Consider the following 225,920-nt stretch of genomic DNA (forward strand, 5'->3'; position numbering starts at 1 on the left):
CGGCCATCACAACCAGGCCCGCAGGGCAACTTCTCAATCTTACCCCGTGGCTTCCGTTTGTCAAATCGGCGATCCGAGCGAACTCGGTGCGATCTGCGGAACCACAGAGCATCCCAGATGCAGGATCTCACGAGGTGAGTTTCTGTTTCTGGGAGGTGGTCCGCCACTTGAGGGGAGGTGAGCCTTGGCCCTTTCTCAACCCTGTGGGGCGAACAAGTAATAATTTACGTGGAATGCGGGATCTCGGCAAATCCAGGTGAGATCCCGGGCGTGTCTCGATGGTCGCTCCGCGCCATCGCTCCTGGTCAGCGCAGATTTCGGGCGAAAGAGTACGATCGCGCCATGAGGTTGATGCTCGCAGACGCACAGATCGACATACCGGATCCTCCCTGCAGGGTGCCTCTTCCCTCGCGTCTTGACACTGCATCTCTCGCCTGGGCCAGCGTGGTCGCAGCTGGCACCGCCGCGCATTCCGCGCACTCCCCCGTTGCAATACCCGACCCAGCCCGGATCGCCATGGCCTATCGCAGCGACCGCTTCTTTCGCCTCGATGGAAAGACGCAGAGCGCGTGGTCGCCGTACTCCCGCTTCTGGCGCACATCAGGCGGGTGGATACGAAGCCACGGCAACTACCCGCACCACGCGCGCGCATTCCGCGAAGCGCTCGATCTCGGTAAGAGCGCTTCGCCAGAACACATCGAAGCAATCATCGCGTCGATGACTGGTCGAGAAGCGGTAGCGCGCGTTGCCCACGCCGGCGGCCTCGCCGTCCTCGTAAACCCGGAGGACCGAAAGACAGATGCTGCGCTGCGCACCACTGCGCTTATCGACATCAACAAGATCAGCACGGACTCTCGTCCTCAAGGTGGTGCACAGGCAGAGGCGACGTCCCCCCTCCGCGGCATCCGCGTTCTCGACCTCACGCGTGTGATCGCTGGTCCCGTCTGCACACGAACGCTCGCGCTGCTCGGTGCTGATGTGCTGCGCATCGATCCACCTGACCTCCCTGAGATCGGCTGGCAGCATCTCGACACCGGTCATGGCAAGCGCTCCGCGCTGCTCGATGCGCGAGACCCCCAGATGGAATCTCTCCTTCAGCAGGCCGACGTGGTCATACTCGGCTATCGCGCGGCGACCATGGAGCGGCTCGGCCTCTCCCCGGCAGCTCTTGCACGGCGGCATCCGGGTCTCGTCATCGCGCAGCTGACGGCGTGGGGTACGGAATATCCGAACCGCGTCGGCTTCGACAGCCTGGTCCAAGCGGAGTCGGGAATCGCAATGATCGAATCGCTCGATGGCAAGACCCCCGGTGTGCTGCCCGCCCAGGCCCTTGATCACAGTGCCGGGTATCTGCTCGCGGCGGGCATCTGCGCTGTTCTCGCGCGTCGCAGAGTCGAGGGCGGCACCTGGCAGGTGAGCACATCGCTTCGCCGGATCGCCGCCGAGCTGCTCGGGATGCCACGGCGCGTGGCCCCAGAAGCCGAGGTCGCCATCGATCCCTCGGATCACCTCGAAGACTTCGCCGTGCAGGAGCACACGGTGACAACGGTGCGATCAGCGCTGCCGGGATTCAGCTTCGCGGCACCGCATCTGTGGGCTTCGGACGCCCCACGATGGTGAGCCCGACGCAGAACGCGAGAGTGAGCATGGCCCAGACCCCGCAAGCGGCAGGGAGCGTGCGGTACGCCAGGTGCTGGAGCGTGAACTGAGCGGTGAATGGTCCGAGCGTCGCGTAGCCGATGCTCCATGCGGCGATGAGGATGATCGGCAGCGACAGCCACCAGACGATCCGCACCCACGGCCGCAGCCTGCGCACTCGCACCGGCCGGGCTTCAGCACGTCGCAGCCAGATCAGCGCGTAGACGCCGAGCACCAGAAGAGCGACAACGCTCGACCCGTGCTGCAGCCACTTATAACCCTGCAGCGGGCCCCACTGTTCGTCGAGCCCGGGGATGAGCTGCAGACCCAGCCGCCCTTCGTGCGTGAACGAGTCCCACACGATATGCGAGAGGACGCCCAACAGCAGGGATACCGTGAGCCACAGCCCGTAGGTCCATCGTCGTCCGATGCCGAGGGCATCATTCAGAGCGTCGGAACCGACCTCGTCCCACTCGGGGGGAAGCCGTCGCGCCAGCCACGTCGGCGAGAGCTCCCCCGCCGCTGGTCGCAGCACCACGCGCCACAGCAGGAACAGTCCGAGCGCGACGACGGCGGTCCAGACGATGTTCGCGTAGGTGTGCGTGAACGAGTAGGTCACCCCGAAGCCACGCAGGAACAGCGGCAGGTCCGGGGTCATCGCCCCGATCGCGATTGCTGCCGGAACCAGCGGTGTGCGCAGGAACGGCAGCGCGACGACCGCGTGACTCGGTGTGAACGGCAAGCGTCAGCCGATGAACACGCCAGCGAGGGTTTTCTTGCCGCGGCGCAGCACTGACACTCCTCCTGGCAGGGTTCCCTGCACTGCGGCGGTCTCGTCTTCTATGCGGACACCGTCGAGAGAGACACCGCCCTGTGCGATCGCGCGGCGCGCTTCGGACAGGCTCACGACGAGTCCGGTCGCAACAAGCGCGTCGACCACGGAGGTGCCCACGGCAACCGTGGCGTTCGGGAGTTCATCGAGTGCCGAGCGCAGAGTGGCAGCATCGAGCGTGCTCAGATCGCCCTGACCGAACAGCGCGTCAGATGCCGCGATGACGGCAGCCGTGGCATCCGCCTCGTGCACCGTCGCGACGACCTCGAGAGCGAGGCGCTTCTGCGCGGCACGGCGGAACGGCTCCGTCTCGACGAGGTTCTCGTACTCTTCGATCTCGGAGCGGGTGAGGAATGTGAAGATCTTCAGACGCTCGATGACGTCGGAGTCAGCGGTGCTCAGCCAGAACTGGTACATCCTGTATGGGCTGCACATCTCGGCATCCAGCCAGATCGCGTTGCCCTCGCTCTTGCCGAACTTCGTGCCGTCGCTGTTGGTGATCAGCGGAGTGCCGATCGCGTGCGCGGAGACGCCTTCGGCACGACGGATGAGGTCGGTGCCGCTGGTCAGGTTTCCCCACTGGTCCGATCCGCCGGTCTGCAGCACGCAGTCGTACTGGCGGTAGAGCTCGAGGAAGTCCATGCCCTGCAGGATCTGGTAGCTGAACTCCGTGTAGCTGATCCCCTCATCGGAGTTCAGCCGCGCAGCGACGGCATCCTTCTTGAGCATCGTTCCGACGCGGTAGTGCTTGCCGATCTCACGCAGGAAGTCGATTGCGCTCATCGGCGCGGTCCAGTCGAGGTTGTTCACCATGCGCGCGGCGTTCTCGCCCTCGAAACTGAGGTAGCGCTCGACCTGCATGCGCAGGCGCCCCACCCACTCCTCGACGGTCTCGCGGGTGTTCAGCGTGCGCTCGGCGGTGGGACGCGGGTCGCCGATGAGTCCGGTCGATCCGCCGACGAGGCCGAGCGGCTTGTGACCGGCGAGCTGGATACGGCGAAGCGTCAGCAGCTGCACGAGGTTGCCGAGGTGCAGGCTCGGAGCTGTCGGGTCGAATCCGCAGTAATACGTGACCGGGTCCCCGCCGAGAAGGGCGCGCAGCGCCTCCTGGTCAGTGGACACGTGGACGAGGCCGCGCCACACGAGTTCATCCCACACGTTTTCGAACGCGGGATCAATCGCCTGCGGGGCAGTCGTCAGAGGAGGATTCGACACGCGTTCCAGGTTATCAGCGCCTCGCCCCCACCATTCCGCGCGATGTCGGATGCTCGTGCGAAGCTGTCGGCATGTCTGCGGCACTGCTATCGATCATCGTGGGAGCGAGCGTGGCCGTGCTGCTGGGCGCCGCGCTCGTGATCTCGCTGGCCACCCTGCGCAAGCCCGCGACGATGCCGATGGCGGTCGCGAGCATCTTGGCGGGGGTCGCGCTGGTGGCGATCGTGGTCGTGCGACCGTCCGGAATCCCGATCTACATCGGCGCACTGATCGCGGTGCTCGGGATCGCCGCCGCGACAATCGGCGGCAACCCGTTCACGCGTCGGGCTCTCGATATCGCCACAGGAAAAAGGGTCCGCGAAACCGAGGACGGCGGCATCCTCATCATCGCCGCGCAGGCCTCCGACCCCGAGAGCGCGCGCACCCTCATGCGCGGCGGCACGGTGATCGGCTATCTGGAGCGTGTGGCCATGGTGATCTCGGTCGCGGTCGGGTTTCCAGAAGCGATCGCCGCGATCATCGCGGTCAAGGGCATCGGCCGCTTCCCCGAGCTTGCCGAGCCCGAAGCTCGCGAACGGTTCATCATCGGCACGGTGGCGAGCCTGCTGTGGGCCGGCGTGATCGGCGCGGTCATCCGTCTCGCACTGACCTGAGCCGACCGAGCCACGGTCAGAGCAGGTCGAGCATCCGGAAGCCTTCGACGATGGCAGCAGCACCCGCGGTCGACAGCCCCTGAGACACCGCGGACTGGGTGATTCCCTCTGCCTCGGCGAGTTCGCGCTGCGTCCTGGACAGACAGCGTCCGTAGGTCAATCGGCGCACGCGTTCAGACATCGTGCCGACGATCTCGTCGCGCGTGAGCAGGTAGACGTTGGCCCATCGCACAGCATCCGCGTGCTGATCTGCCACGCTCTCGTCAGCGATGATCCAGCTGCGGGCTTGAGGAGCGGTGCGCTTCTGCAGCATCTCAACGTGTTCGATGGCGCTGCGCGCCGCCCACCAGCCTGGGCCTTCGGAGATGCCCTTTTCGGATGCTGACGATGGCACCCGGTTCACGTCGCCGATGCCGATGCCATATCGAAACTCCACACCGTCTGGCAGAGCCAAGCGCAACAGCAGAATCGTACCGAGTGCGGCGTCGATGCTCGGATAGACCGCCTGCTGCTCATCGCCCACAGTGGGGCGCAGGCCCTGCGTCGCCACGGGGAGGTCTTGCTCGACGCGAGCGATCGCGTCGTCGAACGCTCGTTGCGCGCTGACGCGATCAGCGAGTTGCCGAGAGCCGATGATGTCGGCGGTCACCGCGATGGACATGACATGAGGTTATCACTAATATTCTCGAGATATAAGTCATCCGCTTATTGCGCGGGAATATCAGCGATTCCAGGTCAGAGCCCCAGTGCGTGTGCAGCCTTCTGCGTGCGTGCGATCAGTTCAGCGCGCTGCTCTTCGACACGCACCGGTGCAGTTCCGCCAGTGCCGGTGCGCGAAGCAACCGACCCTTCGATACTGAGGACCTCACGAACCTCAGAGGTCAAGTGTGCGGAGACATCGGCGAGCAGTGCGTCATCTGCATCCTCGAGGCCGATCCCCCGCTCCTCGCAGGCACGGACAAGCGCACCGGAGATCTCGTGCGCATCACGGAACGGCACCCGACGCTTCACGAGCCATTCGGCCACATCCGTCGCGAGTGAGAAGCCCTGCGGTGCCAGCTCTGCCATGCGAGCAGTATCGAAACGCAGAGTCGCGATCATGCCGGCGAAGGCAGGCAGTACGACTTCAAGCGTGTTCACCGAGTCGAAGACCGGCTCTTTGTCTTCCTGCAGGTCACGGTTGTACGCGAGCGGCAGGCCCTTGAGCGTCGCCATCAGACCGGTCAGGTTTCCGATCAGGCGACCGGACTTGCCGCGGGCGAGCTCGGCGATGTCGGGGTTCTTCTTCTGCGGCATGATGCTCGACCCTGTCGAGTAGCTGTCGTGCAGCGTGACGAAGCCGAACTCACGTGTGTTCCAGAGGATGATCTCCTCCGACAGGCGCGAGAGGTCGACGCCGATCATCGCGGTGATGAACGCGAACTCCGCAACGACATCACGAGCTGCCGTGCCGTCGAGCGAGTTCTCGGCCGGACGATCCAGACCGAGCTCACGGGCGACGAGATCGGGATCGAGACCGAGTGTGGATCCCGCTAGCGCTCCTCCGCCGTACGGCGAGACACCGGCGCGCACGCGCCAGTCGACGAGGCGTTCGAGCTCACGCAAAAGAGGCCACGCATGCGCCTGCAGGTGGTGCGCGAGAAGCACTGGCTGCGCGTGCTGCAGATGAGTGCGTCCAGGAAGAATCGCCCCCGGATGCGCTTCGGCCTGAGCGACGAGTGCATCGATGACACGCAGAATGTCGCGGGCGATCACCTTCGCGTGATCGATCAGATACATCCGTACGAGCGTCGCGATCTGATCGTTGCGCGAGCGTCCGGCACGAAGACGACCGCCGAGCTCGGGGCCGAGCTCGGCGATCAGCGCCTGCTCGAGTGCACCGTGCACATCTTCGTCGGTCGGTGCCGGAACGATCGTCCCGTCGGCAACCTTGCGCGCGACGGCATCGAGCCCCTCATGCATCTTCTGCGCTTCGTCGGGCTCGAGGTATCCAGCGGCCGCAAGCGCTGTCGCGTGCGCGTGGGACCCCGCGATGTCATAGGGCGCGAGGATCCAGTCGAAGTGCGTAGACCGGCTGAGTTCTACCAGCTCGGGGGATGGCCCCGATGCGAATCGTGCGCCCCAGAGTGCGCCCTCGTTCGTGCCGTCATGCTTCGCCTCGCTCATCGTTCCAGCCTACCGGCGGGGCTGGGAGGTCACGACGGCCTTCGCGGCGCGATCCAGCAACCACTCCAGCGGTCCGCGCCCGATGAACAGCGCCCACGCGGTGCACCCGATCAGCGTGGTGATAGTCATCGGCCAGAACGGCTCGAGCTCACGGAAACCGCCGAGATCTTGCGTATTACCCAACGCGATTCCCGCGACGATCGCCCAGACGACGATCTGCGCGGCATAGGCCGTCAGCGGCATGGCACCAGCCGCACGCAGAGGCAGCGTGATCGCCTTCAGCACGCTGAGTCGGCACAGCAGCAAGCAGATTGCCAGCGTCGCGAGAACGAACCCCGCGGAGCCTAAGACTTCGAACAGGCCAGCCGAGTGCGGCTCGACCGACCATACCGACCGCCAGTACGGATCTGACTCTGCCCCTGGCAGTAGCGCCAGCCCGTACCCGACAGCCGCGAGCACTGCGCCGGCGATCAGCATCCGCACCTGGACCGAGGTTCTGGTGACTCCCGCTCTCGAGATGCCGAGACCCGCGAGCACGAAGACGATCCAGATCGTGAACGGATAGTGCCATCCGATGAACACGTCCAGCTCCGACCCGAAGGGCATCTGCCAGATCGGCAGTTCGTCAAGCAGCGGCTGAAGGAAAGGCATGATCAGTGCGAGCACCGCCGCCACCCACAGGATGATGCGCGCTGGCAACCCGGTGAACGGGAGTGCGATCAGGAACAGGATCGCGTAGGCGGGCAGGATGACGAACACCGGCACCCCGGTGAGGATGAGCAGGATGCCGAGGACGAGCAACACCGCGGCACGAATCGCCACCCGCCCTCGGGCGACCGACATCTGTGGGCCCGCCAGCGGCGTGCGACCGCCGGTGACAAGACCGATCGAGACGCCGGCAAGCATCGCGAACAGAATCGACGATCGTCCATCGACGAGGGCTGTCCACGATCCTGGGTCAGTCCAGACGAAGCCATCCCCCGTATCGAGCAGGTGCGCTGCGAACATCCCGATGATGGCGAGTCCGCGGGCGAGATCAACGCCGGCGATCCGGGCAGGACCGTTCAGTCGCTGCCAGTTCGTTCGCAGACGCCCGCTCATTTGCTCAGCTCTGACGCAGCAGCCAGACCAGCAGGGCCTTCTGCGCATGCAGGCGGTTCTCCGCCTCATCCCACACAACGCTCTGCGGACCGTCGATGACTTCCGGGTCGACCTCGTAGCCGCGGTCAGCGGGCAGGCAGTGGATGAAGATCGCTTCGGGACCGGCGAGAGCCATCGTCTCGTTCGTCACCTTGTAACCGCCGAGGTCACGAATGCGTGCGATTTTCTCCTCTTCCTTGCCCATCGAGACCCAGGTATCCGTGACGATGACGTCGGAACCAGCCGCCGCCTCGTTGGGGTCGGCGTAGAGCGTGATCGAACCGCCCGTCTCTGCAGCGCGGCGCTCTGCGGCCTCCACGACATCAGCACGCGGAGCGTAGGACGCCGGCGATGCCATGCGCACGTGCATGCCAGCGGTGACACCCGCGAGGGCGTAAGAGTGCGCCATGTTGCTCTGCGCATCGCCGAAGAACGTGAGTGTCAGCCCGGTCAGGTCGCCCTTGTGCTCGCGGATCGTGAGCAGGTCGGCGAGCAGCTGGCAGGGGTGGAAGTCATCGGAGAGCGCGTTGATGACCGGCACGCGGGTGCCCTTGGCCATCTCTTCGAGTCCGGACTGCGCGTAGGTGCGCCACACGATGGCCGCCACCTGACGCTCGAGCACGCGCGCGGTGTCGGAGGGGGTCTCCTTGCCGCCGAGCTGGCTGCTCGCTGTCGAGATGATCAGCGGCGAACCACCGAGGTCGGCGATCCCGACCGCGAACGAAACGCGGGTGCGCGTGGAGGACTTGTCGAAGATCACCGCGACGGTCTGGGGTCCGGCGAGAGACTTGTCAGCCCAGCGGTCCTTCTTCAGCTCGATCGCGAGATCAAGGATCTCCGCCTGCTCGGCGGAGGTGAGGTCATCGTCGCGCAGCAGGTGGCGGGTCACAGTGTTACCTTCTCGTTCTCAGATGCTGCAAGAACCGCCTGCACGTCAGCAAGGGCAGCAGCGAACAGCGTGTGGAATTCTTCGATCTCTGCGTCGCCGATGTTCAGAGCCGGCGCGATGCGCACGGTGCTGGCGTTCGCCGCGTTGATGATGAGGCCCCGGTTCTGGGCCGCGGTGACGACCTCACTGGCGACAGGCGCGCTGAGGCCGACGCCGATGAGTAATCCGCGTCCGCGAACCTCGTCGACCAGGTCCGACCCGAGCCCGAGGATCACAGCGCGCAGCTGCTCGCCGCGAGCTGCCGCGTTCTGCACGAGGCCTGCGTTCTCGATCTCGCCGAGCACCGCGTTCGCAACGGCGGTGCCGAGCGGGTTACCGCCGAAGGTGGAACCATGTGACCCGGGCGTGAACAGCGCGCTTGCCGATCCGTAGGTCACCAGCGCGCCGATCGGGAAGCCTCCGCCGATCCCCTTCGCCATCGTGATGGCGTCAGGGGTGATGCCCTCGTGGTTGAATCCGAACCACTCGCCGGTGCGACCGGCTCCGGTCTGGATCTCGTCGATGATCAGCAGGGCGCCGTGCGTGAGTGTCAGCGACCGCGCCGCGGCGAGGTAGCCCTCCGGCAGTTCGACGACGCCTGCCTCACCCTGGATGGGCTCGACGAACACAGCCGCGACGCGGTCATCGAGAGCAGCCTCGAGCGCCTCGATTGTTGCAGGGATGTGCTCAACCCCACCGGGCATCGGCTCGAAGGGGGCACGGTAGGACTCCTTCGCGGTCAGCGCGAGGGATCCGATCGTGCGTCCGTGGAAGGCGTTCTCCAGGGCGAGAATGCGCGGGCGATCGCTGCCGCCGTGCAGGCGAGCCAGCTTGAACGCCGCCTCATTCGCCTCTGCACCCGAGTTCGAGAAGTATGCGCGGCCTTCAAGACCAGCCCCTGCCAGCCGCTTCAGGCGTGCTGCGAGCTCGAGCTGAGGAGGCGTGGCGAAGTAGTTCGAGACATGAGCGAGGGTCGCCGCCTGCTTCGAGATGGCTTCGACGAACACCGGGTGTGCATGGCCCAGTGAGTTCACGGCGATGCCGGCGAGGAAGTCGAGGTAGCGCTTGCCCTCGTCGTCCCACACATGCGATCCCTCGCCGCGAGTGAGCATCGCGAAGCGCTCCCCCGCATTGAGTACGAGATCCCGTGCCGCATCTTCTTTCCAGACGGTCACGCCGTCACCCCCGATTTTTCAAGTACCACTTCAGTTCCGATTCCCTTGCTGGTGAACAGCTCGACGAGTACTGAGTGCTTCACCCGCCCGTCGATGATGGCCGCTGCATCCACTCCGCCTTCGACCGCATCGAGGCACGCGCGCATCTTCGGGATCATTCCTGACTCGAGAGTCGGGAGCATCTGGGTGAGTTGCTGCGAGTTCAGGTGCGAGACCAGCGAATCCCGATTCGGCCAGTCGGCGTAGAGACCAGGGACGTCGGTGAGGATCACGAGTTTGCGCGCGTTCAGCGCGACCGCAAGGGCGGATGCTGCGGCATCCGCGTTCACGTTCAGCGACTGTCCCGGGTTGTCGAGGTCCGGCGCGATGCTGGAGATCACCGGGATGCGGCCGGCAGCCAGGTGATCGAAGATCGCGGTGGGATCGACCTGCACGACGTCTCCGACGCGGCCGAGATCGACCTGCTGGCCGTCGATCTCAACGCCGCGGCGTCGGCCGCCGAAAAGACCGGCGTCTTCACCGCTGAGCCCTGTTGCGATCGGACCGTGCGAATTGATCTTCGCGACCAGCTGCGGATTGACCTGACCGGTGAGCACCATGCGCACGACGCTGATCGCCTCAGTGTTGGTGACCCGGTAGCCGCCCTTGAACTCGCTGGGAATCGCAAGGCGATCCAGCATGTTCGAAATCTGCGGACCGCCGCCGTGGACGACTACCGGCTGGACGCCGACGTAACGCAGGTACGCGATGTCCTGCGCGAATGCCTCCTGCAGTTCATCGGAGACCATGGCGTTGCCGCCGTACTTGACGACCACGATCTGGTCACGGAACTTCTTCAGCCACGGGAGCGACTCGATGAGCGTCGCCGCTTTTTCTGCCGCGACGTCGGGGGGCGTGTCCTGAATATCTGTCATGAGGAGTAGGCGCTGTTCTCGTGGACGTAGTCATGGGTGAGGTCGTTCGTGCGGATCGTCGCCTCGGCGTCGCCCACCTTCAGATCGATGAGCAGATCGGTCTCGCGCGGCGTGAGATCGACGTCTTCACGCGGACGGTCAGGGCCCCCCTCCGTGCACACGCGGACGCCGTTCATCCACACGTCGACGTCATAGGGGTCGAACTGCGCAGCGGTGGTGCCGATCGCGGCGAGTACACGACCCCAGTTCGGGTCGTTTCCGAAGATCGCGGCCTTGAAGAGGTTGTTGCGGGCGACGGAGCGGCCCACCTCCACAGCATCCTGCTCATTCATCGCATTCGCGACACAGATCGTGATGTCGTGGCTGGCGCCCTCAGCATCGCGCTGCAGCATCGCTGCGAGCTGATCGCTGAGTTCGGTAAGAGCTGCGGTGAACTCTTCGAGATCGGGCCGGATGCCGCTGGCACCGTTGGCGAGCAGCGTCACCTGGTCGTTCGTCGACATGCATCCATCGGAGTCCAGGCGATCGAAGGTCTGGCCGGTGGCTGCGCGAAGCGCGGTGTCCGCCTCGATTGCCTCGAGGTCGGCGTCAGTCGTGATGACGACGAGCATGGTCGCAAGGCCCGGTGCGAGCATTCCTGCCCCCTTGGCCATGCCGCCGATCGTCCAGCCGTCGCGGGTGATCACCGCGGTCTTCGCGATCGTGTCGGTTGTCATGATGGCGTGGGCCGCACTGTCACCCCCTTCTGCCGAGAGTTCGCTGATCGCCTGCCGTGTGCCGGCGAGAACCTTGGCGCGGAACGCTTCGTCTCCCGTGCCGATGAGCCCGGTGGAGCAGACGAGGATGTCCCCTGCGCTGACGTCGAGCAGTTCTGCCGCCTTCTCGGCGGTCTGGTGCGTGGTCTGGAAGCCGAAGCTTCCGGTGAAGCAGTTCGCACCTCCCGAGTTCAGGACGATCGCCTCGACAGTGCGGTCGAGGATGACCTGCTGCGACCAGATGATCGGGTTGGCCTTGGCGCGGTTGCTCGTGAACACCGCGGCACCGATCTTGCGCGGGCCTCGGTTGACGACAACGGCGACATCCGGCTTTCCGGTGGACTTGAGACCGACTGCGACTCCGGCCGCTTCGAATCCCTGAGGTGCGGTGACGCTCATGGTGCCACTCCGTTCACGGTGAGGGCGCGGTCTTCGGGAAGGCCGAGCGCGAGGTTCATGGATTGAATGGCAGCGCCAGCGGTGCCCTTGGCAAGGTTGTCGACGGCAGTGACCACCGTGACCCGGTTCACCGCGCGGTCGATCGCGAGGCCGATCAGCGCCGTGTTCGCGCCGACCACATCCGCGGTGCGCGGGAACTGTCCCTCCGGCAGCAGCTGCACGAAAGTCTCGTCGCCGTACGCGCTCTCCCACGCTGCGCGGATCTGTTCATCGGTCACACCGGGGATGATCGGCGCGGTCGACGTGGCGAGAATACCGCGAGACATCGGGACCAGCACGGGAGTGAACGAGATGCGCACATCGGCGGCATCCGGACCCTGAGCCTGCCTGAGGGCCTGCTGGATCTCCGGAATGTGTCGGTGCGTGCCGCCGACTGCATAGGGGTTCGCCGTGCCGAGGAGCTCGCTACCGAGAAGGTTCGTCTTGAGGCTCTTTCCGGCCCCAGACGGGCCGACGGCGAGCACGGAGACGATATCGCTCGGGTCGATCACCCCGGCAGCGACACCAGGGGCGAGGCTGAGGCTGACCGTAGATGCGTTGCATCCGGGGGCAGCAATGCGCTTCGCTCCGCGCAGGTTCTCGCGCTGCTTGGCGTCACCACCGATCAGGAGCTCAGGAACGCCGTAGGCCCACGGCTCGTGGAAGTGGCCGCCGTAGAAGGCATCCCACGATTCCTGTGAGGTCAGGCGGTGGTCGGCGCCGGCATCGATGACCAATGGCACATCTCCCAGAGCATCCGTGTACTGGCCGGACTGACCATGCGGAAGCGCGAGGAAGACGATGTCGTGTCCGGCGAGAATCTCTGGAGTCGTGTCCTGCAGAGTGAGGTGTGCGAGCGAGCGCAGGTGCGGCTGGTGCTGGATGAGCGGCTGACCTGCATTCGAATGCGCAGTGACAGTGCGGATCTCGATGTCGGGATGGCCTGCGAGCAGGCGCAGAATCTCGCCACCTGCATAACCGGATGCGCCGGAGACGGCGACGGAATACGTCATGGTTCTACCTTAACGGTCGGGACTTCCATCCCTGATCTGGTCGGAGGACAGCGGCGGCGACACCGGTGCTCGACCACCCGCACGAGCGGAGGGAGCACGGGGTCGCCTAAAGTCGGCGTCCGCCCAGACGGCTGCGGCGTCGGCGCACGACGGTAACGCTCGGAGCGAGCGTCGCAGAGTCGTTGAGAGCCGAAGGCATGTGTGGACGATAGCGCGGGATCTGGAGCATCCGCAAATCCGGCCGGGTCACAGGGTGGACTTGAGCATGAGCACGCGAGATGCTGCCTCGGCAAGACGCTCCGCGAACGTCGCATCCGTGGACGCACGCTGTTCCAGCGCCGTGATGATCTGTCCGGCCGTCTCTGGGGTGGATCCGGCGATCATGAGCACGAGGTCCGCACCGGCCGCGATCGCGGCGACTGAGTTCGCGACCGGATCGGCGTACGCTACTTCACCGGATGAGCCGAGCATCCCCAGATCGTCGGTCACCGCGACGCCGTCGAACCCGAGGTCCTCGCGCAGAATCCGATACCACTCGGGTGAGAGCGACGCGGGTTCCGCGGCAATCGACGGGAATCGGAGGTGCCCTGTCATCACCAATTCTGCTCCCGCGTCGATGCCGGCTTCGAACGGGATCGCGTCGAACGTGCGCCACTCCGCGAGTGTCTGCGCACTGGTCGGGATCGCGCTGTGCGAATCTCCCTCGGCCGCGCCATGGCCAGGGAAGTGCTTGAGCGTGGATGCGACGACACCGCGTTCGCCGGCCACTGCCGCGGCGACGCGATCCGCGACGGCCTGCGGGTCGGTTCCGTACGACCTGCCGAAGATGAATGAGTCCTGCGTGCGAGGAACATCGGCGACGATGCCGAAGTTGATGTCGACCCCCGCGGCTGCGAGCAGCCCGGCCCGCGCTGCGAACGCGGCCTGGGTCTCAGCAGGTGCCGCTGTCTTCAGCTCGTACGACGAAGCAAGCTCATCCCACGGCATCCGCCTGACGTCCCCGCCTTCCTGGTCGATCGCGATGAGCGCCTGATCGGATGCCGCGTGAACCGTGTCGGTCAGACCGCGAAGCTCGTCCGGCGTCGCTGGAACGTTGCCGCCCATCAGGATGAGGCCATCGGGGCCCACCGAGACGTAGTCGGCTAGAGCGGCCGCGTCCGTTCCAGGAGCAGTGCCCATGACGACCAGCGCCGCCTGCTCGGCGATGGTCATGCGTGCGACCTGCTGCGCTGCCTGCTCTCCGGGCGTCAGAGGAGTCGGGGTGGGGGTGGGGGTCGGAGCCTGAGTGGCTGTGAGCGTCGGCGGTGTCGATGGCTCAGCGGAATCGCCAGAGGCGGCGCACCCCGCAAGTCCGATGCCTACCGCCAGGAATGCCGCGGCAATCGCACGACTTCTCATCTGCCTAGGCTACCCACCGCAGGAGGTCGTGCGACCATCCTCTCCACTCTGCGATTTGCTCTGCGAATCGCTTTGCACCTGACCCGCGGTCAGTCCCGGATGCTTGCGCCGAACCGTTCGGTCGCCACGGCGACACCGGCGAGCTTCGCGTCGGTCGCCTCGGCTGCGGTGAGGGTGCGGTCGGCAGCGCGGAAGCGGAGCGCGAAGGTCAAGCTCTTGTGCCCCGCATCCACGCCCTGGCCGCGGTAGTCGTCGACGAGGCGAGCGGATTCGAGCAGCTCACCCGCACCCTCGACCAGCGCAGCGCGCAGGTCAGCGGCGGTGACGTCGATGGGAACGACGAGCGAGACATCCTGCGTGGCAGCGGTGTTGCGCGACAGGGATGCTGCCACGACCCGGTCACCAGCAAGCGAGAGCACAGCGTCGAGGTCGAGCTCGAACACGACCGCGCAACCGGGAAGGTCGGCGTCTGCAGCCACGTTCGGGTGCAGCTCTCCGACGTATCCGACCTCGGTGCCTGCGACGCTCAGCACGCCCGCGCGTCCGGGGTGCAGCGCGGCACGGCTGCCCTGGGCCACATCGATGTCCACGCCGGCCGCGACAGCGACGACGCGCACGGCATCCAGTGCTTCGGTGAGGCCGTAAGCCTCTGCCTCGCGACCGGGCTGGCGCGGCGTGACGTTTCCGGTGAACAGCGCCGCGAGGTGACGCGGCTGCGCCGGAATCGACGCGTTCAGCTCTGCGAGCTTGTCAACGGAGGGGCGCTGACCGAGCGGCGGCACGTCATCGGTGCCGTACGAGACTCCGGCTTCAGGCAGGAACACCGCGCCGATCTCGAAGATCGCGACATCGGTCAGGCCGCGCGCGATGTTGCGGTGCGCGGTCGGCAGCAGCGTCGGCACGAGCGAACGGCGCAAGAACGGTACCTGGCCATCGAGCGGATTCGCGAGCTTGATGCTGGGCTGCTTCTCCCCCGAGACGGAGCCGTGCAGGTCGTTGAGCGCATCGGTCGTGAACGGGAAGGTCGGCGTCTCGACAAGTCCCGCAGCCGCAAGCGCGTTCGCAATACGGCGACGACCGAGCTGCGCAGCGGTAAGGCCGCGCCCTGCCGGCGGCACCGGCAGCACGGAGGGGATGCGGTCGAGTCCGTGGATGCGCGCAACCTCTTCGGCCAGCGTCCACTTGTCGGTGAGGTCTGGCCGCCAGCTCGGCGGAATGACCTGCCATCCTTCAGCAGTCTCAGTGACCTCCGCGCCGATCGTCTCGAGCGCGTCGACGATCTCCTGATCGGTGTAGTCCACACCGATGAGCCCAGGGACGAACTCTGCTGGCAGGTCGATGCCGGCGATCTCGAACTCGCCGTACAGCGCGCCGCCGAGCTCGTCGATCCGTCCGCCGGCGAGGTCGACCATGAGGTCGGCTGCGCGTTTGGCCGCGACGAACGGGATCAGCGGGTCGACCCCGCGCTCGAAGCGCTTGGAGGCCTCGCTGGGCAGCTTGTGCCTGCGCGCGGAGCGGGCGATCGAGATCGGGTCGAAGATCGCGGCCTCGATGAGCACGTTGCGCGTGGCATCCGTCATCTCGGTCGTGCCGCCGCCCATGACCCCGGCGAGCCCGATCGGACCGGACTCGTCGGTGATCAGCAGGTCCTCGACGTGGAGCTTGCGCTCCTGCCCGTCGAGCGTCGTGAGCTTCTCCCCCGCGGTGGCACGGCGAACCGTGATGCCACCGGAGAGCTTGTCGAGGTCGTAACCGTGGATCGGGTTTCCCAGTTCGAGCATCACGTAGTTGGTGATGTCGATGAGGATGCCGAGCGAACGGATGCCGGCGAGCGACAGGCGCGCGACCATCCAGGGCGGCGTCGGGCGGGAGGGATCGACGTCGCGCACCGCGCGCGCAACGAACTCCTGCACCGGCTTGCCCTCACGGATCGGCTCTGCATCCACGGCGAGCAGGAACCCGGTGCCAGGCTGCACGTCATCCCACTCGTGGGCTGCGGGATCGCGGAAGTCGGCGCCGGTGGCGTGCGAGTACTCGCGCGCCACACCACGGATCGAGAATGCGTAGCCACGATCAGGCGTGACGTTGATCTCGACGGCCTCGTCGTCCAGGTGCAGCAACGCGATCGCATCGGTGCCGACCGGTGCGTCAAGGCCGAGCGAGGAGAGAATCAGGATGCCGTCATGCTCATCGCCGAGTCCGAGCTCTCGAGCGGAGGCGATCATGCCGTCAGAGACATGCCCGTAGGTCTTGCGCGCGGCGATCGGGAACGGCCCCGGGAGGGTCGAGCCGGGAAGAGTCGCCACGATCTTGTCCCCGACGGCGAAGTTGGCGGCACCGCAGACGATGCCGCGGACCCCACCGTTCTCCTCACCGACGTCGACCTGGCACCAGCGGATGGTCTTGCCGTTCTTCTGCGGCTCCTCCTCGAAGGAGAGCACCTGCCCGATGACGACAGGGCCTTCGATCTCGAAGCCGTGCAGCTCTTCCTCTTCGAACCCGACGGACACCAGCGAGGCGAAGACGTCCTCAGCCGTGGCATCCGGTGCCATCTCGACGTACTCACGCAACCACGAAAGCGGGACGCGCATCACACCACCATCCCGAACTGCTCGCTGAAGCGCACATCGCCTTCGGCCATGTCGCGCATGTCCTGTACATCGCTGCGGAACATCAGTCCCCGCTCAACGCCGATCCCGAACGCAAACCCGCTGTAGATCTCGGGATCGATTCCCGCCGCCCGGAGCACGTTGGGGTTGACGATGCCGCAGCCGCCCCACTCGATCCAGCGGGCGCCGCCCTTGAAGGTGGGGTGCCACAGGTCGAACTCCGCCGACGGCTCGGTGAACGGGAAGAAGTTGGTGCGCAGGCGCGTCTTCGCCTCGGCGCCGAAGAGCTGGCGTGCGAGGTGATCGAGGGTGCCCTTGAGGTGCGCCATCGTGATGCCCTCGTCGACCACGAGGCCCTCCACCTGAGTGAAGACCGGCAGGTGGGTGGCGTCGTACTCGTCGGTGCGGAATACGCGGCCGGGTGAGATGACGTAGATCGGCACCTCGCGGGTGAGCATCGTGCGCATCTGGATAGGGCTCGTCTGCGTGCGCATGACCAGATGGCGGCTCGCGGGGTCGACGTAGAAGGTGTCCTGCATCTGCCGCGCCGGGTGGTCAGGATCGAGGTTCAGAGCGTCGAAGTTGTACCACTCGTGCTCGAGCTCGGGGCCTTCGGCGACCTCCCAGCCCATGCTGACGAAGATGTCAGAGATCTCTTCCTGCAGCAGAGGCAGCGGATGCCGCGCTCCGACGCGCGTGCGCGATGCGACGGCGGTGATGTCAACGCGCTCGTCTTCGAGCCGCGCAGCCAGCTCTGCCTCAGCGAGCTCCGTCTCCTTCGCCGCCATAGCCTGAGTGACCTGGCCGCGGCCCTGGCCGATCAGCTTGCCGAAGGCGGCCTTGTGCTCGGGCGCAACCTGACGCATCGATGCGTTCAGAACCGCCAGCGGCGACCCTTCTGCGACATGCGCGGCGCGGGCGGCTTTCAGCTCTGCGGTGCTGGCGGCGGCACCGATCGCGTCGAGAGCGGCGGCGACGGCGGATTCCACCGCCTCTGGAGTGATTTCTGGAGCGTCTGACACGAGAACCGAGTCTACCGGGGGTGTGCGTCAGATTCCCCCGCCGGTGCTGTTCCCGTCGAACTTGCCCGTGCCCTTCTGGGCCGCGATGATCTCGGTGTCGGTCCCCTCGTGCATAACCGCGGCGTTGTCTGCGGCGATGACCTTCAGCTTCGGCGAGTGACGGGTCTTGATCTCGACCCACTTCGCAATGCCTGACAGGATCAGACACATCACGATGTAGATGCCACCGATGACGATTGCCGACTGCAGGATCGGACGCCCCTCCTGCGAGCTGAGCAGCTTGGCGTAGTACAACAGCTCCGGGTAGGTGATGATGAACCCGAGCGCGGTGTCCTTCATCGTGACGACGAGCTGAGCCACGATCACCGGGAGCATTGCGCGGATCGCCTGAGGCAGCAGGATCAGTCGCATCACGCCGCTCTTGCGAAGCCCGATCGCGTAGCCTGCTTCCTTCTGACCCCGCGGAAGCGACTCGATACCCGCACGCAGAGCCTCGGCCAGCACGGAACCGTTATAGACCATGAGTGCGATCACGACAGCCCAGTACGGGTCCATCTTGATGCCGATGCTCGGAAGGCCGTAGTACAGCAGCATCATCATGACCAGCACCGGCACGGCGCGGAAGATTTCGGTGATCGCAGTGACAGGAACGCGCACCCACGCGTGGTCGGAAACTCGCCCGATCGCAAGGACGAAGCCAAGCGTGAGGCTGAGGATCGCGGCGACGGCGAAGGCAGCAAGTGTGTTCCCGAGCGCCTCGAGGATCTGCTCCCACACCGTGGAGAAGGTGAATACGTACCACTTCGCCGGCGCGAACTGTCCAGAGACAGCCATGCGGTAGATGAGGAAGCCGACAACGGCGGCGACGAGAACGACAGTCGCGATCGCCAGGAGGCCATTGCGTCGCCGTGCCCGCGGGCCGGGGACGTCGTAGAGGACAGAAGTCATCGCGCGATCCTCCATCGGTTCTCGAGATAGCGCTGGACCCAGCTCATGAGCAGCACCATGATGACGAAGATGACGGCGACCCAGAGGAGAACCTCCATCGGGCTGCCCGCTCGATCATGCGAGTCGTTGATCGTCGCTCGCAGGGCCGCGAGCTCACCGATCGAGAATCCTGCGGCAACCGTGGTGTTCTTCAGCAGCGCGATGAACACGCTCATCATCGGCGGAACGACGGAGCGGAAGGCCTGCGGCAGGATGACCAGCGACATCACCTGTCCGAATGGAAGGCCGATCGCTCGGGCCGCCTCGGCCTGGCCAACAGGGACCGTGCTGATGCCGGCGCGCAGAGTCTCGGCGACGTAGGTGGCGGTGTAGATGCCGATCGCCAGGATGCCGAGCACGGTGTTGGAGAGGTTCGGCAGCCCGAGCACGGGATAACCGAAGACGAAGAAGAAGAAGACAAGCGTCAACGGGGTGTTGCGGATGATGTTGACATAGGCCGTCCCGATTGCACGCGCCACCGGGACCGGGGAGACGCGCATCGCGCCGATGATCAGCCCGAGCACAAGGGCGATGATGCCGCCGAAGACGAACACCAAGAGGGTGTTGCCCAAGGCGTCGCCCCAGAGATCGAGGTTCCCGAAGATGACGTCCACGCGTCGTCCTCCCCTTCAGAAGGTTGAGAGGGGCGATCCCAAGATGGAATCGCCCCTGAGATCACTCAGTCGACAGCAGGCTGCTCGACTTCGATTCCCGACGAACCGAGGTTCTTGTCGAAGATTGCCTGCCAGATGTCGCCGCCATCGGTGAAGAGGGTGTTGATGTGGTCGAGAAGGACAGTATCGCCCTTCGGGAGTCCGACGCCGTAGCGCTCCTCGGTGAATAGCTCGCCGACGACCTTGACCTCGTCCGGGTACTTGGCCGCGTAGCCGATCAGAATCGCCTGGTCGGTCGTGACGGCGTCGACCTTGCCGTTGATGAGGTCTTCGACGCACGCGGAGTACAGGTCGTACTCCTCGGTCTTGATCTCGGGGTAGTTCTCCTTGATGTTCTGGATCGGGGTGGAACCCGTCGCCGAGCACACGGTCTTGCCGTTGAAGTCGGAGACATCCTTCACATCGGTGATGTCGCTGTCTACGCCGACGAGGAAGCCCTGGCCGGTGATGAAGTAGGGACCAGCGAAGTCGATCTGCTCCTTGCGCTTGTCAGTGATCGAGTAGGTGCCGACGTAGTAGTCGATGTCACCGTTCACGATCGCCTGCTCACGGTTGGCCGACGCGATCGGCTTGTACTCGATCTGCTCCTCGTCGAAGCCTAGGGATGCCGCGATCCACCGAGCGATGTCGATGTCGAAGCCGGCACGTTCGTTGGTGGTGACATCGAGGTAGCCGAGGTTCGGCTGGTCTTCCTTGACACCGATGGTGACCTTGCCGGCCTCGACCATCTCGTCGAAAGTCGGGCTGCCTTCGAGCTGGACATCGCTGGCGACCTCGAACCAGGTAGAGGGCTCTGCGCTGGCGTCTCCGCCGTCGCTGCCCGGCTCCGTCGGCGTGCCGCTGTTGCAGGCGGTCAGGGCCAACAGCGCTGCCGCGGCGATTCCGATTCCCGCCAGTGTGCGTGTGCGTCGCATGATTGCGTCTCCTTCGTGTGCTGGGTGCTGTGTATGAGAAGAGATCAGTGGGTGAGGAGCTTGGAGAGGAAGTCTTTGGCGCGGCTGCTCTGAGGGTTCGTGAAGAACTCTTCCGGAGTCGCCTCTTCGACGATCTGACCGTCGGCCATGAACACCACACGGTCAGCTGCCTTGCGCGCGAAGCCCATCTCGTGAGTGACGACGATCATCGTCATCCCCTCTTTCGCCAGCTGCACCATGACATCGAGGACCTCGTTGATCATCTCGGGGTCGAGGGCGCTGGTTGGTTCGTCGAAGAGCATGACCTTCGGGTGCATCGCCAGGGCGCGGGCGATCGCGACACGCTGCTGCTGTCCGCCGGAGAGCTGTGCGGGCAGTTTCGACGCCTGCTGGGCCACGCCGACGCGTTCAAGGAGCGCCATCGCCTCCTTCTCGGCGTTCGCCTTCGACAACCCCCGGACCTTGATCGGTCCGAGAGTGACGTTCTCGAGAATGGTCAGGTGCGCGAACAGGTTGAACGACTGGAAGACCATGCCGACGTCGGCGCGCAGCTTGGCGAGGCCTTTGCCCTCTGCGGGCAGTTCATTGCCGTCGATCGAGATCGTGCCGCTCGTGATCGTCTCAAGACGGTTGATCGTGCGGCAGAGCGTCGATTTTCCTGAGCCGGATGGCCCGATCACGACCACCACCTCGCCCGAATGCACCGTCAGGCTGATATCGGTCAGGGCCTGAAAATCGCCGTAGTGCTTCTGAACGTTGTCCACCACGACAAGTGGCGCGCCAGTCTGGGTCATTCCCCCACACTAGAAGCACACCGGCTCGGGAACCAGGGCCAGCACGTGCGGGTTACACACTTGTAACCCACCGATATTCTCAGTCGCCGTCAGCGGCCCGCTGGGAGAAGGCGCTCTCGTACAGGCAGACGCTCGCCGCTGTAGCGAGATTGAGCGATTCCGCTCGCCCGAAGATCGGCAGCTTGAGCACATGGTCGGCAAACGCCAGGGACGACTCTTCAAGGCCGCGGGCCTCATTGCCAAACAACCACGCTGTCGGCTGTGTCAGCACCCCCTCGGCGCGTGCGGCGAGCAGGTCATCGCCCTTCACGTCCGCGGCGAGAATGATGAGGCCCGCCGCGTGTGCACGCTCAACCACGTCTTCGAGATCCCCGCCGATGGACACCGGGAGGTGAAACAGCGAACCTGTCGTGGAGCGCACCACCTTCGGGTTGTAGGGGTCGACCGTGCGTCCGGTGAGTACGACAGCATCCGCGCCTGCCGCGTCCGCTGCGCGGATGATCGTGCCGAGGTTGCCGGGATCGCGCACCTCTTCACAGATCGCGACCAGTCGGGGAGAAGCCGCGAAGATATCGTCCAGTGCCGTGGGAATCTGGCGGCTGACGGCGACCACACCCTGAGGTGTGACAGTGTCGGCCATCGCACTGAGCACGTCATCTGTGACGAACTCGACGCGCACACCTTGCTCGGCGGTCGCTGCACGCAGGTCAGCGTGCTTCTCCCATGCCGTCTGCGTCGCGAAGAGTTCAACGATGGCATCCGGGCGATATGAGAGCGCCTCACGGACCGCCTGCGGGCCTTCGAGCAGGAAGAGACCAGTATCTGTTCGTGCGCTGCGCTTGGTGAGTTTCGCAACGGCTCGGACACGGGGGGACCGCGGATTCTCCAGCACGTGCTCAGTCTACGGATACGGGCGGGTGAATGCAGAACGGGCGCTCTCCCGAAGGAGAGCACCCGTTCGCGAGTGGAAGCTTACGCTGCCGACTTCGGCGCGTTGACGTCCGAAGGCAGAGCCTTCTTGGCCGTCTCGACGAGCGACACGAAGGTTGCCGGCTCGTTCACCGCGAGCTCAGCGAGCATGCGACGGTCGACCTGGACACCCGCGAGGCCGAGGCCCTGGATGAAGCGGTTGTACGTGATGCCGTTCTGGCGGGCAGCAGCGTTGATGCGCTGGATCCACAGACGACGGAAGTCGCCCTTGCGCTTGCGACGGTCACGGTACGAGTAGACCAGCGAGTGGATGACCTGCTCTTTGGCCTTGCGGTAGAGGCGCGAACGCTGACCGCGGTAACCCTTGGCGCGCTCGAGGATGACCCGACGCTTCTTGTGGGCGTTTACCGCCCGCTTGACTCTTGCCATTTTCCTGTGTTCCTATTCGTGCTTGCGTCGCGCTCAGCCGCGGCCGAGAAGCTTGTTCGCGACCTTGGTGTCGGCCTTCGAGAGCACCTGGTCCTGGTTGAGGCGGCGCGTGCGGCGGCTCGACTTGTGCTCGAGGTTGTGGCGCATACCGGCCTGCTGCTTCTTCAGCTTGCCGCTACCAGTGATCTTGAAGCGCTTCTTAGCACCCGAGTGGGTCTTCTGCTTCGGCATCTTCTCTTCCTTCGTGTGGCGCCTTTTCAGGCGACGGTGTCAACCCGCGCAATGCGGGAGTGTGAGTGCGGCGTTACTCCGCAGGCTTTTCTTCAGACTCGTCGGACGTGCGTGCGTCACGAGCAGCCTGTTTGTTCGCGACACGGACAGCATTCTGCTCGGCCTTCGCATCGGACTTGTTCTTGAGGGGTGCAACCACCATGACCATGTTTCGTCCGTCGATCGTCGGGTTGGACTCGACAGTGCCGAGCTCGGCGACGTCCTCAGCGAACTTGCGCAGCAGACGGACGCCCTGCTCTGGGCGGGACTGCTCACGACCGCGGAACAGGATCATTGCCTTGACCTTGTCGCCGGCCTTGAGGAAGCCCTCGGCGCGCTTGAGCTTGGTCGTGTAGTCGTGAGCTTCGATCTTCAGTCGGAAGCGGACTTCCTTGAGGATCGTGTTCGCCTGGTTGCGGCGAGCTTCCTTCGCCTTCTGGGCAGCCTCGTACTTGAACTTGCCGTAGTCCATGATCTTGACCACGGGCGGCTTCGAGTTGGGGGCAACCTCGACGAGGTCGAGGTCGGCTTCCTGCGCGAGGCGGAGCGCGACCTGGATGGCGACAACGCCGATCTGCTCACCCGCGGGGCCGACGAGGCGGACCTCGGGGACGCGGATGCGCTCATTGGTACGGGGATCGCTGATGCGGAACTCCTTAGACGATGGGATTGGCCGCTGCGACGCATTCTGCGACGCACCGTGAAAACGGAGACGCCTACCCACCCGCCGACATTCAGACGTCGGCTTCGCACCCTGAACACCGGACATCGTCCGATCTACCGGCGTGAACCGGCGGAGTACAAGACCCGGTAGCCTGGAACGGCAAGCGCGGGTGGGAAGTGAATCCTCTTTCGACTCGGAGCATTACGCCCCGAAGCCCGCCAAAGTCTAACAGAAGGCAAGGCGAAGTGACGATTCCTGCTCATGATCATGGCCACGACGAGCGCAACGAGCGCTGGCAGCAGCAAGAGGACGCGGCATCCGCTGCCACTCGCGACATCGCGGATGTTCCCGCAGTCGAGGTGATAACGACCACTGCCGTGCACCTGATGAGCGCGGCGGCCGTCAAGCTGGGCCTTGCCGACGACCCCGATTCGCAGCTGGACCTCGATGAGGCGCGCAAGCTGATCAACTCGCTCGCGGGTCTGATCACCGCTGCGGCTCCCGAGATCAGCGACATGCACGCTCGTTCGCTGCGAGACGGCCTACGCTCACTGCAGCTGGCATTCCGCGAAGCATCCACCATCCCCGACCCGATCGGCAAGGGGCCCGGCGAGAAGTGGACCGGTCCGGTCAACTAGCGCGGCGGAGCTTGACCGTCAACGAGTCCGCGAGCACCGCGATGCGGTCATCGGACGCCCAGCGCTGAGCGAGTCGCGCCAGCACTGCGTCGAGGACCTCGCGTTCGAGGCCGTCGACGAGCTCAAGGACGACGACGAGCTCAGGGCCATGCAAGCGCGCGTCCGGGTCACCGGAAGCAACTGACACATCGATCACGGCCAGTTCGTGAGCAACGCTCTCCTGGAGAGCTGAGAACACCTCGGGCGAGAGGTGACTCGGTTCCCAGGCATGCCCCTGGGCGACTGCCCAGACCGCAGGTCGACGGATCACGAACTCAGTCGGCGAGGTCGGATCGAGAACGATGAGATCGGTGTCCTCTGAGGATGCCGCAAGTGCTGCACGCACGGCCTCGACCGGGATCGGTCGCGCCGCGGCATCCCACTTCCGCATCGCCTCGACGGAGGAGAACACCGGCTGGACGCGTCGCCCGTCGGGTGCCGACACCGTCACGATCGACAGCTCTTGCGTCTTGTCGACAGCCAGACCGCTCGGGGCTACGCCCTCTTCACCCTTCTCAGCGATGAGCGGGATCAGCACTCGCGCATTGCGGAAGGCATCCACGACTTCGATCTCGCTCCCCTCCCCCGCGCGAAAGCGCAGCAGAGCCGCGAGCAGTGCCGGGTCGGCGGAGCCGTCGTCCGCGGCATGCGGATTCGACTCGAAACTGCGCCCTTCCCACGGGACGCCGGCGGAATCGCCAGTGTTTCCGTGGTCGCCGCCGTCGTCAGGAGCCTGCGACATCCAGCGCCTCAGCCAACGTGAACGCGCCAGCGTAGAGCGCCTTACCGACGATGGCACCCTCGACCCCGAGAGGCACGAGCGTGCGCAGCGCGATGATGTCGTCGAGGCTCGAGATCCCGCCCGATGCGACGACGGGCTTCGGGGTACGAGAGGTCACTTCGCGCAACAGGTCGAGGTTCGGTCCGCGCAGGGTCCCGTCCTTGGTGACGTCGGTGACGACGTAGCGACTGCAGCCGGCATCCTCGAGCCGCTCGAGAACGTCCCAGAGGTCTCCGCCCTCTTTCGTCCATCCGCGAGCGGCGAGCGTGGTGCCGCGCACGTCGAGTCCCACGGCCACAGCTTCGCCGTAGCGGCTGATCACGTCGGCTGCCCACTCCGGGTTCTCAAGAGCTGCGGTACCGAGGTTGATGCGCGCTGCGCCGCTCTCCAGAGCGGCCTCGAGGCTCGCGTCATCGCGGATCCCGCCGGAGAGCTCGATGTTCACGTGACGGTGTTGCTTGATCACCTTGCGCAGGACCGCAGTGTTGCTGCCGCGCCCGAAAGCAGCGTCGAGGTCGACGAGGTGGATCCACTCCGCGCCCTGATCGACCCACTCGGCAGCGGCGTCCAACGGGTCGCCGTAGCTCGTCTCGGATCCTGCCTCACCCTGGGTGAGGCGGACCGCCTTGCCACCGGCCACATCTACGGCCGGAAGAAGAGTGAGTTTGGGAGTGGACGCGAAGTCGTTCATGTCATCCTCAGGTGAGTGGAGTGCACCGGATGCCGGGCACGACACCCGACATTAGCCCGACGTGACGCCGGGTTCAAAAACGCCGACGTCTTCAAAGACTCTCAACCCAGTTCTTGAGCAGGCGGATGCCTGCTTCACCCGACTTCTCGGGGTGGAATTGGGTCGCAGAGAGAGGTCCGTTCTCGACGGCGGCAAGGAAGGGATCGCCGTAAGTCGTCCAGGTCAGCTTCGGCCTCGGAAAGGGTGGAATGACGTCGAGTTCCCACTGCTGGGCTGCGAACGAGTGGACGAAGTAGAAACGCTCGTCTTCGATTCCGCGGAACAGCACGCTGCCCGTATCCGGAGAGACGGTGTTCCATCCCATGTGCGGGAGCACTGGCGCATTCAGTTCAGTGACCGTTCCCGGCCATTCCCCCAGCCCTTCGACATTCTGACCGCGCTCGACGCCGTGAGAGAAGAGCACCTGCATCCCGACGCAGACGCCGAGCACCGGTCGGCTGCCAGCGAGGCGTCGGTCGATGATCTCATCGCCGCCGCGTGCGAGCAGCGCCGCACGCACCGCGGCGAAAGCCCCGACGCCGGGAACGAACAGTCCGTCAGCCTCCAGCGCCTCGTCGCGGTCGCCGGAAAGCTTCGCGTCGGCTCCCGCAGCGATCAATGCCTTGACCGCGGAGTGCACGTTGCCTGATTCGTAGTCGTAGACGACGACCGTGGGCTTTGTCATAGAGCTCCCTTGGTCGAGGGGATCCCCTCAACCAGCGGATCGAGCGTCTTGGCCTCGCGGAACGCGCGGGCGAACGCCTTGTACTCCGCCTCGGCGATGTGGTGCGGGTCGCGCCCACCGAGAACACGTACATGCACCGTGAGTCCTGCATGGAATGCGATCGCTTCGAACGAGTGCCGCACGAGGGATCCCGTGAAGTGGCCACCGATCAGGTGGTGTTCGAACCCCACGGGCTCGCCGCTGTGCACGAGAAAGGGGCGTCCACTGATGTCGACAACGGCCTGCGCGAGCGCTTCGTCGAGCGGCACAAGAGCGTCACCGTAACGTGCGATGCCCGACTTGTCGCCGAGGGCCTCGGCAATGGCCTGCCCGAGGACGATCGATACGTCTTCGACGGTGTGGTGCGCGTCGATGTGCGTGTCACCCGTTGCACGAATCGTCAGGTCCGTGAGTGAGTGCTTGGCGAACGCCGTGAGCATGTGATCGAAGAAAGGCACAGAGGTGTCGATGCTGCTGCGACCTGTGCCGTCGAGGTTCAGTTCGAGCTCGACGGAAGACTCAGAAGTGCTGCGCGTGCGGGACGCGGTGCGAGAAGCGCTCATGACGCCGAGTCTATCGAGGCCAGCGCGTCAAGGAACGCCGTCGTCTCCGCCTCAGTACCGGCAGAGACACGCAGGTGATTCGGGATCCCGACATCGCGCACGAGCACCCCACGCTCGTACAGTGATTCGAACGTCGCGCGAGGGTCAGCGACGCCGCCGAACAGCACGAAGTTCGACCACGACTTGTGTGGTTCGTAGCCCAGAGCTTCGAGTGTCGCTGTTATCCGATCGCGCTGTGCGACGATCTCGTCGACCATGCCGAGCATGGTCTCGGAGTTGCGCAATGCGGCTACTGCGGCCGCCTGTGTGAGGGCGCTCAGGTGGTACGGAAGACGCACGAGCCGCAGCGCGTCGATGAATGCCGGATCAGCGGCCAGATACCCGACTCGCGCGCCGGCGAAGGCGAAGGCCTTGCTCATCGTGCGCGAGACGGCCAAGCGAGGGCGCCCCTCGAGCAGAGTCAGCGCGGACACCGCGTCACGCGGGGCGAACTCGAAGTACGCCTCGTCGACGATCACCACGCCGCGCGCTGCCTCATAGACGGCTTCGATCACGTCGAGGCCGAGAGGGGTGCCGGTGGGGTTGTTGGGCGTGCAGAGGATCACGACATCAGGATCGGCCTGCTCGACCTGCGCTGCGGCGTCTTCTGCAGTGATCGTGTAGTCGGCCTCACGAATGCCGGCGATCCACTTCGCACCTGTCCCCTGCGCGAGGAGCGGGTACATGGAGTAGGTCGGCGCGAAACCGAACACCGTTCGGGCAGGGCCGGCGAAGGCCTGCATGATGTGCTGCAGCACCTCGTTCGACCCGTTACCTGCCCAGATCTGATCGATCTCGAGCCCGTGGCCCAAGTACTCTGCGAAGGCTTCACGGAGCGCAGTGAACTCTCGATCTGGGTAACGATTCACTTCGCGCAGCGCCACTGCGATGTCATCGAGAATGTCGCTTGCCACCTCGTCGGGGACGGGATGCGTGTTCTCGTTGACGTTCAGCGCAACGGCGAGCGGCGCCTGCGGTGCGCCATACGGAGTGAGACCGCGAAGATCGTCGCGGAGGGGCAGATCACCAAGTGAAGTCACCCTCCTCATTTTAGCGGCGCGATCAGCCTGCGTACTCGGCAGGCAGCGCCAGCTGCTGACCCACCTGGAGTGAGCCATGCCCCAGCGCGTTGAGACGCTGAATGTCGCTGATCACGGCGCGAGGGTCGACGGCCGGTGCCACAGACTCCGCGATGGACCAGAGCGTGTCGCCAGGCATGACCGTAACCGTCTCGAAGGAGGCCGTTTGCACGACGTCGCCGGATGCGATCGCTGATCCGCCGCCGATCGCCGCAAACGCGATTCCCGCAGCAAGAGGGAGGGCCGCAAGAGCGGTCACCACACGGCGACCGCGCGTCGTCAGTCGGAGCCGTGTCGCTGAGCGAACGGGGTGGACTGCCGGGGCTGCGATGCTGATCGTGCTCATGGGTTTCTCCTCTGCCTCTTTGGCGTAGCGTTCGCATTCGGCACTCGGCCGGGAGCGACGAATGCGAAGCTACGTACCGAATATATATTCGAATTCGAACATCTGTCAAGATTTATTCGAAACCGAGCAACCAAAACATCGGACACGCTCGAACAGATCTTCCGAATCAGGCGGTTCCTCGGATACGGTTTCGATAACCACACCCCACCACGGGCCACAGACATTCGAAGAGCAGCCCCGGAATCGCGCACGAAGGAGCACCATGAGCGACATCTCCGCCACCGACGCCGAGGCGCCTCGCACTCGTCGGCGCAAGAGTCTCAGCCCGAAGCAGATGGCCATCCTCGAGGTCATCCAGACCTCGATCGCGAAGTACGGCTACCCGCCGAGCATGCGCGAGATCGGCGATGCGGTGGGGCTGAAGTCGCTCTCGAGCGTCACCCATCAGCTCGGGCAGCTCGAGCTCAGCGGCTATCTGCGTCGCGATCCGGGAAAGACGCGCGCCATGGAAGTGCTCATCGACCTTCCTGGCACGAGCGGCGAGAACCCGGCGGACTCCGCGACTCCCGTGGGCGATGCGGCGATGGTGCCGCTGGTCGGTCAGATCGCGGCCGGAATCCCCATCACCGCAGACCAGCAGGTCGATGAGATCTTCCCGCTCCCCCGACAGTTGGTCGGCAAGGGCGACCTGTTCATGCTCAAGGTATCCGGCGAGTCGATGATCGACGCCGCCATCTGCGACGGCGACTGGGTCGTCGTGCGCACGCAGAACACCGCGGAGAACGGAGAGATCGTCGCGGCGATGCTCGATGGCGAGGCGACCATCAAGACATTCCGTCAGCGCGACGGTCACACCTGGTTACTCCCCCGCAACACCTCGTTCGAGCCCATCCTCGGCGATGATGCCGTCGTGCTCGGCAAGGTCGTTGCAGTGCTGCGCGCGGTCTGATCTTTCCGCCGCGGCCGCATCCGCGCCGGGGCAGATCGGCATGAGCTCGCATGTCGGTCGTCCCGCATAGGCTCGAAGCATGTCCCACCCGTACGGAACCTGGCCATCGCCATTCGCACCCGCTGACATCGCCGCATCCAGCCCGAAGATCGACGGAGCCCGTTTCGTCGGCGACGAGGTGTGGTGGGGTGAATCCGTCCCCGCCGAGAAGGGACGGGTGACGGTACGCAGCTCCACGGGAGAGGTATTGCTCCCCGCACCGTGGAGCGCGCGGTCGCGCGTTCACGAGTACGGCGGCGGGGCATGGACCGCGGATGCCGAGCGCACGTTGCTCTTCGTCGACGCAGGCGATCAGCGGGTGTACGCGAGGCGCCCGGGCGAAGAGCCGCGCCCACTCACCGCTCCCGGTCCGAACCATGGCGGCCTTCGAGTGCAGAACGGCCGACTTCTCGCAGTCCGCGAGGATCTGACAGTCGATCCGCGCCTTCGCGCGATCATCGAGATCCCCACTGATGGCTCGGCGGCTGACGACAACACACACGTGCGGGTCATCACCGAAGGAAATGCGTTCTACGCGCACCCCGCGCTCTCACCGGATGGCACGCGCATCGCCTGGGTGCAGTGGCCAGATGGCCAGATGCCGTGGCAGAGCGCGGCGCTGCGCGTCATGTCCCTCGATGACGGCGCCCTCGCCTCCACACACGCCCGTGCCTGCCTGCAGCCGGAATGGCTGAGTGACACCGAACTCATGTACGCAGACGACCCGACTGGTCGCTGGGCGCTTCAGCGACTGCAGCTGGACGGCATCCGCGCATCGGAGCCGACGCCATTCGCCCCTGCCGATGCCGACACCGGGTATGGACTGTGGGTACTCGGCAATCGCTGGTACCAACCGCTCGCCGACAGCCGTATCGTCGCCGTGCGCACCAACGGTTCAGACGAGGTTGTGGTGATCGGCACCGACGGCACTGCGCGTGCGCTTGATATGCCCGCGAGTGCGCACATCAGCGTCGATGACGCCACGGGCACTCGCGTGCTCCTCTCCGGCGGCGGCGCAGCCGTCACCGCTGGCCTGTGGAGTGTGGACGTCGATTCCGGCGAGGTCGTCGCCATCCGCGGAGGCGCGCCCACCGATCCCCGCTGGATGCCGTCTGCCCCCCAGATCACGATCGAGGGGACGCACGGACCTGTGCATGCTTTCGACTACGCGCCGGCCAACCCCGAAGCGTCCGCACCCGACAGCGAGCGACCTCCGTACATCGTCTTCGTGCACGGCGGTCCGACCGCACACGCGGCCGGCGCAGCTTCCGCGGCCATCGCGTTCTACACGAGCCGGGGAATCGGCGTGCTCGATGTGAACTACGGCGGATCAACCGGTTACGGTCGCGACTATCGTGAGCGTCTCGATGGCCAGTGGGGCATCGTCGATGTGGACGACGTGCTCGCCGCCGCTCGCGGTCTTGCAGAGTCCGGCCGCGCCGATCCCGCCCGAATCGCGATTCGCGGCGGATCTGCCGGCGGATGGACCGTGCTCTCCGCGCTTGTGCGCGGTGGAGTTTTCAGCGCCGGCATCAGCAGGTACGGGGTCGCCGATCTGCGGATGCTGGCGCAAGACACCCATGACTTCGAGAAGCACTACGTCGACGGTCTCGTCGGGCCCCTGCCCGAAGCCGAAGAGGTGTACATCGACCGCTCGCCGCTCACGCACGTCGATCGAATCGACGTGCCAGTGCTGCTGCTGCAGGGCGAGGACGACCGGGTCGTCCCTCCCGCGCAGTCAGAGGCGATCCGTGACGCGCTGGCTCTGCGCGGTGTCGCGCACGAATACGTGCTTTATCCCGGAGAGGGTCACGGATTCCGGCGAGCGGAGACGATCATCGATGCACTCGAGCGCGAAATCGCGTTTCTCGGTCGGGCCTTCGGCTTCTGAGCCTGAGCGCTAGTCGCCCATGCGGTTGCGCAACCGCATGGCGCGCGCTGCTTCGCGGGTGTCCTGACGCTCGCGGAGCGTCTGACGCTTGTCGAACTCGCGTTTGCCCTTGGCAAGAGCGATCTCGACCTTGGCTCTGCCATCGAGGAAGTACAGCTTCAGCGGCACGAGCGTGTACCCGCCGGCAGAGACCGCGTGCTCGAGCTTGTGGATCTCCTCGCGGTGCATGAGAAGCTTGCGCACGCGCTTGGCCGAGTGATTCGTCCAGTGCCCCTGCGAGTACTCCGGGATGTGCACCGAATCGAGGAAGATCTCACCTGCCTTGATGAAGGCGTAACCGTCAGAGAGATTCGCGCGCCCTTGGCGCAACGACTTCACCTCGGTGCCGGTGAGCACCATGCCCGCCTCGTACGACTTCTCGATGTTGTAGTCGTGACGGGCGCGACGGTTGGTCGCGATGACCTTCTCCCCGCGTTCCCTGGGCATGACGGTTCCAATCTTCCAGCTGACAAGCGTCCCAGCTTACTAGGTGCGCAGCCACCTGCGGATCGCGAACCCTGCCGAGAGAGCCGCGAGGATCACACCGATCGCAATCAGGATCGGTACGACGATGATGGCATCCTGCATGCTGACCCAGGTAGTGATGAAGGGCACCCGGCCCTTCAGATATCCTTCGACGCCGAAGTGCATGCCGGCGATCACTGCCGCGCTCGCGAGGGCTGAGCCGAGGAAAGCCGCAAAAACGCCCTCGAGCACGAATGGTGTCTGGATGAATCGGTTCGACGCGCCGACAAGGCGCATGATTCCGATCTCTTTGCGTCTCGCGTACGCCGACAATCGGATCGTCGTCGCAATCAGCAGCACGGCAGCGATGAGCATCAGCACGGCGATGCCGACAGCGATGTAGGTGGCGACCGTCAGCGCGGAGAAGAGCGGATCAAGGTACTGGAGCTGATCCAGTACCTCCTCTACGCCGTTGACGCCGCTGAACGCCTCGACGATGACCTGCGACTGACTGGGATCTTTCAGAGTGATCCAGAAGCTCTGGAACATCTGATCTTCGGTGAGCACACTCGCCTGCTCATCTCCGAGCTGATCGAGCAGCTTGTCGTAGGCCTCTGCCTTGGTCTCGAAACGGAAATCGGTGATGAGAGCGTTCAGCGCAGGGCCCTCGAGCTCGCTCTGCACCTGCTCGACCTGCTCATCGGTTGCTTCGCCGTCGATACAGGTCGGAGTCTTCTCCGTATCGGTCACCGGCGAGCACATGTACACCGCGACCTGCGCGCGCTCGGTCCAGTAATCGCGCATCGTCGAGATCTGGCCCTGCATGAGGATCGCCGCGCCGACGAAGGTCAGCGACACGAAAGTCACGAGCACGACGGAGATCACCATCGAGATATTGCGACGGAGGCCACCGAGGGCCTCCATCAGAATCAGTCCGACTCTCACGAGGTGGGCCCTACTTCCTCGTCGTCATCGGCGCGCGACAGACCGAGTCTGTCGGCGACGCCGAGCTCAGCGACGTCGACGTCTGGCAGAAGTACCGGGCGAGTGATCGGTCTGGCGCTCGTCGGAGACGACTCTGCATCACCGACGGAAGGCGCAGCATCGCGTGCCGCCTTCATCGATGCGATCATCTCGGCAGTGAGCGGCTCAAGCGATTCGGTCTCACGCTGGACTTCCTGCACTGCGCTGAGCGCCGCCGTCGCGGCGGCGCCGCGCTCTTCCTGCGGCACCAACTGCGGAATCATCGATCGGTCACCGTAACCGCCGTGGATCTCGTCGCGCACGAGCTCGCCGTCGCGCAATTCGATCACCCTGCGCTGCATCTGGTCCACGAAAGCCGCTTCGTGGGTTGCCATGAGCACGGTCGTGCCGCCAGCGTTGATCCGCGCAAGCAGCTGCATGATGTCGACCGAGGTGGCCGGGTCGAGGTTTCCGGTCGGCTCGTCGGCCAGCAGCACCTGGGGCCGGTTCACCAGCGCACGAGCGATCGCCACACGCTGCTGCTCACCGCCGGAGAGCTCATGCGGCATCCGCTTCTCTTTTCCGGCAAGACCGACCAACGCGAGCGCTTCGGGCACGGCCTGCTGCACGAATCCTCGCGAGGAACCGGTGACCTGCAGCGTGAAGGCGACGTTCTGGAACACCGTCTTCGTCGACAGCAGCCGGAAGTCCTGGAAGACAGAGCCGATATGGCGCCGGAAGTATGGCACCTTGCGGTTGGCAAGCGAACGAAGGTCTCGTCCGAGCACGGCAACGCGTCCGGACGTGGGGACCTCTTCGCGGAGCATCAGCTGCAGACAGGTGGACTTACCCGACCCCGATGCGCCGACGAGGAAGACGAATTCGCCGCGCTCGACCTCGAAGTCGACGCCCGCCAGGGCTGGTCGCTTCGTGCCGCGGTAGCGTTTGGTGACGTTCTCGAACCGAATCATGGCTTTATGAGCCTAAGCGCGGGTGCGCGCCTTGCCGCGAGCGACACCCTGACGTCAGTCTTCGTCTTCCCGGCGCTTGCGCCAGCGGATGCCCGCCGAGATGAAGTCATCGAGGTTGCCGTCGAACACGGATGCCGGGTTTCCGGACTCGTGTCCTGTGCGCAGGTCCTTCACAAGCTGCTGACCGTAGAGGAAGTATGAGCGCATCTGGTCGCCCCAGCTCGCGGTGATGTTCCCCGCAAGCTCCTTCTTCTTCGCTGCTTCTTCTTCCTTCTGCAGCAGCAGAAGGCGCGTCTGCAGCACGCGCATGGCGGCAGCACGGTTCTGGATCTGCGACTTCTCATTCTGCATCGAGACGACGATGCCCGTGGGAAGGTGTGTCAGGCGAACGGCGGAGTCGGTCGTGTTGACCGACTGCCCACCGGGGCCCGAAGAGCGGAAGACGTCGACACGGATGTCGTTCTCAGGGATGTCGACCTCAGTCGCCTCTTCCATGAGCGGGATGACCTCGACTGCAGCGAATGACGTCTGCCGCTTGTCTGCGGAGCCGAACGGGCTGATGCGAGCAAGACGATGCGTGCCCGCTTCTACCGACAGGGTGCCGAAAGCGTAAGGGGCGTCAATCTCGAAAGTGGCCGACTTGATGCCCGCGCCCTCGGCGTAGGACGTGTCCATGACCTTCGCGGGGTACTTGTGATGCTCCGCCCAGCGCAGATACATGCGCATGAGCATTTCGGCGAAGTCCGTGGCGTCATCGCCGCCGGCACCCGAGCGGATGGTGATGATGGCACTGCGATCGTCGTACTCGCCATCGAGGAGCGTCTGCACCTCGAGCTGGTTGATGACGACGCCGAGGGTTGCGAGTTCCGCGCGCGCTTCGGCCGCGGAATCCTCGTCTTCCATCTCATTGGCGAGGTCGATGAGGACCTCGAGGTCATCCAGACGCTGACCGATCTCACTCACCCGCTTGAGCTCGGCCTGCTTGTGGCTGAGCGCGCTGGTGACCTTCTGCGCCTTCTCCGGGTCATCCCAGAGATCGGGGACGCCGGCCTCCTCGCTGAGCCTTGCGATGTCGGCCTGGAGTCGCGTGACGTCGACGACCTCGCTGATGTCGCCGTATGTGTGCCTGAGCGCCTGAATTTCGGCGGAGAGATCGAGTTCGAGCATGACGACTCAGCCTATCGTGCTCTGCTGGGAGTTGCGGGCGGGTAGCGTGAACCGGGTGAACAGCGCGTCAACGGTGCTCAGGCGATTCGGCCCGATGGTGTACCTGCCGACAATCCTGTTCTCAATGGGCGAGGGCGCTGTCATCCCCCTCATTCCGGTGATCGCCGCAAGCATGGGGGCGGACGTCGCCACTGCGGCGCTCGTCGCCGGAGCCCTGGTTGTCGGACAGCTGTGCGGAAATCTTCCCGCCGGATGGGCGGTCGCGCGCATCGGCGAGCGCTACACGATGGTCATCGCGGGCATCATCTCGATGGGCGCGGTCATGGGCATGGTTTTCGCACCGGTGATCGCGATGTTCGCCGCATCCGTCTTTCTCTTGGGTTTCTGTGCTGCGGCGTTCGGACTGGCCCGGCATGCGTTCATGACGACCCGCGTACCTGTGGCGTTCCGCGCGCGTGCGCTCGCCCTTCTGGGCGGGAGCTTCCGGCTCGGCATCTTCGTGGGCCCGTTTGTCACTGCCGCGCTCCTGCAGATCTTCGGCGATGAGCACGCAGCGATCTGGTTCTTCCTCGGGTGTCTGGCCGTGATGGTGGTTCTCGTGCTGTTCGGGCCAGATCCGGAGAAGACGATCGCCCCAGCATCCTCGTCGATGCTCGTCGAGGACTCCGGCGAAGCGGTCTCTGGCTCGATCCCGACATTCGAGCGCGCCGGAGTGTTCCGCACGATGTGGCGTCACAGAGCGGTGCTCAGCAGACTGGGTATCGCTGCCGCGTGCCTTTCGGCAACACGCTCTGCCCGACAGGTGCTTCTTCCGCTGTGGGGCGTCTCGCTCGGAATGGATGCGCAGACGATCGCGCTCGTGGTCGGCGTGTCCGGCGCCATCGACTTCGCCCTGTTCTACGTCAGCGGCCAGGTGATGGACCGGTTCGGCAGACTGTGGGCGGCGATGCCCGCCATGGTTCTGATGGGCGCAGGGTTTCTCGTGCTCTCGTTCACGCACAACGGCGATGCCGCTGTGTTGTGGTTCGGGATGCTGGCGGCCGTCCTCGGAGTGGGCAACGGCCTCTCCAGCGGCATCCTGATGACGCTCGGAGCGGATGCCGCCCCGGCGCATGATCCGGCGCCGTTCCTCGGATCGTGGCGGACTCTGACGGATGCCGGTGGCGCTGCCGCACCGCTGCTCGTCTCAGGAGTGACAGCGATCGCGTCGATCTCAGTGGCCGCAGCCGCGATGGGTATCATCGGGTTCCTGGGCGCACTCGGCTTCATCCGGTGGATTCCGCGGTTCAGCCCGCACCGAACTCTCGACGATTGAGGGCAAGCATGAACACCAGCGTCGCTAAGCTCTCGGCAACCTCTTCTGCGCTGGTGCTTGCCGCAATCACGCTCGTCGGTTGCACCTCTGTGACAGAACCACCGGCGGCTGACCCGTTGACGAAGCCCGCAGGCCAAGCGCCGCTTCCGAGCGCGACGCCGACGGCAGCGGACGTCGACGCCGATACCTGCCCGCACTTCCTGGCCCGGATTCACTTCGGAACAATGCGCGCGAATATCAGTGGGAAGCTCGTGGATCAGGGCCCCCGAGAGTTCGCCACAGGCACCGTCGGCCTCGATGACGACGGCAACATCGTGTCGTACACCGTCGCGCCCGGTGACGCCCCGGTCGCAATCGGGGACCGACTCTGCATCGACTATGCGGTCGGGCTCCCCCAGCTCAACCATGTGCGTACGATCCATCCGGGTCAGGTGCTGCGGCTCAGCCTCGACCCCGATGTTGCGTGGGTTCCTTACTTCAACCCTCATGACGCACCCGCTGGATTCCAGCAGATTCCGTATCAGCAGGCGATCGAGGCGATGGCTGCGGCGGGAGACGCAGGCGACGTCGATGCCATGCGCGCAATCTGGGCCGATGAGCTGTCGGCGATGTTCAGCAATCCGGAGCACATCGACATGATCCAGCGGGCACTTGACGCCGGCGACCTCACGGTGCTGAATCAGATGTTCTCGTAACGCCGCTGACGAATACTGCGGCCGACGGCGGAGGGTGGTGTGACCAGCGCCGCCCGCTCAGCGAAGCGCCGTCCTGCTGGTCGCGGTCGCTTCAAGCAAGACCCCGTCTGGCACGAACGCCGAGATGACCGGTGGATGCCACGACGCGGCGACCGTGACCTGCGCGGACACGCCGTCGGGAGCGGATGCCGAGACCAGCTGCGCTCCGGATGCCATGGCATCGACGATCGCGACAGCCTGGTCACGGACGCCGTCGTCAGTGAGTTCGGCGCGCACTCCTTCCCCCTCCACGACCAGCGTGAAGCCGTCGGCACCTGCAAGAGCCGCAGCATCCGCCAGCGAATCGAGCCGCTTCTGCGCGATGTAGAGGTCTGTGGCGCAGGTGCAGACGAAGACGACGGCGATCGCGAGGATGACGTAGCCGAGCAGCAGGGGCAGGACGCTGCCCTCATCATCTGCCCCGACTTCTGACGGCATCATTCCGCGCCCCACAACCGCGACACCTTCTGTGCTGCCGCAGCCTGCAGGGGGATGCGCGTAGCCCGATCAAGCCCGAAAATGGGTGGAACGAACGGCAGCGACACGTACGTCTCGACCCTCACGATCACGGTCGACCCTGCGGCGGGGCACGCCGCACCTGCCGGGGTGCAGGTCACAGAGACACCGACGTTCTCCGCATTCATGCCGTACTCGTCGATGACGCTCGAGAGCACGGCGTCGCCACTGCGCGCCGCGGCATCCGCATTCTCGGCCTGTCCGATCACGCGCGCGGTATGACGCGCTGCGGCCTCGGCGCCGAGCATCGTCTCCTGCACCGCGCCGAGAGTCAGAACCAGATACACCAGTGGAACCAGAAGAACCACGCCGATCGTGATGAACTCCAATGCGGCCGAGCCCTCGTCATTCTTCGCCCAGAGACTCCATCGGCGCATCCGCATCCACCTCCAGCCCATACGGCACCCCGAGAAGACCGATGATCGGCAGAGTGGTGCGCACTGTCACGACAGCAGCAGGATGACCCAGGCGGTCGCTCTCGCTGACCGTGATGTCTTCGGCGTACGAACCGCCGACAGCGCGCGTGATGGCCAGTCGGGTGCGCTCTGCTCCCTCAGCAAGAGAGGTGTCGGCGAGCGCGGCATAGTGTGCACCCTCGACGGCGGCATCGTGAACGACATTTCGCACGTAGACCGCGAACCCCAGCTGAAGGACCGCAAGTGTGAGGGCGGTGAGCAACGCACCGACGAGCACGAAGTCCACCGCACTCGACCCTCGATCATCGCTCGCCACCCGGGCACTCATCTCAGAGTCCGCCCACCCTGGAGATCGCCTGCTCGAACAGCCCTGTCAGCGCGGGACCGGCGACCGCCCAGATCAACACAACAAGTCCGGCAGTCATGAGCGTGACGAGGACCCATCCGGGCACGTCACCGGCCTCGTCTTCGATGAAGGCCCGTACGTGTGATCGGAACCTGTTGATACGCGCTTTGATCATGTCGATGAGTATGGTGCGTGAGCGCAATGCGCCGCAGAAGTTATCCACAGGGCCCTCGATCCGCCCCCGGATCGCTCAGCCGAGCCCAAGCCGCAGGATGAACATTCCAGGGAAAACGGCGAACAGAACTGACAGCGGCAGGATCAAGAACACCAACGGGAGCATCATCAGAATTTCTCGGCGTCCGGCCTGCTCGATCAGCACCCGCTTGGCGTCCTCGCGCGCATCGGCCGCCTGCGCGTGCAGCACTGCGGCAAGCGGCGCGCCGTGCTCGAGCGCTGCTGTCACCTGATCAACGGCACGCGACAATCCGGGCTGACGCAGACGCGTTGCCATCTCGCCGAGTGCATCCGCCAGGGGCGAACCGGTGCCCACGGCGAGCACCACCTCCCGCAGCTCCTGGGTGAGCTCGCCCGAACCGATGGCGGCCACACGGCGAAGGGCATCGAAGAATCCCTCCCCCGCCGACAAACACAGCGCAAGGAACTCGAGGGTCGTCGGCAACTCATCGCTGAGCCGTGCCAATCGTGATCTGACGCGGGAGGTGAGCACCATGTCAACGCCGATCGCACCGCCGACGCCGAGAATCACTGGAAGCACAGCTGCTGGCGGCGTCATCCGTCCCGCCACCGCGAGGACGATCACCAGAAGGCTTCCCAGGGCAAAGCCGCCGATCGCCCAGCCGAGCTGCCGGGCCCGGAACGCGCTTGGTGTCTCATCCGAGCCTGACTGCGCAAGCCTCAAAGCGAGGACCTCGCTATCGCCAACGCCACGAAGCAGCCGCGTTCGGAGGCGATGCCATCCTGACGCGGTGTCGACGGGCAAGATGCCAGCGGCCGGAAGGACTCCCGGTGGCAACGACACATCATCGACGGAATCGCGTATGTAGGGCGCGATCCGGGTCATGAGCGACGCCGCGCGCCATCGCGGCAATGCCGCCAGAACACAGATGAGGCCAGCGCCGAGCAGTCCGCCCAATAGGACCGCCATCGAAGCATCCGTCACGAGGTTCACGCGAACCACCGCCGCGGCTCTGGCAGTCGTCCGATTCGCACCATGATGCGGAATGCGATCACTGAGACGACTGCGCCGCCGACGATCACCATCACGCCTTCCGCGCTCGCATAGGCCTGGGCGCCCTCGGGCCGCAGAGCGAGAAGCGCGAGGATCACCCACGGCGCGACGACGCCCAGCACCGCTGCTCCGCGAATCCAGGACTGCTTGGCCTCGATCTCGCCGCGCAGCGCGGCATCCGCACGCACAGATGAAGACAGGGCACGAAGCACACCGGTCAGTTCGGTGCCGCCGACCTGGCGCGCCATCTTCAACGCCTCGATGATGCGATCGGCAGTCGGATCGGCCAGCGTCGTCTTGAGGCGATCTATGCTGCTCTCGAAGCGGCCAGTGGCGCGCAGATCTCGGGCGAACACCGCGAACGCGGGTCGCACAGCCGTCGGCGCTGACTCGGAGAGGCTTGCGACGGCATCGGGCAGCGAGAGGCCGACTCTGATCGCCGCGACCAGCAGATCACAGACGTCCGGCCACATCTGACGGCGTGCTCTCAGCAGTCGAAGCCTCCGCGATCGGAGGAATGCGATCGGCGCAGCACCCGCTGCGATGGCCGCCAGCGCTGCGAGCACGGGGATTCCGGTGCCGAGCCATGCGACCGCAGCCACGACAAGGGCAAGCGTCACGATGACCGCGACCACTCGATGCCGCTCGACAGCCGCGAAGCCGGCTTCATCCATAAGCCGCGTGAGCCGGTCGTCACGACGCTGCGGATGCTTCCGCTCAGACGTGCGGGGCCACAGCCACGGTGATGCGCTCAGCAGGAGCCCGGCTGCGAGCAGCGCGCCCAGAAGCAGCGTCATGTCCTCGCCTCCGCCCGGTACACCGTTCGGGTGATGATGCGACCTTCGACGACCTCTCCGGTAGGTGCGATCACCTCGGCGACGTAACGCGCACCCACCGCGTCGCGAGCGCAGTGCACGACCAATGACACCGATGCGGCGAGCGCAGGCGCGATGAACGCGCGATCGATGTTGCGCCCGGCGAGCAGCGGCAGGATCGAGAGCTTGTCAAGTGCTTCGACAGCGGAGTTCGCGTGCACAGTTCCCGCACCAGGCACACCCGTGTTCAGCGCGAGCACGAGATCGAGCGCCTCCGCATCGCGGACCTCCCCCACCACCAGTCGATCAGGTCGCATACGCAGCGCTTCTTTGACCAGACGGCGCAGGGTGATCTCCCCGGTCCCCTCCAGGCTCGCCTGACGGCCCTGCAGCGCCACAAGATCCGGGCCATCCACTGCGAGTTCGAACGTCTCCTCGACAGTGATGATCCGCTGTGCATCGGCGCAGGAAGCGAGCAATGCGCCGAGAAGGGTCGTCTTGCCCGCGTGAGTAGCCCCCGACACGATGACGCTGAGCCCGTCCCCCATCGCGCGACGCAGCATCTCGGCGACCTCGACCGGCATCGACCCCAGTTCCACCAGGGACTCCAGCGTGCGGTGGCCCGGGAGGAACTTCCTGATGTTCACAGCCCACGAGCCACGGACGACGTCCGCGATCGCGACATGCAGGCGGGAGCCGTCGGGCAGAGATGCATCGACGAAAGGCTGACTGATATCCACGCGGCGCCCGGTGGACTGCAGCATCCGCTCTACCAAGTCGCGCACCATCGCGTCTGTCAGTGCGAGCGGGAGCCGCTCCGAAACTCCTCCGCGCGCAATGAACACCCGATCAGATCCATTCAGCCAGATCTCTTCGATGCTCGGATCATCCAAAAGGGGCTGGAGTGGTCCGAGGCCGCTGATCGACGCCAGTACGTCGCGCACGCAGGCGGACTCGTCATCGATGGTCGCATCCCCACGTGAAAGCGCGAGGTCGTTGTGCCTACGCACCTCTGCCTGAGTGATCCGTCTTGCTTCATCGGGCGCGAGCGAGGGATCGGTCTGTTCGGCGCGCAGACGACGGCGAACGCGCTCGGCGACAACGAGGGAGGGGTGACTCACCCCGGCATCCTCGCAAAGATCGGCGGGCGGCCTCGAAAGTTATCCACAGACCGCCCACCGGTCTTCGTCGGATGAACGGGTCAGCGCGAAGTCGGGTTTTCCCTCCCTACGAAGACGGATGCCCCCACTTCTTCCACACCCGATCGCACCCCTAGACTGATCTCTGCGCGGGAGTGGTGAAATTGGTAGACACGCAGGATTTAGGTTCCTGTGCTCTAGGGCGTGCGGGTTCAAGTCCCGCCTTCCGCACATGCATCACATTGCGCTCATCCCGTGGCTGGACCCCGAGGTCATCATCGGCGCGGCCGGGCCATGGGCTCTGCTGGTTGTATGTTTCATCGTCTTCGCAGAGACCGGTCTTCTGGTCGGGTTCTTGTTGCCAGGCGACACGCTGCTGGTGATCGCGGGGCTGCTGACCCACACCAGCAACGTGTTCGGCGTGAACATCTGGATCGTGTCGCTGCTGATCGCCCTTGCTGCCTTCTTGGGCGGTGAGGTCGGCTACTTCATCGGCCACAAGGGTGGCCCTGCGGTGTTCGAACGCAAGGAATCGGGCCTCTTCAGTCGCAAGAACGTCGAACGCACGAATGCGTTCTTCGAGCGCTTCGGCGGAGTCACCGTGATCCTCGCGCGCTTCGTGCCGATCGTGCGCACGTTCGCGCCCGTCGCTGCGGGCGTCGGTCACATGCCGTGGAAGCGGTACAGCCTGTACAACCTCATCGGAGCCGTGCTCTGGGGCTTCGGACTGACGATGCTCGGTTACCTGATCGCATTCATCCCATGGATCGCGAAGCTGGTCACCGACTACATCGACATCATCCTGCTCGCCGCCGTCGGCGGTACCGCGCTGATCACGCTCTGGCACTACTTCTCCGAGCGTCACAAGGTCAAGAAGGCCCTCGCCTCGGGCGGCGACCCCGACACCGATGCCGACGAGGCGAAAGAGCTCACGCTCGATGCCGATGTGTTCGACCGTGCACCCGATCTCGACGGCGACGGCAAGCACTGACGCCGAAAGCTCGTCCTAACCGGCGTCCTTCTTCTTCGCACGTGATCGCTCGACGCTCGCCTTGAGCGCCTCCATCAGGTCGATGACTTCGCCGCCCTTGCCCTCTGCCTGATCTTCCGCGAAGGTCTCGGCGACATCGAACGTGTCACCGGCCTCGATCTTCGCGTCGATGAGCGTTCGGAGCTCCTTCTGATACTCGTCCACGAATGAATCGGGCTCGAAGTCACTCGAATAGCTCTCCACCAGACTGGCAGACAGCTCGAGCTCCTTCTTCGAGATCTTCACGTCCTCCTCCAATGATTCGAACACGGCCTCTCGCACCTCGTCAGCCCACAACAGGGTCTGCAGCACGAGCACGTCTCCGCGTACCCGAAGCGCAGCCAACCGCGTCTTCTGCCGCAGTGTGAAGCGGACGATCGCGGTGCGGTCGGTCTCCTCAAGCGTCCTGCGCAGCAGCACATAGGCCTTCGGGGACTTCGAGTCCGGCTCGAGGTAGTACGCCCGATCGAGCGTGAGCAGATCGACCTGGTCGCTCGGCACGAATTCGACGACGTCGATCTCTCGACTGCGCTCTGCTGGGAGGGCCTCGAGATCGTCCTTGGTGAGCACGACCATCTGCCCATCGTCTTCGTAGGCGCGGTCAATGTTCTGATACGCGATCACTTGTCCGCATACCTCGCACGTGCGCTTGTATCGGATGCGTCCGCCGTCCTCATCGTGCACCTGATGCAGCGAGACGTCGTGGTCCTCGGTGGCGGAGTACACCTTCACCGGCACGTTCACCAGCCCGAATGTCAGGGCGCCCTTCCAGATCGACCTCATGACACCAGTACACACTGTCCGCTCCACCTCTGACCAGGGGGTTGCCGTTACTCTGACGACATGCCAGGCGAGACGCAGATGGTCGAGGTCGACGGCAGACGGCTGCGCCTGACGAACCTCGACAAGGTCCTGTACCCCGAGACGGGCACGACGAAGGGCGAGGTGATCGCGTACTACACGCAGGTCGCCCCTCGGATGCTGCCGCTGCTGGCCGGTCGTCCGATCACGCGCAAGCGGTGGGTCGGGGGGGTCGGCACTGCGGATGCTCCGGAGGAGGCATTCTTCGCGAAGCAGTTGGAGCGCGGTGCGCCGGAGTGGGTGCGCCGACTGCCGATAGAGCATTCGGGCGGTGCGAAGGAATACCCTCTCGCGGCCGATGTGCCGACACTCGTGTGGATGGCGCAGGTGGCGAGCATTGAACTGCACGTGCCGCAGTGGCGGTTCGGTGCGAACGACGAACGCCAGAATCCTGACCGTCTCGTCCTCGACCTCGATCCGGGGCCGGGCGCAGACCTCGCCCAGTGCGCACTCATCGCCCGGATCACCCGAGACATCCTTCGCGATATCGGCCTCGACCCGGTACCCGTCACGAGCGGTAGCAAGGGCATCCACCTGTACTGCCATCTCGACGGACGCCAGACCAGCGATCACGCATCCGCTCTCGCCCGCGAGCTCGCCCGCTCGATCGAGACAGACCATCCGAATCTCGCCACCAGCACGATGTCGAAATCTGTGCGTGACGGCAAGGTCTTCATCGATTGGAGCCAGAACAACGGTTCCAAGACCACGATCTCGCCATACTCTCTTCGGGGCCGGGCGGTTCCGACCGCGGCTGCTCCGCGCACGTGGGATGAGCTCGACGATCCTGAGCTGCGTCAACTCCGCTTCGACGAGGTCATAGCGCGCGTCGAGGCTGGCATCGATCCTTTCGAGGGGATCGGGCCTTCGCCCGCGGATGCCGCCCTCGCCCCCTACCGGGCGAAGCGCGATGCCGCGCGCACCCCGGAGCCTGTGCCGGAGCGTGCCCTCGCCGTCGCGGCAGGGCCACTGACTCGTTTCGTCATCCAGGAGCATCACGCACGCGCGACCCATTTCGATCTGCGCATCGAGCGCGACGGGGTGCTGGTGAGCTGGGCGGTGCCCAAGGGTGTCCCGGAGTCCCCCGCTCGCAACCGCCTGGCTGTGATGACTGAGCCGCATCCGCTCGAGTACCTGACCTTCCACGGCGAGATCCCCCGCGGCGAGTACGGGGCCGGAACCATGACCATCTGGGACACCGGGACGGTTGAGCTCGAGAAATGGCGCGAGGACGAAGTCATCGGGACGTTCACGGGGTCAGGCCCCCTCGGCCGTGCTCGGCTCGCTTTGATCCGCACGGATGGTTCTGGTGAGAAGTCATCGTGGCTGCTGCACCGCATGAAGGACCCCTCCACCTCCGGCTCGCCCGGACTGATCCGCCCGATGCTCGCCGAATCAGGCACGCCGGGTCTTGCGCGCTCGCTCGCGGACCCGTGGAGCGAGATCAAGTGGGACGGCATCCGCGCCGTGGGCACCTGGCGGGATGGCCGCCTGCGCCTGCATGCCCGCAGCGGCACGGACATTTCTGAGCGCTACCCTGAACTCACCGCTGATGGCGCGCCGCACTTCGCCTCGAGCGACGCGGTCATCGACGGTGAGATCGTCGCGCTGGATGCCTCTGGACGACCGAGCTTCGGACTCCTCCAACGGCGCATGCACCTCACGAAGGCGCGCGAGATCGAGCGAGAGGTGGTGCGAACGCCGATCGCGTATCACCTGTTCGATCTGATGCGTCTCGACGGGCACGACCTCACCGGCGTTCCGCTGCGCGACCGCCGTGCTCTGCTCGAAACCCTCGCCGAGAGCGCAGAAGGCCCGATCATCGTGCCTCCCGTCTTCGACGATCTGGATACCGCGATGCAGACCAGCCGCGAGCTGGAGCTCGAGGGCGTCGTAGTGAAAGCATCCGGATCGAAGTATCGCCCCGGCATCCGCTCTGGCGACTGGCTGAAACTCAAGCACACTCGGATGCAAGAGGTCGCGATCGCCGGCATCCGTCCCGGCAACGGCAACCGTGCGGGCACGTTCGGCTCCCTGCTGGTGGGCGTTCCGGACGCGGATGGCACTCTCCGCTACGTCGGACGGGTCGGCACAGGATTCGATGACCGGATGCTGCGCGATTTGCTCACGCGTCTCACCCCGCTGCGCACTGCGGAGAATCCCTTGGATGGCGTCCCCGCGCCAGATGCGCGCGATGCGCTGTGGCTACGGCCGGAACTCGTCGGCGAAGTCGAGTTCGCCGGCTGGACATCGGAGGGATCGCTCCGTCACGCACGCTGGCGGGGTCTGCGCCCCGACAAGGACGTGGCAGACATCGTCAGGGAGTGACCACCCTCAGGCGTGCGAATCGGTGCATTCCGCTTGCCCATCGGGCTCGAGCTGGAAGGTGGAGTGCGCGACGTCGAAATGATCCGAAAGACAGCCCTGGAGCTGCTCAAGTAGCTCGCCCGCGCGTCCCTGTGCGAACACCCCCGGATCCACCCCGACGTGGGCAGTGAACACCGGCGCGCCGCGGGTCAGCTGCCACACGTGCACGTCATGCACGCTGGTGACGCCATCGAAGCCGAGCAGGTGATCGCGGATCTCGCTGACGTGGGTGTCCTTGGGCGCAGACTCCGCAAGCACCGAGAACACCTCCCGCAGGAGCGTAATAGCGCGAGGAATGATCATGACGGCGATGAACAGCGAGGCGATGGCATCCGCCGGCATCCACCCTGTCGTCACGATGATGATCGCGGCGACGATGACAGCCGCCGAGCCGATCATGTCGCCGAGGACTTCGAGATATGCGCCGCGGACGTTGATGCTGGTCTTCTGCGCTGAGCTGAGCAGCCACATCGCGATCATGTTGGCCAGCAGCCCGATCACGGCGACGACGAGCATCAGGGGACCTGCGACCTCGGTGGCGGCGGGCTCGACGAGACGCCGGACGCCCTCGATGCCGACGCTGAGCGACAGCACGATGAGGATCACCGCGTTGACCAGCGCGCCGAGGACCTCGGCACGCTGATACCCGAATGTGCGGCGGTCGTCGGCCGGGCGAGCGGCGACAGTGCTCGCGATGAGAGCGATCACGAGCGCCGAGGCATCTGTGAACATGTGCGCGGCGTCCGCCAGCAGCGCGAGTGACCCGGTGAGGATCGCGCCCGCGACCTGCACGAGCATCACCACTGCCGTGAGGCACAGCGAGATCGTCAGAAGCCGGCGGTTGCTGGCCCCTCGTATCCCTGGCGCGTGATCGTGCATACCTCCAGGCTACGAGGGAAATCTGCGCTCAGAGGCCATTTCTCCTAGTCGGTAAGGGTAACGATTCTCAGTAGCGCTTCGCCGCCGCTCACAGTGTCTTCAGCAAGGGGACGAACGCCTCAAACGCACGCGCACGATGCGACTGGGACTGTTTCTCCTCCGAAGTGAGTTCCGCTGACGTACGCTCGGCGTCCGCCGGCTGGCCATCTGGAATGAAGATCGGGTCGTATCCGAAGCCGTTCTCTCCCGCAGGCGTCGTCGCGAGGCGCCCTGGCCACACGCCTTCGACCGTGTGCTCGGCACCCGAAGGCGTCACCAGCGCGATCGTCGAGACGAACTGCGCAGTGCGATGCGGGTCTGCGATATCGGCGAGCTGATCGAGCAGCAGCTCAAGATTCGCCGTGGCGTCCTTCTTCTGCCCGGACCAGTACGCAGAGAAGATACCGGGCGAGCCACCCAGCACATCCACACAGATGCCAGAATCGTCGGCGAATGCCGCAAGCCCGGTATGCGCGGCGGCCGCACGCGCCTTGATCAACGCGTTCTCCGCAAATGTCACACCATCTTCGACGGGTTCTGGCCCGTCGTAGGCGACAACTTCCAGATCGGGCCGCGTCATCGCGACGATCTGCTGGAACTCAGCGACCTTGTGCGCGTTGTGCGTGGCGAGAACGACCTTCATCTCACTCCCCTGCGAGAGCTGCGAGCTGGTGTTCCTTCAGCGTGGCGCAGCCTGCGACACCGAGCTCAAGAAGCGCATCAAGCTCGCGCTTGTCGAACGGCGCCCCTTCGGCAGTGCCCTGCACCTCGACGAACAGACCGCGACCCGTGACGACGATGTTCATGTCAGTCTCTGCACGAACGTCTTCGACATAGGGCAGGTCGAGCATGGGCTCGCCATCGATGATCCCGACCGAGATGGCAGCGACGGAGTCGATCAACGGCTGAGACTTCTGCCCGATGAACTTCTTATTGCGGCCCCACTCGATCGCATCGGCGAGTGCGACATAAGCACCCGTGATCGCGGCGGTGCGGGTTCCGCCGTCTGCCTGCAGCACGTCGCAGTCGATGACGATGGTGTTCTCGCCCAGCGCCTTGGTGTCGACGACAGCACGCAGCGCGCGACCGATCAGGCGCGAGATCTCGTGCGTGCGTCCACCGATCTTGCCCTTGACGCTCTCGCGGTCGTTTCGGCTGTTGGTGGCCCGCGGCAGCATCGCATACTCGGCGGTGACCCAGCCCTTGCCCTTGCCGGTCAGCCAACGCGGGACGCCGTTGGTGAACGATGCCGTGCAGAGCACCTTCGTGCCACCGAAGCTGATCAGCGCGGAGCCCTCAGCGTTCGCGCTCCAGCCGCGCTCGATGGTGATCTCGCGGAGCTGGTCGGTTGAGCGGCCATCCGCGCGGACGATGTCAGACATGAGTTTCCTTCGGGTCGGTGTTACCGGCCTGTGCCGGGTCAGAGAGTTCGGCCAGCTCAGAGAGATCAGGCAGTGTGATCACGCCCGTCTGGACGTGCTGCACATCGCGCACTTCAGCACCCATGAGACGGTTCGCAAGCGCGGTGAACTCCGCGGTGGATTCTCCCGTCGCCTCATACTTGTAGGTCGCAGTGGCCTGGTGAGGCGCGAGCAGATCGCCACGCACGAGCTGGCGGTAGACGTCACCTGCAGTCTCATCGTCGCTGGAGACCAGCGCCACACCGTCGCCCATCACGTAGCTGATCGCACCACGCAGGAACGGGTAGTGGGTGCACCCGAGCACGAGCGTGTCGACACCCGCCTCGCGAAGCGGAGCGAGATACTCCTCGGCGACCGCGATCACCTCGGCCGTATCGGTGACTCCCGCCTCGACGAACTCGACGAATCGCGGGCAGGCCGCAGTGAAGACCTCTAGATGCGGATTGACCTCAAGCATGTCCTGGTACGCGCGTGAGGCGATCGTGCCGACGGTTCCGATGACGCCGATCCGGCCCTTGCGCGTGGTCGAGACAGCACGGCGCACGGCGGGCCCGATGACCTCGACGACAGGGACGTCATAGCGCTCGCGCGCGTCGCGCAGCATGGCAGAGGATGCCGTGTTGCAGGCGATCACGAGCATCTTCACACCCTGGTCGACAAGAGTGTCGAGCACCTCGAGCGAATAGCGACGCACGTCTGCGATCGCCTTGGGCCCGTACGGCGAATGCAGAGTGTCGCCGATGTAGACGAAGGATTCGCGTGGGAGCTGGGCACGGATCGCCCGTGCCACGGTGAGACCTCCGACACCGGAGTCGAAGATGCCGATCGGTGCCGCGTTCATGACTCACCAGCCTACCGTCACTCATTAGGCTGAGCGCATGACCTCGTCGACGGCGCTGCTTACTGACCGCTATGAACTCACGATGCTGGGTGCGGCGCTGCGTGACGGCACCGCTACCCGGCCGAGCGTCTTCGAGCTGTTCGCGCGACGTCTTTCCGGGGGACGCCGCTTCGGCGTGGTGGCCGGAACCGGACGTCTGCTTTCGCTGCTGCGCGACTTCCGCTTCGGAGATGATGAGCTGCGCTACCTGAGCGATCACAAGGTCGTGGACGCTCAGACGCTGAAGTACCTCGAGAACTACCGCTTCACCGGAACGATCCGCGGGTACCGCGAGGGCGAACTGTATTTCCCTGGCTCCCCCATCCTCACGGTCGAGGGTTCCTTCGCTGATGCTGTCGTCCTCGAGACGATCGCGCTCAGCGTCATGAACCACGACTCCGCGATCGCGACGGCCGCGTCGCGGATGAGCATCGCCGCGGGCGAACGTCCGCTCGCGGAGATGGGCTCGCGCCGCGCCGCCGAGATGTCAGCGGTGGCTGCGGCCCGCGCCGCGTACATCGCGGGCTTCGGTGCGACGAGCAACCTCGAGGCGGGCCGGCAGTGGGCGATCCCGACGATGGGCACCGCCGCACACTCGTGGACGCTCCTGCATGACTCCGAGGAAGACGCATTCCGTGCGCAGGTCGACAGCCTCGGCAGCGGCACCACGCTTCTCGTGGACACCTACGACATCGCTGAGGGAGTACGCACCGCGATCCGCGTCGCCGGTACGCAACTCGGTGGCGTGCGCCTCGACTCCGGCGACCTTCCGACAGTCGCCGCAGCAGTGCGCGATCAGCTCGATGAGCTGGGAGCGACCACCACGAAGATCACCGTGACCAGCGACCTCGACGAGTACGCGATCGCTGCCCTGGCAGCATCCCCCGTCGATTTCTACGGTGTCGGCACTTCGGTCGTCACCGGTTCCGGGTACCCCACGGCGGGAATGGTCTACAAGCTCGTCGCACGGCAGGATGCCTCAGGAAGCTGGATCCCGGTCGCGAAGGCATCGACCGACAAGGGCTCGAAAGGTGGCCGCAAGGCGGCCTTCCGCACGCTGCTCGAGGGCGTCGCCACTGCCGAGACCATCGTCGTCTCCGACGGCTTCGAAGAGCTCAGTTCCGCCGCAGAGCACCCTGACTCACGAAGCCTGCAAGTCCCTCTGGTCGATGGCGGCGAGATCGATGCCTCGTTCGAAGGCGCTTCTGGCACAGCATCCGCTCGTGCGCACCATCTTCTGGTGCGCGAAGAACTGCCGGTGCGTGCTCTCGCGCTCAGCAAGTCGGATCCTGCGATCCCGACGGTGTTCCGCGATCAGGACTGACGGTCCCTGAGCCCGTCGAACGGTCAGCCGACCATCGATTCGTAGATCTCTTTGCAGGTCGGGCAGATCGGGAACTTCTCCGGGTCGCGACCCGGCGTCCACTTCTTGCCGCACAGTGCGCGCACCGGCTTGCCGGAGATCGCCGACTCGAGGATCTTGTCCTTCTTCACATAGTGAGAGAAGCGCTCATGGTCTCCCGGCTCGAGATTCTCTTCTTTGAGAAGTTCTTCCAGTTCGCGATCAAGCGTTGCCACGCCGCCCTGATCGGGGCTGTCCAGCGGAGTACTCATGCGCAGAGTCTACCGGCCGAGGGCGCTCCTCGGGCGGAGTCACGCGGTCTCGACGAACTCCATGAGACGCTCGCCGCCGCGGTCGAAGATACGACCACCCACGATCGCACCGAGCGCGAGCACGACGACTCCCGTCCCGATGCCTACCCAGAAAGTGGCGGGGTTGTAAGCGTCATCGGTGATCACAGTCATGATGAACAGCCAGATGGTCGGCGCGCTCACCGCGATCGCGGCGATGAATGCGATGGCGGGGGCGTATCCGCCACGGGATGCCGAACGCTGGGGCTGCTGGAACGGGCTGTCCCCCGGGCGCGACACCGCATAGGGCGAAGTCACCGAGAGGATGCTGGACAAGCCGAGCCCCGACAGGAACAGACACGCGGCGAGCCCGATCATCGGCATGAGCAGATACCAGCTCTCGATCGGCGCCAGCGTCAGCGGTATCGCGATCGCCAGCACCGGGATCGCCACCAGAGAGATCGGAATGACACGGCCCAGTCGGTCCGAGACACCGCGCACGCCGCTGGCCACATGAATCCACAGCGCCGTCGAGTCGTAGGCGACGTCGTTGTGCGGAAGCCAGCCGAAGAAGAGCGCCATCACCGGCACCGGCACGAGAGCTGCGATGTACAGAGGCACACCCGCCACGAGCAGCGGGAACACAGTCAGCACGCCGGCGATCGGTACGATGACGAAGTTCACGATGTAGCGCCGATCGCGCAGCCAGTACACCAGGCTGCGCGCAGCGATGGCGCCGAAGGCATTCGACGGCAGCAGCGCGAACCAGCCGAGCCCCGCCCGCTCCCGTGAAGTCGCAGGGCGATCCGTCGAGGTGAGCAGACGCCGCACGAGCCACGTCCACCACGCCCACAGCCCTCCGAGCGTGACGAGCGCGATGATCCCGCTCAGCCATGCTGCCGAGCCGTCCCCCGCCGCAATGGCCAGCCCGAAGCTCGGAACCGCCGCGAGGGGCGTGTATCCGACCGCGTCAGTGAGGGCAGCCACCGCGACGGGCACCTGACCGTCCCACTCGAAGGAGCCGAGGAAGATCGCGACAGGGAAGGCGATAACCACGACAGCAAGCACGAAGAGGGCGCTGAGTTCGCGAGAGCGGCGCTCCGGGAGCAGCAAGGCGCTCATCGCCATCCCGATACGCGCGGCGATGGCCGAGGAGACGACACCGAGAACACACACCAGCACGGCGACCGGCCAGGGCGTTCCGAGCGCGATCAGCACGATAGCCACGCACACCGCGACAGCGATCAGCGCGAACGACGGCACGCTCACGAGCGATGCGACGGCAAGCATCCACGGCATGTGCCGCACATCGACCCCGAATATCGCGAAGCGTCGCGGGTCGAGCTGGTCGGCGGCACCGGTCAACACAGGTCCGACCAGAAATCCGAGCAGAATCGCCGCTGCGGCCAGCACGACGACGGTTCTCGCCACCGGCAGCGGGGCCGAGGCCAGGCTCACCAGGGCGATGCACACCGTGACGGTCGCCGCGATGACGATGAGCGGCCGCAAAACGGTGCGCACCACATGTTCGCCGCGGAGAGCGCCGAACATCAGCGCGAGCCTCAGTCGGAGAATGTGTGCAACCACTCGAGCCCCTCTACTTCGCCGACCCCACCGGAAAGCTCGACGAAACGCGATTCCAGAGTCTGTCCCGCACGAACCTCGTCGACGGTCCCCTCCGCCAGCACGTCACCGCCGACGATGATCGCCACCCGAGAGCACACTCGCTCGACCAGATCCATGCCGTGGCTGGAGAGGACGACCGTCCCGCCGTGCGCGACGTAGGCGCGGAGGATGTCGAGGATCACCGCAGAAGAGACCGGATCGACGGATTCGAACGGCTCATCGAGCACCAGCACGCGCGGCGAGTGGATCATGGCTCCTGCGAGCATGATCTTCTTCGTCATACCGGCCGAATAATCCGAGACCACACGTCCCACGGCCGCCGAGAGGTCGAAGGCGCGGACGAGGTCGGCAGAGCGCTTCTCGATCGCATCGACGGAGAGACCGCGAAGCAGACCGTAGTAGTGCAGCAGCTGACGCCCGGTCAGACGATCGAACGTGCGCAGCCGATCGGGCAGCACACCCATGAGGCGCTTGGCTGCGAGTGCGTCCTCGGACTGATCGATACCGCAGACGCTGACCTGTCCGCTGTCCGCGCGCAAGAGCCCTGCGAGGATCGATAAAGTTGTCGTCTTTCCTGCACCGTTCGGCCCGACGATGCCGTAGAACGACCCGGCGGGAATGGTGAGGTTGATCTCGTTGACGGCACGCTGGTCGCCGAAGTACTTCACGAGACCACGCACCACGATGGCGTTGCCAGCGCCCTCCAGCTCATCGCCTTGCACCTCGCCCGCCTTGTCGCCAACCACGTCCGCTACGACGGGCTCGGCGGCTGCTTCAGGCTCAGGCTCGAGCACGGGCTCCGCCTCCGCGGCGAGCTCCGATGCGGGCTCGGCGGCGGCCTTTGCCTCGAGGAGCATTTCGATCTCGACCACCGGCTCCGCATCCAGAACGGCATGCAGGTCAACGGTGGCGGGATCCGTTCTGGCCGGCTCATGCGCAGGCGAAGGAACAGCCTCCACCGTCGGGGCGGCATCGTCTGCGGCGATGAGCGGCTTCTTCGCAGCTTCCGCCTTCGCAGCACGGGTCGCCGCTGCTTTGGTCGCCGCTGCTTTGGTCGCGGCGGCTTTCGTCGCAGCTGTCTTGGCTGCGGTGGCCTTCTCGGCGGTGGTCTTCGCCGCAGTCGTCGCGCTCTGAGCCTTGCCCTCCGCCGAACGAGCCGCGGCAGTCTTCGCCGCCGTCGTCTTCGCCGCAGTGCTCTTCGCGGCAGCCGCCTTCTTCGTGGCGACGGCCTTCGACTCTTCGCTCTTAGCCGCAGTTGCTCTGGCTGCTGCGGTCTGCGTCGTGGTCTTCGCGGGAGGCTTCGTCGAGCGCGCAGCCACGGTCTTGACCGCGGCGGTTGTCGTGGTCTTCTTCGAGGCGGCTGTCGTCTTCTTCGCGGGGGGCGTCGTCTTCTTCGCCGCGGTCGTCTTCGTGGCGGGATTCGCCTTCTTCTCGTCGGTGCTCGCTGCCTTCGCAACAGGCTTCGCCGCCGCAGGTTTCTTCACCGCAGGTGTCTTCACCGCAGGTTTCTTCACCGCTGGCTTTTTCGCCGCACTGGGCTTCGCCGACGAGGTCTCTCGAGTCGCCTTCGCGTCTGAGCGCGCGCTCAATGCGGAGTCAGGCCGATCAGCGGCATCGTCTAAAGAAGCAGTCACGCCCCTACGCTATCAACGGCACCCGAATTTCTTAGGGCTCGACGACACAATCGTCATGGATTCACGGGTGTTCGTCTGACCTGTGTGTCAGGTGTGTACCTGATCACGAAATGGCAACAGCCGAGCCTCACCCCACAGGTTCCCAGGCGCCATCGCTAGCATGAGGGCGGCACGAAGAAGTGTCTGGTCGATTAAGCGACCGTGAACACAGAATCTTTTTAGGAGAATTCGTGACTCTTCAGACCGTTATCCTCGCCGCTGGCATGGGCTCGCGCCTCGGCCGTGCACTGCCCAAGCCGCTCACCGAGCTCAGCGACGGCCGCACCATCATGCAGCAGCAGCACGAGAACATCCGTGCGGCGTTTGGCCGCGAGGCCCGCATCACTGCTGTCGTCGGCTACCGCGCCGAGACCGTCATCGAGGCGTTCCCGCACGTCAACTACGTGCACAACGAGCGTTACGACGAGACCAACACCTCCAAGAGCCTGCTGCGCGCCCTCGGCGCGACGGGCAAGGGTGGCGTCCTCTGGATGAACGGCGACGTCGTCTTCGACCCGCGCATTCTCGGCCGTGCCATCGAGTTCATCGAACGCGACCAGTCGTTCGTCACGGTGAACACTTCCAAGGTCAGCGACGAAGAGGTCAAGTACACCGTCACCGCCGAAGGTTTCATCAACCAGCTGTCGAAGACCGTCAAGGGCGGCCTCGGCGAAGCAGTCGGCATCAACTACATCTCATCCGCGCACAAGAAGGCGTTCATGCGCCAGCTGTCGCGTGTTGAGGATCAGGACTACTTCGAGCGCGGTCTCGAGCTCGCCATCGCCGAAGATGGTCTGCTGCTCGAGCCCATGGACGTCTCGGATCTGTACGCAGTCGAGGTCGACTTCGCCGAAGACCTCGAGCGGGCGAACCTCTACGTCTGATCTGCACTTCTGAAAGCCCGGCTCCGCAGGGAGCCGGGCTTTCGGCTTTCTCGCGGATGACTTGCATAGGATCTGGGCATGGCGAAGAAGGTGCACAAGATCCACTCCCTCCCAGACGATGCCGCCTGGGACAAGGGAGTGCCGCCGGCCGGCTCCGACGAGCATCCGATCACGGTGCGCGGGCTCGATAGAGTCCTCGCGATCCAGCGCCCGCTCGTTCTCGCCCACATCCGCAGCATCCGCCTGCGCAACCCGAACGCTTCACCCGACCAACTCGTGCGTATTCTCGAACGCCGGTATCTGGCTGCCGTGACTGCTGGCGGCGCGGCCGTCGGCGCGACGGCCGTCGTCCCCGGCATCGGCACCGGGATCACTCTTGCACTCTCCGGAGTGGAGACGATCGGGTTCCTCGAGTCGACCGCACTGTTCGCACAGTCTCTTTCTGAAGTCCACGGGATCGCCATCGAGAATCCGGATCGTGCGCGCGCACTCGTGATGACTCTCATGCTCGGAAAAGAGGGCGTGGATCTCGTCGGCCAACTCGCGAAGCAGGCAAGCGGCCACGGAATCGGGCGCTCCTCCTACTGGGGTGAGCTCGTCACGAAGTCGCTCCCCCGCGCCGCGGTCGGTCCGGTCGTCGACCAGCTCAAGACCAGATTCGTCAAGCACTTCGCCGCGGCCGGTGGCGCATCCTTCATCGGCAAGGCCATGCCCTTCGGGATCGGCGCCGCAATCGGAGGCGCAGGAAACCACGTGCTCGGTCGGCGCGTGCTGACGACCTCTCGTCGCGCGTTCGGAATCTCCCCCGCCGTGCTTCCTGCCGAACTCGAGCCCGTCGCGAACGCCGAGAAGCTCGAACTGCGGATGCTGCACGGAGCCCGCTACGCAGGGTCCGCGATCGTGGGCGCAGCAGACACCCTTGCCAAGGGCGTGGGGCGAGCAGGGCAGAAGATCGGCAAAATCGGACGCAAGAAGCGCGGTGTGGAAGAACTCGACTCTTCCTCCACAGACACCGATTCCTGAGGGTTCTCCCTCGCCACCGGCGCAGGTGCCGGCACACGAGGCACAGCGTCGGCGACCGTTCCTACTGTGGCACCCATGTTGCGCTATATCGATCCGTCACAGATCCCGCCGAATAATGCCTACCGGGTGCCCTGGCGCATCCGTCGCAGCGATCCCCATCATCCTGTCGTAGTCAATGACGGCACAGAGAGCGCCGATTTCGTGCGCGTGTTCCGCGACGACCTCCGCACCGACAGAACAGAACTATGGGGTCAGGTGCTGCCGTCCGAAGGCATCCAGCTGTGCCTGTGCGAGGCAGTCCTCGACGAGGTCGTCGTCACGCTCGCCTGGTTCCGCCCTGCCGACGGGCTCGAGTACGTGTGGCGGTTCGTCGTATGACGTTCGCGTCGCTCCCCGCGGGATGCCGCATCACGCACCGGCTCGTTCATCGTGATTCCTCATTTCGTCTCTCTCGAGAGAAGACGAGATCGAGCCTGGGCTCCGAGTACGTGTCGAAGGGAATCGCCTGCACGAACGTCCAGCCATCTTCCGCGCGCCCGCGAATGAGTTCGCGATAATCATCGGAGAGACGGAATCCATCTCTATGCTGCGTCACTGCGATGCTGACGAAGTCGTACTCGGTCATCTGTGAGCCCCCTCCCGGATATGCCGCCACCATAGCGAGGTTCCACGGTCGGCGACAGTTCACCGCCCCGCCACGATCTACGAAACCCACCAAAGGATCCGTCACCGGGTTGTGCGAGGCATCCAACGCGACGCGCAAGCGCCCTACTAGGGTGGAATCCGTGACGGACACCCCTGACCTCTCAACGACCGCTGCCAAGATCGCGAACCTGCGCACCCGCTTCGACGAGGCGGTCACCGCGCCTGAGAAGATCGCGCAGGAGAAGCAGCACGCCAAGGGCAAGATGACCGCCCGCGAGCGCATCGAGCTCCTCGTCGACAACGGCAGCTTCGTCGAATTCGACGAGTACGTGCGACACCGCACGACCGCGTTCGGAATGGACCGCAACCGCCCCTACGGCGACTCCGTCGTCACCGGCATTGCCACGATTCACGGCCGCACGGTCGCCGTGTACTCGCAGGACTTCACCACCTTCGGCGGTTCGCTGGGCGAGGTATCCGGCGACAAGATCATCAAGGTCATGGAATACGCCCTACAGGGCGGCATGCCCATCATCGGCATCCTCGATTCGGGAGGCGCCCGTATCCAGGAGGGTGTGCTCGCCCTCAGCAAGTACGGCGAGATCTTCCGTCTGAACACTCGCTCCTCTGGTGTCATCCCACAGATCTCGATCATCATGGGCCCGGCTGCCGGTGGTGCCGTGTACGGACCTGCGCTCACCGACTTCGTGATCATGGTCGACAAAACCAGCCAGATGTTCGTCACAGGCCCCGACGTCATCAAGACCGTGACCGGCGAAGACGTCGGCATGGAAGAGCTCGGTGGCGCGCTCACGCACAACACCCGCTCCGGTGTCGCCCACTACCTCGCCGATGACGAGGACGACGCGATCGACTACGTGCGCACCCTGCTCGGCTTCCTGCCTGACAACAACATGGCCGAGATCCCCGCTTACGAGAGCGATTTCGAGTTCGAGACGACGGATGCCGACCGCACCCTGAACGCGATCATCCCGGACTCCGCCAACCAGCCCTACGACATCCACACGGTCATCGAGCACGTCGTCGACGACGGCGACTTCATCGAGGTCCAGCCGCTGTTCGCACCGAACATCGTCATCGGTCTCGGCCGCATCGAAGGACGCTCAGTCGGCATCATCGCCAATCAGCCCTCGCAGATGGCAGGAACTCTGAACATCGAGGCGGGTGAGAAGGCCAGCCGCTTCGTGCGCTTCTGCGACGCGTTCTCCATCCCGATCGTCACTCTCGTCGATGTCCCCGGATACCTTCCCGGCACCGACCAGGAGTGGACCGGCGTCATCCGCCGAGGTGCGAAGCTCATCTATGCCTACGCCGAAGCGACCGTTCCGCTGGTCACCGTCATCCTGCGCAAGGCCTACGGCGGTGCCTACATCGTCATGGGGTCCAAGCAGCTCGGCGCCGACGTGAACCTCGCCTGGCCCACCGCTGAGATCGCCGTCATGGGCGGTCAGGGGGCCGTGAACATTCTCTACCGCAACGAGATCCGCAGGGCCGAAGAGGCAGGCGAGGATGTCGCCGCCGTTCGCACGCGTCTCGCCAACGAGTACACGTACAGTGTCACGTCGCCGTTCCTCGCCGCAGAACGCGGAGAGATCGACGGCATCATCGAGCCCGCGAACACTCGGGTGGCGATCGCCAAGGCACTGCGCTCGCTGCGCGGCAAGCGCGCTGCTCTACCGCCGAAGAAGCATGGGAACATCCCGCTGTGACCGAGTCCGAAAAAGCACCAGACGTTCGGATCGTTCGCGGCACAGCGAACGAAGAAGAGCTCGCTGCCCTCATCGCGGTGGTCACCGACGCGTACGCACGCGAAGCCGAAAGCGCTGTGGTGGACGAACCGAACGTATCCGTATGGGAACGCACGCAGCGGCCGACGCGCCCGTCACTTCGACGCGACATCCCGTGGGGACGGTTCTCGGGCTAACCCGCGGCACGCGGAGCGCGGAAGCGCAGCGTGACCAGCTGGAACGGACGCAGCGTCAGCGCGACCTGTTCGCCTGACACCGAATCGACGACCGCAGCATCCACTTCTCGCTCAAGCAGATCGGTCTCGATCACGGCACCGAACGCGAACGACGTCGACAACGTCGTCGATGCGCGACCGCCGAGCGCTTCGTAGAGCCGGACGATCACATCACCGCTTCGGTCTTCGGCGAGCTTCACGGCCTCGATGATGACAGCATCCGACGAGACCGACAGCACCGAGGCGACCGGGTTGCCTCCGAGGAGCTGACGCGGCGGCAGATTGAGCCGGTATCCCTCACGCGCAGCATCCGCAATCGATGAGTCGGGGCGGATGCTGACTCGAAGAGTGTGCTCGCCCTGATCCGCCTCCGGGTCAGGGTAGAGCGGAGCCCGCAGCAGTGACAACCGCACGTTCGTGAATGTTCCGCCACCCTCTCGCGGCCGTGAGGTGATGTCGTGCCCGTACGTGGAGTCGTTCGCGACCGCGACGCCGAATCCTGCCTCGCCGACGTGCACCCATCGGTGCGCCACGGTCTCGAATCGCGCCATATCCCATGAAGTATTGGCGTGCGTCGGACGTTGCACGTGTCCGAACTGGATCTCCGAGCTCGCACGGTCGGTGTGCACATCCAACGGGAACGCCAGCTTGAGCAACTTCTGCCGCTCGTGCCAGTCCACCACCGTCTCGATCTCCAGAGCTGCGGAATCCGCAGCCAGAGTCAAAGTCTGCGTGATCCGCGTGGCCCCCCGGCCGCGGATCACGCAGACGACTGCGGCAGTGGGGTGCGAGACCTGCTCGATGGACACCACGTCTGTCAGATCGATGACCTGACGTCGGTAATGCTCGTCGATGTCCCAGGCATCCCACTGGGTCGGGGTATCGCGGTGCAGCTGCAGGAGATTCGCTCTCTTCCCCGGCGCGATCGTCTCTCGTCCGGTGGCACGAACGACCAGAGAGACGATCAGCCCCGCGTTGTCGATGCGAACACGCAGCTGGCTGTTAGTGAGTTCGAAACCCTCGTCCGTGCGGGTCAGGATGGTCGCGGTCCCAGCCCCCGGCGACGCCACGGGCGACGCCACCACCGCCATCGCCTCGAGCGAACCCTGAGCGTACGGCCCGGCATTTGCCACGAGCGCGGTCGCGCCCTCGCCGACGAGCACTCCGAGCGCGCCGACGGTGAGTCGCTCTGCCGACGCGAGCACCTCTTCGTAACGGCGCTCCGCCTCCCGATGTACCCAGCCAATCGAACTGCCAGGGAGGATGTCGTGGAACTGCTGCAGCAGCACGGTCTCCCACAGCCGGTCGAGCTCGTCGTAGGGGTACTCACCGCCCCGCAGCGCCGCCGCGGTCGCCCACAGCTCGGCTTCGCGCAGCGCGTGCTCACTGCGGCGATTGCCCTGTTTGGTGCGGACCTGGGACGTGTAGGTCCCCCGATGGAACTCCAGATACATCTCACCCGACCACACCGGCGGATGCTCGTACTCTGCTTCGGCTGCGGCGAAGAACTCCGCCGGGCTCGACAGCGTGACCGTTGGTGACCCTTCCAGCGAGTGCAGGCGCTCGGCTGCGGCGATCATCTCCCGGTTGGGTCCTCCGCCACCATCGCCGTACCCAAAGGGCACGAGCGACGTATTCGCCATGCCCTTCTCGGCGTACTGCCGCTCTGCGCGGGCGAGGTCTGCTCCAGACAGCTGTGAGCTGTAAGTGTCCACCGGCGGGAAGTGCGTGAAGATCCGCGTTCCGTCAGTTCCCTCCCAGAGGAACGTGTGGTGCGGCATCCTGTTCGTCTCGTTCCACGACATCTTCTGCGTCAGCATCCATCGTGATCCGGCCGCGCGCGCGATCTGCGGAAGGGCTGCGGAATAGCCGAAGGAGTCCGGGAGCCAGACGTCGAGCGGCTCGACTCCGAACTCCTCCATGAAGAACCGCTTGCCGCGGACGAACTGGCGCGCCAGCGCCTCGCCGCCGGGCATGTTGGTGTCGGATTCGACCCACATGCCTCCGGCGGGGACGAATTTTCCGGATGCCACGGCATCGCGCACCCGCGAGAACAGTTCGGGCTGGAACTTCTTCAGCCAGGCGTACTGCTGAGCCGAGGATGCCGCAAAGACGAAGTCCGCCTCCTGCTGCAGTGACAGCACGTTCGAGAACGTGCGCGCAATCTTGCGCTGCGTCTCGCGAATCGGCCACAGCCACGCCGAGTCGATGTGCGCGTGCCCGATGGCGTGCACTCGGTGCGCGGACGCTGCCGCAGGGCTCGAGAGCACACCCGCAAGCTCCGCCCGCGCCTCGGCAGCACTGCCGACGATGTCATCAGGATCCGCGGTATCCATCATTCGCTCCAGTGCACGAAGGATCTCAGCGCGTCGAGGTGACGAACCAGGCAGCTCGGTGATCAGCTGCGACAGCACCGTCGCATCTTGCAGCACCTCCCAGACCTCGAAGTTCCGCACTGCGATGTCTGCTTGCCGCAGTTCATAGAGGGGTTCGTCGCCCGCCGTCTCCAGAGAACCGAGATCGGTAGGACGGAAATAGCGGAACCCCTCGGCGAGGTCAGGGTTCGCTGCAGCCTCGAGGTAGAGCTCGAACTGCTCGCCCGGGGCAGCCTCGAGCGGCACGTGCGCGTTGCGCGGCTCCACTGCTTTCACGATCGAGCCATCGAGCCGATAGACCATGCCTTCGGCTTGGAACCCGGGCTCTGCCTCGTTGAATCCCAGGTCAAGCAGTAGCTCCGCTCCGGGAGCCTCCGGCACCGTTCCCGTCAGCCTCAGCCAGGTCGTCCCCCAGGGTTTCCCCCATCGTGCCCCAGCCGTGAACGGCTGATAGATCTGACCCATAGCTTCAGTGAACGGCACCGGCTCCCCCGGCACCTCCCAACTCGCCACACGCAGCGGCGTGAGAACCGTGTGCACGTTCGGGCGCAACCGCTCGTGGATGAAGCGCCGAAGACGAGCTTCGATGAGATCGGTCGTGTCGTGCATGCCCAGCAGACTCCAAGGTCGGGATGCGAATAGTCAATCGATTCGATTTACCCCTGTCAAGCCCTCTCGGTTCCCGGGGTCCGCTGGTCCGAGGAATGGAGGAAGAGCGCTTCCGCGCGTGGAGAGAGCACCTCATCGAGCACGACGCACCCGGCACCCACTGCGCCCACGTCATCCCCGATGACGGCGCCGCGCACGGGAAGCGTCCGCACGGCGCGCGTCGCGCTCTGCCGCTCGAGAAGCTGCGGAAGCAGCGAGAGATCGAGTGACGAGACGCGCGTCCAGAAAGGCCCCCCGAGCACGACGCAATCCACATCGAGCATGTTCGTCAGGGCAGAGATCAGCACAGAGAGATACCCCGTCGCCTCCTCCAGAATCTCGGTCGCGCCGCGATCCCCGCCTGCGGCACGATCACACAGATCTGTGAACCGCGAATCGACGGACTCCGGATCGCTTCCGACCCGGTCATCGGCGAACACACCTACTCTCTCCGCACGCTCGATGATCGCCTGCGGCGTGCACACCACCTCGACACAGCCGCGCTGACCGCACGCGCATTCCGGCCCATCCGGGTCGACGATGATGTGTCCGATCTCGCCGGCATTGCCAGATGCTCCGCGCACGACGTCCCCGTCGATCACCAGGGCTGCGCCGATCCCGATGCCGAGGTAGATCAGCAGGAGTGAGCTGTCCGGCTGATGATCGCCCGTCCACAGCTCAGCCACCGCTGCTGCCGTCGTGTCCTTTTCCAGGATGACCCGCAGCCCCGTCGCCTCGGCGAGCGCGTCGCGCAGAGGAACTCGATGCCAGGAGTGCAGCTTGGGCGGATCGACGACGGTGCCGTGCCCGGCATCCAGCGGCCCTGGTGCCGCGACACCGATCCCCGTGATGACAGAACGGTCGATGTCCTCCGCCACGATGAGCTGCTCTATCTCATCTGCCATCGCCGCGATGATTCGTCGAGGGTCATCCGCGGGCATGCGCCGGGTGACGCGTGCGATGACGGCGCCCGTGAGATCGAGAAGGACGAAGGTCATGATCGCGGGATCCAGATGCACGCCGATCGACACACGGCTCGTCGGATTCAATCGCAGCGTAGTGCGCGGCTTACCCGGGCCTTGAACGGTGCGGCCAGCCTCTTCGATGAACCGCTCGTCGAGCAGCCTGCGCGTGATGTTCGTGACGGTCTGCGCCGACAGCCCGGTCGCCTCGACGAGTTCGGTGCGGCTCAGCCCCTCCCCAGAGCGTCGAACAGCTTCGAGAATGACAGAGCGATTGAAACCGCCCATCTTCGGAAGATTCGTCCCTCTCCGCCGTGAATTCATCGTTCCATCATGACGCATTCAAGAGAATCTTTGTCCCCCGAAATACCTACAGACAAAGGTCTTGCGTACGGGGAGACTGATACCAACGCTTCGCGTTCGATCGGTCTCTCTGCCCCAGGGTAGGCAGACGGTGATCGATCACCCGCGGTGAGTTTTCGGGTAACTGCACCGCATATGGCGAGGGGTCGACGAGTTCGTCGCCCCTCGCCCTTCTTATTCGCAGTGCGCTTACCGCTCTCGTGGGATCTCTTTCCACAAGCCGACGGTGTCCTCGTCTGAAGAATCGCCTGTTCCCGTGCGTCCGACCACGGTTACCGCAGTGCGGTTGTCGCGCGCGGCACGGATGATCAAGCGCTCGGCGTCGGCCTGAGCGATCACGTCGGCGAGCTCATCCCTGATCTCGTCCCGACGCTTCTCGTCGAGTTCATCGAACCCGCCCTCGTCGAACACGGTCACTGCGATACCGCGGAGCCTGACGCGCTGGATGGCTTCGCGCACGGCATCGTTGAGCAGGCTCGCCCCGCGCAGCTCGTCGCGCAATCGTCCTTCGGCAAGACGGGCCTCCAGACGCTCTTCTTCTGTCAAGCGCCCCTGCGCCGCGACAGTCTTCGTCAGCACGGGACCTGCGACACTCAGCGCGTACTTCACTCTGATTCTCCGTTCGCGCTGACGCACCAGCTGCGTGGCATGCCACACGGAGACCGCGCGCTGGATCTCGGCGAGATGCTCTGTGTCACGGACTGCACGATCCCAGAACAGCACGAGCAGCTGCGCGACCACGGTCCACATGATGGAGCCGACAAGTCCGAGTTCGAGAGCGGTAAGCAGTCCAAGCTGCACTGCTGTCGAAGCGGTGAGCGCGAGCAGAACGAGCCACCCGATCACCGGCCGTCGGCGCACGATGCAGATCACAGCGAGAAGGCCCAGCGCACCGATGTACCAGGTGGCGAACGGCGCGGTTCGGTCGCGAACGAGCATCGCGGCCCCCACCATGAACGGGATGCCAGCGCTCGCCACGATCGCAACCGTCCCGAGCCACCCCGGCATCCGAACGGTGCCCTGTACGTCGACGAGGACAGTGGCGATCATCACCACCAGGTACAGCAGAATCGCCGCGCCCATCACGAGAGGTTCGGCCGGCTGCACCGTCCACCACGCCGCTCTGGCTGCGAAGTAGATCGCGAACCCCACGGCGAGCCCGGTGGCAACGCTGCGCACGGAACGATTCATGCGCTCTCCCACTCGAGAACGATATGCGTTCCGGCGCCTGTGGAATCGATCGACACGCTTCCCGCGACAGCGGCCATGCGCGCGATCATCGACGCGCGAATCCCCAGGCGGTCTTCGCCGATGGCGTCGAGATCGAAGCCTGCGCCCGTATCCAGGATGGTCACCGCAAGCCCGTCGTCACCACGTCCGTCCACCACCACGTGCAGACCACGGCCGGCCGCGTGTTCGATCGCGTTCCCGATGGCCTGGCGGGCGGCGAGCACAATCGCTCGCGCAGCCCGGCCGGGAATCAGTCCCGCCGTTCCCCGCTCCTCCACGATCGCGTCCGCGCCGCGTTCGGACAGCGCGCGTCGCAGCTCGGCGACGATCAGCGCCGTCCCGATCGGATCATCGCTGCCCTCCTGGGCGACGACGGCTTCGGTGTTCGCCAGTCGCGTCAGTGCCTCGCGCGCCATCGCCACGGCAAGGTCCCTCGCGCGATCGGAATCGGCGCGCTCTGCAGCGATGAGGGCGGCAAGCACGCTGTCGTGCATGAGCGCTGCCATCGCGACGCGCTCCTCCTCGGCGGCGACTCCTGCTGCGACCGAGGTATACGACGCGACGGCGCTGCCGCGTGCGCTGTCGACGCCGACCGCGACCGCCCGGAACATCCAGCCGAGCGAGACGATCACGAATCCGAGGATGATCGTGAACGAGACATCGAAGGCCGTCGTCGTCCAATAGGAGCCGCGGAAACCGCCCTCGACCAGGCGCACATAGCCGTACACCAACGGCAGACCGAGAGCCCAGAGCATCTGCACCTTCAACGGGAAGGCCAACATCGCAGCGACGACGCCGACGTTCACCAGGAAGAAGATCCACGGCTGGCCTTGGCTATCCGAACCTGCCGCAGTCACGATCGGCCACGCCGCGAGGGCAATGAGGTAGATGATCGCGAATGCGCCTGCGCACACGCGCACGCCGCGTCCGAGCACACAGGAGACGAGCATCGCGGCCAGCGAGATGTACACGACGAGCAAGAGCGTGACCTGCACGCCGGATGCGCCGTCTTTGAGTCCGCCGATCGCCGCCAGCAGCGCCTGTACACCGAGAATCGCTGACCCGATCGCCGCGACGATCGCCAGGATGCGTTCCATCCGCTTGCGCGTGAAGCGTTCGAACTCCGTCTCGGCCGCGCTCGGTGACGGTATTCGTCCCCACGCGGCCTGCAGCGCGGCGTCAGCGGGCACTGGCAGCCCCGTCTGGGGCGACAATGCCGTCCTCCATGGCACGACGGAGCAGATCAACCTTCGTCGGAGCCGGTCTTCCGACCTCGACGTACTTCACGCGCACTCGCGTGATGTTCTCTTTGGCTGTCGAATACGCAACACCGAGTCGTTCAGCGACCGCCTTGAGCGGGAGCCCTGTGGCATACAGGCGCAACACGTCGCGTTCACGGACCGACAGCTGCGCGTCAGCGAACTCGCGGTCACCTTCGACTGCGCTGGCCCATTCCACGTTGTTCAGCGCTTCGCCGCGTGCGACGGTGCGGATCGCGTCCAGCACGTCGTCAAGGGCGGATGACTTGCTCACCACCCCTGCCGCGCCTGCCGCGAGCGCCTCGCGCACAGCCGCAGGACGGTCGGCGACACTGTGGATGACGACACTTGCGCCGTCGGAGACGAGCGCTGTGACGTTCTCAGTCACCGTGGTGCCGTCACCGAGCGTCAGATCGAGCACGACCACGTCGGCCGGTGAGGCGCCAACAGTGGTCCGCCAGCTCAGGTACGCCCCGACCGTACTCCCGGAGAAGACGACCGTTCCGCTGTCGGCGCGCTCGCACGCGAGCTCCAGCCCGAGCCGAACAGACTCGTGATCGTCGATGAGTGCGACCGTGCTCATGGCACCATGCTATCGATCTGCTGAACGATCACCGACTCAGAAGCGCAATGGTCTCGAAGTGGTGGGAATGCGGGAAGAGATCGAACGCCTCCAGCGACTCCACATTCCAGCCGAGCTGACGGAACGTGCCGAGGTCGCGTGCGAGCGCGACAGGGTCGCAGGCGACGTACACGACGGCATCCGGGTTCAGTGCGTGCACGCCTTCGACGACCGCGCGTCCCGCACCCGCACGCGGCGGGTCGAGCACGATGGTCCCGGCCTGAGCGCCATCGGAGAGCGACGCAAGATAGCGATCCACCCGCGCGGTCACGGCAGCGGCCCCGAAGTCCGCAAGGTTCTCACGGGCGTGAGCTGTGGCGCGCGCGCTGGACTCGACGGTCACGATGTCGGTGGCGCCAGCAGCGGCCAGTGAGGAGGCCAGCAGGCCGACGCCTCCGTAGAGGTCGAAGTGGGTGGCATTCGAATCGACGCGACCGGCGAGCGCCGTCCTGATTGCAGAATCGAGAATCGCTGCCGCTCCCTGATGCACCTGCCAGAATCCGTCAGCATCCACCTGGAACGAGCGGCCTCCGACGCGCTCGACGATGACCTGCGGCGCCGGACGCTTGCCGCGTTCGGGGCGCCGCAGCACGTGCACGGTGCCATCCGAGGATTCGACCAGGTCGATGCGACCGGGCTTGGCGTTCCGCAGTGACAGTGCCTCGGCTGCCACTGTCGGGCGCGCCAGCGGGTGCGACGAGACCGGAACCACGCGGTGGCTGCGCGCCGCATAGGGGCCCACGATTCCATCGGCATCGACGTGCAGCGACACACGTGTGCGCCACCCCGTGCCATCGGTGTCATCGATTGCACTGACCGACGGCGCCTCCAGCCCTTCTCCTGCGAACTTGTCCAGCGCCTCGGAGAGCACCTGCTTCTTGAGCACGCGCTGGTGCTCGAGATCAATGTGACCGAGATCCGCGCCTCCCGCGCGCTCTTCGGGATCGTGCGACATATCGGCCTCGGGCCAGATATGTGCGCGGCGGTGCGGCGAGGCCTCCAGCACCTCAATCGTCTCAGCGCGCCAGAACGACGACTTCGCGTTGTCGGTGACCCGCGCGCGCACCCGCTCCCCGGGGATGGCATCCGAGACGAAGACCACCCGCCCTTCGTGCCGAGCGATGAACGTGCCGCCGTGAGCGATACCGGTGATGTCGAGATCGAGCGATGCGGGTGCGGAAGAGGCCATCCTTCGAGGATACGGTTCCCAGAGCGGTACCGTGGTCGCTATGCAGGTCTGTCTCGCCTCCACCTCCCCCGCCCGTCTGATGCTGCTGCGCCAGGTGGGGATCGAACCGCTCACGCGCGCACCGAGGACAGATGAGGAAGCAGTCACCGCAGAGGCCGTCACGGCCCGAGGAGCAGACCTCCCGCCTGACGAACTGGTGCTGCTGCTCGCACGTGCCAAAGCCGCCGATGTCGCGCAGAGTCTTCGTGATGAGGATCCTGCTTTCGATGGCATCGTGATCGGCGGCGACTCGATGTTCGCGCTCGGCGGCCGCGTCTTCGGCAAGCCCTACACCGAGGCGGAGGCGGCCAGGCGCTGGCGCGAGATGCGCGGCGCCACTGGCGTGCTGCACTCTGGACATTCGGTCTTCCGCATCCAGCCGGGCCGTGAACTGCGAGAGGCGACGGCTGTGGCCGAAGCATCCGTCACTTTCGCCGACGACATCACCGACGACGAGATCGCCGCCTATGTGGCGAGCGGGGAGCCGCTGCACGTTGCCGGCGCCTTCACCGTCGACAGCCTCGGCGGAGCATTCATCACCCGGGTCGAGGGCGACCCCTCCACCGTGGTGGGCATGTCGCTGTCCACCATCCGCCGTCTCGCTCGCCAGCTCGACGTGTCGTGGACAGATCTGTGGTCCACGCAGCAGTCATAGACATTCCGCTACGTTTTTCTGCATTTCTTGTCGATACTGCTCAAAATTATCGAGCTTCTTCTCGCTAGGCTGACACTCATGCCCATCGACAAGGTGCTCATCGCCAACCGCGGTGAGATCGCCGTACGCATCATCCGTGCCGCCCGCGATTCCGGAATCTCCTCGGTCGCCGTCTACGCCGAGCAGGACCGTGATGCACTGCACTCGCGCCTCGCCGACGAGGCGTACTCGCTCGATGGCGACACGAGCGCATCGACCTATCTGCAAATCGACAAGATCCTCTCGATCGCGCGACGCTCAGGAGCCGACGCGGTGCACCCCGGCTACGGATTCCTCGCCGAGAACGCCGACTTCGCTCGCGCCGTGATCGGCGCGGGCATGATCTGGATCGGTCCGTCCCCCGAGGCGATCGAGTCGCTCGGAGACAAGGTCACCGCGCGCCACGTCGCTGAGAAGGTCGGCGCGCCACTCGCGCCCGGCACGCCAGGGCCCGTCGAAACAGCAGACGAGGTCATCGCTTTCGCCAAGGAGCACGGTCTTCCGATCGCGATCAAGGCTGCGTACGGCGGCGGCGGTCGCGGCCTCAAGGTCGCCCGCGAGCTCGATGAGGTCGCAGAGCTCTTCGAGTCGGCCACTCGTGAGGCTGTCGCAGCCTTCGGCCGCGGCGAGTGCTTCGTCGAGAAGTACCTCGACAAGCCGCGTCACGTCGAGACCCAGTGCCTGGCGGATGCCGAGGGCAACGTCGTCGTGATCTCCACGCGCGACTGCTCGCTTCAGCGCCGCCACCAGAAGCTCGTCGAAGAGGCACCGGCACCGTTCCTCACCGAGGAGCAGAACGCGCAGCTGTACACAGCATCCAAGGCCATCCTGAAAGAGGTCGGCTACGTCGGCGCCGGAACCTGCGAGTTCCTCATCGGCGCAGACGGCACGGTGTCGTTCCTCGAGGTGAACACCCGCCTGCAGGTCGAGCACCCGGTCTCTGAAGAGGTCACCGGCATCGACCTCGTGCGCGAACAGTTCCGCATCGCCGCAGGCGGAACGATCGACTACGACGACCCGAAGCCGCAGGGGCACTCCTTCGAGTTCCGCATCAACGGCGAGGACCCCGGTCGCGGGTTCCTCCCCCAGCCCGGCCCGATCCACATCTTCAAGACCTTCGGCGGTCCCGGCATCCGTCTCGACTCCGGCGTGACCGCCGGCGATTCCGTCTCAGGTGCGTTCGACTCGCTGCTGGCGAAGATCATCGTCACCGGGCGCGACCGTGCCGAGGCTCTCGAGCGCGCGCGCCGTGCGCTCGATGAGTTCGAGGTCGCAGGACTCCCCACGGTCCTGCCCTTCCACCGCAAGGTCGTTCGGGATGCCGCATTCACCGCGGAAGACGGCAATTTCGGCATCTTCACCCGCTGGATCGAGACGGAGTTCGACAACGACATCCCGGCCTGGGACGGCGAGCTCGAAGAGCCGACCGCGACGGAGACCCGCCACACCGTGGTCGTCGAGGTCGCCGGCAAGCGCCTCGAGGTGAGCCTGCCCGACCGCGTGACGGTCGCCGCCGGCACCACCGGCCGCCCGGCGGCTGTTCCCCCGTCGCGCAGGAGCCACTCCATGACCGCGTCAGCCGGAGCATCCGGCGACGCCGTGAAGTCGCCCATGCAGGCCACGATCGTCAAGGTCGCTGTCGAGGAAGGACAGCAGGTCGTCAAGGGCGATCTGGTCGTCGTCCTCGAAGCGATGAAGATGGAGCAGCCGCTGCAGGCGCACAAGGACGGCGTCATCGGCAGCATCAGTGCGGCCCCTGGCGCCACGGTCTCCGCCGGGCACCAGCTTCTCACCATCTCCTAGACCATCTCCTAGACCACGAGACCCCCACTTACCGCCGAGACCCCTTGCTGCCGACGTCGGCAGCATGGGGTCTCGGCGCGAAGAAGGGGTCTCGGCGCCGAAGACGGGGGCGCACGTTACGAGATGTTCACCAGGTGCATCGCGCGAGAGGCATCCGTGATGCTCGACGACAGCGAGGGGTACGCGGCGAAGACGCGCGAGACCTGGTCGACCGTCAGGCGACGCTCGACGGCGACGGCGAGCGGATAGATCAGCTCGGATGCCTTCGGCGCGACGATCACTCCACCGATCACGGTTCCGGAGCCCTTGCGGGCGATGATCTTCACGAAGCCGTCCTTGATGCCCATCATCTTCGCCCGCGGGTTCGCGGCGAGCGGCAGCTTGTACACCAGCCCGTCCATCTGCTCGAGGTCCTTCTCACCCCAGCCGACGGTTGCGATCTCGGGAGCGGTGAAGATGTTCGAGGTGATCTTGACCTTCTCGAGCGGGATGACGATGTCGCCGAGTGCGTGGAACACGGCGGTGCGGCCCTGCATGGATGCCACGGATGCCAGCGGGAAGAAGTTCGTGCAGTCGCCCGCAGCGTAGATGTTCGGCACAGAGGTGCGCGCGACCTTGTTGACCCGCACGTGGCCGAACTCGGTCAGCTCGACTCCGGCCTCTTCGAGCCCGATGTCTGCAGTGTTCGGAATCGACCCGACCGCCATCAGGCAGTGGCTGCCCTCGACTGTGCGCCCGTCGGACAGCGTGACGAGCACACCGGCCTCGGTGCGCTCGACCGTGTTCGCACGGGACTTCGACAGCACGGTCATTCCGCCTCTGGTGAAGACGTTCTCCAGCACGTGAGCGGCATCGGGATCCTCGCCGGGGAGAACCTGATCGCGGCTGGAGATCAGCGTCACCTTCGCGCCGAGGTTCATGTAGGCGGATGCGAACTCCGCACCGGTGACTCCAGAGCCGACCACGATGAGGTGCTCCGGCAGAGCCTTCATGTCGTAGAGCTGAGTCCAGGTGAGGATGCGCTCGCCATCGGGCTTCGCAGAATCGAGCTCGCGCGGCGATGCGCCCACCGAGACGACGATCGTGTCGGCCTCGATGCGGTCGAAGTCCGTGCCGCCGACGCCGGTCGAGACGACGATCGCGTTCGGTCCTTCAAGACGTCCGTGGCCGGAGAGAATGCGCACACCGGACTCGAGCAGCGTGGAGCGCATGTCCTCTGACTGCTGGCCAGCCAGAGCGAGCAGACGCTTGTTGACCGCGGCGAGGTTGATCGCGATCTCAGGCTTGAGCGGTCGACCATTCGAACCCTTGGCATAGAACTGCACACCGAGGTCGCTGGCCTCTGCGATCGCGACTGCGGCATCGGCCGTGGCGATGAGACTCTTGGACGGGACGACATCGGTCAGCACGGCGGATCCGCCGACACCCACTCGCTCGACGAGGGTCACCTCTGCTCCGAGCTGAGCGGCGGCCAGGGCCGCCTCGTATCCGCCGGGGCCGCCGCCGAGGACAGCAACACGCTGAGTGCGCTCAAAAGGAGTCGAAGACATGGCTTCTATTCTCCCGCAATCCTCGCTGAGCAGGTGCCACCTTCCATAGAGTGGGATGCATGACCGAGATCCACATCAATCCCCTCGACGTTCCGGACGCAGACCCGTTCGAGATCGCAGCCCGCGCCGCGGCAGACATCGCCCGGCTCACCGGCGTCGAGAAGCATGACATCGCCCTCACGCTCGGCAGCGGCTGGGGCCGCGCCGCAGAGCTCATCGGCGAAACCGTCGCCACCGTCCCCGCAACCGAGGTCACCGGCTTCTCCAAGCCCGCCCTCGAGGGCCACGTCGGCACTCTGCGCAGCATCCGCACGCCAGAGGGCAAGAACGTCCTCGTGATCGGTGCGCGCACCCACTACTACGAGGACCACGGCGTCCGCCGGGTCGTCCACAGCGTCCGCACCGCCGCGGCCACCGGTGCCGCGATCATGGTGCTCACCAACGGCGCCGGCGGCATCCGCGAGACCTGGAAGCCCGGCCAGCCAGTGCTCATCAGCGATCACATCAACCTCACCGCCGACTCCCCTCTCGAGGGCGCGACCTTCGTCGACCTCACGGATCTCTACTCGAAGCGTCTGCGCGACATCGCTCATACGATCGACCCTTCGCTCGATGAGGGCGTGTACACCCAGTTCCGCGGCCCGCACTACGAGACCCCTGCAGAAGTGCAGATGGCGAAGATCATCGGCGGCGACATCGTCGGAATGTCGACGGCACTCGAAGCGATCGCCGCACGCGAAGCAGGCATGGAGGTGCTCGGCTTCTCGCTGATCACGAACCTCGCCGCCGGCATCCAGAAGACGCCGCTGAGCCACGCAGAGGTCATCGAGGCAGGCAAGGAAGCGGAGCCGGTGATCTCGGCGCTGCTCGCACGCGTGGTGGAGGCGCTGTGAGCATCGGCGACGCCGTTGACGCTCGGCTCGCGCAGGCGCGGGCCTGGCTCCGCCAGGATCCGGATGCCGAGACCCGCGACGAGCTCGCCGGTCTCATCACCCGTGCAGCCTCAGGAGATGAGACCGCATGTCACGACCTCGACGACCGCTTCCGTACCCGTCTCGCCTTCGGCACCGCGGGACTGCGCGGCGCGCTCGGTGCCGGCAGCAACCGGATGAACCGCGTGCTCGTCTCGCAGGCGGCTGCGGGGTTCGCCGCGTACCTGCACAGACGCGCGCAGGGGCAGACTCCCACAGTGGTGATCGGCTACGACGGCCGGCGGAACTCGCGCCGGTTCGCTCAGGACTCCGCCGAGATCTTCGCAGGTGCCGGTCTGAAGGCGATTCTGCTGCCCCGACTGCTCCCGACACCGGTGTTGGCGTTCGCCGTGCGTCATCTCGGCGCCGATGCCGGCATCATGGTGACCGCGAGCCACAACCCGCCCAATGACAACGGGTACAAGGTCTACCTCGGCGGCGCGGAGGACGGATCGCAGATCGTGTCGCCTGCGGACGCCGAGATCGCCTCGTACATCGAGCGCGTAGCGGAAGCCGGAGACATCGGCATCCTTCCGCGTTCCACACAGTACGATATAGCCGCTGAGGACGTCATCGAGGCGTACGTCGCCGCGACGGCGGCCATCGCCCCCGCTCCGGCGGCGGCTCGTGGACTCACCTGGGTCTACACGGCCATGCACGGAGTCGGGTGGGAGACGTTCGCGCGTATCATCGATGCGGCGGGCTACCCGCGCCCGAAGACGGTGGGCGAGCAGCTGAACCCCGATGCGACGTTCCGCACCGTCGCGTTCCCCAACCCCGAAGAACCCGGTGCGATGGATCTCGCATTCGCTGCGGGTCGCCGAACGCGCGCGGATTTCATCCTCGCCAATGACCCGGATGCTGACCGCCTGGCGGTGGCGATCCCCGATGAGTCCGCGAAGGGCGGTTGGCGACGGCTCACCGGCAACGAGATCGGGCTGCTGCTGGGCGCACGTGCCGCACGCACAGCCGAAGGGACAGCCGGTGCGTCACTGGCGTGCTCACTGGTCTCCTCCCCCGGTCTCGGTGCGATCGCCGCGCACCACGACCTCGACTTCCACGAGACGCTGACCGGCTTCAAATGGATCTCCCGCGCACCGGGGATGGTCTTCGGCTTCGAAGAGGCGCTCGGGTATCTCGTGAACCCCGAGACCGTCCGCGACAAAGACGGCATCTCCGCGGCCGTCGCCGTGCTCGGGCTCGCGGCCGAGGCGCGCGAGCGCGGAGAGACTCTGGCTGACCAGCTGGCTCAGCTGGGCGAGACCTACGGGCACTTCGCAAGCGGCCAGGTGTCTGTGCGCGTGGATGACCTGTCGATCATTGGCAAGGTGATGCTGTCGCTGCGCACGCTTCCGCCCACGCACATCGGCAGCGCACAGGTGGAGGCGGTCGAAGACCTGCTCCAGGCTGCGCCAGGTCTCCCCTCCGGTGATGTGCTGCGGTACCGTCTCACCGGCGGCACCCGTGTCATCGTCCGCCCCAGCGGCACCGAACCCAAGCTCAAGGTGTACATCGACGCGCAGGCGGCATCGGCAGCTGAGGCGACCGAGACCGTCGCTGAAGCCGAGGCGGGGGTCAGAGCGCTGCTGGAGGAGCGATCCTGACAGCAGGGCGGTTATCGCCCTCATCACCTGAGCACGGCTAGCATCGCCATATGCTCATCCGAACCGTGACCATCAGCGCGCAGGGTGGCGCGCATGCCCGGCCAGTCGCCGAATTGGTGCGTCTGGCACAGGGACATGCGCCCACAGTGACGCTGCGCGTCGCCGATGGTCGCGAAACGGATCTCACCAGTGTGCTGGCCGTCATGGACCTCGCGCTGGAGCCCGGCGACGAGGTCGTACTGCAGGTCGCGGATGCACCGGGCTCAGACGCGCTGCTGGACGACCTGGTTGCCGTGCTTGCTCCCACCCCGGAGCTGACCGAGCGCTGACTCAGCCGTCGATGACGGCGACGAGTTCGTCGAGGAACGCTTCGAACGTGGTTCCGCGCCGAACGATGCGCTGCACGCTCTCGCGCTCGCTGAAGACCTCGACCAGCTGCTCGAACACGGTCTGGAACGCTGCTCGGTCGCTCTCGCTGAAGGCGGCGAGCGCGACGACCTGAACCCGTCCGTCGCCCCAGGCGACCGAACCGTCTGCCACGCCGATGGCGATGGCTGTGCGCTCGGCGGTCATCTGCAGCGCGTGCGGCACGGCGAACGCATCGGTGAAAGCGGTCGAGGACATCTGCTCTCTGGCGATGGTGTTCTCGATGTAATCGTCACCGATCAGACCGGATGCGCTCAGCATCCCGCCGAGCCGCCGGATGATGGCCTCTTCGCCCTCGTCGGGGAGCGGGCGCACGAACGCGCCCGGCGAGAAGTAACGGGCGAGTTCTGCGCGCAGCCGGTTCAGCCGCCGTGCGCGCCGGATGCGTGCGGCGGCCTGCGATACCCGCTCGACATCGGCATCGGTGAGGAACGGCTGGATGCGCACGTAGTGCTCGCCACTGGCACCGGGGTCGATCGTGGTGAGGACGAGGTCGGTATCGATACTCGCCCAGTCGGGGTCGACGGTGGTGACCACACCGGTCACCTCGACGGAGGTGCCGAGCGAGCGGTCGACGCTCGATCGCAGCAGTTCGTGCAGTTCGTAGTAGCCGGGGCACACGATCGTCGCCGTGAGGATCGACTCGGCTTTGCGGCTGCGCTCGAGCCTGCCACCGATGTGCATCGCGATGTAGGCGATCTCATCGTCGTGGATGGGAACGCCCAGCCGGTCGTGCAGTCCGCTCGCGATCGAGACCGCAACCTCGAAGATCATCGGATACGACGCCTTCAACGAGCGCGTGAGCGGGTTGCGGCTCCACGCCTGCTCCTGTGCACGGCGCAGCAGGTTCTGCACGTGTAGAGCGAGTCGGAGGATGAATTTCTCGTCGATCAGATCGACCTGATAGTCGACGGCTGCCTGCACGATCTCGGCGCGCACTGCCCCTTCGATCGCCGGTTCCACGCCGCTGCGCACGGCGTCGGCTGCGGCGTCCTGCCCTGGCGCGATCGCGCGAGTGAGCACCAGCGTTGCGAGATGGGCGCTGTCGCCGCCGCGCAGCGAGACGCCGAAGTGCTCGGACGCCAGGTCGCTGATCACCGCACCCAACTTGGGAATCTCCTCCCAGGTTCCGCCGGGCGAGGCCTCCAGGGCCCGCCCTGCAGAGACGCGGTCCGCAGCGATCGCAATGTGCAGCAGCACGTCAGAGATCGCCAGCTCGTTCACGTAATAGCCGAGGGCACTCAGCTCACGTACGAGAGCGGTCTTGAACGGAGCGACAGCGTGTGCGGCGACGGCTGTTCCGGTGAGGGCGCGGCGGATGCTCTCCGGATGGAAGGACCCGGCATCCATCTCGTCATGGGCGAGGCGACTGAGGAGGCGACGCTGCGCGACCTCTGACCCGCGCAGCCGAGCCCGCTCTCGGTCGCGCTCCAGACTCAGATCCATGCCGTCGAGAAGCCCGCGCACCCTGGCGAGGTCGGCTTCGAGCGTCGCCTCACTGACGTGCATGGCATCGGCGGTCTCGTAGACATCGATGCCGTCCGAGGCATCCAACAGCATGCGCACCAGGGAGTGCAGGCGATCCCGCGGCGCCGACTCCCCCGCCGCGCGCGTGCGGAGGGCATCGTGCGCTCCGGGACCAGGGCGATAGCCCGCGGGGCTGGACTCGACGGCATCCGCCTCGGGCACACGGGTGTTGAGAGCTGCGACATAGGAGCGGATGCTGCGCGGCGTCACCCCCAGCAGATCGGCGAGGCTGGCGGCGGTTGCCCACTCGTCCTGTCGGAGCAGGGTCTGCAGGAGCCGGTCCTGGCGCTGTCGCGACATGTGACCCATGATGCCAGCACTGCACCCGCCTGGGGCGGAAGCGCATGTTCCGCAGGGGCGGAAGAGAACGTGGTGGCAACACTCCCAGCTGTTTCCCAGAATGAAGAGAGCCTTGCGAAGGCGGGCGAAAGAGGTGGAATCAATGAAGATCCTGGTGGTGTGCGGCGCGGGAGCGTCGAGCACTTTCGTTGCTCAGCGTCTGCGGCGCGCGGCGATGCTGGCCGGCCTGGACTGGCAGACCTCGGCGGGAGCAGAGACGAGCGTGAGTGCGGCGCATGCGGATCTCGTACTCATCGGCCCCCATCTCGCCGATCGCGTCGATGTGATCCGAAGCGCCACCACCGCACAGATCGCGCTCCTCCCCGACGATGTCTTCCGCGATCGGGAGGGCACTCAGACGCTCTCGATCGCCGAGGCGGCTCTGTCCGGCGCCACAAGCGATTCCCCATCCCCCGCGAAATCCACCGCGAAAGGAAGATCATGACCGAGATCTCACGCACTGTCCGCATCGGCTCCTCCCACGGACTGCACGCCAGGCCGGCGAAGCTCTTCGCACAGGCTGCGAAGGAATCCGGCATTCCCGTCACGATCGCAAAGGGCGACGGCAAAGCAGTCAATGCCGCCAGCATCCTCGGCGTCATCGCACTGGCAGTTGAGCACGGTGACTACGTGACGCTGACGGCAGACGGCGAAGGCGCCGAGGCAGTGCTGGATGCTCTGACTGAGCTGCTCACCACCGATCATGACCAGGAGACGGCATGACCGAGCTGCGAGGAGTCGGTATCGGTCTGGGCGTCGCTCAGGGACCGGTCGTCCGCATGGCGGAGGCTCTGCCTGCCCCCGACAAGACGTCGAGCACCGCGGGTGCCGATGCCGAGCGGGCACGTGCGCGCGAGGCAGTCGCTGCTGTCGCCGCGGAGCTGATGCAGCGCGGCGAGTCTGCCGGAGGATCGGCGCAAGAGGTCCTTGAGGCGCAGGCGATGATCGCCGAGGACCCCACGCTGCAGGACGAAGTCGACGCACGCCTCGATGACGGCGGCACCGCCGAATGGGCTGTCTATGACGCGTTCGAGGGCTTCAAAGCCACTCTCGAGGCCGTCGGCGGATACCTCGGCGAGCGCGCCGCAGACCTTGACGACATCGCCCAGCGTGTTCTCGCGCACCTGCGTGGCGTGGCCGCACCTGGCGTCCCCGACCCCGGCCATCCGTTCGTGCTGATCGCGCGCGATCTGGCCCCCGCCGACACCGCGCTGTTGAACCTCGAGCAGGTACTCGCTCTGGTCACCTCCGATGGAGGACCGACCTCGCACACCGCCATCCTCGCGAGAGAGAAGGGCATCGTCGCCGTCGTGGGGGCCGCCGACGCCGCCTCGCTCCACAATGGCCAGACGGTGATCGTGGATGCCGCGGCGGGCGCAGTCACGACCGATCCTTCTGCCGAGCAGCTCACGCGGGCTGCCGCCCGCGCTGCCGAGCGCGCAGCGTCGATCGACGCTCCGCCCTCGCCCGGCGCACTCGCGGACGGCACCGCGATCGCTCTGCTCGCTAATCTCGGCAAGCCCGCCGACGCTGCCGATGCGGTAGCCCGCGGCGCCGAAGGCGTTGGCCTGTTCCGCACCGAGTTCCTCTTCCTCTCGTCAGCGCAGGCGCCGACCATCGCAGAGCAGCGCACGGCATACACGGAGCTGCTCGAAGCATTCCCCGGCAAGAAGGTCGTCGTGCGCATGCTCGACGCCGGAGCCGACAAGCCGCTCGCGTTCTTGAACGACGCGCACGAGGAGAACCCTGCCCTGGGCCTGCGAGGTCTTCGCTCGCTGCGGGCAAGCGAAGACATTCTTCGCGAGCAGCTCACTGCCCTCGCCGAGGCAGATGCCGCAACCGCCGCCGATCTGTGGGTCATGGCGCCGATGGTGGCAACAGTCGAGGAGACGAAGTACTTCACCTCTCTCGCCAGAGAGTACGGGATCAAGACTGCCGGCGTCATGGTCGAGATTCCGGCGAGCGCCCTACTCGCCGACCGAGTGCTCGCGCACACTGATTTCGCTTCGATCGGCACGAACGACCTCACCCAATACACGATGGCAGCCGACCGCATGCTCGGTTCGGTCGCGAACCTTCAGGACCCGTGGCACCCCGCCGTACTGCGGCTGGTCGGCGAGGTGGGCGCTGCCGGCGCCCGCGCGAGCAAGCCGGTAGGCGTTTGCGGTGAGGCTGCCGCAGACCCTCTGCTGGCTGTCGTCCTGGTCGGCCTGGGCGCCACGAGCCTGTCGATGGCGCCGGCTGCCCTGGCCGATGTTCGGCTCGCGCTCTCCGAGCGCACCCTCGACGAGGCACGGAGCCTCGCCGAGATCGCACTTGCGGCGGATGACGCAGCAAGTGCACGCACTGCCGTGGCCGATGCCGTGGCAGCCCTCTCCCCCCATCAGAAAGAGAAGAAATCATGACGACGACGTCACCGACCAAGCCTGGGGGCGCCCGCGTCGCGGTGCAGCGCTTCGGCACGTTCCTGTCCGGCATGATCATGCCGAACATCGCGGCGTTCATCGCCTGGGGCTTCATCACGATGCTCTTCATACCCGCCGGATTCTTCGGCGCGGACAGCCCCTTCGGCTGGCATTGGGCGCCGGTCGCTGAGATCATCGGCGGTGGCGGCGACGCTGCCACGATCCAATGGGAGGGCGCGATGACCGCGCTCGCCGAGGGCGACGGAGGCAACTTCTTCGCCTATGTCGGCCTCGTCGGCCCGATGATCACCTACCTGCTCCCGCTGCTCATCGCGAACATGGGTGGGCGAATGGTCTACGGCGAGCGCGGCGGTGTGGTCGCGACGATCGCCACGATGGGCGTCATCGTCGGAACCAACATCCCGATGTTCCTGGGTGCGATGATCATGGGACCGCTGGCAGCCTGGATCACCAAGCAGATGGACAGGCTCTGGGACGGCAAGATCAAGGCCGGCTTCGAGATGCTGGTCAATAACTTCTCCGCCGGCATCCTCGGCATGGTCCTCGCCGTCGTCGGCTTCTTCACGTTCGGTCCGGTCATGCTCGGCATCAGCGCCGCACTCGGCACGGCCGTCGACTGGCTGGTCAACCTGCAGTTGCTGCCGCTCGTGTCTATCATCGTGGAGCCCGCGAAGGTGCTCTTCCTCAACAACGCGATCAACCACGGCGTCTTCACCCCGCTCGGCATCGAGCAGGCTGCGGAGACCGGGAAGTCGATCCTCTTCCTCATCGAGGCGAACCCCGGCCCCGGCCTCGGCCTCCTCATGGCATTCACGTTCTTCGGTGTGGGTGCGGCGAAGGCCTCGGCTCCCGGTGCTGCCATCATCCAGTTCTTCGGTGGCATCCACGAGATCTACTTCCCCTACGCGCTCAGCAAGCCGATGACGATCCTCGCGCTCATCGCCGGTGGCGCCTCTGGTGTGGCGACGAACATGCTGCTGAACGGCGGACTTGGCTTCCCTGCAGCTCCCGGCAGCATCATCGCCGTGACGGCGGCAGCGATCGGCGGCGGCGTCGGCAACCTGCTCGTCGTGTACCTCTCGGTCGTCATCGCCGCCGTGGTGACCTTCCTGCTCACCGGAATCATCCTGCGGTCATCCCGGAAGCGTGACCTCGCTGCTGAGGGCGACACCTTCGGTGCCGCGATCGCGCAGACCGAGGCCAACAAGGGCAAGAAATCCGAGCACCTGTCGAACCTGGCATCAGCAAGCGCTCCTGCGACCACGGCCACGGCCGTCGCCACCGCGCCGATCGAGAACATCGTGTTCGCCTGCGACGCGGGGATGGGGTCTTCTGCAATGGGTGCGAGCGTACTGCGCAACAAGCTGAAGAAAGCGGGAATCACCGATGTCAACGTCACCAACCAGGCGATCGCGAACCTCGATGGCACTGCCGATCTCGTGATCACCCAGCAGCAGCTGACCGACCGAGCGAAGGACAAGTCCCCGACCTCGATCCACATCTCGGTCGACAACTTCATGAATGCACCGCAGTATGAAGAGGTCGTCGAGATGGTTCAATCTCAGAAGGAGGGACAGCAATGAGCGTCCTCACAATCGGCCAGGTTCGGATCCACCCTGGCTCCATCACTCAGGATGAGGCCCTGCAGGAGGCGACCGACATCCTCGTCGCCGCAGGGGCCGTCACCCCCGCCTACGTCGACGCGATGAAGCTGCGCGAAGAAACGGTGTCGACGTTCATGGGGAACGGCCTGGCCATTCCCCACGGCACGAACGAGACCAAAGAGGCGATCCTCGCCTCTGGACTGTCTGTGGTCCGCTATGACGGTGGCGTGGACTGGGCCGGAGAGCAGGCGACGTTCGTGATCGGCATCGCCGGGCGCGGCGATGAGCATCTCGAGATCCTTTCGCAGATCGCGATCCTGTTCTCGGACGAGGATGATGTCGCGAAGCTCAACGCGGCGCAGACCCCGGACGAGCTGTTCGCACTCCTGTCGGCGGTGAACGAGGCATGAAAGCCGTCCACTTCGGCGCCGGCAACATCGGGCGCGGCTTCGTCGGACTGCTGCTGCACGAGGGCGGGTATGACCTCGTCTTCTCCGACGTTGCCGGCGCCCTGGTGGACGCCATCAACTCGACCGACTCCTACACGGTGCACGAGGCGGGACCAGGGGGTGTCGATCGCGTCGTCACGGGGTACCGCGCGGTAAACAGCGCGGAGGACCCGGATGCCGTGGCTGACGAGGTCGCGACAGCCGACGTCGTCACCTGTGCCGTCGGACCGACCGTGCTGCGCTTCATCGCCCCGGCGATCGCTGCGGGGCTGGCTCGCCGTTCCGCCGACCTCGACCCGCTTCAGGTCATGGCGTGCGAGAACGCGATCGGCGCGACAGATCAGCTGCGCGCCGAGATCGAGAAGATCGACGCGGATGCCGCCGGCCGTGCGGTCTTCGCGAACACCGCCGTCGATCGCATCGTGCCTGCCCAGCCAGCTGATGGCGGCGTCGATGTGACGGTGGAGCCGTATTTCGAGTGGGCGATCGAGCAGGGGCCGTTCGCCGGTCGTCTGCCGAACATTCCTGGTGCGCATTTCGTCGATGATCTCGGGCCGTATATCGAGCGAAAGCTCTTCACGGTCAACACCGGGCATGCGGCTACGGCGTACTTCGGTGCGCTGGCGGGCATCGAGCGAATCTCCGACGCGCTCGCGGATCCGTCGATCGCCTCGCGCGTCGAGGCTGCGCTGCAGGAGACCTCCGCGATGCTTGCGGCAGTACACGGTCTGGACCCCGCCGAGCTCGCCGCATACCGGGCGACGATCCTCGACCGGTTCCGCAATCCTGAGCTGGTCGACACCGTGCAGCGGGTCGGCCGCCAGCCGCTGCGGAAGCTGTCGCGACACGAGCGCTTCATCGGTCCTGCCACTCAAGCGGCAGCGCGCGGTCTGAGCACTGATGCGCTGATCGCCGCCGTCGGCGCTGCCCTGGCTTTCGATGATCCCTCCGATGAGCAGTCCGTCGAACTGCAGCGGCTGCTCCGCAGCGAGGACGGGTACGCGTTGACCGCTGCGGTGACGGGGCTGGAGCCGGAGCATCCGCTCTTCGATGCCGCGCACGCGGCATTCGTGACGCGCCAGTACGAGCTGCGCGACGCCTGATTCACTCTCCGCGCCACATTTCAGTTAGGGTCGATTAGCTGGGGGGCGCAGATCAAGCACATTGTCGTGCGGGGAGCACCAAATGAACAGATACGCCGTCATCGGCGCAGGTCCATCCGGGTTGGCAACAGCGCGCGCACTGCGGAAGCAGGGAATCGACGTCGAAGGCTTCGAGGCCTCGCACGACGTCGGAGGCCTCTGGGATATCACGAACCCACGCAGCTCGATGTATGAATCGGCGCATCTGATCTCCTCTCGCACGACCACCGAGTTCGCCGAGTATCCGATGGACAGTGACGTCGACTACCCGAGCCATCGGGTTCTGCATGACTACTTCCGTTCGTACGCCGAGAAGTTCGCTCTGTCCGAGCTGTTCCGCTTCGACACTCGCGTCACACGTCTGGAGCCGCACGAGGGCGGATGGAATCTCACCGCCGTCGACGAGGAAGGTGAGCAGACTCGCTGGTACAGCGGCGTGATCCTCGCCAACGGCACGCTCGCCGATCCGAACACCCCGACCTTCACGGGCGAGTTCGCGGGAGAGATCCTGCACACCCACTTCTACAAGAAGGCCGCCCAGCTCGATGGCAAGCGCGTGCTCATCATCGGTGCGGGCAACTCCGGTTGCGATATCGCCGTGGATGCTGTGCATCACGCGGCATCCGTCGACATGAGTGTCCGGCGAGGGTACTATTTCGTCCCCCGCTATCTGTTCGGCAGACCGAGTGACACCCTGAATCAGGGTCGCCCGCTGCCGAGGCGGCTCAAGCAGGCTGTGGATTCCCGGGTGCTCAAGGCATTCACGGGAGACCCGGTGCGCTTTGGCTTCCCGAAGCCGGACTACCGCATCTACGAATCGCACCCGATCGTCAACACCATGGTGCTGGGCCATCTCGGTCAGGGCGATCTGCGCATCCGCGCGGACATCGACCGCTTCGATGGCCACACCGTGCACTTCCGCGACGGCAGCTCAGGAGAGTATGACCTGATCCTGCTCGCCACCGGATACTCGCTCGGCTACCCCTTCGTCGACCGCGAGCACCTGTCCTGGCACGGTGCGTCCCCACGCCTGTTCCTCAACATCTTCCCCGCAGCCTTCAACGGTCTGTACGTGATGGGGATGGTCGAGGCATCCGGTCTCGGCTGGCAGGGTCGCTACGAGCAGGCAGAACTGCTGGCGAGCTATCTCGCGGCCGTTGAGAACGACCCAGCCCGCGCAGAGAGCTTCCGAACACGAGTAACCAGCACGCCATGGCCCGACCTCACGGGCGGATACCGCTACCTGGCGCTGGACCGCATGTCGTACTACGTCAACAAGGACGCATATCGCGGCGCAGTCCGTGCAGAGCGCGAAAGCCTGGACGCAGCATGAACGTCGACGACGTCGTCCTCAGCTTCACCCCTGGGTCACTGACGCTGCTGAATGTCGTGCTCGGGCTCATCATGCTGGGCATCGCCCTCGACACCTCTCCCAGCGACTTCCGCGTTGTCGCCAAGCACCCCAAGCCCTTCGTCATCGCGATACTCGCGCAGCTTCTGCTGCTTCCTGCGGTGACCTTCGGCCTCACGCTGATACTCCCGGTGACAGCTTCCATGGCGATGGGAATGATCCTGGTGGCCTGCTGCCCTCCGGGCAACATCTCCCAGGTGCTCACCCACCGCTCTGGCGGCAACGTCGCGCTCTCGGTGTCGCTGACAGCCGTCGGCAACCTGATCTACATCGTCGCCATGCCGCTGAGCATCGCGTTCTGGGGCTCTCTGCACCCGACGGCGCGAACGGTGCTGCACGCTGTCGCCCTCGACCCGCTGAAGATGCTGCTGGAGATCGTGCTGATCATCGGTCTGCCGTTCGCCGTCGGCCTGTTCGTGCGAGCGAAGCTGCCGAAGATCGCGGCCAAGGCTCATCCGTTCGTGAAGTGGTTCAGCCTGCTCGCGCTCGTCGGCTTCATCGTCGTGGCTCTCGTGGGCAACTGGTCGGTGTTCGTCAGCGTGCTGGGAATCGTGCTGCTGGTGGTCACCGTGCACGACGCCGTCGCCCTCGGGCTCGGCTATGGCACCGCCGTCATCGGCGGACTCGGCAGCAGGGAGCGCAAGGCCATGACGTTCGAAGTCGGCATCCGCAACGCCGGTCTGGGACTCGGGCTGGTCTTCGCCTTCTTCGGCGGCCTCGGCGGGATGGCGATCGTGGCCGGCTGGTGGGGCATCTGGGACATCATCGCCGGTCTCGTGGTAGCCGGCCTCTGGTCGCGGCACACGCGCAAGCGCACGGGATCGCCTACGGGGGATGCCACCGGACGCACCTCGATGGAGCCCACCCCGTGACCAGGGTGCTGATCACCGGCGGCGCGGGGTTCCTCGGCTCGCACGTCGCACAGCTGCTCGCCCAGCGCGATGACGTGGAACTCGTCGTCACCGCCGACCTGCGCGCCAGGCCCGCAGAAAACGGCATCCTGCCGGTGACGTTGGATGTGACGGATGCCGCGAGCATTGCTCCCCTGCTGCGCGAGCACCGCATCGACACCGTCGTGCATCTCGCCGCGATCGTGAACCCCGGCAAAGACGTGGCGCTCGAGTACCGCGTCGATGTCGATGGCTCAGCCAATATTCTTGCCGCGTGCGTCGATGCTGGTGTGAAGCGAATCGTCGTCTCCAGTTCGGGCGCGGCCTACGGATACCACCCGGATAGCCCGGAGTGGATCGACGAGACGACGCCGGTTCGAGGCAATGACGCCTTCCCGTACTCGCGCCACAAGCGCCTCGTCGAGGAGATGCTCGCCGAGTATCGGAAGACGCACCCGGAGCTTGAGCAGGTGATCTTCCGGATCGGCACGATCCTCGGCCCCGATGTGCGCAACCAGATCACCGCGCTCTGGGACAGCAGTCGCATCCTGCGCATCGCAGGATCCGATGCCCCATTCGTCTTCATCTGGGTGGACGATGTCGCGAAAGCGATGGTGCGTGCGGCGACCGACGGCCCCGCAGGGATCTACAACGTCGCGGGCGACGGCGCTCTCACTGTTGCCGAGATCGCCGAGCGTCTGGGCAAGCCATTGCTCCCGATTCCCGCATGGATGCTGTCGTTCGCCCTGCGCGCGGGGCAGCTGCTGCGTCTGACCCCGCATGGGCCGGAGAAGGTGCCGTTCCTTCGCTACCGCCCTGTGCTGGCGAATCGACGGCTGAAAGAGGAGTTCGGGTTCGTGCCGTCGCGCACGAGCGCCGAGGCATTCGAGGAATATCTCGCAACGCATCCCGGTGTCGCCCGTACCCTGGAGCGATGAAGAAGAAACGCCGGCTGCTGCGATGGATCCTGTGGAGCATCGTCCTGGTCGTGATCGTCGCTGTCGTCGGCACTCTCGCCTGGACGCAGATCGGTGTCATGCAGGCCGCAGCAGAGCCGCTCGCTGACGCGAAGGCGAATCCGGCGATCACGATCACGGATGCCCCGGAGGGCATCGTGCTCGCGCCGCGCGAGGGCGGCTCGGCTACCGGACTGGTCTTCATCCCGGGCGCGAAAGTCGACCCATGGGCGTACGTGGCGATCCTTCAGGACGTCGCGGCCGAGGGCACCACCGTGGTCATCACGAGACCGTGGCTGAATCTGGCATTCTTCGATCTGCGCGGGCTGGACTCCTTCACTTCCGCAGCGCCCGAGATCGAGAACTGGGGCGTCGGCGGGCATTCGCTGGGCGGTGTGCGCGCGTGCCAGCTCGCGGGCGATGCCGAGACCCTCGTGCTGTTCGCCTCGTACTGCGCGACCGATCTCTCCGGCGACTCGCTCGCCGTGTTGAGCCTCGCCGGCACCGAAGACAGGCTCTCGACCCCCGAGAAGATCGCGGATGCACGGCACCTACTCCCCCAGGACGCCGAACTCATCGAGATCGAGGGCGCCTCACACGCTTCCTTCGGCGACTACGGTCCGCAGTCAGGCGACGGGACCCCGACGATCTCAGACGACGAGATGAGAGCTGTGGTCACCGAAGCACTCGCCCCTCTGCTTCAGCGCTGAGGGTCGATGCGGTTGATCAGCCGATACCTGATCACCCGATGCGGTTGATCAACGCATCCAGGCCCATGCCGTAGTCGATGCGCACGACCGGCAACGCGTACTTGTCGGTGCCGATGGTCACGGTGCCCGGCTCGATCGTGCGAGCCATCGCGTATCCGGCCTGAGCGACGCCCTGTTGGGCGGTGTCGTTGAAGTGACCGTAGGGGTAGGCGATCACCTCGCGCACGCCGAGCACGTCCCCTGAGATGTTCAGGTCTGCAGCGATCTCGTCCGCCGTCCAGTTCACCATTCGGCCCTTGCCGTTCGCGCCGGCCTGATGCATGTCGTGCGTGTGCGATCGCCGCTGCACGTAGATCGAGGGCGCCGGGTCCTGACGATAGGCCGTGATCATGAACGAGGTGGTGAGCACCTTGTGAGCGGTGACGACGGGTACTGCCAGATCGAACCACGTCTGGTCAGCGTCATCATCGGTGATGATCACCGAGCGCGGTGGGAGGTACAGTCGCCCGTCGATGAATGCGCTGAGCTCGTCCCAGGTGGGCATGTAGAAGCCGGTGGTCGCGATGTGGTTCATCTGCGCGTCGAAGTCGCCGATATACGCGTAGTTGCCGCGCAGCCAGCCGTCTTCGCCCTCAGGCCTGCTGGTGAACTGGTGGTACATCAGGATCGGCACCTCGGTGCCCGCTGCGGCGTTCTGGTCGGCAGGCATCCACGACCCGAACAGTTCGATCGACTGGTCTTCGCAGACGACCTCGTCGGCTCCGTTGATCCGGGATGCCGGGTCGAAGGCTGCGGCGCTCTCCGGAGTCGCGTACCAGCCGCCGAAGGCCATGCCTTCCTGCGCGGGAATCGGAAGCGCCGCGTACAGCGTGCCCTGGTGCTGAAGGATCGGGGCATCCGCGATCCCCTCCCCCGCGAACACGACGGCGCACGCCAGCGGATCATTCGCATCGGCAAGCAGCTGCTCGACCGGTGAGAGAGGAGTGGGCGTGGGCGTGGGTTTCACGGTCGGCTTGGGGGTCTGGGCGGTGACCGCCTGCACGGAGTTCGAGCGAATCGTCGAGATGACGATCGTCAACGACACCCCGAGCACGAGGACGGCGACGACGACACCGGTCAGCAGAACCCGCGTGTTCAGTCTGCGCCTGCGCTGATGAGTGACCCGCCTTCGGCGACGACTGTCCCCCTCCATGACGCCCTCCCTTTCCGGATCTCACCCTCAGGGGAGCTCTCAGTCGTTCTGGAAACCCTCAGCGATCATCTCGACGAGTTCTTCTCGTTCTTCAACAGGCAGGAACGTCGCCGCGGCGGCATTGAACTGGAACGTCTCAAGATCATCCAGATCGTAGCCGAAAGCATCGACGAGGAGCGCGAGCTCACGGGTGAGCGAGGTGCGACTCATCGTGCGGTTGTCGACGTTGACAGTGACGTTGAACCCGAGCTGGTAGAGCAGATCGAAGGGGTGGTCAGCGAGCTCTGTTCCCCAGGCTTCGATCGCACCGGTGTGGACGTTGGAAGACGGCGACAGCTCGAGCGGGATCTCGCGGTCACGCACCCAGCGCGCGAGGTCGCCGAACTTGACCTGCACCTCTTCGCCGTCGCGGTCCATGACCTCGAGATCCGAGACGAGGCGCACCCCGTGTCCGAGACGCAGTGCACGCCCGTCGAGCAGCGCGCTGCGGATGGATGCGAGGCCTGCGGCTTCCCCGGCATGCACGGTGACCGGCATGAAGTTCGCCGCCAGCAGTTCGAAAGCCTCACGGTGATCGGATGCGGGGAATCCGTCTTCGGGACCTGCGATATCGAATCCGACGACGCCCTCTTGGCGGTGGTCGAGCACGAGCTCCGCGATCTCGAGTGCGCGATCGTTCTGGCGCATCGCGCTGAGGATCTGACCGACTCGGATGCTGCGACCGCTCCGGTCTACGGCATCCTCACCCTCTTCGATCCCCTGCTGCACTGCTTCGACAGCGTCATCCAGCGACAGTCCTCCAGCCAGGTGCTGCTCCGGTGCCCAGCGCACCTCGCCGTAGATGACACCGTCTGCTGCGAGGTCTTCGACGAACTCACGTGCGACACGGGTGAGTGCCTCCGCAGACTGCATCACTCCGACCGTGAGATCGAACGTCTTGAGGTAGTTCACCAGGGACCCGGAGTCCGCCTGCGCACCGAACCAGTCGCCCAGCGCACCAGCGGAGGTCACCGGAAGCTCGAGTCCGATCTGCTGTGCGAGCTCGAAGACCGTCTGAGGCCGCACCGCACCGTCGAGATGGTCGTGCAGGGAGATCTTCGGCAGGGAGCGCAGCGAGACGCCCCCGATCTTGACGTCGCCGTCGGATGTGATCGACATGGATGTTGTCCTCTCAGAAACCCGACGTGCGCTCGTCGACGTCCCAGCTTACGCGGTGATCCGCTCGCGGACGAGAGGCCCGATCTCCGGCGCGCTCTCTCCGATAGCCCACGCGCCTTCGACAGCGTCGAGCGCACGTGCGAACCGCGCTTCATCCTGCGCGGACAGTGTGAACAGCGGCTGTCCTGCAGAAACGCGATCACCGGGCTTGGCGTGCAGGTCGATTCCTGCAGCATGCACGACCTCGTCCTCGGCGCGCGCGCGTCCTGCGCCCAGTCGCCATGCGGCGACGCCGAACGGCAGAGCATCGATCCGGGTCACCACGCCGTCAGACGGAGCCGTGACCACATGGGTCTCACGAGCCACGGGGAGCGCAGCATCCGGGTCGCCGTCCTGGGCACGGATCATCGCGTTCCAGGTGTCCATGGCCCGCCCGTTATCCAGCGCTCCTTCGACATCGGCATCCGGATGGCCGGCGAGCGCGAGCATCTCACGCGCCAGCGCGATCGTCAGCTCGCGAACATCGGCGGGGCCGCCGCCGGCGAGCACCTCGACGGACTCGCGAACCTCGTTCGCGTTTCCGATTGCCAGGCCGAGCGGCACATTCATATCGGTCAGAAGGGCCGTCGTGGCCACTCCCGAATCCGTGCCGAGCGCGACCATCGTCTGGGCGAGCTCGCGAGCGCGGTCGATGTCCTGCATGAACGCGCCGGAGCCGAACTTCACGTCCAGCACGAGGGCGTCGGTCCCCTCAGCGATCTTCTTGGACATGATGCTCGAGGCGATGAGCGGAATCGCCTCGACGGTGCCAGTGACATCGCGCAGGGCGTAGAGCTTCTTGTCTGCAGGGGCAAGGCCCGAGCCGGCGGCACAGATCACCGCGCCGACATCGCTCTGCATCTGCGCGAACATCTCTTCGTTGCTGAGAGCTGCCCGCCACCCGGGAATGGACTCGAGCTTGTCCAGAGTGCCACCGGTGTGACCGAGACCCCGGCCGGACAGCTGCGGAACCGCAACGCCGAACGATGCCACCAGCGGTGCCAGCGGAAGCGTGATCTTGTCGCCGACGCCACCTGTGGAGTGCTTGTCCACGGTCTTCTTGCCGAGGTCTGCGAAGCTCATCCGCTCTCCCGATGCGATCATCGCGTCGGTGAGGACACGGATCTCGTCGCGCTCCATCCCGCGCTGGAAGATGGCCATCGCGAACGATGCCATCTGCGCGTCGGAGACATAGCCACGCGTGTAGGCATCGACCATCCAGCGCAGCTCGGGTTCGGGGACAGCGCCACCGCCGCGCTTCGCGCGGATGACGTCGATCGCGTCGAATGGCTCACTCATCGGACATCCTCCAGGTCGCGCGGCCCGAATGCGTCGGGCAGCACCTCATCGATCGTGCGGATGCCGGAGACCGTCTCCAGCAGCATCTCCGGCATGGAGTGCTCGTACAGCAGCTGTCGGCAGCGGCCGCATGGCATGATCGTCTGCCCGTCATTGTTGACGCAGACGAAGGCGACGAGCTTGCCGCCTCCAGACATGTGCAGGTCTCCCACCAGTGCGCACTCGGCGCAGAGCGTCACGCCGTAGGAGGCGTTCTCGACGTTGCATCCGGCGACGATGCGTCCGTCGGCAACGAGAGCCGCGGCTCCCACTTTGTACCGTGAATAGGGCGCGTAGGCCTTCTGCATGGCCTCTGTGGCGACGTGACGGAGCTCGTCCCAGTCGATGTCAGTCATAGCTCTTTCTAACTCTTGATGTATGGCTCGCCGGATGCTGCCGGCGGACGCGAACGCCCGACAAGGCCCGCCACGGCGAAGATCGTCACGACGTACGGCAGCATCAGCATGAACTGGCTCGGCACCGGAGACCCGATCACCGAAAGCACTCCCTGCAGGTTCGTCGCGAACCCGAACAGGAGCGCTGCGAGGGTCGCTCGCACCGGATCCCACTTTCCGAAGATCACCGCGGCAAGAGCGATGTATCCGGCACCCGCGGTCATCTCGCGACCGAACTGCGGGTTCGTGACCAGCGTGTAGAACGCACCACCCATACCCGCGATCGCACCAGCGAGCATCATGTTCCAGTAGCGGGTCGGTGCGACCTTGATTCCGACGGTGTCCGCGGCCTGAGGGTGCTCGCCGACTGCGCGCAGGCGCAGGCCCCAGCGGGTGCGGTACAGGCCGTACCAGACCAGGAATACCGTGACGTACATCAGGTAGACGATGATCGTCTGGCGGAACAGCACCGGACCCAGCACAGGAATCTCGCTCAGCAGCGGAATCGGAAGCACAGGGAACAGCGGCGGCGAGTTCAGCTGCTCTGGGTTCGCACCCAGCACCTGGCGGTAGAGGAACGTCGTGAGCCCCGCCACCAGCACGTTCAGCACGACGCCGACGATGACCTGATTGACGTAGTAGGTGATGGCGAACACGGCGAGCACGAGTGAGACCAGCACGCCGGCGACCATTGCCGCGATCAGGCCGGCCCAGGCGCTCTGCGTCGCAGATCCCACGACGGCGGCCATGAAGGCGCCGGCGAGAAGCTGGGCCTCGATGGCAATGTTGACCACGCCGACACGCTCACCGATCACACCGCCCAGTGCCCCGAAGATCAGGGGCGTCGCAAGCGCGAGCGCACCGCCGAGCAGGCCGATCATCGGCAGCGTGCCGCCGGCCGAAGCCCACGCGAGGAATCCGATGAGGAGCACGGCGACGTAGACGACGGTCAGCCACAGCGGCAGCTTGCGCGCCGCACGCGTCCAGACGATCGCCAGCGCAGTCATCGCGGCGAGCAGGACGACTGCGACCCATGCCGTGGCGTTGGCCGGCAGCACGAGCTCTGGCAGCTGGATTGCGGCATCCGCCGAGCGGACCAGGCGGAACGTGCTGTTCCCCTCGCGCGGAACGAGCAGCGGCAGCAGTGCGAACAGTACGGTGAACAGGCCGAAGATGATCGGCGTCTTCCATGAGGTGACCGTGACGTGACGCTGTTCGTCACTGACCACCGATTCAGCCATGACGGTCATGCCGACACCTCCTCAGCGATCTGCGCCGCATTCTTCTTCGGCTTCTTGGGCTTGTTCGGTTTCTTTCTGGCACCGGGCTGCGGCAGACCGAAGATCGCCCGCACGAGAGGCGGCGCTGCGATGAACAGCACGATCAGGGACTGCACGACCAGAACGATCTCGATCGGAACGTTCTCGGATGCCTGCATCTCGAAGCCACCGGCCTTGAACGCACCAAACAGGATGCCGGCCGCGAGAATGCCGAGTGGTGTGGAGCGGCCGAGCAGCGCCACGGTGATCGCGTCGAATCCGATGCCGGCGTCGATGTCACCACCGAAACCACTCGTGACCGTTCCGAGCACCTGGCTGACGCCGGCGATGCCCACGAGGCCACCGGCGATGACCATGACGAGGAAGTACATCCGACCGACGCTGATGCCTGCGACGCGAGCCGCGGTGGGGTTCTCTCCCACGGCGCGGAATCGGAAGCCGAGGCTGGAGCGCTCGAGCAGCCACCAGGTGAATGCCACGGCGATCAGAGCGAGGATGAAGCCGGCGTGCAGGTTGTATCTGGGTCCGAGGATGCCGGGAAGGATCGCCGACTCTGCCATCGCGGCCGTCTTCGGGTTGTTGGATCCCGGTGCCTGCAGGATTCCCTGCGTGGCGAGCATCCAGGCCAGCAGATAGAGGGCGATGTGGTTGAGCATGATCGTCACGATCACCTCGTGGGCGCCTGTGCGGGCCTTCAAGATGCCGGCGATGCCGGCCCAGATCGCACCGGCGATGATTCCGGCGACGATGGCGACGAGCATGTGCAGCGGCCAGGGAAGGTTCATGCTCGTGGCCACCCAGCCTGCGGCGGCTGCTGCCATGAGCATCTGTCCCTGACCACCGATGTTGAACAGCCCTGCCCGGAAGGCGAGTCCGACGCCGAGGCCGGCCGCGATCAGAGGCGTCGCGAACTTGAGCGTCTCGGTCAGCGGCTTGATGCCGGCGGCGAAACCATCGACACGGAAGTTGTAGAACGCTCCCTGGAACAGGGCCACGTATGCGCCGGAGATCGAGTTCCAGATCGCAACCAGCATGTCCTGCGGGCGGCTGAAGAAGTACCCGGCCGTGCGCTGTACGTCCGGATCGGTGAACGCGATCATGATCGAGCCGGCGATCAGCGCCAGGATCACCGACAGCACCGAGATGAGCCCGTTGCCCATCACGATCCGGCGGAAGGCTCCGTGCCAGCGCGAAGGCTCGACTTCTGCTGCGGGGTCGGTGCCGAAATTCGCCGGAGGCGGCGAGACCGAATTCAGTTCTGCACTGCTCATGCGCTGGTCTCCTCAGTCGCCTCGACCATGCCGGCCATCATCAGACCGAGCTTCTCGCGCGAAGTGTCGCCGGAGACGATGCCGACGACCTTGCCGCGGTACATCACCATGATCCGATCAGCGAGGGCTGCGGCCTCATCGAGCTCGGTCGAGATCACGACGACGGGGATGCCGGAGTCGCGCGTCTCGATGACGCGCTTGTGGATGAACTCGATGGAGCCGACATCGACTCCTCGTGTCGGCTGGGCGGCCACGAACAGCGACAGATCACGGCTCAGCTCACGGGCAAGCACGACTTTCTGCTGGTTTCCACCCGAGAGGCGACCAGCGGCCTGCGCCGGACCCTGAGTGCGGATGTCGAACTCGGCGATCTTCTCTTTGGCGAACTCGTCGAGCACCTGCAACTGCAGGGTTCCCGCCTTGACGAACGGGGCGCCGACCGAACGGTCCAGCATGAGGTTCTCTGCGATCGAGAACTCCTTGACGATGCCATCGGTGCTGCGGTCCTCTGGCACGAAGCCGACGCCGTCGTCGAGGATGTCGCGCACCGAGCGGCCGATCAGCTCTTCGCCGTTGAGACGCACGCTGCCTTTGACGCGGGGCTGAAGGCCGACGATGGCCTCGGTGAGCTCGGTCTGACCGTTGCCCTGGACACCGGCGATGACGAGCACCTCGCCACCACGAACGGAGAAGGACACGTCATCGACCAGAACCGTTCCGAGTTCGTCGGTGACGGTGAGCTCAGACACGACGAGAGACTCGTCGCCGAGCTTGGGAGCCTCCTTGTGCACGGTGAGCTCCACCGCGCGACCGACCATCAGAGAGGCGAGTTCTTCGTTGCTCGCGGTCGGTGACGCTTCACCGACGACCTGGCCGAGGCGGATGACGGTGATCCGGTCGGCCACCTCGCGCACCTCGCGAAGTTTGTGGGTGATGAAGACGATGGAGGTGCCGGACTGCTGCAGCTGACGCATGGTCGCCATCAGCTCGTCGGTCTCCTGAGGCGTGAGCACGGCGGTCGGCTCGTCGAAGACGAGAACCTTGGCATCGCGAGAGAGCGCCTTGATGATTTCCACTCGCTGCTGAACACCGACCGGAAGATCCTCGACGATGGCATCCGGGTCGACCTGGAAGCCGAACCGGTCCGAGATCTCACGCACCATCGTGCGAGCGGCGGCGAGGTCCAGGCGGCCTCCGAAGTTCGTCTTCTCGTGTCCGAGCATGACGTTCTCGGCGACGGTGAACACCGGAATCAGCATGAAGTGCTGATGCACCATGCCGATGCCCGCGGCCATCGCATCGCCTGGCCCGGCGAAGTGCTGTTCGACGTCATCGAGGAGAATCGAGCCCTCATCGGCCTGGTACAGGCCGTAGAGCACGTTCATCAGTGTCGATTTTCCGGCGCCGTTCTCACCGAGGAGACAGTGGATCTCTCCTGGCTCGATCGTGAGGTCGATGTGGTCGTTGGCCGTCAGCGCGCCGAACCTCTTCGTAATGCCGCGCAGTTCAAGCTTCATGTGTCAGATCCTAATCAGGGAAGGTGCTTCAGCCCAGGTTCCTGTGGGAGCCCGGCATAGGCGAGGGGAGGTCGGCGGGTGGCCGGCCTCCCCTCGGGGTTCATACCTCGATCACTCGAGGTAGGACGTGACGGTGACGTCGCCCGCGATGATCTGCTTCTGCAGGTCCTGCACAGCGGTCCACAGAGCCGGGTCGACCTTGTCCTCGAAGTTGTGGAGGTCGGCGATGCCGACGCCCTTGTTCTCGAGGGTGCCGACGTAGGCCTCTGCGTCGAAGTCGCCGTTCGCGCTGCTCATGGTCGCCTCGTACACGGACAGCTTCATGTCCTTGAGGATCGAAGTGAGCACGTAGTCAGCCGTGCTCGGGTCGGTCACGAACAGGTCGGCGTCCGCACCGATCAGCGCGATGTCACGACCGGACTCCTTGATGACCTGCAGCGCCGACTGGTAGATGGGCCCACCGACCGGCAGGAGCACGTCGACGCCCTGGTCGACGATGTTCTGCGCGACCGACTTGGCCTCGGGACCGGCTTCGAAGCCACCAGTGAACGAGGTCATTCCCACGACCTCTACGGCGGTGCTGTTCTGCTCGTTGTAGTAGTCGACGCCCTGCTTGAAGCCGTCCATGAAGATCGTGACAGTCGGGAACTCCATGCCGCCGAACGTGCCGACCTTGCCAGTCTCGGAGTATCCAGCAGAGAGGTAACCCGCCAGGAACGCGGCCTGGGCCGTGTCGTAGAGCAGCGGCTTGACATTCTCGGCATCCTTCTCGCCGTCGAAGTCGTTGTCCGCTGCGTCGTCGACGAGAATGAAGTCGATGTCGGGGTTGGCGGTGGCGACTTCGACGGTCGCAGCCGAAAGCGCGAAGCCGACGGACACGACTGCGTTGCAGCCCTGCGAGACGAGGCTCTCCAGGTTCGGCGCGAAGTCGGTCTCACTGTTGGACTCGACGTTCTTGTACTCGACACCGAGCTCGTCCGCTGCCTGAACCATGCCCTCGAAGGACAGCTGGTTGAACGACTTGTCATCGAATCCGCCAGCATCCGACACGATGCAAGGCAAGAAGTCGATCGTCTCGCCGCCAGCGTCTCCGCCGCCGTTCTCCTCGGGTGCGGCTCCGCAGCCCGCGAGTGCGACGGCAACGCCGGTTGCCACGAGCGCGGCCAGAGCGCGCTTCTTGGTGGAAATGGTCACGTAAGCCTCCACGACTACTGGCCTGCGCGAATCGCAAGGCCCCGTCCGGCTAAGTTACCCAGTGTTACCGCATTCGCGAGTGTCGGCACGGTTAATGGTTATGAACTCGCAATAGACCAAGCGCAGATGCTACAAGACATCTCCGCGACCGGTGAGTTTGAGCGACTCCACCACACCCTTCACGCGCTGCGCATGTTCCGCTGTGGTGACCAGAAGAGCATCCGGAGTGTCGACGACCACGATGTCCTTCACGCCGATCAGACTGATCACTCTGGACGTCTGACTGACGATGATTCCAGTGGCGGCATCCGACAGCACGCGCGCCTTGGGCCCGAGCACCGCGAGGTCGTTCTTGCGACCGGCGGAGATGAGCTTGGTGAGCGAGGCGAAGTCCCCCACATCGTCCCAGTCGAAGTGTCCGGGGATGACGGCAAGACGGCCCTTCTCCGCGGCGGGCTCTGCCACCGCGTAGTCGATGGCGATCTTCTTGAGCGTCGGCCAGACCCGATCGACGACAGGGCCACGGCGTTCGCGGTCGTCCCACGCTTCGGCGAGCTCCAGGAGTCCGGCGTGCAGCTGCGGCTCGTTCTCGGCGAGTTCATCCAGCAGCACACTGGCCTTGGCGATAAACATGCCAGCGTTCCAGAGGAAGGAGCGATCCGCGTAGTAGACCTTCGCTGTCTCGAGGTCGGGCTTCTCCACGAAGCGCACGACGGTGGCAGCCTCGGGCGCCTTGTCGACGATGAGCTCATCGCCCTTCTGGATATACCCGAAGCCGACAGAGGGCTCAGAAGGCTGGATGCCGATGGTGCAGATGTATCCGTCGCGCGCGACCGCAACAGCCTGCTCCACGGCGAACTCGAAAGTGCGCGTGCCGCGAATGACATGGTCCGCAGCGAAGGATCCGATGATGACATCGGGATCGCGACGGTGCAGGATCGCCGCTGCGAGGCCGATCGCCGCCGCGGAGTCGCGGGGTTCGGACTCGAGGAAGACGTTCATATCTGCGATGCCGGGAAGCTCCGCCTCGACAGCCGCGCGGTGCGCGCGGCCGGTGACCACCGAGATGCGATCAGGGCCGGTCATCGGCTCCAACCGGTCCCAGGTGTCGCGCAGCAGAGAGTTGCCGGAACCGGTGAGATCGTGCAGGAACTTCGGCGCATCCGCGCGCGAGAGCGGCCAGAGTCGGCTGCCGATGCCGCCGGCGGGGATCACTGCATAGAAGTCGTCGAACGGCGAGGTCATGTCCTCAGCGTAGTCGGCATGAGAAATCTCGACATCGAGACACTTAGGCCACCCTTCGTCGCTCCCAGCGTTTGAACAGGAATAGGATGGAACCCGATCGGGCATGTCCTGAGGTCGGTTCTGACCCAGCTCATGCTGCCGACCTCGCATCGATAGGGAGGACGACCGTGTCCGCAGGCACTCGCTTGACGCCGTCGATTTCAGAAACCACGTCCAAAGCCCCCCGCGGCACGCTGTACCGCGGACGTGAGGGCATGTGGTCGTGGGTGCTTCATCGCATCACCGGAGTCGCCATTTTCTTCTTCCTGCTGGTCCATGTACTGGATACAGCGCTGATCCGGGTCTCCCCCGAGGCGTACAACGCCGTGATCGGCACCTACAAGAACCCGATCATGGCGCTTGGCGAGGTCGTGCTGGTCGCGGCCATCATCTTCCACGCGATCAACGGTCTCCGGATCATCCTGGTTGACTTCTGGTCCAAGGGCGCGCGCTTCCAGCGGCAGCTGTTCTGGGGTGTGATCGCCGTGTGGGCGATCCTGATGGCCGGGTTCATCCCCCGCCACCTCGCACTCGCGTTCGCCGGATTCGGAGGGGGGCACTGATGTCCGCTCAGACTGTTGCCGCACCCGCACGTCGTCGCCGCGGGATCAACCTCGAGAAGTGGGGCTGGGTGTTCATGCGAGCATCCGGTGTCGTGCTGATCGTCCTCATCTTCGGACACCTGTTCGTCAACCTCATGGTTGGCGAGGGAATCCACGCGCTCGACTTCGCGTTCATCGCCGGCAAGTTCGCCACGCCGTTCTGGCAGTGGTGGGACGTACTGATGCTGTGGCTGGCATTCATCCACGGCGGCAACGGCATGCGCACGATCATCAATGACTACGTCACTCACGAGAAGGTCCGCAAGGCGCTCGTGTGGGCTGTCGCACTCGCAGCGGGTCTGCTCATTGTGCTCGGCACCCTCGTCGTGTTCACATTCGACCCCTGCCTCGGCGTCAACCAGGACAGCGTCCTGTGGGATCAGTGCGTGGCCATGGGCGTCGTCGGAAACTGAGAAGAGAGCAACGAGAAGTGACTACTGAGAATCAGGATTCCGTCGTTCGTGACGGCGTGCACTACCACCAGTTCGACGTCGTCATCGTCGGCGCGGGCGGAGCGGGCATGCGCGCCGCCATCGAGGCGGGGCCCGGCGCGAAGACAGCCGTGATCTCCAAGCTCTACCCGACACGCTCGCACACCGGTGCTGCGCAGGGCGGCATGGCTGCCGCACTCGCGAACGTCGAGGAAGACAGCTGGGAGTGGCACACCTTCGACACCGTCAAGGGCGGCGACTACCTCGTCGACCAGGATGCTGCTGAGATCCTCGCCAAAGAGGCGATCGACGCGGTCATCGACCTCGAGAACATGGGTCTGCCGTTCAACCGCACTCCTGAGGGCAAGATCGACCAGCGCCGCTTCGGCGGTCACACCGCCAACCACGGCAAGACTCCAGTGCGCCGCGCGTGCTACGCGGCCGACCGTACCGGCCACATGATCCTGCAGACGCTGTTCCAGAACTGCGTCAAGCTCGGCATCAACTTCTTCAACGAGTTCTACGTCCTCGACCTGATCACGGTCAAGGACGACGCTGGCAACACGCAGGTCGCGGGCGTCGTGTCCTACGACCTCGCCACCGGCGAGCTGCACGTGTTCCAGGCCAAGGCCGTGATCTTCGCCACGGGTGGTTTCGGCAAGATCTTCAAGACCACCTCCAACGCGCACACCCTCACCGGTGACGGCGTCGGCATCGTGTGGCGCAAGAACCTTCCGCTGGAGGACATGGAGTTCTTCCAGTTCCATCCGACCGGACTCGCCGGCCTCGGCATCCTCCTCACTGAGGGCGCCCGAGGTGAGGGCGCGATCCTGCGCAACGAGTCGGGTGAGCGCTTCATGGAGCGCTACGCCCCCACCATCAAGGACCTCGCACCGCGCGACATCGTCGCGCGGTCCATGGTGCAAGAGGTCCTCGACGGACGCGGCGCCGGCCCCCACAAGGACTACGTCTACCTCGACTGCACCCATCTGGGTGCCGAGGTCCTCGAGACGAAGCTCCCCGACATCACCGAGTTCGCGCGCACCTACCTCGGCGTGGACCCGGTCACAGAGCCTGTGCCTGTCATGCCGACCGCGCACTACGCCATGGGCGGCATCCCCACCAACAACGACGCAGAGGTCCTCTCCGATAACGACACGGTCGTCCCCGGTCTCTACGCCGCTGGTGAGTGCGCCTGCGTGTCGGTGCACGGCTCGAACCGTCTTGGCACCAACTCTCTGCTCGACATCAACGTGTTCGGCAAGCGCGCAGGCCGCAACGCCGTGGCGTACTCGAAGACCGCGGAGTTCGTTCCGCTGCCGGAGAACCCCGCAGCTTTCGTCTCGGGCATGATCGAGCATCTTCGCAGCAGCAACGGCACCGAGCGCGTCGCTGTCCTCCGTAAGAAGCTGCAGGACGAGATGGACCGCGGCGCCCAGGTCTTCCGCACGCACGAGTCGCTCGAGCACGTGCTCGGCGTGATCGCCGAGCTGCGTGAGCGGTACAAGAACGTCTACGTCGACGACAAGGGTCACCGGTTCAACACCGATCTGCTCGAGGCCGTCGAGCTCGGCTTCCTGCTCGACATCGCCGAGGTCGTCGTCTACGCCGCTCAGAACCGCGAAGAGAGCCGCGGCGGCCACATGCGCGATGACTTCCCCAAGCGCGATGACGAGAACTACATGAAGCACACGATGGCGTACCTGACGGGTGACCCGCACTCGTCGACGCCCTCCGACCACATCAAACTCGACTGGAAGCCGGTTGTCATCACCAACTACCAGCCGATGGAGAGGAAGTACTGATCATGTCGACCGCTGTCGCAGAGGTTCCTGCTGCCGCCGAACCGGCCATCCAGTCCTTCCTGGTCACGTTCATCGTGCGCAGGTTCGATCCTGAGAAGGATGCCGAGCCGCACTGGGTCGACTACGACGTCGAGCTGTACGCGACCGACCGCGTGCTCGACGCGCTGCACAAGATCAAGTGGGAGGTCGACGGTTCGCTGTCGTTCCGCCGTTCCTGTGCACACGGCATCTGCGGCTCGGACGCCATGCGCATCAACGGGCGCAACCGTCTCGCCTGCAAGACGCTGATCAAGGACCTCGACATCTCGAAGCCGATCTACGTCGAGGCGATCAAGGGTCTGCCGCTCGAGAAGGACCTCATCGTCGACATGGAGCCGTTCTTCGCCTCCTACCGCGAGGTGCAGCCCTTCCTGGTCGCGAACTCCACCCCTGAGAAGGGCAAGGAGCGCGTGCAGTCGATCGCCGACCGTGCGATCTTCGACGACACCACCAAGTGCATCCTGTGCGCCGCGTGCACCTCGTCCTGCCCCGTCTTCTGGACCGACGGCCAGTACTTCGGTCCGGCAGCGATCGTCAACGCGCACCGCTTCATCTTCGACTCGCGCGATGACAATGCCGAGGTCCGTCTCGACATCCTCAACGACAAAGAGGGCGTGTGGCGCTGCCGCACCACCTTCAACTGCACAGAGGCGTGCCCCCGTGGCATCGAGGTCACCAAGGCGATCGCTGAGGTCAAGCAGGCCATCCTGCGCGGCCGCGCCTGAGACTGCTTCCGCCCCGCAAGGGGATGCTGCTCGCGGAGAGGGCTGAGGCCATGTCAGAGGACCACGCCCCGCTGCGTGAGCGTTTCGAGCAGCGATTCGAGCAACCTCTCGAGCGCGCGAACAACCTGAAGGATCGCACTCTCGCGACCTTTCCGGTGCGCGTCTGGCGAGCCTTCCTGCGCGGGAACGGCTTCCTGCTCTCGGCGGGGATGAGCTACTACGTTCTCTTCTCGCTCTTCGCTGTCCTCTACGTGAGCTTCGCCGGCGTCGGCCTCTGGCTCGGGGCAAGCTCCCGCGCTATCGACATCCTGATCCAGCTCGTAAACAGCTATCTGCCCGGCCTCATCGGCGATCCGGGTCTGCTCAGCAGAAAAGACGTCGAGACGATCGCGCAGAGCAGCGCGAGCCTGCTGACCATCACGGGTGCCGTCGCGGTGGGCTTTGCAGCATGGACCGCGATCTCCGCGATCACCTTCACCCGCCGGGCCATCCGCGACATCTTCGGGCTGCCTTTCGACACGCGGTCCTACTGGCTCCTCAAGGCGCGCGATCTTCTCGCCGGAGTGCTGTTCGGATTGGCTCTGCTCAGCGGCGCGGCGCTCAGCATTCTCAGCTCGTGGGCGTTGGATTCGCTGGTGGATCTGCTGGACTGGGATAAGAACTCCTGGCTGCTCTCCGGCAGCGGCCGGGTTCTTTGGGCGTTCAGCGCGTTCGTCATCGATGCGGGCGCGCTCGCAGGTCTCATGCGTTTTCTCGTCGGGGCCGACCTGCGCTGGCGGTTCATCTGGCCCGCGTCGCTCCTCGGCGCCGCGGCCATGGTGGTCCTCCAACTCGGGGCCGGCGCGCTCCTCACCCGGGTGCCCAGCAACCCGCTGCTGGCATCGTTCGCCGTCATCATCGCGCTGCTGCTGTGGTGCCGTCTGCTGGCGAGCATCGTTCTCGTCGCGGCGTCCTGGATCGCGGTGACCGCGGCCGATCACGATCACCCGCTCGAGATCGAAGACGAGGCAGCGGCGCGCCTCGCCGAGCAGGAAGCGCTCGTGCTGGCAGCGCGCGTACGACTGCGTCGCGCTCGCGATGCCTATGAACGCGCATCGTGGTATCGCCGATACGCTCTCGCGCGTGCGGTGCGGCGCGCACAGGACACCCTCAACGCCGCCATCGAGGAGAGCGAGAGCAGGGATGTCCCCGGCCCTCGTTAGGCTGGATGCATGCCTCATCTGCGTATCGCCTCGGTCAATGTCAATGGAATCCGGGCGGCTGTCCGCAACGGAATGAAGCGGTGGCTCGATGACGCAGAAGTCGACGTTCTGACCCTGCAAGAGGTCCGTGGCCAAGACGAGCATCTCGAGGTGGCGCTGCCCGGCTGGTCGATCGTTCACGACGAAGCGACCGCCAAGGGACGAGCGGGTGTGGCCATCGCCAGCCGCATCCCCGCACTCGCGCACCGCACGGCACTCGGCGCCGAAGACTTCGATTCGAAGGGCCGGTGGCTCGAGGGAGACTTCCTCCTCGGAGACCTGCCGCTGACGGTCGTGAGCGCGTACGTGCACTCCGGAGAAGCAGACACCCCGAAGCAGGAAGAGAAGTGGAAGTTCCTCGATGCGTTCGGTGTTCGGCTGGCTGAGCTCGGGCAGGACGACGCACTCGCACTCGTCACAGGCGACCTCAACGTCGGCCATCGCGAACTCGACATCAAGAACTGGCGTGGCAACCGCAAGAAGTCGGGGTTCCTCCCCCGCGAACGCGCGTACTTCGACCGTTACCTCGGTGAGGCCGGCGCAGAGATTACCGGTGTCGATGGCACCGTCGGCACCGGCCTCGGCTGGATCGACGTCGGTCGACGAGTCCACGGCGAGGTCGAGGGCCCGTACACCTGGTGGTCTGCGCGCGGGCAGGCCTTCGACAATGACACCGGGTGGCGCATCGACTACCACCTGGCGACTCCTTCGCTGATGGAACGCGCACAGCGCTACCACGTGGCCCGTGCGGCATCGTATGCCGAGCGCTGGAGCGACCACGCACCGGTCGTCGTCGATTACACGTACTGAGCGCCGACGACGGAGTCTCTCGTCACATCGCCATAGAATCGATGTGTGAACAAGCCTCGTCTCTACTCAGGAATGCAGCCCTCCGCCGACTCCCTCCAGGCCGGCAACTACATCGGTGCTCTGCTGCAGTGGCGAGACATGCAGAGTTCCTACGACGCGTTCTTCTCCGTCGTCGACCTGCACGCGATCACCGTTGCGCAGGACCCCAAGGAACTGCGCGAGAAGACCCGTCGCACGGCTGCGCAGTACATCGCCGCAGGCATCGAGCCGTCGAAGTCCACGCTCTATGTGCAGTCGCATGTGCGTGCACACGCCGAGCTGGCCTGGGTGCTCGGCACCATCACCGGGTTCGGCGAGGCCGGCCGCATGACGCAGTTCAAAGACAAGTCCGCGCGCTTCGGACAGGACTCCACCTCGGTGGGTCTGTTCACCTACCCCGTGCTCATGGCGGCCGACATCCTGCTTTATCAGAGCGAGCTGGTGCCCGTCGGTGACGACCAGAAGCAGCACGTGGAGCTCACGCGCGACCTCGCTGAGCGCTTCAACAAGCGCTTCGGGAGCACCTTCACCATCCCGAAGCCGGTGATCCAGAAGGACACCGCGCGTATCTACGACCTGCAGAACCCGACGTCGAAGATGTCGAAGTCAGCCGAGTCCGATGCGGGCGTGCTGTGGCTTCTGGACGAGCCGTCCAAGTCGGCGAAGAAGATCATGCGCGCGGTCACGGATGCCGATGGCACGGTGCGCTACGACCGCGAGAACAAGCCCGGCGTCTCGAACCTGCTCACGATCTACGCTGCCCTGAGCGGGCGCCAGGTGGGCGCTATCGAAGACGAGTACGCGGGTCGCGGTTACGGCGATTTTAAGAAGGACCTCGCCGAGATCGTCACTTCCGAGTTCGGGCCGGTGCGCGAGCGTGTTCTCGAGCTTCTCGATGACCCCGCCGAGCTCGACCGCATCCTTGCGGCGAACGCGGCGCGAGCAGAAGCTGTCGCCGATGCGACCCTCGCCGACGTGTACGACAAGATCGGGCTGCTCCGCCGTCTCTGACAGCAGGTTGTGTCACGCCCTCTAAGATGGGGGCGTGACACAACCGCAGCTTCCGCCGCCGTCTTATCAGAACCCGACGTATCAGACCCCTCCTGGGGCCTATTCCGCACCCGTCGGCGGTTACGGCGCACCCGCCGGCGCCTATCAGGCGCCGCAGCCGGCAGCACCGAGGTCTGCTCTGCTGGGCGTGATCGCTTTCGCGCTCTCGATCGTGGCCGCGGCACTGATGCCGATCCTCGCCGGTATCGCGGGCTACCAGATCGGAATCGCTCTTCCGACGGTCGCGAGTGACATCAATGCGGCGACGTCGGATCTGGCATTCCTCTCCCCTGTCCGCGATCAGGTGCTGATGGGAGAGATCGGATTCTGGGGCGGCACGCTTGCCGGTCTTGCTGCGATCGTATTGGGCATCATCGCGATCGTGAAGCGGCAGGGACGCGTCTGGGGAATCATCGCGCTGATTCTCGGCGTGATCGGCCCGGTAATCTTCTTCACTGTGCTCAGCGTCATGCTGGGCAGCGGCGCAAGCGCCGGATTCATCTCGCAGCCCTCCTGAGCGAGAGCGGCTGTCGTGCCGACTCAGCGCGGCGCGTGATGCTTCTGCTGCGCGGCAAGCAGCCCTTCTGCGACCAGCAGCTCGACTGCGTCAGCAGCATCCGAAACGAGCACGGGCAGCGTCTCTCGTTCCGTCTTGCCGAACGGTGACAGCACCCAGTCGGCCGGATCCTGTCGACCAGGCGGGCGCCCGATCCCGATGCGGACTCGGGGGAAATCTGAGGTGCTGATCGCGCGGGCGATGTCTCGGACGCCGTTGTGCCCGCCGTGTCCTCCACCGCTTTTGAGCTTGAGGGTGTCGAAGGGGATGTCCAGCTCGTCATGAATCACGACCGTATGCTCCGGAGACACCGAGTAGAACCTCGCGAGGGCTGCGACAGGGGTGCCGGAGACGTTCATGAATGAGTTCGGCTTTGCGAGCACGATCTTGTCCGCGCCAGGCCGCAGCCATGTCTCGACGACGCGCGCGCCGCTCTTGTGCTCGCGGAAGCTCTCGCCACGACGCGCGGCGAGTTCGTCGAGGACCATCTGACCGACGTTGTGGCGGGTCGATTCATAGCGGGGTCCTGGATTTCCCAGTCCCACGATCAACCACGTCTGGGCCATTCGACTCTCATCTCTCGCGGTGCTCTGGCACGAAACGGTTCTCGGACACGGAACTGTTCTCAGGTACGAAAGAGGGGACGCGATGTGCTCGCGTCCCCTCTGCCGTTCTGAAGAACTTACTCTGCAGCGGCCTCAGCGGCGGGAGCTGCAGCGGCCTCAGCGGCCTCTGCGTCAGCAGAGGACTCGACCTCTGCTGCCGGCACCGAAACAGCGAGGAGCAGGAGCTCCGGGTCGTCCAGGAGGGCTGCGCCCTTGGGCAGCTTGACATCGCCTGCGGTGATGTGGGCGCCCTCAACGAGGCCCTCGACGGAAACCTCGATGTGCTGAGGGATGTGCGTTGCCTCGACCTCGAGGCGGATCGTGTTGACTTCGTTCGTCACGATCGTGCCCGAGAAGGACTCGCCGACGGTGAGGATCGGAACCTCGACGTGAACCTTCTCGCCCTTCTTCACGACGAGGAGGTCGATGTGCTCGATGATCTGGCGCACCGGGTCGCGCTGAACGTCCTTGACGAGCGCGAGGTGGTCCTTGCCATCGACGTCGAGCTCGAGCAGCGCGTTGGCGCGGCGGATGATGAGCGAGACCTGGTGGCCGGGAAGCGCAACGTGCACCGGGTCGGTGCCGTGGCCGTAGATGACGGCGGGGATCTTGCCGGCTGCGCGCAGACGACGGGCGAAGCCCTTGCCGAACTGTTCGCGTACCTCGGCGTGGACCTTGGTGTCCTGAGACATTGGTTCTCCTTCGGGGCACACGGCGAATTGCTCGCCGCGTGGTGGTCTGATGGTCGGCTTCCCGGACGCAGACGTGCGAAATAGCCACGAGGCTGGATTCGCCGCGTCGATTACGGATGCCGCGCACGCGAAGCATCCCTCGCCGAGGAACTCCTCAATGGTACCCGATCTCACGGTAGGCTGAAAACAGTCCTCCACATACGCAGACAACACCCAGAAATCGGAGCCCGACATGCTCGACGGCGCATTCCTCTCACACGTGATCCTGTGGCTCATCGGCGCGATGGCGCTCGGCGCCACCGTCTGCACCGTCGGCGCTCTGTTCGCGATGGGGCGCACCAGCTACCGCAAGGACTGACGTCTCGGGCAGCATTCATGACGTCTGTCGTCACGAATGCGACACCTCCTCGCCACAGCGATAATCTGAAGTCGTCCCCCCTTCACGATCGAGGAGCAATCTGTGCCCGAAGCATCTGCGAATATCGGAGTCGTTGGACTCGCCGTCATGGGTTCGAATCTGGCCCGCAACCTCGCCTCACGTGAGGGAAACACGGTCGCGGTGCTCAACCGCAGCCGCTCGAAGACGGATGAGCTGCTCGCCGCACACCCCGAAGCCGGTTTCGTTCCCGCGTTCTCGTACCAGGAGTTCGCTGACTCCCTGGTGAAGCCGCGCACCGCGATCATCATGGTCAAGGCCGGCGGCCCAACCGATGCAGTGATCGATTCGCTCACCTCGGTGTTCGAGCCCGGTGACATCATCGTCGACGGCGGCAACGCCTACTTCCCCGACACCATCCGCCGCGAGAAGGCCGTCCGTGAGACGGGCATCAACTTCGTGGGCGCAGGAATCTCCGGTGGCGAGGAAGGCGCTCTCCTCGGCCCGAGCATCATGCCCGGCGGTTCGGATGAGTCCTGGGTCACGCTCGGCCCGATCCTGAAGTCGATCGCCGCTGTCGCCGAGGGCGAGCCCTGCGTCACCCACATCGGCCACGACGGTGCCGGACACTTCGTGAAGATGGTCCACAACGGCATCGAGTACGCCGACATGCAGCTCATCGCCGAGGCGTACGACCTCATCCGCCGCGGCACCGGCAAGACGCCTGCCGAGATCGCCGACATCTTCGCCGAGTGGAACGCCGGCGAACTCGAGTCATACCTGATCGAGATCACCGCTGAGGTCCTGCGCCAGGTGGATGCTGAGACCGGCAAGCCTCTCGTGGATGTCATCCTCGACCAGGCCGGCGCCAAGGGCACCGGCGCATGGACCGTGCAGACCGCGCTCTCCCTCGGCGTGCCTGTCTCTGGAATCGCCGAGGCGACTTTCGCTCGCTCGCTCTCGTCTCACCCCGAGCAGCGTGCGGTCGCCGTGGGACTTCCCGGCCCTGCAGAAGAGTTCCAGGTCGATGACGTCGACGCGTTCATCGAGGATGTCCGTCTCGCACTGTACGCCTCGAAGATCGTCGCCTACTCGCAGGGATTCGACGAGATCCGCGCCGGTGCTGCCGAGTACAACTGGAACATCGACCTCGGAGCGGTATCGAAGATCTGGCGCGGCGGCTGCATCATCCGCGCCCAGTTCCTCAACCGCATCGCTGAAGCGTACGACGAGGCACCCGAGCTGCCCGCACTGTTGACCGCGCCCTACTTCGCCGAGGCGATCACTCGCGCCGGAGCATCCTGGCGTCGCGTCGTCATCGCTGCAGCGACCGCCGGAATCCCCGCCCCCGCATTCAGCTCATCACTGTCGTACTACGACGGCCTCCGCGCTGACCGCCTGCCGGCAGCCCTCGTGCAGGGGCAGCGCGATTTCTTCGGTGCCCACACTTACAAGCGCGTCGACAAGGAAGGCACCTTCCACACGCTCTGGTCGGGCGACCGCACCGAGATCGAAGCAGAAGACACGCACTGATCACGCAGTCGAGGTGAGGGCTGGGAATCGCGAGATTCCCAGCCCTTCTTCGTTCATACCTCGATGTTGTGGTTCCTGCGGAACAGGTTCTCCGGATCCCATTTCGCCTTGATCTCACGAAGCCGGGCAAGGGCCGACTCAGTGAACATCCCCGGCACCGCTTCTGTGCGCTCCGTCACCGCGAAGTTGCCGTACTCGGCGATCCGGCGCTCCTGGATACGACCCCAATCCGCACTGATCCGCTCGCGCGTGGCATCGTCCACCAGGCCGGGGACATCGAATCCACCCGCCATGACGAACCAGTTCGCGCTGCGCGCCGGGAACGGCGTGCTTTCTTGCACGACGTCGGAGTACGCGCCGCCGAGTGACCGCAGGAGAACTACGGATGCGGGATGCGTCGATCGGAAGTCGATAAGTCGGTCGATGAGCTCGTCGTCCAAATCAGCGAACAGACCGTTTCCGCCGATGAACGCAGGCAGCGTATCCGCTCCTTCTGAAGGCTCAGACGGCCCCAGAAGAATCTCTCGATACGCCGGCGTTGAGTAGTCTGCCTCGACTCCAGCGACGTGTGACACCGGGCCCATGACGCTTCGGAGCCTGTCAGGATCAACACCAGCCCAGACAGCAGTGAGCCGCGCTCCCGCCGGAGCGCTGGGGTCCATCGGGGGTACGTCGATGTAGGTCACCGTCAACTCACGGGGCGCGTCCCTCATCAGATCGCGCAGTGCCCTCAGCGCAGGAGCGGTGTCGGTTACCGTGTGCTCGCCAAGCGTGATTCCCGCAATGCGGTGCGCTTGGAAATCAAAGCGGGTCACGATCCCGAAGTTGCCTCCCCCGCCCCGTATCGCCCAGAACAAATCGGGGTTCTCTGCGGCGGATGCCTCGACGATATCGCCGGCAGCGGTCACGATCTGGGCTCCGATGAGCTGGTCGGCGGCGATCCCCCAGGCGCGCACCATCCATCCGATCCCGCCGCCGAGCGTGAGCCCGCCGACACCGACCGATCCAGTATCTCCGGAGCTGATCGCCAGCCCATGTGCGTCAAGCGCCGCCGCGACGTCTCCCCAGACGGCTCCGCCGCCGATATGGACAACAGTGCCATCGACGTCGATGTGTGAGAGCACTTCGAGTTCGATGCGCATGCCTGGTGCCGGGGTCCGCGCCCAGGGCCCATGCCCGCCCGCGACGACCGTGAGACGGAGGCCGCTTTCCTTCGCATGCCGGACGAGGTCGGCGACTTCGACGGCAGTGGTGGGGCGAGCAGCGAACGGTTCGGCGGTGGTTGATCCAGTGGCTCTGGTCTCATCGGTCATGCAGAAACGGTAGTACCCGCATCCGACATCGAGACAGTGTTTCACGCAACGCGAACAGCTTCTACTCACAGAGCACGCACAGCATTCTCCATAGAAACTCCATAGGAGATTCCACAGAATAAGTGCATGACCGCTGACCAGCCCGAACTGCACCGCCCGGACGGCTCCCCTCTTCGCATCCTCGCCGTGGATGATGAGCAGATGCTCACCGATCTGCTGGCGATGGCTCTGCGCATGGAGGGCTGGGAGGTGCGAACGGCGTCTTCCGGGCTCGAGGCCCTGCAGGTGGCGCGTGAATTCGAGCCGGATGCGCTGGTTCTCGACATTATGATGCCGGATCTCGATGGCATGAGCGTGCTGCGCCGCCTTCGCGAGTCCGGAAACCTCGTGCCGGTGCTGTTCCTGACAGCGAAGGACGCCGTCGGCGACCGGATCGCAGGCCTCACCGCCGGCGGCGACGACTACGTCACCAAGCCCTTCAGCCTGGAAGAGGTCATCGCCCGGCTGCGCGCGGTCATCCGGCGCACGGGTCTTGCCTCATCTGACGAGGGCCAGTCGATTCTGCGGGTCGGCGACCTCACGCTGAATGAAGACAGTCACGAAGTCGAGCGCGACGGTACCGAGATCGAGCTGACCGCGACGGAGTTCGAACTGCTGCGGTACCTCATGCGCAATGAGCGTCGGGTGCTCTCGAAGGCTCAGATCCTCGATCGGGTCTGGAGCTACGACTTCGGCGGAAAATCCTCAGTCGTCGAGCTCTACATCTCCTACCTCCGCAAGAAGATCGATGCCGGCCGCACTCCCCTGCTGCACACAGTGCGCGGTGTCGGTTACATGATCAAGGCGCCGCAGTGACCGAAGCCGGTCCGTCTCGGCCCTGGACACTTCAGGCACGACTGATGACCGCGGTCATCGGTTTCGTGTCACTGATTCTCATCATCGTCGCAGTGATCACGAGCGCGACGCTCGGCACAGCCCTCGAGGGGCAGCTGGCGGAGCAGGTTAAGTCGCTGTCCATCCGCACGACCAGTCTCGTCACACAGGCCTCTATCCCGGCGGCGGTCCGCAACGTGCCGCTGACCGCTCAGGCTGCGATGGAGAACGTCGCACCGCCTGCCACCGGGATGGTGCTCGCCATCGCCACGCAGGAGGGCGCGAGCGGGATTCAAGTGAACGGCTCCGGAGAAGTGCGCGACCTCACGGATTCGCAGCTCGTCGCCATCGATGCGGCTCTCCGCGGGCACCCTGATGGCGTCATCGCTCTGGACGGTCCCCGCGGTGGCACGTACCAGTTGACCGTGACTCAGACTTCGGTAACACAGTTCTCCGACAAGATCTCCGTCGTCACCGGTCTGCCGCGAGATGCCATCCAGAGCACCCTGGCACAGCTTCTGACGGTGATCACCCTCGCCACCTTCGGCGGGCTCATCCTGCTCGCGCTGACGACGGCGGTCACGATCAGATTCAGCCTCCGGCCGTTGCGCGCCGTGGCGGGCACTGCCACGCGTGTGGCCAACCAGCCTCTCGACCGCGGTGAGGTCGAGATCACCGAACGGGTTCCGGATGCCGAGGCCGATCCCCGCACTGAAACGGGCCTCGTGGGCGCATCACTCAACACACTGCTCGACCACGTGAACGACTCACTCGCCGCGCGCCAGCGCAACGAGGAGCGGATGCGCAAGTTCGTCGCAGACGCCAGCCACGAGCTCCGCACTCCCCTGGCATCCATTCGCGGCTATTCGGAGCTGTCGCTTCGCTCTCTTCACCAGGCTCGGGCATCGGCTGCCGGTGTGGATGCAAGCGACACGGAAACTGCCCTCGAGCGCATTCAGGCGCAGTCTCTGCGCATGACGCGGCTCGTCGAGGACCTGCTGCTGCTCGCCCGTCTCGATGAAGGGCAGGAGCTCGTCTACAGCACCATCGATCTCACCCAACTCGCGCTGGAGAGCATCTCTGATGCGCGCCCGACTGCCCCCGAACACGTCTGGAGCATCGATGTGCCCGAAGAGCCGGTGATGATGGCAGGCGATGCGGGGCGCGTGAACCAGGTGGTCACGAACCTGCTCGCGAATGCCAGGACGCACACCCCGGTGGGCACGCAGATCACCCTGAGCGTGGCGCAGGAAGGTAACGAGGCGGTCATCCGCGTGCACGATGACGGGCCCGGGATCGACCCTGGGGTGCGTGACGAGCTGTTCGCACGCTTCGCCCGCGGCGACAGCTCTCGCGCCCGCCAGACCGGTGGGACGGGTCTCGGGCTCGCGATCGCCAAGGCCATCGTCGAGGGCCACCACGGCACGATCTCGGTGGAGTCTCAGCCGGGGGACACCACGTTCATGGTCCGGTTCCCCGCGCGCGCAGCATCCGGCATCTAAGTCAGGCGCCGCCGGGCCTGCGCCCTTCGGTGACCGTGCCCCTCAGTGACCTTGCCCGTCAGTACCCGGCGAAGGCGTCTGTCGTCACCGAATGCGTCTTCTGCAGCGCGGGCGCGAGATCGGCGAGCAGCCGCGGCGGGCCCGAGATGAAGGCGTGCCGCGCGGCGATGTCAGAAACCGCATGCTCGAGTCCCGCTGCGTCAAGGCGGATGCCCTGCGCCCACGTCCAGTGCGCAGGAAGATCTGCCGGCTCATCGCGAGTGAAGACGATGGTCGGCACGCCGGTCGCTTCCAGCTCGGCCCGAAATGCCAGTTCGGCGGCCTCGGATGCCACGTATACGAGCACGGCGTCACGGGAGGCGCCATCGGCCTGGAGCTGGCGCAGTTGCGAGACGAAAGGCGTGACGCCGATGCCGGCAGCCACCATGAGCACGGGAGCGTCGCCCTTGGGAAGCAGGAAGTCTCCCCAGGTACCGGTGACCGCGAGGACCGTGCCGGGATCTGCCAGGGCCAGCGCGCGCTTATAGGACGAGGGATGGTTCTGATCACCGTTCTTGTACGCGATTCGAAGCACCGGAAGATCTGCCGGAGCAGACACGATGCTGAACTCGCGACGGGTCCCACGGGCATCCGGACGGTGATGCGGGACATCGAGCTCGAGATACTGCCCAGGAAGGAACCGCAGCTCCCCGCGTGCCCTGAAGGTGAGCTCCTGCGCAGTCGGGGTGATGAACTCGCGCTTCTCGAGAACCAGACGCACGGATCCGCGCAGGGCGAAGGTGAGCGCGACCAGGTTGCCGATCAGCATCGCCCGTTCCTGCCCAAGGGTGAACAGGCCGCCGATGATGATCGGCCAGCCCGCGAGAACTCCCACCACAGCAGCGACCCAGAACTGCTGCCAGCGGCGCGGTGGGCTTGTCAGGGGTTCGGCGACCATGAAGATCCCGAGGAAGAGGAACGGCGACTGCAGCACCGCGTTGAACAGCGCCGCAGACAGCTCGAATTCGCCGCCGAGCGGCGGGGCCTGGGCGGCCTGGTGCACCACCGAGGTTCCCACTGCGATGAGCAGGAACACCAGCACGACGCGCACCTTCTCGACGCGCCACAGGATGGCGAGGCCGACCAGTGCCACCGGTCCCGCCATCGCGGGCGTTCCCACCCACCAGGATGCCGACGTGCCCAGCCATTCGAGTGCTCCGAGCGCGCCGACGATCGACACCACCGCCGCGCCGAATGCCGCCGGGTTAAAGATGTGGCGTCCACGCCATGCGATGAGGTACTTCGAGAGGCTTGCGAGCGCACCTGCCAGTGCAAGACCGATTAGCGCCGGCCCGTTCGCACCGGGCTGCATCACGAACAGCAGCACCAGCGCAGTGACCAGAGACGACTCCACGCGCCATGGCAGGTGCAGCAGTCGCTGCGCCGCGGCATCGACAGCGGAGATCACCGCCGCAAGAACGACGTATGAGGCGACCAGCTCGATCGGAGCAGGAGAGACCAGACCAAACAGAGACAGCACCAGTGCGGTCAGAGCAAGGAGCCCGAGGCCGTACAGCGCCAGCCGATACATCGACACGGCGCCGAGAACGGCGAGCACCCGCTGACGCAGGGAGGCGAATGAGATCACAACATCAAGGGACTACGCGTCGCCACCGAACATGCTGGTCACCGAGCCGTCTTCGAACACCTCGTGGATGGCGCGGGCGAGCAGCGGAGCGATCGGCAGGATCGTGAGACCGTCCCACTGACGCGATGCGGTCAGCGGGATCGTGTCGGTGATGACGACCTCATCGATCGCGTCGTCCTGAAGTCGCTGGCTCGCCGGATCGCTGAAGATGGCATGCGTGGCGGCGACGATGACGCGGCGTGCACCGCTGGCCTTCAGCGCCTGCGCTGCCTTGACGATCGTTCCGCCGGTGTCGATCATGTCATCGACGAGCAGACACGTTCGGTCCTTGACCGTGCCGACGATCTCGTGCACGGAGACCTGGTTCGCGACCTTCGGATCGCGACGCTTGTGGATGATCGCCAGCGGCGCATCGAGGCTGTCCGACCAGGTGTCGGCGACGCGCACACGGCCCATGTCGGGCGAGACGATGGTGAGCGTCTCGTGGTCTTCTTCCGTAAGATTCTCGCGGAAGTGCTCGAGCAGCACGGGCTTTGCGAACAGGTGATCGACAGGACCATCGAAGAAGCCCTGGATCTGCGCGGCGTGCAGATCCACGCTCATGATGCGGTCCGCACCCGCAGTCTTGAGCAGATCCGCGACCAGACGTGCGCTGATCGGCTCGCGGCCACGACCCTTCTTGTCCTGACGCGAATACGGGAAGTAGGGCGCGACGACGGTGATGCGCTTCGCCGAAGCACGCTTGGCCGCATCGATCATGATGAGCGTCTCCATGAGCCACTCATTGACCGGCTCGCCGAAGGTCTGCACGATGAACAGGTCTGTTCCGCGGATCGAGACCTCGTAGCGGGCGTAGATCTCACCCGAGGCGAAGGTGCGGTGCTCGACAGGCGCCGCCTGCGTTCCGAGCGCCTTCGCGACAGCCGCAGTCAGCTCAGGGTGCGAGCGACCTCCGGCGACGACGAGGCGCTTCTTCGTCTTGGCGATGATGCCGGGGGCAACGCCGTTGTCCCGATCCAGTGCAACGGTCTTCTTCTTGTGCCCCATGACCTGCCTTACTCTGCAGTTTTGTTGACTGACGCTTCGCTGGCCCGAGCCGCGGCAACTGCCGCGCCGGTACCTGCCCGATTCTTCTCGACCCACCCCTCGACATTTCGCTGAGGGGCAACGCTCAAGGCCAGAGCACCCGCGGGAACATCCTTACGGACGACCGCTCCCGCTCCAGTCTTCGCACCAGCACCAATCCTAACCGGCGCCACGAAGACGTTGTGCGATCCGGTGTGCACCTCGTCGCCGATCTCGGTGCGGTGCTTGACGATGTCGTCGTAGTTCGCAGTGATCGCGCCTGCGCCGAGGTTGACCCGCTCCCCGATCGTCGTATCGCCGATGTACGACAGGTGCGGAACCTTGCTGCCCTCGCCGATCTGGGAATTCTTCGTCTCGACGAAGGTGCCGATCTTGCCGTTGGCTCCCAGGGTCGTGCCGGGGCGGATGTACGCGAAGGGCCCGACATTGGCGCCCGCACCGATCACGGCGAGCGTCGCATCAGAGCGGCGGATGACGGCATCCTCACCGACCTCGCAGTCCAGCAACGAGGTATCGGGACCGATCACGGCGCCGGACTCGACGACCGTCGCGCCGGCGATGTACGTGTTCGGCAGGAGCGTCACGTCGGGTGCGAGCTTCGCATCATCATCGATCCAGGTCGTTGCCGGGTCGACGATCGTGACGCCTTCGCGCTGCCAGCGACGAACGATGCGATCGTTGAGCACGCGGCCGGCCGCTGCCAGCTGCACGCGGTCGTTGATGCCGAATGTCGCGGGTGCATCGGCGGCGATCTCTGCGGCAACGGTTTCATCCGCCCCGCGGAGCAGGCCGATGACGTCGGTGAGATAAAGCTCGCCCTGGGCGTTGTTCTGGTCGATCTGGGTCAAGAAGTGGCGCAGGGCGGTGGCTCGGAACACGTAGACACCGGAGTTGATCTCGGTGACCGCTGCTTCTTCTGCGCTCGCATCCTTCTGCTCGACGATGCGCGCGACCGCTCCGCTGCCATCACGGATGACGCGGCCGTAGCCGGTAGGGTCGTCGAGAAGTGCGCTGAGGATGGTGGCCGCGGCAGCGGCCCCACGGTGCGCATCGATGAGCGCCCGCAGCGTGTCGGCCTCGAGCAGCGGGACATCGCCGGAAAGCACGAGAACGTCGCCCTCGAATTCGTCGGGAAGAGCATCGACAGCGACCTGCACAGCACGCCCCGTGCCGGGGACCTCGTCCTGATCGACGATCACGGCATCGGGGTAGCCCTGGCTGAGCATCTCGACGACGCGGTCGCGCTCATGGCGAACCACGACCTCGATGTGCTCCGCGCCGAGGTGAGCTGCCGTGGTCAGCACGTGGCCGACGAGCGGGCGCCCCGCTATCGGGTGGAGGACCTTGGGCAGTCGGGACTTCATGCGTGTGCCCTGGCCTGCCGCAAGGACGACGATGGCGAGTCTGTTCTCGGTCATGCTCCGCCGCCAGGACTCGAACCTGGACTTAACAGCTCCAAAGGCTGTCGTGCTGCCATTACACTACGGCGGACCGCGGCGCCCCGCAGAACGCCCTACACAAGTCTGCCACGGTCAAGGGCTTCGGCGACGCCATCAGCATCGGCACCGGATAATGGGGGGATGAGCGAAGTAGATGAGGTCGACCGGATCGTCGGCGCGTGGAACACGCAGCGTCCTGATCTCGACTTCTCCCCGCTTGAGGTGCTCTCCCGTATGGATCGTCTTTCCAAGCATCTCGATCGTGCGCGCCGCGACGTGTTCCGCCGCAGCGATCTGGAGCACTGGGAATGGGATGTTCTCTCGGCCCTTCGCCGAGCAGGTGCGCCGTTTCAGCTCTCACCCAAGCAGCTCCTGCAGCAGACGCTCGTCTCCAGCGGCACCATGACCAACCGGATCGATCGCCTGGTAGGGCGACGGTTCGTACGACGGGAGTCGGATCCGGGCGACGGCCGCAGCGTGCTGGTCACCCTCACTGAAGACGGACAGATCCGCGTGGATGCGGCCATCACCCGCCTCGTCGACGTCGAGGCGGATCTGCTGCAGGCTCTCTCTCGCCCCGACCGCGAGCGGATGGCCGCTCTGCTGCGCAAGCTCAGCCTGAGCTTCGACTCGTGATGGTGCCCTCCTGATGGCGATGCGATCTCCACTGCCCATTCGCGACGGAGTCGGTGCCACCCGTCTGCACCTGCCGAACTCCGGACCCTGGCCCACCGCCAGCGCCTACATGATCGAGCGGTTCTTCCATCTTGATCCGGAGTGGCTGCTCGCGCGCTTCGACCGCGGTGAGATCGTCGCCTTCGACGGCTCAGCTCTCACTCGTGACACCCCTCTCGATGCAGAGGAGTTCATCTGGTATTACCGTGAGCCTCCCGTCGAGACGCACATTCCGTTCGAGATCGAGATCCTGCACCAGGATCATGATCTGGTGGTGATCGACAAGCCGCACTTCCTCCCCAGCACCCCGGCAGGCAAGTACGTACAGAACTCCGCGCTGGTGCGCCTGCGCCGCCTTCTCGACAACGCTGACCTGGCGCCCATCCACCGCCTGGACCGAGCCACAGCAGGGCTCCTGATGTTCTCGGCCCGCCCGGTGACCAGAGGCGCGTATCAGACGCTCTTCCAGCGCCGTTCGATCGAGAAGGTCTATGAGGCGGTATCCGCACGGCCCGAAGGCTGGGAGAACGACCTCCCGCGCACGGTGCGCCTGCACATCGAGAAGCTTCGCGCCCAAGTCTGCGTAGAGGTCGACACCGAACGCGAACCGAACTCCGAGACGCTCATCGAGCTGATCTCTGCCGATGACCAGGTGGTGCACACAGTGCTGCATCCGCACACCGGCAAAATGCACCAGTTGCGCGTGCACCTTGCCAGCATCGGCCTGGGCATTCTGCACGACAACCTGTACCCGATCCTCACCGATGAGAAGCCGGACGATCATGAGCGGCCGCTGCAGCTGCTCGCGAGAGAACTGCGCTTCATCGATCCGCTCTCCGGATCCGAGCGCGAGTTCATCTCCCGCAGGAGACTGGACTACGCTCCTCGATGAAGCCACTCGGAGGAGGTCTCGTGAGCGATCAGGAGCATCCGAAGCGAAAGCCGGGGACCCGAGCCTGGGTGCTCATTGGGCTCGGTGCCGCGGTCATCATTGCGATCGTCGCGGTCCTCGTCTGGCCGCAATCAGATGTCACGCCCGCCGCGAGATCTGCGTCAACCGCAGAGCTCAGCAGTCCGACGCCCACGCCGTCGCCCACCCCCACGGGCTTCCCCGCGAATCGCGCGGTCTACGACGCCACAGCACTCCCGCAGGCGAACGTGTTCGCCGTGCTGCCGCAGCTGCCGGTGGATGCTGAACCACAAGCACCATTCGCGGGGCACACCGCCCGTCCCCTCGCCGATCTCGCACCGATCTGGGCGGACCCGCTCGGCGACCCCGTGGCCGCGCTCCCCCGTGAATACCGCTACGGCGGTACCACTGTCGCGGTGATCGAGAAGCAGAACGACTGGGTGCACGTGCTCCTCACCGGTCGCCAGGGGCTCCCCTCCGCGGGGAACCCTGCGCAGCTGACCGGATGGCTGCGCACTGCAGACGTCGAACTCACGCCGATCGACGTCACCGTCGAGGTGAGCATCTCTGCACGGACGATCGATATCGTCCGTGCCGGGGTTCCCGAACGGATCGCGTCAGACTTCGCATGGGGCACTGACCAGACTCCGACACCGATCGGCCGCTCTTTCATCCACCTGACGGAGGTGACCTCTTTCGACTACACGCGGGGATTGCCCACCGTGTACCTCTCGCTCCAGTCCCCGACCCTCGACGGTTTCGGCGGGCAGGATGTCGCGGTGACGGCGTTCCACTATCACGATGAGCGCACCGGCCCCATCTCGAACGGATGCATCCGGCTGGATGAGGCAGCGATCACCAGGCTCGCCGAACTGCCGGCGGGCACCGGCGTCAGCATCCGCCCCTGACTCCGCGTCAGCGCCGCATCACCCTGCGGGCCAGCCACGTTCCCAGCACCTGCACGAGGTGCACGAACACGACGATGAGTATGATCGCTGCCCACATGACCACCGGCTCGAACTGGCGGAAGCCGTAGATCTGCGCGAACGCGCCGAGTCCGCCCCCGCCGATCAGCCCCGCCATCGCCGTCATGTCGATGATCGCCACGACGATGAAGGTATAGCCGAGGATGAGGGGCCCGAGTGCTTCGGGGATGACGATGGTGAGCAGAATGCGCCAGGGCCCGGCGCCCATCGCCCGCGCTGCTTCGATGACGCCGGGCGGGACAGAGACGAGGTGCTGCTCGACGATGCGGCCGATGGCGAAGGACGCGGCGATGCCGATCGCAAAAGCACCAGCGGTGATTCCGATTCCCGTGCCGATCACGGCTCGCGTGAACGGCTGCAGCACGGCCAAGAAGATCACGAACGGAATCGGCCGGAAGAAGTTGATGAAGAGGTTCACGACCCCGTGGATCGGGCGATTGGGCAGCACGCCGCCTGTGCGTGTCGCGTAGGTGGCGACACCGATGATCAGACCGAGCACCCCGCCGAGCACGAGCGCGTACGAGGTCATGTAGAGGGTCTCGACGGCGGCCGCCCAGAACTCTCCCTGAAGTTCGAAGAGACGATCCATCAGCGGGCCTCCCCTGCAGAGATGTCGGTCACCGTGGCGTGGGTGCGTATCTTCGCAAGCGCCGCATCAACGGTGGCATCCTCTCCTCGGATCGCGAGAGTGAGATGCCCGAACGCGCGGCCTCGGATGTCGTTGATACCTCCGTAGATCAGCTCGAACTCGAGCCCTGCCGCAGCGAGATCGAGGAAGACCTGCGCCTGTGAAGAATCGCCGTCGCGGAACGAGAACGTGACGAGGCGTCCCCGGTGACGCTCCTGCAACACGGCGATCTCGGAAGGAGAGGGGATGCCCTTGATCACCGTGCCGACGAACCGCTGAGAAGCCGGATGCTGCGGGTTTGAGAACACTTCGAAGACATCGCCGTGTTCGATCACGCGGCCTGCGTCCATCACCGCGACCTTCGTGGCGATCGTCTGAATGACATCCATCTCGTGCGTGATGATGACGATCGTGACGCCCTGTTCTTCATTGACGCGCTTCAGAAGCGCGAGCACTTCGTGAGTCGTCTGCGGGTCGAGTGCACTGGTCGCCTCGTCGGCGAGGAGGATCGCCGGCCGGGTTGCGAGGGCCCTCGCGATGCCCACCCGCTGCTTCTGACCGCCCGAGAGCTGCTCAGGATAGGCCTTGGCCTTGTCGCTGAGGCCGACGAACGCGAGCAGCTCCGCGACCCGCTCATCGACGTCCGGCTTCGACCAACCGGCGAGCTTGAGCGGATAGGCGATGTTCGCCCGCACAGTCTTGGCCGAGAACAGGTTGAACTGCTGGAAGATCATGCCGATTCCACTGCGCACCGGACGCAGGTCGCGCTCGGCGAGCGCCGTGATGTCCGTGCCGTCGACCGTGATCGTGCCGCCGCTGGCGGGCTCGAGCGCATTGATCAGACGCACGAGGGTGGACTTGCCTGCCCCCGAGTATCCGATGATGCCGAAGACATCGCCCTTCTCGACGGTCAGAGACACGTCGTCGACAGCGACTGTGGGCTGAGTGTCACGGCTCTGCGGCGGATACGCCTTGGAGACGTTCTCGAGTGTCACGATCGGCATGGGTTCTCCGGCTTGGTTCAGACGACGAATCGGGCGGCGCGATCGCGCCGCCCGATTCTTTCACGTTGTGGTGATCAGCTGTTCGCTGCGACGTCCTTCTGAACGGTCTCCAGTGACCCCACGAGATCGGCAACCGGAGTCTGCAGAGCCACGGCAGTATCGCCGGAGGACTTCAGGAGCCCTGCCTGGACATCAGGGTCGGTCTGGAAGATCTCGACGAGCTTCAGGTAGGTCTCGTTGTCTGCATCGTCTGCGCGCGCGGCGAAGATGTTCACGTACGGGAGTGCATTCGGGTCGCTCGGGTCGTCCTGCGCGATCGCGTCTTCGAACTTCAGGCCCGCCTGGGTGACGAAGTCGTTGTTGATGATCGCGGCTGCGACGTCGGGGAGCGAGGTGGGAATGAGCGCTGCCTCGAGCGCGGTCACCTTCACCTTGGACGCGGACTCATCGACGTCTGCGAGGTCGGAGAAGATCGTGCCACCGCTCTTCAGTTCGATGAGCCCTGCGGACTGCAGCACGAGAAGGGCACGAGCCTGGTTGGAGGCATCATCCGGGACGGCGACCGACTCGCCCTCGGCGATGTCCTTCACGTCGTCGTACTTCTGCGAGTACAGGCCCAGCGGGTAGATCGCGGTGGAGCCGATGGGCGTCAGGTCTTCACCCGAAGCCTCGTTGTACTGCGCCAGGTACACGATGTGCTGGAACTGGTTGAGGTCGATCTCACCCTCCGTCAGTGCCGGGTTCGGCTGCTCGTAGGAGCCGAAGTCGACGAGCTCGACGGTGATGCCCTCTTCAGCGGCGGCCTCGACGAATGCAGGCCACTGCTCATCGGACTTGCCGACGACACCGATCTTCACGGTCTCATTCGAGCCGCCCCCTGCGTCACCGCCAGTGGCTGTCGCGCAGCCGGAGAGTGCGACGAAGAGCGGGACCGCTGCGAGCGCGGCGATGATGGACGTGGTGCGACGGGACATGTTTCCTCCTGGTGGGACTCGGCCACATTACGCACGCGCGAGTTCCTGTGAAGAATCGAAACGTCACAGAGCGTCACAGCTCCTCGCTGAGCTCCAACCAGCGCATCTCGTTCTCTTCGACCTCTGCCTCGAGTGCTGAGATCGTCTTCATCTTCTCGCCGAGCCCCTCGTAGTCGGACTGGTCGTGGTCGACGAGTGCGTGCTTCGCGCGGTCGATCTGCCCAGTGAGCTTCTGGATCTTCCGCTCGAGCGCGGCGACTTCTTTCTGGGCCGCGCGAAGAGCCGCGCCATCCAGCTTCGGGGTGCTGCCTGCGGCCTTTGCACCGCCCGCAGGCGCGTTCTTCTCGGCAGAGCGCAGGCGCAGATACTCCTCCACTCCCCCCGGCAGATGGCGCAGACGACCATCCATGACGGCGTACTGCTGATCGGTGACGCGCTCGAGGAAGTACCTGTCGTGCGAGACGACGAGGAGGGTCCCCGACCAGGAATCGAGGAGATCCTCGATCGCGGCGAGCATGTCGGTGTCCATGTCGTTGGTGGGCTCGTCGAGGATCAGCACGTTCGGCTGGTCGAGCAGCACGAGCAGAAGCTGCAGTCGACGCTGCTGGCCTCCGGAGAGGTCCTTCACGGGAGTGGACAGCTGCGCGGATGCGAAGCCGAGCCGTTCGAGCAGCTGGCTGGGCGTGAGCGATTGCGCCTTGGCCCCCGCACCGAAGGTGTACTCAGTGCGCAGGGCGGAGATGACGACGCGCACCGGGTCGTTCCAGTGCTGCTCGAGCTCATCGATCCGCTGGGTCAGCGTGCGCACCTGCACGGTCTTGCCGCGCTTGACCACACCGCTGGTCGGCTCGATGGTGCCGGCAACCAGACCGAGGAGCGTCGATTTGCCCGCTCCGTTCACGCCGAGAATGCCCGTGCGCTCCCCCGGCGCGATGCGCCACTCGACGTCCCTCAGAACCTCGGTCCCTGAGCCCGTCGAAGGGTCGCCGTACCGCACTCCGGCATCGAGCAGGTCGACGACATCCTTGCCCAACCGCGTCGTGGCCAGCGATTGCAGCGACACCTTGTCGCGGATCTCGGGCACATCGGCGATGAGCTCATTCGCCGCGTCGATGCGGAATTTCGGCTTGGCTGTGCGGGCTGGCGCACCTCGACGCAGCCACGCGAGCTCCTTGCGGGCGAGGTTCTGGCGTTTGGCCTCGGTGGCAGCGCTCATCCGATCGCGCTCGACGCGCTGCAGGATGTATGCCGCGTAACCGCCTTCGAAGGGCTCGACGATCCGGTCGTGCACCTCCCAGGTCTCGGTGCAGACCTCATCGAGGAACCACCGATCGTGCGTGACGACGAGGAACGCGCCGGAATTCGCAGCCCAGCGCTTCTTCAGGTGCGCCGCAAGCCACGTGATGGCCTCGACGTCGAGATGGTTCGTCGGTTCGTCGAGTGCGACGATGTCCCAGTCCTTCACCAGCAGCGCCGCGAGCGCGACGCGCCGACGCTGTCCACCGCTGAGCCCGTCGACCGGGGCATCCCAGGCGAGGTCGGCGAGCAGACCCTGGATGACATCGCGCACGCGGGCATCGCCCGCCCATTCGTACTCGGGCACATCGCCCACGACCGACTCCGCGATCGTCAGTGCGTCATCGAGCGTGTCGGCCTGGTCGAGCACGCCGACAGTCGTTCCCGCGCGCATCGTCACGCGTCCAGCATCCGGCTCCTTGCGGCCTGCGAGCATCGCGAGCAGTGAACTCTTGCCGTCGCCGTTGCGTCCGACGATGCCGATCCGATCGCCCTCCTCGATGCCGAGCGTGATGGAGTCGAAGACGACTTTGGTCGGGTATTCGAGGTGGAGGCCTTCGGCCCCGAGAAGATGTGCCATGTCCACTCAAGGGTAGTCGCGAAATCGGGCGAGCTGCCCTCCGGGTACACCCGGACAGCCGCCGGCAGACGCTCTCGACTCGGAACCGTGCGCTGAGCTATGAGATCAAAGTGGGAGTTCACCCGGTGATGATGCGGGCGCCCGGCACCGGTCCATGCACATGCAGGGCGGCGTACCCTGCATCCATGAGTTCGTCCTGCACGTAGTGCGCGCTCTCCGGGCTCTCGCAGAGGAATGCAACGGTCGGGCCCGAGCCCGAGACGATGCCGCTGAGCGCTCCCGCGTTGAGCCCTGCCTTGATGACACCGTCGAGAGCCGGGCGCTCCAGGAGCGCTGGCACCTCGAGATCGTTGAACATGGATGCTGCGAGCGAGCGCGGCTCCCCCGCACGCAGCGCCTGCAGCACCGGGATCGGCACATCCAGAGACATCGGCGGATCGTCAGCGAGCGCTCCTGCCTGTGAACGGTGCGTATCCAGGCGCGCATAGATCACAGGTGTCGACAGACCTTCTTCGCTCGTGACGAGTACCCAGTCGAACCGGCCATGCGCGAGGGCGGGGTTGAGCTGATCACCTCGTCCTGTGCCGACGGCGGTTCCGCCGTGCAGGGCGAACGGCACGTCCGCCCCCAGCCTGGCTGCCAGCTCGTGCATCCGTGGAGGGTGAAGACCTGTGCCCCAGAGCGCATCGCAGGCGACGAGAGCGGCCGCGGCATCCGCTGATCCTCCCCCCATGCCGCCTGCGACAGGCACGCTCTTGCGGATCTCCAGGTGCACACCGCCGTCGTACCCCGTTGCTGCAGCCAGCATCTTGGCCGCACGCATCGCGAGATTGCGATCGTCAAGGGGCACGGCATCTGTGTCTTCGACACCCGACACGCTCAGCGTGAACTCGTCGCTTGGCCTTGCGATCACGTCTTCGTAGAGCGACACCGCTTGGAACACGGTTGCCAGAGCGTGATAACCGTCGTCGTGGCGTCCGCCGACCCCGAGATAGACGTTGATCTTGCCCGGGGCACGCACGTGCACCGATTCCGGGAACGCGGCGAGACTCATGGTGGGCTCAGATCAGTCAACGGGTCACAGAGCAGACGAGGATGCCCAGAGGTCGACGTCGATGCCGTCGGAGAGGGCGTCGATGCGGGCCAGCTCATCGTCGGAGAACGCCGGACCGCCCACTGCGGCGATGTTCTCGTCGAGCTGCTCGGGACGGGATGCTCCGATCAGGGCCGAGACGACTACAGGATCGCGAAGCGTCCACTGCAGTGCCATCTGTGCAAGCGACTGTCCGCGCCCCTTGGCGACGTCGTTGAGACCGCGGAGAATTGCGAGTCCCTCGGCAGAGAGCGGCTTGTCAGAGATCGAACCGCGCTTCTGCGCACGCTCAGCCGTGCCGTCGCCGAGATACTTGTCGGTGAGCAGGCCCTGCGCGAGCGGCGTGAACGCGATCGCGCCGAGGCCCTCGGTGCGCAGAGTGTCGTTGAGCTCCGCCTCAGTCCATCGATTGAGGATCGAGTACGAGGGCTGGTGGATCACGAGCGGAGTCCCGAGCGCCCGTGCCGCCTCCACCGCGCGTGCGGTGCGCTCAGCGCTGTACGAGGAGATGCCGACGTAGAGGGCCTTGCCCTGACGAACCAATGTGTCGAGGGCTCCGATGGTCTCTTCGACCGGGGTGACCGGGTCGACACGGTGCGAGTAGAAGATGTCGACGTAGTCGAGGTTCATCGACGTCAGCGACTGCTCCGCGCTGGCGATGAGGTACTTGCGGCTGCCGAAGTTGCCGTACGGGCCCGGCCACATGTCCCAACCTGCCTTCGACGAGATGATGAGCTCATCGCGGTAGGGACGGAAGTCCTCGGTGAAGATGCGTCCGAAGTTCTTCTCTGCGGAGCCGTAGGGAGGGCCGTAGTTGTTGGCCAGATCGAAGTGCGTGATTCCCCGGTCGAAAGCGTGGCGCAGCAGCGCGCGCTGGTTGTCGAGCGGGATGTTGTCGCCGAAGTTCCACCACAGACCCAGCGAGATCGGCGGGAGGTAGAGCCCCGAGGTACCAACCTGGCGATACTCGAACTGTTCATAGCGATCAGCCTTCGCCACATACGGGCGGTGGATCTCGGGAACGTCGGTGCGAAAGCGCGGCGATTCAGTCACGTCTCCAGATTAGCCGCCCAATACCTCGGCGATCCGCACGAAATCGTCTACCGTCAGCTGCTCGCCTCGAGCGGTCGGTGCCACACCTGCGCGCTCAAGAAGATCGGATGCCTCGGCGGCGGTGCCGCCGAGCACAGAGGCGAGCGCCTGACGGAGCATCTTGCGACGCTGCTGGAACGCGGCATCGACGATCTTGAACGTGCGAAGGCGCAGCTCTTCGCTGCCTCTAGGGGTTGCGTCGCGCTCGAAGGCGACGAGAACGCTGTCGATGTTCGGGACCGGCCAGAACACCTGGCGCGAAACGTTGCCGGCCAGACGCCACGGCCCGTACCACGCGGCCTTGACACTCGGAGCGCCGTAGATCTTGCTCCCGGGAGGAGCGGCGAGGCGCTCGCCCACCTCGGCCTGCACCATCACGACGCCGCGCTGGAGGTTCGAGAACGTCTCCATGAAGTGCAGGAGCACAGGCACCGAGACGTTGTACGGCAGGTTCGCGACGAGCACCGTCGGGGCTCCTGGCAGCTCGGTGATCCGAAGTGCATCGGCATCCACAACGGTGAGCGCCCCGTCTGGCACACCGTGGTCCGCGGCGGTCTGCGGCAGGCGCGCGGCGAGACGGTGGTCGATCTCGACGGCTGTGACGGATGCTCCGGTCTCGAGGATCGCGAGGGTGAGGGAGCCCAGCCCAGGACCGACCTCGACGACGCGCTCCCCTGCCTGCACACGGCCGACGTGCACGATCTTGCGCACGGTGTTGGCGTCGACGACGAAGTTCTGTCCGAGCTTCTTGGTGGGTGTGACATCGAGCTCGGCGGCAAGACGGCGGATCTCGGTGGCGCCGAGCAGCGTGACGGTCATCCTGCCATTGTCCCTGATCTGCGGCATCCCACCCACACAGACGTCAGTACGAAACACAGGCGTCTGCGGAAAACCCTGGTTTCGGACCGACCTCTGTGAAATCGACTGACAGGTGTAGGACGGTCAGGCCGAGAAGGAGCCGTAGATGCGGAGGGTGTTCGCTGCGATCTGCACGGCGAGCTCATCAATGCCCACATCGAGCTCCCCAGCCATGAACCGCAGCGTATGCGGAATCAGGTACGGCGCGTTCGGCCGACCGCGCAGCGGCACGGGGGTGAGGAACGGGGCATCCGTTTCTACGAGGATGCGATCGCGCGGGGTGACCTTCAGCGCATCGCGCAGGTTCTGCGCGTTCTTGAACGTGACGTTGCCGGCGAAGGAGAGGTAGTAACCGGCATCCGCACAGATCCTGGCCATGGCGTCGTCACCTGAGAAGCAGTGGAACACGGTCTTCTCGGGCGCCCCGACGCGTGCGAGGGTCTCGAGCACAGCGTCGTGAGCATCCCGATCGTGAATCTGCATCGCGATGCCGTGCTTCTTGGCCAGGGCGATGTGCGCTTCGAACGCCTCGAACTGCGCCGCGTGACCTTCGGGCCCTGTGCGGAAGAAGTCCAGTCCTGTTTCGCCGATCGCCCGCGTGCGCGGGTGGGCGGCGAGCTCATCGATCACACTGATCGCGTGGTCGAGCTGGCCGGCCTCCGCATAGACGGGTGCGTCATTCGGGTGAATCGCGACGGCGGCGAGCACGCGAGAATCGGCGGAGGCGGCATCCACCGCCCAGCGCGACGACTCGATATCGCCGGATGCCTGCACGACGCCCGCGACTCCGACGGCCGCTGCGCGATCGAGCTGCTCCGTGAGGCTCAACGGCTCGTCGCCGTCGAGGATCTCAAGGTGCGCGTGGTTGTCGTACACGGGCACGGTCAGGGGGTCGGGAGCTGCGGGATAGCGGAGGTCCTTGCGGCCCTCCGCCTTCCGCTCCCGGACGTACTGGCTGGGGTTTTCGGTCAAGCCTGGCTCTCCACACGGGGGAACAGCGGTGCAAGCGCCTGGACTTCGGTGCCCGCAGCGAGCCCGCCCCAGTTGCCGGCTTCACGGATCGGCTGCTCCTGCAGCGCGCCCAGAGCCTCGGCTGCGCCGAGCGCCGACCACAGCTTCTCGGTCGACTGCGGCATGACCGGCGACAGCAGCACGGCAAGTGCACGCAGACCCTCGGCGCAGGTGTACAGCACTGTGCCGAGGCGAGCACGCTTGTCCTCGTCGCGTGCAAGCGCCCACGGTTCGTTCTCGGTGATGTAGCCGTTCAGCGCGTCCACGATCGTCCAGATCGAAGAGATCGCCTCGTCGATACGGAACTGCTCGACAGCCGCGTCGGCAGCAGTCGCAGCATCCGCCACGATCTTCTGGATCGCAAGGTCCTGCTCGGTGTATTCGGCAGCCTCAGGAACGACTCCGTCGAAGTACTTCTCGATCATCGCGATCGTGCGAGATGCGAGGTTGCCGAAGCCGTTGGCGAGCTCGGCCTGGTAGCGGGCTGCGAGGTCTTCCCAGCTGAAGGAGCCATCCTGGCCGAAAGCGATCGCCGAGAGGAAGTAGAAGCGGTAGGCGTCAGAGCCGAACACGTCGGTGATCTCGGTCGGGGCGATACCGGTGAGCTTCGACTTGGACATCTTCTCGCCGCCGACGAGCAGCCAGCCGTGCGCGAAGACCCCCTTGGGGACCTCGAGGCCGGCAGCCATCAGCAGTGCCGGCCAGATGACGGCGTGGAATCGCAGGATGTCTTTACCCACCACGTGGTACGCGGGCCAGCGACGCTCAAAGGTCTCCTCGTCCGAGCCGAACCCGACGGCGGTGGCGTAGTTCAGCAGTGCGTCGACCCACACGTAGATGACGTGCGACTCGTCCCACGGCAGCGGGATGCCCCAGTCGAAGGTCGAGCGCGAGATCGAGAGGTCCTTCAGCCCCTGGCTGACGAACGAGACGACCTCGTTGCGCGCGGAGTGCGGGCGCACGAAGTCGGGCTCGGTCTTGTAGAGCTCGAGCAGGCGGTCCTGGAACTCGCTGAGCTTGAAGAAGTAGTTCTTCTCCTGCAGCAACTCGAGGGGCTTGGAGTGGATCGCGCAGACCTTCAGGCCCTCGAAGGGACCGGTGCCGTCGACGATCTCCGACTCGGGCTTGAACTCCTCACAGCCAACGCAGTACAGCGCCTCGTACTCGCCGGCGTAGATGTAGCCCGAGTCGTATAGCCGCTGGAAGAACACCTGCACGTTCTTCTCGTGGCGCTCCTGCGTGGTGCGGATGAAGTCGTCGTTGGCGACGTCGAGCGTCTCGAGCAGCGGGAACCAGCTCTCGGTGACGAGCTTGTCGACCCACTCCTGCGGGGTGACGTTGTTCGCGGCCGCGGCGCGCAGCATCTTCTGCCCGTGCTCGTCGGTGCCGGTCAGCATCCAGGTGTCATCGCCGCCCTGGCGGTGCCAACGCGCGAGCGTGTCGACCGCCACCGATGTGTACCCGTGTCCGATGTGCGGAACATCAGAGGGGTAGTAGATGGGCGTGGTGATGTAAAAAGATTCGCCTGCGGGCATGCTCTCGATTCTAGGCCGGATCGACTGGGTGGCTACGTCGTATGGCGGCCGAGCTGCCCCAGCAGCACACGGCTGGATGCCCCGGTCTTGTCGTAGAGCGCGCCGACATGCGTCTTGACCGTGGTGATACCGATGTGCAGGCGGTCGGCGATCTGCTGATTCGTCAGACCATCGGAGACCAGAGCGAGCACCTCGGTCTCGCGCGGGGTGAGATCGGGAAGCGGTGCTGCGGGCGTCGGCTGCTGGTCGCTCTGCCGATTCAGCTGCGCGATGAGTCCGCCCGCGATCGCAGGATCGATGACATGACGGTCCGCGGCGACATGGTGCACGGACTGGATCAGCTCCGCGCCGCGGGTCGTCTTCAGCAAATAGCCGTGCGCGCCGGCTGCCAGCGCAGCCGCGATGAGGTCGTCGGAATCAAAGGTGGTGAGCATCAGCACTCGTGTTCGGGTCGCTGCGGTGATCCGCTCCGTCGCCCAGATACCGTCGGTCCCTGGCATCCGCAGGTCCACGAGTGCGACGTCGGGTTGCTCGCGCAGGCACAGGTCGACGGCGTCGAAGCCGTTCTCTGCCTCGCCGACGATCTCGATACCCGGGTCCACCTGCAAGATGGCCGCGACACCCCTGCGGACCGCTTCATGGTCGTCGACGATGACAACGCGGATGCCGTCAGCCATATTGCTCCTCCTTCAGGGCGAGGCCCGCTCTCCAGCATCCGTCCCCCGTCGGCGCGGATTCGACACTCGCACCGATGCCGCCCAGCAGCAGGGTCGCGCCCGAGATGCCGATGCCGGAGCGGCCGATGGCGGTGCGAGACGCCCCCGGCGAGGCGATGCGGTTCTCGATCTGCACAGTGACCGGTCCGGACTCTCCCACTCGTGTGCGCAGCACGATGTCGCCCTCGCCGTGTTTGACCGCGTTCACCACGAGTTCGTGGATGGCGCGCATCGCAACTCCGGCTGATCGCGGCGATGCGGTCAGCGCGACGTCGAGGTCGGCGCCTTCGCGCACGAGGGTGCGGCCGATGGGCACAAGGTCGTCGATGTGCTGGATGCGCAGCGGCGCGGTCTCGTCAGCGAGGTCATCGACCGTGGTGAGTACGGCGATGAGGCGGCGCAGCTGGCGGTGCGCCTCGTCGGCGCCGTGGGCTGCCTGTGTGAGGCTCTCATCTGCCTCAGCAGATATCTCAGTCATCTGTCCCAACCGCAGCCGCGCAGCTTCGATGTTGAGCCCTGCGACGGCGATCTGGTTGGCGACGAGGTCGTGCAGATCGTGGGCGATCTTCTGCCGCAGCTGCTGCGTGGCCTGCCGATGCTCCGCGCTCATCACCGCGCGGGTGCGTTGTCGTTCGCTGCGCACGTTCCAGCCCCACAGCGCACCGATCAGCACAATGAGCGCCCATTGAAGGACGACCGTGACGATGCGCACCGAGACCCCGGGCCAGAGCAGGAGGGTAAGCGCCGTCGCCGCGATCGTCACAACGATGGTCACCAGCAGGGTTCGCACGCCACGATCGCCGCCGTAACGAAAGGCGCAGTAGACGAAATCGGCGAACAGCAGCACGACCCCGAGGCTGCCGCCGAGGAAGAAGTCGACCGCAGTGAGTGGTGTGCCAAGCGCCAGGACGAGGAACGGGCGGGATGAGCGCAGGGTCGCCAGTGCCGACATGAGGATTAACAGCAGCAGAAAGCCGCTCCCTGTGCTCCACGGCCCCATCGTCGGGAGAGAGAGAAGCGCCGCCCAGATACCGTAACCGCCGAACTGCAGCAGCAGGAGGCCCAGCACCAGGTACGCGACGGCGACAATCGTGTCGCGGGTACGAGGCCGGGCATTCAGCCGATGAGTGCCCGAGGCAAGGCGCGACCACAGCATGTGTTCATCCTGCCCGATCTCCAGGCATCCGACCTCCTTCGACCGGAGGAGACGATCCCGGCCGGTCGCAGGATCCGTGCCCGCGATATCTCGATCAGCGTGGAAGCATGAACATCTTCGCCGCCATCCTCGCCTGTGAGATCGGCTTCTGGGTCGTGCTCTTCGGCGGCCTCGCCGTACGCTATCTGTTACGGATGAAACGGCTCTCCACGCTGCTGCTGCTGTGCGTGCCACTGCTCGACATCGCCCTGCTGAGCCTCATCGCGTGGGACCTCACTGTCGCAGGCGCTACCGCCGACTTCACCCACGGTCTCGGCGCCGTCTACCTCGGCTTCACCGTTGCGTTCGGGCATCGCGTCATTCACAGCGTCGACGTCTGGTTCGCGCACCGTTTCGCAAATGGTCCCGCACCGACGAAACTGCCAGCGCGCGGCCGCGCCCGAGTCCTGCACGAGTGGAAGGACTGGGGCCGAATGGTGCTGTGCGCGGTGATCGCCACCGTTGTACTCGGCGGCATCACGTGGATTGTCGCAGACCCCACGCGCACCGCCGAACTCACCAGTTGGATCTGGCGGGTGTGGCTCGTGACGGGTGTGTGGTTGATCGGCTGGCCGGTTTGGGTCAGCGTCGCTTCCCTCGTGCAGCCTGCGCGTCAGGAGGACGAGACTTTTGCATAGGAGCGGTCACTGTGAGCGCGCGGCGAGCGCCTGCTGGTAGAGGTCGCGCGAAGACAAGCCCGTCGCCGCGGCGACTTCTGCGCAGGCGTCTTTCAATCGGATGCCGGAGGCCACGAGCTGCTGCACCTGGGCGACAGCATCCTCCGCCGAAGTCTCGACCCGTGCCCCGCCCTCGACGACGACCACGATCTCGCCCTTGACTCCGGCTTCGGCCCACTTGGCCAGCTCGGGGGCTGTGCCGCGCCGAACCTCTTCGTAGAACTTGGTGAGCTCGCGGCAGACGGCGATGCGGCGGGCATCTCCGAAGGCCGCGCCCATGTCAGCGAGCGACGAGGCCAGACGCGACGGCGACTCGAAGAAGATCATGGTGCGAAGTTCGGTCGCGAGCTTTCCGAGGGTTGTGCGCCGCTCCCCCGGTTTGCGCGGCAGGAACCCTTCGAAAGTGAAGCGGTCGGTCGGCATCCCCGAGATGGCGAGCGCCATGATGACCGCACTCGGTCCGGGGATGGCGGTCACGGTGACGCCCTGTGCGACGGCTTCGGCCACCAGAGCGTACCCGGGATCGCTGACCGCCGGCATTCCGGCATCGCTGACGACGACGATGTCCTGCTCCGCTGCGAGCGCGGCCAGTTCGGCGGCCTTGTGCTTCTCGTTGTGATCGTGCAGAGCGATCAGACGCGGACGGTTCTCGATCGCGAGCGCCCGCAGCAGCCGCTGGGTGGTGCGGGTGTCCTCTGCCGCCACGATCTCCGCGTTCTCGAGCACCTCGATCAGACGCTTGGATGCGTCGCCGAGATTGCCGATCGGGGTCGCCGCGAGGATGATCACCCGTTCAGCTTAGGCGCGCGCCGTAGGCTTATGCCGTGTCCGCACCTGCACCCCTGCTCCCTGCTCCTGCGGAGCGCCTGACTGCGTGGGGCACATTGCGCGACCGCCTTCTGCTCGATCCGGAGTGGCGACGCGTCATCTCCTGGCTCGCACCGTTCGTGATCACCGCGCTCGCGGCGGTGCTGCGCCTGGCAAACCTCGCCCACCCGCACACGCTCGCCTTCGACGAGACGTACTACGTCAAAGACGCCTGGTCGCTGTGGCTGCTCGGTTACGAGGGCACCTGGGGCGATGGCGCGAACCAGGCGTTCTTGACAGGTGACACGAGCACCCTGAGCACGTCGGGCAGCTTCGTCGTGCATCCGCCGCTGGGCAAGTGGATCATTGCGCTCGGGATGGGACTCTTCGGCGCGGGGAACAGCGCGGCGTGGCGATTGATGATCGCTCTCATCGGCACGGCGACCGTGCTGCTGGTGTACTTCGTCGCGAAAGAGCTGACCCGCTCGATCGTCGCGGCGAGTGTGGCGGGGCTGCTGATCGCGATCGATGGATTGAGCATCGTCATGAGCCGGATCGGGCTGCTCGACGGCATCCTGACGTTCTTCGTCCTGCTCGGGTTCTTTTTCATCCTGATCGACCGGAGGCGTTCCATTCCACTCGTGGAATACACCGCCACCGACGACCGCGAGCTGCTGTGGGGACCGATCATCTGGCGTCGCCCGTGGGTGGTGGCGGCCGGCGTCGCGCTGGGCGCGGCGACAGCCGTGAAATGGTCGGGCCTGTATGCGCTGGCAGGTTTCGGCATCTATCTCGTCGTCACTGATGCGCTCGCTCGACGTCGTGCGGGCGTTGCGTATTGGCCGATGGATGCTGTCGCCCGCCAGGGTGTCGTCTCGTTCCTGCGGCTGGTGCCGGTGGCCGTCGTGACCTATCTGGTCACCTGGACGGGCTGGCTCGTCACTGCCGGCGGCTATGACCGCCAGTCGGATGCAAACCCGTTCGTGGCTCTGTGGAAGTACCACGAGGCGATCTACGCCTTCCACGTGGGTCTCGATTCGGGGCACCCTTATGCGAGTCCTGCGTGGGAATGGCCGCTGCTCATCCGGCCCACTGCGGTATGGGTGGGCGGTGACGACACCTGCGGCACCGATCACTGCATGTCGGTGATCTCGACTGTGCCGAATCCGCTGATCTGGTACGCCGGGGTCGCGAGCGCGATATACCTGCTGTATCGGTTCGTGCGCGGTCTCATCGAGCGCCGCCCGATGCCGTGGACTTACGGATTACCGCTCGTCGGACTCGGTGTCACCTACGTGCCGTGGCTGCTGTACCCCGAGCGCACGATCTTCCAGTTCTACACGGTCGTGATGGTGCCGTTCCTCGTTCTCGCGCTCGTTCTCGCGCTGCGCGATATCGCGGGTCGACGTCAGGATCCGCTGTACCGACGACAGGCCGGCGAGCGCACCGTGATCGTGTTCCTCTTCGTCGTGGTGCTCGTCTCGGCGTTCTACTACCCGGTGTGGACCGGCATGAGCGTGCCGTACGAGTTCTGGCTCATCCACAACTGGATCCCCACCTGGATCTGAGCGCCTGCGAACGTGCGATGCGAGATTGTTTTTGCCGGTTATGGGCGCGGATAACCGACCAAAGGTATCTACGCTGTGATCACATCGCCAGACTCAGCGCTCGCGGGTCAGCGCCGAAGCCTCCGACACCGGCAGACGGCACACGAACGCGCGGCAGTCGTAGGCGAGCTCTGCGGTGGCGGATTTTCCGGCGAACAGTTCGAAGCCGGCATCCTCGAATTCCTGGGCCTGAGCGGGCGTCACCACGGCACTCGCATCGGCGTCGACCCTGCGGCCCGCCGCCGCCAGCGCGCCATCGCGGTCGTCGGTGACGACCACGACCTGACGCGGAGGCTCCGTGAGCCCGGCCGCGACCCCGAGCAGCGAACCGTGCCCGAACGGATGCTGCAGAGCCGATGCCGTGTGCTGCCGCACCTGCTCCTCGGCGGCGGCGCGGTACCGGTCTCCCCCACCCCAGCGCCACACGGAGAGCGCAGCGAGGGCGATAGCGGATGCTCCCGACGGCAGATCCCCGTCCGTGCTGTCGGGCGCAGATTCCACGCCCTGCGCCGCCAGCACCGGGTCGGGCTGCGCGCCGCCCGACAGAGCCTCGTCCAGGATCTCTCGCCCGCGCACCGCCCATGATGCGTCGCCCGTGGCTGCGGCGAGTGCAAGCAGTCCCTCAGCGAACAACCCGAGATCAACCAGCGTCGCCACCGCCGATGAAGCGACGCCGTCGAGCGAAGAGCGCACCAGCGCCCCGTCCGAAGACCGGTTCACGCGCAGCACGAACTGCGCCGCATCCTGCGCCGCAGATACCCACGATGACTCTCCCCAGAACGCCCCGGCCCGCGCGAGCGCGGCGATCGCCAGCCCATTCCACGCCGTGATCACCTTGCCATCGACCGCTGGCGGCTCAAGATCTGCGCGCTCTGCCAACGACCGCAGGTAGTAGCCGCCCTCATTCCGCTGTCCGTCGATCACCGATTCAGAGTCCTGTGCCGCGCCGAAACCGCCGCCGTCTCGGCGCAGCACATTCAGCAGGAAGGCCACGATGCCCCTCACGGTCCGCTCATCCCCCGCGCTGAGCGCGACATCGAGCAACTGTGCGTTATCGGTCAGCATCCGCTCGTAGTGCGGCACTGTCCAGTCGCGCTGGGTGGCATACCGGAAAAACCCGCCATCCTCATCACGCAGTGCGGATGCCGCCATGGCTGTGAGCGCACGGTCGGCTGCGGCCGCAGCATCCGGTGTCTCACCGCGCACCAGCGGCTGCTGCAGATACCCGAGGGTCGTCGCCACCGGGAACTTCGGCGCGCCCCCGAAGCCGCCGAACGTCCGGTCCTCTCGCGCGGCGATCGAACCCGCAGCGGCAGCAAGCGCGGCGAGGCCCGGCAGATCCGACGGCGTGATGACAGCGGCGGCGGCAAGCGCCTCGGCGACGGCATCCGCCGATTCGACAGCCTGCTCGCGTCGCAGCGTCCATGCCTCGTGCACCGCGGTGAGTACGTCATGGAAGGCCGGCACCTGCCCCTGCGCCTGCGGCGGCCAGTAAGTCCCCGCGTAGAACGCACGCCCCTGCGGAGTCGCGAACACGGTCAGCGGCCAGCCCAGGTTCTGGGTGAATGCGGAAGCCGCGGCCATGTACGCACCGTCGACATCCGGATACTCCTCGCGGTCGACCTTGACCGCGACGAAGTTCTCGTTGATGAGTGCTGCGGTCTCGGGAGACGAGAATGACTCCCTGGCCATGACATGACACCAGTGACACGTCGAATAGCCGATCGAGATGAGCAGCGGCACCCCGCGCCCCTGGGCCTCCGCGAAAGCATCCGCTCCCCACGGCCACCAGTCGACGGGGTTGTCGGCGTGCGCCCGCAAGTACGGGCTGAGCGTGTCAGCGAGGCGATTGGTCATGACCTCACGCTACGCCGAGCCTGATGCGTCAGACCAGGAGCTCGACGGATCGCGATGCGGCATAGCCGACCAGGGGCAGCGCGCGGTCTGCGGCGAGCGCGACGCGCGCCGCCAGAACGTCGGAGTTGATCACGTATCCATCGAAGTCCGTGTTGCTCGCGTACACGCCGACGGGCAGGGTGAGCGCCTGGAAGAACGCGAACAAAGGCCGCAGCTGGTGCTCGATGATCAGCGCGTGCCGTTCTCCTCCACCCGTGGCGGCCAGGAGCACAGGCTTGCCGACGAGCGCGTACTGGCCGACGAAGTCGAACAGATGCTTGAACAGCCCGGTGAACGATGCGCGGTAAACCGGACTGCCGACGATCAAAAGGTCGGCTTCCTCGATGGCGACCAGCTGCTCCTCGATGAACGGCGGCACGTCTTCTCGCCGCAGCGCCCCCGCGAGGGACGGCCCGATCGTGGTGAGTTCGATGAGCTGAACGCTGGTCTCCGCACGTGCGGAGACAGCGTCTGCGATCGCGCGGACCAGGGCTGTCGTCTTGCTGGGCTCGTGGAGTGAGCCAGAGACGGCGACGATGCGGAAGGGAGCGGACATGATGACGACGCTAGCGACGAAGACGCCCCGCGGCACGAGAAGTGACACGGGGCGTCATCGAACGCAATGCGGCGTCTTGGACGCTCAAGAACTCAATTGAAGTCTTCGGGGTGCGTTCCCACTCGGCCCGATCCATCCTGGGGGTCAAGCGCGTCGATCGCGGCGATCTCGGCGCCGGTGAGCGTGAAGTCGAAGACATCGAGGTTCTGACGCAGACGCTCGGCATGCACCGACTTCGGGAAGACGATGTTGCCCTTCTGCAGGTGCCAGCCGATCACGATCTGTGCGGGCGTCTTCCCGTGTGCGGCTGCCGCATCGACCACGGCCGGGGTGCCGAACAGGTCGTACTTGCCCTGGCCGAGCGGACCCCACGCTTCGATGCGGATGCCGTGGTCTGCAGCCCACTCGACGACGTCGCGCTGCTGGTACGCGGGGTGCAGTTCGATCTGGTTCACCGCGGGGGTGACGCCGGTCTCGGCGACCACGCGCTCGAGGTGCGGCACGAGGAAGTTCGAGACGCCGATGCTGCGGGTGTGCCCCTGCTCGCGCAGCTCGATGAGCTTCGCGAACGCGTGGACGTAGTTGTCCTTGGCGGGTGTCGGCCAGTGCACGAGGTACAGGTCGACCTGCTCGAGGCCGAGCTTGTCGAGGCTCTCGGCGATCGCCTTGTTCGGCTCATCGCCGTCGTGACGATCGTTCCAGAGCTTGGTGGTGATGTAGAGCTCAGAGCGTTCGATGCCGCTCTTCGCGATCGCCGCCCCCACGCCCTCTTCGTTGCCGTAGATCGCGGCAGTGTCGATGTGACGATACCCCGCCTCCAGCGCCTCGCTGACGGCTTTCTCCGTCGCCTCCGGATCCACCTTGAAGACGCCGTAACCGAGCTGAGGAATGGAATGGCCGTCATTGAGTGTGGTCGCAGGAATAGTCATGCGACCAGCTTACGATGGAGGGCTATGTCTTCTCCCGTCATCTCTTATCCCCCGGAGCTGCCCGTCAGCGCAGCGCGGGAGGAGATCGCCGACGCCATCCGTGACAACCAGGTCGTCGTCATCGCTGGTGCCACCGGATCGGGCAAGACCACTCAGCTGCCCAAAATCTGCCTCGAGCTCGGGCGCACGAGCATCGCGCACACCCAGCCGCGGCGCCTCGCCGCACGCACGATCGCCGAGCGCGTCGCGGAAGAGCTGCAGGTCGAGCTCGGCGGACTCGTCGGCTACAAAGTGCGCTTCACCGATCAGGTATCGGCGCAGACCAGGATCGCGCTGATGACCGACGGCATCCTGCTGAACGAGATCCACCGCGACCGGCTCCTGCGCCGCTACGACACGATCATCATCGACGAGGCGCACGAACGCTCGCTCAACGTCGACTTCCTGCTCGGCTACCTCACCCGCATCCTGCCCGAACGCCCCGATCTCAAGGTCATCATCACCTCGGCGACGATCGATCCGGTGAGCTTCGCGAAGCACTTCGCCGGGCCTTCGACAGGCCCGGGGACCGATCCGGTGCCCGCCCCCGTCATCGAGGTGTCGGGGCGGACGTATCCGGTCGAGATCCGGTACCGAGGTCCGTCCGAAGACGAACGGGCGGATGCGGAAGACGAGGTCTCCGCGATCGTCGCAGCGCTGCGCGAGCTCGATCAGGAGGCACCCGGTGACGTGCTCGTGTTCCTCCCCGGCGAGGCGGAGATCCGGGATGCCGCGGATGCTGTCCGCGCCGCCTATCAGTCCACGAAGGCACCGGTGGAAGTGCTGCCGCTGTACGGACGGCTCTCTGCCGCCGAGCAGCACCGTGTCTTCGAGAAGAGCAAGATCGCGGGCGTCCGCCGCCGCGTCGTCCTCGCCACGAACGTCGCCGAGACCAGCCTCACCGTCCCCGGCATCAAGTACGTCGTCGACACCGGCACCGCCCGCGTCTCGCGATATAGCAACCGCTCGAAGGTGCAGCGGCTGCCGATCGAGGCGGTCTCGCAGGCATCCGCGAATCAGCGCTCAGGACGCGCAGGCCGCACCAGCGACGGCATCGCGATCCGCCTGTACTCGGAAGAAGACTTCGAGAAGAGAGCGGAGTTCACCGAACCTGAGATCCTGCGCACCTCTCTCGCCTCGGTCGTCCTACAGATGCTCTCGCTGGGCTTCGGCGACATCACCGCGTTCCCCTTCCTCACCCCGCCCGATTCGCGGGGAGTGAAAGCCGCCTTCGATCTGCTCACCGAGCTCGGGGCGGTCGATGGCACCCGTCTCACCAAGATCGGCCGTGACATTTCGCGCATGCCGATCGACCCTCGCTTTGCCCGGATGCTGCGGGAATCGCAGCGCACCGGCGTGGTCGACGAGGTGCTCGCGATCGTCTCGGGAATGACGATTCAGGATGTTCGCGAGCGCCCATCCCAGGATGCTCCGCAGGCTGTGCGGGATGCCGCAGATCGCATGCACGCGCGCTTCACCGACCCGACCAGCGACTTCCTCGCGATCCTGAACCTCTGGAATCACCTGCGCGAGCAGCAGCGCGAGCTCGGTTCCAGCGCGTTCCGGCGGCTGTGCCGGTCGGAGTACCTGAACTACGTCCGGGTGCGCGAGTGGTTCGACGTGCATCGCCAGCTGAAGTCCCTTGCGAAGACGGGCTCGCAGAAGCCGTCGGGCGCAGCCGACCCTGACGCGATCCACCGCTCGCTCCTGGCGGGCCTGCTCTCGCAGATCGGCATCCTCGACGAGCGCAATTCCCAGACGCCTCCGAAGGGCCAGGCCAAGAGCCAGAAGGATCCCAAGCGCCGGTTCGCCGAATATCGCGGTGCCCGAGGCATCCGCTTCTCGATTTTCCCTGGGTCGGGCCTGCGCAAGCAGAGCCCCCGCGCGGTGATGGCGGCAGAAGTAGTCGAGACGTCGCGCACGTTCGCCCGCACGGTCGCAGCGATCGACCCCGCGTGGGCGGAATCTCTCGCCGGTGACCTCGCCAAGCGCCAGGTCACCGAGCCGCACTGGTCCAAGGACGCCGGTGCCGCCGTCGCCTACGAGAAGGTGACTCTCTTCGGTGTCGAGATCATCGCCCGCCGGCGCATCCAGTTCGCGCGCATCGACCGCGCAGCCGCACGAGAGCTGTTCGTGCGGCACGCCCTCGTGGAGGGCGAGTGGGATCCAGGCCGGATCGACAAGCGCGTCAGCGCGTTCTGGCGCAGCAATGGCGAACTGCGCAAGCGGCTCGAGAAGCTCGAGGAGCGGGAGCGGCGACGCGACATTCTCGCCGGCGACGAAGAGATCTTCCGCTTCTACGACGACCGAATCCCTGCGGATGTCTTCGACGTGCGCTCATTCGAGAAGTGGTGGCGTGAAGCGCTCCAGAAGACGCCGAAGCTGCTCGTCATGCGCGAGAGCGACCTCATTGAGGACGAGCAGCGCGCTGATCAGAACGAGTTCCCCACCCGCTGGGCGCAGGGCGATCAGATCCTCGGTCTCGCCTATCGGTTCGAACCGGGGGCACCCGATGACGGTGTGAGCGTCGTGGTTCCGCTCGCGCTGCTCGCTCAGATCGAGGATCGCGGCTTCGACTGGCAGGTGCCAGGGCTGCGCGCAGACCTTGTCACGGCGCTGCTGCGCGCGCTGCCCAAGACCATCCGACGACACGTCGTTCCCGCCGCGGACTGGGCCGAGAAGTTCGGCGAAGAGCTCGCCGCCCAAGGTCCTGAAGGCCACGAGGGACGACCGGAGCGATCGCTGAAGGAGGCTCTCGCGCGACTCATCCAGCCGCTTGCGAATCAGCCGGTCTCCGCTGCCGACTTCGACGATGAGCGTGTGCCAGGACACCTGCGGATGAACTTCCGCGCGGTCGATGAGCGCGGTCGCGTGGCGGGCTCCGCGCGCGCCCTGGGCGAACTGCAGCACTCGCTCTCCGACCGCGCGCGGGCAAGTGTCGCCCGTTCCATCTCTCGGCCCGCCAAGACCCGGCCTGAAGCCGACGTGAGCGCAGTTGCCGCGGCATCCGCTCGCACGTCGATCGAACAGGACGGGCTCACGGACTGGACCTTCGATGATCTTCCCGCCGTCCTCGACACGAAGGTCGCCGGCGGAGTCGTGCGCGGATACCCCGCGATCATCGACCGGGGGAAGAGCGTCTCGGTGCGGCTCGAGGCGACAGCGGATGCCGCGGAGCACGCCACCCGCGACGGCATCATGCGAATGGTGCTGCTGAACGTCCCCTCCCCCGCCTCCTATGTGCAGGAGCACCTCACCTCGCAGGAGAAGCTGGCGCTCGCAGCGTCACCGTATCCTTCGGTCGCAGCTCTCATCGAGGATGCCCGTCGCGCTGTCGTGACCGCGGCGCTGCCTGCTCACGCTGTCCGTAACAAGGCCGAATACGAGCAGGTCCGAAACGCCGTGAGCGCGACGCTCGTCGAAGAGCTCTTTCAGACCGTCTCTCTGATCGCGCGCATCCTGACGAAGTCTCGTGAGGTCGAACGCGGCATCAAGTCGCAGAATTCTCTCGCCCTGCTCGGACCGTTGAACGATGTGCGATCCCAGCTCAGCGCTCTTCTGCATCCGGGTTTCATCTCTGCCGCGGGCACGGCGCGTCTCGTGCACTTCCCCCGGTACCTGGACGGGATGCTCGACCGCCTGAAGACCCTCGCGAACGCGCCGGGCAAGGACCGCACTCGGATGACGGAGTACGAACGCGCCGCGCAGTCGTTCGCGGATGCGGGCGGCACGACGCCGCTCTCCGCGGATGCAACACCGGAGCTGGTCGAGACGCGCTGGCTGCTGGAGGAGTTCCGCGTGAGCATTTTCGCGCAGCGCCTCGGCACCGCACAGCCGGTATCACCGCAACGAATCGCGAAGGCTCTGAAGGGCGGCTGAGCCTGCGGACCCTGAGCCCGTCGAAATCGGTCCCTGAGCCTGTCGAAGGGTAGCCTGGCGGCATGGCTCGTGCGATCGTCTACACCGAATTCGGCTCACCTGATGTCCTGCATCTGATCGACATCCCCACCCCCGTCGCAGCTCCCGGGGAGGTCGTCGTCCGCATCGAGGCCGCTGGCGTCAACCCGCTCGATGCGAAGCGGCGCAGCGGCAAGCGGCCGTCCGCACCGATCGTCGAGCCTCGCCGCGTCGGCTTCGACGGTGCCGGAGTCATCGAATCACTCGGAGAGGGCGTGACGGAGTTCGCGGTCGGCGATCGCGTCGCCATCGGCAACGCCCTCGGCACGTACGCCACCCACCTCGCTGTGGCCACGGAGAACCTCGACAAGCTGACCGATGCCGTCACCGCGGCTGAGGCTGCGGGTTTGTCGATCCCGATCGGGACGGCATACCAGTGCGTCCGCTCGCTCGACGTGGCCGAGAACGACATCTTCCTCGTGCACGCGGGGTCTGGTGCTGTCGGACAGGCGGCGATCCAGTTCGCGGTCGCCCGCGGCGCGAAGGTCATCGCCACCGCGAGCCCCGCCCGCCACGAACAGCTCCGTGAGATCGGAGCGATCCCGGTCGCCTACGGTGAGGGACTCGCTGATCGCGTCCGCGAAGCGGCAGCAAGCGAGGTCACCGTCGCGCTCGACTGCGCCGGCACCGATGAGGCCATCGAGACCTCGATCGAACTAGTCGCTGACCGCGGTCGCATCGCGACGATCGTGCGCGGTCCGGATGCTGCGGACTACGGCATCCGCGCATTCAGCGGCGGCTCCCCCGAGCCCCTCACCGAGCAGGAACTCGCCTGGCGCGCAGAAGCCGTCGCAGTGGCGATCGATCTCATCTCGAGCGGCGACTTCCAGGTCGAGCTGGGGGCGGAGCTCCCCCTGAGCGAAGCCGCCGAAGCTCATCGGCTGATCGAGGCGCACCAGGCGCACGGCAAGATTACGCTCGTGCCGTAGGCGCCTCTCATCTCTGCTCTACGCTGAGAGCATGACCGGTCTTCGTTGGGGAATCCTCGCCACAGGTGGCATCGCCCACGCTTTCACTTCGGATCTGCGCACTGCGGGTCTCGATGTCGTCGCGGTGGGCTCGCGCTCTCAGCAGTCCGCTGATGCTTTCGCCGCCGAATTCGACATCCCCCACGCGCACGACTCGTACGAGGCGCTGGTCACCGACCCCGACGTCGACATCATCTACGTCTCCACGCCGCACCCCATGCACAAGGACGGCGCCAAGCTCGCGCTCGAGAACGGCAAGCACGTGCTCGTCGAGAAGCCGTTCACGGTCAATCGGGCCGAGGCCGAAGAGCTGCAGCGGATCGCTGCCGAGCGCGGATTGCTGGCGATGGAGGCCATGTGGTCACGGTACCTGCCGCACATGGTGCGCATCCGCGAGATCATCGCAAGCGGGGCGCTCGGCGAGATCCGCGCGGTGATGGCCGACCACACGCAGAAGATCACCGACGACCCTGAGCACCGGTTGAACAGCCTCGCCCTCGGCGGCGGCGCACTGCTCGACTTGGGCATCTACCCCGTCTCGTTCATCTGGGACATTCTGGGCAGGCCAGAGACCATCCAGGCCACCGCGCGTCTGGCCGACACAGGCGCCGATGCCGAGGTCGCAACGATCATGACTCACGCCGGCGGCGCCGTCTCGACGAGTCTGTCGTCATCGCGAGCAGCCGGCCCGAATACCGCGGCGATCATCGGCACCGAAGGGCGCATCGAGATCGATCACGTCTGGTACACCCCCACGACATTCCGGGTCATCGCCTCGAACGGCGAGGTCCGGGAGACCTACGAATCACAGGTCGATGGCCGCGGGATGCAGTTCCAGGCGATCGCCGCCGAGCGTCTCGTGAGCGCCGAGCTGCTGGAGGGCGACATCCTGCCGCTGTCCGAGACGGTGGCGATCATGGGAACGCTCGATGAGATCCGGGCGCAGATCGGCGTCCGATACCCGAACGAGGAGCCCATCAATGGCTGAGAGTGCGGACGCCCGCGTCGCGGTGTACCTGGACTTCGACAACATCGTCATCTCCTGGTACGACCGCGTGCACGGCCGAAACGCTTACGGCAAGGACCGGCAGCGCATCGCCGAGAATCCCACTGACCCCGAGGTCGCCGAGCGACTGAAGGACGCCATGATCGAGGTCGGGGCGATCATCGATTACGCGGCCTCCTTCGGCACTCTGGTGCTCACCCGCGCTTATGCGGACTGGTCCTCCCCCGTGAATGCCGTGTACCGCTCGCAGCTGGTGGCGCGTGCTGTCGATCTCGTACAGCTCTTCCCTGCTGCGGCCTACGCGAAGAACGGCGCTGACATCCGTCTCGCCGTGGATGCTGTGGAAGACATGTTCCGTCTGCCGGATCTCACCCACGTGGTGATCGTCGCCGGCGACAGCGACTACGTGCCGCTCGCTCAGCGCTGCAAGCGCCTCGGACGCTACGTCATCGGTGTGGGTGTCGCAGGATCGACGGCGAAGTCCTTGGCAGCGGCATGCGACGAGTTCGGATCGTATGACTCGCTGCCTGGGGTATCGCGTCCGGTGCCGAAGAAGACGGTGCCCGCACCTGCTGCCGAGCCCGAAGCCGAGGTCGAGGTCGAGGTCGAAGCCGAGGCCCCCGCGAAGGCGAAGTCGACCAGCCGCACGCGTGCGAAGAAGACGCCGAAGCCGGCAGAGGTCGAGCCTGAGTCGCCGCAGCTCACTGAGCAGGACGAAGCCACCGCCCTGCTCGAGCGTGCGCTTCGCCTTGGGCACGACAAGTCAGATGCCGACGACTGGCTGCACAGCTCAGCAGTGAAGACGCACATGCGACGGATGGACCCGTCGTTCAGCGAGAAGGCACTCGGCTACCGGTCGTTCTCCGACTTCTTGAAGTCCCGCGATCAGATCGCCGAGCTCGAAGAGACCGGACACGAACGACTCGTTCGCCTGCGCGACCGCTGAAATGCGTCACATATCGCGCTCTCCCTACGAGCAGGTTCTCGGCGATCGGCTGCACGATCTGCACCCGAAGCTGCAGCAGTACTTCTCCACGATTCCTGAAGGTCGCCTCGGGGTCGGCGAGGGGATCTTCCGCAGCGTCGGCACGCCCCGTCGCTGGCTGTGGCCGCTGCTGCGGCCTCTTCATCGGCGCGGCGTCGTCTACGCGGGCTGGCAGCTGCACGTTCCGTTCCGGGTCACGAACGAATTGATCGCCGGGCGCATGGTCAGCGATCGCGAGTTCCTGCTTCCTGGCCAGCCGTGGACGATGCGCGACGCCGTCGCGCATCGTCCACACGGCCGTCTCGTCGACGAGCTCGGCGATCCAGCTGTCGTTGCAGCGAGCTTCGAAGTCGCCGTCGACGACGGTGCGCTGTCGATGGTCAGTCACACCGTCGGCATCCGATGGGGTCGATTGCAGATCCGCATCCCCCGGCTGATCGCACCTGCCGTCCGACTCACCGAGCGCTTCGACGATGAAAGCGAACGCCAGCAGGTCTCCGTCACGATCGACATGCCGCTGATCGGGCGCCTGTACGAGTATTCCGGTGACTTCACCTATCGCATCGTGGAGGCCGCGTGAGCGCGAATGAAGGTCGGGTCGTCATCGGCGGATCCTCGGGATTCATGGGACGGCGACTGCAGGAGAAGTATCGTGCCGAAGGGCGCGAGGTCACAACGATCTCCCGCTCCGGCGCGGATCTGTCCTGGAGCGATCACAGCGGCATCGACCAGGCAATCGACGGCGCAGCCCTCGTCATCGGCCTTGCAGGCAAGAGCGTCAATTGCCGCTACACGCCCGAGAATCGGGACGAGATCTTCAGCTCTCGACTGCAGACCACGGCAGCGCTGAGCCACGCGATCCAGGCAGCGGCTGCCCCTCCCGCGCTCTGGGTGAACTCATCGACGGCGACGATCTATCGGCACGCTGAGGACCGACCCATGACGGAATCCTCGGGTGAGATCGGCACGGGCTTCTCCGTCGAGGTCGCAAGGGCTTGGGAGAAGGCGATGTTCGCCGATGACCTGCCGCACACGCGCAGAGTCGCCCTTCGCAGCACGATTGTTCTCGGCCACGGTGGTGTGCTCGGTCCGCTGAAGAACCTCGCGCGAATCGGCCTCGGCGGCGCGCAGCACGACGGCTGGTGGCCCGTGAGTCGCGCACGCAAGGCCGCAGGAACCGCGCACCTCCCGGGCGCGAAGCACGGCAGACAACGCTTCAGCTGGGTGCATATCGACGACGTCACCCGCATCATCGACTTCCTCGAGCAGCATCCTGAACTCGACGGTGCCGTCAATGCGGCAGCCCCGAACCCGGTGGACAACACGACGTTCATGGCGACCGTGCGTCGCGTGCTCGGCGTGCGCTTCGGCCCGCCGATGCCGCGATGGATGCTGGAGCTCGGCGCCATCGGCATCCGCACCGAAACCGAGCTGATCCTCAAAAGCCGGTGGGTGCTGCCCGAGAAGCTTGTGGCGGCGGGTTTCGAGTTCGAGTATCCGACGCTGGAGGGTGCAGTCCGGGAATCATTCGCTGATTGAATAGTCGGGTGCCTTTTCTCGCGCCTCCGACTCCCCTGACTCTCACCGGCGACCTGGTCGAATTGCGCCCTCTCGCGCGTGAGCACCGTGACGGGCTCGTCGAAGCGGTGACCGAGGGTGACCTCTGGAAAACGGCCTGGTACACCTCTGTCCCCGCGCCGGATGGTGTCGCCGCAGAAATCGACCGCCGACTTGCGCTGATCGAAACGGGCGAGATGGTGCCGTTCACGGCATTCGATGCTTCCGGTCGCGCGATCGGGATGACCTCGTTCTACGACTTCGATGAGTCGGTACCGCGACTGCACATCGGCTACACGTGGAATCGTCCGTCCGCGCACGGCAGCGGTACGAACGCCGAGTCGAAGCTGCTGCTCATGACCCATGCGTTCGAGACCCTCGGCGTGTACCGGGTCGGGCTCACCACACAGTGGGTGAACTTCCAGTCGCGCACGGCGATCGAGCGTCTCGGAGCCAAACAGGACGGCGTCATGCGCGCGATCTCCCGCTATCGCAACGGAGCCCTGCGCGACAGCGTGGAGTACTCGATCATCGAGCCGGAGTGGCCGGCTGTGAAGGCGAACCTCGAAATGCGCCTCACGAAGAGGCGCTGAGGTCACCGCGCCGGCGTCACGCGTGCGTGCGACGCCGACGGGCCAATGCCGTACCGGCGGCGATCAGGCCACCGGCAGCGAGAAGACCTGCCGGAAGGACCCATTCGGCAAGACCCGTCGTGGCCAGATCGCCGTCTGCAGCGGGGGCGTTCTTGCCGCCCTGGTCCGAGCCCGTGCCCGTACCCGTACCATTGTCGCCCGTACCGCCGCCGTCACCGCCGCCATTGCTGCCATCGTCAGGGACGCTGCCGTCCAGCATCGCGACATAGCGTTCGCCACCATCGACTGTGCTGGCGAGCCAGTAGTCCAGCCCCTCCGGGAGCACCGCACGGAAGGAAGCGACACCCGAAGCATCGGTGGGCACTTCGGCGACGTAAGCGATGTTGGCTTCAGTCGGGGCATCCGGATCTGCGTTTGCGTCCAGCACGAGCACTGTCGCGGTCCGCTCCGCTGCCCCGGTTCCGAAATCGATCTGTACATCGGCAACACCGTCTGCCGTCGTGGCATCATGCTCAGCGGCACTCGCCATCAGAGGCGTGCCTACCGCCACCGCAATGCCGAGCACGATCGCACCGCACGTGTGTGACACCGTCTTGTTCATCTTCATGTTTCTGCTCTCTTCGCTTATGCGGCGGTTATCGGGCGTTGACCAGCACGGGGCGAGATGCTGTGGCATCCCACGCCCAGACGCTTGCGAAGTCCCACCCGATTGCCTCATACGTGCTCTGCTGGTGTGCGGCATCCGCAGAGATCGTCTCTCCGTTGCGCGTCTGGCGCCCCTGATCGGTGACCGTCTGCCCGGTAATGACGATCGAATCGACCGCAAGGTTGTCCACGAACGTCGCGTGCTCGGTGCCGAGCTCGCGCGCCGCGATCCGTCCCGCGTGCGAGGACGCGGTGATCGCGCTGTTCAGCGCAACGGACTGCACCACCGTCGTCGTCGCGTAGGAGTACCCCACGACACCGCCAGCATTCTGATTCGCGATGACTTCGACGGCTCCCGCCGCGTACACGCGCTGCGTGAGGCTGCCGCGTCCGGCGATACCTGCCACGCCGCCGGCCTGACGACCCGCGTTCGCCGTGACGTCAGCATCCGAAGAGGAATCGCTGATCGTGCCGTAGAGATAGCCCACGATGCCGCCGACGGTGGCGGCGCCGCTGATCGATCCGCTGGTGCGGACCTCTGCGACGGCGGCGCCGGCTGCCAGACGATCCACCAGCAGTCCGACCTCGGATGCAGTCGACACGACCTCAGCATCCACCAGCGCGAGCTTGCGCACTGTGCCGGTCACCTCTGCGAACAGTCCGCCCGTCTCCGAGCGATAGCCGGTGACCGTGTGTCCATCACCGTCGAACGTCCCAGAGAACACCGGTGCGATGCGTGCGTCGGTACCTGTGAGATCGACGTCGGCGATCAGTCGATAGCTTTCCGCGGGGTATGTTCCGATCTCGGCGAAGTCCGCCGCATCGTCAACGAGGAACACACCATCTTCGTCAGTGTCGAGGTTCGGCCCGACTTCAGGCGTCTCCTCATCATCCTCGTCGAGTCCACGCGACTCCCCGACGCCGCTGAGAAGCGGGCGCGCGTTGGCGCTGCCCCACTGCCAGATGTTCGCGTCGAAGCCGAGTGTGTCGAGATAGAACCCGAAGCTTGCCAGCTGCTCCGCTGTCGCGGTTCCGCCATGCAGGTTCGTCGTCGAGGGAGCTGCCGTGTCGGTCGGAGTCTCAGCGGTCGTGTCGACAGAGGCCCAGTTGTTCTCGAGCGTTGCGGTATTGCCCGCCAGCACCCGCCCGAGGAACCGGTGCGCCCACGACGGAGCCGTGACGGTCTGCGCCAGCGAAACGCTGTTGCGGATCACCGTGCCGGTGTAGGCATAGCCGAAGACACCGCCCGTGTTGCGGGCGTCGGCAGCGACGGTTCCCGTGGCGTAGACCCGCTCACTGAGCGATCCGGCAAGTGCCACACCGACAGCACCGCCCACCTCGGTGCTCGATCCGTGAACTGACGCGGTCGTGTAGGCATCGCGAAACTCACCACTGGAGTCGCCGAGGATGCCGCCGACGCGGTTCAGCCCGCTGATCTCCCCCGTCGTGTACACCCGCTCGATGAGACCAGTGCTGACGTTCGCGAGAATTCCCGCGCGCGCCACGGTGCTGCTGACCTTCGCGCCTTCGATGCCGAGATCGTGGATGTGCCCACCGTTGAGGTTGAACAGTCCGCCGGTTTCGGACTGCAGCCCCGAGATGGCGTGACCTGCGCCATCGAGCTCACCAGAGAACGGCACCAGGGAGGCAAGGGACGTGAATGCGGCATCGGCGAGCGCGATGTCCGACGTGAGCACGAAGCGCTCGGTCGGGAACTCATCGATCAGTCGCAGATCCTCGGCTGTGGCGATCTCGAAGAATCCTTCTTCGTTGGTCGGCAGTTCGGGGGTGGGCTTACTGTACTCCTCGGGATTGGAGCGCAGCACGGGGCGTTCGGCATCCGCGTTCCATGCCCAGACGCCGTCAAGGTCCCATCCGAGCGTCGTGGCGAAGTGCTCCACCGTCCTTGCTGTGGAAGCCGGCACCCGGGCTCCCTTGAGATTGTCGGCAGCCGGTGCATCAGCCAAGGACTCCGCCGAAACGAATGTCTCATCCGAGGCGTGGTTGTTCTCGAGCGTCGCCTGCTGGCTGGAAAGCACTCGCCCAAGGACCGCATGGGCGTAGCTCGGTGCGGTGACAGCGATGTTGAGAGACATCGCGTTGCGGATCGCGGTCTCGTTGTAGCCGTAGCCGACGATGCCGCCGGTGTTGCGGGTATCGGCAGCCACGGCGCCGGAGGCGTAGACGTTCTCGGTGACCGAGCCGCCCAGCGCCACTCCGATGAGGCCACCGGACTCGGTGCCCGAAACCTGGACGCGCGCGGTCGAGTAGCTGTCCTTGATCGTTCCTGCAGAATCGCCGACCAGACCGCCAGCGCGAGCGGGAGCAGAAATCGAGCCGCTGGTCCAACTGCGTTCGATCGTGCCGTTGTTGACGTCAGCGAGGATGCCGGCGGTGCCGATCACCGCAGTGATGTCTGCCTCCACGACGGCGAGGTCGTGAATGGTCCCCTCGTTCGTCTGGAACAGTCCTGAGCCGCTGGACGGCTCGGCCGCAAAACCGCTGACCGTGTGCCCGCGCCCGTCGAAGACGCCTGCGAACGGCGTCGCCCCCGCGCCGACCTGGGTGCGCTCTGCGCCGTCGAGTGCGACGTCGTTCATCAGCGCGTAGTGAGCGTCCGGTGCCTGCACGATCTTCTCGATGTCAGCCCAGGTGCGCAGTTCGTACGGACTTTCGGCCGTCCCCTCCCCTGGCATTCCCTCGCGGACCAGGATCGCGGGTGTCAGCGGCTGGCCGCTGGCCAGGCCATCCCAGGCGAACAAGCGGATCGTGCTGTCGGATCGCACTGGCAACGGCGATTCGAAGGTCACGAGCTGTTCGATCCCGCGGTGGTCGAGCTCTGCCGTCACGGTTCGAACATCGAGGAGCTGCTCGCCGCTGAGGTCGTAGGCGGCAGCCACGAGCGTCGTGTCGTTCGGTGCACCGTCGGTGCTGAGCACGCCGATCCGGCTGAGTTCCCCGTCGACGACGTCGTGGGATGTGACGCGGAACATGCTCTCGGGCTTGTCCACCGCGAACTCGTCGACCAGCTCGCCGTCGATCGTGTAGACGCGCGCCTGAAGCTCGCCGTCTGCGGCTTCGAGCACAAGACCGGTCTGCGTGTCGACGTCGAAGACCTTGTCGTCCCACCACTGGACCTGGTTGTCGTAGAACTTCGGTCCGCTCGAGCCCATCGTGATGAAGGTGGTGCCGAGGTCTCGCTGTGAGTCGTCCGTGACGAGTGCGCCGTCGAGGATTGTGCCGCGTTTGTAGACGTGGTCGTGACCGCCTATGTAGAGGCCGACCCCGAGCTGGTCCAGGGTCTGGGTGACCTTGGCGCGAGCGATCGACATTCCGGCATCGCTGCTGTGCCGTCCCCCGTAGTACGGGAAGTGGCCCATCACAACGTGCCACTCGGCGTCGTTGGAGCGCACGTCCTCTTCGAGCCAGGCCAGCTGGGTATCGAGGTCATAGTTCGAGTTGAGCACCGAGAAGTGGATGCTGCCTCGATCGAACGAGTAGTTGCTCTCGCCGACCGCGCTGCCGTTCTTGGGCAGATCGTACATCGAGGTGAAGATGCGGTTGCGCTCAGAGGAAAGCGCCATGCCCACTTCGCGGTCGCCGTATGTCTCGTGGTTTCCGACCATGGTCGCGAACTGCAGGTCGAGGTCGCGCAGAGAGTAGTCGAAGGTTCCCTGCCACAGGCTGGCGTTGCCGGCATTGTCTACAAGGTCGCCGACCTGGATGACGGTCTCCCCGCCCGCACGCTGCTCACGCAACTGATCGAGCATCCGTGCAGGCAGTTCGAAGTCCGACTTCTCGCCGCTACCGACCTGAACATCGCCGAGCACGTAGACCGGCGCATCCTCTGCGCCGCCGGCGACGAACTCTCCGCGCACGTCCGTCCACGGACCGCCCTCTCCGACGCCGAAGCGGTACTCGTACCTGGTTCCCTGCTGCAGCTCGGTCAGATCGAACTCGTGACTGCGCAGCGCGTGGGCGGTGATGCTGTCGAGATAGGTCTCTGCCTCAGTGGCGATGGAGTCCAGCTCGAACACGCGGTCATTCGACGAGGCGATGGTCTTCGATCCCAGATCGAGGAAGGAGCCCACCGGCGTGATCTTCGCCCAGGCGTTCTCGATGCCGACGTCGGTCGCGACGCTCAGGCCGGCTTCTCCCGGCTCTGCACCGACCGTGGCGACCGCACCGAGGTGTCGGAAGACTTGCTCAGGATCGAGGTCGGTGTCGCGCACCTGGATGCGGTGCACCTTCGCCGATGTGCTGCCGTCGCCGTCGGTCGCCTTGATCACGATGAAGTGGTCGTCGTAGCCCTCGATGGCGAACTCGCCGTCGGTGACCGGCAGCAGGTGTTCTGAGTTGTAGACCTCCACCGTCGTGGTCGGCGTCTTTCCGCTGTCGTCGACTGCCGAGAAGCGGGGAATCTCCACGCGCTCCCCCTCCGCAACGAGCTCTGGAGCGTTCGTGTCGATGGTGATCTCGGGCGCGTAATTCGCCCCGCGCACTGTGTCGCCGATCCAGATCGGCGCGGAGACGAGCTGAGCGCCATCTGCCTGCGTCGCCTTCACGAAGTAGTAGTCGCCGTCGGCGACATCGAGGGTGACGGCGAGGTCCTGCACGTTGCCGGACAGCGCACCGAAGTCGTGCGCGACCCGGCCGGCATTGCTGATGATCTGGATGCTGGTGAACGAGTCGGCAGCATCCGGATCTGCCGCCTGCACGACGACGTCCAATTCGTCTGTGTCGTCCGACAGGACAGCGCCCATCATCTGGTCGTTTCCGCTGAAGGCGAGGATCGCGTTCTCGTCGAGGGTCGAGTACATGCTGCGCTCGCGCATGGCGCGGTGCACAGCATCGAGGGATTTCTCGTCGGCCCACACCCCGGTCAGCGCGGGGTTGCCTGCCACCCAATTGGCACCGTGCTCGTCGCCGTTGAACACCGGAGCGAGGTGCCAACCGCTGTCGAGGGCTAGCTGCCACTGCCCGTCGTAGGACGCTCCCTTGTGCTCGAAGAGCGACATGCGCTCATCTGCTTCACGAGTGAGGTGGGTGAAGTTGTCGAAGTTGCCCTTGCCGTTCGGCGAGGGGTGGTTGAACTGCCCGATCACCTCGGGATCCAAGGCGAGGCGTGCGTAGAACGTCGGAAGGTCGTACATGAAGTCGCCGACAGGGAAGGCTCCGCCGAGGCCGTCTCCTGACCCCCGCACATAGCCCGGAGCGGTGACGAACCACTCTGCGTTGAAGAGGTTGATGTGGCCTGTGGCGTCGTACCAGGTGACTTCTTCCCCCGGGACGGCGATGAGCTTGCCGTCTCCGGATTCGTTGTGCCGCTCGGCACCGCTCTTGAGGTACTTCCACTCGTCGGAGTGCGCGTGCTCGTGGTGCTCGATCCAGTCATCCGCCGAGCGAACGTCCATCGTGACGTCGTGCTCGCTGGCCGAGAAGAAGTCCACATCTGTGTTCTCTGCCACGAAGGTGTACGCGTCCTCGGGCAGCTCGACACCGTCGCTGATCGAGGTGTGCGAGTGGAACTCTCCGGTGTAGTGCGTCTTGTTCAGGAAGGTGGGATGCGCATCCGTGCCATCGATCGCAGGAGCGGCAGCCTGCGCTCCTGCGGCAGGCAGCAGCGCAGCGACGACGCCGAGAGCGACCGCACCGGCGATACCGGGGCGCAGCCTTCCGAGAAGACCACGAGTCAGGACAGCAGACGAAGAGGTAGGAGCACGCACTCGCTCGACGTTAGGGGCGACCGACGAACGTGAGCCAGCGCCGACACGAACAAAAGGTGAACGACTCAGCCCTCGAGCGCGGAGCAGATGCTCATGAAAAGTCCAGCATGAACATCGTTCCAGCGGGTCGTCACCGGCTCAGGGCAGGACGAGAGCTTCACGATGACGGTCTCGGTCTTCGGATCCAGCCAGACATACTGTCCGTGGATTCCGACGGCGTAGACGTTGCTTCGTGCATTTCCCGTCGACCACCACTGGTTGCGGTACGACGCGTTCGGATGCGTCTGCTGGATCGCGAGCCCTCGCGCCAGCTCCGGATCGCCACCGGCCAGAGTCTCACTCACCCACGAGGACGAGATGACCTGCCGCCCTCCGCTGACTCCCCCAGAGAGCATGAGGTCGCCGATCCGCGCGAGGTCCCTGGCTGTGCAGGAGATGCCCCCGTTGGCGAACGGGAATCCCGCAGGGTCGACGGTGATTGAGGCATCGTCCTCGCACCCCAGTGCTTGCCACACCCTCGCTGAAACGACTTCGGCGTATCGTCGCCCCGTGACCGATTCGATGATCCACGCCAGCACATCGGTATCTGCCGAGCAGTACTGGAACCGTCGTCCTGGTGCACCGGCGCTGCGCAGTGAACGCAGGAATGCATAGGTGTCGACGGGGTCGCCCTCTCGAGCCGTCCGCCATCCCGCGATGCGGTCCTGCGCGCGCACCTCGGAGTCCGCGTCGCGATAGTCCTCGTCGTACTCGACCGCCACTGTCATGTCGAGCACGTGCTGCACGGTGACGTCACCGTAGGCGGACCCGGCGAGCTCAGGCACGTAACGTGTGGCCTGCGCGCCGGGATCAACGCTTCCCTCATCGATCAGTGCGGCAAGAGTGAGTGCGCACACTGATTTCGAGACGCTCATCAGCAGATGTCGGTCATCCGGGGCGAAGCCCTCGCGATAGTACTCCGCGATCACTTCCCCGCGCCGCGAGACGACCAGCGCATCGGTGTACGCATCCGTCAACCGCTGTTCGAGCCGATCTGCGCGCGAAAGCGCATCCAGCCGCGTGATGCCCGAATCATCGGGCTGCTGACGGTGGATGGTCGTCGTTGGAACGAATTCCGTCACATGCGCGAAGGCCCACCTGTTGTGCGGAGCATCCTGCCACGTGTCCAGCGTCGGCGCCGTGGGAGCCCCCTTGTAGCGCGAAGGGCGCGCGGCGAGTGCCTGAGTCAGATCGGTCACAGCAGGATGCTCCTCTCGTCTCCGCCTGGGACGATCTCCACCGCTCCTGGCGTTGCCGGCATCGCTGCCAGCAGTTGCCGCGTGTACTCATGCGACGGTGTCCTGAGTACGACGTCCGCCGGCCCGCTCTCGACCATCTGTCCTCTGCGCATGACGCCGGCTTCGTCGCTCATATAGCGCACCACGTCGAGGTCGTGCGAAATGAGCAGGTAACTGAGGCCCCGCTCTTGCTTGAGTCTTTGCAGCAAGTTGAGCACCTGCGCCTGTACTGAGACATCAAGCGCGCTCGTCGGTTCGTCGAGCACGATCAGCTCCGGTTCGGTGGCGATCGCCCTCGCGACGCCAGCTCGCTGCGCCTGGCCGCCGGAGAGCTGATGAGGCAGCCGGTCCGCGTGAGAAGACGACAGCCCGACTTCGTCGAGGAGCGCGGCGACGCGCCTGTCGATCTCGGCGGGCTTCAGAGCGGTATGCGTCCTGAGGGGCTCAGCAACGCTGTCCCGGATGCGCAATCTCGGATTGAGAGCCGCTTTCGGGTTCTGAAAGACGAATCCTGTCCGCGCGCGCAGCTGGCGCAGCGCTCGGCCCCGCACGCGGGCGGGATCTGCACCGTCGACGAGGCTGGTTCCCGACGTCGGCTGGATGAGATTGAGCGCGCACCGTGCGATCGTGCTCTTCCCCGACCCTGACTCTCCGACGAGCCCGAACGTGGTGCCCCGTGGGATGCGGAAGCTGACATCGTCCACCGCACGAAAGACGGTGCGGTGAGCACGGTATTCCTTCACGAGGTGCGTGACGGTCAGTGCATCGGACCCAGCGTTCATGATTCCTCCACCCGGATGCAGGCCGCCTCGCGCAGCGCGCCGACAGGTTTGAGCACAGGATCCGTCTCGTAGCACGCGTCGATCGCACGCGGGCACCGATCGGAGAAGGCGCACCCCATCACGCCCAGCAGGTTTGCCGGGACGCTGCCTCGGATCGCCTCGAGCGGCACGCCCTTCGCGTGCCGTGCAGGCAGCGCACCGAGCAGCCCGCGCGTGTACGGATGCTGCGGTGCGGCGAGCACTTCGGCAGCAGGACCGGTCTCGATCACACGTCCGGCATAGAGGACGGCGACGGTATCGCACGCTTCCTGCACCACACCCAGGTTGTGCGTGATCAACAGCACACCGAAGCCGAAGCGATCCCGCAGCGAAAGAATGAGACGAAGGATCTGGCGCGCGATGGTGACATCCAGCGCTGTGGTCGGTTCGTCGAGAATGAGCAGCTTCGGCTCGCACACCAGCGCCTGCGCGATCATCACGCGCTGCAGCATGCCGCCGGAGAGCTCGTGCGGATAGCTGTCGTACACGCGCTTCGGGTCGGGGAGCCCGACGTGCTCGAAATACTCCAGAATGTGCGTGCGCGCAGATGCGCGACTCATCCTTCGGTGCCGGCGGACGACGGCTTCGAGCTGCTGGCCGAGAGTGAACACCGGGTTGAATGCGCTGCCAGGGTTCTGGAAGACGATGGCGATGGCGTCACCGCGCAGCGGGGACGGACGGTCGATGCGCTGTTCGACGCCATCGAGCACGATCCGTCCTGTTGGACGAGCTCCTTCTGGGAGCATCCCCAACACTGCGAGCCCTGTGAGGCTCTTGCCGCATCCTGTCTCGCCGACGATCCCGAGCACTTCACCCGGCCCGATGCTCAGTGACAGCCCGCGGACGGGGCGGTTCACCAGTCGGTTCCGCTCGACGAACGCGATCTCGAGGTCTTCTACACGCAGCAGTTCGCTCATCTCTTCACCTGCCTCGGGTCGATGAGGTCACGCAGCGCGTCACCGATGACGTTGAAACCGAGCACAGTGAGGAAGATCGCAAGCCCGGGGAAGGCCGAGATCCACCAGGCGGTGAACAGCTGCCCGCGTCCCTCAGCGACCATGAGTCCCCAGTCGGGGTCTGGCGGCTGTGCACCGAGTCCGAGGAAGGCCAGCGAACCAGCCGCCAGAACGATCGCCCCGACGTCGACGGTCGCCTGGATGATGATCGGCGTGAGGCAGTTGCGCAGGATGTGCCGCGGCAGAATGCGCCAGGTCGGAACACCGATCGCGCGGGCCGCCTCGACGTACGGTCGTTCACGCAGCGAGCGTGCCTCTGCCCGCACCAGCCGCGCGTACCAGGGCCACCAGCAGATCGCGAGGGCGATCCCGGCGTTGAGCAGGCTCGGACCGAGCAGGGCGACCATCACCATAGCAAGCAGCAACGGCGGGAACGCCTGGAAGACCTCCGTCACCCGCATCAGGATGTTGTCGAGCCGCCCGCCGCGGTAACCGGCGATCGCACCGAGCGGCACCCCGATGAGCGCTGCCAGCCCGACAACGGCGACAGCGATCGACAGGGCGGGCTGCGCGCCCATGATCACTCGGCTGAGGATGTCGCGACCAAGCTGGTCGGTTCCGAACAGGTGCGAAAGGCCAGGAGGGATGTTACGAGTATCGACATTCGTCTGCCCGCTTCCCTGCTCCGGATACGGTGCGATCCACTGACCGAAGAATGCGCACACGATTACGAGCAGCACGATCGCAAGCCCCGCTGTCGCGAGCCAATCCGTGCGCAGAACTCGCACCATTCGCGTGCCGAAGCTGTCTTTCGGCGGCAGGGCGAGGGGCGTCAGCGTCGTCGTCATGGTGGTCATGCGATCGTCACTCTCGGGTCGAGTCGAGCCTGTACGAGATCGACGATGAGGTTGGCAAGGAGGTAGGCGAATGCGCCGAGCAGAGTGATGGCCATGATCGCCGGGTAGTCGACGGCGAGCATTGCGGCACTGGCGAAGGCGCCGATCCCCGGCCAGTTGAACACCACCTCGACGAAGAACGTGCCGGTGAGCGCATAGGCGGTGGCCAGCCCGACGATCGTCATCGTCGGCGGTAGCGCGTTCTTGAGCGCAAGCCGCCACCGCACCATGACGTCGCGCAGCCCGTAGGCGTTGGCGGTGAAGACGTAGTCCTCACTCAGGACATCGAGCATGGTTGCGCGAATCATCCGTGCGACCAGTCCCATCGGATAGGCGGCCAGCGTCACCGCCGGAAGGATGAGATGGGCCATCCCGTCACCGAAGGCCACGAAGTTGCCTGATATCACGCTGTCCAAGAGCGCGAATCCGGTGATATCGGCCACCGGATTGGTGTACTCGATCCCTTTGGAGAACTGCCCCGTCGCCGGGAGGATGCCGAGGGATCCGACGAACACGACCTGCAGGAGCAGTCCGAGCCAGAAGGACGGGACGGAGACCCCGCCGATGGCGACGACGCGGACAGCGCCATCCACGATCCCGCCCGGACGCCGGGAGGCGATGACGCCGAGAATGATTCCGCCGACCGTGGCGAGAATCATCCCTGCGAACAGCAGCTCCAGTGTCGCGGGGAGCCGGGTGGCCAGTTCCATGAGCACTGGGCGCTTAGTGGCCAGGGAATCACCCCAGTCTCCGGTGAGCAGTCCGCCGAGGTAGGTCAGGAACTGAATCGGGAGGGGATTGTTGAACCCGAGCTTCTCACGGATCCGCTCGAGTTCGGCGGGTGGCGCCTTCGGCCCGGCGTACACCACCGCCGGATCCGAAGGAACCACCCTGGTCATCACGAACACGATCACGGTGATGACCAGCAGGACCAGGATCGCGGATACGATCCGCCTGCCTAGAAAACGCCACATCTCGTCGGCCGATCAGGCAGCAGGAGCGATGCGTGAGAAGAACGTCGTGAACGGGTAGTTCTCGTTGAAGTCGCCGATCTGAAGTCCGGGAGGCGCCACCGTGACGACCTCAGGGTCGAACAGATAGAGCGCGGGCGCCTGCTCGTACAACATCTGCATGGCTTCCTCGTAGGCCGCCTGCGCTGCCTCGCGGTCGCTGCCGGTCAGAGTCGCGGCCCGGTCGATGAGTTCGTCGTACTCGGGGTTGTTCCAATAGCTCAGGTTGAAGAAGGGCACGTCGCTGGAGTGGAACAGCGAGTACAGGTTGTCTGCGCCCGCATCGGAGTACGTCGGCCAGTAGTAGAGCACGAAGATGTCCTGTGCGGTTGCCGGATCTGCCTTTGCTGCTTCCCACTGCTGGTTGTACAACATGGCGGTGACGTTCACCTCCACGCCGATCTGAGCGAGGGCATCCTTGATGAGTGGAACGAAACGCGCTTCGGTGGCGTTCTCCGAGGCGTAGGTGAGTTCTAGCGTGAAGCCGTCTGCATGGCCCGCTTCCGCGAGAAGATCACGAGCTTTGTCGAGATCCTGGGTGTACTGCGGCACATTCTCCGAGTACGGGAAGATCCCCTTGGGCACGGCGGTCCGAGACTGAGTGCCGTAACCGAGCGCGCTGACCTCGATGATGTCCTCATACGGAATGGCGTAGCTGAGCGCCTGTCGCACAAGCGGATCGTCCAGAGGCGGACGAGTCGTGTTGAGCAGCGCGATGAAGTTGAACGGCGAGTTCGCCGTGCGAATCTCTGCACCGATCTGCTCGGAGACCGACTCGACGTTATCCAGCGGGATCGTGGTGGCGAAGTCGACCTCACCGGCGGTCAGCATCTGCTGCGCGGTGATGGCATCAGGGGTGATCGCGACATCAACGATGTCGTAGTGCGGCGCTTCGCCCCAGTAGTCCTCGTATGCCGAGAGCACGACCTTCTCGCCTGGCGCGTACTCCTTGAGTGTGTACGGACCGGTACCGGCTTCGATACCGGCCTCGAAGTACTGCTCGTCAGCTGCCGCGGCCTCAAGCGCCTTGGGCGAGACGATCCATGCACCGTACGTGGATGCCGCGACGAGATCCATCGGCGCCGGGTAGGCCAGGTTCATGACGACGGTCAGATCGTCGGCGGCTTCAACGCTCTCCAGCGGCGCCCAGATGAACGAGGCACCAGCGCGCTCGCGGGCCGCTTCGATGCTCGCGACGACCGCGTCGGCATCCACCGCCTCACCATCGTGGAATGAAGCGTCTGGCCGGATGTGGAACGTCCAGGTGAGTCCGTCTTCGCTGGTTTCCCACGCCTCGGCGATCGCCGGCGTGAAGTCCTCGTCTGCACCCTCGGCGTTCTTCCAGATGAGTGGCTCGTAGATGTTTCCCATGTAGAGCGCTTCGGTGGAGAACGAGGCGACCGGATCCCAGGTGGTCACCGCTGCCGATGCGGCAACGGTGAGCACATCGGCGCCGCTTCCCTCTGCCGGAGCACCGCTCCCGCCGGACGTGCATGCGACCAGCGATGCCGTTGCTGCGGCAGCGGTCAGGGCCAACAGCGCTCTGCGCCGTGATCGTTGTGTGGTGACAGCCATGTCAACCTCCAGGTAAGACCGCAAGGGGTGGGTTTCGGCCAGTCTATGGACACGGAGGCGAGACTCGCCAATACTTGTTTTCCAAGACTTCGATGCCTAGGAGGTATCTCATGGAGCTTCGTCTGCTTCGCTATTTCGTCGCTGCGAGCACGCACGGCACCATCCACGGAGCGGCCGAAGCAGTCCACGTCGCGCAGCCCTCTCTGAGTCGCCAGCTGCGCCACTTGGAGCAGGACCTGGGCTTCGCGCTCTTCGATCGCGCACCCCGGGGCGTGACCCTCACAGCGGCCGGCCGCGCTTTCCTTCCTGTCGCACAGGCCCTTCTCACTCGCGCCGAGCGCGCCGCAGCCACCGCGCGTTCCATCGCAAGCGGCGACGGCGGAGGGCTGACCGTCTCGTCCGCTGGCACGACGGTCACCGACATCCTGGCGCCGTTCGTCGTCGCGCAGGGACAGGATGGCCCGATCAGCAATGCCGTGGAGGTGGTCCCGGAGAATGTCTACGACGTGCTCGAACGAGGGGATGCCGACTTCGCAGTGGGCACGCGCATCCCGCCCGCGGAGTTCCGGTCGCGAGTGATCGGATACGCATATCTCTGGGCGCAGGTGCATCCCGACCATCCGTTGGCGTCCGCAGAGGCCATCCCGCTGGCTCGCCTGGTACGCGAGCCCCTGATAGTGATGAGCCGCGCACACGGGGTGCGCAACATGTTCGATACCGCAGTGTCTCGCTCAGGGCTGTCCTACACGCCAGAAACGGAGACGGAGTCCTCATCTCTGGCGCTGGCGCTGGCAGCCGCTGGCAGAGGCATCTGCGTGCTGTCCGACGATTCCCGCTACGGCCTTCGCACAGTGCCCATCCGCGCGGCCGACGGCAACCTGGCGATCACTCTGTACGGGGTCTGGGACGACAATCACTTCGCTGGTGCACGGATCGAGAAATGTCTCAGCGCGCTCAGCGAATTCGTCACCGAACTGTATCCGCAGACCACGCCGCGTTCTGGCGCACACCCCGAGTCTTGATACCTCACGGGCATCGCTTCACTCGAGAAGGGGTCTTGGACGCCGCACCCCGCCGTCGCGCAGACTGGGCACGCATTTCGATCAAGGAGGATCCATGCATGTGCCTGCCCCTTTTCACCGCCGCGCCACCCGCGCTGCCTGCGCGCTCGGTGCCGCACTCATCTTCGCCGGAGCGCTCTCGTCTGTTCCGGCGACGGCTGATACCGTTCCCACCGCTGAGACCACCGTGTCACGCACTGCTCTGACCGCCGCCGAGCTCACGAGTGGCATCGCAACGGCCGCGGTGCCGAGCAGTGCCTTTGCGGCTCCGACTGATGCCGCTCCCCCTGTGCATGAGCTCGAAGGCACACTGACTCTCCAGGGACCAGCGCTCTCTGGAGGCTTCATCGCGCTGAAGGATCCGTACGGCTACGGGACTCTCGACGCAGTGAAGCGGCTGCCTGACGTATCGATCGAGCTGGTGCAGAACGACGGCGTGGTCATCCCGGCGGCCCGCGGGCTTCGCATCACCGACAGCACCGCGTGGAACATGGCGATCGGACTCGGCCGCGCCTGGCAGGAGGAAGGCGACGGCGGAATGACGCGTGCCGCGCTGCCCTTCTCGCTGATCGAGCGCAATGCGAACTGTGTGCACAACGGCCTGATGACGTTCCTCTTCTCCGACACGAGCGTGTCGCAGCTGCGCTACCAGATCACCAGCGAGACCTGCGAGTACTTCCAGTTCGACCTATGGGGACAGCAGGCGGTGACGCTCACGCACGGGCAGGTCGCGGATGCGTCCGGCATCCGATCTCGCGCGGCAGAGGAGCTCGCTGACCGGCTTCCGACCCGCCCCATCACGCAGCTGGCCAGCGACCACCCCGGTTCCGGAATCGACGTCTCTGCATTCGGTTCTGGGATCACGCCCTCAGCGCTGTCCGGATACGGATTCGTCTACGAGGGCATCAACTACGTGGGCACGTGCCCCACGCGCCAAGGCGACCATCCGTACTGCAGCGAGGTCCTGTTGCCGTCATACTCGACAGCGAAGTCCGCATTCGGAACTCTCGCGCTGCTCCATCTGGCGCAGAAGTACTCCCCTGCCATTGCCGAAGAACTGATCCAAGATCACGTGCCCGAGGCCGCGGGAGATGCGGCGTGGAACGGCGTGACGATCAGAAACGCCCTGGACATGGCGACCGGAAACTACAACTCCGCGGGCTACGAGGTCGATGAAGCGGGCGCCGTCATGAACGACTTCTTCCTCGCTGAGGATTACTCGGGCAAAACCACGGCCGCTCTGTCGTTTCCGCGCAAGAGTGCTCCGGGGACGCAGTGGGTTTATCACACCTCGGATACGTACCTCGCTGTCCAGGCGATGGATTCCGTGCTCGAGGGTTATGAAGGCGCCGATGCCGACATCTTCGAGATGCTTCGCGATGAAGTTCTCATTCCCGCCGGTGTCGGTCCGGATGCCTTGAGCACCCTGCGCACCGAGAACTCACCGACTGGTGCACCATTCGGTGGGTACGGGATGTTCTGGACGACGGATGCTATCGCCAAGGTCGCCGAGCTGTTCGGTCCCCTGGGTGGAGCGGTCGACGGAGAGCAGCTACTGCACCCCGGACTTCTCGATGCGGCGATGCAGCGCGATGTCTCCGACCGCGGTCTGGACGTCCCCGGTGAGTCATCGCTGCACTACAACATGTCGGTATGGGCGAAAGACTTCAGCTCAGCGGACGACCCGAGCTTCGTTGAGGCGTTCACCGTGCCATTCATGTCTGGTTTCGGCGGCATCACCGTCGCGCTCATGCCGAACGGATCAACCTATTACGTCTTCAGCGACGGCAATGAGTTCGTGTGGAATCCCGCTGTGACGCAGTCTCATCGGCTTGCGTCGATGACCAGCGATCCGGAGCCGGATCCTGACCCCGACCCCGACCCCGACCCCACTCCAGACGAGTGCTCGGCAGGTGGCGTCGTCGGAAACGGTGATTTCGAGACCGGCGCCGCAGCGCCATGGTCTGCAACGAGCACGGTGATCGATTCGCGCTCATACCTCGAGCCCGCCAGGAACGGATCGTGGAAGGCATGGCTCAACGGTTTCGGTTGGGCCAACACCGACACCCTGAGTCAGACATTCACTGTGCCGACGGAGTGCGCCGACGCGACGCTGACGTTCTGGCTGCGGGTCACGACCGCAGAGCGCAGAGCGGTCGCGTACGACTCTTTGGCTCTGACCGTGGTCGACGACACAGGAGCGAGCATCGCAGAGCGCGAGTGGAGCAACCTCGACGCTCAGGACTATTCAGCTGTCGCGGTGCCGCTGACCGGAATCGCTGGGCAGACCGTCACGATCACCTTCACCGGTTCGGAAGATTATTCGCTGCAGACGTCGTTCGTGATCGACGACGTAACGCTGGAGTGAACGGGGTGGTCCCGTCCGCTCTGGATCAGCGAGCGGCGGGGCCACCATCCCAGTTGTTCGCGCGACGCGTGGCGCCGGAGCGGCCCTCGCGCATCATCCACGCGAGCGACAGGCAGACCAGTGCAAGGCCGGCGCAGAAGGTGAGCGCCTGGAAGTCCAGCGGTAGTCCGTGCGCGATGCCCATCACCCAGATTCCGCCAACGAACATAACCAAAAAGACGATGAAGCTGATGATCACGGCGGCCTCCTGTTGTGAATGCTCATTCCAGGATACCCACTCCTACGGTGCGCGCTAACGTGGAGCCATGACCGCACCGATTGACCCCACTCGCACAGCCGCATGGGCCGAGCTCACCGACTTGCAGGGACGGATCGTCCCCGACCTGCGCGGGTGGTTCGATGCTGATCCGGGCCGCGCACGCCGGTACTCGCTGCCGCTCGCGGATCTGCACGTGGATCTGTCCAAGAACCTGGTCACCGATGAGGTGCTGGCAGCGCTCGTGCGACTGGCAGAGCAAACCGGTGTGGCCGAGCGCTACAGCGCAATGCTCGAGGGTGCGCACATCAACACGAGTGAGGACCGCGCAGTGCTGCACACTGCACTGCGTCGCCCCACGAATGCATTGCCCGCGCTCGAGGTCGATGGCCAGGACGTGGATGCTGACGTGCACGACGTCTTGGACCGACTCAGCGCGTTCGCGGACCGGGTCCGCTCCGGCGAGTGGGCCGGGGTGACGGGAAAGAAGGTCACGCACGTCGTGAACATCGGCATCGGCGGATCAGACCTCGGTCCCGTCATGGTCTATGAGGCACTCAAGCCGTACGCGAACGCCGGTATCGAGGCCCGCTTCGTCTCGAACATCGACCCGACCGACATGGCGCAGAAGACCGCGGACCTCGACCCTGAGACGACGCTGTTCATCGTCGCATCCAAGACCTTCACGACACTTGAGACGCTCACCAACGCGCGTCTCGCTCGCGATTGGCTGTGGTCGGGCCTGACCGAGTCCGGTGCGATCGCTGACGACGATGCGTCGCGCACAGACGCCGTCGCGCATCACTTCGTCGCTGTCTCGACGGCTCTCGACAAGGTCGCCGAGTTCGGCATCGACACGGACAATGCCTTCGGGTTCTGGGACTGGGTCGGCGGCCGCTACTCCGTCGACTCCGCAATCGGCCTGTCGCTCGCGATCACGCTCGGCCCCGACGTATTCCGCGACCTGCTCGCAGGCTTCCACTCGGTGGACGAGCATGTGCGCACCACTCCGCTCGACCGCAACGTACCGGTCCTGATGGGCCTGTTGAACGTCTGGTACAACAACTTCTTCGGCGCGCAGTCGCACGCTGTTCTCCCCTATGCACAGCAGCTGAGCCGCTTCCCCGCGTACCTGCAGCAGTTGACGATGGAATCCAACGGCAAGTCCGTCAGGTGGGATGGCTCACCGGTCACCACCGACACCGGAGAGGTCTTCTGGGGCGAACCCGGCACCAACGGACAGCACGCGTTCTACCAGCTCATCCACCAGGGCACCCGTCTCATCCCCGCTGACTTCATCGCGTTCGTCAACCCGGCGTACGCGCTGAGCGACGGCGACAAGGATGTGCACGCGCTGTTCCTGGCGAACTTCCTCGCACAGACCAAGGCGCTGGCGTTCGGGAAGACGGCGGCCGAGGTTGAAGCAGAGGGAACGACGGGTGCTCTCGTCACCGCCCGCACGTTCGCCGGCAACCGCCCCACGACATCGATCTTCGCACCCGCGCTCACCCCACAGGTGCTCGGTCAGCTGATCGCGCTGTACGAGCACATCACGTTCACGCAGGGCACAATCTGGGGCATCAACTCCTTTGACCAGTGGGGCGTCGAGCTCGGCAAGCAGCTGGCGATGCAGATCGCTCCCGCCATCGACGGCGACACCTCCGCAATCGATGCACAGGATGCCTCGACCAAGGCTCTGCTCGCCTATTACGCCGCGAACCGCGAGTAACCTACCGCGCCCATGCCTTGACGGATACTCTCGAGGCATGGGTGACGTGATTCCGATCGGCACGGTCGCGCAGACTGCCGACCAGGCTCATATCCGTGCGCGCGGACTGAACCGACACACGTTCTGGTGCGGACAGAGTGGTTCGGGCAAAACGTACGCACTCGGGGTGCTGCTCGAGCAGATCCTGCTCCACACGCGGCTGCCAGTGATCGTGCTCGACCCGAACTCGGACTTCGTGCGACTCAGTGAGCTGCGTGACGGAGCGATCGGGGCGGATGCCGCGGCGCTGAGCACTCGGGATATACGCGTGCTGCATTCGCGGCCGGGCCTCGGGGACGATCTCAAAGTCCGCCTGCTCGACATGGATGAGCGCTCACGCGCGGCTCTTCTGCAGCTGGATCCGATCCTCGATGCCGAGGAGTTCAACGCCTCTCTGGGCCTGGTCGCGCAGACACGTGCTTCGGGCCTGCCCGCAGACGGCACGCTGCTCGAGTGGCTGCGCGCGTCCGATAACGAAGTCCATCACAGGTTCGCAATGCGCCTTGAGAATCTCGGCATCGCCGACTGGACGATGTGGGCACGTGATAGCAAGCCGGTCACCGAGATCATCGACGAGCAGCCGGACGCCACCGTTGTCGACCTCGGAAAGTTCGATACGTCGGCGGAGCCGAAGATCGCGGCTCTCGCGATCCTCGATCATCTCTGGGAGCGACGACACGAGCGGATCGCGCGACTGATCGTGATCGATGAGGCCCACAACCTGTGCCCGCCGAATCCGACGACGGCAGTCGAGCGGCTGCTCTCGGAGCGAATCACTCAGATCGCTGCCGAGGGACGCAAGTACGGCCTGTGGCTACTGCTTTCGACGCAGCGCCCCTCGAAGGTCCATCCGAACGTCATCTCACAGTGCGACAATCTCGCGCTCATGCGGATGAACTCCCCTGAAGACCTCGCCGAAATCGCCCGCATCTTCGGCTTCGCGCCCCCTGATCTTCTCTCCAGAGCGTCGCAGTTCACGCAGGGGCAGTCCCTGTTCGCCGGAGGATTCGTCGGGGAGCCGACCATCGTCCAAATGGGCGCTCGTCTGACCGTCGAGGGCGGATCCGACGTCGATGTGCCATTGCGCTGACGACCGGAGTCAGATACCCCAGAGGGGTACTTGACGGAGGTACCCCCAGGGGGTATTCTTTCTGGTATCCGCACGACGAATCAGGAGCCCTCATGAGCACGCACGACATCACTCTGAAAATCGACGGCATGACCTGTGGCCACTGCGTCTCCTCTGTCACCGAAGAGCTCTCCGCAGTTGCGGGCGTCAACAGCGTCGCTGTCGATCTCGCCGCTGGCGGCACCTCCACCGCAACCGTCTCCGCTGATGCTGCGATCTCGAACTCCGCTCTCGAAGCGGCCGTCGCTGAAGCCGGCTACGCGCTGGTCTCCATCGACAGCTGAGGCTGTCATGAGCAACGTGTCCGCGCACCCCACTGATCAGCGCACGGTCGAACTGGCGATCCAGGGCATGACGTGTGCTTCGTGCGTCAGCCGGGTCGAGCGCAAGCTCGGCAAGATTGACGGCGTCGAGGCCGTGGTCAACCTGCCGCTCGAGTCAGCGCGAGTGACCGTTCCCACAGGCGTCAGTGATGAGCAGCTGGTCGCGACCGTGCAGGCGGCCGGTTACCAGGCGAATGTGAAGGTCGACAAGTACGCGCCGGCGAATGATGACGACGGTCACGGCCACCTGCACACCGACCACACCGACCACACCGCCCCGCATGGCGGCAGCGATCTGAAGATCCGGCTGATCGTCGCCGCGATCTTCACCGTCCCGCTCTTCGTCATCTCTATGATCCCGGGAGCGCAGTTCCCGCACTGGGGCTGGGTCGCACTGGTCTTGGCCACCCCGGTCACTTTCTGGGCGGCGTGGCCCTTCCACCGTGCGGCAGCCATCAACGCCCGCCACTTCGCATCCACGATGGATACTCTTGTCTCCATCGGCATCCTCGCCGCCTATTTCTTCTCCCTGTGGCAGCTGATCAAGGACCCAAACCTCACCGCTCACGTCGGCATGTCGATGAGCGACCACGCGCTCTACTTCGAGACGGCCGGCGTCGTCGCCACCTTCTTGCTGCTGGGCCGATATCTCGAGTCCCGTGCGACGTCGCGTGCGGGTGACGCCCTTGCAACACTGCTCGAGATGGGTGCGAAAGAAGCGGTTGTGCTCCGGGACGGCATCGAGGTGAAGATCGCCGCATCCGATCTCGTGCCCGGAGATGAGTTCGTCACCAGACCCGGCGAGAAGATCGCCACCGACGGATTCGTCGTCTCCGGACACTCGGCCATCGATACCGCTCTGGTCACCGGCGAGGCCGTCCCCGTCGAAGTCGGGCCGGATGACACCGTCACAGGCGCGACCATCAACACGTCAGGACGACTGGTGGTGCGCGCCACCCGGGTCGGCAAAGACACCACCCTCGCACAGATGGGCCGGCTGGTCTCCGAGGCGCAGACCGGAAAGGCTCCCATTGCTCGTCTCGCTGACCGGATTTCGGCGGTCTTCGTCCCGATCGTGCTGGTCATCGCGGTGGTCACCTTCGCGCTGTGGATGCTGCTTTCCGGCGATGTAGAGGCCGCTTTCACTGCATCCGTTGCTGTGCTCGTGATCGCCTGCCCGTGCGCGCTCGGTCTTGCCACGCCCATCGGACTACTGGTGGGCAGTGGGCGCGGTGCGCAGTTGGGCATCCTGATCCGCGGACCGCAGGTGCTCGAAGACACCCGCAAGATCGACACGGTGCTGCTCGACAAGACCGGAACCATCACCGAGGGAAATCTCGCTGTCACATCAGTTCAGGCTGCGGCGGGCATGACCGAGCCTGAGCTTCTCGCGCTCGCAGCATCGGCGGAGTCGGGTTCCGAGCACCCGATCGCTCGAGCCATCGTCGACGCCGCGATCGCTGCTGCGCCGGTCACGGAGCCCTCGAACTTCATCTCGGCTGCCGGCGGCGGGGTACGCGCCACCGTCGACGCTCGCATCGTCGTCGTCGGCCGGATCAGCTGGATGAACGAGAACGACATCGAGCTGACTGATGAGCACCTCGCAGACCTCGCAGAAGCACAGCGCGGCGGGGCGACATCGATCCTGGTCGCCGTCGACGGCAGCTTCGCCGGTCTCATCAACCTGAGCGACACCATCAAGGCGTCCTCTGCCGCAGCCATCACCTCGCTCAAGGAACTCGGGCTGCGCCCGATCCTGCTGACTGGCGACAACGCCGCGGTTGCTCAGCAGGTCGCGGCATCCGTCGGCATCGCATCTGCTGACGTCTTCGCCGACGTGCTCCCCGATGGCAAGGCGCAGATCGTTCGCGATCTGCAGGCGCGCAGCCAGGTCGTCGCGATGGTCGGAGATGGCGTGAACGACGCTCCGGCTCTCGCCCAAGCAGATCTCGGCATCGCGATGGGCTCGGGAACCGACGTCGCGATCGAGGCCGCTGACCTCACCATCATGGGCAACGATCTGGCTCAGGTCGCCTTGTCGATCGAACTCTCCCGCAAGACGCTCGGCACGATCAAGACGAACCTGTTCTGGGCGTTCCTCTACAACACCGTCGGCATCCCGATTGCGGCCCTCGGGCTACTGAACCCCATGATCGCGGGGGCCGCGATGGCGGCAAGCTCCGTGCTGGTCGTGGCGAACTCACTGCGCCTGCGCCGATTCGGCAAGCACGGGTAGGCGCGCGGCCGACGAACAAGCTCCTAGAGCTGACCGTCGCGCTACTCTGCTGACATGCGCCGAATCCGGGCGGCGTACTCATCAAGCACGCCCAGGATGCCGCTGTGCTGCCACACTCGCCCGCGAGACTTGCCCGTCATCTCGACAAGCACGCCCCTCGCACTCATCGCGTCGAGGGCACGGAGCGCCGCCATCTCCCCCAGTCCGAGCGTCTGCACGAGGTATTTCGCATTCATCACAGGCTGGCTGACCAGTGCCGGAAGAATCCGCCACGCAGCCGCATCAGAACGGATTCCCGCCAGTTTCGCGCGAGAATCCTCGAGCTGCGCTGCGAGATCATTCACGAGGTCGCTGCCAGTGACGGCGGCGATACGACTTGCGCGCGCAAGCTCATGAATGATCTGAGCGGCGTCGCCTTCACGAAAACTGCCTAGCGCTGCGAAGTAGCGGTTGACATCGACAAGGAGCCCGGCGGAGATCGGTACTGCAGTCGATCTCACAAGACCCTTATTTCGGAGAATCGATTGGGCGAGCGCTCGCCCTGTGCGACCGTTGCCATCGGGGAACGGGTGGATCGTCTCGAACTGTGCGTGCGCAACAGCAACTTGCACCAGCACTGGAAGGTCTTGCCTCTGCACGAACGCCACGAGATCCGCGATCGCGCCGGGAACGCGGTCATGGTGCGGTGCAACGAAGTCCGCGGTTCGTGGGCCGGCCTCTCCTAGCCCAATCCACACCTGTTCGCCCCGGAAGCGACCGGCGAGCAAGGGATCGAAACCATGCTGATGCAGCATCAGCGCCTCGTGCATCGCGAGGATGGATCCCTCGCTCACATCTCCCGCCAAGCTCAGTGCTGCCTCCATCGCGTGAACGTTGCCCACGACTGCACGCGCGTTCGCCCTATCGCCCTCATCAATCTCGGCAAGGGCGAGTTGCTTTGCCGACGTCGTCAACTGTTCAATCTGAGAGCTCGAAGCTGCCTCCGTGCGCAACAGAATCGCAGCCATCGGACCGAGTGCGGGGCTGTCGTTTGCGAGCGTGCGCTGCGCATGAAGATCAAACTCGACCAACTGGCGCGTTGCGTCTTCCACATCAGCCAACGCTTCGACCGGGAGCCTGGGCGACCACCCGGCAATCGGTGCGGTGACAGCAGCCTGGTACGGCCCAGTCTGACGCATCACCTCCGCGCGCGAATACATTTCTGGCGCACGCGGCTTCCATTCGAACCTCTCAAACGAGATCGGTTCGATGGGGATCAGTGGATCGGCGACTCCTGTGGACATCACCCCACCTTACCAACACTTACGCACCTAAATGTTGGCAAGATACTGAGTTGGCAACATCTATCCAAGAGCAGCAGCGTTGTCCGTCTCGTGCGTGACTCGTCATGCTCGGAAACGAGCGAGTGCAGGATAGTCCGTGTAACCGCCGACCCCACCTCCGTAGATGGTGGCGGGATCGATGCTGGTCGTGGCGAGCTCGCTGTGCCTGCGCAGCTTCGGAAAGCACGGGTAGTCGCGCGGCAGACGAAACTTACGCTGCGCTCACTCCCTCACCTCTGGGTTGTCCGACTCCAGATGCCTACGCAGCGAGGCGGCGATCTCGTCGAGGTGCACGAGCTGTTCCGCGGTGAGAGCATCGACAAACAGTTCGCGCACCGCGCGCAAGTGCGGCACGGATCCGGCACGGAAGACCTCCTGGCCGAGGTTCGTCGCGGTGACGTCCACCCCGTGCACATCGTCCACGCACGCGATGCGGCGGATCAGGTCGCGCTTCTCCATCCGGCCCAGGTGGTGGGACAGCCGGCTGCGCTCCCATTCGATCAGCGCCGCCAGCTCTGACGATCGCAGCACGCGCTGTGGCGCCTCTGTCAGGGCGAGCAGGACCTGGTAGTCTGCCGCCGAAAGCGATGACTCGCTGAGCAGGCGCTTGCCGAGACGTGTGCGCAGCGACTGTGCGGTCTCGATGTACTCCCGCCAAATGCGCAGCTGCTCCTGCGTGGGCAGCGTCCGGTGGTCCTCAGGCATCTCGTCTCCCTGCAATGCACTCGTCGGAATAGACGCGTCAATACCCATGTTGCAGCATTGACACGTCAATCCGGATGTGCCGGTGACGGGAAGGTGCTGATCATGGTCATCCGATCAAGTGAAGTCGAGTTCGGGCTGAACTCCTTCGGCGACGTCGCCACCGACGGCGGGCGCGTGATGTCGGATGCTGAGACGTTGCGGCTGCTCGTCGATGAGGCGCGACTGACCGAGTCCGTCGGACTCGACGTGTTCAGCATCGGTGAGCACTATAGGGAGGGCATGGTCGACGCGGCGACTCTCGTGATCCTCGCGGCCGCGGCACAGGCCACATCGATCATTCGCCTGGGAACGTCGGTGACCGTCCTATCGACGCAGGACCCCGTGCGGCTCTATCAGCAGTTCGCCACCGTCGACGGCCTCTCCGGTGGGCGGGCGCATCTCGTGCTCGGGCGTGCATCGTCGATCGAATCGTTCCCGTTGTTCGGCTACGTCATCGCCGAGTACGAGCAGATCTTCGAGGAAAAACTCGACCTGTTCCTGCGCCTGATGCGTGAGGAGTGACCTGGAGCGGACAGTACCGCGCGCCGCTGGAGAACGTGCGCCTCCACCCGCGGATGCCTGAGGGTGGGATCCCCGCCTGGATCGGCATCGGCGGAAGCCCCGACTCGGTCGTGCGTGCGGCCAAGAATGGTCTGCCCCTCATGATGGCGATCATCGGCGGGCGCCCCGAACGGTTCGCCGGGCACGCCGAACTGTATCTTCGTGCGCTTTCGCAGTTCGGCCAGCCGGAGCTTCCGATCGGCCAGCACTCCCTCGGCTTCATCGCGGACACCGACGAAGAGGCGAAGAATACGCACTGGAAGCACTGGCAGCCCGTTGTCACGGCGCTGAGTGAGGAGCGTGGCTTCTACGCGCCCACCCCCGAGCGGTACGAGACCGAGGTCAGGACAGGTGCACTGTACGTCGGATCGCCGGAGGCCGTGGCCCAGAAGATCGCCGGCATCGTTCGCGCAAACCATCTGTCGCGCTTCGACCTGAAGTACGACGTGCTGCATCTGCCGCGGGACGCCCGAGAGCACAGCATCCGCCTGTTCGGCGAACGCGTCGCACCCCGTGTGCGCGAACTGCTCGACGAGGACCCGGGCGAGTGGCACCTCACCGGGCGTGCTCCCGCAGAGATCGTCAAGGGCGGCAAAGCCGCCCACGCCTGAACCCACCACAGCTGAGATCCACGAGAAGAAAGAGATCATGAGCGACTTCACCAACCTTGAGTTCGGCATCGACACGTTCGGAGACCTGCCCCGCGACGACGAGGGGGCCGTGGTCTCCTACGGTGCGGCGATCCGCGCCACGGTGGCCGAAACAGTACTCGCCGACGACCTGGGCATCGAGGCGGTGGCGATCGGCGAGCACCACCGCCCCGAGTTCGCGATCTCGTCTCCCGAGACAGTGCTGGCGGGGATCGCGACCGTGACCGAGCGCATCCGGCTCGGCTCGGGCGTCACGGTGCTGTCGTCGGACGACCCGGTGCGGGTGTTTCAGCGCTTCGCCACGCTCGACGCCCTCTCGAACGGGCGTGCCGAGATCATCCTCGGCCGCGGATCGTTCACCGAGTCGTTCCCGCTGTTCGGCTACGACCTCTCCGACTACGAGCTGCTGTTCGATGAGAAAATCGACCTCTTCCATGCCCTGCTCGGTGAGAAGCCGGTGACGTGGGAGGGGACGACGCGTGCCGCGCTGCACGAGGCGGATGTCTTCCCTAAGACCGATTCGGGCCGGCTGCGCACCTGGGTGGGCGTCGGCGGCTCGCCGCAATCGGTGATCCGCACTGCGCGCTACGGGTTCCGACTCATGCTCGCGATCATCGGCGGGGCACCAGCCCGCTTCGCACCGTACGTCGACCTGTATCGCCGGGCGACCGAACAGCTGGGCAGCACCGCCTACCCGGTGGGCATGCACTCCCCCGGTTTCATCGCCGAGACAGAGGAGGAGGCGATGGAGACGTTCTACCCCGGATACAAAGTGGTCCGCGACCGGATCGGTGCGCTGCGCGGGTGGCCGCCACTGAGGCGCTCCGAGTTCGAAGCGGACGTCGAGAGCGGATCGCTGTACGTCGGCTCGCCGGAGACGGTCGCCAGGAAGATGGCCGCCGCCATCCGCACGCTGGATGTCGGCCGGTTCGACCTCATCTACACGGCCGGAGGTGCTCTGGCCGCGAGCGCGCGTCTTCGCGCCGTCGAGCTGTACGGCAGGAAGGTGATTCCTATGGTGCGTGAGCTGCTCGCTGAGACGCCCGCTGCGTCCTCGACCGGGGCGGCGTTCCAGCGATGAAAGCGACCGATGAGATGGAGAGCAGCCTGACCGTGAGCATCCTCGGCGCCGGCAAGGTCGGTACGGTTCTCGCCCGCCTCGCGGTCGCCGCGGGGTTCCGTGTACTGATCTCTGGTTCCGGCGACCCCGAGCGGATAGCGCTGACGATCGATGTGCTCGCCCACGGTGCAACCGCCGTCCGCTCGGGGCAGGCTGCCCGCGAGGCGGACATCGTCGTTCTGGCGCTGCCGCTCGGCAAGTACCGCACTCTGCCGGTCGCGGAGCTGGAGGGCAAGCTCGTCGTTGACGTCATGAACTACTGGTGGGAGACCGATGGTGTCCGCGACGATCTGAACGACCCCCGCACCTCGACGAGCGAGGTCCTTCAGGGTTTTCTGTCGGACTCGCATGTTGTCAAAGCGCTGAATCACATGGGCTATCACGACCTCGAGGAGGAAGCCCGACCCTGGGGCTCGGCGGACCGGAAGGCGATCGGCATCGCCGGAGACAGGGACGCTGACGTGGACCGCGTGGTCGCGTTTATCGACGACCTGGGTTTCGACCCACTGATCGTCGGTCGTCTCGCGGACGGAGCGCGCCTGCAGCCCGGCCAGCCCGCGTTCGGAGCAGCCGTGTCAATCGACGACCTCCGAGAACTTATCAACGACGGATCCTTCCTCATCGCCTAGTGCGGTGCGGACGCGTCGCCTCGGCTTAACCACACCACGAGCGATCGCAGTCAGCGGACGCCCAGCGTTGTCATCTTCACCCGGGCGAGTATCTCCTGGCTGGTTGATCCAAGGAGGAAACGCGCGACCTCGCGGTGCTCGCCCGGGCGAGAGTTCCACCCGGGCGAGTCGCGCGTGAGCATCTCGGTGAAGTTCCGCGTCAGACACCGACGAGGAGGGTGAGCGCCGCCCAGACAGACACCGTACCAAAGGTCGTCCAGATGGCGATGGCCACGGCCTGCCAGAGCAGCACCCACGCCCGGGGCGTGCCCCCGGCGACCAGGATGGCGGATGTGAACTGCGTCGGGATCGCCAGCGGGCCGAGGATACTGGCGCCGGGAACGCCGAATCGGGTGAGCCAGCGCTTGAATTTCGCGCGACCCTTCGACTCTGGCTTCTCAGCAGCGAAAGCCTCAGCAGAGCTCACCGCCCCGGCGGTCGCCATCACTCGCGCCGTTCTGCGATCGACCACTGCCGTGCGCGCGCGAGAGGTGATAAGAACCACGAGGAGTACACTCGCGAAGTTGCCGATGGCACCTGCGGCGCCCGCGATGATCGGGTTGATCCCTCCTACGACGCCGACCATGGCCGCGAGTTCGCCCTCAACGAACGGGACCGCTCCCGCGAGCATGACGACGAACGGCTGTACCAGTTCGGGCACATACGCCACGAGGTCTTGAAACCCTCGCACGAGCTGTTCGATCGGGTTCACTTTTCTACTTCCTTTCTAGAAATTTTCACGGATTCTCTATGTGTGACCCATTAGAATCTGTGTTCTCGGAACCGAGTCAAATCGACAGCTGAGGACCGTGGCGTAGAGCGGTCGACCGGCCGTGAAAGAGGATCGGCCGCGCGGTCGCAGCATGATCGAACCGCGAACCGGCCTGGCCTTCCGTCGATGACTTGCGGGACTGCCCCGCTGCGCTAGGAGCGCGGCAGGACGGCGGCGGCGACGATGACGTTGCTGACGATGAGGGAGGTGACGCTGCGAGCCACAGCCTTCGCAGTCGCTCCTGCGCCCCAGTTTCCCTCTTTGAGTTCCTCGGCCCGCGTGATCACCGGGGACGTCCATGGGATGTCGTGGTCGAACTGCGGGAGAGTGCCGCTGCCGTAGAGGAGCGCGGCGAGCGCGGCGGTCCGGGGTGTGGGTTCGGCTCCGTCGACGAGCACGGCTCGGATATCGGCGAGCAGCATCCGCCGGCGCGCGGAGTCCCCCTCCTCGATCACGGAAGACGGAATGAAGCCGAGCGACCTGTGAGCACGGCGACGCAGCTCGCCGCGCTCGATCAACCTGTCCAGCAGCGGCTCGCGCAGCGTCGGGCCCGTCGCAGCCAGAACCGTCTGCACTCCTCGAGGCTTGTCGGCCACGTACTCCCAGGTGGCGCGCAACAGGTGATCGGACGGCGGGTTGTCTGCCACCGCCTCGACCGTCAGACCGCCCAGCCGTCCCGTACCGGTCCGCAGATGGGCGCCGAGGCCGAGGTCGGCGAGCACTGCGCCAGCGAGGACGTAATAGAGCGTCCCCTCGCCGGCGATCGTACCGGACTGCGGTTGGAACAACACCAGGAGGAGATCCTCCGCGAGTGTCTGCTCGCCGCCCGCCCGGCCGCCGCTACGCTCCTGGGGGGAGACACCGGGATCACGCTGTTTATCGGTCATACTCTGCTCACCTTTCTCGTGCTTGCAGACGAATCCTGCGACGGCAGTCTCCACCGTGTCCCCAGCACACAGTCAACCCGCTCCGGCCTCCGGCCCCTCTCCCGATTCCTGAAGCTTCTGCACCAGCTCTCGCGCAGCCTCGTGCGCCTGCCCCAGCACGTCGAGTTGCGCCGGGTTGTACAGCTCGAGGATGGCCTCGACCATCGTCTGCGAGGTGACGTAGCCGCTCTTGGAGAGATGCGTCGCCGGATCGTTCAGCCACGGGTAGTCGATGAGATTGCGCGCAAGACTCTTGGCGAGTCGAGGGACGAGCGAGCGCCTGGTCTCCTCATCGGCATCGGACGGCAGCCGGTCGAGATCGGCAGCCACGTCCTCCGCGTCCTCAGCAATCTTCTGGATGTCGGCGAGCGCCGCCTCGTCGTACAACTGCGTGTAGATGTGGACGATCGAAGTGTCGGTCTCGGACAGCCTGCCCGCCACCGACTCGAACCCGGCCGGGGTGTCTGCAGGAACCTCATCGCGCAGGATGACGGCGATGTCGGCTCGCGCCTTCTCCAGCCTGCGAATGCTCTCCTCGAGCTCGGCGTCGAGCTCACGCATCGTCTGCGGCGTACTGTCAGCGCCCGCTCGAACGGCACGAATCTGAGAGAGGGGCACGCCGAGGTCGGCGAGACGGCGGATGCGCAAGAGGCTCACGAGATGATGCACCTCGTACTGCTTGTATCCGTTGTACTCGCGCTCCGGTTCCTCGAGCAGTCCGAGCCGATGATAATGGCGGACCGTGTTCACCGTCGTCCCAGCTCGTTCCGCGAGTTCACGAGTGCTCCATGCCACGAAATCCTCCTTTGCTGCTCCGCGTATAGGGAAGGTGCAGTCGTCGCCTCGCGCTCGTGATGAGGATCACTGGGCGAGGAAGGATGTCAGCGCGTTGTTCACGTCGTCTGCGTGGGTCCAGAGCAGTCCGTGAGGCGCGCCTTCGATCTCGACGTACTCGGCATCGGGCACAGCCTGGCGGAAGCGGCGGGCGGTGGCGTCGATGGGCAGGATGTTGTCTTTCGTGCCGTGCAGGATGAGGGTGGGCTTGCCAGCGGCGCGAACGGCCTCGACATCACCACGAAAGTCCTCGATCCAAGACGACACCACGGCGTAGGCGGCGATCGGGGCACTGGTGACAGAGAGATTCCAGTTCGCATCGACGACCTGCTGGCTAACGCGTGAGCCGAGGTTCTCGTCGAGGTTGTAGAAGTTCCGATAGAAATCGGTGAACCACGCATACCTATCAACCTTCGCGGCAGCCTCAATCCCATCGAATACGCTCTGCGGAACGCCCTCCGGGTTGTCGTCGCGCTGCACGAGGTACGGTTCGAGCGAAGCAAGGAAGGCGAGTTTCGCGACCCTCTCATGTCCGTGGTTGGCGACGTAGCGAGCAAGCTCCCCCGTGCCCATCGAGAACCCGACAAGAACCACATCCCGCAGATCGAGAGTGTCCAGCAGAATGTTCAGATCAGCAGCGAAGGTGTCGTAGTCGTAACCGGTGCTGACCTTCGACGACTGACCGAAGCCCCGGCGGTCGTACGTGATCACGCGATATCCCGTCGAGAGCAGGGCACGCGTCTGCTTCTCCCAGCTATGCCCGTTCAATGGGTACCCGTGGATCAGCACGATGGGCTGCCCGACCCCTTGATCTTCATAGTAGAGATGGATCGGGGCGCTGTTCTCTTCCCCAACGCTGATGTACCCCATGAACAGATCCTTTCGCTCCGGCCTGCCGAGTGCGGCCGCTGGGATCAGCAGATACCCTGTGGTCGCAACAGGGTCAAGAGATTCTCATCCGTCAGGTGCACGGCGGATCAAGAAGTTTCCGCGCGGGCTTCCGTCGAACCAGTCATAATGACTGTTGTAGGGACACACTTCGACGGGGGCGTTGTCGCGAGGAAGGAGACGGGCCGTTGCTTTTGGGTCGGCACGCAGAGTGCCGCCAGAGCGAGCAGCTGCTGAGTGAGGCCAGGGCCGGGCGCAGCGGAGTGATTGTGGTGCGCGGCGAGGCTGGCATCGGCAAGACGGCCGTCTTGGAGTTCCTACGCACGAAGGCCGAGGAGCTCGGCTTCCGCATCGAGACGTCAACAGGTATCGAGGCCGAGACGCAGTTCGCCTACGCAGGCCTGCATCAGGTATGTGCTCCCCTTTTCGACCTGATATCCACGCTACCCGAGCCGCAGCAGCTGGCTCTCAGCGTCGCACTCGGTCGCGACGTCGGCTCCACACCCGACAGATTCCTCGTGGGTCTCGCAACTCTCGGGTTGTTCTCCGAGGCAGCGGAGAAGAACGGTTTGCTGTGTCTCGTCGACGATGCCCACTGGCTCGACCGCGCGTCGGCCGAAGTACTCGCCTTCGTCGCGCGCCGGATCGAGGCCGAGCGTTTCGCCATGGTGTTCGGCGTTCGCGACGGCGAGGCAGGAGGCGCGGTCTTCGCCGGCCTCCCTGAACTGCGCCTGAAGAGACTCGGCGACGCGGATGCCCGCCTGTTGTTGGACTCGATCGTCCCGGCGCCCCTCGACGACGAAGTGCGGGAACGGATCATCGCTGAAGCCCGCGGCAACCCGCTCGCCCTGGTGGAGCTTCCCTCGCGCACCCCACCGACACGGTTCGCCGGGGGGTTTCAGGAACCCGATCTCTCGGACGTCTCCAGCCGCGTGCAGACTGAGTACCGGAATCGGGTGCATGGACTCCCCGAGGAAAGCCAGATGCTGCTGGTGCTCGCCGCCGCGGACCCGACCGGAGACCCCGCCCTGCTCCGGCGCGCTGCCGACCATTCGGGCATCGCTCCTGACTCGGCGGCACCCGCCGAGTCGGTGGGACTGCTGGAGATCGGTGCCAGGGTGCGCTTCCGACACCCCCTTGCCCGATCGGCCGTCTACCGTACGGCGGATCCGGCCGCTCGTCGCCGCGCCCATGCGGCTCTGGCGGCCGTCACGGACTCGGCATCTGAACCTGATCGCCGGGCTTGGCATGCCGCCCAGGCGGCCTCCGGGGTTGACGAGCACGTCGCCGGGGAGCTGGAGCGATCGGCCACTCGCGCAAGAGCGCGTGGAGGCTACGCGGCCGCCGGAGCGTTCCTGCTGCGAGCGACGCAGCTGACGCCGGATCCGACCGTGCGGGCAGGGCGCGCCCTCGAGGCGGTGCATGCCTTGCACGAGTCCGGAGCGTCCGATACCGCGGTCGATCTGCTCGCCACGGCCGAAGCGGGCCAGCTCGATGACTTCCAGCGCGCACGTCTGTCCCTTCTGCGAGCGCAGATCGCCTTCCACCTGAGCCGAGATCAGAATGTCCCCGAGATGCTCCTGCACGTCGCACGCGACATGGCATCGTTCGATGCGGACCTTGCCCACCAGACGCATCTTCGCGCACTTGACGCGGCACTCGTCCTGGGCGGTCCAACGTGGCGAACCGTCGCCGAAGCAGCCCTCGCCGACCCCTCACTCGCGCATGCCTTCCGACCGGCTGATCGACTGCTCTTCGCGCTCTCCGCAACGATGATCCGAGGATTCGCCGACGGTGTTCCCCCGCTCCGTGACGCACTACGATCGCTGTGCGATGCCGATCTCTCCGATGCCGAGACACCGCACTACCGGTCCTGGCTGTGGCTGGCGGCACGCACCGCGGTCGGCATCCTCGATGACGACCTCGCCTATCGACTCGCGGAAGCGAATGTCATATCGGCGCGAGCGGACGGAGCTCTGACGGGTCTCGCCACTGCGCTCAACTTCCACGCCAACATCCTGGCGCTCGGCGGCGAGCTCACTCGGGCTGGCGAGATGGCAGGCCGGTCGATCGCGATCGCGGAATCGACCGGCGGAGTGCCGATGCGCCATGCCGAAACCATCGTCTCCGCATGGCGGGGTGACGCTGCCACCGTGGCCAGGCTGCGGGAGCTCACATTGCGGGACCCCGGTCATCCTCCGGGAAGCGCGGAGGTAGCACTGGCCGAATACGCGACCGCTGTAGTGCACAACGCGCTCGGCGAGTACGAAAAGGCGCAGCGAGCAGCGACGATCACGTGCGCGTGCGTCGCACTGTCGCTGAGCAGCGTCGGTCTGGCTGAGCTGATCGAAGCATCGACTCGTGCCGGCGATCCGCAGAGCGCCGCCCGGGCTCTGGAGGAGCTGAGCACCCGTGCGGAGGCGTGCGACACCCCGTGGGCGCGCGGCCTCGAGGCGCGTTCTCGTGCGCTGATGCTCTCCGACGAGTCGGCTGAACCTCACTATCGCGCCGCGATCGAGCATCTCGAGGCCTCACGACTGACCGGCGAAGCGGCACGGGCTCACCTCGTCTACGGGGAGTGGTTGCGTCGCGCGGGGCGCCGCCAGCAAGCCAGGGAAGAGCTGCGGGTCGCGCACGATCTTCTCTCGCGCATCGGCGCGGACGGCTTCGCCGCGCGAGCGGCAAAGGAGCTCATGGCGACCGGCGAGCACCCACGTCGTCGCACGACCCCATCGCCCGATGAGCTCACGGCCCAGGAACTGCAGGTCGCGCAGCAGGTGGCCACCGGTGCCACCTCCCGGGAAGTGGGTGCGCAGCTGTTCCTGAGCCCACGCACGATCGAAGCCCACCTGCGGAGCATCTACCGCAAGCTCGGGATCAGATCGCGTCGCGAGCTGCGGGAGATCCGGCTGTCCTGATATCCGTCACCGCAAGCGCAGCAAGCGGCGCAGACGGCACCGTCAACCTAGAACACCTCCGAACACCTCCGCACATCTCGAGGGACGATGTCGCGCTCACCACGCCGACGATGCTGGAGATCAGCGAGCTCCAGTTCACCCTTGAGAGATCATTCATGTTGCGTCAGGGACGGCGTATGACGTGTCGCGAGATCAGAGAGAGATCGTCGGACGTCGGCCGACGGAACACGCCGCCATCCGCAGGGAACTCTGTTCCACGCGTCTTGAGGTGGGCGGCGAACAGCGGGCACACGGGCACGACCCCGAAGCCGGCGCTGCCGGCAGTCGAGCCGTCAGCGAGGGTGACGACGTACGCACCGACACGATCCGAAAGCTCGACCCTGACGGCCACTTGCTCTCCAGTCTTGTCCTTCAGTTGCGGTGGCATCTCATTTCTTTCCTCGGTGGACCCTCAGTTCACGCTGTGTTGTCGGAACAGGGTCAAGCGTGCGCGACGAAAGGTACCGGGCCGCAACAGCGATGAGGAGACGCCGATCAGGTCAGAGCGGCCGGCGGAATGAGCCTTCCGTAGCGAGCTCCAGCAGCAGGCCGCGGGCCGCCGCGATGCTCAGCTCGTCCTCGCCGCCCTGCAGCGCCGCGGCGACTACCCCCTCCGCTGCACGGCGAACGATCTGGATGCGCTCGGCACTGAGCCCGTCGGCGGCGAACTGTTCACTCCACCACGCGTCGTACTCCTCGAGGAGAGCGGCGATCGCCGGGATCGCATACAGCCCGTTCCAGTTGGCCGCCGAGGCGAAGTCACGCGCCGCCGCAGCTTCGGCGCCCCCTTTGCAGAGTGCACGAACGTAGGCACGCAGCATCTTCCCCGGGTGATTCTCTGACAGGTCGAGCTCGGCGACGACCGCCTCTCGGAGTTGCTCGGACACGTCCTTCACTACGGCGACGAACAGTTGGTCCCGAGTGCCGAAATGGTGAATCAGGCCGCTCTTGGACACTCCGGCACTCTCCGCGATCTCTGCGAGCGTCACACCTGTGCCGCTGTCGAGGATCGCGTGCATCGCCGCGTCCAGCACTGCCCGGCGAGTGCGCTCGGTGTTGCGTTTCTGCGGCTCCGCCATGGATCCCCATCTCATTCGGCCCAACTGACTATCTGGTCGATTCTAAGCACATCCCGCCGCATGGCGGTTTCACGACCAGCAGACGTTACGTGGGTCTTGACTCCGTCCCAGGAACAGGGTGTGAGGTAGAAGGCATGAGCCAGCACACATACGAGAAGAGCGTCGCGACCGTTCAGCGCCTCGAGAACGGCGCCATCGCGGTCGCCATCGTCATCGCCGTCATCGCCGCGGGACAGCCGTGGTGGTGGCTTGCCGCCGCCTTCCTCGTCTTCGACCTCTCCGCCCTCGGCTATGCCGGCAGCCCTCGCCTGGGCGCCCTCCTCTACAACGCCGTGCACAACTACACCGCACCGGCGATCCTGATGGTGGTGTACGCGGGATTCCTGCTCGGCGGGCAGGATCTACCCTGGCTCGCTCTCAGCGCCGCCTGCTGGGCGTTCCATGTCGCCGTCGATCGAGCGCTCGGCTACGGGCTCAAACTGCACGACTTCGCTCACACTCATCTCGGTCGAATCGGACGCCGCGCGACCGCTCAGTCTTGATGGCAGACAGCTCAGAACAACAGACGCCAGTCCGCTCGCGCCAGGTCGATCAGTTCATCTCCTCGACCCGACATGACCGTGCGGATCGCATACAGCGCGAAACCCTTCGCATGCGCAGCCTCGATCGCCGGAGGCATCGACAGCTCCTGCCGCTCGGTCACGACGTCGAGCAGAGCAGGACCGTCGTGGGCGAGCACCTCACGCACCGCTTCAGGCAAATCCTCGCTGTTCTCCGCCCGACGCGCGAAGCTGCCCATGGCCTCAGCGATCGGCGCGAAGCTGGGATTCGCGAGTCCGGTGGCGTAGGGAACCAATCCGGCTGCTTTCATCTCGAGTTCGTTGAAGTTGAGTGACGAGTTGTTCACCACGATGGTCTTGACCGGCAGTCGGTTCTGAGTGAGAGTGAGCAGCTCGCCCAGCATCATCGACAGCCCCCGTCACCAGCGAGCGCGACAAATCACGTCATCCGCCGCCTGCTCATCCAGGAGTCGGGCGAGGTACTGCAGATGGATGCCTCGACCGGTCTTCGTGGGGACTGCGAGCTCGTCGAGCTTCGCCCGTGTCTTGCGATAGTGCGCGGTGGCGTCGCTGCCGAGCACGAGCAGGGCATCCGCCATCTCCATCGCCCGATAACCCGAGGCGAAGCCGAGTAGACCCGTCATTCCGACGTCGAAGGGGTTGTCGTACTCGATGAACTCCTTGCCCCGCAGTGCGTGCACGATCGGCGCCCCCAGGCGGTCGGCCAGCGCGATGATCTCGTCGTGCGCACCCTCTACACCCGCGCCGACGAGGATCGTCACGTTCTTGGCCTCGTTGAGCAGGGTCGCGGCTCGTTCGAGCTCAGCGCCGCTGGGCACGACCACGGGATGGGTTCGCTCGATCACGACCGTGCGGTCATCGGCGATGTCGGACAGCGCGACATCGCCGGGGATCACCAGCACGGCGACGGACTCGACATAGACGCTGGACTCGCGAAAGAGTTCCTGCGGATTAGTCTCCTGAAAGTAGTCCGTGCCGATCTCGTTCGTACGTAGACGCGGTCGATCCCGTTGGTATGCAGAGTCTTGATGATGTTCTCAGCGACGTTTGTCATTTGAGGTTGATCCTTCCAGGAGGAGGGGAAGCCGTCACGAATGTCGAATCGAACTCACTCATGACCAGCGCGGCCGTACTGGCGAAGCTGGCGGTGATCATGATGACCAGTGACGGAATGTACGCGGGAGGCGAAGGGATCCATCCGTCGATGAGCCACGGCAGAGCGAACGCAAGGACGACCGCGAAGGTTGTGATCCATTCGTTCAGGATGAGCGGGAACGATGAGCCCGCCCCACCTCGCGTCACGATACGTCGAACAGTTCCGACGGTGGAGGCGAGCAGCATGGTGTTGAGCACGACGAATGTCATCGCACCCCAGATCGGGTCAGCGAAGACGAGTACGAGCGGCAGGAGCAGCGGAATAGAGTACGCGACGAACACCCACCTCACGGCGGCGCGCATGTATCGGTCTTTCGGGGTCGTCTTGCTGGTGGCCGACCTGTAGTGGGCAAGGTCGAGGTAGAAGAAGACCCCGACGATGAAGGTTCCGAGGAGGGTCCCCGCGACTCCCGCAATGGCGAGCAGGAACTCTCCGAGGTCAGCGTGCATGGTGCCCTCCGTCAGATCAGACATGGGTTCTCTCTCGGATGATCGAGATTGCGATATCAACCGAGTAAAGACCGTGTGCCAACCACAGGGTCAAGAAAGCCCACCTTCGGATTCGGTGTCGACGATTTCGCCTTGCCCACTGGGTTGAGCCTGTGGCGACCACAGGGCTTCTAATCGGCGTATCGACGCCACACAGGCATCGTGGGGCTAAGGAGAAGATCGTCATGACCACGCCAGATCAACGCGTCGCCATCATCACAGGCGCAGGAAGCACGCAGGGCATCGGATTCGCCGCAGCACGTCTTCTCGGTAGTGCCGGAAATCGAGTCGTGATCACGTCGACAACGGATCGCATCTTCCAGCGAGTCGCAGAATTGCGCAACGCCGGGATTCGGGCGGAAGGAGTTGTCGCCGACCTCACCGACCAGGCCGGTGTGAAGGCCGTCGTCGCGCGCGCGACGGACTCTTTCGGCGGCGTCGACATTCTCGTCAACAATGCCGGGATGACAGCCGTATCCGACTCGTACGCCTCCGGCGCGATCCGAGGAACATTCATCGACCATTGGCACGCCTCACTCGAACGGAACCTGACCACGACCTTCCTGATGACCCGCATGGTGGTCGACCTCATGCAGACCGCCGGCTACGGCCGAATCGTCAACGTCTCATCGGTGTCAGGTCCCGTCGCGGCATACGGCGGCGACGATGCCTATCACGCGGCGAAGGCAGGCATCCTCGGGCTGACGCGCTCGACGGCGCTAGACACGGCACCGTTCGGCATCACAGTCAACGCGGTCGCTCCGGGGTGGATCGACACCGCATCCGCCTCCAATCGCGAACGGCGAATGGGCGCCGCTACACCCGTCGGCCGGTCCGGCACCGCGGACGAGGTGGCGTACGTGATCGCATCCCTCGCTGGGGAGGGCGCGTCGTACATCACCGGCCAGCTCATCACGATCGACGGAGCCAACTCCATCAGCGAAGAGCGCGGGCGCTGAAGGTGTGATGCCGCCGAGAGAGAGACGCTCGGGGCGCTCGGCGCGAGGCGGTAGGTCACCGCGCGAGCACGAGAGCCTGTGACGGTTCGTCGCCCTCGGTATCGATTCGAGTCTCCAGCAGGTCGAACGCGGCCCGACTCGCACGCTCGAGCACGTCCCGCTGCGCCGGATTGTAGAGTTCGGCGACCGCTTCCGAGAGCGTCTGCCACACGACGCTTTCACTCCTCGACAGATGCTCGGAATGATTCCGAAGCCAGGGATAGTCGGTCAGATTCTGCGCGAAGATCGGCGCGAGAAGTCGCACGAGGCGTTCACGACTCGCCTCATCAGCGTCAGGCGCGAGTAGTTGAACTTGTGCGCCAATGCGGTCGACCGCCTCGTCGGCTTCCACCATGCGTCGCAGGTCAGCCATAGCGTGCGCGTCATAGAGCTGTCCGGAGATGTGCAAAAGCGAGCAATCCGACTCCGGGAGTCGGGACGACACGGATTCGAACCCTGCCGGCGCATCTGCGGGAGCATCCTCTCTCAGGATCGCGGCGAGGTCTGCCCGCGCATGCTCGAGCCTCTCGATGCCCGCCACCAGCTCCCCATCCAACTCACGCAGCACGTCCTGGCGACTCTCGCCCTCGCAGCTCACCTCATCGATCCGCCCCAACGGCAGCCCCAGTTCTACGAGCCGCCGGATCTGGAGCAACTGCACAAGATGACGCACCCCGTACTGCTTGTATCCGTTGAATCTGCGTTCGGGCTCATCGAGAAGCCCAAGGCGGTGATAATGGCGGACCGTATTCACTGTCGTTGACGCGATGTCCGCGATCTCACTCGTACTCCATGCCATGATGTGCCTCTCTGTCAGGTGCGTCGTGGTGGCGCACCCTTGACGTTCAGACCGATGATCAGGCTGCCTAGCGCGACGACCGCACTGGCGCCGCTCTCCGCGGAAACATGATTCGCGCTCGAGGCACCGGGACGCTTCCGTTCCGATCCGGCAGAAGGAGCCGAGATCGGGCGAACTCTGGTGATTGCCGGGTACTCACTCATGAGACGTCTCCTGTGGTCGAGACCGTTTTGCACGGTCGGGGATGATGACGACAGAATCCCATCAGTGGGATCCGATTCGCGTCGGTGGAAGTCACCTACGTCGTTGCGGTCCGGTACCGTACGACCGAGTAGGCGCGCCCACTGGACGTCGGAATCCCTACCCGAGGTATTCCACCCGGAGACAGGATTCCCCTACGAGGTGTCGACGTGCGGAGTCACCGCCGGAACAGTGCAGGCCGACGGGCGGTTCGGCTTCGCGGCGCCCCAGTGGCAACAACGCCAATATCCATGAGGAAAGCGCCAAAGGCGCACACGTGCGTCAGAGAGATCTGCCGAGGTGGATCATCGTACAAGTCGCCCATCGGAATCGCGTGGGCGCACCGGATGCTCGCTGAGGATGGAGATCCTGTTGAAAGCGTTGATCGCGACGGCTACCCACTCCGCTGCCACGAAGGTCTCCTCCCCGAGGAGCGACCGCGCGCCAGCCAGATCGACGATGGAAGCTTCAGTGAGATGGAGCACCGTGGTCGCCTCCGCCACCGAGAGCACCGCCCTCTCTCGCTCGTCGAACAGGCGAGCCTCCCGCCAGCCAGGTAGCAGATCCAGCTTCTGCTGAAGAACGCCGGCCTGTCTGGCCTCGCGGGCGTGCAGGTCCAGACAGAACGCGCAGCCGTTGATCTGCGATGCGCGCACCTTGATGAGCTCGGACTCCTGTCTCGACAGCCCTCGTTGCTCAGCCGCCGACAGTATCGCACTTGACAGCGCCGTCGCGGCCTGCCATGCCTCGGGTACGGCCTTGTCCATGAACGGTCGCATGTCTCTCCTCTTTCCACTTTCCCCTACCGGTACTCAAGCCCCTGTTCCCCGCACACGGTCAACCCTCCATCGACGACCCGCCGACTTGACCGAGCACGTTCACGTGCCGATCTATCATCACGTCGCCGTCGCTATCGGAAGCGGCAGGTGTTCGTCGCAGGGCAGGTCGCCTAGGACGAGAATGGCCGCCTCGACGGCTCGCACGATGTGATCGGCGCGGCGGAGGCTCAGATTTGACTGTGTCCCGACAACAGCGTGTGTGATGGCATCGTCCATCTTCCGCGGCGACGGAAGCTCACCGCCGCAGCCAAAAGGAGATCCTTGTGATTCACGCTCGTTCCTTGACCAAACGTTATGGAGTGAAGACCGCTGTCGACGGCATCGACTTCTCGGTCACCGGAGGGCGTGTGACGGGATTCCTTGGCCCGAATGGCGCGGGAAAGTCGACGACCATGCGAATGATCGTCGGCCTGGACCGTCCGACATCCGGAACAGTGACGGTCAACGGGCAGCCCTACGCCACGCATCGTTCTCCGTTGCACGAGGTGGGGGTGCTCCTGGAGGCGAGGGCTGTGCACCCCTCGCGGTCCGCGCGGAATCATCTACGCGCGCTGGCGTTGACGCACCGGATCAGTGCAGCACGTGTCGACGAGGTCATCGAGCTCACCGGTCTCGGATCGGTCGCGGATAAGCGCGTTCGAAGCTTCTCCCTCGGCATGGGTCAGCGCCTCGGGCTCGCTGCGGCCCTGCTCGGCGACCCGGCGACTCTGATCCTCGACGAACCGGTGAACGGCCTAGATCCCGAGGGCGTGGCATGGTTCCGCCAGTTGGCCCAGGGGTTGGCCGCGGAAGGACGCACGGTGTTCCTCTCATCGCACTTGATGAGCGAAATGGCGCAGACCGCCGACCATCTAATAGTTCTCGGTCGTGGCCGGGTTCTCGCTGACGCACCGATGAGCGAGCTTCTCGGGAACGCCTCCGGGCACGTGGTGGCGGTCCGCTCGGACGATTCCGGTCGTCTGGATGCGCTGCTCGTCGAGAACGGCGCGGCGGTCACACACGCGGAGACCGATGTGCTCTCGGTTCGCGGCATCGCCGCGCCACGCATCGCCGAGATCGCTGTGGGTGCGGAAATCGCCGTGCATGAACTCGCCCCGGTCACGACGTCGCTCGAAGAGGCCTACATGCAACTCACCCGCGATGAGGTCGAGTACTCGGCCTCCCAGACCCGTTCGGAGAAGACACGATGAGCACGACGCTAATCCCCGCCTTCACGGCCTCGCGACACGACCTCAGTTTCGGCGGGATCGTTCGCTCCGAATGGGCGAAACTTCTGAGCATCCCATCGACCTGGTGGACTTATGCCGTCTTGGTCGTGCTCACCGTCGGGATCACGACCCAGATGTCCGCCTCGACCAACTTCACCTGGCTCGAGGGAGGGCTCACCCAGCCGGGGATGCAGGCCGCAGGCGTGAACGCGGTAATAATCAGCACCGACCTCAATGTGCTCGTCGTGAGCGTACTGGGCGTACTCGTGATCGCCGGTGAATACAGCACCGGAATGATCCGATCAACCTTCACCGCTGTCCCACGGCGAGTCCCCGCACTGCTGGCCAAGTTCCTGGTGCTGGCCCTCGTCACCTTTGTGGTCAGCGCGCTTGCGGTGGCGATCGCGATCCCGATCTCCGTTAGCATACTTGCCGGTAACGGAATTGATATCCGCCTGAACGACCCTGACTACTGGCGAGGGATGATCGGCAGCGTCGGTTACCTCGTTTCGATTGCGCTCATCGCATTCGGAATCGGGGCCATTGCCCGTAACGTCGTCGGTGGCATCACGATGGCCCTCGGTGTTGTTCTTGTCATACCGATCGGACTGGGCTTGGTTTCCGGTGCTTCACAACCCTTGATCTGGTTGCAGAACCTCTCGCTGCTTCTGCCTTTCAACCTCGGCCGCGCGCTCAACACGCATCCGGGATATGCCGACTTCGCCTCACCCGGTTTGCCGTTGCCGCACCCCGAGGGGTTGTGGATACTCGAACCCTGGCAGGGAGCACTGGGGCTCGTAGCGTGGGTGATGGTGCTGCTGACCACCGCGATCGTGCTGGTGAAGCGCCGCGACGCGTGAGACATCGACATCCTGGTTTCGACTCCGGTCGTCTCACTCACGGGCGATACGGCCACCCCTCAAAGCGGTGCGATCGCCGTTGCTGAAACTCTTGGCAGCGCGCTGCAGACCCGACCGTCACTCGGCGATCGAGCGCGGCAGAGTCATGACCACGTCGACCGGTCCCGCCTGCGCCAGCCGGGTGGCAGAGAACACGGTCTCGGGATCGACGACGAACACGCGGCGCCCTTCCGCTGTGAGCCTGCGAGCGATCTCCGCCAGCATCCGCTCAGCGACGTCGTCGAGGGAGAACACCAGAGTGAGGTCGAGGGCCACAGCGGGCTCAGTCGGCGACGCGTCAATCACCTCGCGCACGATCTTCTCCGCGCCGGCGAATCGGATGCCGCCCTGCATCTGGACCACACGCATCGCGTCCGCTCCGGTGCCGTCGACGTAATGCGACCGGACGACCGCGCGCGCGGCGGGAGGAACCGACATGACGTGCAGGCCCATATCGCCGGAGAACTGCTCGAACAGGGTCACCCCGCGGACGCTATTGCCATGCGCGTCGAGGCGCGGTGAGAACGTGGCGATACCGACCTGGCCGGGAAGCGCTCCGATGAGTCCTCCGGCCACACCGCTCTTGGCGGGGATGCCCACCTGGGTCGCCCAGTCGCCAGCGGCGTCATACATCCCGCACGTCGCCATGACGCTGAGCACCTGGCGAATCACCGACTCACTGACGACGTGCTCGCCCGTCAGCGGGTTCAGCCCGTGGTTGGCCAAGGTTGCAGCCATGATCGCGAGGTCACGGGCTGTGACGAGCACGGAGCACTGGCGGATGTAGCCGTCCACCACGGCACGGGGATCGTCATCGAGGATGTCGTGGCTGCGCAGCATGTGCGCGATGGCGAGGTTGCGGTGGGCATGCGCCATTTCTGAGGAGCACACCGACTCATCGACTGTCAGCGGGCGACCGGCGAAGGCCGACAAACCCGCGATGACTCGCCTCGTGCGCTCTGCCGCATCGAGGTCGTTCGCGCCGGCCAGCGAGTGCGCCGTGATCGCTCCCGCATTGATCATGGGGTTCAGCGGTCGACCAGAGCCGGGCTCGAGCGAGATCTGGCTGAATGCTTCACCCGACGGTTCCACGCCCACCTTGGCGAGGACCTCATCAAACCCTCGATCCGCGAGAGCCAGTGCATAGACGAAAGGCTTGGAGATCGACTGGATGGTGAATTCTGTGTCGACGTCGCCGGCCCCGTAGACGGTGCCGTCGACCATGGCGAAGGCGGCGCCCAGACAATCGGGGTCGGCAGCAGCCAGTTCCGGGATGTAGCTCGCGAGGGCTCCCGATCGATCGTGTTCGACGTGACCGAGCGCGTCGGTCAGATAGTCCGTTACAACAGAAAGCATCAGGCGACCTCTCGTCTGTCAGGTGTGTGAATGCGAGACCCGGCGTGCGCCCCGGTCATCATCGCGCGTCGCTTGCTGTCGATATGGCCGATCCGATCCACGCTGTCGCTGAACGTCGCACGAGCACAGTGCCAGCTGGCTTCGTCGACCTGCAGTGCTGAGCGCAGGTAGGCGGTGCTCATTCGCTGGACGACGGCCACACGCTCTGGGCTCTCGTCGGTGGTCTCGGCGACGTCGTATCCGACGATCCCGCCGAGGCCGTGCTCGGCGCCGTAAAGGGTGAGGAGATCGGTGGCGCCGGGACTGTACGTATAGGCGTCGGTGAACCAGTCGGGTCCGCGACTCGACATCTTGGACTGATCCTGATCGCCAGCAACGACGAGGGTCGGCGTGGCCAGCTCGCGGAACGAGGGACGCATGAACGGGAAGTTCGCCTGAGCGAAGGGGTGTAGGTCGTCTCCTCCGATACCGGTCGTCGCGAAGAGGATGCCGGCCATGACCCGGCTGTCCGACATGTCCACGCCGACCTGGCCACTCTGGTCGAGGATGCGCGCACCCAAGAGCGCCTGCGCCGTCTGCCCGCCCCAGGAATGCCCGGCAGCCGCGACACGGCTGCCGTCAACGCGGCCGGCGAGCCCGGGAACCGCGCTCTCGATCGTGTCGAGTTGGTCGAGAATCCGTGTGAGGTCCGCGATCCGCTGGATCCAGATCGTCGGGAAGACGGGATGCTCGAACCCGAAGCCGTTCCGACGGGAATCCAGATGAGTGGGCTGGATGACGACGAATCCGCGCGACGCCCAGAACGCGGTGAGTGGCGCGTAGCCGTCGAGATTCCATCCGTTGCCGTGCGAGAACACTACGACGGGCAGGTCGGCGCCGGTCGCCGGAGCAGAGACCCGCACTTCCAGCGGAACCGTCCGGCCAGGCGCGGACAACTCGAGGGGAGCGACGGAGACCACGGGTACTCCGGGGCCGATGGCCGCATCCAGTGCAGCGAGAAGCGATGAGGTCATGTTCGATTCCTTCCCAGGGGCGTCAATGGACTTCGGATTCGTGCTCCGTCGCGAGGTCTGCGTCTGCGGCCGCGCCTCGAAGCGTGACCAGAGCCCAGATCGCGGTGAGGACCATGATCGACGCACCGGCGACTCCTGTGACGATGATCGCCTCGGTGAACGCACTTTGAGCGATCTCGAGAATCGCAGCGGCCGTGTTCCCGCCGATCTCCCCCGCCACCAAGAGAGCCTCCGCCATGGTCGACGACGCCCGCTCCGCGATACTCGATCCCACATCCAGCGCGTCGGTCCCGGCAGCCACTACCCGTGAGTACCAGGCGACGAGTACTCCACCGAGCACGGCGGTGCCAAGAGTCGTTCCCAGTTCATAGGCGGTCTCCGAGATCGCGGCCGCTTGGCCTGCGCGTTCGGGCTTCACAGAACTCATGATGATGTCGTTGCTCAGCGCGAGCGCCATTCCGGCTCCGAGCGAAACCAGCGCAAGCGATGCCCCGATGAGTGCCGGATGCGACGACGGCGAAAGGAACAGTGTCAGGGCGAACCCGACCGACGAGATCAACAGCCCTGAGGCAATGACGTAGGCGGGGAGCACCTTCTTGACCAGCGCCGTTGCGACGAACGCCGCCACTGCTGCGAAAACGGCCTGCGGTATCAGCCACAGCGATGCCTCCAGCGCGTTCAGGCCCAAGACGAGCTGCAGGTACTGGACGAGCGCGAACAGAGCACCGACCATCGCGAAGATGGCGAGCAGATCGGCGATCACAGCGCCACGGAAATAGCGCACCTTGAACAGACGAACGTCGATGAGAGGCGTCGAGAGCGTGAGCTGCCTGCGCACGAAGATCGCAAGAGCCGTGAGGCCGATCACCACAGCGATGATCCCGAGGAGTATCTCCTTACCTCCCGTGAGCGACTTGATCGCGTAGACGACACCGACCATGCCGATGAGCGAGAGAGCGACGCTGAGGATGTCGATCTTGTGCAGATCCGGGTTACGACTCTCAGGCAGGAGGAGTGGACCCAGAATAAGCAGAAGAATCATGACGGGGATGTTCATCAGGAACGCCGCCTGCCAGTTGAATGTCTCAATCACCCACCCGCCGATGAGCGGCCCGACGGCGGCTCCGACCGACGCCATGGCCGCCCAGATCGCCATCGCATATCGGCGCTGCTGGCGGTCGAGGAACATATTGCGCACCAGCGACAACGTCGAAGGCATCATGATCGCACCGCCTACGCCCAGGAGTGCTCGTGCCGCGATCAGCATCCACGGCTCGGTCGCCAGCGCCCCGCTCACCGAGGCCACCGAGAAGACCACGGCTCCGATGAGAAGGTTGCGTCGGCGCCCGAAGCGATCGCCCACAGAGCTCATCGCGACGAGCAGCCCTGCGAGGACCAGCGAGTACACATCGATCATCCAGAGTTGCTGGACCCCGGTGGGACTCAACTCAGCGGAGATCGCAGGAAGTCCCAGGACTAGCACGGTGCCGTCGATCGTGATCAGCAGCAGCGGCAGAACCAAGACGACGAGACCGAGCCAGGTACTGCCGGTGGCCTTCGGAGGGGCGATGGTCATGATGGTCTCCTCATTCTCGACTAAACGAAACTCAAATCAACACTCAATATAACAGTCCTATTGGTCGGTAATTCCGACTTACTAGACCGTATTGAGGTGATCCACGCTCGGCAAACTGACTGTGGAGCAATAGGACACCCTGTCCTCGCGACACGGTCAACCTGCGAATCTGTGATCACGCAGCGCAGAGGCCCAGAGGGCACGAAAGAGGCCCGAACCCGCGAGATTTCGCGGATCCGGGCCTCTGACCAGGGCTTTTCAGCCAGGGCTTCTCAAAAAACGCCTAGAAGTCCCAGTAGTTGCCCGATGAGCTACTAGGCCCGGAATCTTGCGGATTCTGCGGCACGTCGCTTCACTCGTGCGTTCTGCGTGCCACTCGCCTCGGAACTGGCTTTCCAAGCCCCGCCTTGGATCGGTGACTGTTGACCAAGGCTAGCTCGCTCGCGCGCCCGCGGCCAGGAATTATGGGCCATCCTGGCGGCAAGAGATCTAACCTGTGACCCTTGCATGTCTTACGGGCGAGCTGCCAGCTGCGCCACAGCGATCGCGTCGACCATGCGCATCTACTATGTGGACCGGTGACTGAACAGCTCCCGCTCCATTGACCAGCAGGATCCAGAACTAGCCGCCACCGAATTTCTCCGTCGCGGTGGCTACAAGGTCAGCGTTGATGTCCACGAACGCGACGCACTCGCCCGCTGGCCTTCCACCCAGACCTCATCCCAGCGGCCACAGATGAGTCATGACTCAGTTCACCTATTGAGGCAGCACCGGGAGCTCGACGATCTCATTGATCCCGGTGTAGCGGGGTCCTCCGAGGCGAGCAAGCGGCTGCAGCCGGGTGGAGTCGATTCGACCGTTCTCGACAAGGATGTCGTCATGGAGGTGCCAGCCCAGCACGCTGCCGACGATGAAGTCACCGCCGGTCTCGGAGAAGCGCGTGATCGAGTGCAAGCGCATCTCCATGGCGATGGCCGCAGCTGCGAGCCGCGGCACCTTCACGATGGAGGAAGGCGCGAGCTCAAGGCCGACTCGCTCTACCTCGCTCTCGTCAGGTCCGAACCGTTCGGAGCTGGCGTGCAGCGCATTCACCTCGCTGAACCGTGCGATGTGAATGACGTATTCACCGTGGGCCTCAATGAGCCGCTTCGTATCCTTCGGCGTTCCGTCACGCCGCTGCTGAACGCAGAATCCGAGCATCGCCGGGTATTGGCTGACCCAAGTGAACGAACTGAACGGGGCGAGGTTGACTGCCTCCGGGGGAATTCCCGTCGTCACCCATGCGATCGGCCGCGGGATGATCGAACCGTTCAGGTAGCGGTACTGGTCGGCGGCGGAAGCCCCGGCTGCCTCGATGAAGACCATGCGAACCCTTATCTCTCGTGTAGAAGTTCCGGTGCGATTCGGGTACGCACCTCCGGTGGGACATCCCGCCACAAGCCGCCATTACGAAGGTCGATAGCGCGCTGCCAGATGAGTTCGGCGCGCCCCCAGACCGAATCACGAAAGTTCATGGTGCGACCCGATACCTCGATCTCGCGGTCCCAGTCATCGTCGCCGAGGTCGCGCCATTCAACGTTCAAGTGCGTGGTGGCGTGCCATGCGAGGTAGCGCAGCGCGCGCGACGGCAGGCTCTCGCCTCGCTCCAGCTGCGCACGGTGACCGGCCTCAGAAATTTGCGGCGCTGTTGACTGCACACGCACGGCTTCGACGGCCTCGGCCATCCAACGAGCCTGATATCCGACTTCGGCGACGACGTAGCGACGGCTCCGACCGGGGATCGCGGATTCGTCATCCAGCTCTGCGTCACTCAGCTCCTGCAACTTCCGCAGGAAGTAGGCAGTCCCGCGTCGGGCGAGCGTGAGCGCCTCGCGAGGTGCCCGGTCGGAGTCGTACCGTGCGCCGGCACCAAGCCGATTGCGCAGTTCGATCTGGTCCGGGGCGAGCGAGCGCAGCTCGTAGCTCGAGCCCTCCGCTTGCTCGGCGACGAGTGCATCGTGGCTCAGGTGCGTCCCAGAAACTGTCGGGATGCGTGCGTCGCCCATGATCAGTCGACGTTCCCCTCGAGGTGCACCCGGGCCAGCCCGAGCGCCTCGAAGATCGGGTGGTCCGAGAACTGGAACACGTCCATCTGCGTTGCAGCTTTGATCGAGTACGCAGCCCACGACGGCACAGCGAGAATGTCGCCGTGTTCGACCGCGTATTCGGTGCCGTTGATCTCGATGAAGCCACTGCCGTCGAAGATCTGCAGCACGCTCGATCCGACTTCCCGACGCGTCGTAGTCTGCACATCAGGTCGAAGCCTGTGGAACTGTGCACGAATGGTGGCCATGACATCGCCACCGGTCGTCGGGTTGATGAAGCGGATGGCGGCGTGGCCAGGCTCGATCGTGGCCGGGTGTCCCTCGTCTTCGAGAAAAAGCTGGTCGGTGAGCGCGGAGTCCGTGTACTTCCAGCGGTAGGCGCCGATGGGGCTCGAGACCGTGTTCTCCAACCCTGACAGCGGCCGCAGCCCAGGGTGGGCCCACAGCCGTTCGCTCCGCGAGTAGTCCGGGGTCGCGTAGTCCGTGACGCGATCCGAACCGAACTCGAAGAAGCCGGTGTCCATCTGGTACGCGAACGGGATATCGAGACCGTCGATCCACGTCATCGACTCGTCGGTTTCGTTGTGGTGGCCGTGGAAGGCCCAGCCCGGCGTCAGGAGGAAGTCGCCGCGGCTCATCCGGACGGGGTCGCCGTTGACGACGGTCCACACTCCCTCCCCGGACGTCACGAAACGGAACGCGTTCTGAGAGTGCCGGTGTTCGGGAGCTGTCTCCCGGGGACCGAGCTGCTGAATCGCCGCCCACAGGGTGGGGGTGATGTACGGCCGACCACTGAGGCCGGGGTTGGCAAGGCCGATCGCACGCCGTTCCCCTCCTCGACCCACAGGCACGAGCGCGCCCGCACGCTCGGCGAGCGGGCGCAGCTCGCTCCAGCGCCAAAGATGCGGCACGGCCTTGGGCTGCGGCGCCATCGGCATGAGGTCGTCGATCTGCGTCCACAGCGGCTTGAGGTGCAGCGAATCGAAGCTCTCGTACAGATCGCGGAGCTCTAGGTTGTCATGCGGTCCGCCCGGGTGGGAGAACATCGAGTGATCAAGAGGAACGTCAGTCATGATGATTCCTTTCCAGGAAGGCGTGCGACGCACGCATTCGCGTGGTGGCTGTCAAACCGTCGGGGCGTTGATCGTGGATTCGAGGCGTAATCGCAGCGCGATGGGGACCGGTGCCGCACGACCCGCGTCATCGACGTGCACGACGGTGTGTGTCCCTCGCACACAAACGTCTCCTGCCGCGGTCACCGTCCACGAGTAGGTGATGGAGCTATTTCCGAGACGGTCGACGTCGAGGTGCATCACGTACTCGTCGCCCGCTACGAGCGGCTTCTCGTATGTGGCCGACGTCGCGCGACGGGGAAACCGTGCGATGTCGACGTCCGAGATCACCGAACGGTAGAGGGCGTGCTCAGCGTTCTCCGCCCAGCGATACGCGGCGGTGTAGTGGAATCTCCCGGAGGCATCCGTATCAGACCAGGCCGTGGTACCCGTCATCGCGTACGCGCTCATGCCGCGGCCGAATCCAGATGGCGGAGCCCAAGAATTTCCCGGGCCTCGGTGGGTGTTGCGATTTCGTACCCGAGCTCGGTGATGATCCGCGCCGCGCGCTCGACGAGTTCCAGGTTGGTCGCCAGGCGGCCACGCGAGTAATAGAGGTTGTCCTCCAGCCCGACCCGCATGTGCCCGCCGAGCAGGAGGCCGTGCGTCGTCGCCGGAAGCTGTGTCGGGCCGATGCCCGACACACCCCACTCTGTGCCCTCGGGCAGGTGCTCTACGAGAAGTTGCAGGATCTTCGGGGTGTACGGGAGTGCACCCTGGAAGCCCTTGTGCCCACCGAGAACGATGTTGCAGTAGTAGGGCTTGGTGTCCAGCCCCGCAGCGGTGAGCTCTGCGAAGTCGGACAGGATGTGACCGAGGTTGAAGACCTCCCATTCAGGCTTGATCCCCCTTGCGAGCATCTGCTCCGCGAGCCACCGCGAGCGGCTGGGTGTGGTCGTCACGAGGTGCTCGCGTCCCTCGTATGAGGCCGTGATGGTGTGCGAATCGAGCGTGGCCATCTCGCACCCGACGCCTTCTATCCCCTTGATCCGCTCGTTCCAGTCGAGCTCCCAGAGATCATCGTTGAGCTTCACGGGCAGGTCCCCGTGAATTCCGCCCCCCGTGGAGTTGTTGATCACAATGTCCGTGCGCTCACGGATCAGCGTGTTGATCTCGGAGTAGACCTCCGGGTCGCAGGTCGCGAGCCCATCGCTTCGGCGCGCATGAACAGCCACGACGCTTGCACCGGCTTCCCAGCAGCGCGCGACGTCGTCTGCGATCTCTTGAGGAGTCACGGGGAGGTGCGGACTGGCCTCCTTCGTCGCCATACCTCCTGTGGGGGCGACGGTGAGAATGACTTTGCGGCTCATGAGCGGTCTCCGATCGGGTTGAAGCTGCCGCCTTCCCAGGCGTCGAGATTGAGATCAAGATCGTCGAGGGGCGCCTCATCCCGAAGATGGATGTCGACGGCCAGGAGCGCACCCGACACGGGACATGCCCATCCGGTGACTTCGAGGTCCTCGTGGAGGGTGTTCCCCACAGCCGTCGGCAGCTCAAGGTTGAATCGGCGTGCGCCGGACCGCCAACGCGTGGAGCCGGTCGAGAGCACTGCACCGTCTGCGCTGCGCACAACCCATTCCCCCGACTCGGACTCGCGTGAAGCGAGGATCCTGTCGCCCAGTCGCAGGATGCCAGGCTGTGCGGCGAGTTCGTGAACGTCGGCCAAGGACTTGGGGTCCGCCAGCTCACCCGACGTCACTCCCAGTCGCGCGGCTCGAAGTGCTCGGCGGAGCTCCTGTGTCGCCTCCGCATCCACGCTGCTGCCGTCGCGGTCGAGAACAACACCGTAGGTGTCCCGAGCCGCGGCGATCGACACGACCCCGTAGACGACATCGCCAAGCACTTCTTCGGGAGTCCGATCCAGGGGATCACCGATTCCCCCGCCACCCTGCCACGTCACCTCGAACAGATCGTCCGGGGTCATGGGGAACGAACCGGGTTTGGGCCCCAGCAGTTGCATGGGCTCTCCGGCAGGGGTGAACTTCTGAGCAATGAGGCTGCCAGGGAATCCGCCGGCGAGACCGGCGGAGTTGGGCACCTCAGCGCCATGTGTCATGACGAGAGCCTCAGCCTTCGGGACGGAGACCGTGATGCCGATCTCCGCAGCGAGGCCACCACGGCGGCGTCCGGCACCCCCGGTGTCGACCGCGAGTCTGCGGTAGTGGTAGAACAGCGGGTTCTTCTGCTCGTTCACCTCGACGTCCGCGATCGACGGGCACGGGGCATTGATGGGTCCGGCTGCATTCTGACCATCGTGGGAAACGAACGCTCCGAAACCGCCAGCCAACGGATCCATCAGGTGCAGGCCAAACACCTGTCCGTGCCGGTCACGGCCTGACAGGTTGAAGGTCGCCATCGTTCCCGAGCTCACGGCCTGTGCACGGTGCGCGTACTGCGGCGTCACCAAGAGGAGGCGGTTCAGCGCAGCAGACACCACGTTGCTCACCGTCCACACTGCTTCGACGGTTGCAGAGCCCACGGGCGCCGGCGGTACGGCCGTGACGACCAGTCCGTCCGGCGCAGAGATCTCGACGGGACGCAGGATGCCTTCGTTCCACGGGATCCCGAATCCCAGTGTCGGGATGACGGCGCCGGCAACGCCACCGACGAGACCTGCACGAGTGGAGTTAATGAATCCGTTCGCCTGCGGGGAGGACCCAGAGAAATCGAAGTGCAAGGAATCGCCGCGCTTGGTCAGGATGCAGTCGACGACGAAGAGGATGTCCTTCTTGCCGTCATGCTCCAGGAAGTCGCGGGCGTGAACGACGCCATCCGGAAGTTCGAGCAACCGCACCCGCATCTGGGCTTCGGCGTCGTCGACCATCGTGTGCATCACGGAGAGCACCGTTGCTTTGCCGTATCGGCCGCACAGCTCCGTGAGTCGCTCAGCGGCGACGTTCAATGTGGCGATGAACGCCCGGATGTCCAGTCCCACCTGCGCCGGCAGTCGAGATGCGGCGAGGATCATGTCGAGCACGTCCTCTCGTAGCTCCCCGCCGTCAACGAGTTTGACGGCAGGAATGCGCAGACCTTCCTGGTACACCTCGGTTGCCTTCGGTGACCACGACGCGAAGTCCATGCCACCGATGTCCGTCTCGTGTGCCATAACGCCCGCCCAGCCGAGGAGCTCCCCGTCGACGATCAGCGGCGCGCACATCTGCACGTCGTTCTGGTGCAGCGCACCGATGAACGGATCGTTGCCGATGATCCGGTCGCCGTCCTTGATGCGAGTGCCGTTCTGGAGCAGGTGCCGGATGAGCGACCCGACAGGCGGGGCTTCGAACGTCACCTGATGACCCATCGTGACAAACGATCCGTCAGGCAGGTAGATCCCCGTGAAGAAGTCGCTCGCTTCGGTCACCGTCGGGCTTCCGCTCACGGACTGGAGGGCGAGGCGCATCTGATCGGTGATGGCGATGAGGCGACTCCTCACCACCTGTCGAAGAACCTGGTCCGAGCTCGCGCCTTCCAGAGAGACGCCCGGAGATTCGGCGATCATGGTCATGTCAGTTCACCTTCACGTGGATGAGGCCGAGCTCGTCGGTGGTCGCAACCCCTGCAGGGGGAACGACGACGACGCAGCCGGGAAGCTGGATGAGCGCGGGACCCAGCAGTTGCTGGCTTGGCGCAGGGTTTCGGACGGTGTAGACCTTGGCCATGTCCGGCTTGTCGGGATCGTCGAAGACCACTGGGCGAGACCCGACATGCACAAACTTCTCTTCGGACCGCCCGTCGCCGAGCAGGGCGGCCGGAAGCGCCGCGACCGAACGAACGGAGAGGATCTCGAAGCCGGCTTCTTTGAACCCGGCGCCCTTTCCCCACAGCTGCTCGTACGCGACTTCGAACCGCTCCAGCAGGTCCGCGATCGCATCGGCATCGGGATCCGCGAAGACGGGGATGTCGAGGTGGTGCGCTTGCCCGAAGTACCGGATCGATGCCGTGTGCGTCAAGGTCGCGTGTTCCGGGTCCGGCGTGTCAAGTGCGCGAGCCGCCGTATCGGCGATGGCGGCCGCAACGGTCGCGGCATCCTCTGCTGTCGCGCCGACACTCGGGAGGACTCGTCGGTAACTGGTACGCGCGGCAGTCGTCTTGAGGTCCGAGGTGCCCGCTCCGAATCCGGACTGAGCAGTGGCGGTGCCCGGAACGATGAAACCGGCGAGACCGGCTTCGCGGCATAGCGCCCAGGCGTGGGAGGGACCCGATCCACCGCCAGCAACAAGCGTGAATTCCCGAGGATCGTGCCCGCGCTCGATGGTGACGGCCCTGAGGAGGTCGGCCATCGCGTTGTCGAAGACGACACGAATGGCGCGCGCCGCGTGGATGGTCGGAAGACCCAGCGGAAGTCCGACCTTTTCCTCGATCGCACGCTCAGCTGCGTCACGGTCGAGCACAATGCCGCCGCTGCCGAACTGGTGCGGGTCGAGAACGCCGAGGACGAGGTCGGCATCGGTCGTCGTGGGCTCGGTTCCCCCCTTGCCGTAGCAGACCGGGCCGGGCTCGGCACCTGCGCTGCGCGGCCCGACCGAGAGGACGCCGCCCTCGACAGCGGCGATGGATCCACCGCCGGCACCGATCGAGGCGATGTCGATGCTGGGCACTCGCATATCGGCACCGCCGAAGGTGACCTGGTCGCTCATCAGCGCGCTACCGTCGACGATGACGCCGACGTCAAAGCTCGTTCCACCGACGTCCATCGTGAGCACGTGCGTCGTCCCGAGTTCCACACCGAGCTTCTGGCCGGCGACGACGCACGACGCGGGACCCGAGAGAAGGTTCGTGACGGGACGCTCAACCACGGTCGTTGCAGGCACGACACCACCGGCACTCGTCGTCATCATGATCGGTGCAATCATGCCCAGGTCGCCGAGTTGATCGGCGAGCTGCCCGAGATAGCGTCCCTGGATAGGGCCGAGCGCCGCGTTGGCGACCGTCGTGGAAGCACGTGCATATTCCCCGACCGCCGGGGCAACATCGTGAGAGAGCGACAAGAACAATTCGGGCATTTCACGCCGGATGAATGCTGCAGCCTCGTTCTCATGGACGGGGTTCTCTGTCGCCCACAGGAAGCACACGGCCACTGCTTCGACGTCGAGTTCACGCAACCGCTTCACTGCGTCGGCGAGGGAGGCCTCGTCGAGTGGGGTGCGCACGACGCCGTCCGCGTCGATACGTTCGGCAACTTCGATGACCTGCGTTCGCGGCACCAGCGGCGGAACCTGTCCACGCTGGTGGTAGTCCCCGAGGTCAAGTCCTTGCAGGCCGGCGGTTCCGCGCCGCAACCGGCCGATCTCCAGCACATCGCCGAAACCCGCTGTGGTGATCAACGCGGTGCGGGCAGCACGGCCTGTGAGGAGCGCGTTCAGACCCACCGTTGTGCCGTGGCCGAAGCGGGTGACGCCTCGGCAGAGATCCCGCACGTCAACCTGAGCGGTGTCGGCGGCGAGATGCACGGCGTTCACAACACCGGTGACGACGTCAGCGGTGGTGGGCGACTTGCAGACCCATGACTCACCGTCAGGAGAGCGAAGCCAAAGGTCGGTGAAGGTGCCGCCGACATCGGTCCCGATGGACCAGCCGGATTGCAGGGTAGGGGAAGCCATTCGATGCCTCTTCGATTCGTAGGTGTACGTGTGTGGGGAAAGCCATGCGCGCTAGAGGCGGGCGGCTACCCAATCGGCGATGTAGTTGGCCGGCACGGACTCGTTGTCCGCACCTGCATGGGCTGATCCGCCCTCTGCCGCGGTGAAGATCTTCAGTTCGCGGTCGGGGCTGGCCGTGGCGTTCTCGAACTCCGGCACGGCGAGGTCCATAGGAATCTGCCGGTCTTCTTCCCCGTGGGTCACGAGGAACGGCACAGTGATCTGCTCGACGACGCCCTCGAGACTCATGGATGGCGCGAACGCCAGGAACTCGTCCAGGCCCCGTTTGCCGAAGACCCACTGGACGTGATCCCAGTAGTGCGGCACCGGGTTTTCGCCCTCGCGTGCGAGACGGCGCAGCTGCAGTTCGCCCCAATTGTAATTCGCACCCCAGACGGCACAGAGCGCAAATCTCTTTTCAAACGCCGCGGCGCGAGGCGCGTAGTAGCCCCCGAGCGAGACACCCGACATGCCGATCCGGTCCGCGTTCACGTCCGGACGACCGTCGAGGTAGTCCACGGCCGCTCCGGCCCATCGCTCGCTGTCATGGATGGCGGGAAGCCCGAGTTCACGCAGCGACGCGCCAGTCCCGGGTTGGTCGACACAGAGGGTGGCGATGCCTCGCCGAGCCAACTCCGCCGGCAGCCCGAGCCGATAGAGCATCTCCTTCATCGAGTCCAGGCCGTTGCAGAAGACCATGACCGGCCATCCGCCCTCCGGTATCGGACACGCGGGCCAGGTGAAGATCGCCGGGTACGACGTGCCCTCGTAGGGCACCTCCACATATTCGGCACGCTCTCCGTTGTGTTCGATGGCGAGCTTCAGTGCCTCGACCGAGTTGCGGTACGCCACCTGTCGCGGTGCATAGTCGCGCCGCTGCATCCGCTCGGCCACGAGGTAGTAGACCGAGGCACGCGCGTATAGCGGGCCAGCCGACAAGGGGTACCCAACCGCAACCTCCGACTCGGCCCTGGCCACGAGCGTGTCGGCGAAATCAACCCAGGCACGGAAGAACTTCTCGGTGCCTTCGTCGTCCCCGTTCTCCGACTCGTTCACGAGCGACGCACTGATCTGGTCGATCTCGCCGATCAGGCCGCCGCAGTTCATCGCGATGGAGACAGACAGACTCCAGACATAGTTCGAGGGGAAATAGCGGTACATCAGGCGACCCCCATCCCGCCGTCGATCTTGAACTCCGATCCGGTGATGTCCTTCGCTGCGGGCGAGACGAGGAAGGCGACAACAGCCGCGACATCTTCAACGGTCTGGAACCGCTGCAGCGGGATGGAACGCTGGAACTCGGCCCATGCGTCATCCGTGCTCATCTTCGTCAGCGCGCTGACGCCTTCGACGACTCGATCGTGCAGCGCCGTCGCCACGATGCCGGGGTGCACCGAATTTGCGGTGATGTCGTACTGCGCGAGCTCAGCAGCCCACGACTGCGTGAGCCCGGTGACCGCGTACTTCGAGGCGCAGTAGGTTGCGACGTTCGCGACCGGCTTGAGTCCGAGGATGGAGGACATATTCACGATGCGTCCTCCACCCTTCTGGAGGGTTGGCAACACAGCTTGCGTGGTCAGGAACGTGCCCTTGAGGTTGACGTCGATGACGAGATTGAAGTCCTCCTCGGTGACTTCGACCGTCGGGTGCGCGTGGATGTTCGTGCCAGCGTTGTTGACCAGGACGTCGATGCGACCGAACTGCGCAAGGACGTGCTCGACAACTGCCCGGCCGGCCGCGGCATCCCGAACGTCATGTTGCAGGCCGATAGCGCCGGGCAGGGCTTCGGCTTGTTTCGCCACCTCTTCACCGTCGACGTCGGTAAGGACGACACGGAATCCGTCTGCGGTGAGCCGTTGCGCGATGGCGAGGCCGATCCCGCGAGCGGCACCGGTGACGATGGCGACCTGAAGGTCGTCGTTCATGTGGGTTTTCCTTCGTAGTAGTTAGTTCGCCGCAGCGAGAGCGTCCTGCAGGGAGGCCCCCGCGCGGAGCAGCTTCTTATACGTCCGCAGGGACGTGACACGCCCGCAGATCGTCACGCCGCGCAGTTCGCCGTCGCTCCCGTGTGCGATGACGAACTCGCCCGAGGCGAGATCACCTTCGATGATCTGGTCCTCGTCTCCGGCGCGGGGTTCGCCGAGGATATGGAGGGTGCGGCCGACTTGTTCGGTCCAGATGTACGGGACGGCAGCGAATTCGTCCGACGTGCCGCGGGCGGCGTTGAGGCCGACGTGGCGTCCGTGTTCGATGGCGTGCGTCCAGTGCTCGAAGCGCCGGTACCGTCCGTAGTGCGCGTCGAACGTGCTGGCGACGTCTCCTGCTGCCCAGACCGAAGGGATGTTTGTGCGGCCTGCGGCGTCAACGACGACGCCTTCGTCCAGCTCGATTCCCGAGCCGAGCAGCCATTGGGTGCGCGGCTGAGAACCGGCGCTGCCGATGAGCTGCTCTGCGGTGAGCGTGGAGCCTCCATCGCGATGGATGTCGAAGCCGTGCGGCGCTTTGTCGATTCGGGTCGCGGGGACTCCGAGTTCGAACTTCACACCGTCAGCGATGTGCAGGTCGAGCAGCCACTTCGCGAGCGTGTTCCCCAGGACCCGGCTGAGCGGCAGGTCGCACCTGTCGACGACCGTCACGGGGATGTCGCGGCTGCGCAGTGCGGACGCGACTTCCATTCCGATGAAGCCGCCGCCGAGCAGTGTCACACCCTTTCCGCTGTCGACAATCTGCCGCACGACGGCAAGGTCGGCTCTGTCACGCAAAGTCGGGACACGCTGACCGTCTGATGTGGTCAGTACGCGTGCTTCGACACCGGTCGCGATGATGACTTGGCTCCACGGCAGCGCCTCACCCCAGTCAGTGACCAGGAGGTGCCGGTCGACGTCGATACCGACCGCGCCGTGACCGGCGAGCACCTCGATGCCAAGCTTCTCGTAGTGCTCCGCAGTTCGCAGCAGTGTCGGTTCGGCGCCGTCCTTCGAGGCGACGAGCCCCTTCGAGAGCATGGGACGGTCGTAGGAGGGACGGTTCTCGGTGTCGACCACCGTGATCGGCCCCTCGTAGCCGCCTTCGCGGAGCCCGTCGGCTGCGGCGAGACCCGCAGCCGACGCGCCCACGATGATAATGGCTTCGCGCGCGCTCATCTCAGGCCTCCGCGAGGGTCAACGCCTGTGCAGGACAGGCCCGGATGGCTTCGCGGACGTCGTCGAGGTCGTCCGGCTGAAGAACGTCGCGGATGACCGTGGCGACAGGGCTGCCTGCCGGAATCTCGAAGACCTCCGGGTGTACCGCCACGCAGATGCCGTACGCCACACACTTTGTGGGGTCGACCACAACGCTTGTCACAGGAACACCGCCAGGTTCGCTGTTTTCAGCGTCGTTTCGGTCGGAATCGCCTCGCGCGAAAGCAGACGCGGACCCTCGTCGGTGAGCCGGACCAGATCGTTGCGACGGGCAGGGATCAGGTCGAAGTGCACGTCAATACCACGCTGGCGGTACAGAAGCAGTGCGCTGTGCGCCTTGACGATCGTCGGGTCTTCTGTGGCGACGACCTCGATCGAGCCCACCACGCGCAGCGTGCGCGACGGCGGCACCTCCGAGTAGGCGTGCCCGGTGTTCGTGCGGTCGATCCGGCTGCGGATGTGGGCCAACGTGTCGTTGACGCGCCACATCGTGCGAGTGATCTCTTTCGATCGCGGCTCGGTGGACTGGCGCATCGGGATCGTGTAGCGGTACTCGGCATCGAGCAGGAGGAACCAGTCCTCTTCGCGACCTTCATCCAGCAGGCGCGCTTCCAGGCTCAGGAAGTTCGCAACGGTTGCGTAGGTCTTGGCGTCTACGGCCTCGGCCGAGGTGTCTTCGATGCCGTACATCAGTGCTCTCCCTCACAGGTCGACTTCTTCTTGTCAGCGGGGCAGTTGGAGGCGGGGGCTTCCGTCTTCATGTGCTTGAGCCACTGCCGGAGGAAGTTGAACTGCGCGTGCTCCCCATAACCCGTGTTTCGGTGGATTCCGGGACCCTTCCAGTCAGGATCGGGCGATTGGTCAACGCCGGTGTTCGCACCCTCCTGCTTGTAGTGGAACTTCATGTCCTCTTTGCGCATCCACGGGCTAGCCGCTGCACGCGGGATCCCCTCCCATGCCACGGTGTCGTCCTGCTCGTACACGCCGGCGGAACCGAAGCAGAACTGCCCACCTACGGCGTCGTACTGTGCGGACTCCTCATCCTGGAAGTTCCAGACGAACTGCCAGCTCCAGAGCTCGATCTTTCCCGGGGCAACCGGCTGCCACTGGCGGAAGCTCGTGAAGACTCCGGGGCGACCGCCCGGCAGCGGCGAGAAGATCCGGATGAACGAGAAGTTCGGGAAGATCGTGCCGACCGTCGGCGGCTGGTTCTCCGCGACCCACTTCGCCGTCTCATCGAAACCACTGACGTCGAAGTTCTCGGCATATCCGGGGACGGCACCGTAGCCCCAGTACGTGAAGAACGGGCCGATTGCCTCGGTCCAGTGGTGCCCGACGAACGTGTGGCCATTGTCGAACTCATAGGTGCCGGCGATCTCGCACGTCCCCTGGAGCCCCTGGATGAGATCGATCTCCTGGATGCTGTTGTGCAGCGTGGGCAGGTGGTAAACGTCACCGGCGAAGTTCTCACCGGCGGTCTTCCAGTCACCGTTGACGATGTAGCGGTCCGGGGGCCCTGCCACCCGCATCCCGTCCGGGTGCAGTTGGGTGATGATGTCGAGCATCCAGCCCGCGCCGCCGCCCAGCCACTCCTCCAGCGGGGGCACATCCTCGGACAGGGAGGCGAAGATGAAACCGTTGCGGGACTCGACCTTGGGAGCCTTCTTCAGGCTCCAGAGCTTCGGGTCCAGCGGCTCGCCGTAGGCGCGCTGCATGAGCGGGGTACCGATCAGCGTGCCGTCGTTCGAATAGGTCCAGCCGTGGTATGGGCAGGTGAAGAAGCGGCTGTTACCGGCGTCGGTCTGGCAGACCTGGGTGCCGCGGTGCCGGCAATAGTTGGACAGCACATTGATACCACCCTTGCCGTCCCGCGTCACGATCACCGGGTCCAGGCCGATGCGCCGCTGGACGAAGTCGCCGGCGTTGGGGATCTCCGACTCGTGGGCGACAAACACCCATACGCGCGTGAAGATCCGCTCCATCTCCGCCTGGAAGACTTCGTCGCTATTGAAGATCTCAGCCGGGACGAGGTCTTGCTCCATGCTCGTCTCGACCTTGTCGAGGAGTTCGTTCAGCGGGGTTGAGAAAATTCCGTTGAACCGGTCGGGTTCGGTGACAGTCATTGTCAGTTCGTTTCTTTCGGGTCTCGTCGTTGAGGGAATACGCGCTAGCGCAGGTGCTTCAGTGGCGGCTCAGAGCTTGCCTTCTGCCTTCATCTGCTCGGCCCACTCGCGGCTCTGCAGGTCCTTCATCGGGACGCCGGCCTCCCAATGGCCGATCAGCTTCTCCATGTCGAGCGGCAGGTAGACGTCGTCGTAACTGCCGTCGGCAGCAATGCGGTCCAGGGCCCGGTACATGTTGAACATGGCCGTGCCCTTGGTGGCGGAGAACTGGGCGAGCATCTCCACGCGGTTGAGGTCGGGGTCGAGGTAGTCGATCGTGAAGTCAAACCGGGACAGACGCGCGGACATCGGCCACATACCCAGCTCGTCGTGGACGCGACGCGCAGTGATGAGCAGATCTTCCATCGTCCGGAAGCGCCAATCCATGTGCTCGAGACGACAAGGACGCTGGGGCAGCGAGCGAGGCTCTACGCCCTCGGGGGTCTCGACTTCTTCGCGTACGTCAAGGTCCATGGCGTGCGGTCGCGGGTCCTCGAATGCATTGACGATGCCGATCCGGTGGTTCTCGTCGTCATGGCTGAGTGCGATGAACTCCCACGTGCCATAGGTCGCCTTGAACACGTACCGCAGGTTGAGGACCGTCTGGTAGAAGCGCACAAGGTCATCGATGCCGGGGCCCTGGTGGTACACCGAGACGTGCAGGATCTCTTCGGGAACGGGGAAGCTGGCGTTGTCCGGGCCGCCCCAGAACTTCTGCTCCGCCGGCGTCCATTTGTTCGGGTGGGTCTTGTTGACCTCAGTGCCGGGGATCGCGGTCATCGTGTCTCCTTTAGCGGGGCCGGCTGGCGGCTCCGTGCTCTCTTCGTTGAGTCGCACCGGGTCGAGGTTTCCTCGAGGACGTGCTTCGCAGTAAGCCTAAGAAGGCAGGTCACTCGATTCAAACAATCCTTTGCGATAGTCAACATTGATGAGATCGATTAGTCTCTGACGTATGGACCTTCGCCGAGTCGACCTCAATCTGCTGGTGGCGTTCGACGCGCTCATGGCCGAGCGGAGCGTGACTCAAGCGGCGGAACGGTTGTCGATCGGACAGTCTGCGATGTCGTCGACCCTCGGTCGCCTGCGCAAGCTGTTCAACGACCCGATCCTCACTCGCGATGGTCGCCACCTCGTCGCTTCACCATTGGCAGAGTCACTCGTTGTCCCGGTGAAGGATGTTCTGATCGGAGTGGAAAGCGTCCTTTCGGGTGGGCCCCGGTTTGATCCGGCGACAGCCGAACGGACGTTCATGATCATCGCGAACGACTACCTTTCGATGACGTTCCTGCAGCCGCTGATCGCGAGCCTCCCGTACGAGGCGCCGGGCGTGCGGCTCACCATCGTCCCGACGGGAGAGGACTTCGCCGAGCTACTGCGCCGCGATCGGGCAGACCTGCTAGTGATCCCCCGCGAGGCATTCCCTGAGCACAGCTACTTCCCTCACCAGGTACTCTTCCGCGATCGGTATCTCGTCGCGGTCGACAAGGATCACCCTGAAGTCGGGGACGAGATCACGATGGAGCAATTCAGCGAGTTGCCGTACCTAGCAACGTCGTCAGGGCACCTCCGGTCCGTTTCCGAGATGCAACTCGACTTCCTCGGAATTCCGAGGAGAACGGAGATTACCGCGGGCTTTGGCATGGCGCCGTTCCTGCTTGCAGGGACGCGGATGGTGACGCTCGTCCACGAACGGCTCGGGAGGCGGGTTGCTGACTCCGCCGGCATCCGGCTTCTCGAGCTTCCGATGGTCCTCCAGCCGATCACTGAGATCATGGCGTGGACACGACGCACCGACCGCGAACCCGGTCACCGCTGGCTCCGCAACCGGCTACTGGAGATCGCGCAGGAATCACAGACGGAACCGTAGAGGCCAGGGACTAGCCCCGGCCGATACAAGGTTCTGTCGCCAGACTAACGCAATCCGGCAACCTCACCCACGAGACCTACGTCTCGCTCACGATCGAGTTCGTAAGGGTACCGATCCCCTCAACTTCGACGCTCACCACGTCCCCCGGGGACATGTAGAGCGCTGGAGAACGGCCATCACCCACACCACCCGGCGTCCCTGTTGCGATGACATCACCGGGTTCCAGCTCGGTCCATTCGGTGAGGTAGGCGATCAGGTCAGCGACACCGAAGACAAGTTGATCAAGCCTGGATTCCTGGACAGTTACGCCGTTCAACGTCGTCGCGATCCGTTGGCTGCCGACCACACCGAACTCGTCCGCGGTAACGATCCACGGCCCGAGCGAACCTGAACGGGGAAAATTCTTTCCCGGCGTGAACTGCGGCGTATGCCGTTGGTAGTCGCGGAGCGACCCGTCATTCATCAGGGTGTAGCCCAAGACGTGATCAAGCGCGTCTTGGGCAGCGATGTGGCGGCCCCTCTTGCCGATGACGATTGAGAACTCGCCCTCATAGTCGAAGCGGCTGGAGTTGCGAGGCGCGACCATCGGCTGCCCGCTGCCTACCATGGTGTCCGGGTAGCGGGTGAAGACCACGGGCCGTTCGGGGAACGGGCGCCCCATCTCCTTGATGTGGTCCGCGTAGTTGAGGCCGACGCAGAGGATCTTGTGAGGATCCACCACGGGCGGGTCGAGTTGCACGTCGGTGAGCTCAAGCTCCGGAGCGTCATCCGATGCTTCGAGTGCTCGCTCTAGGCGACCCGAGCGCAGCACTTCTCCGAGCGTTGCCGTCCCTGTCGCCGACCCGAGGTCGAGCACCTTTCCCTCATCAACGATCCCCCAGGATCGATCCCCGCCACTGGCAAACGCGACGATTCGCATACCGCCTCCTCATTGAAACGCGCAGCGACGATGGGTCCGTCTCACGAACCCTGTGCATGCAAAGACTCGACAGCTGGAGTACTGAGTGGTTACGAGCATAGTTCGCGATTCAGCTCATGCGATCGACTCGGGGCCTCTGCGCCCCAGACTCTTATCGATGCATAGAACCGATGGCGTCAATGGTGCCCCCACGGCCGCGCCTCAAGTCCGGTTGCGTCCAATAGCGTGGTGTACGGATCGGCTGGTGGCCGTGTCGCTGCGGACGTAGTGACGGCCACCGCGTGATCCTTCGAGAGAACCGCTAAATCCATCTCGAAAGGAACCTCGACGATGACCGTCGTACCTAGTATCGACCCTGCCCGCTTCCTGCACGAGCAGCTCCATCAGGCATCCCCGGATTCAATGATCCGCGAGACATCGAGCCGCCGAATCCCATCAACTGGGACCTGCTGACAGCCGACGAAGCCGAAGTCGAATGACTTGAACTCAATCGATGGGTCAATTGGCTTCGCCACACCTATGGGTTGCCAGCATCCGTCATCCCGCCGTTCTGGCACCGGCATCCCGAGCTCGTATGGGAACTGTCCGCCCTCCACCTCCACTGGCTATCCGCCTACGACCCCGACCAACGCGGCTCCGCTCCCCTCGGCTAGCATCGCGACTTCGCCGACGGCCGAGAGCGACTGCACGACTGGGTTGCGACATCCGGCACCCGCCTGGATCGAGATCGGGCGACGCGTCAGTCGCCCTGGCCAGGCGACGCGCCGGCGGATGCCGTCGAGGACGCGGTCATCACACATCGCGACGAAGACTTCATCCAGTTCGTGATCGATGACGTCACCCGTCGACGGTCCGCGGAAGAATGAGCTACGCCCACGGTGGCATCCCCGTGACGGTGGTGTCTACCCTTCATAACGTCGCATTCACGCAGTGATCGCTACCACGCCCCGCTCAGTCTCATCTGCTGGTCTTGTCGAGCGCGCCTACCAGGTCGACGAGGGGGTCGTCAGTGTCCTCGAGCCCAACTGAAAGTCGAAGGTGCCCGTATTTCTGGAACGCGGGCGCGTACGCGTTATCGCCGCCGCGGGTGCCGGCGGCGGTGTGCACGACGAGGGTTGCGTCGTGGCCGAGTGAGACCGCAGAGGTGATCACGTGGAGGTTGTTGACGACTTTATTCTGAGTGGCTGAGTCACCCTCGATTGCGAATGCGATCATGTCCCCGTATCCGCGTCCACCGAACTGCTTGCGCGCGAGCTCATGATCCGGGTGAGAGGTCAAACCTGGGTAGGCGACGAATGCGACTCGGGGTCGGCGTCGAGGAAGGTTGCGACGCGTTCGGCGGAGGCTCCTGGCGCGCGATCTTGGTGTGGATGGCGGCAAGCCAGGTGCGGGCATCGGTCTTGGTGACAAACGTCAGCGGCTTGTCGTCTTCAGTTCGTGCGGTATAGGTTTCGCCGTCCGGCGCGGGGTACCGCGCCTGCCAGCGCCCGGATGGCAGCTTCCGAAGACTCCCCCACGTCTCTCGCTTTGAAGGCGCCCGCGCGCCCGTCTTGGTGGTGCTCATCGCGCCCTCCTATGGCCGTGGGTGGACAGTTATGGACGGCCGTGCCACGGCGTGCCACTCGGCGCACCTATCAAGCGTGATTCGCCTCTGACCAGGCGTTTGGGCGCCGCGCGTTCACCATCTGTGGCACGCAGTGGCACGACATCGCTGGCACGTCGACGTCGAATTCGCCTCGGCGGACCATCCCGCTCCACGAAGAAAGGTGCGCGCGTGCCACCCGCGTGCCACCCCGAACGGCATCTCGTGTCCATCTGAGTCCTCCTCTGTCTGTCGAGAGAAGGCACGAAAGAGGCCCGGATCCGCAGAATCCTGCGGTTCCGGGCCTCTCAGCCGCCCAGTACGGGCGAGTGTGGTCCGAGACTTCTAGAAGTCCCAGTCGTCGTCTTCGGTCGCCTCTGCCTTGCCGATGACGTACGACGAACCCGATCCCGAGAAGAAGTCGTGGTTCTCGTCGGCGTTCGGCGAGAGCGCCGACAGGATCGCCGGGTTCACGTTCGTCACGGTCGAGGGGAACATGGCCTCGTAGCCGAGGTTCATCAGCGCCTTGTTGGCGTTGTAGTGCAGGAACTTCTTGACGTCCTCGGTCAGACCGACGCCGTCGTAGAGATCCTGCGTGTACTGCACCTCGTTGTCGTAGAGCTCGAACAGCAGGTTGAAGGTGTAATCCTTCAGCTCCTGACGGCGCTCCTCGGTCTCGTTCTCGAGGCCCTTCTGATACTTGTAACCGATGTAGTAGCCGTGCACGGCCTCGTCACGAATGATGAGACGGATCAGGTCGGCGGTGTTGGTCAACTTCGCCTTGGACGACCAGTAGATCGGCAGGTAGAAGCCCGAGTAGAACAGGAACGACTCCAGCAGAGTCGATGCCACCTTGCGCTTGAGCGGGTCATCACCCTGGTAGTAATCCATGATGATCTGAGCCTTCTTCTGAAGGTTCACGTTCTCTGTCGACCACCGGAACGCCTCATCGATCTCCTTGGTCGACGCAAGGGTCGAGAAGATCGAGGAGTAGCTCTTGGCGTGCACCGACTCCATGAAGGCGATGTTGGTGTACACCGCCTCTTCGTGGGGGGTGATCGCGTCGGGAATCAGCGATACCGCGCCGACCGTGCCCTGAATCGTGTCGAGCAGGGTCAGCCCGGTGAACACGCGCATCGTGAGCAGCTGCTCTTCGGGAGTCAGCGTGTTCCACGACTGCACGTCGTTCGACAGCGGCACCTTCTCGGGCAGCCAGAAGTTGTTCACCAGACGGTTCCAGACCTCGAGGTCCTTGTCGTCCTGGATGCGGTTCCAGTTGATCGCCTGAACGTGGTCGACCAGCTTGAGCGATTCGGGTGTCATCATCGTTCCTGTTCTAAGAAATCCGGATCAGAGCATGCAGCTGACGCACTCGGACATGTCAGTGCCCTCGAGCGCCATCTGGCGAAGACGGATGTAGTAGATCGTCTTGATGCCCTTGCGCCATGCGTAGATCTGCGCCTTGTTGATGTCGCGGGTCGTGGCGGTGTCCTTGAAGAACAGCGTCAGCGACAGGCCCTGGTCAACGTGCTGCGTGGCAGCGGCGTAGGTGTCGATGACCTTCTCGTAGCCGATCTCGTACGCGTCCTGGTAATACTCGAGGTTGTCGTTCGTCATGAACGGCGCCGGGTAGTAGACGCGCCCGAGCTTGCCTTCCTTGCGGATCTCGACCTTCGACGCGATCGGGTGGATCGAACTCGTCGAGTTGTTGATGTACGAGATCGATCCGGTCGGCGGCACAGCCTGCAGGTTCTGGTTGTAGATGCCGTGCTTCTGGATACTGTCCTTCAGCAGGGTCCAGTCAGCCTGAGTCGGGATGCTGTGGCCGACAAAAAGGTCCTTGACCTTCTCGGTCGCAGGCACCCAGGCCTGGTCGATGTACTTGTCGAAGAACTCACCGGAGGCGTACGTCGAGTCCTCGAACCCGTCGAAGGCCACGCCGCGCTCGATTGCGAGCTTGTTCGATGCCTGCAGCGCGTGGAACAGCACCGTGTAGAAGTAGATGTTCGTGAAGTCGATGCCCTCTTCGGATCCGTAGTGCACGTGCTCGCGCGCCAGGTAGCCGTGCAGGTTCATCTGGCCCAGGCCGATCGCGTGCGAACGGTCGTTGCCATCCTCGATCGAGCGGACCGAGGAGATGTGGCTCTGGTTGCTCACCGCGGTGAGACCGCGGATCGCGGTCTCGACGGTCGCGCCGAGGTTTCCGCCGTCCATCGCCAGGGCAATGTTCATCGAGCCGAGGTTGCAGGAGATGTCCTTGCCGATCTCGTTGTACGAGAGGTCTTCGTTGTACGTGGTCGGCGTGTTCACCTGCAGGATCTCGCTGCAGAGGTTCGACATGTTGATGCGGCCCTTGATCGGGTTGGCCTTGTTCACCGTGTCTTCGAACATGATGTACGGGTAGCCCGACTCGAACTGGATCTCGGCGAGAGTCTGGAAGAACTCTCGTGCGTTGATCTTCGTCTTCTTGATGCGCGGGTCGTTGACCATCTCGCGGTACTTCTCGGTCACCGAGATGTCACCGAAGGGCACGCCGTAGACCTTCTCGACGTCATACGGCGAGAACAGGTACATGTCTTCGCCGTTCTTGGCGAGCTCGAACGTGATGTCGGGAACGACGACACCGAGCGAGAGGGTCTTGATGCGGATCTTCTCGTCAGCGTTCTCACGCTTGGTGTCGAGGAAGCGCATGATGTCGGGGTGGTGCGCACTGAGGTACACCGCGCCGGCCCCCTGACGAGCACCCAGCTGATTCGCGTAGCTGAAGCTGTCTTCGAGAAGCTTCATCACAGGGATGATTCCGCTGGACTGGTTCTCGATCTGCTTGATCGGTGCGCCGGACTCGCGGATGTTCGACAGCAACAGCGCCACGCCACCGCCGCGCTTGGACAGCTGCAGCGAAGAGTTGATGCCGCGCGAGATCGACTCCATGTTGTCTTCGATGCGCAGCAGGAAGCAGCTGACGAGCTCGCCGCGCTGTGCCTTGCCTGAGTTGAGGAAGGTCGGCGTCGCAGGCTGGAATCGGCCAGAGATGATCTCTTCGACGAGGTCGATGGCAACCTGCTCATCACCGTCGGCAAGTCCGAGAGCGGTCATCACCACGCGCTCTTCGAAGCGCTCCAGGTAGCGCTTTCCGTCGAACGTCTTCAGCGTGTAGCTGGTGTAGTACTTGAACGCGCCGAGGAAGGTCTCGAAGCGGAACTTCTTCGAGTACGCCAGTTCGGTGAGCTTCTGGATGAACTCGAACGAGTACTTCTCAAGAAGCTCGCCCTCGTAGTACTCCTTCTCGACCAGGTAGTCGAGACGCTCCTTGAGGGAGTGGAAGAACACCGTGTTCTGATTGACGTGCTGCAGGAAGAACTCCCGCGCCGCGCGCTTGTCGGCGTCGAACTGGATCTTTCCGTTCGCGTCGTAGAGGTTCAGCATCGCGTTGAGCGCGTGATAGTCAAGACCCTCGTATGCGGGATTGGCTTTGAACTCCACCATCTCGGTCACGGTCTGCTCGTCAATTGCAGTGTCCACCATCGTTCCAATCCGTCGCTCACGCGATCAACGTCTTCTTGCGTGCCGAAAACTTCAAGCCGGTACAAGTGCGGCACATGACACTTGCGGCTGATGATGTCGCCGGCAAGGCAGAATGCCTCGCCGAAGTTGGAGTTGCCTGCGGAGATGACCCCGCGGATGTTGCGCCGGTTGCGCTCATCGTTGAGGAACCGGATCACCTGCTTGGGGACGGCCCCTTTTTCCTCGCCTCGACCCTGCCCTCCCCCATAGGTGGGAGTGACAAGGACGAACGGCTGGTCGACGACGAGCGGATCTTCTGTTCTATACAGCGGGATGCGCTCGGCCGGAAGACCGACCTTCTCGATGAACCTGGCCGTGTTGCCCGAGGTGCTGGAGAAAAAGACCAGGAGCGGCGCAGCCGTTGCGATGGTACGCATGATTCACCCCGCTCCCTGAGCGCCGTCGAAGGGTTCAGACCAGACGGGCTGCGAGCTCGTCGATCTTGTCGGGACGGAACCCCGACCAGTGCCCCTCGTCGGTGACGACGACAGGTGCCTGCATGTACCCGAGAGCTTTGACCTGCTCGAGCGCCGAAGCGTCTTCAGAGAGGTCGTGGATCTCGTACTCGAGACCCTTCGCATCAAGCGCGCGATAGGTCGCATTGCACTGCACGCACGAAGGCTTGGTGTAGACCGTGATCGACATTGCTATCCCCCTCAGGACTAGGTTTCTCCCGGTAGACCTCACCGGGATCTCAATACTACATATAGGTACGGACATTGAGGTTGACCACAAGGGCTAGTAGTTACATCCGTGTAGTTTTCCACCGTTCTCCACCGGTTACAACACAGGTTGTCCACCATTTCATCCACAGCCGAGGGGTCAATATAGAGCCTGTCGAAGCGCATGATCTCGCGGTTCTCGCAGGCCCCTCAGAAATCCATCCACAGGTTGGACGCTACGCCGGGGTTCGGACATTCGATTCCCTGTGGAAAACGCCCCTCGGCGTGTCGCGGGCGTGTCGCATGCGACCGGTTCGCCTCGTAGTCTGAAGGGGTGACCGTCGTGACGCTCCCCCGCCTCTCGTGGGGCGATCCTGCCTCCCAGAAGACCGCTCTGCTCGTGCACGGACTCGGCTCCTCAGGCGCTCTCATGTGGGCGCTCGGCGATGCCCTTGCGAATGCGGGGTGGCATGCGTCCGCGATCGACCTCCGTGGGCACGGCAACGCCCCACGTGCGCTCGATTACACCGTCGGCGCCTACGCCTCGGATCTCGCGCTGGCCTCCCCCGACCGCGGCGGCTCCTGGGATGCTGTCATCGGACACTCTCTGGGCGGAGCAGCGAGCACGGTGGCCGCGGCATCCGACCCGGGGTGGACGAAACGCCTCATCCTCCTCGACCCGGCGATCGTTGTGGACGGCCGCGATGCGCAGATCGTGCGCCGCAGCCAGGAGCGCGCGTTCACGGACAATCGGATCGAGGTCGTGCAGGACGAGCATCCGCACTGGCATCCGCAGGACCATGAGCTCAAGGTCGACGCGGTCACCCGCGGCAGCCGCTGGGCCGTCGAGCAGACCAGCGCGCAGAACGACCCCTGGGACGTGCGCGCAGATGCCGCGCGGCTGAGCATCCCCACCCACGTCATCGGCGCCGATCCCGAGGTCTACAGCCTCTTCACGGGAGACGTCGCAGATGAAGTGCTCGCGGCGAACGACAACATCTCGATGTCGATCGTCCATGGTGCCGGCCACTCACCGCACCGCGACTTGCCAGAAGAGACCATCCGCCAGCTGTTGGAGGCACTGTCATGAGTTTCGATCCCGCCGCGTATCTCCCCGACGACCTGCTCGAGCGCATTCGCGAGCGCGCCCCGATCCACGACCGGGAGAACACCTTCCCCGAACAGGACCTCGCCGAGCTGCGGGATGCCGGATATCTGAGCATCCTCGTCCCGTCCGAGCGCGGCGGCGCCGGCCTCGGACTCGAACAGACCGCGATCCTTCAGCAGCGCCTGGCCGGGGCATCCCCCGCCACTGCCCTTGCGATCAACATGCATCTGGTCTGGACCGGAGTCGCGAAGGTGTTCAGCGACCGAGGCGTGCCGGGACTCGAATTCGTGCAGGCTGGTGCGGTCGCGGGAGAAGTCTTCGCGTTCGGGATCAGCGAGGGAGGCAACGACCTGGTGCTGTTCGACAGCACTACGGATGCTGTGCCCCAGGCCGACGGCTCTTACGCATTCACGGGAACGAAGATCTTCACCTCACTCGCACCGGTGTGGACCAAGCTCGGCCTGCACGGACTGGACACCACGAGCGAAGATGCGCCGAAGCTCGTATTCGCGTTCATCGAGCGCACGGATGCGGTCACCACCAGCGATGACTGGGACACCCTGGGAATGCGCGGCACGCAGAGTCGCACCACGAGGCTCGACGGCGCCACCGCTCCCGCCTCGCAGATCGTGCGTCGCATCGACCCCGGCCCATCGCCGGATCCGATCATCTTCGGCATCTTCAGCGTGTTCGAGCTGCTGCTCGCCTCGGTCTACACCGGCATCGCCCACCGCGCGATCGAGCTCGCGGTCCAGACGGTGCAGAAGCGCACGTCGAAGAAGACCGGGCTCGCCTATGGCCAGGATCCCGACATCCGGTGGCGCATCGCGGATATGAGCCTCACCTATGACGCCCTGCCACCGCAGATCACCGCCCTCGCGCGTGATGTCGACGAGCGTGCCGACCATGGAGCTCGCTGGTTCACGCTGCTCTCCGGCACGAAGCACCGCGCTGTCGTGATGGCCAAGCATGTCGTCGACCAGGCGATCCTCACGGCCGGCGGCGGGTCGTACTTCTCGTCGAACGAGCTCTCCAGGCTCTACCGCGACGTGCTGGCGGGAATGTTCCACCCCTCCGACCCGGAGTCCGCGCACTCCACGGCGGCGAGCGCGCTGCTGGGACCTGTGGGCTGACTACTTCCGCTCGAAGTCGAAGGCCTTCAGCAGTTCGTCGACAGCCTGCTCCCGCTCGTCTCCGCCCTGCTCGAACATGTGCGTGACGTGCGTGCGCAGGTGGTTCTCCAGAAGCAGGCGGTTCAGTGATTCCAGAGACTTTTGAATGGCGCGGGACTGCGTGATGATGTCCATGCAGTACTCCTCGCCCTCGATCATGCGGGCAACCCCGCGCAGCTGACCCTCGAGGATGCTCGTGCGATGCAGCGCGCGCTTCTTGATGTCTTCGATCACGTTCCGAGAGTACCCTTCGACGGGCTCGGGGACCGAGTGCGTGCGAGGATGACCGTATGCCGCGCACTCCGATGGCCCTGCTGTCCCCCGCTGACCAGGAGCGTCTGCGCGCGCTGCGCGTGATGAAGGCGATCGCGCTCGGCGCGCTCATCTTCATGGCGATCGCATTCGTCATCGCGTTCTGGATGCAGGGGCGCTACCCCTGGCTCGCGTACGTTCGCGCCGCTGCCGAAGGCGGCATGGTCGGTGCCCTCGCCGACTGGTTCGCGGTCACGGCGCTGTTCCGCCGCCCGCTGGGACTGCCGATCCCGCACACGGCGATCATTCCGAACCGTAAGGACGAGATCGGGCGCACGCTCGGCGAGTTCGTCGAGACGAACTTCCTCGCCGCCGACGTGGTTCGCACGAAACTAGCATCGACGGCGATCGCGCAGCGGGCCGGCGAATGGCTGCGCGAGAAGCCGCATGCCCAGCGGGTCGCAGCCGAGGGCTCTGCCATCGCGACCGGTGTGCTCAACGCCCTCAGCGACGACGATGTGCGCGACCTCATCGCAGACCTTGCCCGTGAGCATCTCGTGCAGCCCGAGTGGGGCACACCGGCCGGAGCATGGCTGGAGAAGATCGTGGAGTCCGGCGCACACCGCGGCGCGGTCGATCTGGCAGCGGACAGCATCTCGACGTGGCTGGTCGCCAACGCCGATGCCTTCTCCGGCCTCGTCTCGCGGCGGCTGCCCGGATGGGTTCCCAAGCTCGCCCACCGCTTCGTCGATGACACGGTCTACCACGAGGCGATCAAGTTCGTGGATGCCGTGCGCGCCGATCCGCAGCATCCGGCCCGCCTCGCGATCGACGGATACCTCGGCCGCCTCGCCGGCAACCTGCAGAACGACCCGGTCACCAGGCGCAAGCTCGAGAACGCGAAAGAGACGCTCTTCGACAGCCCCCGCGTCGGCGCCCTGGCTGCTGAAGCGTGGAACACCGCGAAGAACGGTCTGATCCGTGCGCTCGCCGACCCCGAGAGCAGCCTGCGGGTTCGCGCCGTGCAGGCCATCGAAGAAGTCGGCGAACGGCTCACGACGGATGCCGCTCTGCAGCGCCGGGTGGATTCATGGGTGTCCGACGCGGCTGTCTTCCTCGTGGACCGCTACCGGCACGACATCGCGTCCATCATCACCGACACCGTCGAGCGGTGGGACCCCGCAGAGACCACCGAGAAGATCGAGCTCATGGTCGGTCGCGACCTGCAGTACATCCGACTCAACGGCACCGTCGTCGGTGCTCTCGCAGGGCTGGCGATCTTCACGATCGCTCACGCGGTGATCCCCGGCATCTGAATCTCAGCGTGCGGCGAGCCCCGCCAGCAGCTCGAGAACGCACAGTGCCGCCAAGCGCACGGTACGCTCATCCTCGGTGTCTGCCGACGCATCGACCTCTGCGATGTCCGCGCTGACGATGCGCGGGTCCCGGGCGAGCGAGCGCACCAGGGTGCGCAGCTCGAATGCGGCGAGGCCCCCGGGAACACTTGCCGGGCAGCCGGGCACGATGGCTCTGTCCGCCGCATCGACGTCGACATCCAGGTGGATGCGTGCCGCGTCGCCCGCGCCTGCGAGCCCTATTGCTTCGGTCACGACGTCCGGGATGCCGCGATGATGGAGCTCGTCGAGAGTGATGACCCGGATGCCCCATTCCGCCGCCCGGCGGGCGTATGCAGCGGAGTTCGCGAAGTCGGCGATCCCGATTTGCACGATGCGCGCCGGGTCAATGCGCTCGCTCACCGGGGCGTCTTCGATGAGCCGGCGGACCGGCGAGCCGTTCGAGACTCCGTCGCGCAGGTCGAAGTGCGCGTCGATCGTGATGAGTCCGCTCGCAGCGGCACCGCGTGCCACCGGGTAGGTGAGGGAGTTGTCCCCGCCAAGAGCGATGACGAACGCGTCTGCCGCCGAGAGCTCGGCCACCCGCGCCACTGTCGCAGCGATGCCGTCGTCCCCATCGGGCTCGGCGATATCACCGGCATCCGTAATGCGCAGCACCTCGTTGAGGTCCATGACAGGTGGCCCCATCAGCGTCGCGCTGTACCGGCGCAACGCCGCGCGAATCGCGGCGGGCGTCGCGTGAGCGCCGGTCGGTGAGAGCGAGGTGCGCCACGTCGGCACGCCCAGCAGCACAGCATCCGTCTGTTGTGTGCTGTCGAACTCCTCCCAGCCGCCGGCCCGCGGCCACAGCTCATCAACCGACAGCGTCATCCTCGGCCTCCGTTTCGCGCCGCTATTTCGCACCTCGCGCTGCTGTTCGCTGTTCGCACTGCAGATACTTCCGCCGCGCGAACAGGTTTTGACAGCGCGAACCACCGGCTCATGCCAGAACCCCGTCCTTCCAGACGCTGTGCACGAGAGGAACCCCTGGCCGGTAGGACAGGTGCACGTGACTGGGGGCATCCAGCAGCACGAGATCGGCCCGAGCCCCCGGTGCGATGATGCCGATATCGTCGCGCCGCAGCGCTGCTGCTCCTCCTGCTGTCGCTGCCCGCAACGCCTCGACCGGTGTCATCCCCATGTCGCGCACGGCGACGGCGATGCAGAACGGCATGGAGGACGTGAAGCTTGACCCAGGGTTCGTGTCGCACGCCAGCGCGACGGTGACCCCGGCGTCGATGAGCCGGCGCGCGTCGGGATAGGGCTGGCGCGTGGAGAACTCCACTCCGGGCAGCAGCGTCAGCACCGTATCTGACGCGGCGAGCGCCTCGATGTCTTCATCGCTCAGATACGTGCCGTGATCGACGGATGCCGCGCCCAGCTCGATAGCCATGCGCACCCCACCGCTCTGGCCGAGCTGACCGGCATGAACGCGCGGCAGCAGCCCGCGGGCGGTTCCCGCTTCGAGCACTCGCCGGGACTGCTCGACGGTAAACGCGCCGGTCTCGCAGAACACATCGATCCACCGGGCGTGTGGAGCACAGGCATCCAGCATCGGCCCCGTGACGAGATCGACGTAGCCGTCGGGATCGTCTGCATATTCTGCAGGCACCACATGCGCGCCGAGGAATGTCACCTCATCGGTCTCCTCGGCGGCCAACCGCACCAGGCGCTGCTCGGTCTCGATATCGAGGCCGTATCCGCTCTTGACCTCGACGGTCGTCGTTCCCTGCGCGCGCATCTCCGCGATGAACGCGCGAAGCCTCGCCCGGAGCTCGTCCTCGCTCGCGGCCCTCGTCGCCGCAACGGTCGAGCGAATGCCACCGGCGGCATACTTCTCCCCCGCCATGCGCGCTTCGAACTCTGCAGCACGATCGCCGCCGAAGACGATGTGGCTGTGGCTGTCCACGAATCCGGGGATCACGGCTCGGCCGTCGGCATCGATCTCCGCGAAGCCTGCGGGGTCCGCGGGGACGGCGTCGGCCGATCCGACCCAGGCGATGCGCCCATCCGCCATGAGAACGGCGGCGTCGCGGAGCATCCCCGCATCCGTGTTCGTCGTCAGCTCGCCGATGTTCGTGATCAGAGTGCACATGTGCTCATCCTCACAGCATCGGAACCTTCAGTCCACGCTCGCGGGCGACCTCGCGGGCACGCTCATATCCGGCATCCACGTGTCGCATGACACCTGTGCCGGGGTCGTTCGTGAGCACGCGCTCGAGCTTCTCCGCTGCGAGAGCTGTGCCGTCCGCGACGGTGACCTGACCGGCGTGGATGCTGCGACCGATCCCGACTCCGCCACCGTGATGCAGTGACACCCATGACGCCCCTGACGCGGTGTTCAGCAATGCGTTCAGCAGCGGCCAGTCGGCGATCGCATCCGAGCCGTCGGCCATCGCCTCGGTCTCGCGGTAGGGAGAGGCGACCGACCCGGCGTCCAGGTGGTCGCGGCCGATCACGATCGGCGCCTTCAGCTCACCGGATGCGACCATCTCGTTGAACTTGAGCCCTGCAAGGTGGCGTTCTTTGTACCCGAGCCAGCAGATACGGGCCGGCAGCCCTTCGAAGTGCACCTTCTCGGCAGCCTGGTCGAGCCAGCGGTGCAGCGCGGCATCCTCGGGGAAGAGCTCTTTGACCGCACGATCGGTGGCCACGATGTCGGCCGGGTCGCCAGAGAGCGCCACCCACCGGAACGGCCCCTTGCCCTCGGCGAACAGCGGGCGGATGTACGCCGGCACGAACCCGGGGAAGGCGAAGGCGCGCTCGAATCCGCCGAGCTCGGCCTCACGCCGGATGGAGTTTCCGTAGTCGAAGACGGCCGCTCCCACATCCTGGAACCCGACCATCGCGCCGACGTGTGCGGCCATCGACGCACGCGCCAGGCGCGTGAAGTCCTCCGGGTCGCGTTCCGCTTCCGCCTTCCAGTCCGCCACCGAAACACCCTGGGGCAGGTACGCAAGCGGATCATGCGCGCTGGTCTGATCCGTGACGATATCGATCGGGATGCCGCGGCGCAGCAGCTCAGGGAAGACATCGGCGGCATTGCCGACGACTCCGACGGAGAGCGCCTCGCCGGCGTCTCTGGCGGCAAGGACATCGGCCACGGCAGCATCGAGATCTACCGTGTAGCGGTCGAGGTAGCCGTGCTCCACGCGGCGTGAGAGCCGGGTCTCATCGACATCGACGATGAGGACTGCTCCCCCATTCATGGTGACGGCCAGCGGCTGCGCCCCGCCCATGCCGCCCGCACCCGCGGTGAGAGTGAGAGTACCGGCCAGCGACGTTCGAGAGAGCGAGCGGGCGACGGCAGCGAAGGTCTCGTACGTGCCCTGCAGGATGCCCTGCGTGCCGATGTAGATCCACGAGCCGGCAGTCATCTGTCCGTACATCGTCAGACCGAGAGACTCGAGTCTGCGGAACTCGGGCCACGTCGCCCAGTCGCCGACGAGGTTGGAGTTCGCGATCAGCACGCGGGGCGCCCACTCGTGCGTGCGGAACACGCCGACCGGCTTCCCCGACTGCACGAGCAGAGTCTCGTCGGGTTCGAGTTCGTCGAGCGTGCGGACGATCGCGTCGTACGCCTCCCAGCTGCGCGCCGCCTTGCCGGTGCCGCCGTAGACGACCAGGTCCTCCGGATGCTCGGCCACCTGCGGATCGAGGTTGTTCATCAGCATCCGCTTGGCGGCTTCAGCACCCCAGCTCTTGGCCGTGCGCTCGGCTCCGCGGGCGGCGTGGATCGTGCGGGTCATGAGTTCTCCTCGGCAGTGGCGGATGACGAAGCAGCGCGGGCGATGGCGCCCGATCGGACGAGTTCGGTGACAGCTTCGATCTCGGGCGAGAGGAAGCGGTCGGGCCCTGGGCCGCCGGCGACCGTGCGCACGAGGTCGCGGACCGCGCCGGTGGCTGGGCCCGCTTCAAGTGGTGCGCGCAGGTCGAGCGCGAGAGCGCCGGTGATCACTTCGATCGCGAGCACGCGGGTGAGCCCATCGATCGCGCGCCGGAGTTTTCGTGCGGCGGCCCACCCCATCGAGACGTGGTCCTCCTGCATGGCTGAGGAGGGAATCGAGTCGACGGATGCCGGAACAGCCAGTCGCTTCAGCTCAGAGACGATCCCGGCCGCCGCGTACTGCGCGATCATGAGCCCGGAGTCGACGCCGACCTCATGCGCGAGGAACGGCGCGAGCCCGCGGTTTCGAGCCGGGTCGAGCGCACGATCCGTGCGGCGCTCGGAAACGGATGCCACGTCGGCGACCGAGATCGCCAGGAAGTCGAGTACCGCAGCGATCGGTGCGCCGTGGAAGTTTCCGTTGGATTCGATGCGGCCGTCCACGGTCACGACGGGGTTGTCGATGACGCTCGCGAGTTCGCGCGATGCGATCGTCGCCGCGTGCGCCATGGTGTCGCGGGCCGCGCCATGCACCTGGGGCGAGCAGCGGAGCGAGTAGGCGTCCTGCACACGCCCGTCCTCTGGACCGCGGTGGCTGGCGACCAGCGGAGAGCCTGCGAGGAAGGCCCGGATGTGCGCCGCGGACACCGCCTGCCCATCCTGAGGACGCAGTGCCATGAGGTCTGCGGCGAAGACGGCGTCCGTGCCGAGCTGGCTCTCCACCGACATGGCCGCCGCGAGATCGGCCGTCGTGAGGAGGATCTCAAGATCGTGGAGGGCGAGCAGCAGCATCCCGAGCATTCCATCGGTGCCGTTGATGAGCGCGAGTCCCTCCTTCTCTTCGAGGACGAGAGGTTCGATTCCCGCTCCCGCCAGGGCCTCGGATGCCGCGATGCTCGCACCATCGACCCGCACGTCACTTTCGCCCATCGCAGCGAGCGCGATATGCGCGAGCGGTGCGAGGTCACCGGAGCACCCGAGCGAACCGTACTCCCGCACGATCGGGGTGATTGCGGCGTTGAGCATCGCCGCGTAGGTCTCGACGACGACGGGGCGCACTCCTGTGCGTCCGGAGGCGAGCGTCTGCAGGCGCAGAAGCTGCAGCGCCCGAACGACTTCGGTCTCTACTTCTGCGCCGGTTCCTGCGGCATGCGAGCGGATCAGGCTGGCCTGCAGCTGACGGCGGCGCTCCGGGGCGATGAAGGTCGTCGCAAGCGCGCCGAAACCCGTAGAGACGCCGTAATGCGGGTTCGGGTCGGCGGCGAGGGCGTCGATGACGCCGCGGGTTTCGGCGATGCGATCGAGGACTTCGTCGGTGAGCAGGATCTGTGCACCGTCGCGCGCGACCGCGACGACCTCGGCAGGGCTGAGGGAGTCAGCGCCGATGCGAACGGGAATGGGCATGTCTTGATTCCACACCCGCCAGGTCGCGGTCAACAGTCGCGCATGAGATCCTTTGTCTGTGATCCCAGACAACACCGCAAGAGTCCCGCAGGTCCCCGCGGCCGATCAGACGCTGCGGATCCTTCGGCACATGGCAACGCGCCCGGCACCGGTGGCGGCCGCCGCGATCGCCCGAGAGCTGGAGCTTCCCCGCTCCACCGTGCATCACCTGCTGAACACGCTCGCCGATCACGGGTTCGTCCTGCACCTGCGCGAGGAGCGTCGCTGGGCGCTGGGGACAGCGGCATCCGAACTCGCCGGCGGGTTCGTGAGGCAGCAGCCGTTGGCGAGGCTGGGGCGTCCGCTCGTCGCGGCCCTCGCCGACCGGCTCGGCGAAAGCACCCACCTCGGCGTCTTGAGCGGCGCGGATGTCGTCTACATCGTCGAGGAGCGTGCGCCCCGGCGCCCCGCGCTCGTGACGGATGTCGGGGTGCGCCTGCCCGCACATCTGACCGCTACCGGACGCGCGATGCTTGCCTCGCTTCCTCGCGAGCAGGTCCGCGCGCTGTACCCGAGCGCCTCGACGTTCTCGACCCGCACAGGCCTCGGGCCGGCACGGCCGGGCGAGCTGCGCGAGCTGCTGCGCAGCATCCGCGCCGCGGGATTCGCCTCAGAGGATGGCGAGGTGACCGGCGGAACGCGCTCTGTGGGAGCAGCGGTGTGCGACGTCTCGGGATGGCCCATCGCCGCGGTCGCGGTGACGTGGTCGCGCGGCACCGGGCCGAGCGAATCGGATGCCGCGGTCGCCGTCATCCAGACAGCAGAGGAGTTGCAGCGCCGTCTGCGCTGAGCGCCCGGCAGATCAGGAAGGGGAGCCGCAGGTCACCCGACCGCGACTCCCCCACCTTCAGGACCAGTCCTTCAACGGGTCAGCCGGACGCCCCCTTGCGTGGCTTGATGAAGGATTCTGGCTCCTGCTTGGCGCGCTTGGCCGCTCGTTTCTCCTTGAGCGACAGCTGCGCGGTCTTCTTTCCGGTCTTGGGTGTTGGCGTCTTTCCTGCCATCGGAACTCGCTTCCCCTCTCGATTCGGCTGGCGGGTGTGCCTTGACCATATCCGGTTCCACACGGAAGTCAAATTTCCCGGTGAGAGGTAAAAAATGCGCTTCAGCATGGTGTCGTGTCCGACGCTTCTGGCAGAGTGTCTGCATGAGCGCTCTTCGCATTCTGCATCTCAGCGATACGCACTTCTCCGGTGACGGCGGCCGCCACTACGGCGTCGTCGATACCGCCGAGCATCTGCACAGTGCTCTCTCACACGTGGGTCACCTGCTCTTTGACCTGGTGGTCGTCTCAGGGGATGTGAGCGAAGACGGCACCGAGGAGTCTTACCGCAGCATCCGCCAGCAGCTGACGCCGTGGGCACAGGCGCGCGGGGCGCGCGTCGTGTACGCGATGGGCAACCACGACCGGCGGGAATCGTTCCGCGCTGTGCTGGGCGACGGACAACCGGATGCTGACGCACCGCGGGAGCTGGCCGGCATCGACCTCGATCGCCCGGTGGCATCCGTCAGCGTCCAGAACGGCTGGAGAGTCGTCGTGCTCGACAGCTCAGTTCCTGGAGCCGGCTACGGCACTCTCGAGCCTGCGCAGAAGCGGTTCTTGCGCGAGACGCTTGCGGCCCCGGCCGAGCACGGCACTGTGGTCGTGATCCACCACCCGCCCGTGCCGGCTCAAACCGATCTGTTGCAGGCGCTCGCACTCGACGATGCAGACGGCGTAGATCTCATCGACATCGTGCGCAACTCCGATGTGCGCGTCATCCTCGCCGGCCACTACCACCTGCCCGTCACCGAGTTCATCTCCGGGGTCGCGGTGACGGTAGCACCGGGCGTCACGAACATCTCACGCGCGTTCGCTGACCCCGCTGAGGAGTCGGCGATTGATGGTTTCGGCGGATCCGTCGTCACGATCGAGAGCGATCGCGTGCGCGTCGTGCCCTTCGTAGAGCGACTCGCCCCCGACGGACTCGTCTTCCACTTCGATGCAGACGTCGTCGCCGACATCATTCGAGACGCCGGTCGACCGGGCGCTCAGCCGCCCGTCTCACTCACATGAGCTTGGTTGACTGCAGCATCGCTTCCATCTTGTCGTTGATCCCGATCATCGGCTTGCGCGCGGCGAGCCCCAGCACGAGCATCGGCACCACGAACAGCACGAGCAGTCCGAGCGATACCCAGTAGTCGCCCTGGTAGATGCCGGCGAGCGCGTCTCGGAACGCATCCATCGCGTGGGTACCGGGCAGGAACGGGCTCACGCTCTGGAACCACTGCGGCAGGAGAGACAGCGGGTAGGCGCCGCCGGCGCCGGCCACCTGGATGACGAGCAGGAACACCGCCAGTGCCTTGCCGGCATCTCGGAACGATACGACCAGCGTATAGATGATGAACGTGAACACGAGCGAGGTCACCCAGCCCACAAGCATGAACAGCAGCGGATGCTTCGGATCGAGTCCGACCAGGAGGATATTCCCGAGGAACACCAGGGTGCTCTGCGCCAGGCCCAGCAGGCCGAAGATCATGTACCGGCCGAGGAACTGCTCGTGGAGCTTGAGCGCAGGCCCCCCGGGGAAAGCGCTCGTGGGAGGGGCGACACGAAGCGTCACCGACATCAGCAGCGCGCCGACCCAGAGTGAGAGCACCGTGTACAGCGGGGCCATTCCCGCCCCGAAGCTCACCACGGGATATACCGGGATCCGCTCCAGGCCGATCGGCTGCGCGAGCGCGGTGGCGAGGACGGAGGGGTTGGCGCCGATGATCTGTCCGATCTGGCTGAAGTCGCCAGAGTCGATGGCCGTTGACAAAGCCTGCTGTACTCGATCCACCTCGTCGGCGGCCGCGCCCAGTGCTTCGGCAAGCGCGCGGTTGTCTGCCGTGGCGTTCTCGATGATGGTCACGACGCCGCCAGCCGCACCGCTGACGCCGGAAACCTGATCGGCGACGCCGGCAAGAGAGGTGCCGACAGCGCTGAGGGTCGTACCCAGCGCGTCGAGAGTCGGCTTGAGGTCGTTGGCGTAGATGCTGTCAGCGTTCTCGAGAGCCGACTGCGCCGCAGCGATCCGAGCATTGATCGAGGCGCGGAACTGCTGCACATCGGAGTTGCCGGTGGCGATGCCGTCAGCGGTCTCCTGCAGGCGGGACTCGAGACCCTTCTCCTGCTCGATCGCAGCGTCCAGGCTGGCGATGAGCGCAGCAAATGCCTCTTTCTCAGCCTCAGGAAGATTCGGCTGCACGTCGTTGATGAGTCGATCTCGCAGCGCTTCATGCTTGCTGACGAGGCCTCCGAGGTCGACGATCATCTGGTCGATCAGCACGACGCTTGCGCCGGCGTCGGCATCGATGCCCGAGAAGATACGGTCCACTTCGGATGAGAACTTGCCGATTTGAT

General features: G+C 65.2%; 210 protein-coding genes, 2 tRNA genes and 3 pseudogenes (1 of these 215 running past the window's edge). 77 read left to right on the forward strand and 138 right to left on the reverse strand.

Annotated elements, in window-relative coordinates; all coding sequences use genetic code 11:
- Positions 1–342: 342 nt before the first annotated feature.
- On the forward strand, positions 343–1,620 hold the full coding sequence (locus tag ACTU6U_RS09430; protein ID WP_443468866.1) for a CoA transferase: 1,278 nt from the start codon (positions 343–345) through the stop codon (positions 1,618–1,620).
- Here ACTU6U_RS09430 and ACTU6U_RS09435 read toward each other — a convergent pair.
- On the reverse strand, positions 1,571–2,380 hold the full coding sequence (locus tag ACTU6U_RS09435; RefSeq protein ID WP_443468867.1) for a DUF4184 family protein: 810 nt from the start codon (positions 2,378–2,380) through the stop codon (positions 1,571–1,573). The genes ACTU6U_RS09430 and ACTU6U_RS09435 overlap by 50 nt on opposite strands.
- 3 nt (positions 2,381–2,383) lie before the next feature.
- Entirely contained in the window at positions 2,384–3,685 is a 1,302-nt protein-coding gene (gene tyrS / locus ACTU6U_RS09440; RefSeq protein WP_443468868.1) for a tyrosine--tRNA ligase, read from the reverse strand.
- Between the two features lie 71 nt (positions 3,686–3,756).
- On the opposite strand from tyrS, the gene ACTU6U_RS09445 reads away from it, so the two are divergent.
- Positions 3,757–4,338 (forward strand): hypothetical protein, encoded by a 582-nt coding sequence (locus ACTU6U_RS09445; RefSeq protein ID WP_443468869.1) that lies wholly within the window; start codon positions 3,757–3,759, stop codon positions 4,336–4,338.
- 16 nt (positions 4,339–4,354) lie between these two features.
- On the opposite strand, the gene ACTU6U_RS09450 is transcribed toward ACTU6U_RS09445, so the two are convergent.
- The 19 genes from ACTU6U_RS09450 to infC all read right to left on the reverse strand — a co-directional run bounded on the left by ACTU6U_RS09450 (position 4,355) and on the right by infC (position 23,564).
- Positions 4,355–4,999 carry a SatD family protein gene (locus tag ACTU6U_RS09450; RefSeq protein ID WP_443468870.1) on the reverse strand — a complete coding sequence of 215 codons (645 nt, stop codon included), beginning with the start codon at positions 4,997–4,999 and terminating at the stop codon, positions 4,355–4,357.
- 74 nt (positions 5,000–5,073) lie between these two features.
- Positions 5,074–6,504, reverse strand: a complete 1,431-nt coding sequence (gene argH / locus ACTU6U_RS09455; protein ID WP_443468871.1) for an argininosuccinate lyase — start codon at positions 6,502–6,504, stop codon at positions 5,074–5,076.
- Between the two features lie 9 nt (positions 6,505–6,513).
- Complete coding sequence (locus ACTU6U_RS09460; RefSeq protein ID WP_443468872.1) at positions 6,514–7,605, reverse strand: heparan-alpha-glucosaminide N-acetyltransferase domain-containing protein; 1,092 nt, start codon at positions 7,603–7,605, stop codon at positions 6,514–6,516.
- Positions 7,606–7,609: 4 nt separating this feature from the next.
- Entirely contained in the window at positions 7,610–8,533 is a 924-nt protein-coding gene (gene argF, locus ACTU6U_RS09465) for an ornithine carbamoyltransferase (protein ID WP_443468873.1), read from the reverse strand.
- Complete coding sequence (locus tag ACTU6U_RS09470; protein WP_443468874.1) at positions 8,530–9,747, reverse strand: acetylornithine transaminase; 1,218 nt, start codon at positions 9,745–9,747, stop codon at positions 8,530–8,532. The genes argF and ACTU6U_RS09470 overlap by 4 nt, the downstream gene beginning before the upstream one ends.
- Positions 9,744–10,661: an acetylglutamate kinase gene (gene argB / locus ACTU6U_RS09475; RefSeq protein WP_443468875.1), complete on the reverse strand. Its 918-nt coding sequence runs from the start codon at positions 10,659–10,661 to the stop codon at positions 9,744–9,746. Before argB ends, ACTU6U_RS09470 begins: the two co-directional genes overlap by 4 nt.
- The gene (argJ, locus tag ACTU6U_RS09480; RefSeq protein WP_443468876.1) at positions 10,658–11,815 is read right to left on the reverse strand and encodes a bifunctional glutamate N-acetyltransferase/amino-acid acetyltransferase ArgJ; all 1,158 of its coding nucleotides are present in this window, start codon (positions 11,813–11,815) and stop codon (positions 10,658–10,660) included. Before argJ ends, argB begins: the two co-directional genes overlap by 4 nt.
- Complete coding sequence (gene argC, locus ACTU6U_RS09485; RefSeq protein WP_443468877.1) at positions 11,812–12,867, reverse strand: N-acetyl-gamma-glutamyl-phosphate reductase; 1,056 nt, start codon at positions 12,865–12,867, stop codon at positions 11,812–11,814. Before argC ends, argJ begins: the two co-directional genes overlap by 4 nt.
- Positions 12,868–13,113: 246 nt before the next feature.
- The gene (locus ACTU6U_RS09490) at positions 13,114–14,265 is read right to left on the reverse strand and encodes a glycoside hydrolase family 3 N-terminal domain-containing protein (RefSeq protein WP_443468878.1); all 1,152 of its coding nucleotides are present in this window, start codon (positions 14,263–14,265) and stop codon (positions 13,114–13,116) included.
- 89 nt (positions 14,266–14,354) lie between these two features.
- The gene (gene pheT / locus ACTU6U_RS09495; RefSeq protein ID WP_443468879.1) at positions 14,355–16,856 is read right to left on the reverse strand and encodes a phenylalanine--tRNA ligase subunit beta; all 2,502 of its coding nucleotides are present in this window, start codon (positions 16,854–16,856) and stop codon (positions 14,355–14,357) included.
- Entirely contained in the window at positions 16,856–17,896 is a 1,041-nt protein-coding gene (pheS, locus tag ACTU6U_RS09500; protein WP_443468880.1) for a phenylalanine--tRNA ligase subunit alpha, read from the reverse strand. Before pheS ends, pheT begins: the two co-directional genes overlap by 1 nt.
- Before the next feature lie 27 nt (positions 17,897–17,923).
- Positions 17,924–18,844, reverse strand: a complete 921-nt coding sequence (locus ACTU6U_RS09505; RefSeq protein ID WP_443468881.1) for an amino acid ABC transporter permease — start codon at positions 18,842–18,844, stop codon at positions 17,924–17,926.
- Positions 18,841–19,497, reverse strand: a complete 657-nt coding sequence (locus tag ACTU6U_RS09510) for an amino acid ABC transporter permease (RefSeq protein ID WP_443468882.1) — start codon at positions 19,495–19,497, stop codon at positions 18,841–18,843. Before ACTU6U_RS09510 ends, ACTU6U_RS09505 begins: the two co-directional genes overlap by 4 nt.
- 65 nt (positions 19,498–19,562) lie before the next feature.
- Positions 19,563–20,471, reverse strand: a complete 909-nt coding sequence (locus ACTU6U_RS09515; RefSeq protein ID WP_443468883.1) for a glutamate ABC transporter substrate-binding protein — start codon at positions 20,469–20,471, stop codon at positions 19,563–19,565.
- Between the two features lie 44 nt (positions 20,472–20,515).
- A complete protein-coding gene (locus ACTU6U_RS09520) occupies positions 20,516–21,265 on the reverse strand; it encodes an amino acid ABC transporter ATP-binding protein (protein WP_443468884.1) in 750 nt (249 codons plus the stop codon).
- Between the two features lie 79 nt (positions 21,266–21,344).
- Entirely contained in the window at positions 21,345–22,157 is an 813-nt protein-coding gene (locus ACTU6U_RS09525) for a TrmH family RNA methyltransferase (protein ID WP_443468885.1), read from the reverse strand.
- A gap of 80 nt (positions 22,158–22,237) precedes the next feature.
- Positions 22,238–22,624, reverse strand: a complete 387-nt coding sequence (gene rplT, locus ACTU6U_RS09530) for a 50S ribosomal protein L20 (protein WP_417510501.1) — start codon at positions 22,622–22,624, stop codon at positions 22,238–22,240.
- 33 nt (positions 22,625–22,657) lie between these two features.
- Complete coding sequence (gene rpmI, locus ACTU6U_RS09535) at positions 22,658–22,855, reverse strand: 50S ribosomal protein L35 (RefSeq protein WP_087133207.1); 198 nt, start codon at positions 22,853–22,855, stop codon at positions 22,658–22,660.
- 73 nt (positions 22,856–22,928) lie between these two features.
- Positions 22,929–23,564, reverse strand: coding sequence for a translation initiation factor IF-3 (gene infC, locus ACTU6U_RS09540; RefSeq protein WP_443469230.1), 636 nt, complete (start codon positions 23,562–23,564; stop codon positions 22,929–22,931).
- Between the two features lie 239 nt (positions 23,565–23,803).
- Here infC and ACTU6U_RS09545 point away from each other — a divergent pair, with 239 nt between their 5' ends.
- Positions 23,804–24,196 (forward strand): DUF1844 domain-containing protein, encoded by a 393-nt coding sequence (locus ACTU6U_RS09545; RefSeq protein WP_443468886.1) that lies wholly within the window; start codon positions 23,804–23,806, stop codon positions 24,194–24,196.
- Here the strand turns inward: ACTU6U_RS09545 and ACTU6U_RS09550 are convergent.
- From ACTU6U_RS09550 to ACTU6U_RS09575, 6 genes are all read right to left on the reverse strand, one after another.
- Positions 24,189–24,977: an SseB family protein gene (locus ACTU6U_RS09550; RefSeq protein WP_443468887.1), complete on the reverse strand. Its 789-nt coding sequence runs from the start codon at positions 24,975–24,977 to the stop codon at positions 24,189–24,191. The two genes, ACTU6U_RS09545 and ACTU6U_RS09550, sit on opposite strands and share 8 nt — an antisense overlap.
- Entirely contained in the window at positions 24,961–25,707 is a 747-nt protein-coding gene (priA, locus tag ACTU6U_RS09555) for a bifunctional 1-(5-phosphoribosyl)-5-((5-phosphoribosylamino)methylideneamino)imidazole-4-carboxamide isomerase/phosphoribosylanthranilate isomerase PriA (RefSeq protein ID WP_443468888.1), read from the reverse strand. The genes ACTU6U_RS09550 and priA overlap by 17 nt, the downstream gene beginning before the upstream one ends.
- A 91-nt stretch (positions 25,708–25,798) precedes the next feature.
- The gene (gene hisH, locus ACTU6U_RS09560; protein WP_443468889.1) at positions 25,799–26,431 is read right to left on the reverse strand and encodes an imidazole glycerol phosphate synthase subunit HisH; all 633 of its coding nucleotides are present in this window, start codon (positions 26,429–26,431) and stop codon (positions 25,799–25,801) included.
- Positions 26,428–27,033 carry an imidazoleglycerol-phosphate dehydratase HisB gene (gene hisB, locus ACTU6U_RS09565; RefSeq protein ID WP_443468890.1) on the reverse strand — a complete coding sequence of 202 codons (606 nt, stop codon included), beginning with the start codon at positions 27,031–27,033 and terminating at the stop codon, positions 26,428–26,430. Before hisB ends, hisH begins: the two co-directional genes overlap by 4 nt.
- The gene (locus tag ACTU6U_RS09570; protein ID WP_443468891.1) at positions 27,030–28,121 is read right to left on the reverse strand and encodes a histidinol-phosphate transaminase; all 1,092 of its coding nucleotides are present in this window, start codon (positions 28,119–28,121) and stop codon (positions 27,030–27,032) included. Before ACTU6U_RS09570 ends, hisB begins: the two co-directional genes overlap by 4 nt.
- Positions 28,122–28,134: 13 nt before the next feature.
- Complete coding sequence (locus ACTU6U_RS09575) at positions 28,135–28,497, reverse strand: LysM peptidoglycan-binding domain-containing protein (protein ID WP_443468892.1); 363 nt, start codon at positions 28,495–28,497, stop codon at positions 28,135–28,137.
- Positions 28,498–28,759: 262 nt separating this feature from the next.
- Between ACTU6U_RS09575 and lexA the strand changes: the two genes are divergently transcribed.
- Positions 28,760–29,446: a transcriptional repressor LexA gene (lexA, locus tag ACTU6U_RS09580; protein ID WP_443468893.1), complete on the forward strand. Its 687-nt coding sequence runs from the start codon at positions 28,760–28,762 to the stop codon at positions 29,444–29,446.
- A 79-nt stretch (positions 29,447–29,525) separates the two neighbouring features.
- On the forward strand, positions 29,526–31,376 hold the full coding sequence (locus ACTU6U_RS09585) for a S9 family peptidase (RefSeq protein WP_443468894.1): 1,851 nt from the start codon (positions 29,526–29,528) through the stop codon (positions 31,374–31,376).
- Between the two features lie 9 nt (positions 31,377–31,385).
- On the opposite strand, the gene smpB is transcribed toward ACTU6U_RS09585, so the two are convergent.
- From smpB to prfB, 4 genes are read right to left on the reverse strand one after another with little or no spacing between them, the layout of a single operon-like run.
- Entirely contained in the window at positions 31,386–31,862 is a 477-nt protein-coding gene (gene smpB / locus ACTU6U_RS09590; protein ID WP_443468895.1) for an SsrA-binding protein SmpB, read from the reverse strand.
- A 39-nt stretch (positions 31,863–31,901) separates the two neighbouring features.
- Positions 31,902–32,825: a permease-like cell division protein FtsX gene (gene ftsX, locus ACTU6U_RS09595; RefSeq protein WP_443468896.1), complete on the reverse strand. Its 924-nt coding sequence runs from the start codon at positions 32,823–32,825 to the stop codon at positions 31,902–31,904.
- Positions 32,822–33,814: a cell division ATP-binding protein FtsE gene (gene ftsE / locus ACTU6U_RS09600; protein ID WP_443468897.1), complete on the reverse strand. Its 993-nt coding sequence runs from the start codon at positions 33,812–33,814 to the stop codon at positions 32,822–32,824. Before ftsE ends, ftsX begins: the two co-directional genes overlap by 4 nt.
- Before the next feature lie 54 nt (positions 33,815–33,868).
- The gene (gene prfB, locus ACTU6U_RS09605) at positions 33,869–34,981 is read right to left on the reverse strand and encodes a peptide chain release factor 2 (protein WP_443468898.1); all 1,113 of its coding nucleotides are present in this window, start codon (positions 34,979–34,981) and stop codon (positions 33,869–33,871) included.
- Positions 34,982–35,075: 94 nt separating this feature from the next.
- Between prfB and ACTU6U_RS09610 the strand changes: the two genes are divergently transcribed.
- Both ACTU6U_RS09610 and ACTU6U_RS09615 read left to right on the forward strand, forming a co-directional pair.
- Complete coding sequence (locus tag ACTU6U_RS09610) at positions 35,076–36,296, forward strand: MFS transporter (protein WP_443469231.1); 1,221 nt, start codon at positions 35,076–35,078, stop codon at positions 36,294–36,296.
- Positions 36,297–36,304: 8 nt separating this feature from the next.
- A complete protein-coding gene (locus ACTU6U_RS09615; protein ID WP_443468899.1) occupies positions 36,305–36,991 on the forward strand; it encodes a hypothetical protein in 687 nt (228 codons plus the stop codon).
- A gap of 57 nt (positions 36,992–37,048) precedes the next feature.
- Here the strand turns inward: ACTU6U_RS09615 and ACTU6U_RS09620 are convergent, their stop codons facing one another.
- From ACTU6U_RS09620 to ACTU6U_RS09650, 7 genes are all read right to left on the reverse strand, one after another.
- The gene (locus ACTU6U_RS09620) at positions 37,049–37,471 is read right to left on the reverse strand and encodes a pilus assembly protein TadG-related protein (protein WP_443468900.1); all 423 of its coding nucleotides are present in this window, start codon (positions 37,469–37,471) and stop codon (positions 37,049–37,051) included.
- A complete protein-coding gene (locus ACTU6U_RS09625) occupies positions 37,468–37,923 on the reverse strand; it encodes a TadE family protein (protein WP_443468901.1) in 456 nt (151 codons plus the stop codon). Before ACTU6U_RS09625 ends, ACTU6U_RS09620 begins: the two co-directional genes overlap by 4 nt.
- A complete protein-coding gene (locus ACTU6U_RS09630; protein ID WP_443468902.1) occupies positions 37,892–38,278 on the reverse strand; it encodes a TadE/TadG family type IV pilus assembly protein in 387 nt (128 codons plus the stop codon). Before ACTU6U_RS09630 ends, ACTU6U_RS09625 begins: the two co-directional genes overlap by 32 nt.
- A 13-nt stretch (positions 38,279–38,291) precedes the next feature.
- Complete coding sequence (locus ACTU6U_RS09635) at positions 38,292–38,483, reverse strand: hypothetical protein (RefSeq protein ID WP_443468903.1); 192 nt, start codon at positions 38,481–38,483, stop codon at positions 38,292–38,294.
- A 75-nt stretch (positions 38,484–38,558) separates the two neighbouring features.
- Complete coding sequence (locus tag ACTU6U_RS09640; RefSeq protein WP_443468904.1) at positions 38,559–39,473, reverse strand: type II secretion system F family protein; 915 nt, start codon at positions 39,471–39,473, stop codon at positions 38,559–38,561.
- A gap of 20 nt (positions 39,474–39,493) precedes the next feature.
- On the reverse strand, positions 39,494–40,354 hold the full coding sequence (locus ACTU6U_RS09645) for a type II secretion system F family protein (protein WP_443468905.1): 861 nt from the start codon (positions 40,352–40,354) through the stop codon (positions 39,494–39,496).
- On the reverse strand, positions 40,351–41,493 hold the full coding sequence (locus ACTU6U_RS09650) for a TadA family conjugal transfer-associated ATPase (RefSeq protein ID WP_443468906.1): 1,143 nt from the start codon (positions 41,491–41,493) through the stop codon (positions 40,351–40,353). Before ACTU6U_RS09650 ends, ACTU6U_RS09645 begins: the two co-directional genes overlap by 4 nt.
- Positions 41,494–41,660: 167 nt before the next feature.
- Between ACTU6U_RS09650 and ACTU6U_RS09655 the strand changes: the two genes are divergently transcribed.
- Positions 41,661–41,742 (forward strand) — tRNA-Leu (locus ACTU6U_RS09655).
- A 1-nt stretch (position 41,743) separates the two neighbouring features.
- Positions 41,744–42,502, forward strand: coding sequence for a DedA family protein (locus ACTU6U_RS09660; protein WP_443468907.1), 759 nt, complete (start codon positions 41,744–41,746; stop codon positions 42,500–42,502).
- Positions 42,503–42,517: 15 nt separating this feature from the next.
- On the opposite strand, the gene ku is transcribed toward ACTU6U_RS09660, so the two are convergent.
- Positions 42,518–43,324, reverse strand: coding sequence for a non-homologous end joining protein Ku (gene ku / locus ACTU6U_RS09665; RefSeq protein WP_443468908.1), 807 nt, complete (start codon positions 43,322–43,324; stop codon positions 42,518–42,520).
- Between the two features lie 60 nt (positions 43,325–43,384).
- On the opposite strand from ku, the gene ACTU6U_RS09670 reads away from it, so the two are divergent.
- Positions 43,385–45,730, forward strand: a complete 2,346-nt coding sequence (locus ACTU6U_RS09670; RefSeq protein ID WP_443468909.1) for an ATP-dependent DNA ligase — start codon at positions 43,385–43,387, stop codon at positions 45,728–45,730.
- A gap of 6 nt (positions 45,731–45,736) precedes the next feature.
- Here the strand turns inward: ACTU6U_RS09670 and ACTU6U_RS09675 are convergent, their stop codons facing one another.
- From ACTU6U_RS09675 to murI, 4 genes are all read right to left on the reverse strand, one after another.
- Positions 45,737–46,648 carry a cation diffusion facilitator family transporter gene (locus ACTU6U_RS09675; RefSeq protein ID WP_443468910.1) on the reverse strand — a complete coding sequence of 304 codons (912 nt, stop codon included), beginning with the start codon at positions 46,646–46,648 and terminating at the stop codon, positions 45,737–45,739.
- 88 nt (positions 46,649–46,736) lie between these two features.
- Positions 46,737–47,330, reverse strand: a complete 594-nt coding sequence (gene rdgB, locus ACTU6U_RS09680) for an RdgB/HAM1 family non-canonical purine NTP pyrophosphatase (RefSeq protein ID WP_443468911.1) — start codon at positions 47,328–47,330, stop codon at positions 46,737–46,739.
- 1 nt (position 47,331) lies between these two features.
- Entirely contained in the window at positions 47,332–48,069 is a 738-nt protein-coding gene (gene rph, locus ACTU6U_RS09685; RefSeq protein ID WP_443468912.1) for a ribonuclease PH, read from the reverse strand.
- Entirely contained in the window at positions 48,062–48,949 is an 888-nt protein-coding gene (gene murI / locus ACTU6U_RS09690; RefSeq protein ID WP_443468913.1) for a glutamate racemase, read from the reverse strand. The genes rph and murI overlap by 8 nt, the downstream gene beginning before the upstream one ends.
- A gap of 37 nt (positions 48,950–48,986) precedes the next feature.
- Here murI and ACTU6U_RS09695 point away from each other — a divergent pair, with 37 nt between their 5' ends.
- Positions 48,987–50,312, forward strand: coding sequence for a nicotinate phosphoribosyltransferase (locus tag ACTU6U_RS09695; protein WP_443468914.1), 1,326 nt, complete (start codon positions 48,987–48,989; stop codon positions 50,310–50,312).
- A gap of 23 nt (positions 50,313–50,335) precedes the next feature.
- Here the strand turns inward: ACTU6U_RS09695 and ACTU6U_RS09700 are convergent, their stop codons facing one another.
- The 3 genes from ACTU6U_RS09700 to ACTU6U_RS09710 are packed head-to-tail and all read right to left on the reverse strand — an operon-like array spanning position 50,336 to position 53,565.
- On the reverse strand, positions 50,336–50,602 hold the full coding sequence (locus ACTU6U_RS09700; protein WP_417510677.1) for a DUF3039 domain-containing protein: 267 nt from the start codon (positions 50,600–50,602) through the stop codon (positions 50,336–50,338).
- 39 nt (positions 50,603–50,641) lie between these two features.
- Complete coding sequence (locus ACTU6U_RS09705) at positions 50,642–52,171, reverse strand: phosphatidylglycerol lysyltransferase domain-containing protein (RefSeq protein WP_443468915.1); 1,530 nt, start codon at positions 52,169–52,171, stop codon at positions 50,642–50,644.
- 11 nt (positions 52,172–52,182) lie between these two features.
- Entirely contained in the window at positions 52,183–53,565 is a 1,383-nt protein-coding gene (locus tag ACTU6U_RS09710) for an ABC transporter ATP-binding protein (protein ID WP_443468916.1), read from the reverse strand.
- On the opposite strand from ACTU6U_RS09710, the gene ACTU6U_RS09715 reads away from it, so the two are divergent.
- The 4 genes from ACTU6U_RS09715 to ACTU6U_RS09730 all read left to right on the forward strand — a co-directional run bounded on the left by ACTU6U_RS09715 (position 53,528) and on the right by ACTU6U_RS09730 (position 56,204).
- Positions 53,528–53,959, forward strand: coding sequence for a hypothetical protein (locus ACTU6U_RS09715; protein WP_443468917.1), 432 nt, complete (start codon positions 53,528–53,530; stop codon positions 53,957–53,959). The two genes, ACTU6U_RS09710 and ACTU6U_RS09715, sit on opposite strands and share 38 nt — an antisense overlap.
- Positions 53,960–54,110: 151 nt before the next feature.
- Positions 54,111–54,803: a phosphocholine cytidylyltransferase family protein gene (locus ACTU6U_RS09720; RefSeq protein WP_443468918.1), complete on the forward strand. Its 693-nt coding sequence runs from the start codon at positions 54,111–54,113 to the stop codon at positions 54,801–54,803.
- Positions 54,804–54,881: 78 nt separating this feature from the next.
- Positions 54,882–55,826 (forward strand): hypothetical protein, encoded by a 945-nt coding sequence (locus ACTU6U_RS09725; protein ID WP_443468919.1) that lies wholly within the window; start codon positions 54,882–54,884, stop codon positions 55,824–55,826.
- Positions 55,827–55,901: 75 nt separating this feature from the next.
- On the forward strand, positions 55,902–56,204 hold the full coding sequence (locus ACTU6U_RS09730) for a hypothetical protein (protein WP_443468920.1): 303 nt from the start codon (positions 55,902–55,904) through the stop codon (positions 56,202–56,204).
- A gap of 46 nt (positions 56,205–56,250) precedes the next feature.
- Here the strand turns inward: ACTU6U_RS09730 and ACTU6U_RS09735 are convergent, their stop codons facing one another.
- Positions 56,251–56,451 carry a DUF4177 domain-containing protein gene (locus ACTU6U_RS09735; RefSeq protein WP_443468921.1) on the reverse strand — a complete coding sequence of 67 codons (201 nt, stop codon included), beginning with the start codon at positions 56,449–56,451 and terminating at the stop codon, positions 56,251–56,253.
- Between the two features lie 151 nt (positions 56,452–56,602).
- Between ACTU6U_RS09735 and ACTU6U_RS09740 the strand changes: the two genes are divergently transcribed.
- The gene (locus ACTU6U_RS09740) at positions 56,603–58,201 is read left to right on the forward strand and encodes an acyl-CoA carboxylase subunit beta (RefSeq protein ID WP_443468922.1); all 1,599 of its coding nucleotides are present in this window, start codon (positions 56,603–56,605) and stop codon (positions 58,199–58,201) included.
- A complete protein-coding gene (locus ACTU6U_RS09745; protein ID WP_443468923.1) occupies positions 58,198–58,416 on the forward strand; it encodes an acyl-CoA carboxylase subunit epsilon in 219 nt (72 codons plus the stop codon). The genes ACTU6U_RS09740 and ACTU6U_RS09745 overlap by 4 nt, the downstream gene beginning before the upstream one ends.
- On the opposite strand, the gene ACTU6U_RS09750 is transcribed toward ACTU6U_RS09745, so the two are convergent.
- From ACTU6U_RS09750 to ACTU6U_RS09775, 6 genes are all read right to left on the reverse strand, one after another.
- Positions 58,413–61,439, reverse strand: a complete 3,027-nt coding sequence (locus tag ACTU6U_RS09750; protein ID WP_443468924.1) for an alpha-mannosidase — start codon at positions 61,437–61,439, stop codon at positions 58,413–58,415. The two genes, ACTU6U_RS09745 and ACTU6U_RS09750, sit on opposite strands and share 4 nt — an antisense overlap.
- 56 nt (positions 61,440–61,495) lie before the next feature.
- A complete protein-coding gene (locus tag ACTU6U_RS09755; protein ID WP_443468925.1) occupies positions 61,496–62,728 on the reverse strand; it encodes an ROK family transcriptional regulator in 1,233 nt (410 codons plus the stop codon).
- A 264-nt stretch (positions 62,729–62,992) separates the two neighbouring features.
- Positions 62,993–63,994 carry a hypothetical protein gene (locus ACTU6U_RS09760; RefSeq protein ID WP_443468926.1) on the reverse strand — a complete coding sequence of 334 codons (1,002 nt, stop codon included), beginning with the start codon at positions 63,992–63,994 and terminating at the stop codon, positions 62,993–62,995.
- On the reverse strand, positions 63,991–65,223 hold the full coding sequence (locus tag ACTU6U_RS09765) for a sensor histidine kinase (RefSeq protein WP_443468927.1): 1,233 nt from the start codon (positions 65,221–65,223) through the stop codon (positions 63,991–63,993). The genes ACTU6U_RS09760 and ACTU6U_RS09765 overlap by 4 nt, the downstream gene beginning before the upstream one ends.
- Positions 65,213–65,875 (reverse strand): response regulator, encoded by a 663-nt coding sequence (locus ACTU6U_RS09770; protein WP_443468928.1) that lies wholly within the window; start codon positions 65,873–65,875, stop codon positions 65,213–65,215. The genes ACTU6U_RS09765 and ACTU6U_RS09770 overlap by 11 nt, the downstream gene beginning before the upstream one ends.
- A gap of 28 nt (positions 65,876–65,903) precedes the next feature.
- Positions 65,904–67,103: a class I SAM-dependent RNA methyltransferase gene (locus tag ACTU6U_RS09775; RefSeq protein ID WP_443468929.1), complete on the reverse strand. Its 1,200-nt coding sequence runs from the start codon at positions 67,101–67,103 to the stop codon at positions 65,904–65,906.
- Between the two features lie 40 nt (positions 67,104–67,143).
- Here ACTU6U_RS09775 and ACTU6U_RS09780 point away from each other — a divergent pair, with 40 nt between their 5' ends.
- Positions 67,144–67,797 (forward strand): Maf family protein, encoded by a 654-nt coding sequence (locus ACTU6U_RS09780; protein ID WP_443468930.1) that lies wholly within the window; start codon positions 67,144–67,146, stop codon positions 67,795–67,797.
- A gap of 78 nt (positions 67,798–67,875) precedes the next feature.
- Positions 67,876–69,639 (forward strand): acetyl/propionyl/methylcrotonyl-CoA carboxylase subunit alpha, encoded by a 1,764-nt coding sequence (locus ACTU6U_RS09785; protein ID WP_443468931.1) that lies wholly within the window; start codon positions 67,876–67,878, stop codon positions 69,637–69,639.
- Positions 69,640–69,755: 116 nt separating this feature from the next.
- Here the strand turns inward: ACTU6U_RS09785 and ACTU6U_RS09790 are convergent, their stop codons facing one another.
- The gene (locus ACTU6U_RS09790) at positions 69,756–71,189 is read right to left on the reverse strand and encodes an NAD(P)H-quinone dehydrogenase (protein WP_443468932.1); all 1,434 of its coding nucleotides are present in this window, start codon (positions 71,187–71,189) and stop codon (positions 69,756–69,758) included.
- A 59-nt stretch (positions 71,190–71,248) separates the two neighbouring features.
- Here ACTU6U_RS09790 and ACTU6U_RS09795 point away from each other — a divergent pair, with 59 nt between their 5' ends.
- From ACTU6U_RS09795 to ACTU6U_RS09805, 3 genes are read left to right on the forward strand one after another with little or no spacing between them, the layout of a single operon-like run.
- The gene (locus ACTU6U_RS09795; protein WP_443468933.1) at positions 71,249–72,082 is read left to right on the forward strand and encodes a purine-nucleoside phosphorylase; all 834 of its coding nucleotides are present in this window, start codon (positions 71,249–71,251) and stop codon (positions 72,080–72,082) included.
- Positions 72,079–73,764 (forward strand): phospho-sugar mutase, encoded by a 1,686-nt coding sequence (locus ACTU6U_RS09800; protein WP_443468934.1) that lies wholly within the window; start codon positions 72,079–72,081, stop codon positions 73,762–73,764. The genes ACTU6U_RS09795 and ACTU6U_RS09800 overlap by 4 nt, the downstream gene beginning before the upstream one ends.
- A gap of 50 nt (positions 73,765–73,814) precedes the next feature.
- Positions 73,815–74,093, forward strand: coding sequence for an HPr family phosphocarrier protein (locus ACTU6U_RS09805; RefSeq protein ID WP_443468935.1), 279 nt, complete (start codon positions 73,815–73,817; stop codon positions 74,091–74,093).
- Between the two features lies 1 nt (position 74,094).
- On the opposite strand, the gene ACTU6U_RS09810 is transcribed toward ACTU6U_RS09805, so the two are convergent.
- Positions 74,095–76,017 (reverse strand): BglG family transcription antiterminator, encoded by a 1,923-nt coding sequence (locus ACTU6U_RS09810; protein ID WP_443468936.1) that lies wholly within the window; start codon positions 76,015–76,017, stop codon positions 74,095–74,097.
- Positions 76,018–76,159: 142 nt separating this feature from the next.
- On the opposite strand from ACTU6U_RS09810, the gene ACTU6U_RS09815 reads away from it, so the two are divergent.
- The 10 genes from ACTU6U_RS09815 (at position 76,160) to ACTU6U_RS09860 (ending at position 85,644) form a co-directional block, all read left to right on the forward strand.
- Positions 76,160–76,501, forward strand: coding sequence for a PTS sugar transporter subunit IIB (locus ACTU6U_RS09815; protein ID WP_443468937.1), 342 nt, complete (start codon positions 76,160–76,162; stop codon positions 76,499–76,501).
- On the forward strand, positions 76,498–76,779 hold the full coding sequence (locus ACTU6U_RS09820) for an HPr family phosphocarrier protein (protein ID WP_417510719.1): 282 nt from the start codon (positions 76,498–76,500) through the stop codon (positions 76,777–76,779). Before ACTU6U_RS09815 ends, ACTU6U_RS09820 begins: the two co-directional genes overlap by 4 nt.
- Entirely contained in the window at positions 76,776–78,461 is a 1,686-nt protein-coding gene (ptsP, locus tag ACTU6U_RS09825; protein WP_443468938.1) for a phosphoenolpyruvate--protein phosphotransferase, read from the forward strand. The genes ACTU6U_RS09820 and ptsP overlap by 4 nt, the downstream gene beginning before the upstream one ends.
- Positions 78,458–80,065 (forward strand): PTS mannitol transporter subunit IIBC, encoded by a 1,608-nt coding sequence (locus tag ACTU6U_RS09830; RefSeq protein WP_443468939.1) that lies wholly within the window; start codon positions 78,458–78,460, stop codon positions 80,063–80,065. Before ptsP ends, ACTU6U_RS09830 begins: the two co-directional genes overlap by 4 nt.
- Positions 80,062–80,496, forward strand: a complete 435-nt coding sequence (locus ACTU6U_RS09835) for a PTS mannitol transporter subunit IIA (RefSeq protein WP_443468940.1) — start codon at positions 80,062–80,064, stop codon at positions 80,494–80,496. The genes ACTU6U_RS09830 and ACTU6U_RS09835 overlap by 4 nt, the downstream gene beginning before the upstream one ends.
- The gene (locus ACTU6U_RS09840; RefSeq protein ID WP_443468941.1) at positions 80,493–81,638 is read left to right on the forward strand and encodes a mannitol-1-phosphate 5-dehydrogenase; all 1,146 of its coding nucleotides are present in this window, start codon (positions 80,493–80,495) and stop codon (positions 81,636–81,638) included. The genes ACTU6U_RS09835 and ACTU6U_RS09840 overlap by 4 nt, the downstream gene beginning before the upstream one ends.
- An 82-nt stretch (positions 81,639–81,720) precedes the next feature.
- Complete coding sequence (locus ACTU6U_RS09845) at positions 81,721–83,010, forward strand: flavin-containing monooxygenase (protein ID WP_443468942.1); 1,290 nt, start codon at positions 81,721–81,723, stop codon at positions 83,008–83,010.
- Entirely contained in the window at positions 83,007–83,960 is a 954-nt protein-coding gene (locus ACTU6U_RS09850) for a bile acid:sodium symporter family protein (RefSeq protein WP_443468943.1), read from the forward strand. Before ACTU6U_RS09845 ends, ACTU6U_RS09850 begins: the two co-directional genes overlap by 4 nt.
- The gene (locus tag ACTU6U_RS09855; protein WP_443468944.1) at positions 83,957–84,916 is read left to right on the forward strand and encodes an SDR family oxidoreductase; all 960 of its coding nucleotides are present in this window, start codon (positions 83,957–83,959) and stop codon (positions 84,914–84,916) included. The genes ACTU6U_RS09850 and ACTU6U_RS09855 overlap by 4 nt, the downstream gene beginning before the upstream one ends.
- Positions 84,913–85,644 (forward strand): alpha/beta hydrolase, encoded by a 732-nt coding sequence (locus ACTU6U_RS09860; protein WP_443468945.1) that lies wholly within the window; start codon positions 84,913–84,915, stop codon positions 85,642–85,644. The genes ACTU6U_RS09855 and ACTU6U_RS09860 overlap by 4 nt, the downstream gene beginning before the upstream one ends.
- A 31-nt stretch (positions 85,645–85,675) precedes the next feature.
- On the opposite strand, the gene ACTU6U_RS09865 is transcribed toward ACTU6U_RS09860, so the two are convergent.
- The 9 genes from ACTU6U_RS09865 to ACTU6U_RS09905 form a co-directional block, all read right to left on the reverse strand.
- A complete protein-coding gene (locus ACTU6U_RS09865) occupies positions 85,676–86,836 on the reverse strand; it encodes a polysaccharide deacetylase family protein (RefSeq protein ID WP_443468946.1) in 1,161 nt (386 codons plus the stop codon).
- A gap of 39 nt (positions 86,837–86,875) precedes the next feature.
- Complete coding sequence (locus tag ACTU6U_RS09870) at positions 86,876–87,994, reverse strand: adenosine deaminase (protein ID WP_443468947.1); 1,119 nt, start codon at positions 87,992–87,994, stop codon at positions 86,876–86,878.
- Between the two features lie 48 nt (positions 87,995–88,042).
- Entirely contained in the window at positions 88,043–89,332 is a 1,290-nt protein-coding gene (locus tag ACTU6U_RS09875) for a thymidine phosphorylase (RefSeq protein WP_443468948.1), read from the reverse strand.
- The gene (locus tag ACTU6U_RS09880; RefSeq protein ID WP_443468949.1) at positions 89,329–89,727 is read right to left on the reverse strand and encodes a cytidine deaminase; all 399 of its coding nucleotides are present in this window, start codon (positions 89,725–89,727) and stop codon (positions 89,329–89,331) included. The genes ACTU6U_RS09875 and ACTU6U_RS09880 overlap by 4 nt, the downstream gene beginning before the upstream one ends.
- 8 nt (positions 89,728–89,735) lie before the next feature.
- Positions 89,736–91,016, reverse strand: coding sequence for an ABC transporter permease (locus ACTU6U_RS09885; protein ID WP_443468950.1), 1,281 nt, complete (start codon positions 91,014–91,016; stop codon positions 89,736–89,738).
- Positions 91,013–92,317, reverse strand: a complete 1,305-nt coding sequence (locus ACTU6U_RS09890) for an ABC transporter permease (protein WP_443468951.1) — start codon at positions 92,315–92,317, stop codon at positions 91,013–91,015. The genes ACTU6U_RS09885 and ACTU6U_RS09890 overlap by 4 nt, the downstream gene beginning before the upstream one ends.
- Positions 92,314–93,834, reverse strand: coding sequence for an ABC transporter ATP-binding protein (locus ACTU6U_RS09895; protein ID WP_443468952.1), 1,521 nt, complete (start codon positions 93,832–93,834; stop codon positions 92,314–92,316). Before ACTU6U_RS09895 ends, ACTU6U_RS09890 begins: the two co-directional genes overlap by 4 nt.
- A 111-nt stretch (positions 93,835–93,945) precedes the next feature.
- Entirely contained in the window at positions 93,946–95,028 is a 1,083-nt protein-coding gene (locus ACTU6U_RS09900; protein ID WP_443468953.1) for a BMP family lipoprotein, read from the reverse strand.
- A gap of 129 nt (positions 95,029–95,157) precedes the next feature.
- Positions 95,158–96,273, reverse strand: coding sequence for a mannose-1-phosphate guanylyltransferase (locus ACTU6U_RS09905; RefSeq protein ID WP_443468954.1), 1,116 nt, complete (start codon positions 96,271–96,273; stop codon positions 95,158–95,160).
- A 167-nt stretch (positions 96,274–96,440) separates the two neighbouring features.
- Between ACTU6U_RS09905 and sdhC the strand changes: the two genes are divergently transcribed.
- The 8 genes from sdhC to ACTU6U_RS09945 are packed head-to-tail and all read left to right on the forward strand — an operon-like array spanning position 96,441 to position 103,571.
- Positions 96,441–96,875: a succinate dehydrogenase, cytochrome b556 subunit gene (sdhC, locus tag ACTU6U_RS09910; RefSeq protein WP_443468955.1), complete on the forward strand. Its 435-nt coding sequence runs from the start codon at positions 96,441–96,443 to the stop codon at positions 96,873–96,875.
- Positions 96,875–97,327 (forward strand): succinate dehydrogenase hydrophobic membrane anchor subunit, encoded by a 453-nt coding sequence (locus tag ACTU6U_RS09915; RefSeq protein WP_443468956.1) that lies wholly within the window; start codon positions 96,875–96,877, stop codon positions 97,325–97,327. The genes sdhC and ACTU6U_RS09915 overlap by 1 nt, the downstream gene beginning before the upstream one ends.
- A 17-nt stretch (positions 97,328–97,344) precedes the next feature.
- Positions 97,345–99,150, forward strand: a complete 1,806-nt coding sequence (sdhA, locus tag ACTU6U_RS09920) for a succinate dehydrogenase flavoprotein subunit (protein ID WP_443468957.1) — start codon at positions 97,345–97,347, stop codon at positions 99,148–99,150.
- A 2-nt stretch (positions 99,151–99,152) separates the two neighbouring features.
- Positions 99,153–99,914 carry a succinate dehydrogenase iron-sulfur subunit gene (locus ACTU6U_RS09925; RefSeq protein WP_443468958.1) on the forward strand — a complete coding sequence of 254 codons (762 nt, stop codon included), beginning with the start codon at positions 99,153–99,155 and terminating at the stop codon, positions 99,912–99,914.
- A gap of 50 nt (positions 99,915–99,964) precedes the next feature.
- A complete protein-coding gene (locus tag ACTU6U_RS09930) occupies positions 99,965–101,116 on the forward strand; it encodes a YihY/virulence factor BrkB family protein (RefSeq protein ID WP_443468959.1) in 1,152 nt (383 codons plus the stop codon).
- Between the two features lie 9 nt (positions 101,117–101,125).
- Entirely contained in the window at positions 101,126–101,965 is an 840-nt protein-coding gene (locus ACTU6U_RS09935; protein ID WP_443468960.1) for an exodeoxyribonuclease III, read from the forward strand.
- Between the two features lie 45 nt (positions 101,966–102,010).
- Positions 102,011–103,015: a tryptophan--tRNA ligase gene (gene trpS, locus ACTU6U_RS09940; protein WP_443468961.1), complete on the forward strand. Its 1,005-nt coding sequence runs from the start codon at positions 102,011–102,013 to the stop codon at positions 103,013–103,015.
- Between the two features lie 34 nt (positions 103,016–103,049).
- The gene (locus ACTU6U_RS09945) at positions 103,050–103,571 is read left to right on the forward strand and encodes a hypothetical protein (RefSeq protein ID WP_443468962.1); all 522 of its coding nucleotides are present in this window, start codon (positions 103,050–103,052) and stop codon (positions 103,569–103,571) included.
- Positions 103,572–103,594: 23 nt separating this feature from the next.
- Here the strand turns inward: ACTU6U_RS09945 and pth are convergent, their stop codons facing one another.
- Positions 103,595–104,176 carry an aminoacyl-tRNA hydrolase gene (gene pth / locus ACTU6U_RS09950; protein ID WP_443468963.1) on the reverse strand — a complete coding sequence of 194 codons (582 nt, stop codon included), beginning with the start codon at positions 104,174–104,176 and terminating at the stop codon, positions 103,595–103,597.
- Between the two features lie 116 nt (positions 104,177–104,292).
- Positions 104,293–104,907: a 50S ribosomal protein L25/general stress protein Ctc gene (locus tag ACTU6U_RS09955; RefSeq protein ID WP_443468964.1), complete on the reverse strand. Its 615-nt coding sequence runs from the start codon at positions 104,905–104,907 to the stop codon at positions 104,293–104,295.
- A gap of 232 nt (positions 104,908–105,139) precedes the next feature.
- Here ACTU6U_RS09955 and ACTU6U_RS09960 point away from each other — a divergent pair, with 232 nt between their 5' ends.
- The gene (locus ACTU6U_RS09960; protein ID WP_443468965.1) at positions 105,140–105,265 is read left to right on the forward strand and encodes a hypothetical protein; all 126 of its coding nucleotides are present in this window, start codon (positions 105,140–105,142) and stop codon (positions 105,263–105,265) included.
- 102 nt (positions 105,266–105,367) lie between these two features.
- Positions 105,368–106,816: an NADP-dependent phosphogluconate dehydrogenase gene (gene gnd, locus ACTU6U_RS09965; protein WP_443468966.1), complete on the forward strand. Its 1,449-nt coding sequence runs from the start codon at positions 105,368–105,370 to the stop codon at positions 106,814–106,816.
- Positions 106,817–106,869: 53 nt separating this feature from the next.
- Here gnd and ACTU6U_RS09970 read toward each other — a convergent pair whose 3' ends face one another.
- Positions 106,870–108,129 carry an FAD-binding oxidoreductase gene (locus ACTU6U_RS09970; RefSeq protein ID WP_443468967.1) on the reverse strand — a complete coding sequence of 420 codons (1,260 nt, stop codon included), beginning with the start codon at positions 108,127–108,129 and terminating at the stop codon, positions 106,870–106,872.
- Positions 108,130–108,255: 126 nt separating this feature from the next.
- Here ACTU6U_RS09970 and ACTU6U_RS09975 point away from each other — a divergent pair, with 126 nt between their 5' ends.
- Entirely contained in the window at positions 108,256–108,984 is a 729-nt protein-coding gene (locus ACTU6U_RS09975; protein ID WP_417510778.1) for a response regulator transcription factor, read from the forward strand.
- Positions 108,985–109,028: 44 nt separating this feature from the next.
- Positions 109,029–110,504 (forward strand): sensor histidine kinase, encoded by a 1,476-nt coding sequence (locus tag ACTU6U_RS09980; protein WP_443468968.1) that lies wholly within the window; start codon positions 109,029–109,031, stop codon positions 110,502–110,504.
- Positions 110,505–110,562: 58 nt separating this feature from the next.
- Here the strand turns inward: ACTU6U_RS09980 and ACTU6U_RS09985 are convergent, their stop codons facing one another.
- The 4 genes from ACTU6U_RS09985 to ACTU6U_RS10000 form a co-directional block, all read right to left on the reverse strand.
- A complete protein-coding gene (locus ACTU6U_RS09985) occupies positions 110,563–112,074 on the reverse strand; it encodes an FAD-dependent oxidoreductase (protein ID WP_443469232.1) in 1,512 nt (503 codons plus the stop codon).
- A gap of 69 nt (positions 112,075–112,143) precedes the next feature.
- Complete coding sequence (locus ACTU6U_RS09990) at positions 112,144–113,178, reverse strand: ribose-phosphate diphosphokinase (RefSeq protein ID WP_417510780.1); 1,035 nt, start codon at positions 113,176–113,178, stop codon at positions 112,144–112,146.
- Between the two features lie 8 nt (positions 113,179–113,186).
- On the reverse strand, positions 113,187–114,635 hold the full coding sequence (gene glmU / locus ACTU6U_RS09995; RefSeq protein WP_443468969.1) for a bifunctional UDP-N-acetylglucosamine diphosphorylase/glucosamine-1-phosphate N-acetyltransferase GlmU: 1,449 nt from the start codon (positions 114,633–114,635) through the stop codon (positions 113,187–113,189).
- A gap of 1 nt (position 114,636) precedes the next feature.
- Positions 114,637–114,708 (reverse strand) — tRNA-Gln (locus tag ACTU6U_RS10000).
- 89 nt (positions 114,709–114,797) lie between these two features.
- Between ACTU6U_RS10000 and ACTU6U_RS10005 the strand changes: the two genes are divergently transcribed.
- The 3 genes from ACTU6U_RS10005 to ACTU6U_RS10015 are packed head-to-tail and all read left to right on the forward strand — an operon-like array spanning position 114,798 to position 117,149.
- Complete coding sequence (locus ACTU6U_RS10005; RefSeq protein ID WP_443468970.1) at positions 114,798–115,292, forward strand: MarR family winged helix-turn-helix transcriptional regulator; 495 nt, start codon at positions 114,798–114,800, stop codon at positions 115,290–115,292.
- A 19-nt stretch (positions 115,293–115,311) separates the two neighbouring features.
- A complete protein-coding gene (locus ACTU6U_RS10010; protein ID WP_443469233.1) occupies positions 115,312–116,223 on the forward strand; it encodes a pseudouridine synthase in 912 nt (303 codons plus the stop codon).
- A 20-nt stretch (positions 116,224–116,243) separates the two neighbouring features.
- On the forward strand, positions 116,244–117,149 hold the full coding sequence (locus tag ACTU6U_RS10015) for a L,D-transpeptidase (protein ID WP_443468971.1): 906 nt from the start codon (positions 116,244–116,246) through the stop codon (positions 117,147–117,149).
- Between the two features lie 7 nt (positions 117,150–117,156).
- Here ACTU6U_RS10015 and ACTU6U_RS10020 read toward each other — a convergent pair whose 3' ends face one another.
- From ACTU6U_RS10020 to ACTU6U_RS10070, 11 genes are all read right to left on the reverse strand, one after another.
- Positions 117,157–117,816, reverse strand: coding sequence for a methionine ABC transporter permease (locus ACTU6U_RS10020; RefSeq protein WP_443468972.1), 660 nt, complete (start codon positions 117,814–117,816; stop codon positions 117,157–117,159).
- Entirely contained in the window at positions 117,816–118,859 is a 1,044-nt protein-coding gene (locus tag ACTU6U_RS10025) for a methionine ABC transporter ATP-binding protein (RefSeq protein WP_443468973.1), read from the reverse strand. Before ACTU6U_RS10025 ends, ACTU6U_RS10020 begins: the two co-directional genes overlap by 1 nt.
- Before the next feature lie 74 nt (positions 118,860–118,933).
- Entirely contained in the window at positions 118,934–119,833 is a 900-nt protein-coding gene (locus ACTU6U_RS10030; protein WP_443468974.1) for a MetQ/NlpA family ABC transporter substrate-binding protein, read from the reverse strand.
- 73 nt (positions 119,834–119,906) lie between these two features.
- Positions 119,907–121,709, reverse strand: coding sequence for an ABC-F family ATP-binding cassette domain-containing protein (locus tag ACTU6U_RS10035; RefSeq protein ID WP_443468975.1), 1,803 nt, complete (start codon positions 121,707–121,709; stop codon positions 119,907–119,909).
- A 118-nt stretch (positions 121,710–121,827) separates the two neighbouring features.
- The gene (locus ACTU6U_RS10040) at positions 121,828–122,763 is read right to left on the reverse strand and encodes a 4-(cytidine 5'-diphospho)-2-C-methyl-D-erythritol kinase (protein WP_443468976.1); all 936 of its coding nucleotides are present in this window, start codon (positions 122,761–122,763) and stop codon (positions 121,828–121,830) included.
- A 24-nt stretch (positions 122,764–122,787) separates the two neighbouring features.
- On the reverse strand, positions 122,788–123,855 hold the full coding sequence (gene mgrA / locus ACTU6U_RS10045; protein WP_443468977.1) for an L-glyceraldehyde 3-phosphate reductase: 1,068 nt from the start codon (positions 123,853–123,855) through the stop codon (positions 122,788–122,790).
- Between the two features lie 9 nt (positions 123,856–123,864).
- On the reverse strand, positions 123,865–124,713 hold the full coding sequence (gene rsmA / locus ACTU6U_RS10050) for a 16S rRNA (adenine(1518)-N(6)/adenine(1519)-N(6))-dimethyltransferase RsmA (RefSeq protein WP_443468978.1): 849 nt from the start codon (positions 124,711–124,713) through the stop codon (positions 123,865–123,867).
- Positions 124,714–124,836: 123 nt separating this feature from the next.
- A complete protein-coding gene (locus ACTU6U_RS10055) occupies positions 124,837–125,724 on the reverse strand; it encodes a TatD family hydrolase (RefSeq protein WP_443468979.1) in 888 nt (295 codons plus the stop codon).
- Positions 125,721–127,298 (reverse strand): methionine--tRNA ligase, encoded by a 1,578-nt coding sequence (gene metG, locus ACTU6U_RS10060; protein WP_443468980.1) that lies wholly within the window; start codon positions 127,296–127,298, stop codon positions 125,721–125,723. The genes ACTU6U_RS10055 and metG overlap by 4 nt, the downstream gene beginning before the upstream one ends.
- A 32-nt stretch (positions 127,299–127,330) precedes the next feature.
- Positions 127,331–127,975, reverse strand: coding sequence for a response regulator (locus ACTU6U_RS10065; RefSeq protein ID WP_443468981.1), 645 nt, complete (start codon positions 127,973–127,975; stop codon positions 127,331–127,333).
- On the reverse strand, positions 127,968–129,170 hold the full coding sequence (locus tag ACTU6U_RS10070; protein ID WP_443468982.1) for a sensor histidine kinase: 1,203 nt from the start codon (positions 129,168–129,170) through the stop codon (positions 127,968–127,970). The genes ACTU6U_RS10065 and ACTU6U_RS10070 overlap by 8 nt, the downstream gene beginning before the upstream one ends.
- A 107-nt stretch (positions 129,171–129,277) precedes the next feature.
- Here ACTU6U_RS10070 and ACTU6U_RS10075 point away from each other — a divergent pair, with 107 nt between their 5' ends.
- Positions 129,278–129,847 (forward strand): hypothetical protein, encoded by a 570-nt coding sequence (locus tag ACTU6U_RS10075; protein WP_443468983.1) that lies wholly within the window; start codon positions 129,278–129,280, stop codon positions 129,845–129,847.
- Between the two features lie 6 nt (positions 129,848–129,853).
- On the opposite strand, the gene rsmI is transcribed toward ACTU6U_RS10075, so the two are convergent.
- Positions 129,854–130,675 carry a 16S rRNA (cytidine(1402)-2'-O)-methyltransferase gene (gene rsmI, locus ACTU6U_RS10080; protein ID WP_443468984.1) on the reverse strand — a complete coding sequence of 274 codons (822 nt, stop codon included), beginning with the start codon at positions 130,673–130,675 and terminating at the stop codon, positions 129,854–129,856.
- Positions 130,676–130,710: 35 nt separating this feature from the next.
- Here rsmI and ACTU6U_RS10085 point away from each other — a divergent pair, with 35 nt between their 5' ends.
- Positions 130,711–132,261 carry a dolichyl-phosphate-mannose--protein mannosyltransferase gene (locus tag ACTU6U_RS10085; RefSeq protein ID WP_443468985.1) on the forward strand — a complete coding sequence of 517 codons (1,551 nt, stop codon included), beginning with the start codon at positions 130,711–130,713 and terminating at the stop codon, positions 132,259–132,261.
- A gap of 93 nt (positions 132,262–132,354) precedes the next feature.
- Here ACTU6U_RS10085 and ACTU6U_RS10090 read toward each other — a convergent pair whose 3' ends face one another.
- From ACTU6U_RS10090 to ACTU6U_RS10100, 3 genes are all read right to left on the reverse strand, one after another.
- A complete protein-coding gene (locus ACTU6U_RS10090; RefSeq protein WP_443468986.1) occupies positions 132,355–134,157 on the reverse strand; it encodes a thioredoxin domain-containing protein in 1,803 nt (600 codons plus the stop codon).
- Between the two features lie 28 nt (positions 134,158–134,185).
- Positions 134,186–134,752, reverse strand: coding sequence for an FMN reductase (gene msuE / locus ACTU6U_RS10095; protein WP_443468987.1), 567 nt, complete (start codon positions 134,750–134,752; stop codon positions 134,186–134,188).
- A 92-nt stretch (positions 134,753–134,844) separates the two neighbouring features.
- Complete coding sequence (locus ACTU6U_RS10100) at positions 134,845–135,681, reverse strand: aldo/keto reductase (protein WP_443468988.1); 837 nt, start codon at positions 135,679–135,681, stop codon at positions 134,845–134,847.
- A gap of 24 nt (positions 135,682–135,705) precedes the next feature.
- On the opposite strand from ACTU6U_RS10100, the gene hrpA reads away from it, so the two are divergent.
- The 7 genes from hrpA (at position 135,706) to ACTU6U_RS10135 (ending at position 144,786) form a co-directional block, all read left to right on the forward strand.
- Positions 135,706–139,599 (forward strand): ATP-dependent RNA helicase HrpA, encoded by a 3,894-nt coding sequence (gene hrpA, locus ACTU6U_RS10105; RefSeq protein ID WP_443468989.1) that lies wholly within the window; start codon positions 135,706–135,708, stop codon positions 139,597–139,599.
- A 62-nt stretch (positions 139,600–139,661) separates the two neighbouring features.
- Positions 139,662–140,606 carry a quinone oxidoreductase family protein gene (locus ACTU6U_RS10110; RefSeq protein ID WP_443468990.1) on the forward strand — a complete coding sequence of 315 codons (945 nt, stop codon included), beginning with the start codon at positions 139,662–139,664 and terminating at the stop codon, positions 140,604–140,606.
- A 31-nt stretch (positions 140,607–140,637) separates the two neighbouring features.
- Positions 140,638–141,633: a Gfo/Idh/MocA family protein gene (locus ACTU6U_RS10115; RefSeq protein WP_443468991.1), complete on the forward strand. Its 996-nt coding sequence runs from the start codon at positions 140,638–140,640 to the stop codon at positions 141,631–141,633.
- The gene (locus tag ACTU6U_RS10120; protein ID WP_443468992.1) at positions 141,626–142,597 is read left to right on the forward strand and encodes an NYN domain-containing protein; all 972 of its coding nucleotides are present in this window, start codon (positions 141,626–141,628) and stop codon (positions 142,595–142,597) included. The genes ACTU6U_RS10115 and ACTU6U_RS10120 overlap by 8 nt, the downstream gene beginning before the upstream one ends.
- 1 nt (position 142,598) lies before the next feature.
- Positions 142,599–143,216, forward strand: coding sequence for a DUF4166 domain-containing protein (locus ACTU6U_RS10125; RefSeq protein ID WP_443468993.1), 618 nt, complete (start codon positions 142,599–142,601; stop codon positions 143,214–143,216).
- Complete coding sequence (locus ACTU6U_RS10130) at positions 143,213–144,175, forward strand: epimerase (RefSeq protein WP_443468994.1); 963 nt, start codon at positions 143,213–143,215, stop codon at positions 144,173–144,175. The genes ACTU6U_RS10125 and ACTU6U_RS10130 overlap by 4 nt, the downstream gene beginning before the upstream one ends.
- Before the next feature lie 8 nt (positions 144,176–144,183).
- Entirely contained in the window at positions 144,184–144,786 is a 603-nt protein-coding gene (locus ACTU6U_RS10135; protein ID WP_443468995.1) for a GNAT family N-acetyltransferase, read from the forward strand.
- 16 nt (positions 144,787–144,802) lie between these two features.
- Here the strand turns inward: ACTU6U_RS10135 and ACTU6U_RS10140 are convergent, their stop codons facing one another.
- The 8 genes from ACTU6U_RS10140 to ACTU6U_RS10175 all read right to left on the reverse strand — a co-directional run bounded on the left by ACTU6U_RS10140 (position 144,803) and on the right by ACTU6U_RS10175 (position 157,692).
- A complete protein-coding gene (locus ACTU6U_RS10140) occupies positions 144,803–145,393 on the reverse strand; it encodes a hypothetical protein (protein WP_443468996.1) in 591 nt (196 codons plus the stop codon).
- A 28-nt stretch (positions 145,394–145,421) separates the two neighbouring features.
- A complete protein-coding gene (locus ACTU6U_RS10145) occupies positions 145,422–151,157 on the reverse strand; it encodes a metallophosphoesterase (RefSeq protein ID WP_443468997.1) in 5,736 nt (1,911 codons plus the stop codon).
- Between the two features lie 65 nt (positions 151,158–151,222).
- Positions 151,223–152,395: a serine hydrolase domain-containing protein gene (locus ACTU6U_RS10150; protein WP_443468998.1), complete on the reverse strand. Its 1,173-nt coding sequence runs from the start codon at positions 152,393–152,395 to the stop codon at positions 151,223–151,225.
- Complete coding sequence (locus ACTU6U_RS10155; protein WP_443468999.1) at positions 152,392–153,216, reverse strand: ATP-binding cassette domain-containing protein; 825 nt, start codon at positions 153,214–153,216, stop codon at positions 152,392–152,394. Before ACTU6U_RS10155 ends, ACTU6U_RS10150 begins: the two co-directional genes overlap by 4 nt.
- Positions 153,213–154,172 carry an ABC transporter ATP-binding protein gene (locus tag ACTU6U_RS10160; protein ID WP_443469000.1) on the reverse strand — a complete coding sequence of 320 codons (960 nt, stop codon included), beginning with the start codon at positions 154,170–154,172 and terminating at the stop codon, positions 153,213–153,215. The genes ACTU6U_RS10155 and ACTU6U_RS10160 overlap by 4 nt, the downstream gene beginning before the upstream one ends.
- Positions 154,169–155,068 (reverse strand): ABC transporter permease, encoded by a 900-nt coding sequence (locus tag ACTU6U_RS10165; RefSeq protein WP_443469001.1) that lies wholly within the window; start codon positions 155,066–155,068, stop codon positions 154,169–154,171. Before ACTU6U_RS10165 ends, ACTU6U_RS10160 begins: the two co-directional genes overlap by 4 nt.
- The gene (locus ACTU6U_RS10170; RefSeq protein ID WP_443469002.1) at positions 155,065–156,081 is read right to left on the reverse strand and encodes an ABC transporter permease; all 1,017 of its coding nucleotides are present in this window, start codon (positions 156,079–156,081) and stop codon (positions 155,065–155,067) included. Before ACTU6U_RS10170 ends, ACTU6U_RS10165 begins: the two co-directional genes overlap by 4 nt.
- Before the next feature lie 12 nt (positions 156,082–156,093).
- Complete coding sequence (locus ACTU6U_RS10175; protein WP_443469003.1) at positions 156,094–157,692, reverse strand: ABC transporter substrate-binding protein; 1,599 nt, start codon at positions 157,690–157,692, stop codon at positions 156,094–156,096.
- Between the two features lie 110 nt (positions 157,693–157,802).
- On the opposite strand from ACTU6U_RS10175, the gene ACTU6U_RS10180 reads away from it, so the two are divergent.
- Positions 157,803–158,714 carry a LysR family transcriptional regulator gene (locus ACTU6U_RS10180; RefSeq protein ID WP_443469004.1) on the forward strand — a complete coding sequence of 304 codons (912 nt, stop codon included), beginning with the start codon at positions 157,803–157,805 and terminating at the stop codon, positions 158,712–158,714.
- A 94-nt stretch (positions 158,715–158,808) separates the two neighbouring features.
- Positions 158,809–161,121, forward strand: a complete 2,313-nt coding sequence (locus ACTU6U_RS10185; RefSeq protein WP_443469005.1) for a hypothetical protein — start codon at positions 158,809–158,811, stop codon at positions 161,119–161,121.
- Positions 161,122–161,146: 25 nt separating this feature from the next.
- Here ACTU6U_RS10185 and ACTU6U_RS10190 read toward each other — a convergent pair whose 3' ends face one another.
- Positions 161,147–161,359, reverse strand: a complete 213-nt coding sequence (locus ACTU6U_RS10190; protein ID WP_443469006.1) for a hypothetical protein — start codon at positions 161,357–161,359, stop codon at positions 161,147–161,149.
- A gap of 67 nt (positions 161,360–161,426) precedes the next feature.
- On the opposite strand from ACTU6U_RS10190, the gene pgi reads away from it, so the two are divergent.
- The 4 genes from pgi (at position 161,427) to ACTU6U_RS10210 (ending at position 166,833) form a co-directional block, all read left to right on the forward strand.
- Positions 161,427–163,106 (forward strand): glucose-6-phosphate isomerase, encoded by a 1,680-nt coding sequence (pgi, locus tag ACTU6U_RS10195; RefSeq protein WP_443469007.1) that lies wholly within the window; start codon positions 161,427–161,429, stop codon positions 163,104–163,106.
- Positions 163,107–163,143: 37 nt separating this feature from the next.
- The gene (locus ACTU6U_RS10200) at positions 163,144–164,235 is read left to right on the forward strand and encodes an ATP-binding protein (protein WP_443469008.1); all 1,092 of its coding nucleotides are present in this window, start codon (positions 163,144–163,146) and stop codon (positions 164,233–164,235) included.
- Between the two features lie 92 nt (positions 164,236–164,327).
- On the forward strand, positions 164,328–164,558 hold the full coding sequence (locus ACTU6U_RS10205; protein WP_443469009.1) for a heavy-metal-associated domain-containing protein: 231 nt from the start codon (positions 164,328–164,330) through the stop codon (positions 164,556–164,558).
- 7 nt (positions 164,559–164,565) lie between these two features.
- Complete coding sequence (locus tag ACTU6U_RS10210) at positions 164,566–166,833, forward strand: heavy metal translocating P-type ATPase (RefSeq protein ID WP_443469010.1); 2,268 nt, start codon at positions 164,566–164,568, stop codon at positions 166,831–166,833.
- 41 nt (positions 166,834–166,874) lie between these two features.
- On the opposite strand, the gene ACTU6U_RS10215 is transcribed toward ACTU6U_RS10210, so the two are convergent.
- Entirely contained in the window at positions 166,875–168,116 is a 1,242-nt protein-coding gene (locus ACTU6U_RS10215; protein WP_443469011.1) for a Fic family protein, read from the reverse strand.
- A 261-nt stretch (positions 168,117–168,377) separates the two neighbouring features.
- On the reverse strand, positions 168,378–168,860 hold the full coding sequence (locus tag ACTU6U_RS10220; RefSeq protein WP_443469012.1) for a MarR family winged helix-turn-helix transcriptional regulator: 483 nt from the start codon (positions 168,858–168,860) through the stop codon (positions 168,378–168,380).
- A 177-nt stretch (positions 168,861–169,037) separates the two neighbouring features.
- Here ACTU6U_RS10220 and ACTU6U_RS10225 point away from each other — a divergent pair.
- The 3 genes and pseudogenes from ACTU6U_RS10225 (at position 169,038) to ACTU6U_RS10235 (ending at position 171,859) form a co-directional block, all read left to right on the forward strand.
- A pseudogene (locus ACTU6U_RS10225) lies at positions 169,038–170,071 on the forward strand (LLM class flavin-dependent oxidoreductase).
- Positions 170,072–170,108: 37 nt separating this feature from the next.
- Complete coding sequence (locus tag ACTU6U_RS10230) at positions 170,109–171,191, forward strand: Atu2307/SP_0267 family LLM class monooxygenase (RefSeq protein ID WP_443469013.1); 1,083 nt, start codon at positions 170,109–170,111, stop codon at positions 171,189–171,191.
- Positions 171,188–171,859 carry an NADPH-dependent F420 reductase gene (locus tag ACTU6U_RS10235; RefSeq protein WP_443469014.1) on the forward strand — a complete coding sequence of 224 codons (672 nt, stop codon included), beginning with the start codon at positions 171,188–171,190 and terminating at the stop codon, positions 171,857–171,859. The genes ACTU6U_RS10230 and ACTU6U_RS10235 overlap by 4 nt, the downstream gene beginning before the upstream one ends.
- A 199-nt stretch (positions 171,860–172,058) precedes the next feature.
- Here the strand turns inward: ACTU6U_RS10235 and ACTU6U_RS10240 are convergent, their stop codons facing one another.
- The 4 genes from ACTU6U_RS10240 to ACTU6U_RS10255 all read right to left on the reverse strand — a co-directional run bounded on the left by ACTU6U_RS10240 (position 172,059) and on the right by ACTU6U_RS10255 (position 175,300).
- Positions 172,059–172,610 carry a small multidrug efflux protein gene (locus tag ACTU6U_RS10240; RefSeq protein WP_443469015.1) on the reverse strand — a complete coding sequence of 184 codons (552 nt, stop codon included), beginning with the start codon at positions 172,608–172,610 and terminating at the stop codon, positions 172,059–172,061.
- Positions 172,611–172,822: 212 nt separating this feature from the next.
- Positions 172,823–173,557: a GOLPH3/VPS74 family protein gene (locus ACTU6U_RS10245; protein WP_443469016.1), complete on the reverse strand. Its 735-nt coding sequence runs from the start codon at positions 173,555–173,557 to the stop codon at positions 172,823–172,825.
- Between the two features lie 72 nt (positions 173,558–173,629).
- On the reverse strand, positions 173,630–174,391 hold the full coding sequence (locus ACTU6U_RS10250; protein ID WP_443469017.1) for a helix-turn-helix domain-containing protein: 762 nt from the start codon (positions 174,389–174,391) through the stop codon (positions 173,630–173,632).
- Positions 174,392–174,457: 66 nt separating this feature from the next.
- Positions 174,458–175,300 carry an alpha/beta fold hydrolase gene (locus ACTU6U_RS10255; protein ID WP_443469018.1) on the reverse strand — a complete coding sequence of 281 codons (843 nt, stop codon included), beginning with the start codon at positions 175,298–175,300 and terminating at the stop codon, positions 174,458–174,460.
- A 206-nt stretch (positions 175,301–175,506) separates the two neighbouring features.
- Between ACTU6U_RS10255 and ACTU6U_RS10260 the strand changes: the two genes are divergently transcribed.
- Positions 175,507–178,236 carry a LuxR C-terminal-related transcriptional regulator gene (locus tag ACTU6U_RS10260; RefSeq protein WP_443469019.1) on the forward strand — a complete coding sequence of 910 codons (2,730 nt, stop codon included), beginning with the start codon at positions 175,507–175,509 and terminating at the stop codon, positions 178,234–178,236.
- 163 nt (positions 178,237–178,399) lie between these two features.
- On the opposite strand, the gene ACTU6U_RS10265 is transcribed toward ACTU6U_RS10260, so the two are convergent.
- On the reverse strand, positions 178,400–178,663 hold the full coding sequence (locus ACTU6U_RS10265) for a hypothetical protein (RefSeq protein WP_443469020.1): 264 nt from the start codon (positions 178,661–178,663) through the stop codon (positions 178,400–178,402).
- A gap of 112 nt (positions 178,664–178,775) precedes the next feature.
- Positions 178,776–179,354 (reverse strand): TetR family transcriptional regulator, encoded by a 579-nt coding sequence (locus tag ACTU6U_RS10270; RefSeq protein WP_443469021.1) that lies wholly within the window; start codon positions 179,352–179,354, stop codon positions 178,776–178,778.
- Positions 179,355–179,488: 134 nt separating this feature from the next.
- On the opposite strand from ACTU6U_RS10270, the gene ACTU6U_RS10275 reads away from it, so the two are divergent.
- Complete coding sequence (locus tag ACTU6U_RS10275) at positions 179,489–179,896, forward strand: DUF4260 family protein (RefSeq protein WP_443469022.1); 408 nt, start codon at positions 179,489–179,491, stop codon at positions 179,894–179,896.
- A gap of 11 nt (positions 179,897–179,907) precedes the next feature.
- Here ACTU6U_RS10275 and ACTU6U_RS10280 read toward each other — a convergent pair.
- Together ACTU6U_RS10280 and ACTU6U_RS10285 are read right to left on the reverse strand one after the other, a co-directional pair.
- Positions 179,908–180,918, reverse strand: a pseudogene (locus ACTU6U_RS10280) (thiamine pyrophosphate-dependent enzyme); the annotation flags it as partial.
- A 67-nt stretch (positions 180,919–180,985) separates the two neighbouring features.
- Positions 180,986–181,564 (reverse strand): hypothetical protein, encoded by a 579-nt coding sequence (locus tag ACTU6U_RS10285; RefSeq protein ID WP_443469023.1) that lies wholly within the window; start codon positions 181,562–181,564, stop codon positions 180,986–180,988.
- 200 nt (positions 181,565–181,764) lie between these two features.
- Between ACTU6U_RS10285 and ACTU6U_RS10290 the strand changes: the two genes are divergently transcribed.
- The gene (locus tag ACTU6U_RS10290; RefSeq protein ID WP_443469024.1) at positions 181,765–182,538 is read left to right on the forward strand and encodes an SDR family NAD(P)-dependent oxidoreductase; all 774 of its coding nucleotides are present in this window, start codon (positions 181,765–181,767) and stop codon (positions 182,536–182,538) included.
- A gap of 55 nt (positions 182,539–182,593) precedes the next feature.
- On the opposite strand, the gene ACTU6U_RS10295 is transcribed toward ACTU6U_RS10290, so the two are convergent.
- Both ACTU6U_RS10295 and ACTU6U_RS10300 read right to left on the reverse strand, forming a co-directional pair.
- Positions 182,594–183,376: a MerR family transcriptional regulator gene (locus ACTU6U_RS10295; RefSeq protein ID WP_443469025.1), complete on the reverse strand. Its 783-nt coding sequence runs from the start codon at positions 183,374–183,376 to the stop codon at positions 182,594–182,596.
- A gap of 545 nt (positions 183,377–183,921) precedes the next feature.
- The gene (locus ACTU6U_RS10300; RefSeq protein WP_443469026.1) at positions 183,922–184,395 is read right to left on the reverse strand and encodes a carboxymuconolactone decarboxylase family protein; all 474 of its coding nucleotides are present in this window, start codon (positions 184,393–184,395) and stop codon (positions 183,922–183,924) included.
- Positions 184,396–184,718: 323 nt separating this feature from the next.
- Here ACTU6U_RS10300 and ACTU6U_RS10305 point away from each other — a divergent pair, with 323 nt between their 5' ends.
- Together ACTU6U_RS10305 and ACTU6U_RS10310 are read left to right on the forward strand one after the other, a co-directional pair.
- Complete coding sequence (locus tag ACTU6U_RS10305) at positions 184,719–185,645, forward strand: ABC transporter ATP-binding protein (RefSeq protein ID WP_443469027.1); 927 nt, start codon at positions 184,719–184,721, stop codon at positions 185,643–185,645.
- Positions 185,642–186,523 (forward strand): ABC-2 transporter permease, encoded by an 882-nt coding sequence (locus ACTU6U_RS10310; RefSeq protein ID WP_443469028.1) that lies wholly within the window; start codon positions 185,642–185,644, stop codon positions 186,521–186,523. Before ACTU6U_RS10305 ends, ACTU6U_RS10310 begins: the two co-directional genes overlap by 4 nt.
- 117 nt (positions 186,524–186,640) lie before the next feature.
- Here the strand turns inward: ACTU6U_RS10310 and ACTU6U_RS10315 are convergent, their stop codons facing one another.
- From ACTU6U_RS10315 to ACTU6U_RS10395, 17 genes are all read right to left on the reverse strand, one after another.
- Positions 186,641–187,918: a glutaminase gene (locus ACTU6U_RS10315; RefSeq protein ID WP_443469029.1), complete on the reverse strand. Its 1,278-nt coding sequence runs from the start codon at positions 187,916–187,918 to the stop codon at positions 186,641–186,643.
- Positions 187,918–188,931 carry an alpha/beta hydrolase family protein gene (locus ACTU6U_RS10320; RefSeq protein ID WP_443469030.1) on the reverse strand — a complete coding sequence of 338 codons (1,014 nt, stop codon included), beginning with the start codon at positions 188,929–188,931 and terminating at the stop codon, positions 187,918–187,920. The genes ACTU6U_RS10315 and ACTU6U_RS10320 overlap by 1 nt, the downstream gene beginning before the upstream one ends.
- A gap of 22 nt (positions 188,932–188,953) precedes the next feature.
- Positions 188,954–190,507 (reverse strand): MFS transporter, encoded by a 1,554-nt coding sequence (locus tag ACTU6U_RS10325; protein WP_443469031.1) that lies wholly within the window; start codon positions 190,505–190,507, stop codon positions 188,954–188,956.
- Between the two features lie 756 nt (positions 190,508–191,263).
- On the reverse strand, positions 191,264–191,872 hold the full coding sequence (locus ACTU6U_RS10330) for a flavin reductase family protein (RefSeq protein ID WP_443469032.1): 609 nt from the start codon (positions 191,870–191,872) through the stop codon (positions 191,264–191,266).
- 8 nt (positions 191,873–191,880) lie between these two features.
- Positions 191,881–192,552 (reverse strand): maleylpyruvate isomerase N-terminal domain-containing protein, encoded by a 672-nt coding sequence (locus tag ACTU6U_RS10335; RefSeq protein ID WP_443469033.1) that lies wholly within the window; start codon positions 192,550–192,552, stop codon positions 191,881–191,883.
- Positions 192,553–192,554: 2 nt separating this feature from the next.
- Positions 192,555–193,664 (reverse strand): cupin domain-containing protein, encoded by a 1,110-nt coding sequence (locus ACTU6U_RS10340; protein ID WP_443469034.1) that lies wholly within the window; start codon positions 193,662–193,664, stop codon positions 192,555–192,557.
- A gap of 51 nt (positions 193,665–193,715) precedes the next feature.
- A complete protein-coding gene (locus ACTU6U_RS10345) occupies positions 193,716–194,114 on the reverse strand; it encodes an acyl-CoA thioesterase (protein WP_443469035.1) in 399 nt (132 codons plus the stop codon).
- Positions 194,111–195,013 (reverse strand): beta-keto acid cleavage family enzyme, encoded by a 903-nt coding sequence (locus ACTU6U_RS10350; RefSeq protein WP_443469036.1) that lies wholly within the window; start codon positions 195,011–195,013, stop codon positions 194,111–194,113. The genes ACTU6U_RS10345 and ACTU6U_RS10350 overlap by 4 nt, the downstream gene beginning before the upstream one ends.
- Entirely contained in the window at positions 195,010–197,208 is a 2,199-nt protein-coding gene (locus tag ACTU6U_RS10355) for a hydantoinase B/oxoprolinase family protein (RefSeq protein WP_443469037.1), read from the reverse strand. Before ACTU6U_RS10355 ends, ACTU6U_RS10350 begins: the two co-directional genes overlap by 4 nt.
- Position 197,209: 1 nt before the next feature.
- Positions 197,210–199,303 (reverse strand): hydantoinase/oxoprolinase family protein, encoded by a 2,094-nt coding sequence (locus tag ACTU6U_RS10360; RefSeq protein WP_443469038.1) that lies wholly within the window; start codon positions 199,301–199,303, stop codon positions 197,210–197,212.
- Between the two features lie 51 nt (positions 199,304–199,354).
- Complete coding sequence (locus ACTU6U_RS10365; protein WP_443469039.1) at positions 199,355–200,503, reverse strand: alpha/beta hydrolase family protein; 1,149 nt, start codon at positions 200,501–200,503, stop codon at positions 199,355–199,357.
- Positions 200,503–201,267, reverse strand: a complete 765-nt coding sequence (locus ACTU6U_RS10370) for an SDR family NAD(P)-dependent oxidoreductase (protein WP_443469040.1) — start codon at positions 201,265–201,267, stop codon at positions 200,503–200,505. Before ACTU6U_RS10370 ends, ACTU6U_RS10365 begins: the two co-directional genes overlap by 1 nt.
- 21 nt (positions 201,268–201,288) lie before the next feature.
- Complete coding sequence (locus ACTU6U_RS10375; RefSeq protein ID WP_443469041.1) at positions 201,289–202,485, reverse strand: NAD(P)/FAD-dependent oxidoreductase; 1,197 nt, start codon at positions 202,483–202,485, stop codon at positions 201,289–201,291.
- A gap of 1 nt (position 202,486) precedes the next feature.
- Positions 202,487–202,687, reverse strand: coding sequence for a ferredoxin (locus ACTU6U_RS10380; RefSeq protein WP_443469042.1), 201 nt, complete (start codon positions 202,685–202,687; stop codon positions 202,487–202,489).
- The gene (locus ACTU6U_RS10385; protein ID WP_443469043.1) at positions 202,684–203,214 is read right to left on the reverse strand and encodes an aromatic-ring-hydroxylating dioxygenase subunit beta; all 531 of its coding nucleotides are present in this window, start codon (positions 203,212–203,214) and stop codon (positions 202,684–202,686) included. The genes ACTU6U_RS10380 and ACTU6U_RS10385 overlap by 4 nt, the downstream gene beginning before the upstream one ends.
- Positions 203,214–204,647 (reverse strand): aromatic ring-hydroxylating oxygenase subunit alpha, encoded by a 1,434-nt coding sequence (locus ACTU6U_RS10390; protein WP_443469044.1) that lies wholly within the window; start codon positions 204,645–204,647, stop codon positions 203,214–203,216. The genes ACTU6U_RS10385 and ACTU6U_RS10390 overlap by 1 nt, the downstream gene beginning before the upstream one ends.
- 69 nt (positions 204,648–204,716) lie before the next feature.
- Positions 204,717–205,466 carry a VOC family protein gene (locus ACTU6U_RS10395; RefSeq protein ID WP_443469045.1) on the reverse strand — a complete coding sequence of 250 codons (750 nt, stop codon included), beginning with the start codon at positions 205,464–205,466 and terminating at the stop codon, positions 204,717–204,719.
- Between the two features lie 172 nt (positions 205,467–205,638).
- On the opposite strand from ACTU6U_RS10395, the gene ACTU6U_RS10400 reads away from it, so the two are divergent.
- A complete protein-coding gene (locus ACTU6U_RS10400; protein ID WP_443469046.1) occupies positions 205,639–206,553 on the forward strand; it encodes a LysR family transcriptional regulator in 915 nt (304 codons plus the stop codon).
- Positions 206,554–206,629: 76 nt separating this feature from the next.
- Here the strand turns inward: ACTU6U_RS10400 and ACTU6U_RS10405 are convergent, their stop codons facing one another.
- Positions 206,630–207,472: a fumarylacetoacetate hydrolase family protein gene (locus tag ACTU6U_RS10405; RefSeq protein ID WP_443469047.1), complete on the reverse strand. Its 843-nt coding sequence runs from the start codon at positions 207,470–207,472 to the stop codon at positions 206,630–206,632.
- A gap of 389 nt (positions 207,473–207,861) precedes the next feature.
- On the opposite strand from ACTU6U_RS10405, the pseudogene ACTU6U_RS10410 reads away from it, so the two are divergent.
- Positions 207,862–208,338: pseudogene (locus ACTU6U_RS10410) on the forward strand (hypothetical protein).
- A 91-nt stretch (positions 208,339–208,429) separates the two neighbouring features.
- On the opposite strand, the gene ACTU6U_RS10415 reads toward ACTU6U_RS10410, so the two are convergent.
- The 6 genes from ACTU6U_RS10415 to nrdH form a co-directional block, all read right to left on the reverse strand.
- Positions 208,430–208,750, reverse strand: a complete 321-nt coding sequence (locus tag ACTU6U_RS10415) for a PLP-dependent transferase (protein ID WP_443469048.1) — start codon at positions 208,748–208,750, stop codon at positions 208,430–208,432.
- Positions 208,728–209,036, reverse strand: coding sequence for a hypothetical protein (locus ACTU6U_RS10420; protein WP_443469049.1), 309 nt, complete (start codon positions 209,034–209,036; stop codon positions 208,728–208,730). The genes ACTU6U_RS10415 and ACTU6U_RS10420 overlap by 23 nt, the downstream gene beginning before the upstream one ends.
- 363 nt (positions 209,037–209,399) lie before the next feature.
- Positions 209,400–210,377 carry a class 1b ribonucleoside-diphosphate reductase subunit beta gene (gene nrdF / locus ACTU6U_RS10425; protein WP_443469050.1) on the reverse strand — a complete coding sequence of 326 codons (978 nt, stop codon included), beginning with the start codon at positions 210,375–210,377 and terminating at the stop codon, positions 209,400–209,402.
- Between the two features lie 27 nt (positions 210,378–210,404).
- Entirely contained in the window at positions 210,405–212,540 is a 2,136-nt protein-coding gene (nrdE, locus tag ACTU6U_RS10430; protein ID WP_443469234.1) for a class 1b ribonucleoside-diphosphate reductase subunit alpha, read from the reverse strand.
- 5 nt (positions 212,541–212,545) lie between these two features.
- Complete coding sequence (gene nrdI, locus ACTU6U_RS10435; RefSeq protein WP_443469051.1) at positions 212,546–212,995, reverse strand: class Ib ribonucleoside-diphosphate reductase assembly flavoprotein NrdI; 450 nt, start codon at positions 212,993–212,995, stop codon at positions 212,546–212,548.
- 34 nt (positions 212,996–213,029) lie between these two features.
- Positions 213,030–213,263 (reverse strand): glutaredoxin-like protein NrdH, encoded by a 234-nt coding sequence (gene nrdH / locus ACTU6U_RS10440; protein ID WP_443469052.1) that lies wholly within the window; start codon positions 213,261–213,263, stop codon positions 213,030–213,032.
- A 351-nt stretch (positions 213,264–213,614) separates the two neighbouring features.
- Here nrdH and ACTU6U_RS10445 point away from each other — a divergent pair, with 351 nt between their 5' ends.
- Together ACTU6U_RS10445 and ACTU6U_RS10450 are read left to right on the forward strand one after the other, a co-directional pair.
- Entirely contained in the window at positions 213,615–214,370 is a 756-nt protein-coding gene (locus ACTU6U_RS10445; protein WP_443469053.1) for an alpha/beta fold hydrolase, read from the forward strand.
- On the forward strand, positions 214,367–215,521 hold the full coding sequence (locus ACTU6U_RS10450; protein ID WP_443469054.1) for an acyl-CoA dehydrogenase family protein: 1,155 nt from the start codon (positions 214,367–214,369) through the stop codon (positions 215,519–215,521). Before ACTU6U_RS10445 ends, ACTU6U_RS10450 begins: the two co-directional genes overlap by 4 nt.
- Here the strand turns inward: ACTU6U_RS10450 and ACTU6U_RS10455 are convergent, their stop codons facing one another.
- Positions 215,522–215,794 carry a metal-sensitive transcriptional regulator gene (locus tag ACTU6U_RS10455; protein WP_417510873.1) on the reverse strand — a complete coding sequence of 91 codons (273 nt, stop codon included), beginning with the start codon at positions 215,792–215,794 and terminating at the stop codon, positions 215,522–215,524. It lies immediately after the preceding gene.
- Between the two features lie 56 nt (positions 215,795–215,850).
- Here ACTU6U_RS10455 and ACTU6U_RS10460 point away from each other — a divergent pair, with 56 nt between their 5' ends.
- Positions 215,851–217,128 (forward strand): DUF445 domain-containing protein, encoded by a 1,278-nt coding sequence (locus ACTU6U_RS10460; RefSeq protein WP_443469055.1) that lies wholly within the window; start codon positions 215,851–215,853, stop codon positions 217,126–217,128.
- Between the two features lie 3 nt (positions 217,129–217,131).
- Here ACTU6U_RS10460 and ACTU6U_RS10465 read toward each other — a convergent pair whose 3' ends face one another.
- From ACTU6U_RS10465 to hutH, 4 genes are all read right to left on the reverse strand, one after another.
- On the reverse strand, positions 217,132–218,037 hold the full coding sequence (locus ACTU6U_RS10465) for an arginase family protein (protein WP_443469056.1): 906 nt from the start codon (positions 218,035–218,037) through the stop codon (positions 217,132–217,134).
- A 109-nt stretch (positions 218,038–218,146) separates the two neighbouring features.
- Complete coding sequence (hutI, locus tag ACTU6U_RS10470) at positions 218,147–219,301, reverse strand: imidazolonepropionase (RefSeq protein WP_443469057.1); 1,155 nt, start codon at positions 219,299–219,301, stop codon at positions 218,147–218,149.
- Positions 219,302–219,311: 10 nt separating this feature from the next.
- The gene (hutU, locus tag ACTU6U_RS10475) at positions 219,312–220,955 is read right to left on the reverse strand and encodes a urocanate hydratase (RefSeq protein ID WP_443469058.1); all 1,644 of its coding nucleotides are present in this window, start codon (positions 220,953–220,955) and stop codon (positions 219,312–219,314) included.
- Positions 220,952–222,496, reverse strand: coding sequence for a histidine ammonia-lyase (gene hutH, locus ACTU6U_RS10480; protein WP_443469059.1), 1,545 nt, complete (start codon positions 222,494–222,496; stop codon positions 220,952–220,954). The genes hutU and hutH overlap by 4 nt, the downstream gene beginning before the upstream one ends.
- 130 nt (positions 222,497–222,626) lie before the next feature.
- On the opposite strand from hutH, the gene ACTU6U_RS10485 reads away from it, so the two are divergent.
- The gene (locus ACTU6U_RS10485) at positions 222,627–223,325 is read left to right on the forward strand and encodes an IclR family transcriptional regulator (protein ID WP_443469060.1); all 699 of its coding nucleotides are present in this window, start codon (positions 222,627–222,629) and stop codon (positions 223,323–223,325) included.
- Between the two features lie 79 nt (positions 223,326–223,404).
- Here the strand turns inward: ACTU6U_RS10485 and ACTU6U_RS10490 are convergent, their stop codons facing one another.
- Positions 223,405–223,539, reverse strand: a complete 135-nt coding sequence (locus ACTU6U_RS10490) for a hypothetical protein (protein WP_443469061.1) — start codon at positions 223,537–223,539, stop codon at positions 223,405–223,407.
- A gap of 143 nt (positions 223,540–223,682) precedes the next feature.
- Here ACTU6U_RS10490 and ACTU6U_RS10495 point away from each other — a divergent pair, with 143 nt between their 5' ends.
- Entirely contained in the window at positions 223,683–224,591 is a 909-nt protein-coding gene (locus tag ACTU6U_RS10495; RefSeq protein WP_443469062.1) for a metallophosphoesterase, read from the forward strand.
- Here ACTU6U_RS10495 and ACTU6U_RS10500 read toward each other — a convergent pair.
- Positions 224,584–225,920, reverse strand: the 3' portion of a protein-coding gene (locus ACTU6U_RS10500; protein WP_443469063.1) for a YhgE/Pip domain-containing protein. It continues 838 nt past the right edge of the window; only the last 1,337 of its 2,175 coding nucleotides appear in the window; the start codon falls outside the window, past its right edge — the gene reads right to left on this strand; the stop codon is at positions 224,584–224,586. The two genes, ACTU6U_RS10495 and ACTU6U_RS10500, sit on opposite strands and share 8 nt — an antisense overlap.

This window comes from Microbacterium zouquanmingi (assembly GCF_052266695.1).
GTDB lineage: Bacteria > Actinomycetota > Actinomycetes > Actinomycetales > Microbacteriaceae > Microbacterium.

What these genes read in the sequence shown, in the direction of transcription:
- ACTU6U_RS09430 (WP_443468866.1), top strand. Translation starts at nt 343, where the DNA reads ATGAGGTTGATGCTCGCAGACGCACAGATCGACATACCGGATCCTCCC.
- ACTU6U_RS09445 (WP_443468869.1), top strand. Translation starts at nt 3,757, where the DNA reads ATGTCTGCGGCACTGCTATCGATCATCGTGGGAGCGAGCGTGGCCGTG.
- ACTU6U_RS09450 (WP_443468870.1), bottom strand. Translation starts at nt 4,999, where the DNA reads ATGTCCATCGCGGTGACCGCCGACATCATCGGCTCTCGGCAACTCGCT.
- argH (WP_443468871.1), bottom strand. Translation starts at nt 6,504, where the DNA reads ATGAGCGAGGCGAAGCATGACGGCACGAACGAGGGCGCACTCTGGGGC.
- ACTU6U_RS09460 (WP_443468872.1), bottom strand. Translation starts at nt 7,605, where the DNA reads ATGAGCGGGCGTCTGCGAACGAACTGGCAGCGACTGAACGGTCCTGCC.
- argB (WP_443468875.1), bottom strand. Translation starts at nt 10,661, where the DNA reads ATGACAGATATTCAGGACACGCCCCCCGACGTCGCGGCAGAAAAAGCG.
- argJ (WP_443468876.1), bottom strand. Translation starts at nt 11,815, where the DNA reads ATGAGCGTCACCGCACCTCAGGGATTCGAAGCGGCCGGAGTCGCAGTC.
- argC (WP_443468877.1), bottom strand. Translation starts at nt 12,867, where the DNA reads ATGACGTATTCCGTCGCCGTCTCCGGCGCATCCGGTTATGCAGGTGGC.
- ACTU6U_RS09490 (WP_443468878.1), bottom strand. Translation starts at nt 14,265, where the DNA reads ATGAGAAGTCGTGCGATTGCCGCGGCATTCCTGGCGGTAGGCATCGGA.
- pheT (WP_443468879.1), bottom strand. Translation starts at nt 16,856, where the DNA reads ATGCGCGTCCCGCTTTCGTGGTTGCGTGAGTACGTCGAGATGGCACCG.
- ACTU6U_RS09505 (WP_443468881.1), bottom strand. Translation starts at nt 18,844, where the DNA reads ATGACTTCTGTCCTCTACGACGTCCCCGGCCCGCGGGCACGGCGACGC.
- ACTU6U_RS09515 (WP_443468883.1), bottom strand. Translation starts at nt 20,471, where the DNA reads ATGCGACGCACACGCACACTGGCGGGAATCGGAATCGCCGCGGCAGCG.
- ACTU6U_RS09520 (WP_443468884.1), bottom strand. Translation starts at nt 21,265, where the DNA reads ATGACCCAGACTGGCGCGCCACTTGTCGTGGTGGACAACGTTCAGAAG.
- rplT (WP_417510501.1), bottom strand. Translation starts at nt 22,624, where the DNA reads ATGGCAAGAGTCAAGCGGGCGGTAAACGCCCACAAGAAGCGTCGGGTC.
- rpmI (WP_087133207.1), bottom strand. Translation starts at nt 22,855, where the DNA reads ATGCCGAAGCAGAAGACCCACTCGGGTGCTAAGAAGCGCTTCAAGATC.
- ACTU6U_RS09550 (WP_443468887.1), bottom strand. Translation starts at nt 24,977, where the DNA reads ATGTCGCAGGCTCCTGACGACGGCGGCGACCACGGAAACACTGGCGAT.
- priA (WP_443468888.1), bottom strand. Translation starts at nt 25,707, where the DNA reads ATGAACGACTTCGCGTCCACTCCCAAACTCACTCTTCTTCCGGCCGTA.
- hisH (WP_443468889.1), bottom strand. Translation starts at nt 26,431, where the DNA reads ATGACAAAGCCCACGGTCGTCGTCTACGACTACGAATCAGGCAACGTG.
- hisB (WP_443468890.1), bottom strand. Translation starts at nt 27,033, where the DNA reads ATGAGCGCTTCTCGCACCGCGTCCCGCACGCGCAGCACTTCTGAGTCT.
- ACTU6U_RS09570 (WP_443468891.1), bottom strand. Translation starts at nt 28,121, where the DNA reads ATGAGGAGGGTGACTTCACTTGGTGATCTGCCCCTCCGCGACGATCTT.
- ACTU6U_RS09575 (WP_443468892.1), bottom strand. Translation starts at nt 28,497, where the DNA reads ATGAGCACGATCAGCATCGCAGCCCCGGCAGTCCACCCCGTTCGCTCA.
- lexA (WP_443468893.1), top strand. Translation starts at nt 28,760, where the DNA reads ATGAGCGACATCTCCGCCACCGACGCCGAGGCGCCTCGCACTCGTCGG.
- ACTU6U_RS09585 (WP_443468894.1), top strand. Translation starts at nt 29,526, where the DNA reads ATGTCCCACCCGTACGGAACCTGGCCATCGCCATTCGCACCCGCTGAC.
- smpB (WP_443468895.1), bottom strand. Translation starts at nt 31,862, where the DNA reads ATGCCCAGGGAACGCGGGGAGAAGGTCATCGCGACCAACCGTCGCGCC.
- ftsE (WP_443468897.1), bottom strand. Translation starts at nt 33,814, where the DNA reads ATGATTCGGTTCGAGAACGTCACCAAACGCTACCGCGGCACGAAGCGA.
- prfB (WP_443468898.1), bottom strand. Translation starts at nt 34,981, where the DNA reads ATGCTCGAACTCGATCTCTCCGCCGAAATTCAGGCGCTCAGGCACACA.
- ACTU6U_RS09610 (WP_443469231.1), top strand. Translation starts at nt 35,076, where the DNA reads ATGGTGTACCTGCCGACAATCCTGTTCTCAATGGGCGAGGGCGCTGTC.
- ACTU6U_RS09615 (WP_443468899.1), top strand. Translation starts at nt 36,305, where the DNA reads ATGAACACCAGCGTCGCTAAGCTCTCGGCAACCTCTTCTGCGCTGGTG.
- ACTU6U_RS09620 (WP_443468900.1), bottom strand. Translation starts at nt 37,471, where the DNA reads ATGATGCCGTCAGAAGTCGGGGCAGATGATGAGGGCAGCGTCCTGCCC.
- ACTU6U_RS09625 (WP_443468901.1), bottom strand. Translation starts at nt 37,923, where the DNA reads ATGCGCCGATGGAGTCTCTGGGCGAAGAATGACGAGGGCTCGGCCGCA.
- ACTU6U_RS09635 (WP_443468903.1), bottom strand. Translation starts at nt 38,483, where the DNA reads ATGATCAAAGCGCGTATCAACAGGTTCCGATCACACGTACGGGCCTTC.
- ACTU6U_RS09640 (WP_443468904.1), bottom strand. Translation starts at nt 39,473, where the DNA reads ATGGCGGTCCTATTGGGCGGACTGCTCGGCGCTGGCCTCATCTGTGTT.
- ACTU6U_RS09645 (WP_443468905.1), bottom strand. Translation starts at nt 40,354, where the DNA reads ATGACGCTGCTTCTGGGCGCGCTGCTCGCAGCCGGGCTCCTGCTGAGC.
- ACTU6U_RS09660 (WP_443468907.1), top strand. Translation starts at nt 41,744, where the DNA reads ATGCATCACATTGCGCTCATCCCGTGGCTGGACCCCGAGGTCATCATC.
- ku (WP_443468908.1), bottom strand. Translation starts at nt 43,324, where the DNA reads ATGAGGTCGATCTGGAAGGGCGCCCTGACATTCGGGCTGGTGAACGTG.
- ACTU6U_RS09670 (WP_443468909.1), top strand. Translation starts at nt 43,385, where the DNA reads ATGCCAGGCGAGACGCAGATGGTCGAGGTCGACGGCAGACGGCTGCGC.
- ACTU6U_RS09675 (WP_443468910.1), bottom strand. Translation starts at nt 46,648, where the DNA reads ATGCACGATCACGCGCCAGGGATACGAGGGGCCAGCAACCGCCGGCTT.
- rdgB (WP_443468911.1), bottom strand. Translation starts at nt 47,330, where the DNA reads ATGAAGGTCGTTCTCGCCACGCACAACGCGCACAAGGTCGCTGAGTTC.
- rph (WP_443468912.1), bottom strand. Translation starts at nt 48,069, where the DNA reads ATGTCTGACATCGTCCGCGCGGATGGCCGCTCAACCGACCAGCTCCGC.
- murI (WP_443468913.1), bottom strand. Translation starts at nt 48,949, where the DNA reads ATGAACGCGGCACCGATCGGCATCTTCGACTCCGGTGTCGGAGGTCTC.
- ACTU6U_RS09695 (WP_443468914.1), top strand. Translation starts at nt 48,987, where the DNA reads ATGACCTCGTCGACGGCGCTGCTTACTGACCGCTATGAACTCACGATG.
- ACTU6U_RS09700 (WP_417510677.1), bottom strand. Translation starts at nt 50,602, where the DNA reads ATGAGTACTCCGCTGGACAGCCCCGATCAGGGCGGCGTGGCAACGCTT.
- ACTU6U_RS09705 (WP_443468915.1), bottom strand. Translation starts at nt 52,171, where the DNA reads ATGTTCGGCGCTCTCCGCGGCGAACATGTGGTGCGCACCGTTTTGCGG.
- ACTU6U_RS09725 (WP_443468919.1), top strand. Translation starts at nt 54,882, where the DNA reads ATGGCGAAGAAGGTGCACAAGATCCACTCCCTCCCAGACGATGCCGCC.
- ACTU6U_RS09730 (WP_443468920.1), top strand. Translation starts at nt 55,902, where the DNA reads ATGTTGCGCTATATCGATCCGTCACAGATCCCGCCGAATAATGCCTAC.
- ACTU6U_RS09735 (WP_443468921.1), bottom strand. Translation starts at nt 56,451, where the DNA reads ATGACCGAGTACGACTTCGTCAGCATCGCAGTGACGCAGCATAGAGAT.
- ACTU6U_RS09750 (WP_443468924.1), bottom strand. Translation starts at nt 61,439, where the DNA reads ATGCACGACACGACCGATCTCATCGAAGCTCGTCTTCGGCGCTTCATC.
- ACTU6U_RS09755 (WP_443468925.1), bottom strand. Translation starts at nt 62,728, where the DNA reads ATGGGCGGTTTCAATCGCTCTGTCATTCTCGAAGCTGTTCGACGCTCT.
- ACTU6U_RS09760 (WP_443468926.1), bottom strand. Translation starts at nt 63,994, where the DNA reads ATGAATCGTTCCGTGCGCAGCGTTGCCACCGGGCTCGCCGTGGGGTTC.
- ACTU6U_RS09770 (WP_443468928.1), bottom strand. Translation starts at nt 65,875, where the DNA reads ATGAGCACGGTCGCACTCATCGACGATCACGAGTCTGTTCGGCTCGGG.
- ACTU6U_RS09775 (WP_443468929.1), bottom strand. Translation starts at nt 67,103, where the DNA reads ATGGCCTCTTCCGCACCCGCATCGCTCGATCTCGACATCACCGGTATC.
- ACTU6U_RS09780 (WP_443468930.1), top strand. Translation starts at nt 67,144, where the DNA reads ATGCAGGTCTGTCTCGCCTCCACCTCCCCCGCCCGTCTGATGCTGCTG.
- ACTU6U_RS09785 (WP_443468931.1), top strand. Translation starts at nt 67,876, where the DNA reads ATGCCCATCGACAAGGTGCTCATCGCCAACCGCGGTGAGATCGCCGTA.
- ACTU6U_RS09790 (WP_443468932.1), bottom strand. Translation starts at nt 71,189, where the DNA reads ATGTCTTCGACTCCTTTTGAGCGCACTCAGCGTGTTGCTGTCCTCGGC.
- ACTU6U_RS09795 (WP_443468933.1), top strand. Translation starts at nt 71,249, where the DNA reads ATGACCGAGATCCACATCAATCCCCTCGACGTTCCGGACGCAGACCCG.
- ACTU6U_RS09805 (WP_443468935.1), top strand. Translation starts at nt 73,815, where the DNA reads ATGCTCATCCGAACCGTGACCATCAGCGCGCAGGGTGGCGCGCATGCC.
- ACTU6U_RS09810 (WP_443468936.1), bottom strand. Translation starts at nt 76,017, where the DNA reads ATGTCGCGACAGCGCCAGGACCGGCTCCTGCAGACCCTGCTCCGACAG.
- ACTU6U_RS09815 (WP_443468937.1), top strand. Translation starts at nt 76,160, where the DNA reads ATGAAGATCCTGGTGGTGTGCGGCGCGGGAGCGTCGAGCACTTTCGTT.
- ACTU6U_RS09820 (WP_417510719.1), top strand. Translation starts at nt 76,498, where the DNA reads ATGACCGAGATCTCACGCACTGTCCGCATCGGCTCCTCCCACGGACTG.
- ptsP (WP_443468938.1), top strand. Translation starts at nt 76,776, where the DNA reads ATGACCGAGCTGCGAGGAGTCGGTATCGGTCTGGGCGTCGCTCAGGGA.
- ACTU6U_RS09830 (WP_443468939.1), top strand. Translation starts at nt 78,458, where the DNA reads ATGACGACGACGTCACCGACCAAGCCTGGGGGCGCCCGCGTCGCGGTG.
- ACTU6U_RS09835 (WP_443468940.1), top strand. Translation starts at nt 80,062, where the DNA reads ATGAGCGTCCTCACAATCGGCCAGGTTCGGATCCACCCTGGCTCCATC.
- ACTU6U_RS09840 (WP_443468941.1), top strand. Translation starts at nt 80,493, where the DNA reads ATGAAAGCCGTCCACTTCGGCGCCGGCAACATCGGGCGCGGCTTCGTC.
- ACTU6U_RS09845 (WP_443468942.1), top strand. Translation starts at nt 81,721, where the DNA reads ATGAACAGATACGCCGTCATCGGCGCAGGTCCATCCGGGTTGGCAACA.
- ACTU6U_RS09850 (WP_443468943.1), top strand. Translation starts at nt 83,007, where the DNA reads ATGAACGTCGACGACGTCGTCCTCAGCTTCACCCCTGGGTCACTGACG.
- ACTU6U_RS09860 (WP_443468945.1), top strand. Translation starts at nt 84,913, where the DNA reads ATGAAGAAGAAACGCCGGCTGCTGCGATGGATCCTGTGGAGCATCGTC.
- ACTU6U_RS09865 (WP_443468946.1), bottom strand. Translation starts at nt 86,836, where the DNA reads ATGGAGGGGGACAGTCGTCGCCGAAGGCGGGTCACTCATCAGCGCAGG.
- ACTU6U_RS09870 (WP_443468947.1), bottom strand. Translation starts at nt 87,994, where the DNA reads ATGTCGATCACATCCGACGGCGACGTCAAGATCGGGGGCGTCTCGCTG.
- ACTU6U_RS09875 (WP_443468948.1), bottom strand. Translation starts at nt 89,332, where the DNA reads ATGAGTGAGCCATTCGACGCGATCGACGTCATCCGCGCGAAGCGCGGC.
- ACTU6U_RS09880 (WP_443468949.1), bottom strand. Translation starts at nt 89,727, where the DNA reads ATGACTGACATCGACTGGGACGAGCTCCGTCACGTCGCCACAGAGGCC.
- ACTU6U_RS09885 (WP_443468950.1), bottom strand. Translation starts at nt 91,016, where the DNA reads ATGACCGTCATGGCTGAATCGGTGGTCAGTGACGAACAGCGTCACGTC.
- ACTU6U_RS09890 (WP_443468951.1), bottom strand. Translation starts at nt 92,317, where the DNA reads ATGAGCAGTGCAGAACTGAATTCGGTCTCGCCGCCTCCGGCGAATTTC.
- ACTU6U_RS09895 (WP_443468952.1), bottom strand. Translation starts at nt 93,834, where the DNA reads ATGAAGCTTGAACTGCGCGGCATTACGAAGAGGTTCGGCGCGCTGACG.
- ACTU6U_RS09905 (WP_443468954.1), bottom strand. Translation starts at nt 96,273, where the DNA reads ATGACCTCGCCGTTCGACGACTTCTATGCAGTGATCCCCGCCGGCGGC.
- ACTU6U_RS09915 (WP_443468956.1), top strand. Translation starts at nt 96,875, where the DNA reads ATGTCCGCTCAGACTGTTGCCGCACCCGCACGTCGTCGCCGCGGGATC.
- ACTU6U_RS09925 (WP_443468958.1), top strand. Translation starts at nt 99,153, where the DNA reads ATGTCGACCGCTGTCGCAGAGGTTCCTGCTGCCGCCGAACCGGCCATC.
- ACTU6U_RS09930 (WP_443468959.1), top strand. Translation starts at nt 99,965, where the DNA reads ATGTCAGAGGACCACGCCCCGCTGCGTGAGCGTTTCGAGCAGCGATTC.
- ACTU6U_RS09935 (WP_443468960.1), top strand. Translation starts at nt 101,126, where the DNA reads ATGCCTCATCTGCGTATCGCCTCGGTCAATGTCAATGGAATCCGGGCG.
- pth (WP_443468963.1), bottom strand. Translation starts at nt 104,176, where the DNA reads ATGGCCCAGACGTGGTTGATCGTGGGACTGGGAAATCCAGGACCCCGC.
- ACTU6U_RS09955 (WP_443468964.1), bottom strand. Translation starts at nt 104,907, where the DNA reads ATGTCTCAGGACACCAAGGTCCACGCCGAGGTACGCGAACAGTTCGGC.
- ACTU6U_RS09960 (WP_443468965.1), top strand. Translation starts at nt 105,140, where the DNA reads ATGCTCGACGGCGCATTCCTCTCACACGTGATCCTGTGGCTCATCGGC.
- ACTU6U_RS09970 (WP_443468967.1), bottom strand. Translation starts at nt 108,129, where the DNA reads ATGACCGATGAGACCAGAGCCACTGGATCAACCACCGCCGAACCGTTC.
- ACTU6U_RS09975 (WP_417510778.1), top strand. Translation starts at nt 108,256, where the DNA reads ATGACCGCTGACCAGCCCGAACTGCACCGCCCGGACGGCTCCCCTCTT.
- ACTU6U_RS09980 (WP_443468968.1), top strand. Translation starts at nt 109,029, where the DNA reads ATGACCGCGGTCATCGGTTTCGTGTCACTGATTCTCATCATCGTCGCA.
- ACTU6U_RS09985 (WP_443469232.1), bottom strand. Translation starts at nt 112,074, where the DNA reads ATGTATCGGCTGGCGCTGTACGGCCTCGGGCTCCTTGCTCTGACCGCA.
- ACTU6U_RS09990 (WP_417510780.1), bottom strand. Translation starts at nt 113,178, where the DNA reads ATGGGGCACAAGAAGAAGACCGTTGCACTGGATCGGGACAACGGCGTT.
- glmU (WP_443468969.1), bottom strand. Translation starts at nt 114,635, where the DNA reads ATGACCGAGAACAGACTCGCCATCGTCGTCCTTGCGGCAGGCCAGGGC.
- ACTU6U_RS10005 (WP_443468970.1), top strand. Translation starts at nt 114,798, where the DNA reads ATGAGCGAAGTAGATGAGGTCGACCGGATCGTCGGCGCGTGGAACACG.
- ACTU6U_RS10010 (WP_443469233.1), top strand. Translation starts at nt 115,312, where the DNA reads ATGCGATCTCCACTGCCCATTCGCGACGGAGTCGGTGCCACCCGTCTG.
- ACTU6U_RS10020 (WP_443468972.1), bottom strand. Translation starts at nt 117,816, where the DNA reads ATGGATCGTCTCTTCGAACTTCAGGGAGAGTTCTGGGCGGCCGCCGTC.
- ACTU6U_RS10025 (WP_443468973.1), bottom strand. Translation starts at nt 118,859, where the DNA reads ATGCCGATCGTGACACTCGAGAACGTCTCCAAGGCGTATCCGCCGCAG.
- ACTU6U_RS10030 (WP_443468974.1), bottom strand. Translation starts at nt 119,833, where the DNA reads ATGTCCCGTCGCACCACGTCCATCATCGCCGCGCTCGCAGCGGTCCCG.
- ACTU6U_RS10035 (WP_443468975.1), bottom strand. Translation starts at nt 121,709, where the DNA reads ATGGCACATCTTCTCGGGGCCGAAGGCCTCCACCTCGAATACCCGACC.
- ACTU6U_RS10040 (WP_443468976.1), bottom strand. Translation starts at nt 122,763, where the DNA reads ATGAGTCTCGCCGCGTTCCCGGAATCGGTGCACGTGCGTGCCCCGGGC.
- rsmA (WP_443468978.1), bottom strand. Translation starts at nt 124,713, where the DNA reads ATGACCGTCACGCTGCTCGGCGCCACCGAGATCCGCCGTCTTGCCGCC.
- metG (WP_443468980.1), bottom strand. Translation starts at nt 127,298, where the DNA reads ATGCCCGCAGGCGAATCTTTTTACATCACCACGCCCATCTACTACCCC.
- ACTU6U_RS10065 (WP_443468981.1), bottom strand. Translation starts at nt 127,975, where the DNA reads ATGGCTGACGGCATCCGCGTTGTCATCGTCGACGACCATGAAGCGGTC.
- ACTU6U_RS10070 (WP_443468982.1), bottom strand. Translation starts at nt 129,170, where the DNA reads ATGCTGTGGTCGCGCCTTGCCTCGGGCACTCATCGGCTGAATGCCCGG.
- ACTU6U_RS10075 (WP_443468983.1), top strand. Translation starts at nt 129,278, where the DNA reads ATGAACATCTTCGCCGCCATCCTCGCCTGTGAGATCGGCTTCTGGGTC.
- ACTU6U_RS10090 (WP_443468986.1), bottom strand. Translation starts at nt 134,157, where the DNA reads ATGACCAATCGCCTCGCTGACACGCTCAGCCCGTACTTGCGGGCGCAC.
- msuE (WP_443468987.1), bottom strand. Translation starts at nt 134,752, where the DNA reads ATGTCCGCTCCCTTCCGCATCGTCGCCGTCTCTGGCTCACTCCACGAG.
- ACTU6U_RS10100 (WP_443468988.1), bottom strand. Translation starts at nt 135,681, where the DNA reads ATGACTATTCCTGCGACCACACTCAATGACGGCCATTCCATTCCTCAG.
- hrpA (WP_443468989.1), top strand. Translation starts at nt 135,706, where the DNA reads ATGTCTTCTCCCGTCATCTCTTATCCCCCGGAGCTGCCCGTCAGCGCA.
- ACTU6U_RS10110 (WP_443468990.1), top strand. Translation starts at nt 139,662, where the DNA reads ATGGCTCGTGCGATCGTCTACACCGAATTCGGCTCACCTGATGTCCTG.
- ACTU6U_RS10115 (WP_443468991.1), top strand. Translation starts at nt 140,638, where the DNA reads ATGACCGGTCTTCGTTGGGGAATCCTCGCCACAGGTGGCATCGCCCAC.
- ACTU6U_RS10120 (WP_443468992.1), top strand. Translation starts at nt 141,626, where the DNA reads ATGGCTGAGAGTGCGGACGCCCGCGTCGCGGTGTACCTGGACTTCGAC.
- ACTU6U_RS10125 (WP_443468993.1), top strand. Translation starts at nt 142,599, where the DNA reads ATGCGTCACATATCGCGCTCTCCCTACGAGCAGGTTCTCGGCGATCGG.
- ACTU6U_RS10140 (WP_443468996.1), bottom strand. Translation starts at nt 145,393, where the DNA reads ATGAAGATGAACAAGACGGTGTCACACACGTGCGGTGCGATCGTGCTC.
- ACTU6U_RS10155 (WP_443468999.1), bottom strand. Translation starts at nt 153,216, where the DNA reads ATGAACGCTGGGTCCGATGCACTGACCGTCACGCACCTCGTGAAGGAA.
- ACTU6U_RS10160 (WP_443469000.1), bottom strand. Translation starts at nt 154,172, where the DNA reads ATGAGCGAACTGCTGCGTGTAGAAGACCTCGAGATCGCGTTCGTCGAG.
- ACTU6U_RS10165 (WP_443469001.1), bottom strand. Translation starts at nt 155,068, where the DNA reads ATGACCACCATGACGACGACGCTGACGCCCCTCGCCCTGCCGCCGAAA.
- ACTU6U_RS10170 (WP_443469002.1), bottom strand. Translation starts at nt 156,081, where the DNA reads ATGTGGCGTTTTCTAGGCAGGCGGATCGTATCCGCGATCCTGGTCCTG.
- ACTU6U_RS10175 (WP_443469003.1), bottom strand. Translation starts at nt 157,692, where the DNA reads ATGGCTGTCACCACACAACGATCACGGCGCAGAGCGCTGTTGGCCCTG.
- ACTU6U_RS10180 (WP_443469004.1), top strand. Translation starts at nt 157,803, where the DNA reads ATGGAGCTTCGTCTGCTTCGCTATTTCGTCGCTGCGAGCACGCACGGC.
- ACTU6U_RS10185 (WP_443469005.1), top strand. Translation starts at nt 158,809, where the DNA reads ATGCATGTGCCTGCCCCTTTTCACCGCCGCGCCACCCGCGCTGCCTGC.
- pgi (WP_443469007.1), top strand. Translation starts at nt 161,427, where the DNA reads ATGACCGCACCGATTGACCCCACTCGCACAGCCGCATGGGCCGAGCTC.
- ACTU6U_RS10200 (WP_443469008.1), top strand. Translation starts at nt 163,144, where the DNA reads ATGGGTGACGTGATTCCGATCGGCACGGTCGCGCAGACTGCCGACCAG.
- ACTU6U_RS10205 (WP_443469009.1), top strand. Translation starts at nt 164,328, where the DNA reads ATGAGCACGCACGACATCACTCTGAAAATCGACGGCATGACCTGTGGC.
- ACTU6U_RS10210 (WP_443469010.1), top strand. Translation starts at nt 164,566, where the DNA reads ATGAGCAACGTGTCCGCGCACCCCACTGATCAGCGCACGGTCGAACTG.
- ACTU6U_RS10215 (WP_443469011.1), bottom strand. Translation starts at nt 168,116, where the DNA reads ATGTCCACAGGAGTCGCCGATCCACTGATCCCCATCGAACCGATCTCG.
- ACTU6U_RS10220 (WP_443469012.1), bottom strand. Translation starts at nt 168,860, where the DNA reads ATGCCTGAGGACCACCGGACGCTGCCCACGCAGGAGCAGCTGCGCATT.
- ACTU6U_RS10230 (WP_443469013.1), top strand. Translation starts at nt 170,109, where the DNA reads ATGAGCGACTTCACCAACCTTGAGTTCGGCATCGACACGTTCGGAGAC.
- ACTU6U_RS10235 (WP_443469014.1), top strand. Translation starts at nt 171,188, where the DNA reads ATGAAAGCGACCGATGAGATGGAGAGCAGCCTGACCGTGAGCATCCTC.
- ACTU6U_RS10245 (WP_443469016.1), bottom strand. Translation starts at nt 173,557, where the DNA reads ATGACCGATAAACAGCGTGATCCCGGTGTCTCCCCCCAGGAGCGTAGC.
- ACTU6U_RS10255 (WP_443469018.1), bottom strand. Translation starts at nt 175,300, where the DNA reads ATGGGGTACATCAGCGTTGGGGAAGAGAACAGCGCCCCGATCCATCTC.
- ACTU6U_RS10265 (WP_443469020.1), bottom strand. Translation starts at nt 178,663, where the DNA reads ATGCCACCGCAACTGAAGGACAAGACTGGAGAGCAAGTGGCCGTCAGG.
- ACTU6U_RS10270 (WP_443469021.1), bottom strand. Translation starts at nt 179,354, where the DNA reads ATGGCGGAGCCGCAGAAACGCAACACCGAGCGCACTCGCCGGGCAGTG.
- ACTU6U_RS10275 (WP_443469022.1), top strand. Translation starts at nt 179,489, where the DNA reads ATGAGCCAGCACACATACGAGAAGAGCGTCGCGACCGTTCAGCGCCTC.
- ACTU6U_RS10285 (WP_443469023.1), bottom strand. Translation starts at nt 181,564, where the DNA reads ATGTCTGATCTGACGGAGGGCACCATGCACGCTGACCTCGGAGAGTTC.
- ACTU6U_RS10290 (WP_443469024.1), top strand. Translation starts at nt 181,765, where the DNA reads ATGACCACGCCAGATCAACGCGTCGCCATCATCACAGGCGCAGGAAGC.
- ACTU6U_RS10295 (WP_443469025.1), bottom strand. Translation starts at nt 183,376, where the DNA reads ATGGCATGGAGTACGAGTGAGATCGCGGACATCGCGTCAACGACAGTG.
- ACTU6U_RS10300 (WP_443469026.1), bottom strand. Translation starts at nt 184,395, where the DNA reads ATGCGACCGTTCATGGACAAGGCCGTACCCGAGGCATGGCAGGCCGCG.
- ACTU6U_RS10310 (WP_443469028.1), top strand. Translation starts at nt 185,642, where the DNA reads ATGAGCACGACGCTAATCCCCGCCTTCACGGCCTCGCGACACGACCTC.
- ACTU6U_RS10315 (WP_443469029.1), bottom strand. Translation starts at nt 187,918, where the DNA reads ATGCTTTCTGTTGTAACGGACTATCTGACCGACGCGCTCGGTCACGTC.
- ACTU6U_RS10320 (WP_443469030.1), bottom strand. Translation starts at nt 188,931, where the DNA reads ATGACCTCATCGCTTCTCGCTGCACTGGATGCGGCCATCGGCCCCGGA.
- ACTU6U_RS10325 (WP_443469031.1), bottom strand. Translation starts at nt 190,507, where the DNA reads ATGACCATCGCCCCTCCGAAGGCCACCGGCAGTACCTGGCTCGGTCTC.
- ACTU6U_RS10330 (WP_443469032.1), bottom strand. Translation starts at nt 191,872, where the DNA reads ATGGTCTTCATCGAGGCAGCCGGGGCTTCCGCCGCCGACCAGTACCGC.
- ACTU6U_RS10335 (WP_443469033.1), bottom strand. Translation starts at nt 192,552, where the DNA reads ATGGGCGACGCACGCATCCCGACAGTTTCTGGGACGCACCTGAGCCAC.
- ACTU6U_RS10340 (WP_443469034.1), bottom strand. Translation starts at nt 193,664, where the DNA reads ATGACTGACGTTCCTCTTGATCACTCGATGTTCTCCCACCCGGGCGGA.
- ACTU6U_RS10345 (WP_443469035.1), bottom strand. Translation starts at nt 194,114, where the DNA reads ATGAGCGCGTACGCGATGACGGGTACCACGGCCTGGTCTGATACGGAT.
- ACTU6U_RS10350 (WP_443469036.1), bottom strand. Translation starts at nt 195,013, where the DNA reads ATGAGCCGCAAAGTCATTCTCACCGTCGCCCCCACAGGAGGTATGGCG.
- ACTU6U_RS10355 (WP_443469037.1), bottom strand. Translation starts at nt 197,208, where the DNA reads ATGACCATGATCGCCGAATCTCCGGGCGTCTCTCTGGAAGGCGCGAGC.
- ACTU6U_RS10360 (WP_443469038.1), bottom strand. Translation starts at nt 199,303, where the DNA reads ATGGCTTCCCCTACCCTGCAATCCGGCTGGTCCATCGGGACCGATGTC.
- ACTU6U_RS10365 (WP_443469039.1), bottom strand. Translation starts at nt 200,503, where the DNA reads ATGTACCGCTATTTCCCCTCGAACTATGTCTGGAGTCTGTCTGTCTCC.
- ACTU6U_RS10370 (WP_443469040.1), bottom strand. Translation starts at nt 201,267, where the DNA reads ATGAACGACGACCTTCAGGTCGCCATCGTCACCGGTGCCGCTCGCGGG.
- ACTU6U_RS10375 (WP_443469041.1), bottom strand. Translation starts at nt 202,485, where the DNA reads ATGAGCGCGCGCGAAGCCATTATCATCGTGGGCGCGTCGGCTGCGGGT.
- ACTU6U_RS10385 (WP_443469043.1), bottom strand. Translation starts at nt 203,214, where the DNA reads ATGTACGGCATCGAAGACACCTCGGCCGAGGCCGTAGACGCCAAGACC.
- ACTU6U_RS10390 (WP_443469044.1), bottom strand. Translation starts at nt 204,647, where the DNA reads ATGACTGTCACCGAACCCGACCGGTTCAACGGAATTTTCTCAACCCCG.
- ACTU6U_RS10395 (WP_443469045.1), bottom strand. Translation starts at nt 205,466, where the DNA reads ATGACCGCGATCCCCGGCACTGAGGTCAACAAGACCCACCCGAACAAA.
- ACTU6U_RS10400 (WP_443469046.1), top strand. Translation starts at nt 205,639, where the DNA reads ATGGACCTTCGCCGAGTCGACCTCAATCTGCTGGTGGCGTTCGACGCG.
- ACTU6U_RS10405 (WP_443469047.1), bottom strand. Translation starts at nt 207,472, where the DNA reads ATGCGAATCGTCGCGTTTGCCAGTGGCGGGGATCGATCCTGGGGGATC.
- ACTU6U_RS10420 (WP_443469049.1), bottom strand. Translation starts at nt 209,036, where the DNA reads ATGAGCACCACCAAGACGGGCGCGCGGGCGCCTTCAAAGCGAGAGACG.
- nrdF (WP_443469050.1), bottom strand. Translation starts at nt 210,377, where the DNA reads ATGACACCCGAATCGCTCAAGCTGGTCGACCACGTTCAGGCGATCAAC.
- nrdE (WP_443469234.1), bottom strand. Translation starts at nt 212,540, where the DNA reads ATGGTGGAGTTCAAAGCCAATCCCGCATACGAGGGTCTTGACTATCAC.
- nrdI (WP_443469051.1), bottom strand. Translation starts at nt 212,995, where the DNA reads ATGCGTACCATCGCAACGGCTGCGCCGCTCCTGGTCTTTTTCTCCAGC.
- nrdH (WP_443469052.1), bottom strand. Translation starts at nt 213,263, where the DNA reads ATGTCGATCACGGTCTACACCAAGCCTTCGTGCGTGCAGTGCAATGCG.
- ACTU6U_RS10450 (WP_443469054.1), top strand. Translation starts at nt 214,367, where the DNA reads ATGAGTTTCGATCCCGCCGCGTATCTCCCCGACGACCTGCTCGAGCGC.
- ACTU6U_RS10460 (WP_443469055.1), top strand. Translation starts at nt 215,851, where the DNA reads ATGCCGCGCACTCCGATGGCCCTGCTGTCCCCCGCTGACCAGGAGCGT.
- ACTU6U_RS10465 (WP_443469056.1), bottom strand. Translation starts at nt 218,037, where the DNA reads ATGACGCTGTCGGTTGATGAGCTGTGGCCGCGGGCCGGCGGCTGGGAG.
- hutI (WP_443469057.1), bottom strand. Translation starts at nt 219,301, where the DNA reads ATGTGCACTCTGATCACGAACATCGGCGAGCTGACGACGAACACGGAT.
- hutU (WP_443469058.1), bottom strand. Translation starts at nt 220,955, where the DNA reads ATGACCCGCACGATCCACGCCGCCCGCGGAGCCGAGCGCACGGCCAAG.
- hutH (WP_443469059.1), bottom strand. Translation starts at nt 222,496, where the DNA reads ATGCCCATTCCCGTTCGCATCGGCGCTGACTCCCTCAGCCCTGCCGAG.
- ACTU6U_RS10485 (WP_443469060.1), top strand. Translation starts at nt 222,627, where the DNA reads ATGGCAACGCGCCCGGCACCGGTGGCGGCCGCCGCGATCGCCCGAGAG.
- ACTU6U_RS10490 (WP_443469061.1), bottom strand. Translation starts at nt 223,539, where the DNA reads ATGGCAGGAAAGACGCCAACACCCAAGACCGGAAAGAAGACCGCGCAG.
- ACTU6U_RS10495 (WP_443469062.1), top strand. Translation starts at nt 223,683, where the DNA reads ATGAGCGCTCTTCGCATTCTGCATCTCAGCGATACGCACTTCTCCGGT.